This window comes from Solibacillus sp. FSL K6-1554, assembly GCF_038005185.1.
GTDB lineage: Bacteria > Bacillota > Bacilli > Bacillales_A > Planococcaceae > Solibacillus > Solibacillus silvestris.
On record NZ_JBBOSS010000001.1, the window covers coordinates 2,704,189 to 2,934,874 of the forward strand.

Below are 230,686 nucleotides of genomic sequence, written 5' to 3' on the forward strand. Positions count from 1 at the left end.
CACCAATTAATAACCAAAGATAACCCGGTAAATAACCAAATTGCGCGGCTAAAATTGGTCCAACTAACGGTCCTGCTGCGGCAATTGCTGCAAAGTGATGCCCAAAGGCTACCCAACGATTTGTTGGCACATAGTCTTGCCCGTCATTTTTTTCATTTGCAGGTGTAGGTGTATCTTCGTTAATCTTTAATACTTTCTTTGTAAAGAAAATTCCGTAAAAACGATAGGCAATTACTAAAATACAGATTGCCCCAATTACTAATGTGATCGCATTCATTTAACTTTCCCCCTATGTATCTCTCTTATGTTGTAATATAACAATATCAAATTTCATAACTGTTGTACTACAATTTTTAAAATTGACTGAAAATTATGCATAATAGCTATTTTATCATACCAAACTACAGAAATTGTAAAAATTATCGAAATAGTTTAAATAAAATACCCTTACAATGCTTTACACGCCTATGTCATTTGAAATACTTCTATTTTATGATGAACCTCTTCTTCAGATTCTAATAACTTTACATCATTTTTTTGTAATATAAATGAAATATAATTTATGTTTAATATAACGAGAGATGGGAATTTAACTAGTAAGCTTAGCAATAAGCTAAAAAATTTTCACTAGGAGGATGTAAGAAATGGCTAATAACAACAAACGTAATCAGAATCAGAATGACGGACAAATGACGGTTCAAGAAGCGGGTCGTAAAGGCGGAGAAGCTACATCTAATAACCATGGTAGAGAATTTTATGAAGAAATCGGCCGTAAAGGCGGAGAAGCTAGCAGCGGAAACAACCAAGGCGGTAATAACAACAATAACAACAACAGCGGCGGCAAAATGAGCCGTGAAGAAGCTGGCCGCAAAGGCGGAGAAGCTAGCCGTAAAAACAATAATAGTAACAATAATAACAACAAAAATAACTCATAATGATTTAATTAACCTTGAAGATAGGTTGATTCTTGATGTAAATATTAATTATTTACATTAATAATGGGTGTTTGCCATTTAGAAGAATGGCGAACATCCTTTTTTGTATGGATTTTTCCCGTATTATCCAAAATCCCCCTCGAACAGTATACATATCCAAACAAATTACTTGAAAATATTATATAACAATTATATATTATTTTATGCTTGCTTAAATTAAAGCGAGCATTTTATTGTGCTTTCTTATTTATTTTATATATATAGAAAAGGAAATGAGCGTATACATGAACCAATATACAAACGAATTTTTATATAAATTAATTTGTTCCACTATACAAGCAACCGGCCTCCCGATAATGTTGGAGGAGGATCATACCGGAGTAAATATGAGCTATAATTTTATAACAAATGTTGTTAGTTTTGATGCAAACCGTTTAGTGGAAGCAGCTGCCGAATTATCAAGCATTCCATTTGATCAATATGTAAAAACCATTACACTTCATGAACTAGGTCATGCTATTGACCGCCCTGCACTAGATGCTTCTTTAACTAGAACCCTCGATTATTTTGATATGAGAGATCAATATTCTACTAAAGAAATTTTTAAAAATCCTGATTTATTAGGCATGATAATAGAAGAACATCAAATGAACATTGCCTTTGAAGAAACAGCATGGGCTAATGCTGCAATCCTAAATCAAAAATTACAAATCATTGATCAAAATACATTTGAAATGATAAAAAATCATAGTCTTTCCACATATATTAAAAATTATGAAGAAGATTTGGCAGCTTACAAACAGCTACTGGAACAAACAGAGCTTCAGCCTGCTTAATTTTAGTGAGCCCAAACAAAAAATGACTGAAATGCATGTAATAAAATAACGATCTTGAAAGCGAATATTTCCTTTCAAGATCGTTTTTCTGTAATAATTTAACTTTATATTTCAATTATTATCGGCAAAATCATTGGCTTTTTCATTTTTAATGTAAAGATATATTGATCTACCGCGTGTTTAATCGCTTTTTTCATAGCAAACGGATTGGATTCTTTAAAGTTTTCGACAGCTGCTTGAGCAATTTCGTTAATATCATTTATTAATCCTTCTGATTCTCTCGCATAGACGAATCCGCGAGAAATACTGTCAGGACCAGATATAATGGACCCATCGAATTTACTGATCGTGACGACAATCACAAGCATCCCATCTTCGGATAGTTGCTTCCGATCTCGCAATACAATTTCACCGACTTCATCGCTTCCAGTACCATCCACGTACGTATCTCCTGCCGGAATAGCACGTGTTTGCCGCGCTTCCCCGCCTTTAATGTCAACAATTTCACCATTTTTAAGGATAAATGTATGCCCTTTTTCAACACCAACCGCTTCTGCGAGTGAACGATGAATATGAAGCATGCGGTATTCTCCATGAATGGGAATAAAATATTTTGGCTTCATGAGTGTCAGCATCATTTTTAAATCTTCTTGATAGCCATGACCCGATACGTGCATACCGGTAATGCTTGAATTTCCGTATACTACTTTTGCGCCAAGCTGAAACAAATTATCAACAATTTTTGAAACATCTTTTTCATTTCCAGGTATTGGTGAAGCTGCGAAAATAACCGTATCGCCTTGCACAACTTTAACATCCCGATTACGGCCAGTTGAGAGTCGGGAAAGCGCAGCTAATGGCTCCCCTTGGCTTCCTGTACATAATATTACTGCCCGTTCCGGCGGTAACTCTTTTAATTCTCTTGGCTCGATAAGCATCCAGCCTGGAATATCCAAGTTGCCCAGTCGCATCGCAACCGACGTAACATTGACCATGCTGCGACCTAGAAGAACAATTTTCCGATTCGTCTTTTTTGCTGCTTCGACGATTTGCTGAATGCGATTTACATTGGATGCAAAAGTAGAAATGAAGATTTTTCCGGTCGCTTTTTGAAATTCCTCATCCAAATGACCTCCAATTACTTGCTCGGATGGTGTAAATCCGGGACGTTCGGCGTTTGTACTTTCGGATATGAGGGCGAGCACCCCTTCTGTACCGAGTGCTGCCATTTTATGAATATCTGATGGTTGATCATTAACGGGTGTGAAATCAAATTTAAAGTCACCTGTATGAATGACTTTCCCTTCAGGCGTATGAAAAACAATCCCTAAACAGTCGGGGATACTATGACTTGTCTTAAAGAAAGTGAGCGATAGTTGGTCAAAATTAATTTTCGACTCTGCATTAATCTCAATTAATTCTGTATTACGGAGCAATTTGTGCTCCTTTAGTTTCAGCTCAATTAACCCAAGGGTAAATCTGGATGCATAAATTGGCATATTAATTTTTCTCAACAAATATGGAATTCCGCCAATATGATCTTCATGTCCATGCGTTACAACTAAAGCTTTGATTTTATGTTTATTTTCTTCCAAATAGCTTAAATCCGGGATTATCAAATCGACACCTAATAAACTCTGATCCGCAAATTTCCCGCCACAATCAACGATAACTAATTCTTGTCCATATTCAATGACATACATATTTTTTCCGATTTCATTAATGCCGCCTAATGCGAAAATGGATAGTGTATTTTCAGTATTTTGCAACTTCGACTCCTCCTATAGGATGGATATTTTTATGTGTACATAAAATTTCGCCTTATTTATTAGTATTTCTAATTTAAAAAGAAACTATACGAAAGCAGTTCACGATGTTTTGAAATAATTCATCGTATTTCGCCCATACTAAAAATGAAAGGAATTGATTATGATGCTAAGTGAAAAACAACTTACTAAATTAAAACGACTGCTCATCGAACAAAAAAGAGAATTAATTGGTGATGTCAACACAAATGAAAATGAACTTATTGCACGTGCCAGTTTAAGGGACTCTACAGATGAGCTCTCTACTATTGACAATCATCCCGCGGATTTAGCGACCGAATTATATGACCGTGAAAAAGATATGGCATTAAAAGTGCATAGTGATGACTTATTGGGCCAAATTGAAGCAGCATTTGATCGGATGAATGACGGTACATATGGAGTTTGTGCAAAATGCCAAACAGAAATTCCATATGATCGACTGCAAGCAATTCCGTATACGGCTTTTTGTATTGAGCATAGTGATGCAAAAACTCCTGCGGCAGATCGTCCGGTTGAAGAACAATTGCTCCATCCGGCTGTCGACAACTCCTTTTCAAATAGGGAAAAGGATGATGAGCTTCAAGATAACGAAGATTCCTTCCAAATCGTCGCACAGTATGGAAATTCCGATACACCAGCAGATTTTGAAGGAGATTTCGATCACTACAACGATTTATACAAAGATAAAGATGATGAAGATATGTATTCTGCACTGGAAATATTGCATGTTTCCAAGGACGATTTTCTGCAGGGGCAAATTTCCAAAGAATATGCAGACGAAGCACGAAAACACGATTATTTGGATTGACTGCAATATAATCAAAAAGCCGAGAATGTCTATATTCTCGGCTTTAGTCAATTTATTTCGCGATTTTTAAAATTGGCTTAATAGTAGTCCCATTTTTAGAGTCTTTAAAAGCTTCATTAATTTGTTCGAATTCATAAAATTTTACGAGTCGGTCAAACGGGAATTTACCATCTTTATAATAGTTGACTAATTCCGGAATAAATACACGAGGTACCGAATCTCCTTCGATGACTCCCATCATTGTTTTTCCTTCCGCCATAATATCGTTATGGACATCGATTGTCATCTCAGGTGTCACCCCTACAATCGCACAAGTACCTAATGGACGTAATGCATTAAGGGATTGCTTCACAACTGGTGGCACACCTGTCGTTTCAACTGCATAGTTTGAACCGCCGTTTGTAATCTTTTTAACCTCGGCAACGACATCAACATTCCGTCCATTTAAAACATGTGTTGCCCCGAGTTCTTTAGCAAATTCCAATCGGGAATCATGGACGTCAACGGCAATAATTTGTTTACATCCTACAATTTTTGCTGCCATCAACGCAGACAAACCAACAGCACCGCATCCGTATATGACAATTGTAGAACCAAATTGTGGTCGAAGTCGATTTAATACTGTCCCGGCACCTGTTTGAATACCACAGCCCAGAGGACCAAGCAACGCTAAATCAACATCCTTATCTACTTTTACAACATTTCGCTCATGCGCAATTGCATATGTTCCGAATGAAGACTGACCGAAAAATGTTGCTAATTCAGCACCATCTTTTGATAGACGTGTTGTGTAATCATCCTGAACGCCGCCAAAGTTGAGTGGGTTAAACGTATCACATACTGTTGGATGACCTGTTAAACAATTTGGACACGTCCCGCAATGTGCAAACGATATGACAACATGATCACCCTTTTCTAAACTTGTTACACCTTCTCCCACTTCTTCTACAATTCCAGATCCTTCATGTCCAAGAACAGCTGGAAGCGGAGCAATTGCTAAATCTCGTGCTACCGCGTCTGTATGACAAACACCTGTTGCTACAATTTTAATCAACACTTCATTTGCTTTTGGGGATGCTAGTTCTACTTCCTGCAAGACAAAATCTTTTCCTTGTGCTTCAGTTACAGCTGCAGTAATTTTCATTTCAATGTGGCTCCTTATTTGTTAATTTATTCTCACCTACCTTACTATTCCCAATCATTTTGTAATTACACTTATAAAAAAAGAGACTTATAAAACAAAAAACTGTGTAAAAGCGATGGCACTTTTACACAGCATTATTCATAACAAAACACTCTATAAAACTTTATAGGTGGGTAGTCATTTGGTAAAGCTCTTCTGCAGTAATTGCAACATCTCTCGTTTCTTGACCGATGTTGCCGATGACACTGCCCAAATTTGTTATATCCATTGCGACTTCCTTTATTTGTGCTTCATTTTGTTCGATTGCCTTCAAAATTTGCTGAAATATCGTTTGGGTATTGATCGATACATCCAAACCTGAATCCACCCTCAACTGAACCCTTTCAATCATTTGAACAGCAGTCGACGTTAGCAGCGTGGACGTTTGGATGAGATTTGTTATATTTTCTACAGAGCTTTTCGATTGTTCCGCCAGTTTCCGTACTTCCTGTGCGACAACAGCAAACCCTTTACCATGTTCCCCCGCTCTTGCTGCTTCAATCGAGGCATTTAATGCAAGTAAATTTGTTTGGTCTGCAATATTTTTAACAAGGGCCACAATATCGATAATCTGTTCAGAAGACGTTTTTAAATTCCCGATCAGTTGTCCCATTTCAACCGTACTATTCCTAATTTCAAGCATTTCCTGCTCCAGCCTTGTAACTTCGCTGTTCCCTGTCACTGCATCTGTATGTATATGCTGTACAATTTTAACGTTAGATTCAATCGTACTACTTATCTGAAATGTATGGCTGTTTACTTGTTCAATCGATTGGTTCGTTTCTTCCGTTAAGTCTGCAAGGTTTTGAATAATGGCGGATAATTTATCCTTCAGTTCAAACTTTACAACATTATATTGCTCTTTTCGAAGATTTAAATTTTCCTTTTCATACTCCTCTAAAACAATCTGCATCTCAAGGTTAATAAGTTTTGACACATTTAATTGAATAATTTCTCTTCCTGCAACATCCGCTATGTCTTTACTGATAAGCATAATCATTGTTTCCTGCAACTTTTGAAATGTGCCCATATACCATTTTGGATCCAACCCGATTTTGAAATGCATGCGGGCGAGTTTTCTTTTCGCTTCGATTGTTTCTTCATTAAAAACCCCGTCAAACATGGAAATAATGTAAGAACTCAATGTTTTCTTTAAGCGATCAATTTTTGTACGCTCTTCGATTATCTTTTTTAAAGATGGTACGGCTAATACATTTTCATAAAATACATCCGTAATCTCGGATACTCCCGCTGCAATTGCTGGTTGATATGACTTTATGCGCCGTAAATTTTCTTCCGCTATACCAATCAGGTTCATCTGCTGTGCTAATTCAGGCATGCTTTTTAATTCAATTACAGGATTAAAGTCATTCAATTCCTCACCTTGATGTGCCTTTTCTACCAACACTTTCTGCTTCCACCACATTACCATTATCCTCACCCCAACACTTTGTATAATTATTGTATAACATTGTTTACTATTTATTGTCAACTTTATGCGGAATAATTAATATTAATATACAAACATTATACAAACATAAATGTAATAATAAAATAATCAATATTACATAGTATTTTTAAACTCGATACTATACAGTTAAATAAAGATTAAAAGGGGGGAACTTTACATGTCTTGCAGAAATTGTGTCGTGTCAGAACTACAGTTTGAGATTTTATTAAAAGGCGAAAAAAATATCGCTATGTTGGATATGATTGTCGAACACTTTAATCGCCGGAATTTAACAATTACTAAAAAGGAACAACTTGTAACGATACAAGAATCCGGCGTGAAAGAGTTTCTTGACTTTAGTAGAGACTATATGGAGCCAGAACAGATTTATTTTAGAATGGATGAAATGCCTTGGGAGCACCTTGCTGAAATTGAAACCGTTCTGGAAATGCAATGGATTGATGATGTCATACATAGAAATGCGGTAGTCAGCTACTCTCAGCCTATTGTAAATAGCAGAAACGAAATCTACGCATATGAAGTGCTGTCACGCTTTACCCGAGAAGATGGCTCACTCATTTTTCCAAATGAAATTTTTGCCGCAGCTAAAACCCGAGGGCGCCTGTATGCGTTGGACCGTTTATGTCGCATGGCTGCCGTAAAGTATGCTGCTGTACTGAAGAAAAAAACATTTATCAATTTCATTCCTACGTCGATTTATTCTCCTGAATATTGCCTGCAGTCAACGGTAAAGCTCGCTAACCTTCTGGAAATTGACCCGAATCAATTTGTATTTGAAGTCGTGGAATCGGAGCAAGTTGATGATATTGATCATTTAAAATCGATTTTGAATTACTATAACAAAAAAGGCTTTCAATATGCCTTGGACGATGTAGGGGAAGGTTATAATACTCTGGAAATGCTTGGCGACATAAAGCCGCATTATATGAAGCTTGATATGAAATATGTACAAGGCGTAAATAATGATTTTGAAAAACAAAATACCGCCAAACAGTTTTTGAAAAAAGCGCTAGAAATTGGCGCAACACCACTTGCGGAAGGAATAGAAACTCAGGAAGACTTTGAGTGGCTAAAACAAATCGGCTATAAGTTATTCCAAGGTTATTTATTTGGTAAACCAAGCATCGAACCACAGCGAACGATTGCATAAAAAAGGCTATGTGTAGAATGGTTGCCCACTACTGCACATAGCTTTTTTATTAAAATAAATTTACCAATAAAAAGGGTTTTACACGTTATTTTTTCGGTTCTAAATCTTCAATTGAATCAATGTCCATATAAGCTGGTACGACGAAGCCATTTTGCGTACCTTCCAAGTTTTCGCCTAAGTCCACAATATCGTCTTTGTGTTTTTCATAGAATGCCTCATGAGTTGTCGGCAACCATGGCGCCACAGTAGCATCCCCTTCACCAGTTGCAATTGCCTGGAACATGATCGCAGGGTCTACAGGTATTACTTCTACTTGATAACCTAAATTTTCCAACACTATTTTAACAACGCTGCTCGATGCAATTTCTGAATCCCATGGGACTGAAACAAGTTTCACTTTTTCTCCGTTACCTTGTTCAATACCCTTCGTCCACTCACTTACTTTATCATCGTTATTTTCAATCCAGGCTGCAGCAGCTGTTTCAAAATCTCCATTTTGTGCATCATACATGACTTGTTCCATATCTTCCGGTTCCCAATGGAATCGATCAAGCACTGTGTAGACGTCCGGTAAATCCTTTTCAAGATCTTTTCTTACAACAGTATTTATATTTTCTGCTCCTCCTAAAACTCCTTTAGGATCTTCAAGGAATTTTAAGTCATAGGCAGAAAACATCCAATGGGGTGTCCAGCCAGTTACAATCACCGGTTCTTCATTGCGAATCGCCTGTTCCAACGTCCCGATCATGCCTGCAGTTGAACTTTCCTGTAATGTCCAGCCTTCCAGATTTTCATATTGTTCCAATGTATCATGTGACAAACCTGTTATCCCCGCGCCAGGCTCTATCCCAATGATTTTATAATCTACATGTTCACCTATACTTGCAGATTCATTGTTTGAATTATCACTGCTGCCTGTATCATCTCCGCATGCTGCTAATAACAATGCTGCAGACATTCCTATAGTTAAACCTAAAGTTTTAAATCGTTTCAAAATGTTTCATCCCCTATAATCTGAATTTATCTACTCCCAAAAATCGACAACCCAATTTTAACTACAAGTTGTTACTTTTGTCAAACTAGAGGAACAAATAAATAAAGCCCTGTATAGGCCATTTACGGAGCATATTTCTATTTATTCTTTCGGTTTTAAATCTTCAATCGAGTCAATCTCTACATATGCCGGAACAACAAAACCATTTTGCGTCCCTTCTAGATTTTCACCTAAATCAACAATATCGTCTTTATGCTTATCATAAAATGCTTTGTGAGTTGTTGGTAACCATGGTGCTACCGTTACATCCCCTTCACCAGTTGCGATTGACTGGAACATAATGGCCGGATCGACTGGTGTTACTTCAGGTTCATACCCTAATTGTTCCAGCACCAATTTTATTATGCTGCTCGATGCAAATTCCGAATCCCAAGGTGTTGAAATGATTTTTACCTTTTCGCCATTTCCTTGTGCTATATCTTTTGTCCATTCACTAACTTTATCTTGATTAGTTTCAACCCAATCGGCTGCTGCTACATCAAAGTCACCATTTTCTTGTGCATCATACATGACTTTTTCCATATCTTCCGGCTCCCAATAAAAGCGGTCAAGTACTGTATATACATCAGGCAAGTCTTGTTCTAAACCTTTTCTGGCAAGTGTTTGAATGTTTTCAGCACCTCCCAAAATACCTTTAGGATCTTCAAGTATTTTTAAATCATAAGCCGAGAATTTCCAGTGTGGTGTCCAGCCTGTCACAATAACCGGTTCTTCATTTCGTATCGCCTTATCCAACGTACTCAGCATTCCAGCAGTTGAACTTTCCTGTAATGTCCAGCCTTCCAGATTCTCATATTGCTCCATTACTTCATGGGAAAGGCCAGTTAAACCTGCTCCGGGTTCAGTAGCAACTACTGTATAATCGACTTGTTCGCCAATACTGGAAGACGACGCTCCGGCCGAACTTTCTTTATTCTCCGTATCATCTCCGCAAGCAGAAAGTAGCAGCGTGGAAGACATTCCTAAAGTTATACCCATTGTTTTGATTTTGCTCATCTTCTCATCCTCTTTTAAATTTTTTACCTAAAAAGTAACAACTCAATATTAACAACAGGTTGTTACTATGTCAAAAGGTTTTCTAAAAAAATTAGTTACTTACCGGTATTAATTCTTACTCGTAACAGTCATTCAAAACAAACAAAAAAACCTGCAGACAGAAGAAAGGAATTCTTCGCCTACAGGCATTTTTAAAATTATTTTGTTTTTAAACCATACTTGCCAAAGCCGTCTGTACCGTCTCCAATATACTTAATAGCGCTGTTTTCATCCAATACATCAACTGCTTTTTTAGAAGATTCAAATACAACGTTTACGCTATCCGGAATCGGAGCGAACTTCCAGTTGCCATCTGCTGTCGGATCAATTGTTTTTTCGGCTAAAATATAGTCGATAATTGCCTGACGGTTTTCATCCGGATAAATTTCAACCGCAGTCGCATTACGAACACCTGGGAATGTACCATTCGCACGATAGTTATTTGTCGCTACGATAAATTCCTGTGCTGCATCAATTGGCTTCCCGTTATATTGCAGATTGACAATACGTGATGATTGTTCGTTTACAACTTTTCCGCTTGCATCATATTTTGCCGGTTTTGTTACATCAATTTCATACGTCACACCGTCAATAACATCATAATTGTATGAACGGTATTCGGCGTTGATTAATTGCTGTTCTTCTGATTTTGTTGCATCTATTTGATTGAATTGGCCTGCAGACATTTCAAGCCATTCTTTCACATCTGCACCTGTTACCTTCAGCATCGCAAGTGTATTATCATATAAATATAAATCTGCTACATTTTTAATTGCAAGCTCACCTTTTGGTACAAATGTATAGTATTCCGGATCACTTCTTGTTCCGGCTTTGAATGGTGCACCCGCTGACAGGACAGGAAGGTTTTCATACGCTGTACCTTTCAACTTTTCTTTCACATAGATTGACTGGGCATTCGTTACAATTTGAATAGAAGGATCATCTTGAACTTGCGAGAAGTAACTGTGAATGTTCGCTGTCGTTGTCCCTACTGCCTGACGCACATATTTAATTGTTCCTTCATGTGCTTCTTTTACACTTTCTACAACCTTAGCGCTGACAGCATCATTATCTTTTGCGATTTCACGAACCGCGCCAGTTCCTGTTGTAACATCCCATGAGTCGTCTTTTTTCTCAAGCTCTAGATCAATGACCCCTAAATGGCTACCAAATTTACCGGCCATAACAATCGGCTTGCCGTTCATTGTTCCTTTTTCAATATCCACATTTGTTATAGAGCTATCCACTTTACCAGGGAATACGCCATGGGCATGCCCTGTAATGATTGCATCCACATCTTCAATTGTAGATAGTAAATACGATACATCCTCTTCCCCTTTTTCATGTGTAGCATCTCCCATACCAGAGTGTGAAAGTACTACGACAACATCTGCTCCTGCTTCTTTCATTTGCGGAACGACTGTTTTAACAGCCTCTACGGAATCATCGACTGTTACTTTTCCTTCTAAATTTGCTTTATCCCATTTTAAAATTTGAGGTGGCACAATACCTGTTACCCCAATATTAATCAACGTTTTTTCACCGTTTGAATCGACTACTTCTTTTTCAATCATGACATATGGCTCATACATTAATTCCTTTGTCGTTGCATTACGCACATTGGCATTTACATACGGGAATGGGGCATCATCCGTTACTTCATCGATAAATTCCAACCCGTAGTTAAACTCGTGGTTACCATATGTCGCGACATCATAATCAAGTGCGATCATCGCAGCAATCGATGGATGAACTTCGCCGTCTTTTAATTTCGTTACTGACTGAATATACGAGCCAAGTGGCGTTCCTTGTATTGCATCTCCATTGTCAAACAGCACTGTATTTGGATTTTCCTCACGCGCCTTTTCGATTAGCAGCGCAGTTTTTGCCAAACCTAAACTGTTCGTTGGCGTATCTTTGTAATAATCATAGTTTACAATATTTGTGTGAATATCCGTCGTTCCTAAAATACGTAAAGAAACCGTCGTATTTGCCTTTACCGGACTGTATTCTTCCAAAAAGCGCTGAAGAATTTTTTGCATCTGTGCTTTTGTTACAAAATCATTCGGGCGAATCGTTCCGTCTTCAAAGCCTGTCAGTAATCCTGTTGCTACCGCTTTGGCCATTTCCTGGCGATTGCCTTGTCCAATTTTATTTGCATCTTTAAACTGATCCAATACCTTTTCAGAATATGTTTCCTTATCCTGCAATCCTCTTGCCGCAATAAGGAATGCATGTGTGCGTGTCAGTTTTTCGTCTGGTGCAAATTTAGTTGGAGTTTTTCCTTTAATTAACTTTAATTCTACCGCTTTTTCAATATAAGGCTTAAGTGAATCAGGTACATCCTGAAATTTTACAGTCTGACCAGTACCGACCTCTACTCCCAATGCATCGATTACGGCCTTCACAAACACTCCACGTGTCATATCTTCATTTGTAGAGACTGGTGCCGCTGAAACTGCTGACATGCCACTTGCTAAAAGTGTTAGCGTTAAGGCTGATGCAGATAGTTTTTTCAACATTTCTTTCACTCCCATATTCTGTAGTGTATAACAGAACTATCATACTAAATTGCCAGAATAGTAGAAAAGAGTAATTTGGTACAGGTTATTCCAATCAAAATAGTACTTATATGACAGAATTTAACTTACAGTGAATTTACAGCCTCTTTTATATTATCGCTATGACTGATTGCAGAAATAACGGCGACTCCATTTACTCCGGTTTGTCTAACAATGAAACTATTTTCTACAGAGATTCCGCCAATTGCTACAATCGGGAATTGGGGGTACTGAGATTTCGCTTCTTGCAGTAACGTCAGCCCTACTGGTGCTCTCGCATCATCTTTTGTATAAGTTTCATAAATTGGACCAATTCCCGCATAATCCGCCCCATTTGCAATGGCCATTTCGAGTTGCTCCATCGTATGAACCGATACACCGATGATTTTATTTTTCGCGCAAGATCTAAATTGTTTAATACCGGTGTCTTCCTGCCCTACATGAATACCATCTGCATTTAATGTTAATGCAAGCTCGACATCATCATTAATAATAAACGGCACTTTATATGTTTGGCACAGCTTTTGGCATTGACGGGCAAACTCTGCATACGCATCGCCTTTTAATGCATTTTTTCCTTTTTCTCTCAGTTGGAACATCGTAATGCCTGCCTGTAACGCTTCTTCCAAAACAAGCAACGGTTCGCGTTTACAATTGGCCGTTCCCATCACAAAATATTTATTCAAATCAAAAGACATGGACATCGCACATCCCCCGCTGTTCATGATAGGCGAAATGATTTGTCGGACCGAACCCGTGACCAATATTAAGCGGATGACGGATTGCAAGCTGCACATATTTTTTTGCTTCTATTATGGCTGCCTCTATCGATCTGCCTTTTGCCATTTCCGCGGTAATCGCTGCAGAAAATGTACATCCTGTACCGTGAGTATGTTTCGTATCCACCCGCTCGGTTTTCATTTTAAATGGTTGCGTCCCGCGAATGAAAACCGTATCTGTCGCATGCTTACTGTTTAAGTGACCACCCTTAATGACAACACATTTCAGCCCCAGACTTAATAAATCATGCGCCGCTGATGCGATATCCTTTTCCGTTTGTATTTTATAGCCTGTCAGGATTTCCGCTTCCGGTATATTCGGGGTACAAACGGTTGCGAGCGGCAATAACTTTTCTTTAAGAGCTGTTGTTGCCTGCTGCTCTAGCAAACTGGCACCGCCTTTTGCAATCATGACCGGATCAACGACAAGCGGAATATCCGTATTTTTTAGTAAAGTCACAATGGCTTCGATAATTTCAGCACTAAACAGCATCCCTGTCTTAATTGCCTTTACGTCGAAATCTTGAAGTACTGCCTTTAGCTGAGCTTGAACGAAATCAGCCGTTGTCGGAAAAATTCCATGCACTCCTTCAGTATTTTGTGCGGTTAATGCGGTGATTACTGATGTACCGAATACACGGAGTTCCTGAAACGTTTTTAAATCGGCTTGAATCCCGGCACCGCCACCGCTATCCGATCCTGCTATCGTACATGTAATCATTTTCGTCCCCCCGCTAAATTTTCTAGTTCATTCAAGAAATTTGTGTGGAAATTTCCTATAGTTGCAACAGAATTGGCACTTGCCTGTTTATATTCATTAAGTAGCGTCATTAAGTCATCAAACGGTTCTTTACTGTTTGCAAGCACCGCTGCACATAAGGCACTAAGCAAGCAGCCACTCCCCGTCATTTTTGTCACCTTTTCATGACCACCCGCTACAAATTCCACTCTTTTCCCATCAGTAATAACATCTTGTTCTCCTGTTACGATCACAATACATTGATAGTTATTAGCCAACTTTTTGGCAGTCACTGCAACATCGATATCTCCTTTGCCACTATCCACACCTTTAGACGCCCAATTTACTCCCGCCAGAGCCGCCATTTCTCCAATATTGCAACGGATTACATTAATCTTTAAACGATCGAGCAGTTGTTGTGCTGTCTCCGCTCGAAACTTCGTTGCCCCTACACCTACTGGATCAAGGACAACGGGAGTATTATGCATGTTTGCGCTAAGTCCTGCTTTCTTCATCGACTCTATTGTCCGTTCATTCAAAGTGCCCATATTTAAAAGTAAAGCATTCGCCTGGGCAGCCATTTCCCCCACTTCTTCTATTGCATCCGCCATTACTGGTGAAGCTCCTACCGCCAGCAAGCCATTCGCTGTAAAGTTTGCGACAACATAGTTGGTAATACAATGAACTAATGGTTGTTTATTATAAATTGCTTGCAGACTCATTTACATACACTCCTTGTTCCCAGCTTTGCTTCGTCCAAGGCATTTCCCAAAACATCCATTCGTAATAACAGCTTTTCTTAAAATGCTCCTGTAATACTTTAAGCTTTGCAGGTTGTTCTTTCGCATATCGATCTAGCATCGATTTTTGTACTTCAATATTTTGAAGCATCTCCTCGGAAGCATATAATGCAATCCACTGTTCATAAAGAGGTATATTGGGGCATGCATCTTTTAATCTTTGCCCAATTTCCTGATACAGCCATGGGCATGGCAGGATTGCCGCAAATGCTTCTGCTACATCTCCGTTATGCACTGCATTGTACATATGGCTCACATAGTTATAGGCTGCTGGTGCTGGTTCGAATTGTTCTAAATCATCCACAGTCACACCTAATTCTTTAAACGTTGTACGGTGTAACTCAAGCTCGGCATCATGGATAAACTTTGCTGTTTGCAGAAAATATTGAACATCATCATCCGTTGTCGCTTTTGCAGCTGCAAGAGCTAATACTTTCGTATAATGTTTTAAATAATACGCATCCTGCAGCATATAAAACTTAAACTTCTCAAGCGGTAGACTCCCATCTGCAATCCCTTGTACAAAAGGATGATAAAAGCTAGCCTCCCAATAAAAATCCGTTTCTTTTCTTACCTTTTCACAAAATCCCATTGTTACTCCTCCTTTTTGTTGGCGGAAGCACAAAAAAGACGTCTCAACATATAGAGAGACGTCCCCAAAAAGTGTAGATACACTTTTCATTGCTCCCTACGTCCGTATTAACGGCCAGGTTCCAAGGGTCAGGTTTTAACCTTCTCAACACTGCTGTGTCCCCCCGCAAATCAAATGCTTGTGTATTTGCAAAAGAAAGACTCCACGTAAAATATACGCGGAGCCAAAGTAAGTACATATGTATAGCTTGTACTTTGCTCCCTACGTCCGTATTAACGGTCAGGTTCTAAGGGTCAGGTTTTAACCTTCTCAACACTGCTGTGTCCCCCCGCAAATGCATTTAATTACCCAGAGTGTAACAAATTAATTCGACCCGGGCAAGTGAATTCACAAAATTACGAAATTAATAGTTCAATAACAAATTCACAAAATAGCGCATCGTTAGTAAAAATTTTGTTACTAATGATGCGCTGACATCTATTGTAGATGGGTTACTGCAGATCTTTTACCAGTCAGTTCCTGATAAGCCTGAGCATATTCCTCGGCCAGTTTATCGACATATTGTTTTGTGGAAGTAATCTCTTTAATCGCGCCAATTCCTTGCCCGCTGCCCCAAATATCTTTCCAGGCTTTTGCGGTATTATCGTTAAAGTTCATTGCTGAAGGATCACTTTCTTTTAAATTACTCGGGTCCATCCCCGCGTTCATGATAGAACCTTTCAAATAATTCCCGTGGATTCCTGTAAATAAATTGCTGTATACAATATCTTCTGCAGTACTATCAACAATCATCTGTTTATATTCTTGACGAGCAAACGCTTCTTCGGTCGCGATGAATGGTGAACCGATATAGCCAAAATCAGCCCCCATCGCCTGTGCAGCCAATACCGAATGTCCTCGTGCGATTGATCCTGATAAAGCTAATGGACCGTCAAACCATTCACGGATTTCCTGTACGAGCGCAAATGGGCTTTGCTGACCTGCATGGCCACCTGCACCTGTTGCTACAGCAATGATGCCGTCTGCACCTTTTTGAATCGCTTTTTTTGCAAAATGATTGTTAATGACATCATGGAAAACGATGCCTCCATAACTATGTGCTGCCTCAAATACTTCTTCACGTGCACCAAGTGAAGTAATAATAATCGGAACTTTATATTTCACACAAAGCTCCATATCCTGTTCCAGACGTTCATTTGTTTTATGAACAATCTGATTAATGGCAAATGGCGCAGCCGGCTGATCCGGATTTTTGGCATTATAGCTGGCCAACTCCTCTGTAATTTCAGCTAACCATTCATCCAACTGGCTTGCCGGTCTTGCATTTAACGCAGGCATTGACCCAACTATTCCTGCCTTACATTGTTCAATGACCAATTGCGGATTGCTAATAATAAACAATGGTGCCCCGATTACTGGGATACGTAAGTTTTGTAAAATTTCCGGAATATTCCCCATCTATAATCCCCCTTTTATTCAGCTACTACTAATACTTCATCAGCTTCAATAAAATCTCCTTCTTAATTTAGATGACAATCAAAAAGTCAGATGTTTTTTCATCTGACTTTCTTTCCTTTTGCTATTTCTTCACTACATTAAAATTAGCCCCGATGAGCTGCCAATTTTGCGGGAATGGCAGACCGAGCTTCCAATAGCCGACTCCGCGCAAATTTAATCGCTTTACTAAATCGAACTTCGCCTGAATCGAACGCGCATCTTCAAACCAGACAATATGTGAACGCCCTTGCTCATCATAATAGTTAAAGTAGGGTGCCTGTGCTGTATAGTCAAATTGGATTGCCGCGTTGTAGCGTTTGGCCACTTCAATTGCACGTTGCGGGCTTATCGCTTCTGCGTAATCTCCTCCTTGTACAAAAGGTAATGTCCAATCGTAACCATACAAATTTTGCCCAAGTAAAATTTTATTTGCAGGAATTTCTGTTAATGCATACTGTACTACTTGTTCGACTTGCGGCAGCGGAGAAACGGCCATTGGAGGTCCAGCAGAATATCCCCATTCATATGTCATCAACATAACAAAATCCACTATTTCGCCGTGCGCCTTATAGTCATGGCCCATAAACCATTCCCCCGGCTGATCGGCTCTCGTTTTTGGAGCCAATGCGGTAGAAACGGTATATCCTTCCGCATGCATACGCTCGACAGCTCTTCGGAGAAAATTATTATAAGCTTCCCGCTGATCGCGTGCAATCCGTTCAAAATCAAAATGAATATCCGAAATATTTCCGATACGCTTTGCTTCAGCAATGATATTGTCCAGCAGTAAATTTTGAACAGCAACACTTTGGAAAATATCACGTGCTAGCTCAGCACTAAACTGATAATCCTCGAGATTAGTGATTGCCATTGCTATTCCTGTATTATTTTGTTCAGCAATTTCCGGTAATGGGTTAATTGTAGGCGCTTTTAATGAACCATCCCGTCTTGCTTCAAAACTGAAAATAGCTAAATACGTTAAATAAGGACTTGCCTCCCGAACTTGGTCGAGCAGCGTATCACTTATTTCATCGCCTCTTGGTTCTACATATGCCAAAATTTCTGCGGACCTTTTAGTTGGTTCCGGTATATACAATGAGGTGCCAATCATCAGCAACGCATCTGGATTCAAGCCATTTGCTTGTGCGAGCGTTAAATAATTCACCTGAAAACGTTGACCAATTGACCATAAACTATCCCCTGGCTGTACAATATAATACTGCCCTTTCAATGGAACGACCAATGCTTGCCCGACCACTAACCGGGCCGGCTCCGGAATTTGGTTGGCTTCCACTAAACTCTGCACCGTTGTTCCATAAGCCTGTGCGATTGCCCACAATGATTCTCCCGGTTGTACTACATGAATTTGAATTGTCCGTCCTCCTTTTCCTATGTACTAATTTATGAACTATATACCGTATTAATGCGGAAAGATAGGTTAGAAATATATAAGTAACCATGACAAAAAACAATATTATACATTTTCATTCATTCATATGCGCAACCAGGTTGACTGTTTCATACTATAGTTGTGAGGTGAAAAAATGCCAAGAGTAAAATACCGGGATTCCGATGTGGATTTGATGGCACGAATGATGCGGGCTGAGGCTGAAGGTGAAGGAAAACAAGGGATGCTGTATGTCGGAAATGTAATTGTGAACCGAGCTGTTGCTTCATGCCTGGATTTTAATGATGTGAGAACAATCGAGCAGGTTATTTTCCAAGTACAGGGCAATAACTATTCTTTTGAGGCGGTACAAAAAGGAAACATGTTTTATCAGAGGGCTAGAGAGACTGAAAGAAGATTAGCAAGACAGACGCTGGACTATTGGCGAGACCATCCGGCGAAATATGCACTTTGGTATTTTAACCCATCCGGCCCATGTCCTCCTACTTGGTACGATCAACCATTTACAGGTCAATTTAAACAGCATTGTTTCTATGAGCCTATAGCAGGAACATGTGAAAGTGTTTATATGGGCTAGCATTACCTATTGCTCAGCTATATAAGAAAAAGCCTTGTACATTCTATGTAGCGAGGCTTTTTCATTTTTCTTTATCCGTTACTTTTTATTGGATTGCTGGTTTTTATCATGGTTTGTTTTATTATTTTTATTTTTTAATTTCGAATCGAACTCTTCGGCAAATTCCGCTGTATTATCTTCCGGATTCCGGTTGTGACTTGTTGTATTTCGGTGTAATTCTTTATAGGTAGAAAAAGGATTATGTGTTCGCGTATTCATCGTTTCTTTACTGTTTTTGCTCATTTTATCACCTCCTACTGCCTTAATGTGTTCAGGATAGGAGGTTTTATGCTTTTTTCAGGCTTCCTCAATTTTTGTAATGAAAAAAAGTTGTAAAGCCATATTAAGAAGGAACCAATATTGAAAGGAGCATTTAAATGGGCAGAGATGATAGTAAAAGTAAAGGAACGAATAAACAATCATTACCGCAAACACCGAAAAACATGAAAATTGCACCAAACAAAGTAAAGGAAGAAATTGCGAATGAACTAACCGAGCTCCATCAGCAAGCAAAAAAAGGAAAGAGAAAAATGTATTGATATGTAAATGGCCTTCATTCCAGTATGTACTGGAATGAAGGCCTGATTTACTTCAAGACAAAGGTTAGAACTGTCTCGCCTTCGCATTAATTCTCAAAATCTGGTTATGCAGAGTTACCTCTGTTTCCCCTTTGATTTGAGACTTTTGATGCTTGTCGCTCGCCCAGTTTTGGTGGATCTTCTTAGATTTTGGATCTGTGAAACCCTTCTTATCCATTCGTTCCGCCTCCCTATGTTTAAAAGTGAATCAATTTTAGTATGGCTGTACTTGCTGCAGTTATTCCCTATAAAGATAAAAATTGATATCGACACATTTCCTAACAATTCCGAATTTCTTCCGCGTATGGAATCATTGCATCCACCAATACTAAACGTGTGAATCAGTCAATTTTCGCAAGAAAGGATGAGGAACAGTGGCTAAAAAAAGTTCAGGTACACCTAGCTGGAAACAAAATCACCCGATTACTTTATTATCCAACTCCGTTGAACGAACAGAACGTGCAGTAAAACAGGCAATGTCCCACCCGGAGGAATTTGCGGTGGAACATGCTTTTAATTCAATGGAACGTACCGAAAATGCACTTGCCAATGCAGAGCAAAGACAGGAGCATTTGGATATTGTCGAGCAGAATAAATCCAAACTAGATGAGCTAAAGCAAAGCATCCTTGAAATTGATGAAACCTTGAGGGATTCATAAAAGTTCCCCCGTTACCTCTAAGGACGTAACGGGGGGACTTTATTTACATATATAATGCACTTAAAAAAATCCCTAATGCTTCTTCATAAATTTCACCGAATTGGCTGATCGGTAAAGGATTCGTTCCAAGCCCCAGTTCAACGGTGAATCCGGGGCGGCGCCAATCTTGAATAAACCAGTCTTTGTAACCCGCATAGCTTTCTATTGTCTGCACAGGCTCATATCCGCTTACCCTCGCAAATTCATTGACAAGCTGTTCTGTTTCAGGAGGTTCCAATCCCATGAATCCCCAATAAATAACTTGACCTTGTGTATGGAAAGCCAAAACCCGAGCAAAATCCCGCTCTACTGTCAGATCGGCCATTGCAATGGATTCCGGTTCCGATAGCGGACTTTGCCCACCATAATCCCGCGGCCCAGGCGTTTTCGGGTTTCTTTCTCTTTCCCGTTCCCATTCAGCAGGGAACTGGTCGTTCAGATCAACCCCATTAATATTCGCTTTCCAACCAGAGAAATCAGTACTGCCGCCATTCCATTCAATAAGCTTATTGCGGATTGTTTCATCTTCCGGAGGTCCGTTCAGCACTAAATCCACTCCGTCGGGATTTACCATTGGCACAATATTTAAACTCGTTTGATTATACAATGGCAATGTATATAGGCCTCGTATTGAAGCATTATTCGTTAGCGAAATTAAATAATCATTAAGAAACGTCATGACAATCGACGTCGTAATCCACTCATTGGCATGAAAAGAAGCATTAAAATGAACACGTTTCTGCCCGTTCCCAATCGTGAGCCCCGGAATTTCTTTTTCCAATACGGAATTGCCAATCGGCTTATTTGCTATAAACGGATAGATTGCCTGCAATGACCGAATATCCTGCACCATTGTCCTATAATCGTAATTCTGTTCACCATTCACAACTCTCCATGTTACACGAACAGGCAACCGCAACCATAGACCAACCTGAAGTACGTATGGATTGAGTACCGGATTGAGCAGAAAAAGCGCATCCATCGGCATATTGATTCTTTGTGCAATCGACCAAACCGTATCTCCCCGTTGAACCGTATACTGACTTGTCACATAACCGGGAATCTGAACGGGTTGGTTGGGCATCAGGGTTTGTGCATTCAGATTCCGATTCGAATCAAGAATCAGCTGAAAAGGAAGATTAAAAACTTGGCTATAATACCAAAAGGAATCACCCGGTCTTACGAAAATCTCCACAAAGCTCCTCCCTCAATAAAATCATCAATAGGAAAGTATATGAATGGGGGGAATGATTATTAACACGTTTCGAGAAAACGGATTTATTTCCGTCAAACACTTTCTCTATCCCCTAATATTTCCCTATATAGATGAAATGGAGAGCAACATTATGTTATAGTAGAATCTACTAAATTTTTATTGTATGGAGGTTCATCATGGAGACGAAAAGAATATCGCTGCATCGTGCACTATCTGAGTTAAAAATGCTTGGTGAACGGATCCAATCGGCTACGTACCGCGTAGTGCTGGCTCGAGCAAACCGAAAAAGCAACGAAAAAATTGAAGGCATGTCAATTGATGAATACAAAAAAGAAATGCAAGGTTCGTATGACAAAGTCACAAGCCTTATTCAATACCGCAATAAACTAAAAGCACTCGTTGTTGAATCAAATGCTAAAACAATCGTTAAAATTGGAGCAAATGAGATGACAGTGGCTGAAGCAATTGAACGTAAACAATCAATTGCATATGAGAAGGATTTACTGAATCATCTACGCCGCCAATATTTTGAAGCAATCGACGAAGTAACAGCTGCAAATGAGGCCCTTCCAGAAAAGCTTGAAAATTACCTGATTAATATTTTGGGCAGCAAGGAAAAGCAATCATCCTCAGACGAAGTGAAGCTTCATACCGATACTTTTATGAAGCGCAATGAATATGAATTGATCGACCCGATGCAAGTAAAGAAAACCATTGACGAGCTTGCAGCAAAAATCGAGGAATTTGAGTCAGAAGTAGACGCTGTATTATCAGAATCAAACGCCACAACATTTATTGAGATCTAACTAATAATTTGCATAGCGTAGCGAAAACAGTAAACGGATCGGCGCTCGTGCTTTGACTGTGTGCGAGTTGAAACAACCAAACAGTCACTCAACCTACAATTAATAGATGAATTTTTAATAGAAAAGTTCAAAGCATAAAGGTCAAAGCTGAAATATCAAAATTCAAAGCTCTTAACTTTTAAAGCTCAATGTTCAAATGATAAAGCTCATTCAAATCCTGGATCATGGTTTAGGTATGCCGATTCATGACCGTCTGTGGCTCCACCAGGCAGCTATTGTTGTGCACAAATAAGCCGAATTCGCTTTCTTAGCGAATTCGGCTTTTGTTTTACTTACCCTTTTACCGGCGCTCATTTTTCTGTCCGAATAATTATGGATAACAAAAAAGAAGCAGTCAATTGCAACTGCCTCCCTCAAAATTTAATAGGACAATCTCATTTTCATCATACCAGTACTTTTCTGCTCTATCTATGTATGATAAAAAATCTTCGTAGCGTCCTGTCCAATTTTCAGGTACAAAATCCTCGTAGGAAGCTGGTTCTGAATAAAGGGAGTACAGCTCTCTTTTATCGAAATTTACGAATAAAGAAGGCATAAAACTATAAAAAGTGTCCTCTTTCGTTTCAGTAAGTAAATTTAATTTAAGTCTTTCTCTTAATTCTTTTGCTGAAACAGCATACTTTGCAATTCTTAGAGCAAATTCTGCATATGAATCCTCATCTAATATATCTATACCTTTCCTTTCATCATCTTCTTCGATAAAAGGACCAGTATATGCAATTCCCATTTCTTTAAATTTCTTTTTATATGCCTCTTCTAGTTTTTTTCTATCTAAAAACCAAATATCTTTTTTGGAAACATACCATTTGAAATGATTATTAATTAATACACCGACAATAATATTCTCAAGTGCTTTAGGTACTAATAACAATTATTTCACCTCCGTCTATTGATTCGCCCTTTTTGGAATGCATTTATTTACTCTATCTCTTTGTTTTATAGGATCTGTTAGCCGTTGTTTCCAACACACTACTTCGCGAACTAACTTCTCAATTAAGAAATACAATATGCCAATTTAAAGTAACTCCACTCCAACTTGTTTATAAAATTTAACTTTTAATTTCTCATCTCCCCCCACATTTATTACCATAACTTTGCCATCTTTTTTTATACTTGATACATTATTTAAATCACCTGAAAATACTATAGAATCATTAAATGTAATGGTTAGACTACTCGTTTGTTGATATACATCTCAGGTTAAAATCACCTTGAAATTTTGGTCATCTTTGTAAGTATAAATTAATTCTCCATCATCTATATTACCCGATATACTAACCGGCTCACTTTGAAAAAGTTCTAATAGATCGTACTCATCATACTTTATAAACATTCGTCTTCATCCTTTTATTGATTATTTCGGTATAACTGTAATAACATCGTCTGATTCTTTATAATTACTTTGACATCCTTTGCTTCATGAACAAACGATCTTCTATTACCAGGTGTCTTTTTCGTATTCATTATAGCGTCTTCAATAACTGAAGATGGAATATTTCTTGGATTAACCTATTTTTTGATAAAGTCACTAAATTCTTTTGTTTGTGGCTTATAACCTAATTCTTCAGCTTTCCCACGTTACTATCTATAATTTTATCAATCGCTTTCGGTATTTTCAAAAATTCCCCTATTGGAATGAAGGATGCTAACGCAATACCTTTATCAAGGCCCGAAGCATTTTTATCTTCTAGCGTGTTCACATCGTCCAATATTAAGAAATCCAACAAACCTTTTCCGACTTTTGTAGCGCCACTACCGACATCTCTTAGGAAATTAAGAAAACCATTCCCCTCATCTTTCACATTATCTACAGTTGTGGCTGTAGCGGTAAGCTCTTTTGCGACTTCTTTTTCTTTTTGCTTCATAAATGAAACGAAATTTGTTGAAACCATTGCGCCGCTGAGACCGAAAGTACCTAAAGGCTGTTGACCGGTTAGATAAATACCCGAAAGTCTGTAAGGATTCGCCCCTCCGATTCCTCCAGGATCAAATAGTGGGTTCATATTAATCACTTGATCCAACGATTGCGTACGATAGGCCCGTGCAATCATTAACGGATTCTGACTATCGAATGACTGCCATTGTTCTGCCAGGAAGTTAACATCGGTATGAATATTGAAAACATAAAAAAGCACTCGTCGCCTAATATAGACAATCAAGTGCTCATAGTTAACTCTAACCATATTTCCTTTACATTACTGCACTGGACCCATAAATTCAGTAATAATACGAATATGTTCCTTCAATTTGACTTTTTTTAGATTCTCTACTTTTTCTGCTCCACCTAAACCTAGCAAAGGTGTATAGCCAAAGCAGTCATCATACTCTGGTTCATTATATTTTTCTATTGCTTCTGGATAAGGAAGCCAATCTAAAGCCTTCTGTCTAAAAGCCTCTTCCTCTAAAAATCTAAGAAACAAGGAGTATTTTGAAGCTACAACTTTTGTTTTACCTTTTCGGTAGTTTATTGTTACAATATAGGATTCTTGATTTTCATCCTTTTCAAAAAGTATTAGATCACCCATGGATGTACTGAAAATAGGTATTGTCCCTTTACTTCTTAAATAAGACTCATTTACTAAAGAGCTGAATTCATCAGGGTTTATTATTTTTAAGTATCCATTCATAATTGTACCATACCCATATGATTTCCATACTTCAATTAAAGCTTCTGGAACCATATTCTTATATTTATTAATTGTATATTCCTCAACTTCACTTACTTTTTTAAAATCTTTAACTAAGCTCAAATTGTTAACCTCCTCTAATGTGTAAGCTTAACATTTAAATAAGTATTCTTTCGCTGATCAGATGTCAATGATTTAGTTAGTTCACCTATTTGTTCATCGACAATATCAATTCTATACTTCCATTGTGATCCAATTGATGAATTTATTCTTTTATCTCCCATACCACCAATATTTAGCGGTTTACCTCCAGCAATTTGGTCAGGATTATGGAGGGCTGCTTGCGATTTCAACCAACTATTTGCATTTTTCTCCACTTCTTCCCATGACATACCATTTTCGAACAATTCTTCTATCTTTTTATTTAATGCTTTTTCTCGAGCTGCTTGTTGGGCAGCGTTACCTTCAATTGCACGCCCTTGTTCAATATACTTCTCACGATTTTTCAAATACTCATCAACTGTAAGTTCATTCATACCTTTTTCTTGGTCTTTCAATTGTCTTGCAAATTCTTCGGAGTCATGTTTATCATTTCTTTTAAAATTAACTTCAACTTCTTTTATTCTTGGTAAATGCTTTATATTCCCCTTACCAACAACCTCATCTACATCACTCTTCTTAACAACCTCACCCACGTTACTATCTACAATCTTATCAATTGCTTTCGGGATTTTCAAAACTTTTCCTATCTCTCTAGAATATCCAAATAATCGTCTTAGGAATTTTCGATTCAAATATTGGGTAAAAAATACAAAAACCCTGAAAGACAATGTAGTCAATCAAGGTCAATAAACTAGAAAATTACAATATTGATTCTCTTTCTAAATCAAAGATATCTATCTCTTCCTGTTCAAATAATTCTTCTAATGTATCTGTTCCTTTTTCTTGAGCAAATAGATATTCATTCTCAGATATTGGAACAGCTAGCAGCCAAGCCACTTTTTTATTTGGAAATTCAAGTGTATTTAAATCTTCCCACAAGAAAGGTGACACAAATAATATATGTTTCATCTCAGTATTGGGATAATACGTCTTTATTATATCTCGAAATACTGAACCATGGGAAACTGAAAATTTTGAGTTAATAATACAAAATGCACAGCTTGCCAATATATTAGGATATTGCTTATAATCTGTTGCTAATGCGCCAACTATTTCTATTCGCAAAGGCGTTTTTTCAACAGTCAATTCAATTGAATGGTCAGATAGTCCAATAGTTGAGTATGATGATACACCGTCAAATGGTCTATTAACTGTTGAAAGTATATCAATGTTACTGACATTATTTTCGTCCCAGTATTTTGAGACACAAGGTTTACCCCCTAAAGCATGTAGAGCTGTCTTTGCTATTATTTTATTCTCATTAGAAATACTCAAAGTAAACCTCCTTATCCATCTTCACAATTTTTATATCCGAAATAATCGTCGGTCAGTCTTTACTTTTAAGGCTTGAAGATGGCAATTTAGGTCAGCAATGGTCTGGATTATTGTGTTCATCTAGAAACTCTTAGCCTCAAATTGGGCTTATAAAGTTTAGCTTTACTATCAGAATAAAGAGTGATGTATTTGACACTCCGTATCATAAAATAATCATGGGATAGCGTCCCATGGTTTAAAAAAATTATAGTTTATGAATTTTCAAATCACATTTATCTTCTTCTGCCATATCCATCGCTGTTCGTATCACTTCAAAGAATGTTTTCCCATCAGTTGTTGCATAATAGTTCGCAAGATTAGTTACTTTGGAACTTATTTTATCCCCCCACGGAGGTTCTTGTGATAAATCATCAATATCCCATATAACATGTTCTTGAGAGTGTTTTGATAATTTCTGTTCAATTTATTTAAATTAGATTTTGCAACAGAAACATCATCCCAATTTAGTATGTCATTATACAACTCATTCATAATTAAAGGGTATTTTGTCCCCCATCCTTCTTTTTTTGCCACTCTGAGTATGATAGGTCGTAATATCTCCGTTATTATTAGTACCTACGAATTCAAACTTTGCTTTTCCATTTTTGTTATTTCCCATAAACTTGACATATATGAGAATCAAAAGGAAGTCAAAGAAAAAGGAATTACCATGAGCATGTCCCATAAAGACACGCCAGTTGATAATTCCCCTATCGAAATGTTTCACTCCTCACTAAATTCGGAAACGTTCTACCTCGATAGAATCCACAGCACGACGAATGCTTGTGTATCTCGAATCATCGAAGAGTATATAGATTATTATAACAATATCCATATTCAAACGAAACTAAACAACCAGTCACCGGTAAAATACCGGCAACGGCTGTTTAAATAGTGGTTTTCTTTCTGTCTCAAAAACGGTCCCCAGTGCCAGACAATTAAGTGCTCAGTTAGTAAAAAAGTTAAAGTAATAAACCTACTGTTATTACTTTAAATATTCAGCCTCCCATTTATCCTGTTTCTCGTCTAGACTAATTTCTGAAATGTCATCATACCCATAATTAAGTTTCATTCTCCCCATGTTATCCAAAATATATGTTAAACTTGTCCATTGTTCCTGGTCTTGAACCATAAATTCATTCCAAAGTTCTTCAAAACAGTCATACAGTTCTTGTTTTAATTTTCTATGCAGAGGTTTATCAATATTAAACACATCAACAATATCTAAACTATATACCGGTTGTTCCTGATTTACTGGATAGTAATAAAAAAATACTTGAGAAAACCCCTCTCTTACCTCAGCATATAATAAAATCTTTTCCCATTCTTCTGGTATCATCTCAACAAATATATTAGCTACCTTTTGGCAGATGACTTCCATCTGTTTTGTCTCCAAATTTAACTACCTCCATTATAATTGCTTAAATTAACTTCATACTTCTTACCATTAATTTTGTATTCAACTTCAAATTTTGAAGGACGGGAAGAATTAACTTTATAAATAGGTTCAATTTTAACTTCAACTGTTTTGCCTGATTCTAAAGCCTTTTTCCAAGAAGTTTTAAGAAATCGAAAAAAATTTTTTCGACTTTTGTAGCGCCACTTCCTATATCTCCTAAGAAATTAAGAAAACCATTCCCCTCTTCTTTCATATCATCTACTGTTGGGACTGTAGATGAAAGCTCTTTTACGACTTTTTTATTTCGTTGCTTCATACCAATTACTTTCGGGATTTTCAAAACTTTTCCTATTGGGATGAAGGATGCTAACGCAGCCCTCCATAAAAAGAAACCTTGAAAGGCATTAGCCAATCAAGGTGTACAAGTCTATTCTTCACATAGTTGAATAATTTCTTTGGGAACAGATTCAAAAATTAATACTTCTGGCTTTGGATAAGACCTCTTTATTAAATAGTCTTCAAGTGTCATCATACTTTTCCAATATAGTTTTAGCCAATATTCAATAGTTTCTCCAGTATCAAAATTTAAAGCTTCCTCATCAAAGTCTTTCAAATCCTCATAGAATGCTTGGTCATAGATTGAAAGGGAAATATCACCATCAAATACTAAGATTTTATCCGTAAATATAGGAAAGCCAAAAGAATTTGAAAAACGATTGGTTAGATCAACACCTATTGCTTCTTTAAAGTTAAGCCAGGCAGGAGCATTGGAGGGTTTTAATAGTTCTGTTATCTCAAATTTTACTCTACCACCATTACTATATCTATTATTAGACTTAGTAGAATATTTAATGCCACCATTCATGACTTCTTCCAGCGAAACATGATGTTCATGATTTTCAGGTAAATATGCATGATACAACATATTACTCAAGTATTTCACCTACTTAATAGTTATTTTCTTGGAACATATGGAAAATGTGAGCTTCTGGTTGGATCAACAAGATTTTCAAATACCCTATGACTCCCTGTCGGTGTATCAGGTGTACTGATATTTCCGTCAAATTCTTTATAATACTTAGTTTTTTTGTTTGGATTTGGATTGTTAGGATTTGGCCAGTTTGAATAAGCTTTATCAGGATTAGTCATTGTTTCTTGCCTTAACTTGGCTACATCCACATCTTCACCATATTGTGACCTATTAGGAGTAGATGGTCTACTTGGCTCAAACATATGTTTTTCAGAATGTGGGTTAACAAAGTCTTTAGGATTGCTACCACCACCTGGTTTGGTAGGAACTGGAGCATCACCCTTCCCCTTACCAACAACCTCATCTACATCACTCTTCTTAACAACCTCACCCACGTTACTATCAACAATTTTATCAATTGCTTTAGGGATTTTCAAAACTTTTCCTATCGGGATGAAGGATGCTAACGCAATACCTTTATCAAGACCCGAAGCATTTTTATCAGCTAGCGTGTTCACGTCCCACCGCAATTAAAGCGGAAGCTGTCACAAGGTCTATGCCTGGCATGGAGTGCAGTTGAAAGTCTTGTAAGTTCATTAACTCTTTTAATTCATTCTCTTTCCACATAACACATTTCCTGCTTTCAAAAGAAATGTCTCGGACAATACTTCTCACAAGAAAGTCTAGTGTTTCTTGATGTTCTTTTGTTGTATTCCCATCCTCTTTCACTAGCTTCAATATTTCATTCGCTTTTTTCACCGAACAAGTATTGTTACTCACTTTTAATAAAAAGGTGGTCAACTGTTTTACACTCACACCTTCTAAACAAGATGGTGAAGGGTGCCGTTCCCAAAACGCCAATGCTGTTTTTCCATCTACTTCTGAGAAAAACTTCTTATAGCTTGGATAATGGTGGCTTAATTGAAATTGTAATTGGTTCTTTAAAGCACCTTGAGCTTTTGCTAATGCATTTCTTCTTGAAACCAACTGTTGTATCGACCAATATAAATCATGTGGTTTTACGTCTGGCAATTGATCAAGTTTATTTACCAATATACGTACCACACATTCTGCATCCCAGCTATCACTCTTTTGCGTGGTCATATGGCTTTTTCGTTCAGCGTATGAAAGAGCTGGATTCACTTCTTTTACTACCTGTCCATGGTCCGTTAGTTTGTAGGTTTTGCAGTATCAAAGTCCTCTTGACATGTAAAATGTTAACTCTCCTAATTATCTTATTATTTTCACAAACAAAGTACTAAAACAGAATGTCTTGAATGTACTACCTTCATGAGCTATGAATTTCATAGAATCTTTTTAAATTGTTCAATACAAAAATTTCTCACAAAAAAATAAAAAGCACTTGTTGTCTATAGTAGACAATCAAGTGCTTGAGGTTAATTAAATAAGTGTGACTAACTTACTGGCATTCTATCAAGAGTTAGAATCTACCAAAAAGTATCTATTCTGTTAACATATTTAGAAATTCTTCAAAGCTATTACTTACAATATATGTTATAGGATTTAAATCTGAAGACTCTTCATGATTCCAAACGCATACAACAGGCTCTTCAACATTGTTACGATAGTCTAAACAAACAAAGTCACCTGCAAATAAAACAGCTATTGGTAGCAGTTCAGTACCTACTAAATTTTCATCAAAAACAATTCTTTCGTCTAGTTGAGTTCTAACTACTCCTATATCGTAATACTCATCATCTCTTTCCCCGGTTACTTTTAAAATACATAAAAACCTATCAATCGCATAAACATGGCTATTACACTTAAAACTATCCTTTATAGGAGTACCACCATTATATTTTTTTATAAATTCTTTATACGTTTCTGGTAAATTTATTCTCCACTTACCTTCCTTTTCAGAAAGTAAAGTATCGTCCGGCAAGGGATAAATTATTGATCCATCCTTAAATTCCATTTCTATACCTCCTCAATATTATTATCTTGGAGCGTCGGCCCACATACCTTTAGTCCTTCCACCATTATGAGGTGTAATATTATGAATACCAAAGGGGACTAGCTCCATTTTACCAGGTACCTCCGTATGATGCCACGTCATCCCTTTTCTTGTACCACCTATTTGTTCATCTAACCACTTAAACTGTTCTTTATCCGATAGCTTCCAAAATCTATCTGGTAGCTGAACAGTCTCTTCTACAACACCTGCACTTGCAAAATCGGCAAATCCATACCTCATACCATCTGCTTTTGTAATCTTTATTTCAGGAATATGTGCTTTTGCTATAGCCATTTCTTTTATCTTTCTTTTTTGAGCAGAAGACAAGCTATCCCCACCCGGAATGGTATCATCCCAAGACCAAGGTTTGTTTAAATCAACATGTTCTTTATATACTTTTGCATAGTCTTCAATGATTTCATCAAATTTCTTGTTACCATTTATAAAATCATCGATATTTCTTAAATTAGTTTCACTAACTCCCTTACCTTTATCCGCGCCCTTACCAACAACCTCATCTACATCACTCTTCTTAACAACCTCACCCACGTTACTATCAACAATTTTATCAATTGCTTTAGGGATTTTCAAAACTTTTCCTATCGGGATGAAGGATGCTAACGCAATACCTTTATCAAGGCCCGAAGCATTTTTATCAGCTAGCGTGTTCACATCGTCCAATATTAAGAAATCCAACAAACCTTTTCCGACTTTTGTAGCGCCACTTCCGACGTCTCCTAGGAAATTAAGAAAACCATTCCCCTCATCTTTCACATTATCTACTGTTGTGGCTGTAGCGGAAAGCTCTTTTGCGATTTCTTTTTCTTTTTGCTTCATAAATGAAACGAAATTTGTTGAAACCATTGCGCCGCTGAGACCGAAAGTACCTAAAGGCTGTTGACCGGTTAGATAAATACCCGAAAGTGTGTAAGGATTCGCCCCTCCGATTCCTCCAGGATTAAATAGTGGGTTCATATTAATCACATGATCCAGCGATTGCGTTCGATAGGCCAGTGCAATCATTAACGGATTCTGACTAGCGAATGACTGCCATTGTTCTGCCGGGAAGTTAACATCTGTTACCCCTTCTGTCATCATCGTTTCTATATTGGTAATCCATGTTTTCATATGCATCAGGTCTGTTTGAATTGTCGTTAATGCATCGGTTTGGGACACGTCAAATTCAATCAGTTTTTCAACGGTTTCGTCCCGATGTCGTTTCGCGTCATGTACACCCAGATGGACTTCACTATCATCCAGTTTTGGCAAGTTCACGATATCTGACACTTGGTCCATGATATTATTGGCTTCATCTGTCAGCTCTTCCGTCACTTGTTTGGCTCGGTTTAAGCCTTGCTCGATTTCGCCTTCCAATGCTGCTTGGCGAATAAAGCCTGATGAATCCGGTTCAAGCGATGAAAGGGCTGTTTTCATCTCTTGAAGAACACTAGTAAAGCTATTTTTAAAGGTATTGAAAAATGTGAGGAATGGCAAATGGCAACTCTCGTAATATGCACGTAATGCTTCTCCACCTTGACCTTTTAGCGATTCTTCTAATTGTGTGAGACCTTGAACAGCACTTTCAATTTGTATCATTTCAATTTCCAGGCGGGTTAACTGATTAACAGTTCTTTCAAGTCCTTGCTGAAACTCATTTACATCCAATACCTTCAATTTATCACCATCTTTTTATTCATTACGTTTGAATTGGCCTCCGTTTTTACCTTACTCCGACACTCATTTCCACATATGTTGCCCCGGAATGACTGCGTTTGTATTCTACAAAGTAAGGGCTGCTCTGCGAGAAATTATGTTGTTGTATGTGCTCCGCCAGTTCCCAAAACTTTACTTGAGATTGTTCATCAAATTGATCGGTAATCCGCGTCATCAGCATGCCATTAATTGAAAAATAGCTTCTGAAATTAACATCTTCTTCAGAACTTATTTGCGAAATTTCATTCTCTTCGATCGGCCGGAAAATTTCAGCAGTCATAACGGATGCGGTCGGGTCACTGATAATAGAAAAAAACATGACATCGGCTGTATTGTATCCATGACTCGATAAAATTTGATCAAAATCTTGGAAAGCCAGATCAATTTCTTCCGGGACAAAATTATAATATTTTGAAGCTACATTTCTGTATGCAATTTGATGGTTTTCTATAATCATTGCACTTCGCTCCATTCTTTCAATGGGACATACAAATCAATGATATATTCTCCGTAAACATTTAACAGTACACAGATATATGAATCCTCTACGGAAAGATTTTCTGCTACTGCATACGCTTTTACTTTCTCATAAGCAGTCCTGAAATCGAATTCTTCCTGTGCATGGCGCAATAACAGAGATTGATTCAATTGGTATTGATTTAAATAGGCGAAATCGGTAATCCCTTCTTCAAATTCGATTTCCGTATTAATCGGCATAAAATAAGTAAACAAACCTTCCCCATCTTCCTCTTCTTCAAACGAGAAAAGCACCGGCCCATTTTTATACACTTCATGATTTAACGGAAAATCTTCCATTACTTTTATTCCTTCAAGCCAGTTCTCTTTTTGATCTCTCACACGAAACATAATTAAATGATCGAAATGCAATCCGCGAATCTCCATATGATTGAGTCCCCCTAACTTTGTTTTACTTTTCTAGTATTTTTGGCTGCTCTATCCGTGTTCAGATAACCGTTTATATCAAAGTTGAAGCTTTTAAATCTGATTTTGCAATATAGTATAACAAGCTGCTCCGGCAATACGAAAATGAGTGTATAAAAAATACCGAATGGTAAAAAGACTAGCATGATTGTTTCAAATAAATCGGACGAACCTGTTTTCATGACAAATTGGATAAGAAAAACAAGCGCTGTACTGCCGATGACTGCAATTGGAATATACGATTTCGTTTCAAATTTCCCACGCATTTCCTCGTTTCTTGACCCTGCACGGTAATGACCTTTTTTTAGAAGTAAATAAAAGCGGATCCACGTAGCAATAAACAATACACCTGCAATTGAAAGTGTAATCCATGTTAAATTTAGTAGCGATTCAACTGTTGCAGCGTCCTGTTCCCCTAAAAGAAATAACGGGCCAAGGTATAAAAATACAGAAAAATTTTGTGTCATAATAATCGACAGGAAGTACTGCAGCTTCTCCATCTTATTAAAAACGACAGGAATAGCGAATAGAAGGGACAATAAAATAATGATTCCTGTAAGCCACATATGAATTGTTTTAATGCTTTCGAAATTTGGATAGATTGTGTATTTACCTGCAATATTATAAGTTAGATAGAAAAACAGTGCCTGCAGGAAAATGCCTAATACAAGCACAGATGCCAACGAATTCGGACTTTGTCTACCAGACTCCAGCGGTCCTCGTAATACTGAGAAATCTTGTTCTGATAGTTTTTTTAGCATGCGGTGATTACCTCCATATTCATCAGTGGAACCAGCCTTTAATTTTATCCATGGCCGATTCCCCTGTTTTTTTGTCTTTTTTGTTAAGAAGCGTATTGGCGAAGATTCCGACTGCAACACCAACAGCAGTACCGACACCCGGAATTGGAACAGCGGCTGTGAATAATGCAACACTTGCAGCTTGTACCGCACCGCCCACCGCTGTATCGATTGCCGTATCCACTGTGGCACGTGTGTGGGCCTCGGCTCCTGTTAGCCCGTCATCTTTTGCATTATGGTAATTGCTGTAGTAGTTCAGACCGGCCGATACAGGGCCAAGTGCTTTTGTAAATCCTTTTGCAGCCCCATTGGTAAAAATCCCTTTTACATCTACAGCATCTTTGAATGACTTACCCGCACCTGCTACAGTAGCTTTACCAACCGTTTTGGCTTTTTCGGCAATGGTCGCTTGATCATTCCAGTATTTTAGCGATGAATGCTCTTTTAAGGCAGCTTCCCCAACTTTGGACCAGCCTGATTGTCCCTTTTTTTGCGTAGCAAACTTTAAGGTTGCCCGATTATTTGCCTGCTGCTGGTAATGTTTTGGTTTCCATGCTTTATTTCCTTTTGGCAATTTATAATTAAACTCGCGCATTGCTTTTGCATCCGGTGTTACACGTAAATAATGGAGGGCACGTTCACTGGCAAGCATACGGTATACATTTCGGCCTGTTCTCGCATCACGCACCAACTCCATTTTCAGTCCGCCGTTTTTCCCTGCCATGAACATGCCAAAGCTTTCAACTGCGCCATTGACCGCGGTATTAAATTTCTTTGCATTCCCTACATCTTCTTTATGTCCCATAACTGTTTCGTCTGCAGATGTGACATCGCCCGGTTTTTCCTCTACAGGCTCTTCTGTCACTTCTTGAACTGGATTTGTTCGGCTTGTTAAATTTGTTAAAAGGGCTGTCGTTGAAGCATATTGCGCCCAATGTTCAGCAGGGAAATTCACATCGGTCAACCCTTCTGTAATCATCGTTTCAAGGTCTTTAATCCAAGTACTCATCGCCGCTAGATCGCTTTCCACTCCTGCAAGCACAGCTGTTTGGCTATTGTCAAACATCATTAAATTTTCAATTGTTGTATCCCGGTGGTTTTTGGCAGCCTGGATTTCGCTTTGTACTGCAGAATCATTGAGTTTCGGCAATGAAACAATATCTGCCACATTGTCCATAATTCCATTCGCTTCAGTTGTTAGGCCCTCCGCAGTTTCTTTCGCATTTTTCAAACCTTGTTCAACACTCGTTTCAAGAAATGTTTGTTGAATATAGCCGCTTTGATCTGGTTCGAGGCTGGTTAACGCGGCTTCTGTTTGCTGAAGAAATTCCTGAAAACTGTTTTTAAATAGATAAAAAAATTGTAAAAAGGGCATGTGGCAATCTCGGTAAAATGTACGTATTGCATTCCCACCTTGCCCTTTTAAAGATTCCTCAAGCTGAATAAGTCCCTGTATAGATGTCTCAATTGTTTTCATTTCGGTATCAAGTCTAGTCAGCATGGTTATACTGCGCGCAAGACCGCTATGAAAGTTTTCTGCATCCAATACTTTCATTATTCCATCAGCCTCCCATGACTAGAAGCGGCACCGTTAATAGTTGTTGATATCCGCTGATCCTGCTCTTTTAAATATTGCACAGAATTTTCCGTTGTTTGAATATTATTTTGCAGCACAGCCTGGTAGCTTGTTAAAACCTGTTCCAATTGCAGCGACAGCTCGTTTAATTTTGTAACAACATCCAACATATTCCCTTCAATTGGCGATTCTGCTTTAGGTTTCAGTGTTGACGCAGCATTCTCCATTACTCCCAGCTGTTCTTCAACATCCGCATATACAACTTTCACTTCATTCGACATATTCCTTCTCTCCTTTCCGTTTTTTTGCTTCTTATGTGTTAGCTTTTATCACCCTGTACCATTTTCGGGACTAGCCATAACAAGACAACGAATATACAAGCTATCAAGAGACCAATATAGAAAAACTGCAGCCCATTGCTTTTGCTGTCGTCATCAGGAATCGATTCGGTTATTTTGGTTTTCACTATTTCTCTTTCATTTGAAAACAGACCATATTTCATCGAATCGTAAGCAATCGTTTTCCGTTCTTTAAAATCACTTATAAAAAGCTCTTCCTTTATTTTCTCGTTTCGTTCTAATACTTTTGGCTTGAAATCCAACTGTTTTTGCTCCTCCCGGATATTTTTCCGGTTGTCCAGCAGGGATTCATTATGAAGATACTCTTTGTTGTCTTTAAATTCTTTTTCTTTAAATTCATTGGGATTGAGGTTATTCAATTCAGTAGCTGCAGACACTTGCTTTGTCTCTAAATTTAACGGAAAGCCGGATTCAATTTCGAATCCGACTCCCATTAATATACTAAATCCAAAAACAACTGCTAATTTCCTACATTTCATAAATCGTTTCCTCATCTTGTTCGATTTTACGATTTTTAATTTTGCTTACAATGAGTGGTACAAGTGCAAAAACCCCAATGAGAAGTGCAAGCACAATACTTGCAGAAATAATCAGTGACTCCGGACCATATTGAATCGATAAGTACACCTTCGACATCGGATCCTCATAATCAATATTGGAAGCCAGAAGTGTCAGCATTGGTGTGACAAAGAATACAATTACTGCAACGGTTACAAACCACCCAATTAGCGGGCCCACTGAAAAGCCGGCAAAAATAATTGTGGAAACTGCTGTTAATAATAAAATTGTGAATATCGTCCACTCAATCGAGCTCGTTTCATTTAACGAATAAATATCCATTCCGTACATACTAATAATTAGTCCGACAATCAGATTAAGCAAAGCAAACAATGCAATGCGCACACTTCGTTTATTATTTTTTAAATAGTAGCAGAAGTAGCCGATTAATAGTCCGCTGACCAGAACAATTACGAGTACAATTACGGGCGGTATTTTATTTTCCTGCACGGAAGAATTCAAGCTTTTCGCCGCAAGCGGTGTTGATAAATGATTGTAGATATGGCCGTTCCTTTGTCCATCGATAAATGCATTGTTAAGTACATCATGGATCGCGTTCCGGTACTTTTCTGTCGTCACCACATTTTCATTCCACTTGTAATTCAATTCCTCTGTATCTGCGTTGACGTTCTTCGCTTTTGATTCCAAGTCATTTGTAACCGAGATAATGTTGTCCTGGTTTGCCATAATACTGTTCATTGCATTACTCATCGCCATTAAGTTTTGACTGATGCTTTGTTGATTCGTGACAAGGCTGCTGCCGTCAGCTGGCGGCGTGGCAACTTCTTCAGATCCGGCAATAAAGGCATCAAGGCTTTGTTGCATACTGTCCGCACTTGTCTCAATTGCATCCAGCTGTGCAGAAATCGCTTCATAGTCTGCATCGACTTTTTCCATATACGTCAGGAAGAAAGAATTAACTCCTTTTTCCAAAGTTGCTAATTGGTTTTGTGAAGCGGGAACGTCCATTTGCAATTCATCTAAAATTGTCGTTCCCCGATCATTGATACCTAAAATCGTATTGACATGCGATGAAATCTCCTTAAAGTTGGATTCTTCGCTTAAGTTCGTTTGCACGACCGCTTCATACTGGGCCAGTGCACCGTAATATTCCATCAGCTTAGTCGTATTGTTACTTACGATAGATTTCGAGAAAACATTTTTCAGACGCTCTATTTTACCGTTATTCATCATAGGCAGCGCCATAATTTCCGCTTCTTTACGCTCGATTTCTTCGATTACGGCTGTTGCATTTTCAAAGGTTGGTTTTTTTTCAACTACTGTCTCTTTAACCAATTCACTTTGAGATTGTACAAATTGTTCCTGCAATTGTTTTTCCTGCTGTTGGATATGCTGGATATTTGCTTCAATTGTTGTCATCTGTGATGAAATTTGTGTAAGCTTTTCGTTTACTGCTGCAGTAGCACTTGCATTAACTGCGGCTTCCGGTGTCGTTTCGCCCGAATTTACAGCTGTAGCACCCACTTCCTGTTTCAGTGAATTCATGTTCTGGACTAAGCCGAGCAGTTTTTCGCGTTCCGAATCAAGCGCTGTAATTTTTGATGAAGCGATAAAGTTATTTGTATTGTCTGTAACTTTGCCGCTACCATTTTTCGCTTGTGTTGTCGGATCTGCTGTAGGGCTACTAGCATCAAGCTGATTCTTTAGACCAATCACTTGATTTTCGTATTGCACTAATAGCTCCCCTTCTACTTGCTTCAGTAGGCTGATAATCTCATTACGCTGAACGACTACTTCATCCGATAAATTTTTAACATTATCTTTATTTTTGGCCAGCTGATTCTCCAATTTTTGTACATCGGAATTGAACTTTTCATTATGCTCCATTAAATACGATTTCACTTCCACATAGCGGGGGTCATGCTCACTTTTCAGCGCGATGATTGAGGCCGTATTTGCATTTTGCAACGGTTGTAAAAGCTGCGGCTGTGTACTGTGATACTCTCGATATGTATCCACATAGGTAATAAATTGTGCCAGCAGCCCTTCAAATTCACCTGCGTTTTCGATATTCCCCTCAATCGGAGTGTCTTTAACAGTGGCAGCCAAATTATCGAGCAGGCTCTTTTGACTTTCAATATCACCAACCACGCTTGCTAAATTCGGCTGATAAAAGTTGGAAATCGTATTTAAAAACTCCATCTCTTTTTGAAGAATCGTATCAAATTCATTTCGTACTTTCTCCAAATCCTGAGATACATAACTCCAGTATAATGTTGCGACTTTCCCGTTAACTCTTGCAGTTGCATTGTCAATTTCTCGCAATACTTTTTCACGGTTTGCCGCGTTCAGCTGACCGGAAACAGTATACTTAAACTCCGCTTTTACCGGCTGTTGCTCTTCATATGTCATGATGTTTTCCGAGAAATTCGAAGGGATATATACGACCGCATCGTACTCTCGATCTGTCAGCCCTTTTTCGGCTGCGCTTCTGCTGACAACAGACCATTCATATTCGGAATCCGTCGATAGAATCGGCTGCACTTCTTTTCCGAATTCCAGTGAACTTTCTTCTTTTTTTGAACCTGTATCTTCATTGACAACCGCGACTTTTTTCGTTCCATTCGATGAATCGAAAAACGGATTTTCTCCGATTGCCATAAAATAAAGGACAGGTGCTCCTACTATCAAAATCATGACGATTATGATTTTTAACATGAGCTTTTTTTGAGCCGTCATGAATAGATCTTCCTTTCACTATCAAAAAGTGGTATTTGGATTTTCGTTTCTTTATTGTTTAGGACATAATAGCCAAACCCTGCTTGTATCTCTTCTTCTTTACGGTCATAAGGAAGCGTGTACAATGTTTGATCAGATTTTTTCATTAATAGAACTGCCTGGCGAATTTGCTTCACTTCCGTAGTTAACACATCGTATCCCTTCGTTAAATCTGTAGAATTTCCTGATGCGATGAAGTTGAACCCTAAATAGCCAGCATTTTTCATCAACTTTGTAATCCGTTCCTGCAATTTTGCATCAATGCCCGAATTGAAACGGGCATAATCATCGACAACCAGCAAAATTGGTGTAAACTGCAACGTTTTGCGCTCAGCTATCGCCGAATTGGCATAAGTCATCTCACGTATTGAAAGCTGCCCTTCTATTTGCGTTATCCATTCTTCCACATCATCTTTAGATTCCAAATACGAAATCGATTCATTGTCGGTAAACATAGCCAGACTTCTGTCAAACGAATCAAAAACGCCGATATGCAGGACGTTGTTCTCTACTGCATTCGTCAACAATACTTTAAGCACATTTGTTTTTCCTTTTTGGGCTTGTCCCATAATCAGAAGGTGCTTGTTCGTCAGGAAATTCACTACGACAGGTCGAACAAATTCTTCATCCAGACCTATCGGATATAAATGCTGCTGACCCATTAATCCGCTGTATTCAGCTAATTGTTTCACGGTTAAATTAGTTGGAAGCATTGGAATCGGTGATGGTCCAATATGATCCTTATACTTTTCTTTTAATATCTTTACAGTTTCTTTAATACCTTCAATTACTTCGAAATCATTATCCCCGTTTGCCGGCAACAGAAGTTGCGAGAAGTTTGCTTCGTCTTTTTTAATAATTGCCCGACCCGGTATTGCTTCAGGTACTAAAGCGGTTTTCCCGAGGATTGTATAGGCTTCACTATGATCCATTAAATAATGAACAATTTTCGTCTTGAGGTTGTTCATGACCGCTTGACGAATCGAAGAAATACGGGTCGCCGTGAAAATCATATAAATGCCTAAAGACTGTCCATCCCGGACAAATTGGTTGAAGTATGTTTCCATATCCGGCATTTCATCTTTAATGAAATCAAAATTTTCTACAACAACAAAGATAAGTGGCAGCTTATTATCTGCAATGCGGTTATAAAGCTTGATATTGCCTACTTCCAGTTGCTGAAGCAGCTGTTTTCTTCTTGCAATTTCATCTCGAACCATTCGCATAAATTTATCCATTTTGCGCCCTTCTTCCATTAAGAAGAAATCAGCTGTATGCGGAAGTTGTTTTAATGGCAGCAATGAACCGTTCCCAAAATCCATCAAGTAATAATGGACTTCCTCAGGACTGTAATTTTCCGCAATATTTAATAATAATGTCAGCACGGTAGTTGATTTGCCGTAACCAGTTGAACCAAAAATACCTAAGTTCCCATCTTCCATCACGCGATAATAATATGGCGATTGACTTTGTTTTTCCGGTTCATCGACGAAGGCCATTGCAATATGTTCCTGAATTTCTGATGTAAAGCCGTTTTTGTGCAATCGTTCTGCAAGTGGAGGCAGCCAAGGACTTTTCAGCTTTTCGATGTTGTACATTTCCTGGGTTTCTTTAATTTTGTCTACGATTGCTTCGATTTCGGAAAGCCCTTTTTGTTTACTTTCTTTTGCGGCTATATTTGATAATGGGATCAACCCTAAATCTGTTACAATTGCAACTTCATCTTCCCCGCCAATGTGCTCGGATTGATATGGAGCTCCACTCCATGCTGATTGGAATAAGTCGTAAACTTCATTGTTGCCAACTTGCAAGTAGCCCCTGCCGGTAACAGTGATGGATGCGGCATCGGCATTTTTAAGAATTTCCTTACTGTCGTTTGCATCCTGAACCTTTAATGCCACTTTGAAGCGGGCATTACTCCATATTTGATCATCTATGACCCCGCCTGGCTTTTGTGTTGCCAAAATCAGATGTACTCCCAGGCTACGTCCGATACGAGCCGCGCTCACCAATTCACGAATGAAATCAGGTTCTTCATTTTTCAGCTCCGCAAACTCATCCGAAATTAAAAACAGATGCGGCAGAGGTTCTTCAGCAAGTTGTAGCTTTACTAATCCTGTATAGTCATTAATATGGGTCACGTTATAGCGGTCAAAAAGACGTTGACGACGCTTCAGTTCACTGCGGATCGAGGCAAGTGCCCGATTCGTAAAGTTCACGCTACCTTCAATATTTGTGATGGTCCCTAGAAGATGCGGTAATGTTCTAAACGGCTGCGCCATCCCTCCGCCTTTATAGTCAATCAGCAGGAATGCAACTTCATGGGGATGAAAATGAACAGACAATGATAAAATATAGGTCTGCAGAAATTCACTTTTCCCTGACCCTGTTGTACCAGCTAATAGTCCATGAGGTCCATGTGCTTTCTCATGAAGATTCAGATACACAAGATCATCTTTTCCCTTCAGGCCGATTGGTACAGCAAGGGACTTGGAGGATTCATTTTCCATCCAGCGATCGCCAATTTGAAGTTCATCGGCTTCTTTCACATCCATCATTTCAAGGAACGTTATACTTTCAGGAATTGAATTTGTCATCCCTGTCTGATGATCCAGTGTCCTTAATAGTCGGGCAAAATGTTCATTATTATCCTGACGGTGGAAATCAAGTTTAAACGGAATATTTACCGCTTTTTTATCCTGAATTAATATGTCGCCTTCTGTATCATTTAAGTATCGAACAAGAGTATGAATATTGTCCGACAAACTTTCCTTTGCATCTGCTGCAAAAATGGCTGAGATGTCCAAGTCTTTATGTTCACCTTCAAGATATTCCAAAATGACATGATCAGATATTAACTGCTGGTTTGTAATGATGAAAACAAGATGCGGAGTAAAATGGAGATTTTCTTTGTTCTCCTTAATATCGCGCTCGCGAATCATTTCATAAATCGTTGACAGCAGCTGATCCCGGGTTTTCTCGTTATAGATGAACCCGCGTGCATACATATTCGGAATATTGAAATGCGGCAGCCACTTCATCCATTCAACGTTCTCATAATCAGCTTCATCAAAAATAAAAACAAAGCGCAAATCATGATAGCTGTGGAAAAATGCAAGCTGGCCTATAATCTGGTGAATTTCCTTTTTTACAATTCGCTCTTTCCCGATTAGTCCAATCGGTCCTTTTGCCAAATTCGCTATAACAGGGACATCTGAAATCTCTTTGTATACTTTTTCAAGTTTTTGGGATTGTTCGATTAGATCGTCCATTTCGCGATTGGCCATATCATTCGAGTTCAAGGCAATGGTAAAGCTAGAAGGAACGATTCCTGTTCCTAAACGTAATTGCAGAAAATCATTACTTTCCAAGGGACGCTCCCAAATCCGGTCGGAAATCTGATTCGTCAAATATTTCATACGTTCAAATTTAGGAAAGTGAAACTCCATTGTAAAGCGCTGTTTTTCGGACAGCTGTTGCAACTCTTGCCGTTTGTTTTCCAAATAGGCCGTATAGATACGAATACGTCTTTCTTTCTTGCGCTTTTCATTGCCACGGTCTTTAAAATACTGCACGGTTGATGTAATGAGCGTCATGACGAACATGACCATCGTAATCAGTATAAAAATGCCGCGTGGTTGAATAACCGCGACAATCCCCATCACAATCAGCATGACAAGCGGCGGTAAAATGATGAGCCATAAACCACGGTTTGACGGGTCGTTCTCCTGTGAAGGAAATGACAGTGAAACCTTTTCTTTCGGCAGTTCATAGACCATTCTTGGCGTTCTTCTGTATATCGGGTATTTCTTTTTCATTTCCGATTCAGGTTCACTGATAACCGAAAATCTTGTTTCAAACTTTTCAAAGCTCGTCACTTCCAGAACATCCTCTTCCACTAGACGAAAGAAAATAAATGGTGTAAAAATCAAGTCTCCTATTTGGATTTCCTTAGTTGACTGCTTTTTTTGTCCATTTATGTAGAGCATAGTATTTTCCGGAAGTTCAGCAATCCATTGTTGCCCCACCTTCAGCAGTGAAAAAGACTGCTGCTGGATTTCAGCTTCAGATTGCCAAACAACATCTGCCTGACCGTCTATTGTAGAAAGAGAAATTTCCGTTCTATTCCCTACAAAATACGTCTCACTTGAAGGTCTTGAAAGAAAGAGAATGATTTTCAGCATTTTTTTGCCGGTACTGTCTTTCCACTCAAAAAATTGCTTAGGATTCACTTTCCCAAGCTGGCTTCCACTCTGTTTTACCGTAAAACCAAAGGAATCCTCGGTAATCTGGAGCGGGCCATCTGTAAATGGAATGCTTTGAATTGTTACAGTATCAGATGAATTATTCCCTACTGTAATGGAATTCTTTTTTAGTTGATTTAAATCTATGGACTGATAATAGTTGTCATAGAAAAATATAAGTGTACTCATCAAATCACCTTCTATTAGGGATTTCCTAATCATGTAATGTTTTTTTCGAAAGTGTTTTTACAATTTTCGGTTTGAAGAACATTAACTGAAGTTATTCGGCTCCCGCTTCCTTAGTTTTTTCCGGCTGGGCAGTCTTCTCCGCTTTTGCTTCGTTCGTACTTTCAGGAACTGTATTTTTTTCTTCTGCTTTTTCCTGCTCTTGCTTTGAAACGGGATCTTTTCCGTCATCTGTATTCACATCTTCAGATTCCAGCGCTTCTTTTAATTCTTCAAGCTGTTTTGTCACTTCGTTTATTTCTGTTTGAACTTTGTCAAGCAGCTGTTCGCGATCTTCGCCGTCTAATTCTCGGTCAGCCTTGATCGATTCTTCATAATGCAACAGCGCAAGCATAATCAAATCTAAATCTTCCAATTGCCGCGCCACCGTTAACGCTTCCTCTGCCTGTCCCCTGCCAATGTAAATCCAGTACTTAAAATAATCCGGATCTGTTTGCAGTGTAATGGTCTTTAAGACGTTTTCCTTTTGCTCTTCCGTCAAAGTTTCATTAACAATGTAGGCAAGCGATAACTCGTACTGAATCACGTTAGGCATTTTTTCAACGTCATACTGTGCAAGCTGATCGATAATGTCACTGTAATTTCCTTGGATGTACGGTGCTTGTACAGCTACATACGCTTCTTGTTGCGGCTGTATTACGAGAGCTGCGTATCCGGTATAGATTCCTAACGGCAATAACACTAATAGAAGCCCCATCAGACTATACCTCACCCAATTCCATTTTGTTTTTGCAATTTTTGTATATTTTTTCACTTCTTTTTCCAGCAGCTGCAGCTGATCTTGGATGATGGTCAAAAGTTCTTGTTCGTCTTTCGCTTCCATTATTTTTACTGCCACCGGACTTAATTCAATTGACTTGGAGAACTGAATATATTGGTCAAACTTATATTTTGGCTGTACCGCGGCGGCAATGATTGCTTTTGTTTCAGCCCAAAGTCGTTCCTTATTTCTTTCATAAGGAGGGATACTCTCTTTTACTCCAGAATGCAGAAAATAAGCGGTCAAACTTTCATCTATGAGAATATTTTCAGGACAAACAATGAGATGAAGCCGGTTTGACTGGTGTAGCATGATAAACCTTAATACCTTTGATGCAAACATCCATCGACTTCTTTCATCTAATGTTCGTAATTTACCGAATGTCATAAAGTTCGGTTCTTTTTTATATGTAAAAATTAATTCATCTTCTGTTAACGTGATGTTTTTCTCAATGAAAGGATTGTTTTCTTGCAATAACGTAATTTCCAGTTCATTGGCTAATTTAATTTTTTCACGTTGAAACGTAATTACAATCTTGTCCTGTTCAAACTTGAGGGCCGCCTCTAACTGTTTTTCTAAATAGGATGTTTTTTTATCTGTCATCTCCATGACTCCTCACAAAATTTCTAATCGATCACCTGTTGTGATGCCACTGTTCACCAGGTGGTCATTCCCGGACAAAACTCGTTGCTTATTTGTATTTCGTACCCAGAACCCTTCTTTCGGTGGATAGGGAATCGACTTTACCTGCCAAACGATTTCAATTAACTCTTTGACGGAATAGGAGTTTGATAGACGAAGATCGAAGCACTCCCCGTTATACTGTTTTAAATCTATTGAAACTTCTATGTACATATCCTTCACCTCAACACATCTTCTGCAACATAGCGATAAACTTGGTCAAATCGATCAGCAAAAACAAAAAGAGCGCCTTCATCCGAATATGACGCTCTTTGAAAACTTAAACACCGATGAAATTTAGCCGCGAATTTGTCCTGCAATTTGACGATCTGCATCTGCAAGAGCATGTGCAGTATTTTTCAGTTGTACTGAAACATCCTGTAAAAGTCGTTGCATATCTTGAATTGATGGACGTAAAGTTGCATATTGATCCGCGAATGCGCGACTTGATTCACCTTCCCACATTGACTGCAGTTCCTGAATCATGTTATCTAAACGCGAAATTTGTTCTTCTACTTGAGCACTTTCACTCCCATAGCGATTCGACATTGCCTCTAGTTCTGCTGGGGTAACACGAATAATTCCTGACATGAAGTTCTCTCCTTTTTGGCATTATTAAATTTCGCAATCAAATTCACAAAATTTAACAATCCTCATTTTCAATCTCATTCTATAGAACCTTCGCAAATAAGGTCAATAAGAATATAGCAAAAGAGGAATTTTATACTAATTTTTTTGGAATAAAATAAGCAAAGTATATCATTTTATGTTATTTTCTTTGTGATATATTTAAGTGGTATTATATAATAGTTCCTACAATTTGCTATAAAACCAATTATTTACTCTATATAGGTACCCATATTTCAAAAGACTAAACCAATTAATTGAGAGGTGATAGAATGTCTTTAGCGTACTGGTATGCTCTGTTAAATAAAAAGCAAAATGATTTGAACCGTTTACAAACGTGCAATGGTCAATTAACCGGAAAGCAAAGTGAGTTCTCAAGCAATCAGCATCTTATGACAAAGCCAGAACTTACTTCAGCTACATGGAAAGGGACTTTAGCTGCACGATTCGATGACATCCGAATCGACGGTATTGTCGCTAGCTATGAAGAAATCCAAAATACTCAATTTTCCAGAACCTTTTCAACTTTAACTGATAAAATGGAGCAAATCCGTCTGGAGATTGAGTCAATCCGCGCTACGATTGCGCGTCTTGAAGCGGAAGAGAACAATTGATAAGTTCGTTATAGGCGGAATGACGAAGAATTTTATGAAAAAAGAAGGATGAATCTTTAGCATAGAATTCTTCGTCATTCAAGTTACCTTCCGACCACTCGATTTGAATAATGCTGAAATCATGATAAAAAGAATCAGAACTATTCCTAAATACCCCATGATGACATACAACTTACTGATCAAAGTTGTAAAACCGACTAAGCTAATCGCAAAGCCAACAATACACAGGAGATTGATAACGACCTTAAATGCAAAACGGTCCTGTTTTACTATTCGGACAGCCAGTATATAAAGAGTTCCTACAGCGGTACTGTAAATCATGGCTAACAGCACAAAGGACATGATGATTCCAACTGTAGGATGAATTTGTTTAGCAAGTTCCAGTGTCGGCATTTCGACTCCGGCCACAATATCCATTTTGGCAAATAAAGCTACATTAATTAGTAAAATGAGTAACCCTAGTATGATGCCTCCTAACGCGCCGCCTCTTCTAGCAACCTTTCTATTCGTTGCCGTTCCCCCCATTACAATAAGCATTGCCGCACCTGCCGCAATATTATAAGAAACATATATAACGGCGCTGGAAAACCAATGTGGTGATGCAGAAGGCTGGCTTTTCGCGATTACATTCAGCTCGCTCACTGAATATTCCATCGTAAACAATGAATAAATTAATAGAATAAATATGATTCCGAGTAAATATGGCATAAGAGCCGCCAGCATTTTAATGATACTTTCTGCATTAAGCATCAGTGTAATTACAACAAGTATTGCCATAAACAAGCTTCCTATCGAAGCATCCACACTGTACATCTGATTAAAAGTAGAACCTGCTCCAGCCAGCATAACCACCGCAATACCGAACAGCACAAAGGAAATTAGCTGGTCGAGTACCGGACCAAAAAAGCGTCCACCGATAAAATGAATACCTTCCTTATGGGAAGACGTCTGTAAATCGGAACCAATCTGTGCAAGCGTCATCCCCAACATCGTAAAAATAATCGTCGCTACAATACATCCAAAAACACTCATTAATCCAAAACTAGTAAAGTACTGCATAATCTCCTGTCCTGAAGCAAAACCTGCACCGACAACTAAACTGACAAACGCCCCTGCAATTTGAATACTCTTTTTCAATTCGCACCTTCTTTATATTTCTATTTATCATAGATACTTTATGTACAGGCAGGTAGAAAACATGCTTGAATATAAAAAGAAGAGAATTTAGGATGAAAATAACCGTAAAAAAATACTTTAACCGCTATTTTTCTGGACGGTTAAAGTATTATAGAATGAAATATAACTTTTCTAATAACTAAACTTTACACGAACTGATGCGCTTACTGTCATTGTTCCAGGTTCTATCGGTGTCACTACCTGTCGGCTACTTAACTGCATCGCTTTGTACGGAATCGGAGCGATCGTTTGCTCTTCTATTATTTCCACCGGCATCGTGTGTAATGTGACGCGCATCGTTTTAGCCATAGCTGTTGCTTTCCCCACGGCATCGATTAGAGCAAACTGAAGTGCCTGACGATAGTAAACATCTGTATCCATTATTTTAAACTCGATAGCGGATACATGGTTTGCTCCATTTCGAATTGCCGTATCAATTACCGTACCTACTTGGCCAATATCCGCTATTTTTACTGTTATGGCGTTTTGAACCTCGTAGCCCCTTAGCACCTGTCTTCCATCTATGAAATCATACGTTGGAAAGATATTGTAAGCAGTCGTCTGAATGGATTCTTGGGGAATATTTAAAGCCCTTAGTGAATCAATCACACGAGTCATAATAACCGCATTTTCCCGCTGAATCGTGCTGACATTTTCGCCTTGCGTTCGAACTTCGATTTGCACTTGCGCATAATCAGGCTGAGCAATAATTTCACCATTCCCAGTAACAGTCAATTCCCGTATACTGGCGACTGGTTGAAACATCATTTGTGGGTGATACAAGAGCTTCCACCTTTCTTATAGCCGGTTTCTGTTATACTATGCACTTCATTCCTTGGAGTTGTGTAAAGATGTGTGTGAGTTGCAACAACCAAACAGTCCCTCAACCTACATCAACATTTTATTGTTCAATAGAAAAGTTCAAAGCATAAAGCTCGATTAACTGATAGCGTTTCCTCTGCACTGAATTTAGTCATAAAAAATACACCTCCAATTGAGATGTTTCTGACAATTGGGGTGCAGTTCATTAAGCTCCAAAAAATTTATAAGTGTTCTTACCCGCCAATTTTGCTTGATATAGAGCTTTGTCCGCATGTTTTAGGATCTTTTCCAGAGCAGATGTATCTTCTGCCGTATAATGGACTATGCCAAGACTTGCGGAAAGTTGATATTCGTTATCCCATGTATTGAGATACTCAAGAAGTATTTCAGCCTGTTTGGCAGTTTCTTCTTTAGAAGAAATATGAGGTAAATTTATAATAAATTCATCTCCTCCCAACCTCACTGCAAATACATTTTCGTGAAGTTTTATAAATTTTTTAATTCTTGAAGATACAATTTTTAAAATTTGATCCCCTGCATCATGGCCATACAGATCATTTATCTTTTTAAACCCATCCAAATCAAGAAAGAATAAAGACCCTCCTAATTCTGAATATTCCTTGAAAAACGCGAAAAGAAACTCTCTATTGTAAAGTCCTGTCAAAGAATCTTTATAGGCCAGTTTTTCCAACATTAAATAATATGAAAACATCTTCGCTACCTTTTGAAGCAAACTGATGCTTTTTGTATCAAAATGAGCAGCATCTTGATGTACCACACATAATGTGCCAAACTTTTCCCCATTTGTAAGGGAAATTGGGATACCCAAATAGGAATTAATATTAATTTTCTCGCTTATTTTTTTCAGCTCTTCAAAATCCGTTTCTTTACTGATATCTTCATATATTAACGGCTGATTATTTTCAAAATCAATTTGATTACAAGCCGTTTGATTAAGCTTTACTGCCATTCCTTCAGACAATAAAATATGTGAATCTGCATTTGAAAGCCGAAGAATCACTTGCTCATTCTCGGTGAATGAACTTAAATAAATCAGTTTGTCAGGCATAATTTCCTTAGCTAGTTCTAATACATCACTGGCGAGTTCATTAAAATTTTGATACATCTGTAATTCCTGCATTGGTATCACCATGAAATTACCTCCATTCCAGAATATCCGTTTGAAGTTATAGTTTATGGAAACATTCAAAGTTTTTATAGTAAAGATTTATTATCTTCCATTAATAGTAACATAAATAAATATGTCTTTATCTATAATTGAATTTCTACTACTTTACCCAGTCTTTGCTATAAGTATGGAAATAAAAAAGAAGCAGTCAATTGTAACTGCTCCCTAATTTATCTTTTATTTTTTTGGGGGTGATAGTATAAATCAAGAATCTTATCCATAAAAATTGACCGTTGTATAGAATTGGAGTGATACCATTCTTCCAAGCATTCCTTTAACAGAATACGCTTCTGTTCTTTAGTAAACTGCCCCTCTTTCACCAGATGCCGGACTTCTTTTAAAAACAATAAATATTCCGGATCCATCCCATCAACAATCGCTGCGAATTCATCACGGAGATTTTTGGCAAGCATCGGGCTAATACCGCTCGTCGTCACCGCAATTGTTATTTCATTTTTCTCATAAATTGCCGGAAAATGAAACGAGCTATTGGCCGGATCATCGACAATATTGATCAGCTGATTGGTCTGACAGCTTTCCTTAACCCGTTGATTTACCGCTGTATCATCTGTAGCCGCAATGACGAGAAATGTCCCTAGCACATCACTTTTATGAAAGGATCTTGCAATATGCTCGATTACATCACTTTTCACAAGGTCATGTAAACGTTCCTCAAGTACCGGACTTACGACTGTAATATTCGGTTGAAAGCGTAATAACGACTCGATTCTCTTAGCCGCTATTTTTCCGCCTCCTATTACAATTACTTTTTTATTTCGTATATTGACCATCATCGGTAACATTGTCAACTTTTCACTTCGCTCATTCCATGAAATTGTCGGCCATCCGTTACTGCTTCTACATAACCTTTACGAATTGTAAAGTCACCGAAATGTTCACCTTCGAATCGCTCTTTTGCATATTCAGAAAAAATTGGCGAAAGAGTATTTAAGATTTCTTCTTCACCGATATTTTCTTTGTAGATTTTGTTTAAGCGCTGTCCTTTAAAATCACCGCCCAAGTATAGATTGTACTTGCCGGGTCCTTTTCCGATAAAGCCGATCTCGCCCATTGCTGCACGTGAACAGCCGTTCGGACATCCTGACATACGAATACCGATCTCGGTTTCACGCAGCCCGTTATCTGCCAGTATTTCATCAATTTTCGTAATTAATGAAGGCAAATAACGCTCTGCTTCTGCCATTGCCAGGCCGCAAGTCGGCAATGAGACACAGGCAATCGAATTGCGGCGCAGTGCAGAATAATGCGCACCGTCCGTTATGTTGTAAGCCTTCAACAGTTTATCAATGACCGTTTTTTTCTGAGGCGCTACATCTGCAATCAGAAGGTTCTGGTTTGGAGTTAAACGAAACACCCCTGAATGAACTTTGGCAATTTCACGCAAGCCGGTTTTTAACTGGTAATCTTCAAAATCTTTAATTCGTCCATTTTGGATAAATAACGTAAAGTGCCATTTTCCATTTTCTCCTTTTATCCATCCGTACTCATCTCCTGTACGACTGAATGTGTACGGTCTTACTTGTTCAAGCTCCCACCCTAAACGATGATTCAGCTCTTGTTTAATAAAATCCAAACCTTTTGCATCTACCGTATATTTAAAGCGGGCCTTTTTACGTTCTGCCCGATTCCCGTAATCACGTTGGATTGTTAAGATTTTCTCCGCAGTTTCAAGCAGACGGTCCTTTGGAATATAACCAATTAAACGGCCTAATTGCGGGTATGTTTCCTTATCGCCATGCGTCATACCCATCCCGCCGCCGACCGCGACATTAAAGCCCAGTAGCTCGCCATTCTCGACAATGGCAATAAAACCAATATCCTGTGAAAATACATCAATATCATTGCTCGGTGGAACGGCAATACCGATTTTAAATTTACGTGGCAAATACAGTGCGCCGTAAACCGGTTCAACTTCTGTATCCTGTATACCATCATAAACTTTTTCTCCGTCCAGCCATAATTCATGGTATGCACGAGTACGAGGCAATAAATGTTCACTTAACTTCGCGGACCAATTATACACTTCTTCATGAAATGCCGATTGATTCGGATTTACATTACACATTACATTACGGTTTACATCACCGCATGCCGCGATACAATCAAGCAGCACTTCGTGAATTTCCTGCATATACTTTTTGACATTCCATTTCAGAATGCCATGTACCTGGAATGCCTGACGTGTCGTTAGTTTTAGTGACCCATTCCCGTACTTTTCCGCCATCTCATCCATTACAAGCCATTGTTCTGATGTTGCGGCACCACCCGGAGTTCGGACACGGGCCATAAATTGGTAAGCTGGCTCCAGCTTTTGTCTTTCTCGTTCTGTACGTAAATCCCGGTCATCCTGCAAATAGCTGCCATGGAATTTCATGAGACGGTTATCATCATCCGGAATTCCTGAACTAATTGGATACTGCATTGTTTTTTCTAAAGTTCCCCGCAAATAATTACTTTCGTCTTTAATACGTTCGACATCATTCGGTTTACCCGGCTGTGGGGGAAGTACGATTTTCTGACTCATATGCCTATCTCCTATCTCTATTAAAATTAACGGTCCATAACAAAAAAAATGGTTTAATATACGTCTCGCTGATAACGTTTTTGACTTTTTAGCTCATTAAAAAATAATGTAACTTCTTCTTCCGTTTTGCTGCCCTGTTCCGCAACAATTTTGCGCAATGTTTGATCCACATCATGCGCCATATATTTCTCATCACCACATACGTAGATGACCGCACCTTCATTTAACCATCGATATACTTCTTCAGCATTTTCAAGCAGACGATGCTGTACATAGACTTTCTGTTCTGTATCACGTGAAAAGGCTACAGATAATTTCGTCAATGTACCATCTTTCAGCCAGCGCTGCAGCTCAGTCTGATACAAGAAATCCGTAACAAAATGCTGATCTCCGAAGAACAGCCATGCATTGCTTTCGATTCCTGCTTCAGCACGTTCCTCCAAAAATGAACGGTAAGGGGCAATCCCAGTACCCGCACCAATCATAATAATTGGTGTTTGCGCATTTTCCGGCAGACGGAAATTCGGATTTTTATGAATATAAATCGGAATCTTATCTCCAATTTCAATTCGCTCTGCCACTTGCCCAGACACAACGCCTAAACGTTCACGTTCATCTACTTCATAGAAAACTTTACCGATTGTTAAATGAACTTCGTCTTCATTTGCCTTTTGACTGCTTGCAATGGAATACAGGCGTACCGGATTTTTCCGGAGCTGATCAACAAACTGTTGGGCATTCCAGTTGAAAGGTCCAAAAGTTTGCACAACATCCAGCAAATCTCGTCCATAAACATATTCCTTTAGCTTCGAATCATCCTCCAGCAATGCCTCAAGCCTATCGTTTTCTGAAAAGACAGCCAGCTTTTGCAGTAATGGCTTTGTCAGTACAGTAATTTCAAAATGTGAAGTGAGTGCTTCATTCAATGTTTTAGAATGATTTTTCACCGTCACTACTTCCGAGCCTTCAAAGCCAAGCGATAATAGTAATGCAGTTACCAAATTTGCATCATTTTCAGGAAGAATGCCGACGCTATCGCCCGGTTCATATGTCAAACCGGATCCTTCCAATGAAAGCTCCAAATGTTGAGTCTTCTTATTCGACCCGCGACCATTTAAATTGATGCTTTCCAGTACTTCCGCATAAAAAGGATTATTTTTGTCATAGGCCGATTTTTCACCAGCAGCTACCGCAACCGGTATATTTTGAAATTCCAGTTGTTTGCTCGGCGTATTTTGCGCCATTGCTTCCACGACCTGTCCAATCCACTGTGAAACTTGATCATCATAATCCAAGTCACAATCGACACGCGGAACAATCCGTTTACCACCTAATTTTTCTAGTTGTTCATCAAAATCAAGTCCCGTTTTGCAGAAAAATTCATATGAGCTATCGCCTAACGAGAGAACGGAAAAAGATACATCCTCCAGTTTCGGTGCTCGCTTTCCATATAGGAAGCTATGGAAGGAGATTGCATTATCCGGTGGATCACCTTCGCCATGTGTACTTGTTATGATGAAAATATTTTTCTGTTTTTTCAGATTATTTGTTTTAAAATCAGACATTGCAGACAGAACGACCTCGACCCCCTGTGACTCTAAAGCCGTTTTCAATTTACCTGCAACTTGTTGTGCATTGCCTGTTTGCGAACCGTATAAAATGGTTGCTTCCTGTTTGACTGCCTCCAGCACTGAAACGGTTTGCCCTTGTTCTGTAACCGTTACTTCAAGCGGCTGATTGGAATCTCCTATTGTTTGTATTGCACTTAAATAACCATTTAACCAAACTTTTTGATAGTCCGTTAATGTTGGATAAAGCTCATTGATTAATTTTGTCTGTGCCTCGGAAAATGGGCTATTATGCAGATTTAACGTCAAAACTTCCACCTCGCGAATTGTGTTTTATTTCAATCTGATTTTTTCATTTTTTTCAATTTGTACAACATGACCGTCCTGAATAACTAACGTCACTGTTCCATATTTCACTGATGCAACCGTATCTTTAATCTTCTCAATCGTTTGGTTAATATCATTTGATTTCGTCATGACTAAATGCCTCCTAATTTTCAGATGACCTCTTGCACTCTTTCCAGCAAAACATTCCGAACTTTTTCGTTGTAGCCTAAATGGTTGCATAAAATTACGGAAGATGAATCTAGGTCAAGCGTCCGAATTCTTTTTTCGATTCCTACACTTAAAAGTCCCGAAAACAATAAATAAGGTACAATAAAAACTTGCTTCGTCTGCTTGGATTTCAGTTCAACTAATGTCTGATCAAAAGACGGACCTGCCCCATATAAAAAGCAAGATTTTACTTCTCGGAAGCCGTAAGTTTCCTTTAGCTGTTCACTGATTCTCGCCATATCTCTTACAACGGCAATATCGCTGCTTCCTCTGCCGATTAATAAAACTTCTGCGTCAGCATTAATCGGCATCTGTTGTTCAACAATTCTTTCATAAACTGTCTCAATTAAAGCTGGATGAATTCCAAATGGGCGCCCGGTTGAAAAGGTTACGTGCGGATAACGTTCTTTCGCAATCTTAATTTCAGCTGGTATATCTTCATTGGCATGCTGAGCCGTTAATAATAAAATCGGGACAACCGATATATGTGTTGCACCTTGATTGACACATTTTGCAACACCTTCCAGAATATTAGGCTCTACTAGTTCCAAAAAGGCAGTTTCCTGAATTTCTGTTTCTACATAAGATTTTGTTTTTTCTAGAAACTGTATTGCCTCATCTGCGCCTTTTTTCAAGCGTGTACCGTGCCCTACATACAAAATTGCCCTCATCGTACTCACCTGCTTTACACAATTTTTTCCTTTATTCTTTTATCCTGTTGTACTGTTTGCTCATACCATGCTATTTTTTCACGTAATGCCACGACCTGACCCACGATAATCATGCTCGGATTTTTTATATCGTTTACTTTAGCAATCTCAACAATCGTTCCTAATGTCCCTGTAATCGTCTGCTGTTGTGCATAAGTCCCCATATGTACTAATGCGACGGGTGTAGAAGCATCACGTTCAAATGTTAAAAGTTGCCGGCAAATATATGGTAAATTGCCTATCCCCATGTATATGGCTAGCGTATCTATGCCTTTTGCCAAACTCTCCCATTGAATGGAATCGTCCTTTCCTTCACGCATATGTCCTGTGACAATCGCAAAACTGGAGCCTAAATCGCGATGAGTAACCGGTATCCCTGCATAGGCTGGTGCTGCAATGCCTGATGTAATTCCCGGCACGATTTCAAAAGGAATGCCATTTTCCGCTAATACTTCCGCTTCTTCAGCACCACGTCCAAAAACGAATGGATCGCCGCCTTTTAATCGGGTTACCGTTTTACCTTGTAAAGCATGATGAACTAAAGAAAGGTTAATATTTTCCTGAATCATCGCATGACGGTTCGGCAATTTCCCGCAGAATATCAACTGTGCGCCGCGCTTTGCATATGATAGCAGCTCATTGTTAATTAACCGGTCATATAAAATTACGTCTGCTTCTTGTATACAGCGTAAGCCTTTTACTGTGATTAAATCGACATCACCAGGCCCTGCCCCAACAATATATACTTTCCCCATTAATTTACTCCCCTTTACAAAAACAAAAGTCCAATATTTGTATAATAAACCATATGATACATGGAAATTTTCTACAAATCAATAAAACCAAGTAAAAAAATATGAATAATTAGTTTAATAGTGCAAATTTATTATTATTTCATTACGTTAAACAGAAATAGCCTTTCATAAAAATAAGCTAAACATATTTGTTTAGCTTATTTTTTGTTACACAACTTTATAACGACCAAGCAGCTTGCGTCCGGCATATGCGAAAATACGGTCCATAATAAAGCCCATTAATCCAAGAACGACAAGACCCACAAAAATCCAGTCTGTTTTAAAATATAGTCGAGCATTCCAGATCATAAAACCGATTCCTTCATTTGCCGCAACCATTTCCGCCCCGACAATCGCCATGAACGACGATCCCATCGCAAGCTTCGCACCTGTAAATATGTACGGTATTGTGGCCGGAATTACAACGTAAATAAGCGTTTGAAACTTTGAAGCCCCCATACTTTTAGCAGATAATAATTTATCATTTGAAATAGATAGGACCCCTGTTAATGTATTAATGGTGATGACAAAAAATGTTGCATAGACAATTAAAAATACTTTTGACTGTTCGCCAATCCCAAACCACAGCATAAATAAAGTAATGAAAGCAAGTGGCGGGATGAAGCGCACAAAGTTAATGACCGGTTCAAACAGTGCCCGCACAAACTTGTTCGTTCCAATAAGAAGGCCAAATGGTACAGCAATTAACAACCCGAGTGTCCATCCAGCCAGCACCCGTAAAAAACTGTAGCCCATATATAGAAACAATGTCCCATCACTGGCAATTTCAATCGCCCCAATCAATGTTAAATAGGGGCTTGGCAAAAACATCGGTTCGGAAAACATCGATGCAATTTGCCATATAAGTAGAATAAATAACCAGCCAATCATACCGGACTGTAAAATCAATTTACCGATTATGCTTTTTTTCTTTACCTTTACGACAGGCGCCACTTGCTGTCCTTTTTTCAGTTCAATTGTCGTCATAACCTGCCTCCTATTATTCTAAACAAAGCTTTTATTAAATCGAAAAGTCCTCAAAATGTGTCTGAACTTGCTTATAATGATTGTTAAAATCAATACTTGTTATATCACGAGGATAAGGCAGCTTTACGTCATAAGCCGTCTCGATCCGCGAATTCGGACCGACAGACATTATGCCAATCTTCTGACCTAAAAGAATCGCTTCCTGAATGTCATGTGTCACAAAGATAACGGTTTTATTTGTTTCTTTCCAAATTCGTATGAGCTCATTTTGCATCGTTCGTCGTGTCATTGCATCAAGTGCCCCAAACGGTTCATCCATTAATAAGATTTCCGGCTCATTTGCCAAAACACGGGCAAGCTGAACGCGCTGCTTCATCCCGCCTGACAAATTATCTGGAAACTTTTTTGCATGGCCAAGTAAACCCGTTAGCTTTATGAAAGTATTGGCTATCTTTTTTCGCTTTTCTGGAGGCACCTTCTTCATTTTTAAGCCAAATGAAATATTCTCCTCAACAGTTAACCAAGGGAACAATGCTGAATCCGCTGACTGAAAAACGAAACCGCGTCCATCTCGGTTTTCTTCACGAGAAGTCACAATGTGCAATTCGCCAACTGACAAATCCAAAAATCCCGCAATAATATTCAGCAGTGTTGATTTACCGCAGCCACTTGGACCGAGAAGTACATAAAACTCGCCCTTTTTAATCGATAAATCTACATTTTTTAATACATATGTCGGATTTTCAATATCTGTTTGAAATGTTTTGGCACCATTCTTAATTACAATTGCTTCTTCTGTTATCGTGTTCAGCATTGCCTTTTCCCCCTTAGTTAGTAAGTTACCTTGTCTTTCAATACTTGCTTCGCCGGATCTAGATACAGCTTTTCATCCAAATTAAAATCTTCATCCAAAATACCGCGCTCCAGCAAATACGCTTTCATCTTTGATAAATGTGTATAGTCTTCTTTCGTAAAACCGAGCGTATAGTTCACTCGTTTTAAATCAAGCAGTATGTCTTCTTTTGTGATTTTCAGCTCTTTGTAGCCGATGTCCGCAGTACCTTCCGGGTTCCCCTTTACATATTCAATTCCTTGTTCAATGCCTTCAAGGAACTTCCCGATTTCTTCTGAATTTGCTTCTGCAAATTTTCGGTCCACAATTAAATAGCTCGATACACTTAAATCAGGTACAGAACTCAATCGGTCGATTTCATGCACACCATCAATATTTTTGAATTTCTCTATTAAGGCACCCGTTCCAATAACGACATCGATATCCCCTTTTTTCATTCCGACTATTGCTTCATCAGGAGTACTGTACGGTATATATTTAATTTCGTCCTCGCTAATACTGTAGTGCTCCAAGTATTTAGCCCATTGGTATTCAGAAACAGTTCCTTTTGCAACACCAATTTTTTTCCCTTTAATATCCGCCGGTACCTCTATTCCCTTCACTGCTAGAATTTCAGACAGACTGACAGAGTTGAAATGCTCATCGCTCCCTGTCAGTGATGAAACGACGACGAAATCACCTTTACCTAGCGAGTTCAGTAATGCATAATCTGCCGCCAAACCTGTATCTGCCTGCTTTGTCAAAACAGCGTTCACAGTATCGATTCCGTAGGCAAAATTGGAAAGCTCTACATTCAATTCTCGATCCGCAAAATAATTGTTTGCAGCAGCTGTCCGGATTTGGAACGACCCCCCTGCTGCTGTATCGATTGCTGCCCGAATTGTTTTGCCATCAGCATTGGCTGAATTTGCATCATTCCCGCACGCCGCCAATATAAGCGCTGTTACTAATAAGAGCAGTAGATGTATCGTACTTTTTAGTTTCATATTTTCACTCTTTCCACTAACTAACTATTTTTATTTTTATACTAGGAATTATGTTCAAAAATTCAAGTTGTAATTTTCTTCGCCACTGTCTCATCATAACGAGCAACGCAAAGCGCACCTTCACCATAAGAAAAAGCTTCTTTAATTTCAGCAACCGAATGTGCACCGCCTTCTGCCGCATTTGGCACACGGAAATCTTTTACATCAATTGGCTTGATCTCTACTTCAACCGGTGTTTCCAATTGTGGTACCCAGTTGTACGGCACACGGTATGCGCGATAGACCATATTTGACCCTCGTTCATTTTTATAGGCAGAAATATATTCCCAAACAATTTCGTGGTCTGCCGTTACTTCAAAAATTCGGCCATTCGAACCTTCTGTAATAAGCGTATTGCCATTTTCCAAACGCTGTGCCGAACTAATATAAGGACTGTAGAATTTATAGGAATCTGTTGGTACTGAATACTTCGCTTCATGCCCAGTATATTGCCATACAATTTCAAGTGTAATCGGATCGATTTCCAAAATGCGGGAATGGTCGCGGATTGCCACTTTATTGCCATCAACCGAGTTTGGATTCGGTGCGCCGTATCCTCCCCAGCCTCCGTTGTCAAATACTAAAACATTCCCCTCTCCTGGCAAACCTTTTGGAATGATATGTGCATGATGTTGTCCGATAATCCATCCTAAATGTTTCGTCTCCGGTGTGTCATAATCCGGTCCAAGTTGCCATACGATTTTCCCTGTCTCTTTGCTTGTAATTGCGATAATATTTGCCTCACGCGCATCCCATATAATATTGTCCGGATGGAAACGCTCATCACCATTATCATAATGGCGATTCGGACCAACTAATGAAATGGAATTAATGTGAAGCCAGTCGCCTGAATGATTACCGAAGAAACGTCGATTCGGTTCTTCATAAATCGCCTTTTTTGCTTCCTCACTAAAATTAAGCTCATCGAAATGCTCATGTGCGTTCCATTCCCATACGATATTGCCTTCCCAATCGACCTCAATAAATGCATCATCCAATAATGGGTGTTTGGAAATTTTTTCGTTCGCTACATCACGGTGAACTAAAATCAATGTATTTCCACCTGTTGTTTGCGGCTCCTGACCTGGTGCCGGATAACCTACAGGGCTGCCAGTACGCTGGTAGTCGTGGTGTGCTCGTGCATACCATCTTGCTTCCTTGCCCGGATCTTCAATATATTGATGTTTGTCAAATTTCCATACAACATTACCTTCAAAATCAATTTGTACTAAATCGCCCTCATCCTGGAAACCATACTGCGGATCACGATTAAACGTGTGCCCAAGTACAAAACCACCTGGAAATACTTTGTTCGGGAAGCCTCGTAGCCCTTTCCATAAATGAACTTCTTTCCCGTTCATATCAATCAGTAATGCCCCTTCATTTGCTGCCTGAAAAATTGTATAACCGCTTGCCGCCTTTTCAGGATTGTAAACTGTTGCCCCTGTCGGATGAATTGTTGGATTTCCCATATATATCGCTCCCTTTTCATTATTTATTTAAGTTAACCGTTTATTTGACATTCAAGTGCTATTCAAACATTGTTGATACCCTCTTTTGTTTAGTTTCCTCCTTCCAAGACAACCGCTTTTAACAAAAGATAAAATGAAAAGGCACTAAAAATACAGCCTCCTCCAATATGTTTGGTGAGAGGAATGTATTTTTAGCGCCTTTAGTTGTCTAATCAGCACTTTATTAAATTTTTCTTTAAAGGAGCAGTTTATTTATCCAATACCTAGTAAACTACTTAACTTTAAATGTATTAACAGTATCGTACCGATTTAATTCTTATTCGTCAAGTAGGTTTTTAAAATAATTTAAAATTTCAGATATTTACAGCATTTATCGGGGAAGACCGCTAGATAAAACGGCATGATAAAGATGATTCACGTTTTAAATAAAACTAAAAAGACATTCTCCCATTCTGAATGTCTTTTTTTATCGTAATATTATTTAATAACCCCTTCAAATTCTTCAATAGTCTTACTAAACTTTGATTGAGTTTCTGAGACGGTTCTTTGTAGATCATCTGTTATTTTACTGACTTTTAAAGCTTCACTTGTAATATTTTCTATGTTCGTATTCACATTTTTAATGGCATGATCAACATTGCTGGCCAATTTCCGAACTTCATCTGCCACAACTTTAAAACCTCGTCCCTGCTCTCCTACACGGGCTGCTTCGATTGCAGCATTTAAGGCAAGTACATTCGTTTGCATTGAAATATTACGGATAATTTTAGTCGTATCAGTAATCAAATCAATTTGTTGCTCCAATGATTTAATTGCTTGTATTTTTTCCATTGAATTTTCAACAACAAGATTTACTAACTCTGTTGGCATTTCCTTTAATTGAGAAGTAATTTTTATTGTGCTATTTTCCCGCTCTGTAATATTAGTTGCAATTTTAAGTACAGCATCTACTTGCCCTTCGTCATCCATAATTGGAATATAGGTAGCCTCCAACCAAAGTAGATTCCCCGTTTTCCCAACCCTTTGGATTTTGCCCTGATACTTTTCCCCTTTACCAAGACAATCCCATAATTCTTCATAGGCGCTACTGTTTCTGAAATCAAGTGTACAAAACTCTTTATGTACCATCTTTTTCATTTCACCTACTGTATATCCTAATGTTTTAGCGAAATTTTCATTTACCCAAATAACCTCTTTGTTTAGGTTAAATTCTATCATGGCCAAATTTGATTCAAGTGCAGTCAATACAGATGTTTCATTTAAAATTTGTGTCGTGCTATTGTTAGGCGGAAAAGTTTTCATCTTGTAGAAGCTCCCTTATGAAGAATATTTTAGTTCAATTATAATAGGAAATTACTCCTACAGTAAAATATTTAACTCCCATTAAATTAATTTTATTTATCTTAGATTAGGTTGAATGTCATATGTTTGGAAAATAACTTATTTTATAAAATAAAAAAATGCCCTGCAGAGCATACCTGCAAGGCATTTTATAATATATAAGCTAACTGTTCTCATGCCTTTGTTTATTTGCAACATACATCAGCAGAACAAGCATGAGCATTGTCATGATCAAAAATGCAATGGCATCCCAAAACGCGGCACGATCGCCTGTTCCGAGAAGATTTAAATAAATAGTAGTATAAGTGTAATAAAGCTGCGGTACAAAATACAACACGGCCAAAATTAATGTTAAAACAATTCCAACTATGTAAAACACACTATACAGACGGATCAAGTTCCATTCTCCCTGGAACATCTCTTTATTAATTTCCACATCTTTTCGTCGTTTCTTAAATCTGGAGTTCAAATAGATTTTGCCGTTTTCCATCAAATTATAACAGCCTGTTATATTTTCCACAACATAATAAACATCGGTTTTCATATAGAAACAGCATTGATAGATAAATTTAATGAAAATATCCAAAACGATGATCCCGAGAATTCCTATAATGCCCGCATCCGGAAAAAGAAGCATTGCACCAAGTGAAAGGAAAAGAATTACTTGCTCAAAGGACAGTCCGGCAAGGTACAGTATATTTCTCTTTTTTGGATCGAGCTTCCAAGCTTGAGTGAGGTCTGTTTCAAAAACAATAAATATCAGCCGATTTCCAATACTCAATTTAGCCGGCAAGTCATGTGATCGAATGGCAAGGATATGTCCAAATTCATGTATTAAAATTAATAATAAAGATATAAATAAATAGCTTATAATATTTAGCATCATAGAATCAAAGAGAAATATATCTTTGTAATGGGGGAAAAGATTCGGATTCAGTATGAGCATGACGATGTTCGCTACGAGCAAAAGCAAGTAGATCTTGTTCATCACTCCATTAAAAAATAGGCGCCCCACCGAATGCGGAATCCATAGGAAACCACCCGAACCTGATGTGGATTTAGACTGCTCTTTCTTAACGAGCATACCATCCACTTCTTGAACAAGTCCTAACTCCAATAGTTGCTCCACAAAATCTATAATATCCACTTCTTCATCTGGATATGAAGTTTTTAATGCATGTTCAATTGAAACAAGTTCCTCACCTTGTTCCAAACGTTTGATGGCATCCACACCTATCTCAGGCAATTCGAAAAAATCACCTGAAATCGGCTCTTCTACAATATAATGTTTTTTATCTTCTCGAATGGTTAACGGATATAACGTTATTTCGGATTGCAAGGATACCTTCAATATATAGCCTCCTTATAATTTAAAATAGGATGCTATAATTATAGCATCCTAAGTATGTACCTACTTATTTTGGAATAAGGAAACACCAAAAGCAAGTTACTTTGATTTTATTAAGTTTACGAATTTTCACTCTTCTTCCCCCCTCTCAAGTCTACACCTTTACAATAAGTTTTAGAAATTTGCACCCAATCAGGATAAATCTGTTTAAATAATTCTACCAGTTGTGGATCGAATTGGCTTCCTTGACCATCGAGAATTCGTTGATATGCTACTTCAAACTGAAGTGCAGGACGATAAGACCTAGAGGATGTCATTGCATCAAAAGCATCGGCTACCGCAGTAACTCTCGCTAAAAATGGGATATTTTCCCCTGATAGTCCATTTGGATAACCTTTTCCATCCCATCTTTCATGGTGATGATAAATTACTCCTATATTATCTGCAATTCCTTCAACATCTCTGATAGCTTCTGCTCCAACCACAGGGTGCGTCTTAATTATATCAAATTCTTCGTCCGTCAACATGCCAGGCTTTGTCAAAATGGAGTCTGGAATACTAACTTTTCCAATATCGTGTAATAGGCAGGCATAATAAAAATAATTTAACTCAGATGGTTTAAATTTCCCTGTAGCTTCTGCCATTTTCATTGCATAAGCAGCAACCCGTTCACTATGGCCACGCGTATATGGATCCTTCAATTCCAATGTAGCAATGACACCTTTAACAATGCCTTCCAATTGTTCATCATATGAGTTCTTCAAAGCTTTTATATAATTTAATATCCGATGTAGCAGTATAAAAGCAATAAATGAACACACTATCATTATGATTATGGGAAACATAACTATCGGATCCTGTATAACTATTCCTACTATAATATATTTTACAATCAAACCAATTGATACATAATATGTAAATCTCTTAGTTACAAATATAGGAGAGAATAAGATAAATATAACTTCCACTAGATTACCACTAGTGTACGCTAGGGAACTATCTTTGTAATACATAATATCTGAAAATAAATTAGTAAGAAAATAACCAAGAAATATTATATACTTTACAAATTCTGTTTTATTTTTTTTAATTAAATATATAGATAAAGGAATTAAACCAAGTATAAGCCCATATTTTATATACATAAAATTGTACCATATCAAACTTTTATTATTCGCGTCATGCCACGGAAATGCTGGAAAAAAATCATAGTATAATATGTCATATACAAAAAATACAATATAGAATAACCATAAAAATAGGATGGTAGAACGCTTTTCTTCTTGTAACAATGATGTTTTCTTCATTTTGTACCTCACAATTAAATTACCAATTAATAGATCTTCTGTTTCATATCCAATTATAACACGATAATGGAAATTAGTTCTATATGTCTATGATTTATATTTCTCATTTATTTATTAATTTGCTCTATTCTCTATTCTTTATTTTCTATTTAGTTTATACGTAATTACTTATTTATGAACATTCAAAATCGTTCTTAAAATAAAGAAGTCCTAATCATAATTGTGATTAGGACAAATTCTCGCGATAAAATATATTTTATTAATTGCTCTTTTATTTGTGTCTTTATGAGAATCTCATTTTCCAGCTATTAAAACGGATACTCTCGTGGGTCTGTCTGTACAGAAATCCATTTTGTTGTTGTAAATTCATGGATTGCCCATTCGCCGCCATATCGGCCTAACCCTGAAGCTTTCTCTCCACCAAAGGCTATGATCGGTTCATCATTGACTCCCTGGTCATTAACGTGAATCATTCCTGTTATAATCTGTTTCGCTACTTCAACGCCATGTTCTGTTGTACCGGCATGAACAGCACCGCTCAGTCCATAGTCACTGTTATTCGCAACACGGATCGCTTCCTCTTCACTATCTACAACAATAACACCTACAGCAGGTCCAAAAATTTCTTCCTGTGCTATCGGCATATCATTTGTTACATTCGTCAAAATAGTCGGAGCCAGCACATTGCCTTTCACTTCCCCTTTAAGGGCGTATTCTGCTCCTTGCTCGATGCTTTGATCAATTAACTTTTGAATCCGTTCAATTTGTTTATGATTAATAAGCGGACCTACTACAACATCATCATTTTTTGGATCCCCGTATTTGATCTTGGATGCTCTATCCACAAATGCTTTTAGAAACGATTCGTATACCGGGCGTTCAACAACAATCCGATTCAGCGACATACAAATTTGTCCGCTGTTTAAAAATTTACCGAAGGCAGCAGAAGCAGCTGCTCTTTGAACATCAGCATCTTTCAAAACTAGCATGACATTGTTCCCGCCAAGTTCCAGAGCGACACGTTTCAGGTTTCTTCCACAAAGCTCCCCAATATGTCGCCCTACCTGTGTAGAACCGGTAAAAGAAATAATTTGAGGAATCGGATGTTCAACAAATGCATCTTTAATTTCTGATGAGCTGCAAACCGTAATATTTAGTAATCCTTTAGGGATACCAGCCTCTTCAAAAATTTCACCTAGAATGAGTCCGCCTGATATCATCGTTTGCAAATCAGGTTTAAGCACAGCCCCATTGCCTGTTGCCAAAGCAGGAGCAAGGGAACGCATCGTTAAATGAAACGGGAAATTAAATGGACTAATGATCCCCACTACCCCAGCAGGATTATGATATACCCGGTTCTCTTTCCCAGGAATAATGGATGGCATTATTTGTCCATGCATCCGGAGAGGAAATGTAGCAGACTCTTTCATAATACCAATGGCGCCACTAATTTCAATGTTCGCTTTTGTATGGGAAGCCCCATTCTCCTCCACTAAAATCTGCACGATTTCTTCTCTACGTCGTTCTACAATTTGTGCAGCTTTTTCTATGATTGCTTGTCTTTGATAGGCATTGACCTGCGCCCATTCTTCTTGTGCGTCTTTGGCAGCCTTATATGCCTCATCTATGTCCTTTTCATTTGCCAACCGGATTTCTGCAATCGTTTCCTCATTATATGGATTCTGATCAACGTAAACTCTTTCGCTGTTTCCTTCTCTCCATTCGCCACCAATAAACTGTTTGTTCCATTTTTTATTCATAGGTACCTTCCTTTCCAATTAACGCAGTTTGCTCAAGATGCCATGCTTCTTATTTGAATGCATGTCCATGTCACTTTAATTACCCTTGATTCGCCATTTTATTACCACAAATATCTGTTTCTTTTATTTATCCTATAACATAAGCATTTTCCCACGTTAGTATAAGTGAAAATCTTCACAATATACGTGTGTTATGGATACATTTTGAAATCCTTCTCCACATAATGTATAAATTATATTCAAAAAAGCCAAGAAAGCATGTCTTCACAGCGTTTCTTGGCTTCTTGCCCCTTGATTTCCAAAATAATGTTTACACTTTTGCTAAGGTTCCGTTAACTATGGGCCGAACGGTTTTTACTTTCCATCAACTTAATGTATTCATCAAAATATACCTTTTCTGCATTTGAAGCTCTATCTAATGAATTCATAGCGCGATGCCACAATGGATAAATAGGTTCAAGTGCAGTTAAATCATTAATTTGGGTAATACCCTCTTTTGTTAACTTTAAACTATATGATGCAATGTTTTCATGTAACTGTTCTTTAGTTCTTGCAGACAAAACAATTGAATCTACACACCCAGTGGAGACCTAATACTATTAGCCATGCCTAATTCTTTACCTGCAGGCAAAATTTCAAACTCTGCTTCACGTGATTCCGGAGTGTAATAGATTTGCTGTGCAATTGGCGGTATCATATTATTTTCTACTGCCCATGTATGTGTCTTCGCAAGCGCCCAGCCACTGTAATCCGATACCCCCCAATGCCGTATTTTCCCTTTCTTAATTAAGTCATTCATCTCTTGGACAGTTTCGCTAACTGGTACTTGACCATCCCAACAATGTACATAATATAGATCGATATAATCAGTACCAAGTCTTTTTAATAGCGCATCTATGGATGAATCAACGTTGATTAAATCACCCGTATCGGTTGGTTTATCTATTAGCTGAAATCCTGTTTTACTGCTGATGATCATATCATAACGTTTATCTCTTATCGCTTTGCCAAAAATAACTTCTGCATCACCTTTCGCATACATATTCGCTGTATCAAAATGGTTGATGCCTTGATCCAGTGCGTAATCCACCATATAATTTGCGGTTGCCTGATCCATAGCCCCCACACCTTCAAGGCCATTTGTACTGAACATTACAGTGCCCAAAGCATATTTAGAAACATTCAAACTTGAATTGCCAAATAAAGTATTATCCATCATGATCCCTCCTATTCATTGTGTTTTCCCACGTTCCCTATTAAATAAAACATTCTACGGTTAGAACATTGCTAAGTTCCTGTTGCGAAGGTTGAAGTAAAAAAATAGTTGATAGTTTAAAATTACGGGTAAGAAATATAGGAGAGTTGTTGCAAATGGGAGCGATGAGCGATTGAGCTTCCCCTTTGCTTTCAAAGCCAACGATGGAAGGAGTGTTTTAGTTGAGTAAAAAGAAAGAAATCAAAAAATTAAAAGATCATGCATTTGCAGATCTTTGTTTAATCGAAAAAGAATTTCAGCAAATTGTAAAAAATACTTCGAATAAATCGGGTACTTTTAAATGGCTGGAGCTATTAAGCGATTATGAATTGGAGGAATTTTACGGTCGGCGCAGAGACCGTAAATACGCTACGCTCACAGTTGAGTTATATTCATTAATTGAACAACTGTTAAAAGAAATTTATAAAGTTATTTTCAAACGTAAATATAGAAATAAATCGGATAACAATATAATTCTTGATCTAGAGGAACAGTTGGGTGATAACTTAATTTTTAAGAATAATACTAAATTATTGGCGAATCTCAGAAGTTGTATTGTTCATGAAGAATTCTCTTTAAAGGCTGCAAGAAAGAAAATAAACATTAAAAAGAAAAATAGAATATTATTTAAACAATTGATGAAAGATGTTGATTTGTATATAGAAAATATAAAGCTGAAATAAAATTGGACTTTCTTACGTAAACAACTACATTAAGGAAATAAAAAACCGCCAAACTTGTTTAATTCAAGTTTGACGGTTTTATGTACGTCCCAGGAGGGATTCGAACCCCCGACCGACGCCTTAGAAGGGCGTTGCTCTATCCAGCTGAGCTACTGAGACATGTTTTTCATCACCAATTGGTAATTAAGACATTTTTTATTATATGGTAGATTTCTTTTAAAGTCAACAACCTAATTCAAAAAAATTATTATTTAACTAAAATAATTTTCAGTTCTCTACATTCTTCATTAAAAAAGTGAAGTCCGCTTTAAATCAAGACTTCACTTTGATAATTAACGCTCATAAAATAATTCATCAATCAAATTATTATTATCATCATAACATTGTAATGTAAAATGCGTTGGAGTTGTTGTAAGGGTGACAAATGATTTTTCTTTTATCCGTCGAGGTTTCAGTAAGCTACCCGGATTAATAAATAAAATGTCATCGATATATTCCGCGCCAAGTATATGTGAATGACCAAAACATACGATTTGTGCGCCGACTTCCTTTGCGCGGTAAATCAGTTTCATCGGAGAGTTTTTCACATCGTATAAATGCCCATGTGTCACATACACACGATCTCCATTTACCTGAAACAGCATCTCCTCCAAATAGTTCTGGTCATGATCACAATTCCCTTTCACACACTCTATCCCTTGCATAAGAGGATGTGCATACGGCAATTCACTATCGCCACAATGGATCACTTTATACGCATCTGGATGGTAGCCCTTTACACGTTCAATGATTTCCTCGTCACCATGTGTATCACTCATAATCAATAGCTTCATTCGTATCCACATCCTTTACATTTCTATTCTTAGTGTGACAGCATTGAAATAAAAATTCAATCGTTATTAAACAAATTTTTACAATTTCCAACAATTGCCTGAATTGCCTGAATTGTTATATCAGAAATTCCGCTAACTGCAACGCCAGTTTACGAATGGCATTGCCTCGGTGTGAAATGGCACCTTTTTCTTCGGCAGACAGCTCAGCCATATGCTTTTCCAATGCAGGTACATAAAAAATCGGGTCATAACCGAATCCGTTTGTTCCCTTCTTTCCATGCGCTATCATACCTTCACATGTGCCAAATACCGTTTTCGTTTCCATATTTGGACCTGCAATCGCCAATGCACAGCAGAAACGGGCTGTACGCTGGTCTTCCGGAACGTCCTTCATGTTTTCCAGCACTTTCACCATATTTGCTTCATCGTCATGATCACCGGCATATCGTGCTGAAAACACTCCAGGCTCACCATTTAATGCATCGATCGCTAAACCGCTGTCATCAGCAATTACGATTTGACCGAGCATCTTCGCTAATGTTTCCGCTTTTAAAATTGCGTTTTCTTCAAAAGTCGTACCTGTCTCTTCAATTTCCACATCTGGAGCAACCTCAAACATTGTGACAACTTCATAGCCGAATGGTCCGAATAGTGCTTCAAAGTCTTTCGCTTTTCCTTTGTTCTTTGTTGCGATTACTACTTGTTTCATTATGCTTCCACCTTTCCAATCAAGTTCGCGATGTCACCTAGTGCTGTTTTCTGCATCTCGATTAGCTGCGCAATCCCGGCTTCTCCTAAATCGAGTAATTCATTAAGTTCTGAGCGGCTGAATGTCGCTTCTTCGCCTGTTCCTTGTAACTCCACAAATTCGCCGGCACCTGTCATAATAACGTTCATATCGACTTGTGCAGCTGAGTCTTCTACATAGTTTAAATCCAAAACTGCGCCAATATTTTCTAGTTTTCCGACACTTGTTGCAGCTAAATAATCTGTTACTGGAAATTTCACGAATGGCTTGTCAATGCCTAATTTCGCAATTGCCTGTGTCATCGCTACAAATGCACCTGTAATCGATGCCGTACGCGTTCCACCATCTGCCTGAATCACGTCACAGTCAATCCATACCGTTTTTTCACCAAGAGCTTCTAAATCAACGACAGCACGTAATGCACGGCCGATTAAGCGTTGAATTTCCATCGTGCGGCCACTTACCTTCCCTGCAGAGCTTTCACGACGTGTGCGTTGCTCTGTAGCGCGTGGTAGCATGGAATATTCAGCCGTAATCCAACCTTTACCTTGTCCACGTAAAAAACCAGGTACTTTTTCTTCAATCGTTGCATTACAAATCACCTTTGTATTTCCAACGGTTATTAATACCGAGCCTTCCGGATGCATTAAATAATTATTATCAATTTGAACTGGACGTAATTCATTCACAGCTCGTAAGTCATGTCTAGTCATTCGTGACCTCCTCAATTTGTTCGCGCACTTATCTTATCATAATTTAAGGAGTGTCTAAAGCAGAAAAGCAAGACATAGAAGGAAAAAGCTCAAATTAGACAAAATGCCTAATCTGAGCTAATAACTATTTTTCGAATGTAATTTTACGTATATCCAATTCACCTTTTTCCAGCCAACGTTCTGCTATGGAACGGAAAATCGGCACGGAACCAGATGCATGCAGAATATGCTTCGGCGGTTCTTCATCTGTTCGTAATTGTCCTGTATAGCTTAAAATCGCTTCGACATCTTTTGCCGTTTCTTCGGCAGATGACAGGACATGAACTTGTGAGCCTACTGCTGCCTCAATTTGCTTTTGTAAAATAGGATAATGTGTACAGCCTAAAATGACTGTATCAAATCGCTCATCTTCAAGCGGCTTTAACCCTTTCGCAACGAGATCATACGAAAATTGGCCTTCGTATTCGCCACTTTCAACGAGTGGCACAAATGTAGGACAGGCAAGTGGAATTATTTTCGCTTTTGTCGACAATGATTTCACCGCTTCTTCATATGCGCCACTTTTGATCGTGCCTTCTGTCGCTAATACGACAACTTCATTGCGCTTTGTCTTTTTTATGGCCGCTCGTGCCCCTGCATTAATAACTCCTAAAACCGGAAATGGCATATGTTTTTGCAGACTTTCCAATGCAACGGCAGTCGCAGTATTACATGCAATGACAAGCATTTTCACATTCATCTTTTCGAGCGCTTTTGCCATCTCCCATGTAAAATTGCGGACTTCTTGCTTTGTGCGTGGCCCGTAAGGACATCGCGCCGTATCACCTATATAATATATTGTTTCATTTGGCAAAAGCTCCATAATCGCTTTTGCCACTGTTAATCCGCCAACTCCGGAATCGATAACACCAATTGGGGCATTCACTTGTACCGCCTCTATCCTATTTCATTAATAAATGTAGTTTTTGTAATGTTCTTGATAATTGTTCAAACTCTTCTGCGTTAAATTCCTGTGTAATATCCCGCAAATAATTTTGACGCTTAAAAATTACTTCTTCGATAATTCTTTCGCCTTCAGGTAAAAGATGAATCCGTACAACACGTCGATCATTTTCGTCACGTACACGCTGTACCAATTCATTTTTCTCCATCCGGTCCACTAAATCTGTTGTTGTCGAAAATGCTAAATACATTTTCGTCGACAAGTCACCGATCGTCATATCACCTGATTCATGCAACCATTGCAATGCAATAAATTGCGGAGGCGTAATCGTATAATTGCTTAAAATTTCTCGACCTTTTTGTTTGATTAAGTGTGAAATATATCTCAGTTCTTTTTCCAGGATTGCTACAGATTCAGAGCTATGTGTGCTGTGATCTTTCATCTACTCCATTCACTCCTCGATGCGTTTCATAGTTCTATTTTGAAGTTTTTTTTATAAAATAGCAAGCATCGAATCAGTATATTGACAATTCCTGAAGTCTCAAAAGCTCAAGAATCGCTTGCGTACGACTTGATACACCCAGCTTTTGAATCGTATTGGAAATATGATTACGAACGGTTTTTTCACTAATGCCTAGCTTCGTTGATATTTCCCGTGTTGAATAGTCCTTTATTAATAGCTCAAAAATCTCGCGTTCTCTTTTTGTTAACAGCGAACGATGCTGCGGACGATTCATTTTGCAACACCCTCCTATCCTCTTCTTTGTACATTATGTCGAAAATACAAAGCGGGTGAGGGCATTTAACTATTTCCCAAGCAATAATTTTTTTTGCTCTTCCAGTAGAGGGACACCTTTCCCCGTGTCACTGCTCAATTGTACAAGCGTTCCGCGCCCCGTATAGCATACTTCATCTTTTTCATTTTTCACCAAATAATGCAAATCAATTGAAGATGTGCCGATTGATGCCGTTTTAACAAAAATTGTAAGTTCTTCATCAAAGAACACTTCTTTCAAATAATCGCACTGAATGTCTGCCACAACGAGCATATTTCCTGTTTCCGATCCAGCAGTAAAATTAAATCCTAATGCTTTAAAATATTCGATACGTGCATACTCGAAATAGGCAAATACTTTTGTATTGTTTACATGCCCGTACATATCTGTTTCTGAAAATCGTACCTTTACCTTTGTAGAAAATGAAAACCCTGCCATCCACTCTGCTGCATCCTGAATATATGTAGCTCGCATAAAAAATTCCCCCTTTGTTTGATTAGCTCATCATCCCCTGATAATGAATACCCATTCATTATAGCATAATTTGTCTGAAGCAAAAAGCAATCAAAACAAAAAGACCCTCACCGAAGTGAGGGTCAATTATATTCATTCGATTAGTCAACCATGTGGTCAGAACCGAAGAAGTTTTTGAACATTTGAACTGTTGTTTCACGGTTAAGTGCAGCAATAGATGTTGTTAAAGGAATACCTTTTGGACAAGCAGCTACACAGTTTTGAGAGTTACCACAGTTTGCAAGACCACCGTCGCCCATGATTGCATTTAAACGCTCGTCTTTATTCATTGCACCAGTTGGGTGTGTGTTGAATAAACGTACTTGTGATAAAGCAAATGGACCGATGAATGATGCTGATTCAGACACGTTTGGACATGCTTCCATACATACACCACAAGTCATACATTTTGATAATTCATAAGCCCATTGACGTTTGCGCTCTGGCATACGAGGACCTTCGCCTAAATCATAAGTACCATCGATTGGTACCCATGCTTTAACTTTCTTAAGTGCGTTAAACATGCGCTCACGGTCTACTTGTAAGTCACGGATAACCGGGAAAGTTTTCATTGGCTCTAAACGAATTGGTTGAGTTAACTTGTCTACTAATGCTGAACAAGATTGTTGCGGACGTCCATTGATTACCATTGAACATGCACCACAAACTTCTTCCAGACAGTTCATATCCCATGATACTGGAGTCGTTTTTTGACCATCAGCAGTAACAGGATATTTTTGAATATGCATTAGAGCAGAGATAACGTTCATACCAGGACGGTAAGGAACTTCGAACTTTTCAACGCGTGTAGCACCATTCTCATTGTCTTGACGAACGATTTCTAACTTAACTGTTCTACCAGTATTTACTGTTTCCACTGTTTAGTTCCCCCTTCTACGCTGAGTAGTCGCGTTTACGTGGTGGAATTAACGAAACGTCTACTTCGGCATAAGTAATAATTGGTTCGCCCGTTGCCGGATCGAACTTCGCCATAGTTGTTTTTAAGAAGTTTTCATCATCACGTTCTGGGAATTCAGGCTTGAAGTGAGCCCCACGAGATTCGTTACGTAATAATGCACCCTTAGTCATAACTTTAGCTAAATATAGCATGTTCTTTAACTGACGAGTGAAGTGAGCACCTTGATTCGACCATTTTTGTGTGTCGTTAATGTTGATGTTTTCCCAACGCTCTTGAAGCTCAGTTAATTTCGCATAAGTTTCTTCTAATTTTGCGTTTACACGTACAACAGTCATGTTGTCAGTCATCCACTCACCAAGCTCTTTGTGTAGCAAGTAAGCGTTTTCTGTACCATCCATATTAAGGATAGCTTCCCATTTCTCTGTTTCTTCCTGTACGCGACGCGTGTAGATTTCTTCAGGTAAATCTTCTGCATGCTTTTTAAGTCCTTTAATGTACTTAACAGCATTTGGACCAGCAACCATACCACCGTAAATCGCTGATAATAATGAGTTCGCACCTAAACGGTTTGCACCGTGTTGTGAGTAGTCACATTCACCTGCAGCGAATAAACCAGGGATTTCAGTCATTTGGTCATAGTCAACCCATAATCCACCCATTGAATAGTGTACCGCTGGGAAGATTTTCATCGGTAATTTACGTGGGTCATCACCTACGAACTTCTCGTAGATTTCGATAATACCACCTAATTTAATATCTAATTCATGAGGATCTTTATGGGATAAGTCTAAGTATACCATGTTTTCGCCATTAATACCCAACTTTTGATTTACGCACACGTCAAAAATCTCACGTGTTGCGATATCACGTGGTACTAAGTTACCGTAAGCAGGATATTTCTCTTCTAAGAAGTACCAAGGCTTACCGTCTTTATACGTCCAGATACGTCCACCTTCACCACGAGCAGATTCAGACATTAGACGGTTTTTGTCGTCTCCAGGAATCGCTGTCGGGTGAATTTGAATCATTTCACCGTTTGAATATGTTGCACCTTGTTGGTAAACAATCGATGCTGCAGAACCAGTGTTGATTACTGAGTTTGTTGTTTTACCGAAGATAATACCAGGACCACCTGTTGCCATAATTACAGCATCAGAACGGAATGAGCGAATTTCTTCAGAACGTAAATCTTGTGCTACGATACCGCGGCAAACGCCTTCGTCATCAAGCACCGCACCAAGGAATTCCCAGTGCTCATACTTCGTAACTAAACCAGCTACTTCGTGTGCACGAACTTGCTCGTCTAGGGCATATAATAATTGTTGACCAGTTGTCGCACCAGAGAATGCTGTACGGTGCATTAACGTACCGCCGAAACGACGGAAGTCAAGTAAACCTTCTGGAGTACGGTTGAACATTACACCCATACGGTCCATTAAGTGGATAATACCAGGTGCTGCATCACACATACCTTTAACTGGTGGTTGGTTCGCTAAGAAGTCGCCACCATAAACTGTATCATCAAGGTGGATCCATGGAGAATCCCCTTCACCTTTTGTATTAACTGCTCCGTTAATTCCGCCTTGTGCACATACAGAGTGTGAACGTTTAACTGGAACCAACGAGAATAATTCAACTTCAGTACCAACTTCAGCTGCTTTAATCGTAGCCATTAAGCCAGCAAGACCGCCACCAACGACGATAACTTTACTTTTTGCCATGATTATTTCTCACTCCTCATTAATTGCTAAAAACTTTTACTCATATTTCATTCCATCTAGGATCTTAACTATGTAGTAGTGAATAAGTTAAGTGATTAGACGAATGCTAAGATAGCTGCAACACCAACGATTGCTAATACTACGAAAATTAACAACGTAACATAAGTTGCGATTCGTTGAGATTTGTTAGATTGCGTAATACCCCAGCTTACTAAGAAAGACCATAAACCGTTTGCTAAGTGGAATGCTGCTGAAACGATACCTAAGATGTAGAATACTAACATTAATGGATTGTCAACGATTTCAACCATCATATTAAATTCAACTTCAGTACCGAATGCTTTTTGGATACGTGTTTGGAAAATATGCCACGCAATGAAGATTACAAGGAAAATACCTGTGAAACGTTGCAGTGCAAACATCCAGTTACGGAATGTGCTGAAGCGTCCAGTATTGTAAGTTGCAGTAAATGCAATATACACTCCATAGAATCCGTGGAACATTAATGGAATATAGATAATGATCCATTCCATCGCTAACAACAACGAATGTGGAAGTAATTCCATAACACCTGTTGCGTTATTGTAAGTTTCTTCACCGCCAACTGCAGTGAAGTTCAGAAATAAGTGGAACACCAAGAACAACCCGACAGGAACTACACCTAATAACGAGTGTAAGCGGCGCCATAAAAATTCACGATCTTTCGACAAAACTGTTACCCCCCTTAGTACTTGAAATACACATGCACAACGTCTCAAATTTGTAAAAGTTGTGATGTTGACTGCGCATTTCATCATGGTACAATATTATGACATGTCCATTGTACTCTCAACAGATACTAGCGTCAAGGCAACGCGGGATATTTTATAATCATTTTAAAGACGGTTTTACGCTGTTTTGAGAACCGTTTTTTCTGCTTATAACTCATTTTTTCATGAAAGAATGAAAATTATAAGAAAATTTATGAAAGAGGTTTTTTATATGGAAGGGTACAAAATGAAAACGATTCCAACTTTTGGGTACGAAATCATTCGTGACCATCTTCTTCCTTCTATTCTAGGTAAGCATGAAGAAGATGTTTTATATTGGGCAGGTAAAGAAATTGCAAGAAAGTTTCCATTGTTTTCAATGGATGAACTGCCTTCATTTTTTTTGGAAGCTGGCTGGGGCCAGTTAGTTTTGGAAAAAGAAACGAAGGACGAACTTCATTACATACTTTTGACGACAGAAGAACTGCCACTCAATATTGTACAACGTTGCTTCCGTCTTGAAGCTGGCTTTTTAGCAGAACAAAAACAAAAGCAGCTAGGCTATTTGACGGAATGCTATGAAGAAAAAGATAATGACAAACATGTCGTAAAATTTACGTTGAAATGGGATTTAAAAGAGAAGATTTAGCCTTCACCTTATCATAATCAATATTATTGCTGAAGCAGCAAATTTACTCAATAAAAAAGCTGGAAATAAGCCATTACAGCTCATTTCCAGCTATTACCTTAAGAAACGGTTACTTCTTTCATCGCCAAATTGAATTCCTCATGCAACACATTCGCAGCACGAACCATCTCATCCTGTGGGATAACTACAGACACTTTAATTTCTGAAGTACTGACCATTTTTACAGGAATATGTTCGCGACCCAAGCGTGCAAACATGCGTGCGGCTACTCCCGGATTGGATGCCATCGCAGAACCGATAATAGATACTTTCGCTAAACCTACTTCAAAATCCGCAAAACTAAAGCCAAGCGACAGTTTACTAGTTTCCAATACCCGTAAAGCTTCCGCAAACTCATCTTTCGAAATTGTAAAGGAAATGGTCGGCTTCACGCCATCAATGACTGCTTGAACAATAATATCCACATTGATATCATTTTCTGCTAAAACACTAAACACTTCTGCCAATGACGCGGTTTCATAAGAATCATAGCCTATCGTCAAACGAATTATATCCGATTCGTAGGCTACCCCGCGTACAAGTAAGTTTTTCTCCATGTCTACATCCCCTTTAATAAAAGTGCCTTCCACGTCCTGTACGAAAGAGCGTACAATGAGCGGTATATTATATTTTTTGGCAAGTTCAACCGCACGTGGGTGCAAAATTTTAGCTCCTAAATTTGCAAATTCCAACATCTCATCATAAGAAACTTCCGGAAGTTTCCTGGATTCTTTAACAATTTCTGGGTCTGCCGTGAAAATCCCTTCAACCGATGAAAAAATCTCGACACGCTCTGCTTCAAGAGCAACCGCCAATGCAACCGCTGAAGTTTCAGAACCCCCTTTGCCGAATGTTGAAATATTATCTGTCCCCGTAACTCCTTGAAAACCAGCTACTACGACGATTTCTCCTAATGCTAAATGTTCCTCAATCCGTTTACTATCAACATGACTGATCCGTGCATTGCCATGTTTTTGATTTGTTTGAATGCCTGTTTGCCAACCAGCAAGCGACACCGCTTTACCACCATGCTCCTGAATTGCCATCGCCAGCATTGCACTTGTCATTTGTGTTGCTGATGCGACAAGTGCATCCATTTCCCGTTTCGATGGCTCATCGGTAATTTCGGCAGCATATTGTCGGAATTCTCGTCGTAAAGCGGGCATTGAAGAAACGACAACGACTAAGTTTATGCCACGTCCTTGCTCTTTTATCACTTTTTTAGCCACCTGTACTATTTTTTCCGGTGTAGTCAATGCCGGACCACCAAACTTTACTACAACTGTCTCCATTTTTTCCCCTCCTTGAATAAAACCGAATACAAAAAAAGGCTTTCCATGTTCATGGAAAGCCGCCGTCAATACAAATAAATAGTTATAAGTTTTCAGGATAGCCCTCCAGAACAAAAAGCTCTGACAGTTTTACATCTCTTAAATGCAAAACCAGCAAACTACGCGAACAATACGCACTTCACTTCGGCAGGACCCCCTTTCGATTGCTGTCAATGGAATTGTTCTTCCTCAAGCAATGTACTATTGAATACTGCGCCTCTATCTTAGTAAATATTGAATTGTCTTAAATATTAGCATAACACTATTCTTTATTCAATGGTGCTTCATGAAAATGGCGATAAATAACTTCCGCCAATTTTGCCGGAACACCGGACTCCTGCAGTTGCAGCTCGCTTGCCTCGCGAATTTTTTTTACGGACCCAAAATGTTTCATAAGTTGCTGCTTTCGCTTCGGACCTACACCTTCAATTCCATCAAGAACCGAAGTAATCGCATTTGTCTGATGCTGCTGACGTAAAAATGTGATTGCAAATCTGTGCACCTCATCTTGAATGCGCTGCAATAAATAAAAACCGTCACTTGTACGCTTTAACGGAACAACTTCCGCCGGCGTTCCAAATAAAAGCTGGGACGTATTGTGCTTTTCGTCTTTTGCCAGCCCCGCTATTGGAATGACTAACCCAAGTTCGTCTTCAATTACTTCTCGTGCAACTTCCATTTGCCCTTTTCCTCCGTCTATGAGAATCAGATCAGGCAATGGCAGATTTTCCCGCAATACACGTGTATAGCGGCGTCGAATAACTTCCTGCATCGCACCATAGTCATCATGTTTAGCCGCTTCTCTAGTTTTATATTTCCGGTATTCCTTTTTCGCAGGCTTCCCGTCTATAAAAACAACCATTGCTGAAACAGGATCAGCTCCATGCATATGACTGTTATCAAATGCTTCAATTCTTAACGGCAATGGAATTTGCATCGCTTCGGCAAGTGCTTCACAAGCCCCCACTGTCCGTTCCTCTTGACGTTCAATTAACTGGAACTTCTCGTGAATGGCGATTTCTGCATTTTTCATCGCTAGATCAACAAGCTCTTTTTTTGAACCGCGCTTCGGTGTCACTACTTTAACATCCAACAGCTTTTGTAAAATCGTTACGTCAATCGATTTCGGAACAAAGATTTCTTTTGGTAATAAATGATGCGGCTGTTCGTAAAAACGGCCGACAAATGTTAAAAATTCCTCTTCCGGCTCATTATAAATCGGGAAAATCGATACATCGCGCTCAATGAGTTTGCCTTGACGCACAAAAAATACCTGGACACACATCCAGCCTTTTTCCACTGCATAGCCAAATACATCTCGGTTGCTCAAATCATCTGTTACAATTTTTTGCTTTTCCATAATTTGATCGATATGGGCGATCAAATCACGAAATTCCTTCGCACGTTCAAACTCAAGATTTTCGGCAGCATCGATCATTTTTTGCTGAAGATCTTGCTTTATTTCTTCGACTCCTCCGTTTAAAAACTTTGAAATCTCATCGATCATTACGTCATACACTTGTTTTTCAATGTCCTTTACACACGGTGCCAAACATTGCCCTAAATGATAGTACAAGCATACTTGATTAGGCAGATGTGTACATTTACGAAGCGGATACAAACGGTCCAGTAATTTTCGCGTTTCGTTTGCTGCATAGGCATTCGGATACGGTCCGAAATATTTTGCTTTATCCTTCTTCACTTTTCTTGTCGTAATAATACGCGGGTATCGTTCGTTCGTAATTTTTATATAGGGATACGTTTTATCATCCGTTAATTTCACATTATATTTCGGGTCATGCAGCTTAATTAGATTCAGTTCCAGAATAAGGGCTTCCAAATCGCTTGAAGTCACAATATACTCGAAGTCTTCAATCTCACTTACTAGTCTCGCTGTTTTGCCGTCATGGCTTCCCGTAAAGTAAGAACGCACTCGATTTTTCAATACTTTGGCCTTACCGACGTATATAATTGTGCCTTGACGGTCTTTCATAATATAGCAACCTGATTCGTTCGGTAATATTTCTAGTTTTGCTTTAATGATTGCATTCATCTTCTCACCTGTTTAATATGTCCTTTCTTTATTTTAACTGATTGGAGTATTAGAAAAAAGCCGTACACCTTATACGGCATACGGCTTTTTGACATATCAATTGCGCCTTGGCGTTTGAATAGCCAATGGTTTAATTATTTGTTGTCGTTAATGAAATCGATTAACGCTTCTTTTGGCATGAAGCCAGCAGTTTTTGCTTTTAATTCACCATCTACGAATAATAATAATGATGGGATTGACATGATTTGGTAATCAGCAGCAGTACCTTGGTTGTTATCTACGTCCACTTTTACGATTTTAACATCGTTACCGATTTCTGTATCTAATTCTTCAAGAACTGGAGCGATCATTTTACATGGTCCGCACCAAGTAGCCCAAAAGTCTACTAAAACTGTGCCGTTTGAAATTTCTTGTGGAAATGTTTGATCTGTCGCGTGTACAATTGCCATATTAAATAGCCTCCTTAAATAACATATGGTTGTAGTATAGCATGTTTTCCCAATTAAACAGTAGTAAAATGCTTGGGAATATAAAGGCACCGGATTTTAACTGTTGTTTTCTGATGCTTAATAAATTTTTATTAGCATTTTTTATTAGTTATTTGAAGACATATACCCTTAGATTGAACATGTTAATTCTTTATTTGAAACTCTGGTTCCGATATTTAAAAAAACCTGCATTTTATTAGAAAACATACTACACATAAGATCTTTTAACTTATACTGGAATTTCTGATACAGTTATTAGCACCATTTCCCGCATCATATACATTAACTCCTTCAAAAAAAGCTCCCTTCAAAAGAAGGAAGCCCCTAATTAAATATTATGCATTTACTTTAAGCGCTTTAAACTCTTCGATTAACATTGGCACTACCTCGAATAAGTCACCAACAATTCCATAGTCCGCTACTTTAAAGATATTTGCTTCTGGATCTTTGTTGATCGCAACGATTACTTTAGAGTTTGACATACCAGCTAAATGCTGAATCGCACCAGAAATACCTGCAGCGATGTATAGGTCAGGTGTTACAACTTTACCAGTTTGGCCGATTTGTAATGAGTAATCGCAATATTCTGCGTCACATGCACCACGAGATGCGCCAACTGCTCCACCTAGTAAATTAGCAAGCTCTTTTAATGGCTCAAAACCTTCTCCGGATTTAACACCACGACCACCTGCAACTACTACTTTCGCTTCTGAAAGGTCTACACCTTCAGTTGATTTGCGCACAACTTCTTTAATGATTGTACGTAAATTTGTAATATCCACTGAAACTGATGATACTTCACCAGTACGAGAATCGTCTTTTACTAATGGTGGAATATTGTTTGGACGGATTGTCGCAAAAATAATACCATCTTTGATTTTTACTTTTTCAAATGCTTTACCAGAATAGATTGGGCGGACGAATACTGTATCATCCCCAGCTCCTTGGATTTCCGTAACATCTGAAATTAAGCCAGATTGTAGGCGTGAAGCAATTTTTGGCGATAAGTCTTTACCTAAAGAAGTATGACCGAAAACGATTGCTTCTGGATTTTCTTGTTCTACTACTGCTAAAATTGCTTGGCTGTAGCCGTCAGATGTATAGTTTTTCAAGTGTGGATGTTCTACTGTAATAACGCGGCTCGCTCCATATGCGATTAATTCCTGCGTAAAATCAGCTACTGCATCCCCTACTAATAAACCTACTACTTCACCGCCGTCAGCGATTTGTAAACCTGCTGCAATTGCTTCGAATGAAACGTTACGTAAGCTCCCTTCGCGAACTTCACCTAACACTAAAACTTTCTTTGACATAGAATATCCCTCCATTACCATCTTCGTAAAAATTTTCGTACTCTAGTTGACTTCTATTAGACTACTTTTGCTTCGTTATGAAGTAAGTTTACTAATTCTTTTACCTGTGCAGAAAGATCGCCTTCTAATACACGACCAGCCGCTTTTTGTGGCGGTAAGTAAATTTCAACTGTTTCTACTTTTACTTCAACATCGTCTTCATCGATATCCAAATCATCCAATTCAAGTTCTTCAAGCGGTTTTTTCTTCGCTTTCATAATACCTGGTAAAGATGGGTAACGTGGCTCGTTTAAACCTTGTTGAGCTGTTACTAATAATGGTAATGATGTTTCTAATACTTCAGCGTCCCCTTCGATATCACGTACAATCTTAACGTTCGTGCCGTCGATTTCCAATGAAGTAATTGTTGTTACGTAGTTAATGCCCAGCAGGTCTGCTAAGCGCGGGCCAACTTGTCCTGAACCACCATCGATTGCTACATTTCCTGCTAAAATTAAATCTGCTTCTTTGTCTTTTAAATATTCCGCTAAAATATAAGCTGAAGAATATTGGTCAAGCTCATCTAAATCATCTTCTGTATTAATTAATACCGCTTCATCGGCACCCATTGCTAAAGCTGTACGTAACTGCTTTTCTGCATCTTCGCCACCGATTGTCACAACTGTTACTTTACCGCCTAATGCGTCGCGCTTTTGAATTGCTTCTTCAATTGCGTACTCATCGTATGGGTTGATGATGAATTCTGCACCATCTTCTTGAATTTTACCGCCGGATACGACGATTTTTTCTTCTGTGTCAAAAGTACGTTTTACTAATACAAAAATATTCATAATCTAGACCTCCTAAAAGCTTTTTAATTTTAATCCCGAAAAAACAGGGAAGAATACATTTTTTTATTTGCCAGTAAATACTGGCTCACGTTTTTCAATAAATGCTTGGATTCCTTCTTTAGCATCTTCAGAAACAAATACCTCACCGAAACTGTTTGCTTCAGCATTCACTCCATCGTAATAAGATGATGGTTTCGAGTAATTCAGCATTTGGATTGCTGCTTTAAGAGCAATTGGTGATTTCTTCGCAATTTTTCTAGCGATTTTCAATGTTTCCGGCAACAGCTCTTCGTCGGAAAAAGCACGGTTTGCTAATCCCCATTCTACAGCTTCAGCCCCTGTAATCGGGTCGCTTGTAAACATCATTTCCGCTGCCTTGGCTACACCAACATATCGTGGTAATCGCTGTGTTCCTGCAAATCCAGGTATTAAGCCTAATGATAGCTCAGGTAAGCCTAATTTTGCAGATGCGGTTACAAAACGCATATGGCATCCCATTGCAAGTTCCAAGCCGCCGCCTAATGCTGCACCGTGGATTGCGGCAATAACCGGTTTACTGAATGTTTCAATACGCTCGAAAACATCTTGTCCATTTTTCGCCAATCCTGTAAATGCTTCGCCTGACTGTACGCTCGTAAATTCTTTAATATCTGCACCTGCAGAAAAGAAACGTCCTTCGCCATGCAAGACGATGACACGTACATTTTCATCTTCTTCGACAGCGTCTAAAAGTGCATTCACATCATGGATCAAGCCTTGTGAAAGTGCATTTGCTGGTGGTCTTGAAATTGTTGCAATTGCGACCCCTTCTTCTACTTTCCAACTTAGAAACTCCATCCTCTACATCCCCTTTATGCTTTTAGTGCGTTTAGCAGTAATTGCTTCACTTTCGGAGCTTGCTCTAATAAATCATATCGATTTTCATTCATTACCCAAGTTGTCGTAATTTCGTCAATTGTGCCAAACACCATTTGTCTCGCAATACGAACATCCATCGTCTGGTTGAATTCACCATTTAGCATACCTTCGATTAAAATTTGATCTAGTAAAATTAAGTATTCTTTTAGAATAGAATTAATTTTCAGTCTAATTTCTTTATTCGATTGCCGTAGCTCAAGTTGAGTTACAGTTGCCAAGTAGCGATCACTTGATAGAACACGGAAATGATTTTCAATCATTTTACATAACTTATCGGAAGCAGTTTCCCCACTTTTTATTATAGCCTGTAAATTCTCTACGAAAATACCCATTTTTTCCTGGAATACAGAAATTAAAATATCTTCTTTGTTTTTGAAATATAAATAGATTGTACCATCAGCAACCCCAGCTTGTTTGGCTATTTTTGAAACTTGGGCTTGATGATAGCCGTTTTCAGCGATAGCAATGACTGCTGCGTCTACTATTTGCATATATTTGGGTTTGTTTCGTTTCAAGCAGATCACCACCAAAAAAAATATGAAAACATGAATGACCATTCATTCATGTTTTCATATTATAATTTGTTCTGCATTCTGTCAATAGTTTGCTAAACAATTAATTAATTTGCTTCTTGTTGTGCCATTTTCTGTTTCTCTTCTTCAATTAGTGTACGTCGTAAAATTTTTCCTACTGCTGTTTTCGGCAGCTCTTGACGGAATTCATAGAAACGCGGCACTTTATAAGCTGCTAAGTTTTTACGGCAATACTCATTCAGTTCTTTGTCTGTAACAGATTTACCCTCTTTAAGAACAATGTATGCCTTTACAGTTTCTCCACGATACGGATCCGGTATACCGGCTACTATACACTCTTGAACCGCTTCATGCTCATACAGCACTTCTTCTACTTCACGCGGGTAAATATTAAATCCGCCTGCAATTATCATATCTTTTTTTCGATCAACAACATAGAAATAACCCTTTTCGTCCATATAACCTAAATCACCCGTTAAAAACCAGCCATCTGCAAATGTCATTGCTGTTTCTTCAGGACGATTCCAGTAACCCTTCATAACTTGTGGTCCTTTTACCGCTATTTCGCCGATTTCACCGACAGGCAATACTTCCGATTCACCTGAACGTAAAATTACCGCTTCTGTATTCGGCCATGGTAAACCGATTGAACCGTTGATACGATGATCCCAAATCGGATTGGCATGTGTAACTGGAGAAGTTTCTGTTAAGCCGTATCCTTCTACTAAACGACCGCCTGTCAATTCTTCAAACTTTTCCTGTACTTCCAGAGGTAATGCAGCGGAACCGCTTAAACACGCTTTAATTGACGACAAATCATATTTTGCTAAATCCGGGTGATTCAACAAACCAATATACATTGTTGGGGCGCCGGGGAATAACGTTGGTTTTTGTTTATCAATTGTCTTCAATGCTTGCTCAGCATCAAATTTCGGTAATAATACCATCTTGCCTTGCTGCATGACCGATAAAATTAATACCGTTGTCATACCATATACATGGAAGAATGGAAGTATGCCTAAAATTGTTTCTTCACCTTTTTTACATTTATACATCCATGCATCACACATCAACGTATTTGCAATGAGGTTTTTATGTGTTAGCATAACACCTTTTGGGTAACCTGTTGTACCGCCAGTGTATTGCAATAGTGCCAAATCATTTTCAAAATCAAAGTCTTGTTCGATTTTATCCATTTTGGCCATTTTCATAATTTCTGTAAACAGGTGATTCGTTCCGCTATGTTCCACTTTTACACTAAAGCCATACTGTTTCTTTTGGATGAACGGATACACTAAGTTTTTGGGGAAAGGCAAATAGTCTTTAATTCCTGAAACGATGACATTTTCTATCTTAGTCTCATGTAATATTTTCATTGCCCTCGGGTATAAAATATCCATTACTAAAATCACTTTTGCTCCGGAATCTGCCATCTGATATTGCAGCTCCCGCTCGGTATAAAGCGGATTCGTCTGTACGACAACCCCACCGGCATACATCGTACCATAATAGGCAATGACCGCTTGCGGACAGTTCGGCAGCATGATTGCTACACGATCCCCCTTCTCCACCCCTAGAGAACGCAGGTAGTTCGCAAACTTCAACGCTGATTCATAAAGCTCTTTGTACGTAAGCTCGCGCCCCATAAAATGGATAGCAACCTTATTAGGCATTGACTCAAATGCTTGTGTTAAAAACTGGTGCACAGGAATTTCCGGCAGCTCAATAGAATGTGGTACTTCTTTCGGATAGCTTGCCAACCAAACCTTTTCTGTCATAAAACTCCTCCCCTTTACTAAAGCTTTACTTGTTTACATCATTATAATGAAAATTGGAAATGGTTTCAAACTATTTTCATAGATACACACGTTTTATTCTCGATAATGCAGATATTTTCTCGCTAAATATTTTGAGTTTTATAGTAATATTGAATTTAAAACATATAGGACTATTCGTTTAGTATGGAAATATACTTTTTTAAAAAAGTTTTAAAAGTTTTTGTATATGGTGATAATCTTCCTAAATAAAATTTAATGAAAAAAAGCAAATGAACTAACTCAATGCTAGTTCATTTGCTTTTATGTTTAGAGTGTCATCATGTAGTAAATGCCGACTGCCAGAAATATGAAACAGACGACGAGTAAGATTTTCGATAATGTTTCCATGTGTATGCTCCTATGAAATACTTGCTCCGATAACAAATGACAAACCGAGGGAAATTGTAAATGAGATAAACCCAACTGAACGGTTGTCAGCAGCAATCTCCTCATCAACATTAAATTTCGGTGTTAAAAACTCAAATAAAAAATATGCAAAAATCAATAAGGTAAAACCAAACAAACCCCAACCGAGCATTTCAATAAAAGATGTATGCTGATTAATTGAATATCTGAAAATATTACAGACGCCTAAAATTTTTCCTCCAGTAGCTAAAGCGACCGCGACATTTCCTCTTTTTATTTCATCCCAATTTTTATACTTTGTTACGACTTCAAATAAAATCATCGATACAAATAGGCAAAGGACTACCACACTAAAATAGCCTGCTGTTTCTACGAGAGGATGGTGCCAAAAGTCTGATCCTAGCAATCCATTTTACCCCCTTTAATTAGTTTCTTTATATGTTTAATATTAGCGCATCATTAAAAAGGAGCAACAACTATTTTAGTTCTACGACTGTAACACCGAATCCGCCTTCGCCCGCTTCACCATAACGGTATGATTTGACCCGCTTATGGTTTTTCAGGAAGTTTTGAATTCCCTGGCGTAAAGCCCCGGTCCCTTTACCGTGAATAATCGATACACGCGGATAGTTCGCTAATAACGCGTCATCTAAATATTTTTCTGTGCGAATAAGTGCTTCTTCATATCGTTCCCCACGTAAATCAAGTTCCAGTTTCACAACACTGTTGCGATTTTTCACATTCATCATCGGACGGGTAGCCTGCTCTTTTTCTGGTTTCACATACTCTAAATCAGATTCGGGCAGTTTCATTTTTAAAATACCGATTTGAACAACCCACTCATTTCCTGCTTTTTGCAAGAGTGTTCCTTTTTGACCGTAGCTTAATACTTTTACTTCATCGCCCACTTGCAGGTTTTGCTTACGCTCACGGGCAGCGACAGCCTTTTGAAGCACTTTATTGTTATCAATCGGTGCTGCATTATCTAAACGCTTCTTCGCATCGATTAACTCGTGCTCTTTCACCGATAACGCGGCATTTTCTTTCATTTTCCTCAACTCTGCAATAATCGTTTCCGCTTCTTTCTTCGCGTCATCAACAATTTTACGAGCCTTATCTTTCGCTTTTTTCTCCAGGTTTTCCTTTTTCTCATCATAAATACGAAGACGTTCTTCCAGCTCTGCCCGGATTTTTTGTGCATCTTCCAGTAAAAGATGAGCTTCGTCCGCTTCACGTTCAGATCGTAACCGGCTTTCTTCTAGTGAAGCAATCATTGACTCAACTTCATGACGGTCAGTACCTGTAAAGGATTTTGCATGGTCGATTACATTTGAACTTAATCCAAGACGTTTAGAAATTTCAAATGCATTCGAGCGACCTGGCACCCCGATCAGTAATCGATAAGTAGGGCTAAGTGTTTCAATATCGAACTCTACACTCGCGTTGACAACAGATGGACGGTTATAGCCGTATGCCTTCAACTCCGGATAGTGTGAAGTCGCCATAACACGTGCACCGCGATCAACTGTTTCATCCAAAATAGCAATTGCGAGTGCCGCACCTTCTTGCGGATCGGTACCTGCGCCAAGCTCATCAAATAATATTAACGATTTTTCATTAAATTTGCTTAAAATGTCTACTATATTCACCATATGAGAAGAGAAAGTTGATAATGACTGTTCAATCGACTGTTCATCACCAATATCAGCAAAAATTTGCTCAAACACTGCCAATTCTGAACCATCGAGTGCCGGAACAGGCAAGCCGCACTGTGCCATGATTGTACACAGTCCCACTGTTTTCAATGTCACTGTTTTACCGCCTGTATTTGGTCCTGTAATGACAATTGCTGTGACATCTCGTCCAAATTCAATCGTATTGGCAACTGCATCTTCAATCGGCAATAACGGGTGTCGTGCACGGACTAGTCGTGTATAGCCTTCTTTATTCATTTTTGGCATTGTGCATTTATTTGCTTGTCCGTACTTTCCTTTTGCTAAAATGACATCCATTTCTCCAAGTAGTTGTACAAGAACAAATATTTCGTGTCCGACTTCCTGTACCCTTAAAGTAAGCTCGGATAAAATACGCTCAATTTCAGCCTTTTCTTTCACTTTCAGACGCTGTACTTCATTGTTCGATTGAATCACTGCATCAGGCTCGATAAACAGTGTTTGACCTGAAGCGGACTGATCGTGGACAATTCCGCCGTAATGTGAACGATATTCTTGTTTTACCGGGATTACGAAGCGGTCATTACGAATTGTAATAATCGCGTCAGACAGCATTTTCGTTGCATTTGCACCACGTGTCAGACTTTCCAGCTTTTGACGGACTTTGGATTCTTCTGAACGCAATGACTGGCGAATTGAGCGTAGTGCAGGGCTCGCTGAATCAAGAACCGTACCATTATCATCAATACAATCATTAATTTCGTGCTGCAGTGCTGTCAAGACAGGCATTTGTTCTTTCCGTTCGATAAAATGCGGGATTTCAATTGTATTTTCCGATTCAATATCTTCAATGAAATTTCGTAATATTCGACTTGCTCGTATTGTGCTCGCGATTTCCATTAATTCCATCGGGCTAAGCATACCGCCAATTTGCGAGCGTCGCGCATGTGGACGTACATCGAAAATGCCACCCAACGGCACATTGCCTTTTACACGCAAAATGGCGAGTCCTTCGTCCATTTCCTCCAGTAGTTCGACAACTGTATCGTAATCTGTTTCCGGTACGAGCTCTTCGATTGCTTGTTTCCCGATCGAATTTGTACAAAATGCCGCTACTTGTTCACGTACTTTATGAAATTCTAGTGTTTTCAATGCTCGTTGTTCGATCATGAGAACACCTCCTATTACTTTTCTTTATTTTTAGTCAAACTGTACTATGGAGTTGATTTCCATTCCAGGTCGGACGCTTTCCGACGATCAAGAAACAAAGTTAAACCTGCTTGTCTTTGTTACTATGCGCCGAGGATTGGGGCATTTTATTGCGATCACCGCAGAAGCAACGACTTGATTTATAAGAAGTGCTAACTCTTAAATCAGGAGTCGCTCCCCTCTATTCCAATCAACTCGTTTCATAATCAATTTCCCTATTCTTTAATCATTTATTTTTTGAAATAAATGCTTCGAATTTATCTTTTGACCATGTGTTGACGATCAGGTCTTTTTTCAGCCATGCTTTTTGTGCATATTTGACCCCGATGTCCATGAAGCGCAGCTGGTCAATTGCATGCGCGTCTGTATTAATGGCAATTGGTACATTTTTCTCCATTGCCAGCGTTAAATATTCGATGCTTAAGTCCAGGCGGTACGGATTTGCATTTAGTTCCAATATTTTCCCGTGTGCTGCTGCCCATTCAATCAATAACGGGACATCCGGATCATAGCCTCCGCGCTGTCCGACAATACGACCTGTCGGATGAGCAATCATATGGACATACGGATTTTCAACCGCTGTTTTTAAGCGTGCCATAATTTTGTCCTGCGGTTGTGTAAAGCTTGAATGAATGGATGCAATAACAAAATCCAGTTCTTTTAAAACATCGTCCCCAAAGTCCAAAGTACCATCAGGAAGAATATCCATTTCTGTCCCTCTATATAGTCGGAAATTTGGATTTGCTTCGTTAAATGCATAAATATCGAGCTTTTGCTGTTCAAGTCGTTCAGGTGTTAGTCCATTCGCTACTTTTAAGTATTGCGAGTGATCAGTAATGACCGCATGCGAATACCCGTTATCTATTAAAGCTTGCCCCATCTCGCTGACTGAATGCGCTCCATCAGACCAAGTTGTATGCATATGAAGATCCGCTACTATATCTTCCAGCTTTACTAACTCACTTAGCTCGTCCAAACGATCCAGCTCTTTACCGCTTTCACGCACAGTCGGTGGAATAAATGGTAAGTTGAAATGCGCAAAAAACGCTTCTTCCGACTCAAATGTTACGACAGTACCGTCTTCTTGCTCGACACCATATTCACTGATTTTCTTCCCCATAGATTTAGCAAGCTGACGCATGCGTACATTATGGTCCTTCGATCCAGTGAAATGATGAAGTGCTGTTGCAAATTCTTCCCGAGTCACTAAACGGAAATCCACACTTACCGGTTCTTCACGGTCCAATATAACAGACACTTTTGTATCCCCTGCTGCAACGGTTTCTAATATTGCGAGTCGCGTTAAAATCGCTTCACGTACAACTTCATATTCCTTTGTTGCTATGATGAAATCAACATCTTTACTCGTTTCCGCAACGCGTCGGAAGCTCCCTGCAACCGAAAACAGCTCCACTTCAGGTAAACTTGCCAAAAGCTCGTTAATCTCCAATACTACAGGCTCGAGCTGCCAAATAGGTAAACGTTCCGCGCGGGAACCAAATGTTTCAAGCTCTTTTAAAATTTTTTCCTCTGTTTTTGCCGCAAACCCTGCAAGCCCCCTTACTTGACCTGCCTCACAAGCTGCTTTTAATGTAGCCGCATCAACTATGTTCAATTCCTGATACAATTTGGCAAGCTTTTTACCACCTAACCCCGGTAGTTTCATCAATGGAACAAGCCCTTTCGGTACGATTGCCTCAAGCTCTTTCAATACAGTTGATTCCCCGATTTCCATCAGTTCCGTAATAACCGCTGCTGTTCCTTTACCGATACCTTTAATTGCTGTAATATCATCGATTTCGCTTAGACTCCGCTCATCTGCTTCGAGAGCCGCTGCCGCTTTTCGAAAGGCGGATACTTTAAATGGATTTTCTGCCTGCAGCTCCATATATAACGCGATTTTTTCCAATGTACGAATAATAATTTTTTTGTTCATCATCATTGTCTCTCCTTTAAAAAAGCTCCTCCCGAAAATCGAGAGAAGCATTCGCATGATTTTCAAATCAATTACGCCTCGGCATCATGGGGTCCCGTTCCGGCTAAGGTCCTGTTGTGAGGATAAATCAGCCGTTTTCGCTCAATGCCACGCTTTTTAGGTTGGCTGGTTCTTTAGAAACTCCTTTTACGAATTGGGGACACCCGCTGAGAATTAGTTAATTTTTTTGAATATACCACCAGTTTTGGAACATGCTCGTAATAATCGGTGTATGCTCAAGTATGAGTCCTGCCAAAATGGAATTGTCGATGAATGTTTGAATCATTTCCACCGGCAGTAATGCCACAACATACAGCCCGATAAAGAGTACAAGATACATTTCGATAAATCCAAGAACTGCACCCAATACATAGTTTAGCGAACTTAATACAGGTAAATACGTTAAAAAATCAAACATCGACCCGACAATTTGGAGGGCAATCTTTACAGCGAAGAAGATAATGGCAAACGCAAAGACGCGATAAAATGTACGGTCAACATCAAGTGAATCCAGAACGAGCGTCACTGTTGAACCTTCTGTAAATCCAGGATACGGAATCCATAATACAAATTTTTCTGCAAGCGGCTTATAATAAATAATCGCTACAATGAGGGCAATAATAAAACTTCCGATATTAATAAGCTGAACAACGAACCCTCGTTTCGCTCCAACTATAAGACTAATGATAAAGACTACGAGAATAATTAAATCCAACATGTATGTCAACCCTTCAAATGTTTCAATTGTATTTCTAGTTTTTCAAATTGCTCTTTTAATAATAGATAGTCGTGCACAGAATTAACGGCTGTTAATACAGCTAGCTTCGCTGTATCTAAAGATGGATTATGGGCACTGATTTCCCGCATTTTGTCGTCCACTAATGAAGCAACAAGACGCATATGGACCGATGATTCTGTTCCTACCATTTTATATGTATTGCCATATATTTCTACGGAAATGCGATTCTTTTCTTGCTCAGCCAAAATAATCCCTCCAGAAAAAATAAGTGAACAGTAACGAAAATACAATTTTCGATTCTTTGCCCAATAAATGATTGAATGCAAAACTGATTGGTTCTATTATATAACGATGCCATTTTCCTATTGTACATCATACCATTTCCAAATTCACTATCGCAACACCATGTCCCGAATGTTCCTGTGAAAGAATCATACAATATGAAAGTTTCCCTTTTCTATTGTAAAAGCTATACTACATAGTAATACATTGTTTTTGAAAGGATCGATTATGACAAATATCGTTTTACTATGCAGTGCTGACCAACAGCAATCTATTCAACATTTCTATAAAGACGCCCTTATTGAACGGAAGGCTCCCGGCGTAATTTTTGCGGTAAAACTTGCCGATACGGCCATTACTGCCTATAAATCAGGAAAAGTAATGTTTCAAGGGGCTGGTGCAGAACGTGAAGCCGCACGTTGGGGTCAAGCAAGTGCTCAAGCTCCTAAAATTGCATCCACTAAAGGTGATACACTCCCTGAAAATTTTGCATCCTTATCCGTTTTGGGCTCAGACGAGACTGGAACAGGCGATTACTTTGGCCCTGTAACTGTAGCGGCTGTCTATGTTCCAGCAGATAAAATAGCGCTGGTCCAAGAACTTGGCGTGAAGGATTCTAAACAATTAACTGATGATTATATGCGTCAAATCGCTCCGGACTTAATGAAGGTTTGCGCTTACAGTATATTGACGCTTCGCAATGATAAATACAATGAAATCCAGGCACGTGGTTACTCGCAGGGAAAAATAAAAGCGCTGCTGCACAATCAGGCTTTAAAGCATGTATTGACAAAAATAGCACCGGAAACACCGCAATATATTTTAATCGACCAATTTGCAGAGCGTGGAATTTACTATAATCATATAAAAAATGAAAAAGAAATTGTCCGCCAAAACGTCCTGTTCTCGACAAAAGCCGAAAATCTCCATGTAGCTGTTGCTACTGCTTCGATTTTGGCACGCTATGCATTTCTTAAAGAAATGGATCGTCTGGCAAAAGTGACAGGGTACCCTCTTCAAAAAGGAGCAAGCGGTAAAGTCGATGAAATGGCCGCAAAAATCTGGTTAAAGCATGGCGAAGAGACACTACGTTCCATGACAAAATGGCATTTTGCCAACACTGAAAAAGCACGCAAACTTCTGCAAAAAAGAAGGTAAATAAGGAAAAGGAGCTGTCGCCATAATTGGCAATAGCTCCTTTTTCGCTATTTTTCCATTATTGCAAAGTAATTTTCCTCATCATCAGCAAAGTTGAACACTTTCCCGAAAGGCATCTTCATGAATTCCCCGACTGTAATTCCTTTTGATTTAAAATCTTCATACAGTTCCTCTAAATTTTGGGCATAAAACATTAGAGAAGGCGTAGACAAACTCAATTCTGGCGACATTTCTTCTATCTTCTTTTTATCATGCAATACAATGCTTGTCTGTGCTTCATCTTTTGGTGCAATCGTAATAATTCGCATGCCGTTATCGATGTCAGAAACTACAGTAAATCCTAATTTTTCAGTCCAAAACTTCTTTGACTGCTCCTGGTCTTCTACATACAACATGACTTGCCCTAATTGTTCAATCATTTTTCGAACTCCTTTTTATACAAATTACTTTACCAAGTATTTTACCCAAGTATAACAAATAAAAAAACGGCAGGAGCAAAAACTCCTGCCGTTTCACTATTTTATTTTTTTTCTTGTACTGCTCCCGTAAAGTCTTCACGTTTCGTTATGTCTACACGCTTAATAAATAGCGCTAAAATTAAAGCTACGACTGTAACTGCTGCTGCTACGAAGAAACTGTACGTAATCCCGTCAAGCATTGCCTGTTGCATTACCTGTGCTTGGGCTTGTGCAATTTGCTCAGCAGTCGGCTGTACTGCAGATGAAGCATTCGCTTGCATATCCGCTGCAATTTCAGCTGCACGTGTTTTTGTGTGTGAGTTGAAAACTGTTACTAAAACAGCTGTACCAATTGCCCCTGCTACTTGCTGAGCTGTATTGTTCATCGCCGTACCATGCGGATTTAAACGGTTTGGCAATGCATTTAATCCGTTTGTCATAATCGGCATCATGACCATCGAAATACCTAACATACGGATTGTATAAACTGAAATAATAAATAAATAAGTTGAATCAACTTCCAAATATCCTAATCCGATTGTTGCTAATGTTGTAATCGTTAACCCGACAACCGCTAAAATACGTGGTCCGAATCGGTCGAATAATTTCCCTGTAATCGGCGACATAATCCCCATTACAATTGCACCTGGCAACATCATTAATCCTGCTTCAAATGGTTCGATTCCTCGAACACTCTGTACATAGGCAGGCGTTAAAATCATCCCTGAGAACATCGCTACAGATAATACCATCGATACGACAGATGCGAGTGCGTATGAAGGATATGTGTAAATACGTAAATCCAGTAAAGGTTGTTCCAAGCGGAATTGACGAATGATAAACCAGGCTAAGCCAATTGCCCCTACGGTAATCGTTCCCCATACTTCTACTGCTGACCAGCCAGCTGAACTAGCTGTACTGAAGCCGTATAATAATCCGCCAAAACCGATTGTAGACAATACAATAGAAAGTATATCTATTTTAGCATCACGGTTTGGAAGGACATCTTCCAGTTTCCAAACTGCCAGTAAAAGTGATAAAACGGCAATTGGAAGAATCATTTTAAACAGAACGCTCCAGTCGTAATGTTCCACAATCCACCCTGATAGTGTTGGTCCAATTGCTGGTGCCAATACCATAACTAAACCGAACATCCCCATTGCCTGCCCGCGTTTTTCAACCGGGAAGCTGATCAGCATTACGTTCATTAAAATCGGTGCCATCGTTGCTGCCCCAGCAGCTTGAATCATACGACCTGCCAATAAAAAACTGAAGCTAGGCGCAAATGAGGCCAATGCTGTACCAATAACGAAAATCGCCATCGATAAAATGAATAAAGGTCTTGTTCTGAACTTCGTAATTAAATACGCCGAAGTAGGAACCAATACCCCGCTTACAAGCATATAGCCTGTCGCTAACCATTGTACTGTTGAATAATCTTTAATATCAAAAGCAGTCATAATAGACGGTAAAGCTACGTTTAATAATGTATTATTTAAAAATGCTACAAACGCCCCGACAAATAATACGGCAATCATTAAATACGGGGGTTTTTGAAATGTTTTTACATCTTTTGTCTGTTCCATATTTTTATTTCCCTTCTTTAATCTTTCAATCTTCCTATTTCTGTACTCGAACTATTTTATACTCGGAGTCCAATAAATTCAACAATTTTATACTCGAAGTCTAAAAACATTGCGAATCCACGCTTTAAACAGTAGAATGAGAGTACAATTCAGAGTATATAGTACAAAAAAATTCACTTTTATTACGTTATATGCACAGTAAATCGTTTTAATTGATATGGAGGAAGTTCATGAATCAACGAAAAAGACAGGTGCTTGATAGTGCATTGCAGCTTTTTATCGAAAAAGGCTTTCATGAAACATCAATACAAGACATTTTAGACAAAGCGCTTATTTCAAAAGGGACATTTTATAATTATTTCTCATCTAAAGTGGAATGTTTTAAATCGATTATGGAACAGACCCGATACGAAGCGAGCTTATTACGACATGAGATGTTGCTAAATCAAGATATAACCGATGAAAACTTATTATTGGAACAAATTCTCGTTCTTATGCAAATCAATAAAAAGCAAAACTTAGTATCCTTGTTCGAAAATATCTTTCAATCGAATGACAAGGAGCTCCGTCATTTATTGGAACGCTATCGCCTATTAGAAATTGAGTGGGTATCCAATCGTTTCACAGATATTTTTGGCGAGGAAGTTCGCCCCTATTCTCTAGAGCTTGCCATTTTATATTTTGCGATGGTTCACCATTTAACCTATTCCCACCGTATCTTCTACAGTGAAATGATTGACCAGAAGAAAATTTTGCAAATTGCATTACGTAACGTTAAAGCAATTTATCCTATTATGTTGGAAAATGGCGACATCCTCATTACACAGGATGCCCTTCAACTAGTCGAAGAGAAAAAAATTTACCAGTCGATTACAAAGAACGATTTAATCGAAAAGGTTCAAGGATTCCTTGACCAGTTAAAACTCGATACCGACAATAGGGTGGGGACTCAATTCACTGAAAGTATTCTGGATGAACTGCAGCGTAACGAGTTGCGTCTTGCTGTTATCGAAGCTATGCTTAAGCCTTTCCGGGAAGCTTTTGTAAACACACCGCATGCCGGTGAAAATGTCGAGCTTGCAAATTTATTATGGTACTTCATTAAAAACGGGGACCAGAACTAATATTAGTGTCTGATGATCCTCACCAATAAAAAAAGTCGTATTGAACGTCATCTGTTCAATACGACTTTTTATTAGTTATTGCTCGTCGAGATGTGCACTTTTAATTGCTTGCCCTTAATAGGCGTTGTTTTCATCGCTTTTAACACGAGATTTCCTTTTCCATTTAGAATTTCTACGAATGTAGATGTATCCAGTATCGTAATAATGCCGATATCAGCGGCGGTCATCCCCGGAATCTTTGCAATTGTTCCGACAAAATCAACAGCACGCAGCTTTTTCTTCTTACCGCCATTAAAATAAAGCTTCGTAATGTTTGCATCAACTTTGGCATTCTTTTGTTTTTTCTTTTGTGGTCGGCTCTGCATCTTTTTGTCAAACGCTTCGGCCTTTGCCTCAACTTCCTCGTGTGTCGGCAAATCCACCTTCGTAATCGTAAAGCCGATCAGTTCTTCAATCCCCGCAAGAAAATCATGTTCAAATGGTGTTACAAACGTAACAGCTTTTCCTTCCTTGCCGGCACGTCCTGTTCGACCGGTACGATGTACATACGCTTCTTTTTCCATCGGTAAATCATAGTTAATCACTAACGAAATATTCTCGATATCAATGCCGCGTGCCGCAACATCTGTTGCCACTAAATAACGGAAATCTCCGCGCTTGTAGTCGTTCATGACAAGTAAGCGTGTTGACTGGTCCATGCCGCCGTGCAGCTTATCGACACTGTACTCTCGGTCATACAAATAATCATGCAATGCATCGACCCGATCTTTTGTACGACAGAAAATAATGCACGTATCCGGATTTTCCACAACTGCAATTTTTTCGACAGCAGCTGTTTTTTCCTCATCCTGCACTTCAATAACGGCATGTTCAATTTTTGGCGCAGCCTCTTCAGATTGTACTTCGATATCAACCGGATCATTTAAGTAATTGGAAGCCAGTTTTTTTATCGATTCTGGTACTGTCGCAGAAAACAGCATCATTACTTCACGATGTTCTACATGTGCCAATATCGCTTCAACTTGCTCGATAAAGCCCATGTTGAGCATTTCGTCTGCTTCATCAAGAACAACATAGCGAATTTTATCGAGCTTCAATGTTCCCTTTTCGATATGGTCCAGCACACGTCCTGGCGTACCAACTGCAATATGTGTTTTTTGCTTTAATTCGTCCTGTTGATAACGGAACGGCTGCTTTCCGTAAAGTGCAGTAGCTTTAATACGTTTATAACGCCCAATATTGGTAAACTCCTCTTTTACTTGAACAGCCAATTCACGTGTCGGGGTCAATACGAGCGCTTGTGGCTTGTTTTCGATCCATTCAATGTTTTCGCAAATGGGAATTGCGAATGCTGCAGTTTTTCCGCTTCCTGTTTGTGCTTTCACAATTAAATCCTGTTCTTTTAATGCGTGGGGCAATACTTTTTGCTGAACTTCAGTTGGGGTACTGTAATCCAAATCTTTAAGTGCATTTTGCAATTCTGGTGATAATGGAAATTCGTTAAAATTAGTTGTCATATTTATTCCTCATTTTCTTCTATTAATGAATGATTCCCGGATCAACAATAGCGATAAATTTCCTTGTTGCCTTCGAGAGTGAAACATTTTTTAAATGGACAATTCCTAAACTGCGCTTAGGAATTGGCTGTTGGAGCTCAATTTCATATAAAAGCCCTTTATCCAAGTAATCGGTCGCAAACTCCTTTGTTACACTTGCGACACCTAAATTGATTTTTGCAAATTCCAATACTAAATCATGTGAGCCTAATTCGAATTCAGGTGAAATCGTATAGCCTTGTTCTTTTAGATAGTTTTCCACATAATTACGAGAGTTTGCCTTTCTCTCCAAAAAAATTAATGGCAGCTTCATGAGCATATCGAGGCGAATTGGCTTTTTTGATAAGTTTTTATATTTTTGTCCGCACACAAATATATCATGAATTTCCTTACAGGGGCTAACTTGAAGCTGGGGATCTTGAATCGGTAAGTTGCATATGCCCAAGTCTGCTTCCCCTGATTTGATAAAAGCCAATATTTCATTCGTTGTACCGTTTAAAACCTTTAGTTTAATGCCAGGATACCTAATATGAAATGACTCTAAATAAGGCAGTAAAAAGTATCTTGAAATCGTATCCCCTACACCTATACGTAAAACGCCTGTACGCAGATTTTTAAATTCGGCCATTTTTTCTTCACCCGCGTCTAAAATACCAAGAGCAGAATTAACGTATTCGTGTAACAATTCACCTTCTTCTGTTAAGGTTACCCCTTTTGGTGTTCTATTAAATAAAATAGTATCAAGTTCTTTTTCAAGCTTAGAAATAGACTGGCTAACTGCCGGCTGTGTCATGTATAAAGCATTCGCTGCCTTTGAAAAACTTTTACTGCGACTTACTTCATTGAATATGCGATATGCTTCTAACTTTATTATCATATAACCCTCACTTATATCTGATATTAGAATTATTAATTTTACTTATATCACATGAACAGGTTATAGTAAACATTGTGAGATTACTTATGTTTTGCTTAAAGGTAAGCAAAAGCAATTAAAATATAACTTACAGCTATTGAAGGAGAGATTATTTTGGAACGTGTAGTAGGAACGGTTGTACGAGGTCTTCGTGGCCCAATTATTAATGAAGGTGACGATATTGTTCAAATCGTTGTTGATACAGCGTTAAATGCTGCAAAGACAGAAGGCTATGAAATTGAAAATCGTGATATTGTGACTGTAACAGAATCTGTTGTTGCACGTGCACAAGGAAACTACGCTAAAATTTCAGATATCGCATCAGATGTAAAAGCCAAATTCGGAGATGATACAGTAGGTGTTATTTTCCCGATTCTTTCGCGTAACCGCTTCTCTAACATTTTAAAAGGAATTGCAGCAGGTACGAAGAAAATCGTTCTTATGTTAAGCTACCCATCAGATGAGGTGGGCAACCATTTAGTATCATTGGATGAGTTAGATGAAAAAGGCATCAATCCATGGACAGATGTACTGACAGAAGCTGAATTCCGTGGTCATTTCGGTTTTAACAAACATACATTTACAGGTGTGGACTACATCGAATATTATAAAGAATTAATCGTTGAACAAGGCGCGGAAGTAGAAGTTATCTTCTCGAACAATGCAAAAACGATTTTAGATTATACGAAAAGCATTTTAACTTGCGATATTCACTCTCGCTTCCGTACAAAACGTATTCTAAATGCTGCTGGTGCAGAAAAAGTGTTTGGTCTTGACGACATTTTAGCTGAATCTGTAAACGGATCTGGCTGTAACTCTAAATATGGATTACTTGGATCAAACAAATCGACAGAAGATGGCATTAAATTATTCCCGGATAACTGTCAACCGATTGTTGATGACATTCAAGCAAAAATATTGGCTGCTACTGGGAAACTTGTAGAAGTAATGATTTACGGTGATGGTGCATTTAAAGATCCAGTAGGCCAAATTTGGGAACTTGCAGATCCTGTTGTCTCACCTGCTTACACACCAGGTCTTGACGGTACTCCAAACGAGATCAAGTTGAAATATTTAGCGGATAACGATTTCGCTAACTTGCAGGGTGAAGAGCTGAAAGAAGCAATCAAAGACTATATTAACAACAAAGAAGAAGATTTAACTGGCAATATGGCCGCACAAGGTACGACACCTCGTAAGCTGACAGATTTAATCGGTTCATTATCTGACTTAACTTCAGGTTCAGGCGATAAAGGAACACCAATGATCTACATCCAAGGTTATTTCGATAACTATACGAAGTAAAAAACAAAAAGACTCAATTTCCCTCAAATGGAAATTGAGTCTTTTAATTCCTATAAAAAAATAAAAGGTGCAAATTTTAGATTTCAAAATTTGCACCGCTTTTGATTTAAGCTAAAACTTTTTTAAATTACTTTTCAATGCCCTCTGTCCATTTGTTCACAACATCTTGATTTTCTTCAATCCATTGTTGTGCTGCTTCTTCAGGTTTTGTTCCTGAGTAAATGTTCAGCATAACTTCTTCGATATCTTCTGTTGTCCATTCAAAGGCATCTAAAATCTTGAAAGCATCAGGTGACTCTTTTTCTAAATTTTGACGTACAAATGTGTGAATGCTTTCTTCTCCGCCGAATACGCCTTCAGGATCTTCCAAATATTTTAAATCATAATTGGCAAATTTCCAGTGTGGGCTCCAGCCTGTCACAACGATATCTTCCTCATTTTTAATCGCTTGTTCTAAAGCAACTGTCATCGCACCCGATGATGATGGTTGTAATGACCATGATTCCAAGTTTGGATACGTTTCAAGTGCTCTTTCAGCAGCTGCAACTACACCTGCACCTGCTTCAATGCCTGTAATTGTCGATGCCGCTTCAGTCGATAAATCAGCAATTGATGTTGCTTCCATATAGCTTGGTACAACTAAACCGATTTTGGCACCTTGCAAGTTTGGTCCTAAATCTTCTACGTCTGCTCCGTATTTTTCATACTGTGAAGCATGTGTAGCAGGTAACCAGCCAGATACCATCGCATCTGCTTCACCTTTTGATACAGCTTCCCACATGATGGCATTGTCCAATGGTGTAATATCAACGTTATAGCCGACACTTTCCAGTACTTCTGCCACTACATACGTAGATGCAACTTCAGAATCCCATTCTACATAGGCTAATTCGATTGAACCTAGATCTTCTTTAGATGAAGTTTCTTTTTTCTCTGTTGTGTCATCTCCACACGCAGCTAATAATAGCGCTGCACTCATTGCTGTTGCTGCAGGCATCCATTTTAATTTTTTCATTTTACTTTCCCCCATTTGATTTTTGTTTATTTAAACTTTGTGTTAAACGGTCTACAATAATAGCGAAGATTACTAGACTTATCCCCGCAACAAATCCATTACCGATTTGTGCTCGTTGTAGAGCCGATAATACTTCACGACCTAAACCTGGCGCACCGATCATTGATGCAATAACGACCATCGATAATGATAAAAGTACCGTTTGGTTAATACCGGCCATAATTGTAGATTTTGAAAGTGGCAATTCTACTTTTACTAATTTTTGAGTGAAAGTACTACCATAAGAGTCCGCCGCTTCGATTAAATGAGTCGGAACTTGACGGATACCGAGATTTGTAAAACGTACAGTTGGTGGTAATGCGAAGATAACTGAAGCAAATACACCTGGTACGACACCAATCCCGAAAAATGCAACGGCTGGGATTAAATATACGAACCCTGGCATTGTTTGCATAAAGTCTAAAATTGGTTTCAAAATTTCTTCTACTACTTTTGATTTCGACATGAGGATACCAAGTGGTATACCAATTACAATCGCGATTAAACTTGAAAACAACACGAGTGTAAATGTATTCATAAGCTGTTCCCATAAACCTTGGTTTAAAATGAATAGTAAACCAATGATTGAAAAGATGGCTAAGCCGAATTTTTTGCCTGTTGCGAAAAACGCTAACACGGCAATGATTAAAATAAATACGTATGGTGGAATAGCAGTTAATGTGGATGTTACAAAATCCATCAAATCTTCACCGTTATTTTGAATAAAACGGAATTGCGCTGAAAACGTATCTGTTACAATATCCATCAGCTTTTCCACATTTTCCGCCACTGGTAATGGCGTCGCTAAATTTAATAGTTTACTCATTGTCTACACCTCCGTTTTTTTCAGAGGCTAACGACTCTAAAACAACTCCACGAATTAGTACTCCGCGCAGTTTCCCTTCTTCTACAACAGCTAATGGTGTCGGAGAATCGGAAATAACCGATAAAATATCCTGTATGACTGTAGATGGTTCAACAATCGGCATATCGTTACGTAAAATTGATTGCAGTGATTTTTCACCGGATTGCGCTAGCTCCAGTGCATCATTTGCAGTAATATAGCCTAAATATTTTCGGGCTTTATCTACTGCGAGCAAGACACTTACTTTATCTTCTCTCATACGCTGCAACGCAACTTTTGGCCCTTCATGATCAATTTGGATTGTCATTGGACGAATCATCGCATTTTCCGCTGTCAATACTTTTGAACGGTCCACATCTTCCAGGAATGAGCGGACATATTCATTTGCAGGGTTTGTCAAAATTTCTTCCCCTGTTCCTACCTGCATGATTTTTCCATCCTTCATAATAGCAATACGATCACCAATACGAAGCGCTTCATTTAAATCATGTGTAATAAAGACAATTGTTTTCTGTAAATTAGCTTGTAACTCCAATAGCTCATCTTGCATTTCTTTACGAATGAGCGGATCAAGAGCAGAAAAAGCTTCATCCATTAATATGATTTCTGTATCATTTGCCAAAGCACGTGCAAGCCCTACACGCTGCTGCATACCGCCTGATAATTGATCTGGATACTGGTCTTTATAGGAGAGTAACCCTGCATTCTGTAAAGCCTTTTCTGCTTTTAATCGTCTTTCCTCTTTCGGAACGCCTCTGATTTCCAGGCCATACTCTGCATTTTGTAAAATGGTACGTTGCGGGAATAATGCGAAGTTTTGAAATACCATGCTCATTTTTTCTCTGCGAACAACTTGCAGGCTCTTTTTATTGAGCTTTGTAATATTTTGATCATCTATATAAATATCACCACTCGTTGGTTGAATGAGACGATTGAGTAAACGGATCAATGTAGACTTCCCACTTCCTGAAAGCCCCATAATTACGAAAATCTCACCTTCTTCAATTGTCAAACTTGCTTCATATACACCGACAGTAGCATTTGTTTCTTTTAAAATCTGTTCTTTGGATTTTTCTTGCTTCACGAGCTTCAATGCCTGTGATGTATTTTTTCCAAATACTTTAGTGACTCGGTCAATTTTAATTTTCCCCATAATCCACTTCCTAATAATAATTAATTTCATGCTAGTAACAACTTTATATTTATCTCGGGTTGTTAAAAGCAACAACTTTTATATTAATAGACGTTGTTACTATTGTCAAATGAGAATTGATTTTTATGTACATCCAACTAGAAATAAAGTCCCTTAAACAGAAAAAACTACTCCCGAAATACAATGAGGGAGTAGTTTGTTTTTGTTGAAAATTTGACACTCTATATCGAATCAGATTGAAAGTTGTTACTTTCCAGCTGTAAAAAGTGTTTTACATTCGAATAGCATTCTTCTTTACCGATAAAAAATAATGTATCACCCGCGGACAATGTTGCGTATGGCCCAGGCGAAACAATCAGCTCATGATCTTTTTTGATTCCAATTATTGTAGCACCTGTTTCCTGCCAGAAATTAATTTCGCCAACATTTTTTGATAGGAATGGGCAATTATCGGTAATATCAATTTGAAAAGGTACAAACGGGTTAATCGATTGATATCTGCTTGTCCGATTGACCATTTCTCCTAATGTATCCTGGAAATGATGCAACTCATCAATTTGGCGTTCAATACTGTCAGTTAATTGTTTTTGTAAATCTCTTATTGATTTGACACCAGTTAACCGCTGAATGTATTTAGCTGCATTTTCATAGGAAACGATGACAACACCGCTTCCCTTTGTCGCTTCTACTATATTTAAATCCTGTAGAACGGCAATTGCTCGTCTAGCAGTTTCCGATGAAACACTGTATTGAGATGCAAGCGATGAACGGGCATAAATCTTTTCCCCGACAACATATTTTTTTTCAACAATTTTAGCGGCAATATCTTCTGCTATTACTTGATATTTAGGCTGCTTAATTTGGATTTTCTTCTCCATTAATTGCACTCCTTTGTGCTGTGTTCAGTATGCATAAGCAAAATTCCTATATTTATACTATATCGAAATTATATACCTTTTTATAAAAACCACAAATAGTTCAGTAATTTTGAACAAATTTTTTAAAAACAATTATAGAAATAAGTTTTATTAAATGTAGGTATTTTTTTCTGTTAAATACTAACAATAACATTATTCACTGTTTTATTCGAGTTATTTCTTCCTTTTTCGACAAAGCCCATACTTTAGCACTTTAACTCAATAAACATGTTTATTATCCACAAAAATAATGATAAAATTTTGATTATTGTAAATTAGAAATAGGTGTATCAATGAAAAAAATATTTAGAAAAAAACCAATCAATGACCTTTTACTTAAAAGCGGAAATATGCAGTTGCCTAAAACAATGGGTTCTTTCGATTTGATAATGTTAGGTGTCGGTGCCATTGTCGGTACAGGCATTTTCATTTTACCTGGGACGGTCTCTGCTCTCCATGCAGGCCCGGGGATTGTCTTCTCCTTTACGATTGCTGCAGTCGTTTGTGCATTAGCCGCGCTATGTTATTCTGAGTTTTCTTCTACTGTACCCGTTGCAGGAAGTGCCTATTCATATAGCTATATTGTCTTTGGTGAAATCATTGCATGGCTGGTCGGCTGGGCATTACTATTAGAATACGGCCTCGCAACTGCTGCCGTGGCAACAGGCTGGTCAGGATATTTCGTATCACTGCTGGAAGGTTTAAATATCCATTTACCGGTAGCATTGACAGGGGCATTCAGTCCTGAAAACGGTACTTATATTAACTTGCCTGCAATTTTAATTATCTTTGCGATTGGTGCTTTACTTTCATTAGGAATGAAAGAATCAACTCGTTTTAATGCAGTATTGGTTGCTATTAAACTCGGCGTTATTTTATTGTTTATTGTAGTTGGCGTCTTTTATGTGAAGCCGGATAACTGGACACCCTTCCTGCCATTTGGGATGAGCGGTGTATTCACAGGTGCTGCACTCGTATTTTTTGCTTACTTAGGCTTTGATGCCGTGTCTTCTGCTGCGGCGGAAGTAAAAAATCCACAGCGGAATATGCCAATCGGAATTATCGGTTCCCTGCTTGTCTGTACAGTATTGTATATTGTAGTTTCACTTGTACTGACAGGGATTGTTCCATATACTGACCTCAATGTAACCGACCCTGTATCGTACGCGATGCATGTTATCGACCAGGAATGGGCAGCGGGGATCATATCGCTTGGTGCTGTCATTGGCATGATGACCGTTATATTAGTCATGATGTATGGCGGGACGCGATTATTAATGGCCTTTGCCCGTGACGGCTTAATGCCTAAAATGCTGGCACACCTAAGTGAAAAGCGCAAAATGCCTGCTAAAAATACGTGGCTGTTTACATTGATTATTTCGTTTTTTGCAGGATTTGTTCCATTGGACTTGTTGGCGGAACTTGTAAATATGGGTACATTGGTCGCATTTATTTTCGTTTCTGCCGGCATTTTATATTTACGTAAAAATAAAAACTTACCGCAAGATCGATTTAAAGTACCATTTTATCCTGTGTTACCAATCTTATCATTTATTCTTTGTATTTTTCTGATTACGCAACTTTCCTTGCACACATGGATCGCTTGCGGAATTTGGTTTATTATCGGTATAATCGTATATTTCACGTATGGAAAAAAACATTCTACGATGAATTCTAATACTAAATAACGGCAATGTGAATTGGTACTATAACCGCTCTATTTAAAAGCGCAGCAAATTTGTTTTCATAATTTGCTGCGCTTTTATTTGTCAGTTTGTCAGAGGGACAGTCCCCGTCATATCCGTAAATAATATTGTGCAAATCTTCTGACCTGGTTAAATTGTTTGTTTTTGAACCTTTTACTGATGCCAACAAATTGCTAATATGAGAGATAATTTCAAGCAAGGGAGCGTCAATTATTATGGAATCATCACGTTCAATTTCTACTTCATCAGAAAAAACAAAAGATTTAATTATTACGAGTCTTCTTATTTCACTTGTATTCGTAGCAACATTTTTTATTAATATCCGTTTGCCGATTGCTGCAAATGGAGGGCTTGTTCATTTAGGGTCTGCCATGCTCTTTATTATCGCAATCTTATTTGGTCCAAAAAAGGGTGCGTTGGCCGGAGCATTCGGTATGGCACTGTTCGATATTTTATCTGGATGGACATTGTGGGCACCATTTACATTCATTACACGTGGTCTGCAAGGCTATATTGTAGGAAAAATTGCTACAATGCATGGGAAAAATGGGGGAAGCTTTATTTATAACTTAGCAGCTATCGTTATCTCGGTTCCATTTATGCTTGGAGGTTATTATATTTGTGAACGTGTTCTCTATGGAAACTGGATTATCCCACTTGCATCAATTCCAGGAAATCTCGTTCAAAATGCAGTAGGACTAATCATTGCAATACCAGTATGTATCGCTTTGAAAAAACTGCCCCTTTTTAAATAAAATGAAACTTTAATTAGTGGGGGGTTTCCTCATCCCCCATAGAGACGGGACCCCGTTAATGAGGATAAAAAAAATTGGTTAGCGGCCAATTTCGCTAACCAATCCTATTTTTATTTTACTAATTTGCTAATTGCTTTAAATGCATCGCCTTTTGCTACTTGCTGCATTTCGAATAATGCCATTTCCACACTAGTTACGCGTGCACCAAGCTGCATCATTTTCTGGATGCCTATCTCTCGATTACTCGCTGTGCGTGAAGACACACAGTCTGCCAGCACTTCGACTTCATAACCATTTTCCAGTAATTGAGCTGCTGTTTGATACACACAAATATGGGCTTCAATTCCGGCCAATAAAATCTTCTTGCGTCCTGTTTGCTGTAATGCTTGTACAAATTCCTCAGTATCATAAGCACTGAATGTAATTTTTTCAATCGGTTTTTCATCTGTTAAATGCTCCGCAACTCGCTCATCTGTCGGACCAAGCCCTTTTGGATATTGCTCAAGCCATAAAATAGGTAATTCCAATAATTTTGCCCCTTGTACCATTGTGGCAATATTACCTACAACGAGTGCGCTTTCCTCAACAACTTGCGCCAATTTCCCCTGAATATCAATCAGTACTAATACTGCTTCTTCTTTTTTTAACATGAATATACCTCCCCTAAGTTGCATTCTTCTCTATTATACTGAACTTTCCCACTAAATGAATAGTAGATCCTCCATTGAAACGAAATGCATGACACTGTATAGTGAAAAGAGAAATGGAGGATTCACATGTTGCGTCTTAGTTGGCTCATAAGTATGGGCATTAGTTTATTTGGAGTATTAATCATTCAGCACTTTTTTACGGTAAAACCGGACGATGTTGCAAATGGAGGAAATCTTGGTGCTCTTGGTTTAGCGCTTGTTGCACCATTTATTATACTTAGTTTATTTATTACGTTTCGCTTCTTTACTGAAAGCGCCAGAAACGCAAAGGATCAGCTTATGCGTATGATTTATTTAGTATTTGGAATTGCGCTGTTAGTGGCATTCATCTATTATGCCAATGATTTTTCAAATAATGTGTATGCATCCCTCGGCGGTGATACGAAGACACCTGGTTCCACAATCTACCGTTTCCCCCTATTAAATGAGTATACGAATCACGTTTTTCTTAATTTTTATACGTTTGGAATTGTCCATACAGTAAGTGCTTTAATCGGAGCTGCTAACGGAATGTTCAAATCTGCCAAACAATCTCCGCAATAACAAAAACCCGAATGGTCATTAAACCATTCGGGTTTTATTATCGTTAAATTAGCGTACTTCTGCACCAGCTGCTGCCAATGCTTTTAGTACTTTATTATGTGCTGCTACTACTTCTTCGTCTGTTAATGTACGCTCTGGGTCGAAGTATGTTAATGAGAAGGCTACTGATTTTTTACCAGCCGTCATTTTCTCCCCTGCATAAACATCAAATACTTTTACTTCTTTCAGTAAAGAAGTTCCGGCACCTTTAATAATGCTCACAATTTCACCGGCTGGAGCTGCTACATCCAATTCTAATGCGATATCACGACTCATAGCCGGGAAGCGCGGAATCATAGAATAAACAAGCTCTTCTTGTGTTGCACTTAAAATGGCATTTAAGTTCAGTTCGGCTACATATGTTTCTTTTACATCAAATGCTTTTTGTTCTTGCGGATGAAGCTGGGCAATGACACCCACTTTTTCGCCATCTAATAATACATCAGCTGTACGGCCAGGATGTAAGCCGTCTACTTGCGCTTTTACATAGCTTACGCGAGATGTTAAGCCTAATTTAGCAAATACCGCTTCAACAATACCTTTTGCAACGAAGAAATCAACATTTTTCTTCTCGCCCTGCCAAGTATTATCAATCCATTTACCAGTTAATACAAGCGCTAAGTGTTCTTCTTCAAATGGAAGTTCCTCAGCTGTTTGTCCAAGGAAAACTGATCCGATTTCGTATAATGCTACTGTTTCCGCTTGACGAGCTACGTTATAACTTGCTGCCTCTACTAAGTGGGGAATTAAGCTTTGGCGTAGTGTAGAGCGTTCTTCAGACATAGGCATTAATAACTTTGTTGTCTCCTCAGCTTTTAATGCAAACTTTTGAGCGTGCGCTGCTGAAGTTAATGAGTAAGTTACCGCTTGATAAAGACCGGCACCTTCCATTACATTGCGTACGATACGGCGTCCTGCTTGATATGGCGTTAACCGGCCAACTTGTTCACTCGCTGGTAGGCTTACAGGGATCTCATCGTAGCCATACATACGTGCAATTTCTTCAACGATATCTTCTGGAATTTTAATATCCTGACGTCTTGTAGGCGCATCAATGATTAATAAACCATTTGCCGCTTCCACATCAAATTTTAAACGCTCTAAAATAGAAAGCATATCCTCTAAAGAAATTTTCATGCCTAAACGGCCGTTAATAAAGTCAGGTGATACTACAACACGAGCTGGCGTTTTATCAAGCTCATCTACTAGCACTGTACCTTCCAATACTTCTCCTCCTGCTAATTCAGCAAGTAATTGTGCTGCACGTTCTGCTGCAGGAAGGACACGGTTCGGATCTACACCTTTTTCAAAACGTGCAGAAGAATCCGAACGTAAGCCGATTTCTTTTGAAGTACGACGCACAGATGCCGGGTTGAAGTAAGCTGATTCGATTACTACTGTCGTAGTAGAATTGGACACTTCTGATTTAGCACCGCCCATGACACCTGCAACCGCTTCTGCTTCTTGACCATTTGTAATGACAAGATTGTGGCTTGCTAATTTACGCTCCTGATCATCAAGCGTCGTCATCACTTCGCCATCACGAGCCATACGCGTTACGATTTCACCAGTTGCTAATTTATCGTAGTCAAATGCATGTAATGGTTGACCGTATTCCATTAATACGTAGTTTGTAATATCGACTACATTATTATGTGGACGTACACCTGCAGACATAAGCGCATGTTGCAACCATAATGGAGATTCTTTTACTTCAATGTTTTTTACAACCTTCGCTGCGTACATTGGGTTTGCTTCTTTATCTTCTACCGTTAATTTTAATACATCTGCCGCTTCTTCCGCTGAAGCAGTATAATCGATTTTCGGTAATTTTACATCTTGAGATAAAATCGCTGCCACTTCATAAGCAACGCCAAGCATGCTCATTGCATCCGAACGGTTCGGTGTTAAACCAAGCTCAAGTACTGTATCACGTAAGCCTAAAACATCTAATGCATCGGCACCTGGAGTTGTATCAGCTGGCAGTACATAAATCCCTTCAGCATAAGCTTTTGGTACAAGACGGCCTTCAATGCCCAATTCTTGAAGTGAACAAATCATCCCGTTTGATTCTTGGCCGCGTAATTTCGCTTTTTTAATTTTAATGCCGCCTGGTAATTTTGCTCCTGGACGCGCTACGATGACTTTTTGACCTGCATCGACGTTTGGTGCACCACATACGATTTGCTGAAGCTCTTCTTCCCCAACATCAACTTGGCATACATTTAATTTATCAGCTTCCGGGTGTTTTTCTTTAGACACAACATGACCAACAACAACATTTGTCATACCTTGTGAACGGTCAATTACTGCATCTACTTCAATCCCTGCACGCGTAATTTTTTCTGCTAATACATTTGCTTCCAATGAAGAAATGTCTACATATTGACTTAACCATTTTAATGAAACTAACATTTATATTGTCCTCCTTCTTACACTTCTGCCTGGTGGAATTGTGATAAGAAGCGTGTGTCATTTGTATAGAAATGACGAATATCATCCACACCGTATTTTAACATTGCGATACGTTCTGCACCGATACCGAAAGCGAAACCTGAAAGCTTAGTTGAATCGTAGCCAGCCATTTCAAGTACGTTCGGGTGTACCATACCAGCACCTAAAATTTCAATCCAGCCAGTTTGCTTACATACATTACAGCCTTTACCTGAACATTTATGACAAGATACGTCAACTTCTACAGAAGGCTCTGTGAATGGGAAGAATGATGGTCGAAGGCGGATTTCGCGTTCTGCTCCAAACATTTTCTTGGCCAATGCATCAAGAGTTCCTTTTAGGTCAGACATGCGGATATTTTCCCCGATTACAAGACCTTCAATTTGCATGAATTGGTGAGAGTGTGTCGCATCATCTGTGTCACGACGGAATACTTTACCTGGGCAAATCACACGAATCGGTTCGCCTTTTTTGGCTTCCATTGTACGTGCCTGAACTGGAGAAGTATGTGTACGCAATAATGTTTCTTCTGAAATATAGAATGAATCCTGCATGTCACGGGCCGGGTGACCTTTAGGCAAGTTCATAGCTTCAAAGTTATAGTAGTCTTTTTCTACTTCAGGTCCTTCTACGATTTCGTAGCCCATACCTAAAAACAGGTCTTCGATTTCTTCGATTACACGTGTTAACAAGTGACGGTTTCCTGCACGTACTTTTGCACCTGGTAACGTCACATCGATTGACTCGTTTTCAAGCTGCGCTAAAATTGCAGCTTCTTCTAAAACAGCAACCTTTTTCTCAAGTTCGGCTGTTACATTTTCACGTACAGTGTTAACTAGGGCACCCATTTTCGGACGTTCTTCTGCAGAAAGTTTCCCCATTCCTTTTAATAAATCCGTGATCGGTCCTTTTTTACCTAAGTACGCAACACGAACGTCATTTAATGCTTTTAAGTCAGCTGCATCGGCAATTTTAGCTAATGCTTCTTGTTCCAATTGCTTTAATTGTTGTTCCATTTACAAAGTCCTCCTTAATAAAATCCAGTGTCATAGTGCCTGGTTTGAACCTGTTGCTTTAACAAATTTACATATACGCACTATAATAATCACCATTTGTGAAAATAAAAAATCCTCGCCCCCTAAGAAAGGGACGAGGACGAGTTTCGCGGTACCACCCTAGTTATTGCAAAAAGCAATCACTTCATTGGAGCTAACGACTATGTCTAGCCGGCAATCCTTTCACCACAAGTGGATCCCGGATGCTGCTCGCGGGGTGAACTTCACTATACAATTTGTTAGCAAGCTTTCAGTCATTGGCTTGCATTCCCTAAAACAAATGGTGTATACCTACTCTTCCCGGTCAACGCATTTCGTAATATATTCTCCAACTAGTTTAATGTATTTTCGTACATTTATCAACTAGCTGGAGCGTTTTTCATCATTACATATCCCAAAGAAGGATTAATAAAGAACCTAAAACAGTCAATACTACTAAACCGATTCCGTATACGATGTTCGAGTAGATAGCCCACTTGTCATTTGTTTCACCAGCGTGCATGAAGACAATAAACTGTAAACCTGCTTGAATGAATGCTGTCACTAAAAGGATAACCATTCCAGTTGTGAATGACATATCTGTGAAGTAAACAAGCATTGCAATCACTGTTAAAATCAGTGAAAATACGAAGCCCATAATTTGGCCTATTGGGAAGAACTTAGCCATAGATTACATCATTCCTTTCAAGTAAATGAAACTGAAGATGAAGATCCAAACAACATCCAGGAAGTGCCAGTATAGTGAGAATACAAATGTTTTCCCTGCTGTTACTGAGTTAAGTCCGCGCTTGGCAATTTGGATCATAATGAAGATTCCCCAGAATAAACCAAACGTTACGTGAAGACCGTGTGTTCCTAACGTTGTTAATAAAGCAGATGTGAAGGCACTAGTTGTAATACCTGCACCAACATGTACATAGTGTACAAATTCATAAATTTCTACAGAAATGAACGCTGCACCAAGTAATAATGTAATACCCATAAATGACAATGTCGCTTTTTTACTGCCAAGACGCATTGCATGAATAGCTAAACCGATTGTAAAACTTGATGTTAAAAGAATGAATGTCTCTGCAAGTACTGGACCGATTTCGAAAATCTCAGCTGCAGTCGGACCGTCACCTGTACGACCCGAAAGAACAAAGTATGATGCGAATAATGTACCGAATAACATAATTTCCGCACCTAGGAAAGTCCAGAACCCGAAGATTTTCAGGTTATTTTCCTCTGTTGAATATTCCAATGGAACATTGTTATTAACTTTACCCATTATTTCGCACCTCCTTCTTTTTCATATTTTTTCTCGATTAACTCAACTTCTTCTTTATGGATATGGTAGCCATGGTCGTCTTCTAGTGAACGGTAACCCATACAAGCTAAAATACCGATTAAGCTGATGATAGCTAAAGTAAACATACTGAATACTAGAGCGAAACCACCGATGAAGAAGAATACTGATAAGATAAATGTTTGACCTGAGTTATTTGGCATGTGAATATCTTTAATTTCACCTTTGAATAACTTAACGCCGTTTTTCTTAGAATCCCAGAATGCTTCTGAAGTTGCATCAGTTACGTCTGGAGTAATTGCAAAGTTATAGTGTGGAATTGGCGTATGTGTCGCCCACTCAAGACCACGTGCATCCCATGGATCTGAACCGATGTCGCGTGGAGAGTTTTTGAAACTGTACCAAATGTTCCATACTAGCATTAAGAATGAAACAGACATGATTCCGGCACCGATAAACGATACCATGTTTAATGTACTGAATCCAGCTGCGTCAGAGTATGTGTACATACGACGTGCTTGACCATCTAAACCAGTGATATACATTGGAATGAATGATAGTACGAAACCTGTTGACATTACCCAAACAGTTGCTTTACCTAGACGCTCATTTAACATGAAACCGAACATTTTCGGCCAGTAGAATGTTAAACCTGCTAACATCGCGTAAACAACACCAGGGATGATTACGTTATGGAAGTGAGCTACTAAGAACATTGTGTTGTGGTATTGGTAGTCCGCTGCTGACATCGCAAGCATAACCCCTGTTACACCACCTAATGTGAATAAAGGAATGAAGTGTAATGCATACAACATTGGTGTTGTAACAACAATTTTCCCTTTATAAAGTGTAAATAACCAGTTGAAAATTTTAACCCCTGTTGGGATCGCAATTGCCATTGTTGTGATCGAGAAGATCGAGTTCGTGAATGCACCTTGACCCATAGTAAAGAAGTGGTGAGTCCATACAGCGAACGAGAATACTGAAATTAAGATCATTGACCAAACCATTGACGTGTAACCATATAAGTTACGACGTGCGAATGTCGAAATTACTTCAGAGAAAATACCGAATGCCGGTAAAATTAAGATATATACTTCAGGGTGACCCCAAACCCAGAATAGGTTGGCCCAAAGCATGTCCATACCACCGTCACCGATAGCAAAGAATTTAGTATCCCATAGACGGTCCATTGTACCCATAGCTAATGCTACTGTTAATACTGGGAACGCGAATACGATAATTAAGTTTGCAATAAGTGCTGACCAAGTGAACATTGGCATTTTAAATAATGTCATGCCTGGAGCACGCATTTTCATGATAGTCGTAATGAAGTTAATACCTGTCATTAACGTACCAAGACCCGCAATTTGAAGTGCCAGCATGTAATAGTTTGTACCAACTGATGTACTGAATTCATTATCCGCTAATGGGAAATATGAAGTCCATCCAGAATCAGGAGATCCCCCAACGATGAATGAGATATTGAATAATCCCATACCCATGAAGAATAACCAGAATGCCAAGTTGTTCAAACGTGGGAACGCAACGTCACGTGCCCCGATTTGTAAAGGTACTAAAAAGTTAAAGAAGAATGTAATGAATGGCATTGCCATGAATAAAATCATGACTACTCCGTGAGTTGTAAATACTTCGTTATAGTGCTGAGCGTCTAAGAAACCGTTTTCTGGAATAGCTAGCTGTAAACGCATCATTACGGCATCGACACCGCCGCGGAAAAGCATAACTAAAGCAGTGATTAAATACATGATACCGATTTTTTTATGGTCAACAGTTGTAATCCATTCACGCCATAAGTAGCCCCACAATTTAAAATAAGTAACGATCGCTACTAACGCGATTGACCCTAAAACTATAGAAGCCATTGCGATATAAATTAATGTGCTTGGGTGTGGAACTGCAAACTGTGCAAAGAATTCCGACATAGTAGTACTCCTTTCGAAAAGTTGTTACTTTCAAAAATTAGTGTGAAGAATGGTCCTCTTCATCCTCTTTTTCTTCGTCTGAAGATTCATGGTTGTGTTCCGGAGCTGGTGAGAACTCTAGATGTGTACCAGTGTAAGTTGATTTACCAAGATGACCTGGCTCTAATAATTCATCAAACTTCTCTTCTGTTAATGGAGCAGCCGTTTCATGAACTTCTGTTACCCATTCATCAAATTCTGTTTGAGTTAAAGCTGTTACATCAAAAATGTTTTCTGCAGTACCACGACCTGAGAAGTTCGCGTTACGTCCCCAGAATTCGCCTGGGTTGTCAGCAGCTAAGTGTAATGTTGTTACCATGTCTGCCATTGCATATTTCTGACCGCCAAGTTGCGGAATCCAGAAACTTGTAATTGGACCATAAGAGTAAAGTTTAAATTCAACTGCACGTCCAGCAGGAATGTATAGGTAGTTTACTGTTTCAATATCTTGTTCCGGATAGCTGAAGTGCCATTTCCAGTTAGATGATGAAGCATAAATAACTAAAGGTTCCTGATCCTCATATTCTTGAGGAACACTCTCAACAATGTAGTTACTCTTAACTGAAACAAATGATAAGAAAATAACGATGATTACAGGAATACCAATCATAAATGTTTCTACAAGCCAGTGGCCATGAATATGCGGTGGCTCGTAATCTGGACTTTGTTTTGATGCACGGTATTTAAATAACATAAACACCAAAATTGCTAATACTGTTAAAACAATCCCTGACATTAAGTAAATTAATAACATTGTGTCATCGGCTTGTCTTTGAGCTTGAGGACCTTTAGGATCAAGAACTGCTAACTTATCGTTACAGCCTGCTAAAAGAATAGCACCTAGTCCCATGAAAGAGAGTAATGTTCCCTTCATATTTACTTTCATAGTTGGACTCCTTTCCAATTAAATAAAGCTTGTTAGATTTTGCTTAAGCGCTTTCATGTGAGAGCGAAAATAAAATAATGACGATAGTGCGACATCGAATGAATATTTTCACTTTTTACCATTTACACTATGCATATAGTGGCAAATAGTCAGACCATCAATCCATCACCATTTAGAACCTTTAAATTGAATCCCATAATTAACAGTTTGCACACTATTTTAAAAAGCATTATTTTATTTTTTTATTGTGATAACTTAAGGCGTCTGTCTAACCTACTTAGATTTTAGTTAAACATCAAATAAGTGTCAAAACATCAAATTGGAAAAAACCCTTATTTCTCCCAATTTACGAGCAATTCTTTTTTAATATTTTAAAATAATGACGGCAAACGCAGTAAAATAAAGCGATTTCGAGCTAAAAGTTACCTTCATTTCAAAAATGACATTTCTATGAACTCGTTAAAGTTCATATTTTGGGACTAATCAGAAAGCTCAATACGTTTCATTTTATGGGCTTTATTTCCACTTTTTACCTAATATTTTAAAAGAAATAGGATTTTATAAGTACTTACTTACAAAATCCCACCTTTAAGTTTTCCTGTTTATTTTACAAATGCATACAATAAAATTCCTGTTGCCACCGCAACATTCAGTGATTCTGCCCCGCCTAATATAGGAATGATGATGTTTTGGTCTGTTTTTGCCAATATTTGTGGATTGATACCACTTCCTTCATTACCCACAATTAAAGCAAATGAATCACTCGGTTCCACTTTTTTGTATGAAATCGATTCATCCAATGAAGTGCCAAATACACGGATACCGTCAGCCTGCAGGTTTTCTACCCATTCCATCAAGTCGCCACGTACAACAGGAATATGGAAATGAGAGCCTTGTGCAGAACGCAATGATTTTGGATTAAATGCATCGACACTGCCTTTCCCTAACACAACTGCATCAATTCCTGCTGCATCTGCCGTTCGGATCATCGTGCCGATATTTCCCGGATCTTGAACCGCATCGACTAACAGTACTTTTTTCCAATCAAATTGTTCATCTTCGGAAATTTGGCGCTGCTTACAATGGGCAAATACCCCTTGGGAATTTTCAGTTTCCGCAATTTCTTTTGATACTGCCTCATTTACATGGACTAATACTACTTCATCTATTGCCCATAATAAAGGTAGATCAACACCATCACGCACAATAATCTGGACGATTTGGTCTTTATGCTTTAACGCTTCTTCCACTAAATGAAAGCCTTCTACAATATACTCTCCTGTTTTTTCTCGCTCTTTACGTTGTGTAACAAGCTTTTTCCAATGCTTCACTAGTGCATTTTGTGTCGATTCAATTCTTTTCATTATTTCCCGTCCTTTTTTCCGTACTCGATTGTATATTCTATCACAATTATTTTGTAATCCATAACGCAATGCCATGTATAAAGTTTATTATTTTGAACAAAGTATGGGAAAAGGAGGTTTCATATGGATTTTCAAATTAGACAAGCAATTACTGCCAATGTAACGGGCTCAGATGCCGCTGAATTTCAGGATATCGTCAATGATGCCATTGCACGTGGCGAGGAGCATTTACTTCCTGGCCTTGGTGTATTTCTGGAAAAATGGTGGAATGGTGCAAGCGAAAGCGAGCGAAGCGAATTTTCGCAAAAACTGGCAAAGCAGTTTGTCAGCTAACATTAAGCATAACCATCCATCATTCAAGTATGACTCCATACAAAAAAGCAATCCAGCGTCTCCCGGATTGCTTTTTCTATGTAGTGATGGGGCATTCCATCTTGAATACAGACATCACTTGTAGTACTTCATGAATCGTCACAGCGTCTCCCATTGTTATTCATGTTGAACTACTACATTATTTATTTGCCCTTCCTGCCCATAAATAATGCATTGTTCGCAGCGGCGACTACAACCCGTAGTACAATACCAAATGCTTGTTACTGATTTTACGCCAATAAAGATACTAAAACTGCTTTTTGGGCATGCAGGCGATTTTCTGCTTGCTCAAATATATAAGAATTTGGGCCGTCAATAACTGACGTCGCAACTTCTTCCTCTCGATGTGCCGGTAAACAATGAAGGAACATATAATCCGGCTTTGCATGGGCAACCAATTCATCATTGATCTGATACTTTTCAAAATCCTTCAGTCGCTTTAGTGTTTCTTCTTCCTGCCCCATTGATGTCCATACATCTGCGTAAACCGCATCTGCATCTGTAACAGCTGCCACTGGGTCATTTGTTACAACAATAGTACTGCCGTTACGAGAAGCGATCATTTGTGCTTTTTCAATAAAACGTTTATCACATTCATATCCTGGTGGTGTTGCAACTGCTACATGCATACCAACATGTGCTGCTGCAGCGATAAGCGCATGTGCTACATTATTGCCATCACCTACATAAGCGATTTTTAATCCTTTCAATTCCCCTTTATTTTCGGCAATTGTTTCAAGGTCAGCTAATGCCTGACATGGATGATCAAGGTCCGTTAACCCATTAATGACCGGAATCGAGGCGTTATCAGCCAATTCTTCAACCATTGTATGGGAGTTGGCACGGATCATGATTCCGTCTAAATAACCTGATAATACTCTTCCTGTATCAGATATTGGTTCACCACGGCCAATTTGCATATCGCGAGCATTCATATACATTCCATATCCGCCAAGCTGCTGCATGCCTACTTCAAATGATACACGTGTACGCGTTGAACTTTTTTCAAAGATCATGCCAAGTGTCTTACCTTCCAATAATCGTGGACATTTGCCCGCTTTTGTAATTATTTTCAACTGTGTAGCAAGTTCAAGCAGTTGCTTCACTTCTTCACTCGTATAGTCAAGCAATGTTAATAAGTCTTTTCCTTGTAAACTTTCAACAGGCTTTAATTGCACCTCTTCTAATAATTTCATCATTACACACCTCTGTGAGCTTTATGTTGGTTTTATTATACAAATGAATAAATATAAAATCAAGTGAATTATTATAAATTATTTAAATTAATAAAATTGTACAATAATTAGACTTATTCATGAACGATGAAATAATTCACTTGAAGGATATATTTTATGTTTTTTGGAGAAGATATTCGATTTTTATTGAATTCTAATTCATTTTTAAGCATACTATTTACAGCAGTACATTTTGGAAATAATTTACTCTATCACTGATTTAGGAGGAATCATTATGCCGCACGCGATCCACACAGTGGAATTACCATTATCTAATGAGATAATATGGAATTTTCTAAAGAACTATAATAATTGGGCTCCATTAATTCCAGGTTATATCGAGCACGAAGCAATACATGATACGCAGTTCACTTGGACTTTACTTGCAGATTTAGGGTTCACGAAAAAAAAGATTATTCTTCAAGTAGATATAACTGATTCTGTTGAACCGACTGATGTAAAATTTAACATAAAAGGTTTGTCCGACAACTTTGATGGGAACGGCTACTTTAACATTGCAACCGGCAATAACGAGTCCGCTCAAGTAACAGGCAGCCTGGATTTATCTGCTGGCGGTTTTATGGGGATGATGATCAACCCTGTTTTGGAAAGTTTCGTACCTAAAGCGACGTCTGATTTAACGAACTCAATTGAAACAAAGCTTACTGCCCTACATGATGTAAAATAAACAAAAAACCATTAACTTTCCTGACAATCGGAAAATTAATGGTTTTCGCTTATTTTAATGGCGATTGTACAGCAGGTTTCAGCATACGATGCACAATTCCTTCATCATATTCACTGCAGACACTAATACAAACTTTCATATATAATGTAAGTCACAGTAAAATTCGTCGTTTGATAACTGCTAAACTCATTCATCTTTTCTTGAATGCCTTCTCCAGTACATTTTAATATAGCTACTTTTCTCGTCCAAACTTCTGAAAACGCCGTGCCATTAGCTATTCTTCTTTTTTCCTTCAAACCCTTCTACAACTATTTCCGGCTGTATTCATAAAGTCCCCTGTTCCAGGCCATCCTCTAAAAACATTTCCCAAATTGATTCATTTATAGAGATCTATTGAAACACACCATCGCGTATAATTGTAGTATTTACTGTAACGTTCACTTTCATTTCGGAAAACATTTCATCCCACTTTTTTTTATCAATATCCGCATTTCGATTCTGTGCTTTATAATATTCGCCAAACTGGAATATATCGGTATTGATTTCATGGCTATAGTCTATAATTTGATTAATTTCACTTTCAATTTTCTTGTTGATTTCTTTCTCAAGTTTATGAATGATGCTCGGATTATCCATGCTCACATCTGAATCAACTTCCAATAACCGACATTCAATTTTAATCGTCAAATTGAATTCAGGCACTGCCGAATCTACTAGTTTAATCTTCCGCTTTGAATTTATAGAGTCAATGGCTATTGGTAGTCCTTCCGAGGAATCAGGGGGGGATTTTTCCAATGTTGTTATAGGTATTTCCATTTCAAGCGTTCCATTATGAGTCTTCCCTTTAACCATCAATATATAAATTGCTTCCTCTGCCGGGAGTTTGCCGACTATTTTCCCTTCGTTAAAAAAAGCTATACCAGATATTTTGATATTATTTTCTTCTCTTTCTAATATCGGCATGGAATAACTATCTATAAATGATAGTTTATCTCTGTTGATTTCATGGAGAGTCGATGAAATAATATACTGCTTGTCTACATTATATTTAATTAATTGATAAATATGTTGTCCAAGATCAGATATATTTTCATACTTATACTCTAATAGTTCGTTCAAATCCCCTTCCACAGAAGCTATATATGTTGCATTGCTGATTTCGGAATTCATTTTTAAGATATGAATGTTCTCATTTAAACCTACTTTAGCCAGCTCTTCACCGTATAACACAACCCGTAATTGCCCTGAGCCAATAGTCTTCGATGTTTTTAAATCAATTTTTGAACGTGCCCCCCTACTTGTTAATGCAGTTGCAGATTGCAGTTCAATTTTACTTTCTAAATCCGGATTAATTTGTCGGATAACAGCAATGGCGGCCAACTTATCCTCATCAGCTAAATCAAAGCCTACCAATGTTGTTAAACTGATTCTTTCAAGAATTTTCTGTTCTGCACAACCTACCAAAACAATAATACAGGCGAACAGCAAAATCAGTTTTTTAAACGTAGTCAGCTCCTTCATTCCCTTCTCGCTTGTCGTTTAAAGACTTTTTTCTTTAGGAGAGCAATGAAATATAATAAGACAGGGTAAGCAAATACGATATAAAATGCGTAGTACCCAAAATAGTTGTTGAATGTATTAATCTCAAACCGTGTCTCCACAATCAACGATGCTATAAATATAAAAAGGGAGAAAATAATAATAAATTTCTTATCGGTTATATTTATTATTCGGCTAACCCCCCTATAAGCAGACCATGCAAATAAACAAAGGTTCGGCAAGATTATCATCATCCAGTAACAGACCGTTATCAGTTCAATCCGTTCAAGAAATGGCAAACGGACAATGCTGAATAATGATAATGTTGCCCAAATCGTTTTCTCAAGCTGTTCCCCACTAAAAAATGTTAATGTAACCAACATAACAAACAAATAAATAGCCAATGTAAACAGCAATCCAAAATGTACAAATTTTTGCGCCTTATTCTTTTCTTTGACATATGGATAAACCGTATTAATTATTTCAAAACCTACAATCGTAAGCGTCATAGAGTACGCTCCTTTGAGTAGACTTATAAAATCATTGTCTAGTACAGGCAAAAGGTAATTAACATTCGAATATTCAATAGGAAATAACAGTACAATTAAAATCCAGAGACTTAAAAAAAAGCTAAAAAAACAAACTCCAATTATTACTCTTAGGCCGCCCGTGAATGCATAACTTACAGTTATAAGCAGTGTAATTGTAATAAACGAAGAACTTAAGCCTGGAAATACCCATGTATTAATAACATCTGTATAATTTTTAATAATGGCAAAATATGACATACCGCAATATAAAATATAAGTCAAATTAATTAAATTCCCTAAGTATTTACCGAATAAATCCAAATTCACTCCATAAATGTCATTTGATTCGTACAATTCCAGCGTTTTAAAAATTATAAAGACAATAAAATGTGCTGCAATAAAACTAATAATGATGGAAATCCAGGCATCTTGTTTTGCATCTTTATAGATAATGCTTTGAAATCCATGAACTCCTACACCTATTTGAGCAGAAGAAATGATGAAAAAGAGAAGAGGGGCATTGAATGTTTGAGTGGGATTAATTTGCAGCATTTTCTTCACTCTTTCACCTTCTCCTTGTCACCCTTAAGATTTACACGTTTTTTTGAATAATCCGGGTTTTCCACTCTCGAATTTGGCGATTTTCGAATAATAAACGGGTATGGCAGACGAACTAGGCTATCACCCAAGTCTTTAAGTCTAGGTGGATAAAACGGTGCCATATAAGGAGCACCTAAGCTTGTTTGTCGTAATAGATGAATCAACAGAACACAAAGGGCAAGCATTATCCCATAATAACCCCAAAACCCAGCTAAAATGATGATTGGAAAGCGAAGCAATCGAATAACATTCCCCATCATATAACTCGGTGTAATAAAGGAAGATAGCGCACATAGAGCGACAATAATAATAAGAATATTACTCGTAATTCCTGCCTCCACTGCCGCTGTACCAAGTACAATCCCGCCGACAATCCCAATTGTTTGGCCTATTTTTGTCGGTAATCTTGCCCCAGCCTCACGAAGCAACTCCATAATCAGTTCCAGGAAAAGTGCCTCTAGTATTGGAGGAAACGGTACTCTGGCTCTTGATTCACTAAGCGGCACTAAAAGGGGCTGTGGAATTACTTCATAATGGAAAGTTAATGATGCTACATACATCGGGGTAAAAAAAATTGAGATAAAAATAGCCAAAAACCGTAACAATCTTACAAATGTTGCTATTGGCCAACGCAAGTTTTTATCTTCTCTACTTTGAAAAAACTCAATAAATGAGTAAGGGCAAAGTATTCCCATCGAACTGCCATCAACAAGAATGCCTATTTTCCCACCCAATAAACCATCGCAAAATCGATCGGGGCGCTCCGTTAATAACATCTGAGGGAAAATAGACAGGGAGCTGTCATCGATTAATTCTGCCAGTTCCGCACTATCAATTAAATCTTCAATATCAAGAGCCTGTATTCTTTGTCGGACAGTATTTACATTTTGTTCTGATGCAACACCATCTATATAAAGTATAGAGAGCGATGTATTGGTCTGATTCCCTACCTTTAATTTTTCATTACTAAGATTTTTACTTAAAATAAACCGTCGAACAAGCGAGATATTTGTGGAGAGACTTTCATTAAACCCCACTTGCGACCCGATAACTTGCGATTCATTTTCAGGTGCAGACAACCCCCGTGATTCTCTTGCTGGAATGAGGACCATAGTGACCAGTGCATGTCCCGCCACATGAATCATAACAGCGCCTGTTAACATAGTATCGATACTTTGATTTAATTTATTTTCCACGTTTACTTGTGGTAAAGGTAACTGACTATGGATACTACTCGGTGTTCCTTCTTGTATATTCTGCAGAACAGGTAATATTTTACCGTTCAATATATCTTCTTTTATTAAGTTATCGATATACAAAATAGTAATTGAATCTGTTACATATCGAATTACTAAATCAGCCGGTGAATGAATTTGCTCTTTTACTTTTTTTATAAAAACATCAGTTGAATCGGAAATGGGTTGCCAATCATCCGTTTTGGTAGTTACTTCGGAAGTTGATGAAGTAGATTGTTTTTCACCCTTATCTTTTGAAGGCCTTGTTAAATCTCCTGTTTGTTTTTTGAACGTTGCCTTTTTATTCTTTTTTTCAAAAAACATAAGCTTCCCCCATTTATCTAAAATTATATTTTTCGCCTACTCTATGTTTTGCTGATTAATGAATTCATTATTTCCAAATTATAGTCAAATATTCAAAAAGTACTTATTTTTATTAAGAAAATAGGTCGGGTTGCGGAATTTACAGAGACATAAGAGGTTGGTAGTTAAAGGAGGTATGTTAAAATAAAATATCCATTTCCTTATAAGGAAATGGATATTTTTTCATATTATAATATTAAGCTGCTAATAATTGTTCTATCTGCAGTTTATATATTATTCAAATGTAATTTTATTTACTGTGTCACGGTCTAATCGTTTAATCACTTCTACAATTAATTTAACCGCATTATCATAATCATCACGATGTAAAATTCCTGCATGTGAGTGAATATAGCGTGTTGCAACACCAATTGCCAATGATGGTACACCGTTTGCTGTAATGTGAATACTTCCTGCATCCGTACCGCCGCCAGCCATTGCTTCGAACTGGTATGGAATGCCCGCTTCTTCAGCTACATCAAGGACAAATTCACGTAAACCTGTATGAGATACCATTGATGCATCATATACGACAATTTGTGGACCTGCGCCCATTTTTGAAGTCGATTCTTTCGGTGTCACGCCCGGCGTATCGCCAGCAACACCAACATCTACAGAAAAACCGATATCCGGCTGTACTTTAAATGTAGAAGTTTTCGCACCGCGAAGGCCGATTTCTTCCTGTACATTCCCGACACCATACACAATGTTCGGATGCTTTTCATCTTTTAATGCTTTCAGTACATCAATCGCAATCGCACAGCCAATACGGTTATCCCATGCTTTCGCTAATAGATGCTTTTCATTTTTCATTACATTGAATTCGAAATATGGTGTAATCATATCGCCTGGACGTACGCCCCACTCCATTGCTTCTTCTTTTGATGCGGCACCGATATCAACGAACATTGATTTAATATCGACTACTTTGTTTCGAACATCTGCCGGTAAAATATGTGGTGGCTTTGATCCGATCACACCAATAATTTCTTCCCCTTTACGTGTTGTAATTGTCACACGTTGGGCAAGCATTACTTGGCTCCACCAGCCGCCTACTGTCTGGAAGAAGACAAACCCTTTATCATCAATGCGTGTAACCATGAAACCAACTTCATCCAAGTGACCCGCAACCATAATTTTCGGACCGTTTTCATCGCCTGTTTTTTTTGCGATTAAACTTCCTAAGTTATCTGTTTCCACCTCATCTGCATAAGGTGCGATATACTTTTTCATCACCTCACGTGGTGCACGTTCATTTCCTGGTATACCGTTTGCATCTGTTAAATCTTTGAACATTTGTAATGTTGCATCAAGCTTTGTCATGTCGGTTTTCCCCCTAATAATTACTCATCTTTATTATAGCGACAATATTTCGAAATGTGAAATAGTTTCTCGGCATTATGTAATTTAATAGCCATTTCGTTGCCGTTCATAATTCTTCTCATTTTTTAATTCATATGCATGCAAAACATCATCAATTGAAAAATCCAGGTTGTAGGCAATTATGCTGTATTGTTCCCACATCGCCCTGTAATTTTCTTCTGTTTGGTGCTGCAGAAAGGTCAGGATAGTCTGTGTCGCATTCAGGAAGGTTTCTGTTAACTCTTGCTTAACCTTTAAAAAGGGCCATTCTTCTAGCAGAAAACCGCGCATATTTCCTAGTGAGAGCATAAAGTGGACCGAGTCGACATACTCCTCCAAAAGAACAGCTCTTTTTGATGGCCCCTTCGTTGACCAGAACTTGAAACAGCGTGTTTCATTGGCCAATTCACTTAGCTCAACTAATAATGCGAGGCCTTTTTCGGCAAATACATCTTTTTGTACTTGTTGGTTTTCTTCAATAAATTGGTCTAGCTGCCGTTGCTTTTCAAATAATTGACGAAATTGCATCAAAACATCCCTCTTTTTCAAAATAAAATGAAACTTTTTATACTACTCAATCGTATAGGAGGGAATCACCGTAAGCAAGGAGGAAGTTTCATGGCTTTATTGTTACGAATTGCCATCATCCTTCTCATCATTTACATATTTTACAGAGGGGTACGCTACTTAATCGACCCAAAGCGTAAATTGGATGAGGCCTATGAAAATGGACAATATTATTTTTATGATGATGTGAAAAACATTCGGAAAAACTTTTTCATATCGTATAAGGGGGCTTTATTTGAAGGAGAAAAATATTTAGGTACGACGGACAATGCATTTGAAGTCGTAAGTATTTTCGTCTTTGTCCATGATGCGATGAAACTTCAAGGGTTTACAAAAGAGGATTTTATGTATTTGGAAAACGAGATTCTCATGAATTATCCAAACGCCTCGATTAATTGGAAAAATCCGATAGAAAAACTGATGAAAGACTAACTGGGGACAGCGAACCGTATGATTGTACGGTTCGCTTTTATGTTTGAAACCTTTTTCATATATATCCGTATAAATGGATGAGGTGAAATATTATGGAAATTAATATTAAGAAAGCAGGTTATATTGTAAATCAATCAAGCATTGAGCAAATTGATTTTTCAATGCAGCCTGGAACTATTACTGGTTTAATTGGGGGAAACGGAGCCGGTAAAAGTACTACAATTCAATCAATGCTTGGTGTTATTCCTTATTTTGAAGGGACAATCACCATCCCCTCCTACGGTTATGTACCTGAACGGCCATTATTATACGAACATTTTACACTTCGTGAGCACCTTCAATTTTTAATCGATGAATATAAAGACAAAACACTTTGGGATAAAGCAGATCAGTTACTAACTCTCTTTCAAATTGACCAGCGACTGGATGATTTGCCGATATACTTTTCAAAAGGGATGCAGCAAAAAGTTATGCTTGTATTGGCATTTTTAGGTGAAAGACCACTTTACATATTGGATGAGCCCTTCATGGGACTTGATCCGCGAGCTATGCGGGAACTGCTCGTTTTAATCGAAGAACGCAAACAACAAGGTGCCGCTTTTTTACTTTGCACACACCAATTAGAAATGGCTGAAATGCTTTGTGATCATTACATTCTCCTCCACGAAGGTAAAATCCAGGCTAAAGGATCATTGAGCGAACTTCAGCAAATGATTGGACTACCTATTTCTTTACTAGATATCTTTTATGAATTTCAAGGCAGGTTATAACTATGTTTGCAAAACGCCTTTATCGCTCATATCAATTTAATTTTAACCTTATTAAATCAATCACAGATTGGACAGTCCTTCTATACCTTGTAGTACCTAGTATCATTATCGGCTTTTTCTTATATCGCGATTTCGCTGTTAATTTTCAGGTAATCGAGCTTCAGCAAAATTTCTTACTCACTCTGTTATTTGGATTAAGCTTTTTCCTAGTAAAATCATCCGTACGTCTCTTTGTATACGATGCTGATTTGCTATTTTATAAGCAGCAAGGAAGGAAAATTCATCAGATTAAACTATTTGGTTATAGTTATTCATTTATATTTTTTAACTTTGTTCTTATTATACTATTATTGCTCGCTTCACCTTTTCTTGTACTACCATTTTGGGAAGTACTTTTCGCTTTGAATATAATAAGCGTACTCCATATATTTATACAGTATAAATGTCAAAAGTGGTTTACAAAATGGCCGTTACTATTTATTATTCATGCACTCATTATATTTAACCTTGCCATTTTACCATTTTGGGTATTTTCCCTATTGCTTCTTGCTGCTCACTTACTTTTATTAAATACCGTACTAAGCAATCGTTACTGGACAATCGAAACCCGCTGGGAATACGAAGCCTTTTACCGGTGGATGAAGCACCTGTATCAATTTAGCTTGGAAATGCGTTATTATATGCCAGCGAAGACAAAACAGCCGCTTATTTTACTTGCGAAAAATAAAATATTAAGTACCCATCGTATCGATAATTTAATTTACAAAACATTATTGAGGAAACTGAATTACTTGAAATCTCCGGTCCAGCTCATTGTCCTTGCCATTGCCCTCCTCTTCGTTCTTCCAATATGGGCAAAAGCAATCGTCCTCATATTTTCTTTTATCGGTTTAAACGTTGCCCTAAGTTCTATTCTAAACGAAATTAAACAAGCTCCTTTTTTTCAACTAATGTCTGTTCAGGAAAACGAGTGGCTTCAGGCAAAAACACGTTTAAAATATCGACTATTTCCTCCACTTGGCATTGTCATGATGCTCCTATTATTTATTGGTTAAAACAGAACCGGATGCTGCATTTTACTGCAGCATCCGGTTTACCGATTATGTCCGTAATGCCCGGGATTTGCAACTGCTCCAATCGTACTTACCCAGCGGTTAGTATAATTGAAGAATCCGGCAACATATGCAGCTTCCAAAATTTCATGGTCATTAAAACCCGCTTCACGTAGTAAATCAACTTCTTTTGTCGTTATTTCATTTGGATACCTTGTTACACGGTAGGCATAATCACATAACGCACGCTGCTTTTCCGTAAGTTTTGCGGAGCGGTAATTGTATGTTAACTGGTCAACCCATCCCGGATTTTTTGTTAGCCCCCGAAGGACATCACTATGTGAAGTAAGGCAATAGCTGCAATTATTTGTCGAAGAGACGACAAGCCCGATCATTTCCTTGTCTGCTAATGATAAATACGTTGTTTCTTCATTGAACAGAGAATATTTAAATTCCAAAAATCCTTTATACTGCAGCGCATTCAATGGAAGAATTTTAAATAAATTATTTACAAACCCGTTTTGCTTCTGCTGCTTTTCAACATGTTGATCGAAAAGTTGCTGTATATCTTCCGGTATTTCCTCTTCACTTGGCTTCTGTAAATAAGATAATTGCTCTTCGTATTTACTCATTTCATTACTCCCCGCTTTCGAATTTACTGAATTTATTATAAATTACAACTACTAATCTAACAAATGAATAATCTTTTTCTATGCATAAAAAAAGCACAGACAAATTTAGTCTATGCTCCAAGATCATATTAAAATAGCTGAACTAGTATAAATATATGAATTGCCCCAAGTAAAGGAAAGCCAAATGCAAATTGGTTATGCTTCGTTTTATGACGAAATAAGTACATCCCTAAAACACCGCCAAGTGCGCCACCGAGTACCCCTAATGTTAATAGTGTTCTTTCGGAAATACGCCATTCCTTCTTTTTAGCGCGTTCTTTATCTATGTACATATATACGCATAGTACGAGTGAAACAACTGCGACATATGAAACTGCTGCTAATCCCATCTGAATCCCCCTAGTCAAAAAAAGACTGATAAGGAGCAAATCCCTATCAGCCTTTATTGTATACTAAAATTATTTAGCTACTGCTTTTTTAGCTTCTTCAGCTAATTGAGCGAATGCTGTGCTATCTGTTACAGCTAAGTCAGCTAACATTTTACGGTTAACTTCGATACCTGCTACTTTTAAGCCGTGCATTAAACGAGAGTAAGATAAACCGTTCATGCGAGCAGCTGCATTGATACGAGTGATCCATAATTTACGGAAATCACGTTTCTTTTGACGACGGTCACGGTATGCATATTGACCTGATTTCATTACTGCTTGGTTAGCTACTTTGTATAACGTGTGTTTTGAACCATAGTAACCTTTAGCTAATTTTAAAACTTTTTTGCGACGAGCGCGTGTTACTGTTCCGCCTTTTACGCGTGGCATAGTAATTACCTCCTGCTAATTCTTTCGAATGCTAATTTTTATTTTTGTTATTAATAATCTTTTAAACGGTCAAGATTATTTCATGTAAGTTAATAATGTACGGATACGCTTGAAATCGCCTGAAGTTGCAACTTTTGCTTTACGTAAGTGACGTTTTGCTTTAGTTGATTTGTTAGCGAATAAGTGAGAGCCATAAGCACGGTCAAATTTTAATTTACCAGTACCTGTTTTTTTGAAACGTTTCGCAGCTCCACGGTGAGTTTTCATTTTTGGCATGTCGATTTCCTCCTAAACTTGTTTCTACATACGTATTATTTCTCTGTCTTCGGTTGAAGAACTAAGAACATGCTTCGGCCTTCCATCTTCGGTTTTTGTTCAACCGTAGATACTTCAGCACAAGCTTCAGCAAAGCGATCTAGCACACGCTGACCAATTTCTTTGTGTGTGATTGCACGACCTTTAAAGCGAATTGAAGCTTTAACTTTATCTCCTTTTTCAAGGAACTTAATCGCATTACGTAATTTCGTTTGAAAATCATGTTCATCGATTGTCGGGCTCAAGCGAACCTCTTTCATCACGATAACTTTAGAATTTTTACGAATTTCACGGTCTTTCTTTTGCTGATCGAACTTAAATTTACCATAGTCCATGACACGAGCGACTGGTGGCTTGGCTTGAGGGGCCACAAGGACAAGATCCAAGTTAGCACGAGCGGCAATTTCCAACGCTTCTGTACGCGTTTTTAAACCAAGCTGATCACCATTGTGATCAATTAGACGAAGTTCTCGCGCGCGGATGCCTTCGTTTACATACATGTCTTTGCTAATATTAATCCACCTCCAAGTGTTTGTCGCGAATACATGAGTTGGTGTAAAGTATAACCCTGTCGAACGGTACAACTCTGCGTGATGTCCATATGTTCTTCTTGTTTTACAAACAAAAAGGACGGACATTTGAGATGTCCGCCCGCTATATGTGCATACGCATTCATGCGTAAAACAATTCAACGTTTCTAATACCTGCACGTAACTTATATAAAAGCACTTGTCAGGTGAGAAGCGGGCAGCCTCTACTTTCAAACTTTTGTATTCATAACTTAAATAATCTTAACATGAGATCCAATTACCGTCAAGCATTTTTATATGATTAATTTACTTTAAAAAATAAATGAAATTAATTTTCACTTCCGGGTTTCACTCAAAATATTCGTGGTATCTAATTAGGGACCAACATTTTATCGATAGGAGGAATTTTTAAACATGTTCAGACATCAAAAAGAGTTACAATTTGAGGTAAAAGTTGAAAAACCAGATCCGTTATTAGCAAAACAAATTCAAGAAGTTCTTGGCGGCCAGTTCGGTGAAATGAGTGTCATGATGCAATATTTGTTCCAAGGCTGGAACTGCCGTGGCGAAGAAAAATATAAAGACTTATTAATGGATATCGGTACGGAGGAAATCGGTCACGTTGAAATGCTATGTTCTTTAATTAGTCAATTACTTGACGGTGCGTCACCGGATGACCAGCAAAAAATTGCACAGGATCCAATGATGAACGCAATTATGGGCGGCATTAATCCGCAACATTTAATTGTTAGCGGTTTAGGAGCTACACCAAAAGATTCTAACGGCGTACCATGGAATGCCGGCTACATTATTGCAAGTGGTAACCTGCTAGCAGACTTCCGCGCAAACTTAAATGCCGAATCTCAAGGGCGTTTACAAGTCGCACGTTTATATCATATGACAAAAGATGAAGGTGTACGTACAGTATTTAGAAAAATGCTGGCACGCGACCGTTATCACCAATATCAATGGATGGCGGCAATCAAAGAGCTCGAGGAAAAGAAAGGCTTCGTCGTTCCTGCTTCATTCGCACCGGAAGACGAGTTGGAAGCTCAACCGCATGCCTATGAGTTATGGAGCTTATCAGAAGGTACAGCATCTAAAAACGGTCCCTGGGCACAAGGCACAGCACCAGACGGAACTGGGGAATTTGTATTCTTGGATAATCCGGCACCAATGGGACAAGTACCGAATCCGCCTGTACCACCAACAACTCTGCACCATGATATCGATGTAGACAAAAAATTATAACTTAAAATATGCAACCCTTAAATTACCGCTAGTGAATGGTAATAAAAAAGAAGGCGTCCCTATTTTATGCGGGATACCTTCTTTTTTTATTATTTCTTTACTTCTGCAGTAATGTCTGCCAGGAACTGTTCAAAGCTGATTGTTTCTGAATCCTTCGAACCGTAACGGCGGATATTTACCGCATTTTCCGCAACTTCTTTATCTCCAAGTACAAGCATGTACGGGATTTTTTGCATTTGTGCTTCGCGGATTTTATAACCTAGTTTTTCTTCGCGGTCATCCATTTCCACACGGATACCAGCTGCAGCTAATTTTTCTTGTACTTCGCGTGCATAATCATAGTGCACTGCGTTTGATACAGGAATAATTGTTGCTTGCACTGGCGCCAACCAAGTCGGGAATGCCCCTTTGTATTCTTCAATTAAGAATGCTACGAATCGTTCCATTGTCGATACAACACCACGGTGGATAACAACTGGGCGTTGAGGCTGACCGTCTTCACCAATGTAAGAAAGGTCGAAGCGTTGTGGTAATAAGAAGTCAAGTTGTGCAGTCGATAATGTTTCCTCTTTACCAATAGCTGTTTTTACTTGAACGTCTAGCTTCGGACCATAGAATGCTGCTTCATCTTCTGCGATGAAGTAATCATAACCAAGCTCATCCATTGCTTCTTTTAACATCGCCTGTGCAGTTTCCCACATTTGATCGTCATCAAAGTATTTCTCAGTGTTGTTCGGATCGCGGTAAGAAAGACGGAATGAGAAATCTTTAAGATCAAAGTCTTTATAAACTTCTAAAATCAGTTCCACTACTTTTTTGAATTCTGCTTTAATTTGATCCGGACGTACGAAAATGTGCGCATCATTTAAAGTCATCCCGCGTACTCGTTGTAGACCAGATACGGCACCACTCATTTCATAACGGTGCATTGTTCCAAGTTCTGCGATACGGATTGGTAAGTGACGGTAAGAGTGCAGACCGTTTTTGAATACCATCATATGATGAGGACAGTTCATTGGACGTAAAACAAGTGTTTCATTGTCCATTTCCATTGGCGGGAACATGCCATCTTGATAGTGCTCCCAGTGTCCTGATGTTTCGTATAATTTTTTCGAGCCAAGCACTGGTGTGTAAACGTGTTTGTAACCTAAAGATAATTCTTTATCTACAATATAACGTTCAATAGTACGGCGGATTGTTGCACCGTTTGGTAACCAAAGTGGTAAACCTTGACCAACTGTTTGGCTAGTCATGAATAAATCCAGTTCTTTACCGATTTTACGGTGGTCACGTTCTTTTGCTTCTTCAAGCATTTGAAGGTGGTGCTTCAACTCGTCTTTAGTGAAGAATGCAGTACCGTAAATACGTTGCAGCATTTTGTTGTCTGAGTTACCGCGCCAGTAAGCACCTGCTAATGATAATAATTTGAACTCTTTTAATTTGCCTGTAGATGGTACGTGTACACCACGGCAAAGGTCAAAGAAATCGCCTTGGTAATAGATTGATACTTGGTCATCTGCTGGTATTGCTTCTAGTAGTTCTAATTTGTATTCGTCGCCGACTTCCTCGTATATTTTTTGTGCTTCATCACGAGAAACGTTTTTACGCTCAATTTCGATGTTTTCAGCAATGATTTTTTTCATTTCTTTTTCGATTGCTGGTAAATCTTCTGCAGTAATCGGTGTTGGTGAATCGATGTCATAGTAGAAGCCTGAATCGATAACTGGACCGATACCTAATTTTGCATCCGGGTAAAGACGTTTTACTGCCTGTGCTGTTAAGTGGGCAGTTGAATGGCGAAGAATTTCTAACGCTTCGTCTGATTTGTTAGTAATGATTTCGATCGCACCATCTTGTTCGATTCCTGTTTTGGCATCGATTAATGTGCCGTTGATTTTCCCGGCTAAAGTTGATTTTTTAAGACCTGGGCTGATTGAGCCTGCAACGTCTAATGTAGATGTTCCCTTGGCAAATTCCTTTACTGCGCCATCCGGGAATGTTAATTTGAGCATTTCTGACATGTTGTTGTCCTCCTTATAAGGTTTTTATTTAATTGAGAGTAGCAAAGTGTCGTCATCCTAATCCGTTGATTTCCGTTTCGGGCCGACGCTTTCCGCGGGCTTGGCCTTACACGAGCGTCTCAGGCGTCACGCTATTCCCGCTGGAGTCGCCGCCCTACACTACAATCAACTAATCTATAGCTATAAATTAATTTGCTCCCAATATTTTTTATCAGTCAAAATATATTAAGGCAAAATAAAAAGCACCGTCCCAACAAAGGGACGATGCTGTATGCTCGTGGTGCCACCCTTCTTCCTTCTTCGCAAAACGAATCAGAAGCTCTCGGTCAGTTAACGTACTGAGAAACGATGACGGATTGGCCCCGTCACTGCTCGAAGGTAGTAAAGTAAAACGCTTGTGCTAGGAAGCTTGCAGCCGTGTCTTCCCTCTCTAAAAGCCAGTTCGTTAACTTGTTGTCCTTTTCAATGCATTTATTATTTATTTACGTACAAAGTATACGCTCGATTTTGCAGAAATGCAATATTGAAAAATAAAACTTTCAATATTTTATTTTCTTCGGTTTGTTCCTGTAATTTCAAGCGGTGTTGTTAATGCCTGTACTCGTTGTAAAATACGGCCCGATTTCATTTCGTCAATTGCCCCATGTTCGGTTACCGCCCATTGTTCTTCCAATTGTTTGTAATTGAAGTTGGACGATATAAACGTCGGTAATTTTTCCGCCATTCGATAATGCAAGATTGACCCGATAATTTCATCTCTTGTCCATGTAGAAATCGGCTCTGAACCTACATCATCCAGCATCAGTACCGGCACTTTTTTTACAAAATCGATTTTCTGCTCAATCGATCCCTCTGTTACCGACGACTTTAATTCTCGGATGAATTCCGGCATATACACTAACAAAGTTTGAATCCGTTCTTTGGATAAAGCATTTGCGATGGCACCTAAAATATAGGTTTTGCCAACACCAAATGTTCCGTATAAATACAGCCCTTTTGCAGGAAGTTCTTTTGTTTCCCGATATTGCTTCCTGAATTCGACCATAAACTGTGTTGCAGCCATACGGGAGTTATCATTCATATCCATTTCATTAAAGTCTGCATTCAGGACATCTTTTGGCATATACATGGTCTTCATCATTGAAGCTAGCTCCCGCTGATCATCTTCTTTTAACATTTGCTCACACTTGCGGTAAATAATATTAATCTGACCATTTGAAAGCATTAATTGCGGAACATGGCCTTTATAGAAATTTTGACACTGCGATGTTGAACCGGCTCCACAGCAAGTGTGCTTTTGCTCTACAAATTCAAAAAGTGTCGTCATTCCATATTGAATAACAGCCGAGTTTTCCGTCATATTATGGTCATTCATAAACTGTTGTACACTTGGATGTGAAAGCACCCGGTTTTTTAATTCATTATATTTTTGCTCAAATGATGGGATGTTAATTTTATTGAGCGAATCTTTTATTGGTTCGATCGTACTCACCTGCTTTTTAATCACTATTTAATTGCTCTAATAACTTTTTGCGTTGCTCTTCAAAATCAATTGGGTTTTGAGTATTGCTAGAATTAGTTTGTTGTACAGGTACCTGATCTTTTTCTTTAAACCAATCCGGCACTACGCCAACTTTCCTTGCACCGCGTTGTTTGTTCTTCTTGTCTTGCATTTCAGTATATACTTTCGCTTGGGTAATCGTCTGAATTTTATTGTTTCGCCATGTATTTGCGACACTGTTAATATATTTTTCAGGCAATGCACCTTCTGTCTTTTCCATTACATACTCTAGCATGTAATTGACGACAGCCGGGATCATCTTGTAATGCAGGATTAACTTTTCTGCTGTTGCGACAACATACGCAAATGGTTCATGACCATCGTTTAATTCTTTTGTAAAAAGATAAGGCGTCGCTTTTTCATAGCGGGCCAATTCAGGCGTAAACACATAATCCCCCGGATAATATTTCGGTAAATCCTGCTCGGTAATTTTCACGTCTACTTTGTTTTCTTTATAATTTGTTTCAATGTAAGCAAGTGCATCTTTAGCCAACAGGATATCTTTCAGCTGCATATTTAGTGCCAGCGTCTGAATTTGATTACGTCCAAAACGGCTCGTTTTATTCGTTAATATAAATTCAAGAATTGCGTTGACAACACCAACTTTAATGCCATGTTTTAATACAAGGTCATCCACTTGCTTCACTAACATTTCAACCGGTTCTTTACCGTTAAGTAAGTTTTTCATGAAATCATATGGCAATGTTTCATCGAAAGCCGGAATCCATTTTGACATATCTTTAACCGTAACTTTAAATGCAAGCGGTGTATCCATCGTAATTTTAGAAGCCTTCAATTGAGATCCATCGCTTTCTTCAACAATACGAAGGGCTTCCAAAGCATTTGCAGGCGGATTTAACATCCAGTTACCTGCGATTGACTGCACAAAGTTTTTTGTCAGTTTTCCATTGCTCTCGTTGTAGGCATATTCCATCAGCACGTTGACAGCGCCGACCGAAAGCCCTTGCTGCAATACGAGTTCCTCCGCTAAATCGACAATAAATTTTACCGGCTTTTTCCCTTTATACAGCGATTTCAAGAAATAATAAGGAACCGTTTTATCATAGTGAATTGATTGGTCATCTACCGTTAAATAATCTTCTGTCACTTTAATAAGATTGCGTTCATTTCGCTTTTCAATATAGTCCAATGCTTGCTCTGCTGTTTTAATTTGATTGTATCTGATTTCTGATGCCAACGCTTCTACAAACGATTCTGGTAGGTTCCCTTTTGTTGAATCCCAAACATGGCGAATAATGACGTTCGCCACTTCAATCGGTATATCATAAGAACTGTAAAGCGATTCTGCTATTTTCACATGCCCTGAAAACGGTTCTTCACCATGAGTCAATATAAGTAAATACTGATAAGGCGTAGAATTTTTAAAATCAACTAACGCTGAATCAGGAGAATCATTTTTCGAGTTATTATTTTCTTCAACTTTATTCAAATCGTTATTCGTAACCGTAATTTGCGATAAATTTTTCGATTTACGATCACGGTAGCTATGTTCAACTTTTGCAATTTCCATTGTATTTTCAGCTGTTTTTGCACCTTTTTTCAGCCAGTTATTCATGACAACCTTCATAAAGTTTTTATTGTAATTCAGTTCATCATTCATTGAAATATAATGAATCAAAACATTCAATGTGCCGTAAGATACCCCTTTTCTAATGAAATTGTTAAATTCCATTACAACGGATTCCGGTGGCAAATAACCATTAAATTTTTGAAAAACTTCTATCGGTGAGGTTTTTTCTAAATACTCGATTAAACCTTCTTTATCATTAATATTTCGCTGTGTTTTTGCAGGTGCAGTGTTCATTACTTCTACCGAACGGAAAATGTCCTGTTTTTTGATCAGTTTCGGTTTCGAGACACCGACGTTCAACTGGTAATATTCTTCACAGCGTTTTTCCAGCTCTTTTTTCGTAAGTCCATCATCTGTATCCCATGCCAATAACACAATTCTTTGCATGTCCGTTACAGAGAAATTGTACATGAAAGCTAATTTGGCAATAGCAATTTTAATATCAAGTGTAAATAATTTACTTGGAATCAAGTTTTGGCTCATGCCCATCATGAAGCTTTTAAAATCAAATAAGTCATACTCAAACGGGTACGACATTTTTGAACGTTCATTTACTGAACCTGTATTTTCCTGCATGACTTGCTTTAACTCAGTTTCTGTTATTGCTACAAATGCATCGTTAAAGCTGCATGTCACATCTTTGTATCCATGTAAGGAAATATCATGTTTCGTTAATTTATTTCGCAATGCTTCATACTGGTCACGACCGATTTTTCGTAAAAGCGCTACCGAAAGAATCGAATCGTCAAAAAAATCGCGGCCAGTCAAAGGCGGATATAAAATATACTTCATTGATTTATATGAATCCATCATTTTTTCAAATGACTTCACTAAACCAATTGCCTCTAATACAATTCTTGCTTGTAGTAATTGCTTCGGTTTAAAACTTAATGAATCCAGCAGGTTGCTATGAAAACAAGTTGCTTTTTCGTGTTGTTGTGTTTCAACCCATAACTTTAAATATAATGCGGTAGCTTCAACACCGATAATCGGCTGATAGCATAATTGCAATGCAAGCTGATGCTCACTAGTGATATTTTGAGGGCAATGAATTTCACAATGGTCATATGGATTTAGCTGATTCATCATTACCATTTATCCCTCCTAACACTTATTTGTCATTTGACTGACGGGTCATGATTTCTTTCAGTTCCTCGATAAAGACTGTAATATCTTTAAATTGACGGTAAACAGAGGCGAAGCGCACATAGGCCACCTCATCAATTTTTGCAAGTCGGTCCATCACCATCTCCCCGACATCTTCCGAGCGTACTTCCGCATTGCCTAATCGGCGTAATTCCTTTTCAATTGATAGGACAATCTCTTCTAATTGATCTAATGCAACTGGTCGCTTTTCACATGCGCGGATCAGACCACGCAACACTTTTTCACGACTAAACTCCTCGCGTGAGCTATCCTTTTTCACTACGATTAAAGGGGTTTCTTCAATTTTTTCAAATGTCGTAAAGCGAAAAGCACAAGATTCACATTCACGACGTCTGCGAATTTCTTTATTATCATCAACAGGTCTTGAGTCTACAACGCGTGTACCGTTGTATTGACAAGCTGGACATCTCATATAATAATTTCTCCTAAAAGTTAGTTAGTTTATTCTATTATAACAAAAACAACGCGCTTGAAATAGTGCTTCACGCGCGTTGAAATTTTCCAATGGAAAGTCATTCAATTATATAGTGCATTGGTGCTTCACACAATAGAAAAAGCCTTTTGCAAAAATGGTTTGATTTTCCGCAAAAGGTTTTTCTGTTACATCAGACGTATTTACGCCTTTTTGAAGTGATCTATCACATTTTAACAAGCATTAAAATTATGCATTTACTGTTGCTAATTCGTTTGCAATTTTCTTTGTTAAGTCTACTACGCGTGCAGAGTAACCCCACTCATTATCATACCATGCGATAACCTTTACTTTACGGTCTCCCAATACAATCGTAGTTAAGCCGTCTACAGTAGATGAGTACGTTGTTGTATTGTAGTCAGAAGATACTAATGGCTCCATAGAGAAGTTTAAAATACCGTTCATTTTGCCGTCAGCTGCCGCCTTAAATGCCGCATTTACTTCTTCTACTGTAACGTCTTTTTCTACATCTACAACTAAATCAACTAAAGAAACGTTTGGTGTTGGTACACGTAATGCCATACCATGAATTTTCCCATCCAATTCCGGTAATACAAGGCGCAATGCTTTTGCTGCACCAGTTGAAGTTGGGATAATTGATGATCCGCAGTTACGTGCACGACGTAAATCTTTGTGAGGGTTATCGATGTTGTTTTGATCGTTTGTATAAGCGTGAACTGTTGTCATTAAGCCGTTTACAATACCGAACTCATCGTTTAATACTTTTGCTACAGGAGCTAAACAGTTTGTCGTACAAGATGCATTTGAAATAACATCATGCTTTGATAAATCCAATTTATCATCATTTACACCTAAAACAACGGTAATATCTTCATTTTTACCAGGAGCAGTTAAAATAACTTTTTTCGCGCCAGCTTCAATATGTTTTGCTGCTTTTTCACGTTCATTAAATTTGCCAGTAGCTTCGATTACGATATCTACACCCATTTGAGCCCATGGTAATTTTAATGGATCGCGTTCACTAACTAATTCAACACGTTTGCCGTTTACAATTAAGGCACCTTCGACTGCTTCTACAGTCCCCGGGAACATACCATGATTTGTGTCATACTTAATTAAATGTGCTAACGTTTCAGATGGATAGCTTGCATTCACCGCTACGATATTCACGTCACCGCGCATCATTGCTTGTCGGAACACCATACGACCAATGCGGCCAAAACCATTAATTGCAATAGAAACTGTCATATTATTTAAATCCTCCTAAAAGTACGATTCATTCGTTTTGTTTATTCGTTGATTAGTATAACACATATTATAAAAAGTTGAACATATTTAATCCACTAAATTAAATTTGTTATTTTCAGATAATACATACCCTCAAAATAAAAACCTCAACCCAATTTTTAATAAAATTAGTTGAGGTTATATTTTACTTCAGTACATTCCATTCATACAAAATATTTTGAAGCTGAATTGCTGTATCCTCCAGCGTACCGTTATTATGAATGACAGCATCAGCTAGCTGTTCTTTTTCTTTTACCGGAATTTGTGAGGCAATACGGGCATTTGCTTCATCTTCCGTAAAGCCGTTTCGTTCCATTAAGCGCTGCAGCTGAACTTCTTTATTTACAGAAACAACAATGATTTTTTCAACGAAATGTTCCAGCTTGCTTTCAAATAACAGCGGAATATCCATGAAAATGTTTTTTTCTCCATAAGACATTAATTCATCACGCTGACGCAGCATTTCTTCACGAATAGCCGGATGTATAATGCTATTTAAAGTTTTTCGCATTTCTTCATCATGAAAAATAATACTTCCCACTTTTGCACGGTCCATTGAACCATCGTGTGCAACGACTTCCGGTCCAAATGCTTCCGCAATTTTTTTTAATGTCGGTGTACCAGGCTCGACTACTTGCCGCGCCACTAAATCGGCATCAACGATTGGTAATCCGTATGACTCAATCATTTTAGCAACTGTACTCTTTCCACTGGCAATACTACCTGTTAAACCAATAATCACAGCAATTCCCCTTTATTTTTGACATTGCGGACAATATGTTGATGTTCTGCCCGCAATTACGAGCGACTCTGTATTTGTTTCACATACAACACATTGCTTTTTCCCATACATTTTCAGTCGATGCTGCATTGTTCCAGCACCACCATTAATACTCCGGTAGTCTGAAATTGTCGATCCACCCGAATCAATGCTTTCCTGCAACACATCACAAATCACACGAAAGAGCGTCGTCTTCTGCTCGCGGCTTAACTCATTCGTTGCTTTTCCAGGATGAATAAGCATTTTGAACAATGCTTCGGTTGCATAAATATTCCCGCAACCAGAAATTACCTGACCGTCCATGATGACTTCTTTAATCGGTTTTTTCGCGAATTTCGGTTTTTCACTTTGCATGATGAAAAAATCACAGGCGATTTCATCAAAAGGCTCCGGTGCCATTTTTAACAATGGTGGATGATCGGCAATTTCTTTAATAAACCGTAATTCACCAAAACGGCGGATATCTGCATAGACAAGCAATTCTCCGCTTGCCAATGTGAATATTGCATGAATATGCTTGCGGAATTTTTCTTCCGTTATCTCCAGCACATCAGTAACAACAAACCATGCGCCACTCATCCCTAAATGATTCACTAAAATAAAACGTTCATCATCTTTCTTGAGATGAAAGAATATATATTTTGATCTGCGCTCCAATTTATCGATTTTCATATCGCGTACTAATAGTTCAAACTGAGAAGGCTTTGCGTTTTTTACAATCGCCTGTTTTCCAGCTTCATGTGATGTATAAACAACATCCGACAATGAGACAGATTCAATCGTCTTTCCTTCTACAATTGGCCGTAAATCACGTACGACCCCTTCTACTTCTGGTAATTCCGGCATAAATGGTACTCCTTATTTCGCATCGTACCATGTAGCACCATATGAAAACTCAACCTTTAAAGGCACACTTAACTTAATTGCATTTTCCATAACTTCAGGTACGATACGTTCTAAAATTTCAATTTCTTCTTTTGGTGCTTCAAAAATAAGCTCATCGTGAACTTGTAATAATAACTTCGTCTGTAATCCTTCTTGTTCAAGGCGTGCGTTCATATCAATCATTGCTTTTTTAATAATATCCGCTGCACTTCCTTGAATTGGTGTATTCATCGCAGTACGCTCTGCAAAACTTCTTAAATTGAAGTTCGAGCTTGTAATGTCCGGCAAGTAGCGGCGGCGATTTAAAATCGTTGTAACGAACCCTGCTTTCTTTGCCTCTTCAATACTTGTATCCATATAGTTTTTTACACCCGGGAAGCTTTGCAAGTAGTTTTCGATAAAAATTGCCGCTTCTTTACGGGTAATATCAAGGCTTTGCGATAAGCCGTAATCACTAATCCCGTATACAATACCAAAGTTAACAGCTTTTGCAGTGCGACGCATTAAACTTGTCACTTCGTCCGGATTCTCAAGATTAAACACATCCATCGCCGTACGCGTATGGATGTCCATCCCTTGCTGGAATGCCTCTACAAGCGCATCATCTCCGCACATATGAGCCAATACGCGCAGCTCAATCTGTGAATAGTCCGCAGCAAACAAAATCCAATCCTTTTTCGACGGAACAAATGCTTTTCGAATTTTGCGTCCTTCTTCTAAACGAATCGGGATATTTTGTAAATTCGGGTTCGTTGAGCTTAAACGCCCAGTTGAAGTTAATGCCTGCTGGAATCGAGTATGCACTTTTGAATCTTCTTTATGCACTTCTTTTATTAAACCTTCAATATATGTTGACTGCAGTTTCGCAAGCGTTCGGTACTCAAGAATATGCTTCACAATGTCATGCTCGGACTGTAACTTCTCCAGTACATCGGCTGCTGTTGAATATCCTGTCTTTGTCTTTTTAATGACAGGTAAGCCTAATTTATCAAATAAGATAACACCAAGCTGTTTCGGTGAATTAATATTGAATTTCTCACCTGCCAGCTCATAAATTGTCGCTTCCATTACTTCAAGCTTTGCTTTCAAATCATCACCCATTTGACGTAATGTATCAATATTGACAGTTATCCCTTCGCTCTCCATTTTCCCTAAAATATGTGCAAGCGGCAGCTCCAGCTCCTTGTATAATTCAAACTGTTCATTTTCCATCAGCTTTTGCTCTAATAAAGGCTGCAGCTTCCAAACTGCTACCGCTTTTCGGCTCACATGTTCAGCTACATGATCCGCACCTGGAACAACCCACTTCGCCCCTTTTCCGTAGATTGCTTCATTGGATTGGACATCCTGGTAACCGAATTCCTTTGCAAGTGTTGCCACATCATCACCAGATATCGACGGCTTTAAAATGTACGAAGCTAATAATAAATCGAACTCCACGCCTTTAAGCTCAATCCCTAAACGATGGAGCATTGCTTGTGTTGCTTTACTGTCCACAATATACTTTTTCTTAGTTTCATCTTGCAGCCATGCTTTTAAGTCCGCATTATCAACTACATTATCAATCGCTGTATAAACCGTACGTTCTCCGTCTGACAAGGCTAAACCGAGGGCATTACAGCTATGGTAATGTTCGTTTTCCAACTCGAGGTGGATTGCCATCGTTTCTTTTAACATGTCGCCTGTAATAGCCTGTACATTTTCAAATACTAATTCAGCTTGTTCCGTTTCTACTGCTTCAAAATCACTTTTTTCAATTAAAGATTTAAAGCCAAGCTCTTGCCATACATTAAGAAGTGCTTCCTCATCCGGACCTGCATATGCTAAATCATCAAGTGAAATTGTTAATGGTGCATCTGTATGAATTGTCGCAAGCTTTTTTGATAAGTGAGCCATTTCTTCATTGTCTACCAGCTTTTCTTTCATTTTCGAAGCTTTCAATGAATCCATCGCTTCATATAATTTTTCAATCGTCCCGTGTTCTTTCAATAATTTAATCGCTGTTTTTTCACCAACGCCTGGAACTCCCGGAATATTATCGGATTGATCTCCCATAAGCCCTTTCATATCGATAATTTGCTCCGGTGTCAGTCCATACTTTTCTTCAATATGTGTAGGTGTATATTTTTCGATATCGGTAATCCCTTTACGGGTAATATATACTGTGACATCCTCTGTTGCGAGCTGCGTTAAATCTTTATCTCCTGAAACAACGATAACTTCGATCCCTTGTCCAGCAGCCTGTTTTGCTAACGTTCCGATAATGTCATCTGCTTCGTACATTTCCAGTTCATAGCGTTTAATTTTGTATGCATCAATCAGTTTTCGAATATAAGGGAATTGTTCGGAAAGCTCTGGCGGAGTTTTTTGACGGCCCCCTTTATATTCACCGAATGATTCATGACGAAAAGTCGTTTTGCCGGCATCAAACGCAACAAGCATTTGTGTCGGATTTTCCTCACCGATAATTTTTTGAAGCATCGTTGTAAATCCGTAAGTCGCATTTGTATGAATCCCGCTGTCATTTGTCAGCAGCGGCAATGCAAAAAAGGCACGATAAGCCAATGAGTTTCCATCTAGTAAAAGCAATTTTTGTTTTGTCATGCAAGTTCCTCCATTAATCAATTTCACCTCGGCTTGATTACGCCCGGACTCGGGTCAGGTTCACAGGATACGGATCAGTCATCCGACGCTTTTAACCTGATCTTCTTTTAAATACGCTTTGCCGAATCTGTTGCTTCACCCGGTGGCATCAACTTCTGGCGTGTGTTCAAAACGCGCCGAAAGAAGATATGTTACGATTGTATGTTCTCCTTCTACTTTAGCGATTATTGCGATGAATTGCCAACATAAACGCAAATTCTGCAATAAAATTCTTATTCACCACAATTATGCAGCTCGCCAAAGCGACTGTTCCTTCCCAAGGACTAGAACATCAGCAGGCAATACCCACTAGTCGCAATGACTCATATCAGCTCAAACACCATCTTATAATCCTTATGCAAACGGAAACCTTCCGCAATATGTATTGCCGCCTAAAAAGAAAAAATCCAGATGAATGCAATATGGCATAATCTGGATTTTCAAATCATTGTATTAAGTTCATTTAGTTTAGAAGTTATTTATACAAAAAAAAGAATCTTTATATTTTGAAGTGATTAATTTGTCCTTTTAACTTAATAATCATTTCATTCAATTCGTGTGCAATGCTCAGCATTTCTTCAGTCGATGCTGTCTGTTCTTCTATTGATGCAGCAATACTTTGAGAATGCTCATTGGATTCTTCCAATGACTGAACCGTTATATCCGTTGTTTCAAGTACCTGATTAGAGTCCGTTGCGATGCCTTGGACTGCATTTGTTACATTTTGAATTTCATTTTTCATATTATCCACTAATTTAGAAATTGTATTAAATGTTTCAACAGCCGAGTAGATCGTCACGCTTTCCTGCTCGATTTTCGTTACAACATTATTAATTGCAACAACAGATTCATTTGAATCTTTTTGCATTTCATTAATCAATGTCGTAATATCACTCGCCGAATTCGCCGATTGTTCTGCCAATGAACGGACTTCATCCGCTACTACTGCGAAACCTTTCCCGTATTCCCCAGCTCTTGCCGCTTCGATTGCCGCATTTAAAGCAAGTAAGTTGATTTGATCTGAAATACTTGAAATAATTTTCGTGATTTGACCAACTTCTAAAGAACGGCTATTCATTTGTTCTGTTTTCATTAATGACATTTTCGCCGTTTCATTAATTGTTTCGATTCCTGCAACAGACTTATGAATAACTTCTATTCCTTGTGTTGCGACAGTATTGGTATCTATCGCCTCCTGTGCCACTAATTTCGTAACATTAGAAATTTCTTCAATTTTGAATGCGATCTGTTCCACTGCCACCCGGTTTTGTACAGCGCCTTCTGTAATTAGCTCAGTACTAGAAGCAATTTCCTGAATTGCGCCCGATACCTGATTCGATGTAATTGTTAACTGTTCTACCGTCTCTTTTAATATCGAAGAACCTTCCTCAACATGGTCGGATGTGTCGGTTACATGGTAGATAGTCTCTCTCAATTGCGTTTGCATATCCGAGAAGCTAGTTGTTAAACGCCCGATTTCGTCATCACTGTATACTTCCAATTGTTTTGATAAATCACCCTGTGCCACAATTTCAGTGTGGTTTAAAAGCTGATTTAAAGGATTCACAATTTTTTTTGAAACCATAACCGCTATAATTGCGCCTATAATCAATGCAACAAGCAGTGAAGCAACTATAATTATAATTAACAATCTATTCAATTCATCAATAAAATCCGCATCCGCATCCAATCCCAGAACAGAATCCGTCCCAGGAATTTGAAGAAAGGTTGATTGGTGTTTTCCATAATCATCTTCATAGATATCGCTCGCCACTGTTTCCGTTGTGGAAAGTGCCGCTGTCTGTTCTTCTGTAAAAGCAAGCGGTGTCAGGTAATCTTCCGAATTCCCCAATACCAGAATAACTTCCTCTCCATCGACTTTACTCATAATATAGGCATTTTCCAGATCAAAATCATTTTGGAAATCGGTTGTGGCTTCCAGTAATTTTTCATATGAAGCCTTGTTTTTCTTAGCATCATTCACTATATCCGCGTCAAAAAGCGTACTGAATTTTTCCATACTCAACAATAAGTTTTGGTTGTGCTGCGGAATGATCTGGTTATTAATTAAGTTGCTGGAAACCAAAAATAGAATTGAACTAAAAACAACACTTAATAAAATAATTGGAACTAAAATTCCTAATAAAATCTTGGTTTTTACTGAATTAAATTTTTTTAACATTTACATTGCTCTTTAAAACAATTATGAAATTGTTTTAACCAAGCTTCCCCCCAAATTTAATTTTTCACATACAACTTTTCTTCTTTTTCTACATATTCCATAAAGTCCAACGATAGGATATGGTCATTTTGTGCCAACGATTCACTGCTAAAGAAAATGACAGCAAACGTCGCACCCTGACCGTACGGAATATGACGATATTCTAAAATATGGTGGAATTGTTTCTGCAATAATTCATGGTGTATCACAAGCCCGTCATCAATCTTTATCTCACCTTCAAACTCGGCACAAGTAAAGCTGTAAATTTTATTGTCCATTGCGTTTATTAAGGCAGCCCAATCCGGTTTTTTCTGTTCGAAGAAATAGTCGTACGAGTTAACCCCATATGCAAAACTTCCCAATTCGGTCGTACCTGCACCAGCAAAGCGTAATGGATTCACTTCAATTGGTATAATTGTTCCTTCATCATCCATGCGCAGTTCTACATGCAGCGGCATTTTCCGTAAATTGAAGATCTCCCCAAGTCCTTGCAGATACTCGGTAATCGGAGCTAAGTAATTTTGCAGCACTTGCTTACTCGTATAATAAATACGATCACTCATATCTTTTTCGTCTTTGAACATACGTGCAAATAAATTGAGCACAACCGGATCATTCTTTTCATCGTAGAAAAGATCGATTGCAAATTCCTGCCCCTCAATATAACTTTCAACGATAAAGGTTTCGCTACCCAAAACATCCTTTGAATCGTCTTCACTCGATTGTTCCATCGTCTCTTCCATTTTATCGATTATACTTTGGAATTCTTGTGGATTCTCTACCCTGTAAACCCCAACACTTGAGTAACCGACTGTCGGCTTAAAGATTAACGGATAGGGTAGTGAGGATAGATCAAGTTGCCCTAACTCACCTGAAGTAGTTTCTAAAAAAAAGAAATTAGGATAACTCTCAGCTAAACGCTTTCTGAATGCAAATTTATTTTTAAATAAATTCGCTGTTTTTGTTACATGCGATTCTGCATAATATTCATTTAGAATCTGAATGGCTTCTTCAGAATTCATGATGATTAAATCCTCTTGTTGAAATACTTTCACCAGATTTTGGTCATCTTCTGATTTGTGATTTAGAATCAACTGTTGTTGAATATCCAAAACCTTTACTTTCTTTTCGATCAATGTTTCTGCTAAGAGTGGGGATACATAAGCTGTATCTAATAGAATCAAAACTTTCACTTCCTTATATGTATGAACTAATAATTAATTAACGTGCATTATTACCTAATTTTTCTGAATATATAAGTATTTATACCCTAAAAAAATTATTGCATTATATGCACAAAATACTACACTTGTTATATTATACACACTTATTCAAATTTTCCTATTTATTTTCAATTTTATTTAATTAAACTTGCTATAATAAACAAAAACCGCGTGGGATAAAATCCCGCGCGGTCTAAATATTTATTTAATTTTATTTTTGAACTTCACTACATGTACACCGTTTTTTTCTTCTTTATAAAAAATCTCTTCAAAAATAACCGTTAATAAAAAGGCATTTAAAAATGGAATGATGACATACATCGGCATGCCGCCTAAATCGTATGGCATCAACCCGCGTGCAAATACTTCTACAAAACCAATTTGTGTGAAGTAAAAGATCATACCAATACCAACTTGCCAGATTGGACGTTTATCTTCACGTTTTTCAAACCACAGCACTTTCTTGAACGAATCCCGTACATCTTCTGCAATAAACAAACTTAATACTAAAATAGCAATAAACAAAATTGGTATATGAAAAATTTCCACCTTCACGAAATTAATATTAGATTGATAAAAAAGCGCCGTTACAGATGTTGCCATAATAAAAGCGATTAAACTATTCTGTATTACTTTACTCAAACTTTGCCACTCCCCCTGTATGAACTAACTATACTATAGTATAACAGCAAAATAATAGTTTCCAATAATATAATTTGAAAATTTAATGAAGTTTTTTCCCATGCAAAGAAAAGCCAATTAGAATGGCTGATTCTAATTGGCTTTTACATTATTTAATCTATTTGACCGGATAACAGTTTTGCATATGGCGAGTCTGACGGGATGATAATCATCGTCTCATTTCCGATTGTTTTCTTATATGATTCTAACGTTCTGAATAAACTGTAGAATTCCGGGTCTTTCGAGTAGGCAGCATTATAAATTTGTGCGGCCTGTGCTTCTCCTTCTGCACGGATGACAGATGCTTCTTTGTTTGCTTTCGCAAGAGTCACTTGAACTTCCTGGTCTGTTTTCGCCTCTTTACTGCGCTTTTCCGCATCTCCTTCTGACAGATACTTTTGCGCAATCGATTGACGTTCAGAAACCATTCTTGTATAAACAGACTGTTCGTTTTCCTCAGGTAAATCTGTGCGGCGAATACGTACATCAATTACTTCAATACCAAAGTTGGCTGAATCGATTAATTCATTGACGCGTTGAGTAACACGGTCATTAATGTTCCCGCGTTTCGAATCCTTTTCATTAATAATATCGCCGTATTCCGTTTGACCGAATTCTGTTCGAAGTGCCGAATAAATGAACTCCTCCATACGATTTTCCGCATTGAGCAACTGTCCTGCATTTGAAATTAACGCTTTTGGATCCGTTACACGCCAAACAGTATAGTTATCAATAATAATTCGCTTTTTATCCTTTGTACTGATCTCTTCTTCTGTCATATCATGTGTCATTAAATTGCTTGGTAAAGTTGTCACACTTTGAATGAACGGGATTTTCATATGAAGTCCCGGTTCACTTTCATACTTGACTACTTCCCCGAACTGACGAACTACTTTATATTCATTTTCTTTAACAATATACAGATTCGCAAATACGACAATTAATGCTGCAAACACAACCGTTAATACAATAGCAGAAGAAACCCATTGTTTTACATTTATCGGCTTCTTATCTTTCTTTAATGGTGTTGGTGCTTTTTTCCCATTTGTATTACTGCTATTTACTTGTTGTTCAGCGTCGTTTGCTCTCGGTACTTCCTTCACTTCTTTCGACCCTTTTTTGTTGCCGAACAGTTTTTTCACAAACTCATCTAAATCGCCGTCAAAGTTATTTTTGTTGTTACTCATTCACTTTTGCTCCCTTCTTTTTTCTCTTCTGTAGAAGGAGGTGTCGTTTGCATTGGCTGGATCGGCAAGTACTTCATCGTACCGCTGCCGTCATCATTCATAATATAAATTTGGGCATTCGGTAAAACTGCCTCCAATGTTTCGAGCACTAATCGTTCACGTGTAATATCTTTATTCAGACGGTATTCATCATAAAGCTGGTTAAATAAAGCTACTTCACCTGTAGCTTGCTCGATACGTGAAGCCTTTTCCCCTTCTGCCTTCGAAAGAATTGCAGCTGCTTCACCAACCGCTTCACTTACTCGCTGGTTTTCGTATTTTTCCGCTTCGTTAATCTTTGTATTTTTTGTCTCTCGTGCATCGGTAACATCTGTGAAAGCTGCACGCACTTCTGCATTCGGCACCTCTACATCTTGCAGCTTTACTCCTAAAACCCCAATACCGATATCGTATTTTTCGATTAACGATACAAGCAATTCGCGTGTCTCTGCTTCAATATCCGCTTTACCATCCGTTAATGCCTCATCGATTGTTGAGCTACCTATGATGGAACGAATCGCACTGGATGTCGCATTATGTAAAATCGCTCGCGGCTCCTGTGAACTAAATAAATATTTTTTTGGCTCAACAATACGCCATTGAACAACAAGATCTGTTAAAACAATATTTTCATCACCTGTAATCATTTTTGTTTCTTTATCGAATGCTTCAACCGTACCGTCCGGGTTTTGCTTATAGCCGAATTGTAAACTGTACGTTTCTTTTGATAAAATTTCTACAGACTGTATTGGCCACGGTAATTTAAAATGAAGTCCTGAATCTTGTATTGTTTCATCCGCTTGACCAAATGTAATTACTACTGCCTGTTCCGATTCATCTACTGTATACCAGGATGTCGTCACAACAATAATACCTACGACAGCCATGAGAATAAGCGCTACCCACATTAATGTTCTTTTTACACTCATCATATAAAGCCTCCTTACTTTTCAATTTCCTCTTATTCTACGGGTAACCATTTGTAAAAGTTTCATATTTTTTCAAATTGAGGGGTCAGAAATTTAGACATAAAAAAACTACACAGAAAGCTTCCAATTTTCTGCGCAGTTTCTTCATTATTATATTCAATTCCATGTTTTGCGTTACCTTCTTTTAGAAACGGGGGTTTCTATAAAGAACTATAACACCGCAATATAAAGGTAATTTAAATGTTTTGTAAATATACTGTTAAGCTTCAATCTTTCAATGGCAGGTAAACTTTAATACTCGTACCTTTACCAACTTCACTTTGTACTATAATTTTCCCGTTATGTGCTTCAATCAAATGCTTTACAATGGACAAACCAAGGCCTGTTCCTCCAGAATTTCGGCTTCGTGCCCGATCTACCCTGTAAAAGCGCTCAAAAATACGTGAAATCTCTGCTTTTTCAATACCGATACCTTCGTCTTTCACTTCAAATATTCCGTATTGGTCATTGGCACTAATACGCAGTGTAACCGTTGTTTCTTCTTTAGAATAGGCGATCGCATTGTTAATCAAATTCGTAAATATTTGCATTAGCCGATTTACATCACCTAAAATAACAGCATCCTGCTCTATTTCAACATCAAACTGCATATTTTTATTTTCTAATTGCGCGCTTGTCAAATCAACAACCCGAACTAAAATATCCTGCAGCTTTGTCGGAACTACATCGAGTGTAAAACCATGTCTCTCAATTTTGGATAGCTCGAGCAAATCATTGACGAGCACTTGAATGCGATTGCTTTCATCATGAATAATCGTTAAAAAGGAAAGCAGCATCTGCTCATCATTAAACGCTCCGTCAAGAAGCGTCTCAGAAAATCCTTTGATTGATGTAATCGGTGTACGTAGCTCGTGCGATACGTTTGCGACGAAATCTTTACGAATCTGCTCCAATCGTACAAGTTCACTCACATCATGCATTACAATTACGACACCGAGCCAGCGTCCATGTTCTCCAACAACCGGAGCACCGTAAACTTGCTCATAATACACTTCATTTGCGATTTCCATTTCAAGCTGCTGACGATATGGTAATTCCGTTAAAAATACATGATCAATAAACTTTTCAAGCTCTTTTGGCAGCCCGAGCATCATAAAATTATTGCCAATGAGCTTCTCTTTAGGCAGCTCAAATAATGTTTGGAATTTCTTATTAACAATCGAAATATTCCCTTCCCGGTCAATCATCATTAAGGCACTGCCCATATTTTCAATTAATGTTTTTAATCGCTCTTCCTCAATAGCTCTTGTTTTCGTAATATCCTGCAAATTGCGCGCCAGAATATTAATGGAATTTCTCAACTCAACAATCGTAGTCGGACCATTCGCAAAAGCGCGCGCACGGTAATTTCCTTTTGATAGCTCTCTCGCGGTTTTTGTAATATTAATAATCGGTGTTATAATATTGCTCACAACCCGATATGCCATAAAAGTCATTACAATGAGACCGCCAAATAATAATGCGGCAATGATTAAATATATTTTTTGTTTTGTACTTTGTAGTCCTTCAGCCTGTCTATCTATTGCATAAGTGCCTAATATGGCTTCTTTCTGTGTCTCAGTAAGTTCTATTTTCTCCTGCTCGATCACTTGCTCCAATTGCTGCTCAGAATCCTTTGTCACTTCATGAACAAACTCATCTGCGAAAAATGGAAAAAGCTGCCCTATGAACAGTCCTAGAACAGCTAAACTTGATCCAATTACTAAAATAAACGAATAAAATAAACGATTTTTCATTGCGTTCATTATTTTTTTGGCTCCTCAAATTTATAACCTAAACCACGGATTGTTTTAATATACAGTGGTTTACGACTATTTTCTTCAATTTTATCCCGCAGATGACTAATATGTACGTCTACAATTCGAGTATCCCCGGCAAAATCGTAGTTCCATACGGCACTAAGCAGCTGATCGCGTGTTAAAACACGGTTTTTATTTTCAAGCAAGTAAACAAGCAATTCAAATTCTTTTGGCGTGAATTCCAAAGACTCATCATCGATAAATGCTTCAAATCGCTCCGGGAAAACTTTTAAATTACCAAATGTGTAGACTACTTCACTCGATTCGACTGTTTCTTCCACAACTGGTCCCGAGAAACGTCGCAACACAGCCTTCACTCGTGCAATTACTTCACGCGGGCTGAACGGCTTTGTCATGTAATCATCAGCCCCAAGCTCTAGACCTAATACTTTATCAAATTCATCGTCTCTCGCAGTCAACATAATTATCGGTATATTGATACGCAATCGTCGTAATTCTTTACAGACTTCGACCCCATCAAGTTTTGGCAGCATTAAATCCAATAAAATCAGATCTGGTGATTGTTCTACTGCTGTATCAAGACCTGCCTGACCATCATGCGCCAATAGAACGTCAAAACCTGCTTGTTCCAAGTTATATTTTAATAGTGTTGCAATTGGCATTTCATCTTCTACTACTAAAACCGTTTTAACCATTATAAGTTCCTCCAAAATCGATTTGAAACCCCCATCTCAAAATCAATCTTCCAGTGGTTGGCTATCAACTATTTCTTTAAATATGTACTGAATAAAGCACTACCTTCATAGTAACAACTTTTTTTGAAAAGTACAATTATTCCTCTGTTCAGCTATCTATATGCTCTTTCTTATTCGAAGAAATCTAATCCATATTATTTCGATAGGTAAAATAATTTTTACTATTGACTGAATATTTATTATTATGGTAACATTTAGAAAAAATGTTCATGCGCACTATTTAAATAGCCTGTGTAAATTTTTTTATTAATAATCCCTAGTAATTCAATATGTTAAGTATTTTAACGGAAAGTAGGTGCTTCCATGACAAATGGAATCAATATTGAGTTAGTAAATTTAACAAAAAGTTTCGGTGAAAAACAAGTATTAAAGGATATTAATTTAACAATCCCCGCTGGACAATTTGTTGCCATCGTCGGGAAAAGCGGATGCGGGAAAAGTACGCTTCTCCGTATCATTGCAAATTTAGAACAAAAAACGGCAGGAGAATCTTTAAAAGACGGTATTCAACAGGAAGACTTTTCAGGCGTTCGCGTCATGTTTCAGGAAGATCGTTTACTCCCATGGCTGTCTGTATTAGAAAATGTAGGGGTAGGCACAGAATTGAAAAAGGATTGGCAACCACTTGCATTAAAATCACTTGAACATGTGGGATTAAAAGACCGCGCAAAAGAGTGGCCACATGTACTGTCAGGTGGCCAAAAACAACGGGTTGCATTAGCTCGTGCGCTTAGTGCACAGCCAAGACTTTTATTGTTGGATGAACCGCTTGGTGCATTAGATGCGCTGACTCGACTTGAAATGCAAAATCTAATTGAACAGCTGTGGCTAAACCAGAAATATACATCGTTGCTCGTGACACATGATGTGGCAGAAGCCATTGCATTGGCAGATCGGATTATTTTAATCGAAGACGGAATCGTTGCTTTAGATTTGCCGGTAAAACTCCCTCGACCAAGAACGCGGTCAAATCCACAATTTGCGGAGCTCGAGGAAATTCTGCTTCAGTATTTATTAGGACAACAAACAAAAACGGAAACATCGAATAAACAAAAAGAATTACAGGCAATTATTTAAGGAGGTATTACAAATGAAAAAACTATTATCCATCTTTTTTCTCTTAACTTTATCGGTTATTTTAGTCGGGTGCGCATCATCGAATGCAGAAAATAAAAAAGTACGCATTGGCTATCAGAAAAACGGGACAACATTGCTATTAAAATCGAATGGCGAATTGGAATCACGATTAAAAGAATTAGGTTATTCAGTGGAATGGTCTGAATTCAATACAGGAAGTTCGATTCTTGAAGCATTAAACTCCGGGGCCATCGATTTTGCCAATGCAAGTGATGCACCATCAATGATGGCACTATCAAAAGGAATGAATTTCAAATACATTGCAGGTGAAGAATCGTCTCCACAAATGGAAGGTATTTTAGTGAAAAATGATGGATCTATCCAATCTATCGAACAATTGAAAGGAAAAAAAATTGCGTACAATAAAGCTTCAATTTCAGAGTATTTATTAGTTACTGCTCTAGCAACAGTTAACTTGACTCTGGACGATGTAGAATCGGTTATTTTAAGCCCGGCAGATGCGAATATTGCTTTTGAGAACGGCGATGTGGATGCATGGGTAATTTGGGATCCGTATATGACGGTTTCCGAAAGTAAAGGCAATCAAATCTTAACTACAGCAGAAGGTATTGTTGAACACCGCAGTTTCTACTATTCATCTGATAAATTCATCGAATCCAATAAGGATGCGGTCGTTGCCTATGTGGAAGAACTATCTAAAGTTGGTGAAGCCATTGATACTGATTCAAGCGAGGCAGCAGAAATTCTTGAAGAGAATACAGGTATTGCCGCAGATATATGGGTAACAAGCTTAGCCCGCCGTTCATCTGTAGCTAGTTATTTGGATGAAGGCGCTCAAGCAGATTTACAAAGACTAAATGAAGATTTATATGACATTGGCTTAACAAGTAATCTTGTAGAAAATCTCGAAAACCATATTTGGAAACCATAAGAGGTGAGAAAAATGAAGAAGAAAAAATGGATTCATTTGATTGAGCCATGGATCATCCCAATTTCAATTATTATCATATGGGAAGTATCGAATAAAACAGGTATTCTGGCCAACACAGTTTTGCCTGCCCCTTCCGATGTAGTAAAAGCAGGCTATGAACAAGCTGTTTCCGGTGTTCTGTTTGATCATCTTCAAATTAGTACGACGCGTGCTTTAATTGGGTTCCTAATCGGCGGCAGTATCGCTTTTGTCATCGGTATTTTAAATGGAATTGTTCCTTTTGCACAGCGTTATTTAGATACAACTATTCAAATGCTGCGAAACATCCCGAATTTGGCACTCATCCCTTTAGTTATTATTTGGTTTGGTGTGGGTGAAGAAGGAAAGATTTTCTTAGTTGCAATCAGCGTATTTTTCCCGATTTATGTCAATACATACCATGGTATCCGCAATGTTGATCCACGGTTAATCGAAATGGGTAAAATTTATAATCTTTCGAAATACAAGCTGTTTTTTAAAGTAATTATTTTAGGTGCAATGCCATCGATTTTGGTCGGTATTCGCTACTCATTAGGAATTATGTGGCTTACTTTAATTGTTGCAGAAACAGTAGCAGCAAGTTCGGGAATCGGCTATATGTCGATGAATGCCCGTGAGTATATGCAACTTGATATTGTTGTGTTGGCGATTATTTTATATGCGATTTTAGGAAAAATTGCAGATTCCATTGCAAAACTATTAGAGAAGAAATTATTAAAATGGAATCCCGTGTATCAATAAATGAAAAACCAAAAAGGGCCTCGGTAATAACCGAAACCCTTTTTTATTTATTTCAGTGCTTTCATTACATCTTTTACGGCATCTGCGGATTGATCTAACGCTGCTTTTTCATCTGCTGTAAGCTCAAGTTCGAATATTCTCTCGATACCGCCAGCACCTAATAATGTCGGAACACCTAAATAAATCCCCTCATAACCGTATTCACCTTCTAAATAGGCAATTGCCGGTAAGACTCGTTTTTGATCCTTTATAATTGCCTCTGCCATTTCCACCATTGCCGCAGCCGGTGCATAATAAGCCGAGCCATTCCCTAATAAATTCACGATTTCACCACCACCTACACGTGTACGCTGTACAATTTCCTCTAAACGTTGTGCAGGTATTAAGCTTTGTAAAGGAACGCCTCCTACCGAAGCATACCGTATTAAAGGCACCATTGTATCACCGTGACCTCCTAATACAAGTGCAGATATATCTTTTACCGATACATTCAGTTCCTCGGCAATAAATGCACGGAAACGGGCAGTATCCAACACACCCGATTGTCCAATTACCCGATGTTTCGGGAAACCAGATTCTTTAAATACTGTATAGGTCATCGCATCAACTGGATTTGTAAGAACAATAATCGTTGCATAAGGTGAAGTACGGGCAATTTCTGATGCAACGGCTTTCATGACACCTTGATTAATCTGTACTAAATCATCTCGACTCATTCCTGGCTTCCGGGCAACACCCGCAGTTATTAAAACGACATCTGAGTTTGCGGTATCCTCATAATCGGAAGAGCCTTTTACATAAGAATCAAAGCCTTGTACAGGCGATGCTTCCCACATATCCAATGCTTTTCCCTTCGTAGGATTTTCTGCTGATGGAAGATCAATAATTACAACATCACCTAGTTCTTTTTGCGCTGCCAAAAATGCTGCGGTTGCCCCTGTAAAACCACTACCAATAACGGAGATTTTTTTACGTTTTAATGTCACCAAGAACCACTCCTTCATCGTAAATAGATTTGTGTCATGAAAATTATATAAAAAAAAGAGAGAAAACATAATGCTTTCTCCCTTTTTTTACTATTAATTATTTCAAATCTCAAAGTAAACTATTTCCAATTGTGTAAAATTATATAACTATATTATTCATTACTAAACAATTTGTTCATAATTTCACATATATAGGCAAATGTTTAAAACTTTTGATTAGAAGTTTTCGATTAATTTTGTAGCGAATTCAGAACATTTAACTTCTGTAGCGCCGTCCATTAAACGTGCGAAGTCATAAGTTACATATTTAGAAGAGATTGTTTTCTCTACTGAATTTGTAATTAAGTCTGCAGCTTCTTGCCATCCTAAATGCTCAAGCATTAATACGCCTGATAATAATACTGAAGATGGGTTTACTTTATCTTGACCAGCATACTTAGGTGCAGTACCGTGAGTAGCTTCGAAAATAGCGTGACCAGTTAAGTAGTTAATGTTAGCACCTGGAGCGATACCGATACCACCAACTTGAGCAGCTAATGCGTCAGAGATGTAGTCACCATTTAAGTTCATAGTTGCTACTACGTCGAACTCGTTAGGACGAGTTAAGATTTGTTGTAAGAAGATATCAGCAATAGAATCTTTTACGATGATTTTGCCTTCTGCAACAGCTTTAGATTGTGCTTCGTTTGCAGCAGCTTCGCCTTGCTCAGCTTTGATTGCATCGTATTGGTTCCAAGTGAATACTTTGTCGCCAAATTCAGCTTCAGCCACATCGTAACCCCATTGTTTGAATCCACCTTCAGTGAATTTCATGATGTTACCTTTGTGTACTAAAGTTACTGAAGGACGGTTGTGTGAAATAGCGTACTCGATTGCAGAACGTACTAAACGTTCAGTACCTTCTTTAGATACTGGTTTAATACCTAATCCAGAAGTTTCTGGGAAGCGAATTTTGTTAACGCCTAATTCGTTTTGTAAGAAGTTTAATAATTTCTTTTGCTCGTCAGAACCAGCTTTGTACTCGATACCAGCATAGATATCTTCAGTGTTTTCACGGAAGATTACCATGTCAACATCTTCTGGACGTTTAACTGGTGAAGGAACACCGTCAAAGTGACGTACTGGACGTAAGCAAACATATAAATCCAACTCTTGACGTAATGCTACGTTTAGAGAGCGGATACCGCCGCCGATTGGAGTTGTTAAAGGACCTTTAATAGCGATTAAGTATTCGTTGATTTTTTCTAAAGTTTCAGCTGGTAACCATTCACCCGTTTTGTTGAATGCTTTTTCACCTGCTAATACTTCTAACCATTCGATTTTCTTTTCACCGTTATAAGCTTTTTCTACAGCTGCGTCAATTACGCGAGATGCTGCAGCCCAGATATCTGGACCGATACCGTCACCCTCGATGAAAGGAATAACAGGATTGTTTGGAACGTTTAATTTACCATTCTCTACTACGATTTTGTTAGTCATTGGAAATTTGCCTCCTAATAATCATAAATCTAGGACTGTGTCAAATCACAGTCCCAGATATTTTAACATACTTTTTTAATTAGCGCTCGTTAATTGGAACGTATTTTTGCATATCTGGACCAACATACTCCGCACGTGGACGAATTAGACGGTTGTTTGCATACTGTTCTAAAATGTGCGCTACCCAACCTGAAGTACGAGATACTGCGAAGATTGGTGTGAATAAGTCATGCTCGATACCTAAAGAATCATATACTGATGCTGAGAAGAAGTCTACGTTTGCAGGTAATTTCTTTTGCTCAACAATCATGTCATGGATTTTCACTGACATATCGTATAATTCTGGTTTGCCTGTTAATTTAGTAAGCTTTTCAGACATTACACGTAAGTGAGGTGCACGTGGGTCGCCTTTGCGGTATACGCGGTGACCGAAGCCCATGATTTTTTCTTTGTTATCTAATTTGTTCTGAACCCAAGATTCAACTTTATCAATTGATCCGATTTCAGTTAACATTTTCATAACTTGCTCGTTAGCACCACCGTGTAATGGGCCTTTTAATGCGCCGATTGCAGAAGTTACACCAGAGTATACATCTGATAATGTCGCAACACATACACGTGCAGTAAATGTAGAAGCGTTTAATTCATGGTCAGCGTGTAAGATTAACGCTTTATCGAATGCTTCAATTTCGATTGCTGCTGGTTCTTCACCTTTCAGCATATATAAGAAGTTTGCTGCATAACCTAATTCTGGTTTTGGAGCAACTGGTTCTTTACCTTGACGTACACGTGCAAAAGTAGTTACTACTGTACCAATTTTTGCTTGTAAACGGATCGCTTTACGATAGTTTGCTTCAGCTTCCATAACATCTGCTTCTTCGTCAAATGCACCTAACATTGATACCGCTGTACGTAGTGCTGCCATTGGGTGCACTGTGTTTAAAGGCATAGATTTGAATAAATCTGTGATTGCCGCTGGAATTTCCATATTTTTAGCTAATTCTTCTTTTAAGTTAGCTAATTCTTCAGCGTTTGGTAAACGCGTGTTCCATAACAAGAATACTACTTCTTCAAAAGTCGCATTGTTAGTTAGGTCGTCGATGCCATACCCTACATATGTAAGTGTATCATCGATAATTGAAGAAATTTTCGATTCTGCTGCTACGATACCTTCTAAACCTTTTGTTGCTGACATAAAAAATCGCTCCTTCACTTAGTAAATTAATTTTGTAAGTGCTTTCTTTTTACTCTATTAAAAAGTCGCACACTCATATCGTTCTGCTCAATTGAACCTATAAGTAAATCGCTTACAAATTTCATTATAATCAATTTTGACGGCTTTGTGAATGAATTAGTAGGATTTTAGGAAAAAATCACATATGTGATAGAATTCACGCAAAAAAGAGAATTTATAATTTGTAATGAGTTAATAAAGGTATTAATTAGGAGTGAGATAAATGGATTATACAAATAAAACAAACCAATGGCTAGTAAAAAGTAGGAACATTATCGTTCTTCTACTTTATTTTATCCTTTTTTACTTCATTCCTCCTATTATTTTCGGTCTATTTTTCGCTTACTTACTGTTTCCCGTCTTCCTCTTTTTCAAACAGCAATTTAAACTACCATTCTTTCTCGTTGTCATTATACTTTCGGTATTTTTATTCTCGGTTGTCGTCTCTGTGATCATGCTGATTATTCATAGCTTTATCACCATTCTCCCTCAGCTGCAGTCAACACTCTTATCTTTGGATAGCACCTATATGAAACATCCGCTTCTTCCGTTTATTGTTGAGAAGCTCCAAAGTTTTATAAGGGACTTGCTGTTTTACACAATCAATTTTATAAAAAATAGTTTTCAATCTATATTTGAGTTTTTTATTTTCATTGTCACATTCTACTTCGCACTGATGGAGAGCTATAAAAACCGATTATGGTTTTTTGCTTACATACCGAAAGCTTATCGCACTACATGGGCACGCTACTTCCAAAAAGGTATGGAGCTTATCGGCCGCTTTATCGTTGTGGAAATGCAATTGTTTACACTGACGTTTATCCTGCTATGTATTGGATTTTATTTTTTAAAGTTTGAAGCATTTGTAATTAAAGCTTTTTTAATTGCCTTTGCAGATTGCCTGCCTTTTTTAGGAATCGGCATTTTCCTTATTCCAGTTTCTATTTACTATTTTATTGTAGACGAACCGATGATAGGTATTGCCATATTAGTTCTGTACTTTATGGTACAAATGATAAGGCAGCTAACTGAATCCATGCTCTGGTCACATACGTTGCATTTACGTATGATCCACACATTTCTAATCAGCGCTGCCTCAGTTTTACTATTTGGTTTTTACGGAATCATCCTTAGTCCAATCTTACTGATGATTGCCATTAAGGTAAAACAACATGCTATTTTTGCAAAATAACGACTTGGCCTCTTTTCATCTTTTTACGTAAATAGTAGAAGATGACCGGTTTAAACAGATTTCGCGTAATTCCTGAAACAAATAATATTCCGAGAATATCCGTAATAAAGCCAGGTACCGCCAAAAGTACACCGCCAACAAAAATCATAAATGTCTCAATGACCGGTACTGCAGGAGGCTGACCTTGCTGCATACTCTTTTGAATATCCTGTATAGATTTTGTCCCACGTTTTTTGGCAATTAGCAGTCCTGCTATGGATGTGAAAATAATTAATAACAATGTATAGAAAACACCGATTGCATTTCCAATTACGATAAATACCGCAATTTCAGCAAATACTAGTGCCAGTAATCCAAATAATATCTTTTTCATTTATGAACCTCCTCTTCTTCTATTTTATACGAAACAGCGCAGAAAAAGTTTCAATAAGCGTTATAGCAAAAACAAACCACCATTTTTTTAATAAAAATGGTGGTTTTGCTGTACTAAATTAAATTTTTCACTTACTAATCTTAAAGAACGCTGGCATGTCCTTTATAAATAACACCAGTTTCAGCATCCATTGTAATTTCCTGTCCGTGCTGAATTAAAGTAGTTGCTTCTTTTACACCGACAATAACAGGAATTCCTAAGCTTAGGCCGACTACAGCCGCGTGGGATGTTAGCCCGCCTTCTTCCGTAATAATACCTGCGCATTTTTCAATTGCCGGCATCATTTCACGGTCAGAGCCTACTGTTACAATAATTGCTCCTTCTGTGTCGTAAGCCAACGCTTCGGCTGCATTGTTGGCGATGATTGCATTACCAACAACTGACAGTTTACCAATACCTTGTCCACGTGCCAATAAGTCACCGATGACATGTACTTTCATTAAGTTCGTTGTACCTGCTTCGCCAACTGGAAGACCTGCAGTAATAACAACTACATCACCATGGCTGACAAATTCATGTTTTAGCGCTTCATCAACTGATAACTCTAAAATCTCATCCGTTGTAGTAACACGCTGCGTTAAAATTGGTTTAACGCCCCATACTAATGTCAATTTCTGTGCAACATTAGGCTGACTTGTAACTGCGATAATTGATACACCTGGTCGATATTTTGCAATCATTCTTGCAGTATTTCCGCTTTCGGTTGGAGCTAATACTGCTTTAACACCAAGATTAATTGAAGTATAGGCAACCGCCTGTGAAATAGCTTCTGTCATATTTGCTTCTTTTTCACGGCTTCGTTTTGATACAATTGCTCGGTAATCCAATGCGTTTTCCGTACGAATCGCAATTTTGTTCATTGTAGCTACAGACTCTACCGGATAAAGACCAGCTGCTGTTTCTCCTGAAAGCATGATTGCATCTGTGCCATCCATAATTGCGTTTGCAACGTCTGATGCTTCTGCACGAGTTGGACGTGGATTGCGCTGCATGGAGTCAAGCATTTGTGTAGCTGTAATAACAGGCTTGCCGACTTGGTTACATTTTCGGATTAATGATTTTTGTACTAATGGTACTTCTTCTGCAGGAATCTCTACACCTAAGTCACCACGTGCCACCATTAAACCGTCTGAAACTTCAATGATTTCATCAATGTTGTCAACGCCTTCTTGGTTTTCAATTTTAGGGATAATTTGAATGTGGCTGCCGTTATTTTGTTCCAGCAGCTCTCGAATTTCGAGTACATCCTTTGCAGTACGAACAAATGAAGCCGCGATGAAATCGATCCCTTGCTCAATACCGAATAAAATATCCGCTGCATCTTTGTCAGTAATACCCGGTAATTTCACAGAAACACCCGGTACATTCACACCTTTTTTATTTTTTAAAATACCGGCGTTTTCAACGATTGTATGAATTAAGCCTTGCTCGCTGTCTTTCGCAAGTACACGCAATTCGATTAAGCCGTCATCCAATAAAATTATATCGTTTTGATCTACGTCTTCAATCAGCTGATCATATGTGATGGAGAAACGTGATTCATTTCCTAAAACTTCTGTCATCGAAATATCGATTACTTGTCCTGTTACTAAATGCAACTCACCGTTTTCCATTGAGTGTGTTCTGATTTCAGGTCCTTTTGTGTCCAATAAAATTCCAACCGGTTTTTTCATGCGTTCTGCTGCATCACGAATTGCAGCAATACGATTCGCATGTTCCTCATGATTTCCGTGTGAGAAGTTTAAACGGGCAACATTCATCCCTGCCTCAATTAACTTTTCTAACATTTCTGGTGATTCACTAGCCGGTCCAATAGTACAAACAATTTTAGTTTTTCTCATAGTTTTGTCATCTCCGTTTTTATGCACTTTAAATTGAAAGCTCTTTTGATAATGTATACAAACTTAAATCTGCCTGGTGCTTAGTTTCAAATGCTTTTCTTAAATCATAATCGATTATAGCGTGATTTTTCACGCCAACTGCTCTACCACCTTTGTTTTCCAACAATAGCTCTACCGCTCTTGCACCAAATCTTCCTGCTAAAACGCGGTCCCGAGCCGATGGAGACCCTCCTCGTTGTATATGACCTAATACCGATGTCCGAATTTTAATCCCTGTGCGTTCTTCTAAAAGGTTCGCCAGTTTATGACCATTCATTACACCTTCAGCTACAATAATAATACTGTGGCGCTTTCCACGAGCTACTCCACGCTCAAGACGTGTAACAATATCATCCAGATCATACGCCTCTTCCGGTATTAAAATCGATTCTGCACCAGCTGCCAAACCTGCCCAAAGAGCAATGTCTCCTGCGTCGCGGCCCATTACTTCAATAACAAACGTATTTTCATGACTTGTTGCCGTATCTCGGATTTTATCGATCGATTCAACGACTGTATTCAGTGCTGTATCAAAGCCAATCGTATATTCTGTACCGGGTACATCATTGTCGATTGTACCCGGAATACCCACACACGGGAATCCTTTATCAGTTAATTGCATTGCTCCACGATAAGTACCATCTCCGCCAATGACGACTAAACCTTCGATTCCCTCTTCTTTCATGCGTTCGATTGCTCTATATTGTATATCATCCTGCTTAAATTCAGGGAAACGTGCTGAATACAGTTTCGTTCCGCCTCTTTGAATAATATCGCCAACAGAACCAATATCTAAAAGTTCAAAGTTCCCATTATAGAGTCCTTCATAACCATGATATACACCGACAACATCAACATTATGAAAACGCGCTTTACGAACGACTGCACGAATAACAGCATTCATTCCAGGTGCGTCTCCACCACTCGTTAAAACCGCAATCTTCTTCATACGACCTTTTCCTCCTATTACGCTGTTACTATCCACATTAACAGAAAACACGCTCATATGTAACTATTCTAGAAAACAAATTGAAATGCTTTTGAAAAAAATGAAGAATGCGCTCACACGCATTCTTCGTAGTACAATACTGTTATAAAACAACCTTATTGTTCTATATATTGTCCAATATTTTTAAATTTCATATAACGATTTTCAACTAATTGATCTGCACTCTCTTTATTTAGGTCATTAAGAATGTTTGTAAGATATTCTTTCATAAAGATCGCCTGCTGCTCAACATCCTTATGGGCACCGCCGGCAACTTCCGGAATAATTCCATCAATTACTTTAAGCTCCTTTAAATCAAGTGCTGTTATTTTCATCGCTTCAGCAGCCTCTTTCGCATAGCTTGCATCTTTCCATAAAATTGATGCAGCTCCTTCTGGAGAAATTACGGAATACGTTGAATTCTCAAGCATCAAAATTTTATTTGCCACTCCAAGTGCAAGTGCACCGCCGCTTCCACCTTCACCAATTACAATACTAATGATCGGTACCCGAATACCGGCCATTTCAAACAAATTACGCGCAATCGCTTCACTTTGGCCACGTTCCTCGGCTGCTTTGCCCGGATATGCACCTTTCGTATCTATAAAGCAAATAATTGGGCGTTTGAATTTTTCTGCCTGTTTCATTAAACGTAACGCCTTGCGGTAACCTTCAGGATGAGGCATACCAAAATTCCGGCGAATATTTTCCTTTGTCGTTTTTCCGCGCTGGTGTCCAATAATCGTAATGGGTTGACCATTAAACGATGCAATTCCGCCAACAATTGCTGCATCATCTTTAAATGTACGATCCCCATGCACTTCGATAAAATCTTCAAAAATTCGTTCAATATATTCCAGTGTCGTCGGACGATCAGCATGACGGGCTACTTGTACACGGTGCCAAGGTTCCATATTGGCATATACGCTTTTTTCAAGTTCCTCCAAGCGAGTTTCCAACTTTTCAATTTCCCCTGTCATATCGACATCTGCTTCCGTGGCAATTGTTTTTAACTCTACAATTTTTTCACGAAGTTTTACAACCGGTTCTTCAAATGCCATTAATTTAGACATGCGATACGCCTCCTTGTACATGCAATTTAACAATTGTTGCAATTTTGTCGCGCATTTCTGTTCGGTTAAAAATTGCATCAAGCTGTCCATGATCTAATAAAAATTCTGCTGTCTGGAAATCATCCGGTAACTTTTCACGTACCGTTTGTTCTATTACACGACGCCCCGCAAACCCTATCAGACTTTGAGGCTCTGCAATATTATAATCACCGATCGATGCAAAACTAGCTGATACACCACCTGTAGTCGGATGCGTCAAAATTGAAATATATAGTAGGCCTTCCTCGCTATGGCGTTTTAGAGCCACACTCGTTTTTGCCATTTGCATTAATGATAATACGCCTTCTTGCATACGTGCACCGCCACTTGCCGTATAGATAATAAACGGCACTTTCAGCTCTGTCGCCTTTTCTACAGCGCGTGTAATTTTTTCACCAACAACTGATCCCATAGACCCCATACGGAAATGCGAATCCATTACCGCTACAACAACCTGCATCCCTTTTAATGCACCTACACCTGTTAATACAGCTTCGTTTAACCCTGTTTTCTTAATATCCGCTTCCACTTTTTCCACATATGCAGGGAAGTTTAACGGATTTGTTGTTTGAAGATGATCGTCCATTGATACAAACGAACCTTCATCTAAAAAACAGGCGATTCTTTCATTGGCTGTCAAAGTAAAATGATGCTGACATTTCGCGCATACTTTTAAGTTTTTTTCGAGTTCTTTTGTGACATGAATGGTTTTACATTTTGGACATTTTGTCACGATGCCTTCTGGAAAGGATTTTTCATCTTCTTTTCTAGTAATATTATCAGTATTTTTTTTACGACTAATTGTAAATAAATCACGAATTGCCATCGTAATCCCCCTTTATATTGACGTAATCATTCTTTAATAATGATCATCCATTTTTCATATGAATCAATTGCTTCTTGTATATATCCCATTTGCAATGAAGCAAGCAGTATTTTTAATTCCATTTTCTCTTCTTCTGTAATTTCATTTGCCGATAGATTATTGCTGAAAGAAAGAAGCTGGAGCCAAATTTTTAATGCGAGGCGGTTCCCTGAAACGATCATACACTCACGAAGTATGTCTTCTCGTTTTAACTCCTGCCCAAGTTCTACCTTTACAAAAAAGCTCTCCCAAATCGGCAGTGCCCTTAAATTGTCAGACTGGCAAATAATTCGGATCGCTTCTTTTTCGTGCATTTGTCTTGTTGCATGCACATCCGCGATCGATTTTTCGTCCTGTAATATAAAAGAGCTGACAATTTCAACAAACTGATGGTGTTGCATACTTGACAAATATGTACCACCGCCATGCCTTGTTTCGATCAAGCCAAGTAACTCCAGACTGCGTAATGCTTCCCGAACCGAAGACCTTCCCACTTGTAGCTGCTCGCTTAACATTCTTTCTGAAGGAAGCTTTTGCCCTTCCTGAATATTTTGTTCTTCAATTAAATCGTGTAATTGCTTAACAATTTGAATAAACATCTTTTTTGCGGGCTTATCTTCCAAATTTTTCACCTCACCGTGTCCTACGCATTCCATTATTATTAACAAAAGTGGTCAGACCAGTTACTAAAGTAAGAATACAAAATGTTTTTCTCATTGTAAAGAGAAAATGTAAAACTTATATTTTATATATAATAAAATTTGCGAATATATAACTAGATTTCCGTTTTTTCGATAAATTTAGCTGAACCCATATAAAAAGAGCGCCTCTAAAGCTATTAGAAAGCGCTCTTTATTGCTATTTATTTTATAATAATCTGTTTAACTTTTATTTGTTGTTTATTAAATCGGTGCTCGTAAAAGCCCTCTATATAAAGCAATCCTTCTTCTCGGATTTTCCCGACAACTTGTTCATATTCTTTCGGGAACAAGGTTAAGGATACTGTTCCATACTCATCTTCCATTTGTACAAATGCCATCAATTCACCGCGCTTTGTGCGGAGCTGGCGCATTTCCCTGACTTGACCGATTATTTTTACAAATGCATTGTCTTTAAGTTGCGCCAATGTTTGAACAGTTGCAGTTACTTCAGGGAATTGACTTCGTAATTTTACAATTGGATGGTCCGATAAATAAAAACCGAGCACATCCTTTTCGTATTGCAGCTTAATTTTTTCCGGTATTGGCGATGTTTCACTATATTTCGGTTTGCCAAATGCCAGTAATGCCCCTTCAAACAAGTCATCCCCGCCTGGACGTACAAAATCAGCCTGTTTTTGCGCGCCTTCAATAGTGGCAAGTAGTGTGGCACGATCTTTCCCGAATTCATCAAGTGCACCTGCTTTAATGAGCGGTTCGATAATTTTCCTGTTGAAATTTGCTGTCGTCAACGTCACCGCCAAATCAAAAATAGAATCAAACGGCTTTTGTCTTTCTTCACGTGCAAGTAACAGTTTTTGCATAAAAGGCTGTGGTACACCTCTAATGGCTGACAAACTAAATCGGATTTTCCCGCTTTCCACTTTAAAGTGACGCATACTTCGATTAATCGATGGTGGTAAAATTTCGATTCCCTTTGCTTTTGCCTCCATTAAAATTTGGGCAAGCTTGTCCGGGTTGCCTGTTGCATTTGTCAAAAGGGCAGCATAAAAATTCACAGGATAATTGGCTTTTAAGTACGCCATTTGATAAGAAATAACACTATAGGCAACGGCATGGCTTTTCGGAAAACCATAATCAGCAAAACGAACAATTAATGCATATACTTCTTCGGCTGCCTGCTGTGTATAGCCTTTTGTTAAGGCTCCTTTTACGAAAGAAGCTCGCTGCTGCTCCAACACGTCACGTTTCTTTTTACTCACAGCACGACGCAGCAAATCAGCCTGTCCAAAAGAAAAGCCAGCCATCACATTTGCAATTCGCATAATTTGTTCCTGATAAATAATAACGCCGTATGTCTCTTCCAAAATCGGTGTTAAATGCGGATGAGGCATAATTACCTGCTCTTTTTTATGCTTTCTTCTTGCGTACATCGGGATAAATTCCATTGGGCCCGGTCGATACAATGCATTGACCGCAACAATATCTAAAAAGTGGGTCGGTTTAATTTCACGTAGTGCATTTTTCATACCGTCCGACTCAAGCTGGAAAATGCCATTAGTGTCGCCATTTTGTAAAAGCTCAAATGTTTTTTCATCATTGAGCGGAATGTGATTAAAATTAATTTGTCTATTATGGGTAAACTGAATCGATTTCCGGATTTGCTCTAAAATCGTTAAATTTCGGAGCCCTAAAAAGTCAATTTTCAACAGCCCGTTTTGCTCCACTTCTTGCATAGGCCACTGTGTTAAAAATATCCCGTCATGTCCTTCTTCAATTGGCACGACATCGACTAATGGAACAGGACTCAATACAACCCCCGCTGCGTGTGTTGACGCATTCCTTGGAAGACCTTCCAATCGCAGAGATGTTTGAAACCACTTTTGACGGATAGGCTCCGCTGTAATCCATGCTCTCAAGTTTTCCGACATTGCATATGCTTCCTTCAATGTAATGCCAGGTTTATTTGGAATAAGCTTTGAAATCATTTCCAATGCTTCACTTTCAAAATTGAACATACGAGCTACATCCCGGGCAACCGCCTTGGCTGATAATGTACCGAACGTAATAATTTGCGCGACATATTGTTTGCCGTATTTTTTCGCCACATACTGAATGACTTCATGCCGTCTCGTATCTAAAAAGTCGATATCGATATCCGGCAATGTAATACGTTCCGGATTTAAAAAACGTTCAAACAGCAAATCGTATTGCAATGGATCTACCTGTGTAATCTCGAGTGCAAATGCAACAAGAGAAGATGCGGAAGAACCACGGCCAGGACCTGTTAATATTTGGGCTTCACGAGCAAACTGCATAAAATCGGCAACAATCAGAAAATAATCTGAGTAGCCCATCGACTGAATAACATGAAGCTCATAGTTCATCCGTTCAACATAATGACCAGGCAATGTATTCGTATTTAAACGTCGCTGTAAACCAGTCATTACTTGCTGCTGCAGCAAGTTTTCCGCCGTCTCCCCTTCTCCAACCGGAAACTTCGGCATATAAACATTATTTGTGTTTAGTTCAATTTGACAGCTTAATAATAAATTTTCCGATTGTACGAGCCATTGTTGCTGATCATGAAATTTTTGCTGCCATTGTTCGGCTGTCAGTAAATGATTTTCCTGTTTATTACTCTGAACAGCATCATTCAGTTTTACACCGGTATGAATGGCTTGTGCCACTTCATAGGCAAAGAAGTCCTCTTCATTGAAAAACAGACTTTCATGTGTAGCAACAATTGGGAGTGCATTTTTTTCAGCGAGCTGGACTGCCGAACTCTCCAAACTAGATGTGTCGGATAAACGGGAAATCCCGATATACACTTCATCCGGATAAGCCTTCATGAATTCTGCCAATACTGGCTCTGCCATTTGCTGTAACCATATTGCCTGTTGTTCGAGCGCGGGAATCATAAAAGCAATTCCTTTGCCATATGCAAGCAGCCATCGTAACGGAATTGTTTGCTCCGGACGAATGGCGATACTGCTGGAAATTTTCAATAAATTACGATATCCTTCATTTGTTTTTGCATATAAAACAAGCGGTAATGATTGTTCTTCTGTCAATTCAAGCTGAATTGTCAAGCCTACTACCGGATGAATACCTGCCCTTTTCATTTCAAACCAAAAAGGCAAAAGTCCGTACAATTTCGTATTAACAATTGCACAGCTTTTTGCCTTTTGATGATGTAAAAAAGGGATGAGCTCATCTATACGAATTGTACTTTTCAATAAATCGGCACTTGTCCGTACTTGCGGATATACAGTCACCCGTCATCCCTCCATCATATTATTTATATTCACTGCAAATGACTTTCAAATCTTCAATTACTCGATCTGCCTCTTCCCAAGAGTAAGCTGTAGCACCGGACGCCAATGGATGTCCGCCACCATTATACTTTTTCGCAAGACCGTTGATAACAGGACCTTTCGAACGTAAACGAACGCGAATCGCATCATTGTCTTCAATGAACATCACCCATGCTCGGATATTCTTTACATTGCCCAATGAGCTGACTAATAGAGAGGTTTCGGAAGGTGTAGCATCATATTGCTGTAAAATGGCTTTAGGTAATTTTATCGAGGCCGCCCCGTCTTCATCCATTTCAAAATGCTGGTATATATAACCTTGAAGATTTAATAGTTTGCGTTCCATTTCGTACATCCCATCAAATACTTCGTTACGGTCGAAATTATATTGTACAAGTTGTCCTGCTGTTTCAAAAGTTTTCGGGCTCGCACTCGGATATAAGAACCGCCCTGTATCACCGACAATTCCCGAAAATAACAGGCGTGCCGCTTCATCTGACATTTTCCAATCCGCATACGTTTTGCCTTCTTCATAGAGCTCATAAATCATCTCACTGCATGAACTGGCATCCGTATCCACCCATAATAAATCGCCATATGCATCATCATTTGGATGGTGGTCGATTTTAATTAGAAAGTCGCCATTTACATAGCGCTGATCATCAATACGTTCTGTATTCGCTGTGTCTGTCACAATAATCAGTGCCTTTTCAAACTGCGCATCTTCAATTTGCTGCGGAGAAGCCATGAAAGATAATGAGTCGTCATGCTCACCGACCGTGTATACCACTTTTTCGGGATAATTTGTGCGAATTAACTCAGCCAAACCTATTTGTGAACCGTATGCATCTGGATCCGGTCGTACATGGCGATGCAAAATAATTGTTTTATACTGTTTAATTTTGTCAATAATTTGACGTTTCAAAACATTTCCTCCTCGTCCATAATGAATACCTATATCATTTTCCATTAAAAATCGTTACAATATTTAGTAGTTTGGCTATTAGGAGGTTCACTATGGTCTATTTAAATTTTCTGTTTGTTGCCTGTATTATAGCGTCACTCGTATGTTATTTCTATTTTAAAACAAAGCAGTTCCGTTCGACACTGCCTATTCGTCGTAAATGGTATACTGCGAAAGCCGGAGTTGCGCTTGCCGCATTTCTCATCTTCTTTGGTCTTAATGCAACGATTCTGTATCCGGATATTTTAGGGTTTGCCGTTGCTGCTGTTTTCCTTATCGTTGGAGCAGGTTTAGGTGTCAATAACTATAAACGCATGCAGCATGAAGGCCGATACATAAAGGAAGAATACGAATTAAACAGGTAAAAGAGCGGGGTCTGTCGAAAGCGTTTTACTTTCAGCAAGACCCTTTTTATCGTTCTAATAGCTGGAATGTCATCATCGCTTTTCCAACGAGATTTGTCGCGCTGTATACTTCAAAGTCCATTTTCACGAATTTACGAGACATGTCCAAAATTCTAGGACGGACTGTTAATACGCTTTCCATCTGTACGGGCTTGATGAAGTAAATGTTCATATTTTCAACTACCGCTTCCCCGCGCTTACGACGCTTCAATGCAAAAGCCCCGACTTCGGATAATAGGATTGTAAAGGCACCATATGAAATCGCACCAAACTGATTTGTCATTTGCGGTGTAACAGTAAATTCAACTTCAATGTCCTCTTCACCCATTACACGCATTTCATTTTTCACTAGATCATCAATCGTTTCGCCATGCTGAGGCTGACGCTGTGCTAATTGAATTGCCTTCAATACATCCTGACGACTGATAACCCCTTTTAATAGCCCTTCTTCATCAATGACAGGAAGCAAGTCGATTCCTTCCCAAATCATTCGGTGTCCTGCTGAAGCAACACTTGTTTTCATTGAAGCAGCAATCGGGTTCTTCGTCATTACTTTATCAATAGGCTCTGACTCTTCTTTCCCGATCACGTCCTTGCTCGTAATCATACCGACAAGTCTGTTTTGGCCTGTCACTACAGGGAAAGCCCCGTGTGTCGTACGACGGTTCTGTCTATGGAAATCGGCAATTGTATCATTATTTTTTAATACAGCTGTATCTTCCATCGGAACATACACATCTTCGATCAGTAAAATGTCTTTTTTAATCAATTGGTCATAGATGGCACGGTTAATCATCGTCGCCACCGTAAATGTATCATACGTTGTCGAAATAATCGGTAAATCCAATTCGTCGGCCAAGTCTTTAGTCGATTCTGTTGTATCAAAACCGCCTGTAATTAATACTGCTGCCCCTGTTTTCAATGCATATTCATGGGCCTGGGTACGGTTTCCGACAATGAGCAGGCTCCCCGCATCTGTATAGCGCATCATATCATCAAGCTTCATCGCACCTATTACAAATTTCGTCAATGTTTTATGGAGACCTGATTTTCCACCTAATACTTGACCATCTATAATATTTACAATTTCAGCAAATGTTAAGCGTTCAATATTTTCTTTCTTTTTCTTTTCAATTCGAATCGTTCCTACACGTTCGATTGAGCTTACAAGACGTCGGTTTTCAGCTTCTTTAATCGCTCGGTAAGCTGTCCCTTCACTCACTTGCATTTCCTTTGCAATTTGACGAACCGAAATTTTATCGCCAACTGGTAGTGATTCAATGTATTGTAAAATCTTCTCGTGTTTCGTTGACAATTACATCACCTATTTCTCATCATTCATTTATGTCTTTAGTGTACCATATTTAAACGGCGCAATTATACTATTTTCAATACATATACCCGTATAATTGCTTATAAATGTAAGAAAAAGCTCATCAATTAAATAAGACAAACTGCCCAACAAAATATATTGTGGGCAGTTTGAGTTTTTAGCACAAATAGTATCAAATTGATTGCGTCAGCAGTAAATTAGAATTTCACATATTCCCCTGGCTGCAATACTTGTACTTGTGCGTCTTCAACAAGATTCGCAAAGTCAGCCGGATTTTGTTCAATCGGCGGGAATGTATTGTAGTGGACAGGCACAACAATTTTCGGTTTTAATAACGAAACCGCATAAGCTGCATCTTCAGGTCCCATCGTAAAGTTGTCGCCAATCGGTAAAAAAGCAATGTCAATTGGATGACGTTTCCCAATTAACTCCATATCTCCAAATAATGCTGTATCACCAGCATGATAAATTGTTTTTCCCTCTGCCGTAAATAAAATTCCGGCCGGCATTCCCGTATAGATAATTTCATTGTTTTCCGTTACGTATGACGAACCATGAAACGCCTGTGTAAATTTCACTTTTCCAAATTCAAATTGGCGTGCACCACCAATATGCATATTGTGTACTTTGCACCCTTGCCAGCCTAAATAGTCTGCAAGCTCGTTTGGTGCAACTACAAGGGCATCATGCGCTTTAGCTAATTGTACAGTATCACCAACATGATCATTATGTCCATGCGTCAATAAAATGACATCCGGTTTTTCGTTTTCAACCTTTAAATCTGTTTGTCCATTTCCATTAATGAAAGGATCAATTAAAATCGTTGTCCCGTTTGTCACAATTTTAACGACGGAATGTCCGTGAAATGAAATCTGCATTTAACATACCTCCTAAAATAACCTTCCTTGTATCATTCGATAAATATGCACAATTCTCCTTTTTTTGATATGCTTATACGGCGAATTCATTAATTGAATAACAAAGGAGTTTTATACAATGTCGAAATTAAAACAATTACAAAATCATTTAAAAGAAAATGGTTGGGATGCTGCTTTTATTACAACACCTGATAATGTCTTTTACTTTTCCGGTTTTAAAAGTGAGCCGCATGAACGTTTACTTGGTGTTATGGTATTTAAGGACGCGGAACCGTTTTTAATTTGCCCTAAAATGGAAATGCCTGATGCAGTAGCTGCAGGATGGGCTTTCGACGTTGTCGGACATGAAGATACTGAAAATGCCTGGGATGTTGTTGCAAAAAATGTCGAGGCTCGCAACGTTGCCTTCGATACATTGGCTATTGAGAAATCTCATTTAACAGTTGAGCGTTTAGAAGCGATCCAAGAACGATATGAGCAATTAAAATTTGCAGGTATTGATGAAAAAATTAACGCGCTTCGTATTTCAAAAGATGAAGCGGAACTTGAAAAATTACGTAAAGCTGCCGAATTAGCGGACTACGCAATTCAGGTTGGCTGTGATGCAATTGCAGAAGGCGTAACAGAAATGGAAGTTTTAAATACAATTGAATCAGCTATTAAGGCAAAAGGCTATGCGATGAGCTTTGATACAATGGTATTGGCTGGAGAAAAAGCGGCTTCTCCTCATGGAACACCTGGAAACCGCAAAATTAAAAAAGGCGACCTAATCTTATTTGACCTGGGTGTTATTTACGAAGGGTATTGTTCAGATATTACGCGAACAGTAGCATTCGGCCAGCCAAATGACGAGCAAATTAAAATTTATAATGCTGTTCGCCGCGCAAACGAATCTGCAATTGAAGCAGTTAAACCAGGGGTCCGGGCGATGGACTTGGATAAAATTGCCCGTGATGTTATTACAGATGCAGGCTATGGCCAATACTTCACTCACCGTTTAGGCCACGGTCTTGGTATTTCAGTTCACGAATTCCCGTCGATCAACGGCGCTAACGAGTTCGTTCTAAATGAAGGAACAGTTTTTACAATTGAACCTGGCATTTATAAAACGGATATTGCAGGCGTTCGTATCGAAGACGATGTCGTTGTAACAAATGATGGTGTGGAAGTACTTACATCATTCACAAAAGAACTTGTAATTTTATAAATTTAAACTTCGATTAGTAGGGGCTTCATCCCCTTTACCGCTAAGCTTTCGCGTACTACTCGTTAATGCGGGGTAAATTATTAAACAAGTAAATTGTATAGAAACTATTAAATTTGCATATACTATAGCGAGCAGTCCTTTACAGAGGTCTGCTCGCTTTTAAATTTTGGTAGGCATTTCAACCAATTATCCACTTTACAATTTTTAACTTGTTTTCTAAAAGCAAAAATGAGGAATAGAAGATTAATTACTTAAAAATAACCGAAAGGAAGTGGTGCATTATGAAAAAATGGTCATTTACAACGCTACTTATAATTTTGCTTACACTATTGCCAATAAGTCAAATTGAATGGAATACGGAAGCCGAAGCGAGTCAAACAAGTAAGGTAAATAATGAAGTCATTTCAAATAGTGCATCACCGAACAAAACGGTAAAGGAAAAAGCTCCTGTCTCGAATACAGGCTTTATGCCAAAAGTAAATCGCAGCTATACGTATAAACCTTCTTTTGAAGATGCCGGACAAAAAACATATACCGCTTCTAAAAATAAATCGATCGAAAACTCGGTAGAATTGTTGGAAGAAGACTATATCGGCTATACGTATATTGAAGATCAGCAGCAGCTTGCATTAGGAGTTGCCTACTCAGATATATTTTTCTTCTCATTAAGCTACCCGATGAAAGAAAAAACAACAATTACCGATACGAATTATTTATATGACGGTACTACGGAAACAACACCCGTTTACGTTGAAAGCACAAATGCAACAGTTAAAACAAAAGCAGGAACATTCCGTAATGTAGTAGTCTTAAAATATCCAAACGGCTCGAAAATCTACTTAGCAAAAGATCACGGTATTATCCGCATTACCGATTTTGAAGGTAATATTACAACTGAGTTAATCTCGGTTAAATAAAATGACCACATAAAAAATCCGCTACGTTTGGTTTTGCCAATCGTAGCGGATTTTATTATTGCTGTAAAATGCTTATTAATTTAATCCTGTCAGTGCCCCTAATACATCTTCTACTTCTGCATATGACAGCCCTTGCGCGTCTGCTACTGCACGGTATACAACTTTACCGTCTAATGTATTAACGCCGCGTTTTAATGCTAGGTTGTCCAGGCATGCACGTAAAAAGCCTTTATTTGCAATTTGTAATGCATAAGGAACTGTATTGTTTGTTAACGCAATTGTCGACGTACGTGGAACCGCGCCTGGCATATTTGCCACCGTATAGTGGACAACACCATATTTAACAAATGTAGGATTGTCATGTGTTGTTACTTTTTCAGATGTTGCAAAACAGCCGCCTTGATCGATTGCAATATCAACAACAACAGATCCAGGTGACATCGATTGAATCATTTCCTCTGTAACCAATTTTGGTGCCTTCGCTCCTGGAATCAGCACTGAGCCAATTACTAAATCAGCAGAACGAACAGCATCTGCAATATTATAAGGATTTGAAATTAATGTTTGAACATCTCGACCGAATAAATCATCAAGTTGGCGTAATCGTTCTGGATTTAAATCGATAATCGTAACATCCGCTCCCATGCCAACTGCTACTTTAGCTGCATTTGTTCCCGCAATACCACCGCCAATTACTGTTACTTTACTGCGTGGAACACCTGATACACCACCAAGCAAGATGCCTTTACCGCCTGGCAGCTTTTCTAAATAATGTGCGCCGATCTGTGTTGCCATTTTACCTGCAACTTCACTCATCGGTGTTAATAATGGTAAAGAACCGTTCGGTAATTGAACTGTTTCATAGGCAATACCGATTACTCGATTTTCAAGTAAAGCTTTAGTCAATTCAGGCTCCGGAGCTAAATGTAAGTACGTAAATAGTATTAATCCTTCACGGAAATACTTGTATTCACTTTGTACAGGTTCTTTTACTTTTAAAACCATTTCTCCTGCCCATGCTTCGGCCGCTGTTTGTACAATATGGGCACCAGCGTCAATATAGTCCTGATCCGTAAATGCAGATCCTAATCCTGCACCTGTTTCAATATATACTTCATGACCATTTGCGATTAATGACAATACCCCTGCTGGTGTCATCGCAACTCGATTTTCGTTGTTCTTTATTTCTTTCGGTACCCCTATTTTCAACATAATTCCTCCCTTTAACAATCACTTAGAAATATGATTAACATAAATCAAATCCATTTTACCAATTTTACCCGCAAATTAGTAGAGGATTTTGAATGTAAATTCTATTCTGAATAATGAATCGTTAATCATATCTTACTCCTGTATAGAAACTGGCAATATATTGCTGAAAAAAATATTTTATAATAGTAAAAATATTTTTTACTATAAATCCAAACTTTGTGACCATTTCATGGAAGTTATTGTATTTCACCTATTTTTTGGCGCAGGAATTATGTTCTTTGGAAAATTATTTGGTATAATATAGTTATAGATAATTAGGAGGTATGGAAAATGGCAAACCATTATAAAAGCATTGTAGTAGCAGTAGACGGCTCGAAAGAAGCAGAATATGCATTCCGTAAATCAATCGATGTTGCAAAACGCAATGAAGGTGCAACAATCAACCTAGTAAATGTTATCGATACACGTTCTTTTGCAGCTATAGAAGCTTATGACCGTTCAATTGCTGAACGTGCTCAACAACATTCCGAGGAATTGTTAAACGGCTACAAAAAGCAAGCTGAAGCAGAAGGCGTTGAAAACGTTAATCTGATTATTGAATATGGCTCTCCTAAAAATATTATTACAAAAGATCTTTCAAATGTTGTAGAAGCAGATTTAATTATCTGTGGCGCAACTGGTTTAAATGCGGTTGAACGTTTCCTGATCGGTTCTGTATCAGAAGCAATCGTACGTTCAGCTACATGTGACGTATTAGTAATCCGTACACCAGAGTGATTTAAATAAGTAACATACAAAATGCCATCTTCTCAATTTGAGACGATGGCATTTATTATTATCGTTTCTGATTATTGCTTTCTTTCCACATGCTTACTTTTTCGAAGAACATTGCGAGAGCATCACGGTTTGACATATTCGGTACTTTTGCCAATAAAACCTCACGCGGCGCTTTTAACTGCTCACTTTGCTTTTGTAAAATTAAAATACTTTTCTCATGTGTTTTTGATGAGAACAGGTTTTCAGGCAATTGGATGACTGCCTGAATCCATGCATGTCCTTTAATATACTGGTGAAGCTGTTTTGCCTGATCTGATTCAAATAAATTTGCCGGAATCAGGAAAAATCCAAAGCCACCTTCTTTTGTATAATTTAAAGATTGCTCAATAAACAGATGGTGTGCGTAGCTCATTCCTTCTGCCGCGCATAATTCATAGTCAAGTGCTACTTCTTCATTCGGATAAAATCCTACAGGTAAGTCGCAAACCACCGCATCAACTGGATCGACCAATAGTTTTTCCAGTGCATCTTGACGGAATAATGTAACAGGTTGTTGGATCAGGTCTCCTGTCGCTGCTGCTAGTCGAATTAATAAATCATCAACTTCCACTCCAGAAGCTGTCACTTTTCCTTCCAATGCATTCATGACTGTAAAGAGTAGATTCCCTGTACCGAGTGCCGGGTCAACAATTGAAATCGTCCGTTCCGATAATTCCTGGTCAAAGCACTGCTCTACAAAGTGGCTTACAATCAGCCCCAGAGTATCCGGTGTCATTTGGTGATTCGGCTGGGCACTTTTACGCATCCCCTTTAAAATTGCGATTTGAATCGCTTTACGCATATCTTCCTTCGTCGCTCCTTGGACTTGCCATTCAAATTTCCCGTCCAATGTATCTTCCAGTGTTTGCAGTAAAGCTTCCAAATAATCCTGCTCTTGCTGCCCTACAATATTTTCTGCATTGTCATTAATATATTTAAATATTTGTTCAAACTTTTCCATTAGACTAACTCCCTCATTCCATTCATTTGGATTTTTCGCCTGATTGCGACATATCCATTAAATGAACAACCCACTCAATCATTAATCATTGAGTGGGTGTTAATTATACATGTAATTACTTTACAACAAAATTGTTCAAAACGAAATTATTTTGCAAGAGCTTTTACTGCTTCAATCGCAGCATCATAATTCGGGTGGTCTGTACCTTCTGGAACATATTCCACATAAGCAACTTTGCCAGTTTCATCAACAACAAAAATTGAACGTGCTAAAAGGCGTAATTCTTTCATATGTACGCCATATGCTTCACCGAATGATGCATCGCGGTGGTCTGATACTGTTACAACATTATCGATACCCGCAGCTCCACACCAACGTTTTTGAGCAAATGGTAAATCCATTGACACTGTATAAATTACAACATTGTCACCTAAGTTAGCCGCCGCTTCGTTAAATGTACGAGTTTGCTTATCACATACACCTGTTTCCAATGAAGGAACAACTGAGAATAATCGAATTTTACCTTCAGAATCTTTTAAAGTTACTTCTGATAAATCGTTTGCAACCACTGTAAAGTCCGGTGCTTGATCACCAACTTTTACCTCATTACCGATTAGTGTTACTGGACTGTTTTTAAATGTTACTTGTGCCATATTAAACGCCTCCTTTATATTCCCTAATATTACTAAAAAAGATTTAGCAATTGCAACTAACTGAGCTTATATTCATTAAATTAAGAAGAGAAAAAGAAAAGAGCTGTTTTTATAAGACGAATCTTACAAAACAGCTCTTCTCTTGCTTAGAAGGTGTCGATAGTAAATTATTCCCCCTTCTATTCATTTTCAAACATCTTTTGTATAAATATTTTCATGAACAACGACCGTATCCGCAAAATAATCGGCAATACTTTTATTGTTCGGTGAAAAGGCTACGATTAAATACGGCAAGTATAATAATGTGCCGTTGATAAATCGGCCTACCCCTTCACGAAACAGAACTGTCATCCAATCCAGTGCTTCCCCGTCATCTTTTTCAACCTTTATTCCAAACGTCATTTTCCCTAAAGTTTGCTTAAAAAATTTTGTCATGAGCACAAAATAAGCGTAGAAAATAATTCCCGAAAGAATTGTCATTGGCGCATACCACACATCGCTGGCAACACTCCAATTCATCAATGCAAACACCGGCTTAATCGAGACGCCGATAATCGCACTTATGACAATTGAATCCAACAGAAATGCCCAGAATCGCATCCAGAAGCCGGCTGTTTTTTGTTTAATAGAAGGCGGCTTTACGACAGATGCTTCATCCACTACTTCGATTATGTCAGTCATCGTAATCCCTCCTATTAGTAGTCACCATATAAATACATCATACGAGGCGAATTTGTCGTTGAAATAATTTTGGACAATACTTCAGACTCAGCAGATGGTCGCAGCATAGAACCTAGTTTTACACCTAATAAAGAACCCCAGCTTGACGTATCCATTGTATATTCAAACAGCTCTGCATCTTCCAATCCAAAATCCGCGCGTAATGCATTAACTGTCGCTTCTTCATTTCCAATTTCATCCACCAACCCTGCTCGCAGTGCCTGAGTACCGCCTAATACACGGCCATCCGCCACTTTCTTCACTTGCGCTTCAGACATATTACGCCCAGCTTCGATAATATCGACAAAATGCTCATATGATTCATCAATCATTTCCTGCAGCATCGCAAGTTCCTCTTTTGTAGAAGGTCGTACACCGCCAAACATGTCTTTATGTTCGCCTGATTTGATTGTTTCAAACTCGACACCGAAATTTTCGGCTAATTTCCCATAATTAATTGATTGCATAATCACACCGATTGAACCGGTAATTGTTTCTCGTTGTGCAAAAATCTTATCTGCTGGTGCTGAAATATAATAACCTCCGGAAGCAGCCATTGATCCCATTGATACATAAATCGGGATTTGTTTTTCCTCTTTTATTTTCAATAGTTTTTGGTAAATTTCCTCTGATTCAATGACACCGCCACCTGGAGTGTTTACAGATAATACAACCCCTTTAATTGTATCGTCTTCCAGTACAGCATCCAATTGTTCCATAAACTGCTGGTGGTTGTAATCAACAGTTTCCCAAATGCTTGGTTCTCCTACATCCTGAATTACGCCATCTACCGTTAAATGCGCAATTCGATTCGTTAAGTCTCCCGTTTCCACTACGCTTTCGTATGTGAGCGATTCCGTACCCATCAAATTGTCGATACTAGTAAAGAAATCGGTCTTGAAAATGGAAATAATCGTATTGATCCCAATAGAGAAAAATAATAATACGGCAGCAATAATAAGTGCCACAACTCGTTTTGTATTCATTTTCACGCCTCCTCAATATATGTACGAAACTATTTCACAAAAAGTTTCATCGAAAACCATTTCCTTCAGCGATTTTGACATAATCCCACTTGATTAAGCAACCATACTTTAGGTTTTATCTAATGGCGAAGCCTCATTTCTATTAATTAAGCTCGGTTTAAACATGAATACTGGCAGAAAAAAAGGCGGCAAATTTCGCCACCTTTTATTCATTACCCGGGAAATATTTGTCGAGCAATGGTATTTCCCTTACTTTACACGCAATTCAACACGACGGATTTTCCCTGAAATTGTTTTAGGTAATTCATCTAAAAACTCTATAATTCGAGGATATTTATATGGTGCTGTCAGCTGTTTTACATGATTTTGCAAATCTTCTACAATTGTTGGGCTTTCTTTTAATGTAACATCTTTAAGGACGACAAATGCTTTTACAACATTCCCTCGAATTTCATCCGGACTTGCAACAACAGCACATTCCTGTACAGCAGGGTGCTTCGTTAAAGCATCCTCAACTTCAAACGGCCCAATTGTATAACCTGATGAAATAATAATGTCATCATTACGGCCTTCAAACCAGAAATAGCCGTCTTCATCCTTTATCGCTCGGTCGCCTGTTACATACCAATCCCCGCGATATTGAATCGCTGTACGTTCCGGATCTTTATAATACCCTTTAAATAGTGCAGGTGTCGATTTGTGTACTGCGATATCTCCAACTTCACCTGCCGGGACAGGCTCACCATCTTCATTGATTAAATCAATGATATTTCCCGGAGTCGGTTTCCCCATGGAGCCGGGACGCAATTCCATGTTTAACAATGTTCCGATCAATAATGTATTTTCTGTTTGGCCATAGCCATCACGGACAGTTAACTGATGTTCACGTTCGAACGTTTCAATTACTTCACGGTTTAATGGCTCACCTGCCGAGACAGCGCTGCGCAATGAAGTTAGATTAAATGTATTTAACTGATCTAACTTCGCCATCATTCGATATTCTGTCGGTGTACAGCAAAGCACATTGATGTGTTGCTGCTCTATTAAATGTAAAAACTGTTTAGGGTCAAACTTCCCTTTATATACAAATCCTGTTGCGCCACTGCCTAATACAGCAAGAAACGGACTCCAAATCCATTTTTGCCATCCTGGAGCTGCAGTTGCCCATACCGTATCACCATCACGTACGCCAAGCCACTCCGCAGCCGTTGTACGTAAATGTGCATATCCCCAGCCATGTGAGTGCATTACAGCTTTAGGATTTCCTGTTGTGCCTGATGTATAGGCTAAAAAAGCAAGATCATGTGCTGTCGTCTCAACAGAATCGAACTCGTTTGACTGTTGCTCTGCAAGCGCCATTAATGAAGTCCATCCTTCTTTTTCTTTTCCGACAATAAAGCATTCTACATTCGCTAAATTTTCTACATGTTCAAATTCATTTACGAATTGTTCCATCACGATAATCGCCTTAGCCTCAGAATGATTTAGTCGATAATCAATATCTTTAGCTCGCAGCAACTCCGAACTTGGAATAATGACCAATCCTGCTTTTAATGCCCCAATATAAGAAACATATGCTTCTAAACAGCGAGGCAGCATAATTAAAATGACATCACCTTTTTTTAGTCCTTGTGCATAAAAGGCATTCGCTGCCTGATTTGCTCTTTGTAGTAACTCTTCGTATGTATAACGCTCTTGGTGTCCATTTTCTTCTTGAAAAATTAACGCTGTTTTCGATTCTTTATTATCGTGTTTTTCAAATTCATTCACAATATTATAAATTTCCGGTGCAACTAATTGATTTTCATTCATTTTTAATACTCCCCTTTGTTTAAAAAAAATGAGTCTTACCTTATTAGTATAATAATCCTTCTCGTTAATATCAAAATATTCCGCCACTTTTTATTGCATAACAAAAAATATTTGTTACCAAAATAAAAAGAAACGCTACTTTAAAAGTAGCGCTCCTTTTTTAAAAACGGATTATTGGTTTTGGTTGCCGCGTAATTGCTGCTCTGCCATCTGTACTAGGCGTTTCGTAATTTCGCCACCTACAGAACCGTTTGCACGAGATGATGCGTCAGGACCTAATTGTACGCCAAATTCTTGTGCGATTTCGTATTTCATTTGGTCTAAAGCTTGTTGTGCACCAGGTACACGTAATTTGTTTGAGCTGTTGTTGTTTGCCATCTGTCTCTCACCTCCTTGTGACATTAGAATGCACCGGGAGGAAAGATTAATACATAAAAAACACAGGTAAATTATAGTTTCATTAGGAAATCATTATCAGTTTCTAAAAATTATAGTAAATCCGCGAATTTATCTTCTTTTACTTCCTTCTGAGGGAACTGATATACTTCACGGTTTTTAACGGCACGATCAATTAATTCATCGAATTCCGTAAAGCTTTCAAAACGCTGAACTTTTTCTAATTTCGGTTTTGTTTTTGGACTAGACGGTGTAAATATTGTACAGCAATCCTCAAATGGCTGGATTGATGTTTCGTATGTGCCAATATCTTTTGCGATTTTGATGATGTCATTTTTATCTGCTGAAATTAGCGGACGTAAAATTGGTGTATTTGTCACATCATTAATTGCAGTTAGGCTTTCCAATGTTTGTGAAGCGACTTGTCCTAGGCTTTCACCTGTTACAATACCTAATGCGCCAACTTCTTCACGCACTTTATCGGCTACTTTCATCATCATACGACGTGTTGATGTCATTGACATATTGTCTGGGACTGCATCTTTTACTGCTACTTGCAGTTCTGTAAACGGAATAACATGCAGGCGAATATTTGCACCGAATTTTGTTAGTTCATTTGCAAGCTCTTTAACTTTTTGTAAAGCATTATCGCTTGTATACGGAGGACTGAAGAAATGAATCGCATCCAGTCGAACGCCACGTTTCATCATTAAGTAACCGGCAACTGGACTATCGATACCGCCTGAAAGCATTAACAGCGATCGTCCATTTGATCCAATCGGCATTCCTCCAGCACCTTGAATTACTTGCGCCATCATATAGATTGCATCTTCACGAACTTCAATTCGCAATGCGAAATCCGGATTTTTCACCTGTACTTTAAAGTTAGGGAAATTCGGTAAAATTGTAGCTCCCATTTCACGCTGTAATTCATGTGTGTTTAATGGGAATGTTTTATCTGTACGATGTACTTCAACTTTAAACGTTAAATCACCTTTTTCACGATAGTCTTCTAAAATTTCAAAGGCTAAAGCTTTCATTACATCCAAATCTTTTTCACAAGAAGCGACAGGGCTGATTGATTGAATACCGAAAACATGTGGTAAACGATCCATCAGTACATCAAATTTCTCTTTATTTTCAACTTCAATAAACATACGGTCACGCTCTGCACGAATTTTCAGTGGTGCAATATCATTAAATGAATAACGGACATTATCGCGTAAACGGCTAATAAAATCTTTTTTGTTTCGACCTTTTGTTGATAATTCACCATAGCGAACTAATATTTCCTTAAAAATCATTGCATTATTTCTCCTTTTAATTCTTTCATTACGATTGTAAATTGCTTTTTGAATGAAGCAATATCTTCGTCAGTATTAATTGCGCCTAAACTTAAACGAAGGACACCGTTTTTAAAGCGACTATCGATATTCAATGCTTCCACAACATGGCTTGTTTTCGTTTGTTTTGACGAACATGCACTTGATGTTGAAACGATAATATCACGTTTTTGTAATGCATTTATTAAAATTTCACCTTTAAGTCCTCTAACACTAAAAGATAAAATATGCGGTGCGCCATCTTTTGGCGAAAGGACATATACTTCCTGACCAAATTGCTCAAAGAAATGATGGAGATCTGCAGACCATTTTTTAAAGTTCTCAAAATTCTCCGGCATTCCTTCTACTGCTAAACGAGCCGCTTTTGCCAATGAAACAGCTTGCGGTACTGCAACCGTACCACTTCTTAATCCGAACTCTTGTCCACCACCAACAATAAATGCTTTCAGTTGAGGTTTTTTACGGAATGCCAACAGGCCACTCCCTTTTAAGCCTTGAATTTTATGTCCTGAAATCGAAATGACATCGGGACCATTATCCCCATCAAAAAAGACTGGCAGCTTTCCGAAACTTTGGATCGCATCAACATGAAACATTGCCTGGCATGTACGATGAATGATTTGTGCCGCTTCTTTAATTGGCTGAACAGCTCCAATTTCATTGTTTACATGCATAATGCTCACGATGATTGTATCTTTGCGAAGCTTTTGCTGTAATTCCTCTAAAGAAATGACCCCATATTTGTTTACTTTCAAGTAGTCAATTTCATAACCTTCCTCTTCCAAACGCTTGACCGCTTCCAATATCGAAGGATGTTCTATTTCTGTCGTAATAATATGCTTGCCTCTAAAATTACTAGATTTTGCAAGACCAAAAAGCGCGGCATTATTCGATTCCGTACCTCCGGATGTAAATAAAATATTCTTTTCGTCTGTATGAAGAATATTTGCCAATTGCTCACGAGCTTTTGTTAATAAAGCATTTGACTCGACTCCTGCACGGTGAATCGATGCAGGGTTGGCGTAATATTGTTCATTTACTAACATAAATGTAGCCAAGACATCTTTGTGCGGTTTTGTTGTCGCACTATTATCTAAATATATCATCTATACTCAACCTTCTTTATTAAAACTAATTTTCCGTAATCTATTAACATTACAGAGTTGCCTGCAATCATCACTTACCAAAGAGAGAGGTTGTGTTAATAGTCAAATTGACTATTAACACAACCTCATAAATGTGCTTATTTATTATAACGCTAAATGGATCAACATGTAACCGTTATGCTTATTATTTTGTAAGCAGCTGCTCCTGAACGAGCTCCTCAATACGTTTAATCGCATTAGGATCGATAATTTCAACCGCTTTTGCTGCATCTTCCAGTGCTTTTATGTAGCGGAATTTCTTGAATGCGTCCTCAGCTTCAAGTAAATTTTCATGTACTTGGCGGTTAGTTGCTCTGTAGCGGTTTCCAAACTGAATAAGACGCTCAATAATTAATACGTTCTCTATCATTTCCTGTGCTTTTTCATGTGTTTCTTCAATCGATTGCTTTGCATTTAGTAAATGCTGGTTTACTTGGATAATATTCAACGGCACTTCCTGTAAGCTTTGAACAACAACAAAAATCTGCTCTGCCGCCTCTTCTAATCTTGCATCCATTTCTTCCGGTATTCCAGGAATATTGGCACGTCCAAGCAGGCGTTCGGTATCTTGCAATAAGCGCTTTAAAGTTTCCAATTCAGCTCTTGCTTTATTTTCATCGATACGGAGATTTTTTAGTTTGTTAGAGAACTTTTCCTGTTCTTCAGCAATTTGCTCGATCTCATCAGTAATTTCTTTTAGCTCTTCCTGTAAGCTGGAGTAGGCAGACTTTTCTTCATGAACACGAGTTGATAACAACTCATAGCGTCTTTGTAGAACTTCCAAGTGCTTTAAGCCCACTTTAGGAATTTCCGCCTCTCTGTCCTGCAAACGGTAGCTATGCTGTACATACGCAACTTCATCATTAATGTCCTTTGTAAGGCGCATTACATCATTGATCACACTGTACATGCCGGAACAGTTGCGTTCCACATACTTTCTTGCCATTACTTCTTTTTCTAGCAAATTGTAAAAATGGTCGATTTCATCATTAATTGTTTCAATTCGTGGTGATACAGCCGGTAAGTTTAATTCAGCAATTGCCGCTTTTAACATTTCTAGTTCATTCTCAAGCCCATTCAGATATTCAGTCAGTTCTAAATGGCGTAAATAATACTTTTGCTCTTCCATTTCACGCTGTCCAATACGAAGTTCATGAATTGCGGTCGGAATTTTTGTTTGAATTTCCGTAAGCAATGTCGGCACATCATTTAGTAAGCTGAAAATCTCCTGTGCTTCACTGTTTAACTGAAGAACAATTTCACGTGCCTGCAAATAGTTGCCGTCTTTCGTTAACTCATCGAATTCTTCAAACTTTGGTATAAATTGCTCAAGCTTCTTTTCCAATGCTTCCAAAGCCGGACCAAATGAATGCTGGTGTGCCAAAATCGTCTTACGTGCAGAACGGTAATATTCTTTCAACTGCTCAATTTCAATACGGTTTTTCTCTTCACTGCCAATCAATTCATCCAGCTCTGTAATAATCTGCACACGTACTTGCTCACATTTTGCAAGCTCTTGCTCGATGTCACGTTCTGTATGTGTTGCTTTGTTAAATTTAAATCGGTCGACAAATTCTTCCGCATCAAACAATAATTCGTCAATTTTCGGAATTTGCTTATCAACAACATCCAACCAACGATTACGCCAGTTTTCAAAAAGCTCTTCTGTTTGACCGTTCATATTAAGGGCTTTTACTTTTGCGAGCTCCTCAAAAATCGGGTAATGTTGTATTTGTAGTTTTTCCTTATCTAATCGTCCTATTTCTGCATTATGCTTGCGTCTTACTACTAAGCCTGCCATTAATAATGCTAATAGTACGACGACAACAATGATGATATACTTTATCATTGTAAGCCCCCTAATCCCAAATAAAATCAATATTTTAGCTATATACGTATTATTTATAATAACATGTTTTCTAATATTTGTTTAACTATTTCCAGCTTTTTTTACTTTTAAATACCATATTTTTGAAGGAAGGTCATTCAATTGAAACGAGACGGTCATATACATACACCTTTTTGTCCCCATGGTTCTACAGATTCGATAGAAAAATATGTCGAAAAAGCGATAACAAGCGGATTTAAAGAAATCACATTTACGGAGCATGCACCTTTACCTGAAAACTTTGTCGATCCAACACCTGACAAGGATAGCGGAATGAACCCTGCTTATTTGATGGATTACTTTAAACAACTGCAGTGCGCAAAAGAACAGTACGAATCACAAATTAAAATCAATATTGGGCTGGAGGTCGACTATATTGTCGGCTTTGAACATGAAACAAAACAATTTCTCAATGAAGTCGGCCCATTATTGGATGATGCGATATTATCCGTACACTTTTTGAATTTCCAAGACGAATATGTATGTATTGACTTTTCACAAGAAGTATATTTACAATTTGCCAATAAGGTTGGCGGCATTCTTCCTATGTATAAGCTATACTACGAAACCGTGAAAAAGTCGATTTTGGCGGATTTAGGTTTATACAAACCTAAGCGTATAGGACATCCTACACTAATTCATAAATTTCAGCTTGCCCACAATGAGCAGGTCGATGACACAGCTGACATAAATGAACTATTAAAGATGATGCAGAACAGCCATTATGAGCTTGATTTTAATAGTGCTGGCCTAAGTAAACCGTATTGTAAGGAGACATACCCGCCCTATCCATTTGTGAAACAGGCAATTAATTTACAAATTCCAATTGTTTTCGGCTCGGATGCCCATACGGTAGCGGATTTACATCAGCATTATGAAACATTACTGAAAAAAATAACTTTTTAATTGGAGGATTCTATGTTTGGAAATATCACTTATAACGGTTCAATAACAGACCAGTACGAACAGCTATCTAAACAGCTGGATGCATTGCTTGAAGGGGAAAATAACTTAATCGCTAACTTAAGCAACGCTTCAGCTTTATTAAATACTTTTTTAAAAGAAATTAACTGGGTAGGATTCTATTTAATGAATGAAGGCGAATTAGTGCTTGGACCATTCCAAGGCTTGCCTGCTTGTGTACGAATTCCTGTCGGGCGCGGTGTTTGCGGTACAACGGTTGCCAAGGAGCAAACAATGGTTGTAGACGATGTTCACGCTTTCCCTGGCCATATTGCTTGTGACGCTGCATCAAAATCGGAAATCGTTATTCCATTAATTAAAAATGGTGTCGTTATAGGTGTTTTAGATATCGACAGCCCGGTTGAAGCACGTTTTACTGATGAAGATAAAGATGGTTTGGAAAAATTTGTGGATGTACTGTTAAAACATATTTAATTACTAAAAAGGGAGTGCCCGAAAAGTTATTCCGGGTACTCCCTTTAATATTGCAGTTCCATTGGTTTTTCATATACACATAAGCGGTTTTTTCCGTTTCGTTTTGCATGGTATAACGCCATATCAGCTTGCGCAAACATATTTTTGAAATTAGGACGACTGCTCTTATGCCATGTAATCATACCCGCAGAAACCGTAACTGATGGATTTGATACACTTGGTACCATTTGTACAATCGAATCCGAAATTCCAATCGCTTCACTGTCTGAAATATTCGGAATATAGATGGCAAGCTCTTCACCGCCCCATCGCGAGCAAATCCCCTTTTTCCCTATTTCATTTTGCAGTCGCCTAGCAATTTGCACGATTACTTCATCTCCGACTTGATGCCCATATGTGTCATTCACCTTTTTAAAGTTATCGATATCAATTAAAAGGAACATTCCTGAATCGTCCTTTTGAATGGAATTTTCTACGAATGAATCAGAGTAACTTCTTGCATAAAGCTTTGTTAAATGGTCCCTATCCACCATCTCCTGAAGTTGTTCACGTAAAACAGAATTGGAAATGGCTAATGACGAATGGTGAATAAGCGATTGCATTAGCTTAAAGCTGTCAAAGGAGAAGAAATACGGCTCTTTATGCAATACAATGCTAAACCCGATAATATCTTCTTCAACAATCATTGGAATGGCCATAATCGACTTATACTCAATGTCTCCTGAAATAAGACGACTGAAATCAGCAATAAACAATGGGTCTTGTGTCGTCTGAAAATGTTTTTCCACGTGTTGGACATATACATTGCACGCTACATAATCGAAAAGATCTGTACACGCTTCGGTCATGATATACTTTTCATCTTCTTTAAACATGAAACCTATTTCCATAGGCTGAAAAGATTTCAACATTTGCTTTTGTAAAAATAAAAGCATCTCGCTGATCGTCAATTTCATATTTAAACGGTGGGAAGTTTCATTGATTAACTGTAAATCCGTGATGAGACGATGTGATTGATGATAGAGTTTTGCGTTTTCCAAGGCATTTCCTGAAGCTTGCGCAAGCATACGGATAAATTCTTTTTCCGAATTCGCGAATGAGTAATTGATCGGTGCTTTTACCTGTAAAATTCCGTATATTGCTTGTCTCCCTTTTATAGGCACATTTAATAATCGACGGTTTTGTTCAACGGCTATATCTTCTTTCAATTCTCCCGATACAAAAGACTCGATTGTTGCAGGCCGCTCAGATAAATAGTCAAAGGGCTTTATTTTCACTCTCGTTTGACGGTCTTGGTCATTTGACAAGATCAGCTCTACTTCAAGTCCAGGAAAATTTTCTTCTATTGTAATAAGCACATTTTCCAAAATTACATCAATGTCCATCGTTGAATGGAAAAGATCTGTCATCCCATATAATTTACGGTACTTTTGCTCATTCGAATACACTTCGTATTTTTGGATTAAATATTTATAGGAAGCGGATATCGCCCCTACTATTTCTTCAGTCAGCACTGTTTGTATAGGTGCCCCGACAGGATTATATTTAAATATAATAATAGCTTCTATTTTATCATTTATTATAAGTGGCATAACATCCGTATGGTTTTCAAAATACGGCTGTTCTTTTAAAAACCCGGGTAACTTCACAACTTTGTTACCATTAAAATAGGGTTGTATTAAATCTAATGCTACATCAACATTCAGTAATTCTAAGTTGTCGATCGGTTTCAAATTATTTTCGCTTACATGAAATAAAAAACAATGTTCCATATTAAAGTGTTTAGTTAGGTTTTCTTCTAATAGGAAAAAGTAATCATAAAATTTACTTCGTTGTAATTTCTTATTCATACAAAGGCTTAAAATATCCGATTTAAATTGATCAATCTTTTGTTGATTTTCCACCATTAAATCACCTTTTCTTTTACTATTGCGATGTCGGTTCTTTTCACTTAACATCAAGTATACACATTTTATGTCTTATTGACTATTTAAATTTGTTATATTTTTCTAGTAAACACCCCAATTTGAATTGTTTTTTGAATATTAAAGTATTTTCCCGTTCTTATCTACTACCCGCTTTTGTGCTTAAATACCCACAAAACGATAAATTATTTTTATTTTTCTTTACTACATATTATCTTCAAAATGTAAAACACCTTTGTTGACGGATAGAAAAAAAAAAGATACAATAGCCTTTGTGTAAAATGAATGCAGTAGTTGTATAACTTAAATGTAGTATTTTATTCCTTCTGTGTAGACAGAATGGTGTATTGTGTAACCCTTTCGGCTGCATGGGCGAAGATACATGAAAATAGAATACCGTTTAATGTCGGGTACAACTGGTTTTTTCTTTTACAACAAAAACCAATTTTAAGGAGGAGACACAATTATGTCTCGTTATACAGGTCCATCTTGGAAACTATCTCGTCGTCTTGGTATTTCATTAAGCGGCACAGGTAAAGAAATCGCAAAACGCCCTTACGCACCAGGTCAACACGGCCCGAACTCTCGTGGTAAAAAATCAGAGTACGGTCTACAATTAACTGAAAAGCAAAAATTACGTCATATGTATGGTATGACTGAACGTCAATTCAAAAACACTTACCTACGTGCTGGTAAATTACAAGGTGTACACGGTGAAAACTTCATGATTTTACTTGAAACTCGCCTTGACAACCTAGTTTACCGTTTAGGTTTAGCTCGCACTCGTCGTGCAGCTCGTCAATTAGTTAACCACGGTCACATCTTAGTTGATGGTAACCGCGTTGACATCCCATCTTACTCAGTAAAACCAGGTCAAACGATCTCTTTACGTGAGAAATCAGCTAACCTTTCAGTTGTTGCTGAATCAATCGAAGTAAACAGCTTCGTACCAGAATATTTATCATTCGATGCAGACTCTAAAGTAGGTACTTTCGTACGTTTACCAGAGCGCTCTGAATTATCTTCTGAAATCAACGAACAATTCATCGTAGAGTTCTACTCTCGTTAATCTTTCGAGCTTCAGATATATTCGAATCAAACCATCAAGCCCTGTTTATCGGGTGCTTGGTGGTTTTTTTATTTAGATTTATTTTCCGCAAAATTTTTTTCAAAATTGTTCAATCGCCCCGATCAACCCTTCTTCGTTGAATAGGATAACGAGGAAAGGGGGTGAATATTATGGGTTACGGTTATGAAGGATATCAAAATCAAAACTATAATAACTACGGTGGTTACGGCTGTGGTGGTGGTGGCGGCAACAGCGGCGGTAACAGCTTAACATTCGTTCTAATTGTTGTTCTATTCATTCTTTTAATTATTGTCGGTGCTACTTTCGCTTACTAATAACTCCGATTCCAAAGAAGGCTTCTAGCTAGCCAGAAATAAATCCAACTACTTATTACTGCTTCTCGCCCTTAGGGTCACTTCCCCCAGTGACCCTTTTTATTTTGAGTTTCATTAACTTTTCATCCTTACATGTAGACACAAACATTACATTCCGCTAACAATAAAAAAAGATGCTGTACGCTATAGAGCGGCAGCATCCTTTCTATTCAACTCGTAACAATCCATACTAAATACGCTTAAAACAAAAAGTAAGTTGCTCCTAGTACCGCAATTACTATAAACGAAGCAAAAAATGCTTTCCACTTAGATATACGGTGCACTTCCGAAATCCCAATAACTGTGATGACATATGTCCAAATACTGCTAATAATAATCAGAGTCCCACAAACAAATTGCAGAATCAAATCACCTAGTGATGTCTCCATATAGGAAATAGAGAAAAATGACTGTGGTGCGAATTGCATCCAGAACAGAAGAACCGGCAATATCCAAATATAAGGAATCATTGTCACACTGATCATGCGGAACATTTCTTTAAACTTCCCTGTACCACCGAATGCTTTTGCTGATAGTGTCAATACGCCTGCCGATAAAACTGTTGAAAGAAAATATAGTACTAAACTTAAAAGAAATGTTGAATAAACGATATCTCCCAGCGTATATTGTCCTGTAAATTCACTACCGATAAAACTGACTAAATTACTCGCAAACACTCCGATAATACCAACGAAAATGAAATAAGATAACTTTTTAGTTGTTAACACATAACGAATAGTATCTCGGGGTTTAACAGCAATGCTTAATATCGCATGTCGATCATCGACTGTACCTGTTAATTGCTCACTCAAAATAACATCCCCCTAAAAATATGTATACAATCTATTATACTGATATTTTTAAGGTGATACAAAATTATTGCTTCTTTAGTAGCATACCAATCTTTTACTATTCGGCAGATTTAAGAGACACATAGCCCGCCTTTTCCACTAATGCCTGCCCTTCATCCGAGAGCACCCAATCAATCACCTGTTTAACATTTCCTGTTGGCTCGCCTGCTGTCACAATATAAAATTCAGAAGCAATCGGATACGCATTGTTGCGAATTTTTTCTCTTGTCGGTGCAACCCCATCGATTTCCAAAAGTTTAATTTCTTTATTTTTTACCATCTCATTTGAATAGTAGCGGAAAGTATAACCAATTGCGTTTTTATAATTTTTATATTGGGACACTTCATTGATAATTCCGCCCATTCCAGTCGCTACATCTTCCGTTGGGGCTTCCATTAACGGTTTATCCCCCATAAGCCGTTGTAATGCTGTTTGTGATCCGCTGTCCTCAGGTCTTTGGAATGCACGGATTGCATCGTCTTGTCCGCCAACTTCAGACCAGTTTGTAATTTCCCCTGCATAGATTCCCTTAATTTGTTCGAGCGATAAACGATCGACTTTGTTTTTACTGTTCACGAATAAGACAAACGCTTCTTTTCCAATAGGCGTCAAATGTAGTTTAATCCCTTGTTGTTCTGCCTGGTGAATTTGTGAATCGGATGGGCCCGCTACAAATATCATATCCGTATTACCAAAAATCAGGTTCGTATAGGCTTCGTGCGTCTGATTCACCATCACTTCACTCTTGTAAGGATTATATTCTTTTTCAGGATAAAGATGCTCTGTAATGGCTGCATACAATGGATACAAAGCCGTTGCACCATCCATCTTCGGCAAAGGTTCCTCTATTTTTAAACTCGGTTTCTTATCCAATTGCACTAATTTATTCTGATCTGTAAATGGCTCATATTGATAAATATTCACTTCCGCGTCAACAGTCGGTACCCTGCCATCGAACCATTTATAAATTGGTTGTATCGAGGTGACGACCAAAACAATTCCGGCAATTGACCAAAAGATTTTTATACGCTTACTGTTTTTGTAAAATACATCAAAAATCACAAGGACAAAACCAATATATAAAATGACCGCAGCAGAAATTACTAACGGTATATAATGAATCTTGCCACTAAATGCTACAAAAAATAACAATATGAAAGTGAAAAAGCAAACCGTCAGTAAGACAAAAATCGAAATGACAATTTTCCCTAAATAAGATTTATTTTCCATACTCCCACCCCTCTCCTCCTATAGTTCTTTATGAAACGAAATATTCCTTTTAAAAAAACGTCCTGGAAAACTACTTCCCAAGACGTTTAATTTAATTAAGCAAATTTCACCATATGGTATTTTTTCTTGCCGCGACGAATAATGGCAAAGGCGTCTTCCAAACGGTCTTTCGCATCGATTACATATTCCAGATCTGTAATTTTTTCTCCGTTCACGCTAATTGCACCGTTCGTAACATCTTCACGTGCCTGACGCTTTGATGAAGAAATTCCTGCTTCTACGATTAACTCCACGATATTTTTGTCTTCTTTCGCCACTTCTACAGAAGGTACACCGGAGAAGGCTACTTTCATTTCCTCTACTGACAATGCTTTTAAGTCACCGGAGAATAATGCTTTTGTAATACGTTCTGCGGCTTCCAGACCTTCCTCACCGTGGATCAGACGCGTCATTTCTTCAGCCAATGCTTTTTGCGCTTTACGTAAATGCGGCTCTTCTTCAACACTTACTGCAAGGCCTTCAATTTCTTCACGTGACAGGAATGTGAAGATTTTTAAGTATTTCACAACATCTGCATCCGCAGTATTGATCCAGAACTGGTAAAACTCGTATGGAGATGTTTTCGCAGCATCGAGCCATACAGCGCCGCCCGCTGTTTTACCGAATTTTGTACCGTCCGCTTTTGTTACAAGAGGAATTGTAATACCGAACGCTTTCGCATTTTCATCATGCGTTTTACGAATCATTTCCAAGCCTGTTGTAATATTGCCCCACTGATCCGAACCACCTACTTGAATTCGAACGTTGTGATGATCGTATAAATGATTGAAGTCAATACCTTGGATTAATGTGTAAGCAAATTCAGTAAATGAAATACCTGAATCCAGGCGTGACGCTACTGTATCTTTATTTAAGATGTAGTTTACATTGATCAGTTTCCCGTAATCACGAAGGAAATCGATTAATGTCATTGGACCTACCCAGTCATTATTGTTTACAAGAACAGCACCATTTGCAGCATCCGATGAAAAGTCGAATAAGCGCTCCATTTGCTTTTTAAGTCCCTGCACATTTTTATCGATCTGGTCCATCGTCTGTAATTGACGCTCTTCTGAACGGCCAGATGGATCCCCAACTGTACCTGTAGCTCCACCAACTAATAAAATCGGTGTATGACCTGCTTTTTGGAAACGGCGTAACGTAAGCAATGGCACGATATGTCCGATATGCATCGAATCCGCTGTCGGGTCAACACCTACATATAGGGAAACCTTCTCTTCGTTTAATAACTTTTCCATACCTTCCGCGTCTGTTTGCTGGTATAACAATCCGCGCCATTCCAAGTCTTGCAGTAATTCGTTTGTCATTTGTTTTCTCTCCTTTTACATGATGCGTCATTTACTTGTAAGGAAATAAAAAAGTCCCTACACGCAAATGCATGCAGGGACGTCAAATTTTTATTTAACGCGGTACCACCCGGCTTGAAGAAATTTAAATCTCTTTCTTCCACTTTAAGCGTCTATAACGTGACGATCCGTTCAGGCTCCAAGTACGTAATTCATAAATGCGCTATGTCTAGCTTTCACCAACCGCTAGCTCTCTATGCAGGGAACACATTTATTACTGCAAACTCTTCGTTGCCTGAAATTTATATTTTCTATTCTACCTAGAAAATAGTTGATGTCAATATTTATATTCGTTTATATATCAAATATGCTATAATAAACAAGATTTTAGGAGGTCGATGATGTGAAACAATGGCTCGAAAAATTAAATAAAAAAATCGAAATCCTTGCTTCTTCAGAAAGAATGCGCTTCGTCAGAATTGGAGGCGGTGTATTCTGGAATTTAACTTTACTGGCTATTATTTTTATAGCTACGACACTGTTGTTTGTTGGAGGTGTAGGCGCAGGTTACTTCGCATCATTAACAAAGGATGAACCTTTGCGATCGAAAGAAGAGATGCGCGAACAAATTTTCAGCTATGAAGAAACAAGTGAACTTTATTTTGCGAACGATATTTACATAGGAAAGATCAGAACTGATTTAGATCGACGTGAAACATCGCTAGCTAATATATCCCCATCCTTAATTAATGCTGTTCTTGCTACAGAGGATGAATATTTCCGTGAGCATACCGGCATTGTGCCGAAAGCGGTAATACGTGGATTACTGCAAGATGTATCCAACTCGTCTACACAGACAGGTGGCTCTACACTAACACAGCAATTAATAAAAAACCAAATATTAACGAATGAAGTTTCTTATGAACGTAAAGCGAAGGAAATTTTACTTGCGTACCGTTTAGAACATTTTATGACAAAAGAAGAAATACTCGAAGCCTATTTAAATATCATCCCGTATGGCCGAAATTCTTCAGGTCGTAACATTGCCGGAATTGAAACGGCTGCACAGGGTATTTTTGGTGTGTCCGCATCTAAATTAAATCTACCGCAGGCAGCTTATATTGCCGGTATCCCACAGGCACCTTTCACATATACGCCTTTTACAAATAAAGGTGAGCAAAAAAGTGCGGAAGGGATGCAGCCAGGTATTGACCGTATGAAAACGGTTCTTTATCGTATGCAGGAAGCAGGCTATATTACGAAGAAAGAATATGACGAAGCAATTGCCTATGACATTTCTAAAGACTTCAAAGGATATGAAATCCGTCCGGAAGAAAAATATCCTTGGTTAACAGCAGAGCTTGAGCTGCGTTCAAAAGAAATTTTCGCAAAAATACTTGCCGAAAAAGACGGCATTGACCCGGACCGTTTAAAAGAAGAAGAGAACTTAAATGAAAAATATACAATACTGGCAGACCGTACAATACGTTCAGGCGGTTACCGTATTTACTCAACGATTAATAAAGACATGTATGATGCCATGAAAAAAGTGACGGAAGAATTCACTTTATACGGACAAACATACAAGAAAAAAGGAAAAGATCCTGAAACAGGCGAAGAAATCGAAGTGGATGTTCCCGTACAAACAGGAAGTATGGTTATTGAAAACAAAACAGGCCGTATTTTAAGTTTTGTTGGCGGGCGCGACCATGAAATTGAACAATTGAATCATGCGACACAAGCTTACCGTTCAAACGGTTCAACGATGAAACCGTTACTTGCCTATGCACCAGCGCTTGATTACGGTGTCATTGGTGCAGGAAGCCCTGTAGTCGATGTGAAATTTAAACGTAGTTATGACAACTATGAACCCGTCAACTATATTCCAACACAGGAACTAGGAATTATACCAGCACGACAAGCAGTTGCATCATCACAAAACTTAGCAGTACTGCGTTTGTATGATTCAATTTTAGATCGTCGTCCAGCAACCTATTTGGAAAAAATGGGCTTCTCAAAGTTGACTGAAGGAGATTATGTCAATCTTTCTACATCTATTGGCGGGATTACTCACGGGGCAACTGTCGAAGAAAATACAAATGCCTATACAACCTTTGCAAATAACGGACAATTTAACGATGCCTACATGATTGAACGCATTGAGGATCTGGATGGCAATATTGTTTATGAACATGAAGCTGCTCCAGTTGATGTATTTGCACCGGAAACTGCCTATATGATGACTGATATGCTACGAGGTGTTATGAAGCAAGGTGGTACTGCAACATTGGCGAAGAGTCAATTGAAATTCTCATCTGACTTTGCCGCAAAGACAGGGACTACACAGGACCATAAAGATGTTTGGCTAGTCGGATACAATCCGAATATTTCTGTTGGCGTTTGGTTAGGTTATGACCAGCCACGCACACTTTATGCATTTAATAACCGTTACCAGCATCCAAGTCAGCGTGTAAACCGGTTATGGGCTAATTACCTGAATACGCTTTATGACATTGACCCGGAATTAGTCGGTACGAAAGAAACTTTCAAAAAACCTGAAGGCGTTGTAACACGATCATTTTGCGGCATTTCAGGTCTGGCACCTTCTACTTCATGTGCCAATGCCGGTTTAGTTACGTCAGATTTATTTAATAAAAATGTATTTTTACCGTCTAAGCCGGATGACAGCTTTGTATCTTCTACATCGGTTGTTATTGACGGCAACACATATGCCGCATTACCGAATACACCTACTGAGTTTGTCCAAATGAGCGGATTCGGATTAAATCAGGCATTTGTTGACCGTATGTTAGGCAGACTGGGTGGTGACGCATCGAAATTATTGTCATTCACATCAGGTAAAGGTGTTGTAACCGGTGCACCATTCTCGGCAGACAGTGCACCACCACAACCTGTTTATGCTACATTGGCAAACGGTTCACTTTCGTGGACAGCCTCTTCATCAAATGATGTCGTCGGCTATCGTGTTTATAGCGTTACCGATCAAGGAAGATCGCTCGTACGCTCATTAAAATCTTATGAAGGGTACCGGGTATCTGTTTCACCAGGTGTTCGCTACATCGTCGTAGCAGTTGATATTACAGGATTGGAATCAGGCTATTCGAACGAAGTTGGAGAAGTTGTCGAAACGGCTCCACCGGAAACGGAAGATGAGGAAAATGTTGTACCCGGAGAGGTAATTGAAGAACCAGAAGAACCCGAAGATCTTGACGAAATTGAAGTTGACGTTGATCCTGTCGAACCATCAGGAGAATAACAAAAAAATCTCACCAACTAGTAAAATTGTTGGTGAGATTTTTTAATGTAATTAAATTGATACCTGTTCCTCTTTTAATACACCTTTTAATAAATTGACCGCTTCATCAATTTCTTGTTCGCTAACTGTTAAAGGTGGTAATAGACGAATCACTTTCGGTCCGGCTGCAACCGTTAATAGACCGGCTTCATCCAATGCGGCAACATAAGGTGCGACATCTTCGCCACCGAGACTTAACCCCAGCATTAACCCTTTACCTTGAACCGAATATTTTTCTTCCGGAAATGCTTCTTCCAGTTTATTTACAAAGTACGCTGATTTTTGTTTCACATTATCCAAAAAGGCATCATTGAATATTTGATCGATAACTGTTTGCGCGACGGCAACGCCTAATGGATTTCCGCCGAACGTCGTACCGTGTGTCCCTGCACTAAACGTGTTAAAGAGCTTTTCTGTCCCAAGTATCCCCCCAATCGGGAATCCGCCACCTAGACCTTTTGCCATTGAAACAATATCCGGTTTGATGACTGTCTGTTCAAATGCAAAACGAGTTCCTGTACGTCCGATACCCGTTTGTACTTCATCAACAATGACTAAAATATCCGATGATTGCTGGATTTCATGAATGGCTTTCGCGAATTCCTCCGTTACGGGATTTACGCCACCTTCACCTTGGATCATTTCCAGCATAATCGCAGCAGTATCAGCATCAGCTGCTGCTTTTAATGCTGTAACATCATTAAACGGCAAAGTTACAAACTCGCTTACTAATGGACCGAAGCCGTTACGTACTTTATCTTGTCCTGTTGCACTCATCGCTCCAAATGTACGTCCATGAAAGCTCTGTTCAAAAACAATGATTTTATGTTTTCCTGTATGCTTACGTACTAGTTTAATAGCCGCTTCGTTCGCCTCTGCACCGCTATTACAGAAAAATGCATACGATAAATGCAAATCTTCCACTAATGATGCAGCAAGCTTTTCCTGTCCTGGACTTTCAAATAAGTTACTAATATGCCATAACTTTTGACTTTGTTTTTGAATGGTTTCGACAATCGACGGATGTGCATGCCCTAAACTACATACGGCAATACCGCTCGTAAAATCTAAATATCGTTTCCCTGTCGTATCAAATACCTCTGTTCCTTTTCCTTCGACAATAGCGAAAGGTCTTCTTGCGTAATTTTGGAATAATGCACTCATTTCACTAGCTCCTCACTTAAAATAGTCGTCCCGGTTAAAGTTTCATTTACAATTTGTACAGAAGGAATGCCTGCCTTCAAACAGTTAAGAGCGCCCTGTACTTTCGGAATCATACCGCCGTAAATATGCCCGTCGTCAATCCATTGTTCGATTAACCTTGGTGTCACTTCCGTCTGATATTCATCCTTTATACGAATACCGGCAACATCTGTCACAAGCAGGAGACAATCAGCGCCGACTGCCAATGCAATTTCACTCGCAACTGTATCGCCATTAATGTTCAGCGCCTGCCCGTCCTTCGTTGCACCGATACAGGCAACGACAGGTACAATACCAGCTTCTGTCAAAGTATTTAACATATTTATATTAACATGCTTCACTTCTCCTACATATGCGTAAGTTTCGTAATTTAAAAATTCACTTTCGAGCAGCCCGTCATCAAAACCATTTAGTCCAATGGCAGAAATATTTGCTGAATGAAGTTCATGAACGAGTGAAGGATTTACTTTTCCGATTAATGTTGACTGCACAATGCCGATCATTTCTTTACTCGTTACACGCAGTCCGTTTACTGTATGGGACTCAATTCCTACAGCGGCTAATTCACGATTAATCGCTGGCCCTCCGCCATGTGTAATAATGAGTTGGATCCCTTGTTCCTGCAATGCTTTAAAATTGCGAAAGAAGGCCTCGTTAAGACCTTCTAATGTACTGCCACCAAGCTTGATGACCATTTTACGAGCGGTATGATGCGTTGATTTGAACGTAGTCATAAGTCAGGTCACACCCCCATGCAAATCCGTGTCCTTTTCCAACTTCCAGTGACACAAATATTTTCACTTCATGCTGTTTTAATATTTCGATGAGTGCTTCTTCGGAAAACTGAATCGGTTCGCCGTTTTCCACCATTGTAGCTCCACCGATTTTAATTGTAATTTTATCAGGATCGATTACAGCTCCAGAATAGCCAACTGCTGCAATAATACGACCCCAGTTTGCGTCACAGCCAAACACGGCTGTTTTCACAAGTGGTGAACCTACAACTGTTTTTGCGATTTTACGCGCTTCTTCATCTGAAACCGCTCCATCCACTTCTACTTCGATGAGCTTAGTCGCACCTTCCCCATCACGTGCAATTGACTTTGCCAAGTCTTCTGATACGAGACGTAGTGCTGTGTAAAAGTTTTCCCAGTCGGAGTGCGCCGGAGATAATGGGTCATTTCCTGCTAAGCCATTTGCCATTACAATAACCGTATCGTTTGTTGACGTATCACCGTCAACTGTAATCGAGTTGAACGTGCAATCCGTTACACTCGATAACGCTTTTTGCAGCTCTTCTGATGCAATATTGGCATCTGTTGTAATAAACCCAAGCATTGTCGCCATATTTGGTTCAATCATGCCAGAGCCCTTTGCTGTTCCTGAAACAATTACTTCCTTGCCATCAATGATCGTTGCATACGTTGTGTTTTTCATTACTGTATCGGTCGTTAATATTGCTTGAGAAAAATCAATACCGCTTTCTAGCTTAGAATCCGGATTTAATAGCTCTACACCTTTTTTAACTGGTTCCATCTTCATAATTTCCCCGATGACACCTGTAGAGGCTACCCCTACCAAACTAGATGCGATACCAAGCTTTTGTGCTGCAAGCAGTTGCATTTCATATGCATCCAATAATCCTTGTTTGCCTGTGCATGCATTGGCATTTCCTGAATTTACAATTACCGCCTGCATTTTTTTCGTTTCATATACAACTTCTTTTGTCACTTTCAACGGTGCTGCCTGGACTGCATTTGTTGTGAATACGCCGGCAACACTTGCAGGTACTTCACTTACCAAAATTGCTAAATCTTTTTTCTTATGTTTAAGCCCACAATGAACACCTGCTGCAGTAAACCCTTTTGGTGACACGATATTTTTACTTGATAGTTTTTTCATCTCTATTGTTGAAGTCATCTAGTGACCCTCCCTTAATTTAAAGTCCTCGTCATAATATGGGGTTGATTTCTATCTATCTCTTCTTTATCAGTTAAATAAAATACGAAACGAGTTGTAAGCCTGTTTGCTGCGGAAGCCCGAATTGGACGTTCATGTTCTGAATTGCCTGACCGGCCGCTCCTTTAACTAAATTATCGATGACTCCGATAATCGTTGCCCGGTTTGTTCTTTCATCAAGCTTCACGTATATGTCACAGTAGTTAGAACCTTTTACTCGGTTTGTTCCTACAGCGGATGCCTCTTGAATCACCCGGACAAATGGGTGATTTTTATACGTTTCTGACAAACAGTCCACTAACTGCTTTTGTGTTACACCGTCCGTCACTTGTGCATAGGAAGTTGCTAAAATCCCACGTGTCATCGGTACAAGATGAGTATTAAACGTTATTGTTGTTTCAATATCGGTAAACATCGAGATTGCTTGTTCGATTTCGGGAATATGCTGGTGTTCATTAATTTTATATATGGAGAAGCTTTCATTTGCTTCACTGAAATGTGTTGCTTGTGAAGGTTTATTACCAGCTCCCGAAATACCACTTTTTGCATCGATGACCAAAAAGCTCGGATCAATTAATCGATTTTTTATAAGAGGCAGAATGGATAATAAAACTGCCGTTGGATAACAGCCAGGGTTGGCAATTAAATCAGCCTTTTCAATTGCTCGTTCATTCCATTCCGTTAGGCCGTAAACACTTCGCTCCACTATTTCCTGTGGCGCCGGAGTTTTTTTATACCAAGTTTCATAACTTGCTAAATTTTTAAGTCTGAAATCCCCGGATAAATCAATTAACTTTGGTCCACGTTCAACTAAAGACGGGAAAATCGTACTCGATACCCCAGATGGCGTACTTGCGAAAACGACATCGTACTCCGCCAATGCATCATCTTCCAATTTAAGTAATGGTTGATCATAAATATCCGTTAAGTGTGGAAATTTATCCGAAAATTGAGTTCCTACTTCTGAGGATGTAAATAACCCGATTTCTTCTACCTCTTTATGATTATGCAAAAATCGTAATAGTTCCAATCCCCCGTACCCTGTTGCACCGATAATACCTGCTTTCATGTTGTCACCTCGTCATTTTTGTATGGCCGAAAATTTTATACGAATTCTAAATGATAAAAATAAGTATAAGTATGTATATTTATTTAGTCAACTGTATTTTTATATAATTGTATATTATTCTAAATTATCGTTCAATAATAATAACCGCAATAATATAAAAGGCGCCTACATATGTAAGCGCCCCGATTTAAGAAGTACTGCCATTTAAAGTTACTCTTCCATTGTTGATAAATCGCCTGCAGGCAAGTCAAGTTCCCAAGCCTTTAGTACACGACGCATAATCTTTCCGCTTCGGGTTTTAGGCAACTTATCTCTGAATTCAATTTCACGTGGTGCTGAATGAGCCGATAACCCTGTTTTTACAAAGTCTCGAATATTCGCTTCAAGCACTTCACTCGGCTCTACCCCTTCACGTAACGATATAAATGCCTTAATAATTTCGCCGCGGACCGGATCAGGTTTTCCAATTACGCCTGCTTCCACTACATCAGGATGTTCAAGCAGTTTACTTTCCACTTCAAATGGTCCAACTCGCTCTCCCGCTGTCATAATCACATCGTCTACACGACCTTGGAACCAGAAATAACCTTCCTCATCCATAAATGCAGAATCTCCTGAAACATACCATTCTCCTTTTAAAAAATAAGATTCATACCGATCAGGATTTCCCCATATTTGACGCATCATTGCAGGCCACCCTTTTTTGATCGCCAAATTCCCCATCGTATACGGCGGCACTTCATTGCCTTGGTCATCTACAATCGTTGCATAAATTCCCGGCACAGGTTTGCCCATTGAGCCTGGCTTAATCTCCATCGATGGGTAGTTGCAGATCATATGGCCACCTGTTTCCGTCATCCACCATGTATCGTGAATACGATGGTTCAAAATCTCCAATCCCCACTTCACAACTTCCGGATTTAATGGTTCACCGACCGATAAAACATGACGAAGCGTAGAAAGATTATATTTACCGATAATATTCGGACCTGCCCCCATCAACATACGAAATGCAGTTGGCGCACTATACCATACCGTGACGCCATATTCTTCAATTGCCCCATACCATGCTTGCGGACTGAAGCGCCCCCCTACAACGACATTTGTCACCCCATTTAGCCATGGACCGAAAATGCCGTAAGCTGTTCCAGTCACCCATCCGGGATCCGCTGTGCACCAGTAAATATCGTCTTCCTTTAAATCCAATACCCACTGTGCTGTCTGGTATTGCTGAACCATTGCATAATGGACTTGCAATACCCCTTTTGGAGCACCTGTTGATCCGGATGTATAATGCAAAATGGAGCCATCTTCTTTATCGACCCATTCAATGTCAAAATCCTGAGATGCCTCTGCAAAGTATTTATTAAAATCTAAGATCTTATCCGTTTCTTCAATATTTTCCCCGACTACAAATACCGTCTTTAAATGCGGCAGCTTTTCCAGCGGCACTCTGCTCAACAGTGCAGGCGTTGTAATGATCACTTTCGCCTCACTATCCATTAACCGGTCATATACGGCACCTTCCATAAACGCTTCGAATAACGGACCAACTATCGCGCCAATTTTCAATGCACCAATTAAGCTGAAATAGAGCTCCGGCGTACGAGGCATAAAAATAAAAACACGATCGCCTTTATTTAATTCCGCCTTTTCTTTCAACACATTCGCCGCTTTATTCGAATGACGTTTCATATCATAAAAAGAATATGTCTCTTTTCGGTTCCCATCATTATAATAAAGAGCCACTTTGTTTTTGCGGTGTGTTGTTGCATGTCGGTCTATTGCCTCATACGCAATATTGACTTTCCCCGTTTCAAACCAAGAAAATGCTTGTTCACTATGTTGCCAATCATGATTTGCAGCTGTATCCTCATAATTTTTCAAATTATGTTCCCCTGGAATAACTGCTAGCTTTTCCATCGTTTTCATTCCCATGAAAAATCCCCTTTCATTAAAAACTACAATCATTTTACAATAAAAATACTATAATAGGCAAAATATTTAAAACTTTCAATCAATTTAGTGACATCTCGCGAATTTAAGCGTATTTTCGCATGAAATAGAGTATAATAGATGTATTAAAAGCAGGTGGTGTGATTATGATTCATGTGAAAAATTATTATCGTCTTGAATTCAAAACGAGGAATGGTAATGTTTTAGTAGAAGGGCCTGTTCCTTCCGAAAAACTTGCTACCTACACATTACATGAAGATTTAAAAGCTTTTAGACCTTCCCATCAGCAGCATGAAGCACTTGTTGGGATTGCTAAACTGGAAGAAGGACGCATTATTGTCATTCGACAGGATAATATAATTGTCGGCTATGTTACGTATCTCTATCCAGACCCGTTGGAACGCTGGTCAGAAGACCGTATTCCAGATATGATTGAGCTAGGTGCCATTGAAGTCATTCCTGCTTTTAGAGGATCCGGCGCAGGCAAAAAATTATTGGAAGTGTCATTTATGGATGATGCAATGGAAGATTATTTAGTGATTACAACTGAATATTACTGGCATTGGGATTTAAAAGGAACCGGTTTATCTGTTTGGGAATATCGGAATCTGATGGAGAGAATGATGACATCAGTTAATTTTGAGTATTATGCGACAGATGATCCTGAAATAACTTCTCATCCTGCCAATTGTCTAATGGCGCGTGTGGGGGCACGTGTTGGAAATGAGACATTGGAGAGATTTGACAGACTTCGCTTTAGAAATCGTTTCATGTATTAATTCTTATCACAAAGGGGAATGAACTATGATTGTCGAAGAAATCATGCAAAGAGAGATACATACACTCCTGCCCGAAAACACGGTGCGCGATGCTGTGCGCCTTATGCGAGAGGAAAATATCCGTCATGTGCCAATTGTAAACAAAGAAAATGTGGTTGTGGGAATCATTACAGACCATGACTTGAAAAATGCTTTGCCTTCTCGATTGCGCGAAGAACCCGACTCTACGATTTATGATGCCCCAATCGAGAAAATCATGGTTAAAAATCCGATTGTCGGTCATCCGCTAGACTTCGTTGAAGAAGTGGCCATGACTTTTTATGATGCTAAAATCAGCTGTTTACCTATAGTTACTGCCGGCAAACTGGTCGGCATCGTTACGACGACTGATTTACTATATACTTACATCGAATTAACAGGCGCACATAAGCCCGGCTCTAAAATTGATATTCGGGTAAATGACAAACCTGGCATGCTTTTTGAAATTACAAAAGTATTTCACGAAAACAAGGCAAATGTATTAAGTGTACTCGTATATCCTGATGGTGAAAATGTGAAAACCCGAATTGTAAGTGTCCGTCTGCAAGTAATCAATCCGCTGCATATTATTGAAGATTTGCGAAAGCAAGGATACGATGTATTGTGGCCAAACTTACCTGGCGTCACATTATGAAAAAAGCTGTATTTATTTATTCACCAGAACAACTCACTTACAAATTTTCGGACACACACCCGTTTAACCATAAGCGATTACACTTAACGATAGATTTACTGAAAAATATTGGTGCACTTCAAGATGAGGATATCGTCCCTGCTCGAATTGCAACAGATGAAGAAATTGCGCTGGCTCATGATTTGCAGTATATAGAGATCGTAAAAAAGGCAGGCCATGGCGAGTTAACTGCCCAGCAAGGGGAACCATATGGTATTGGAACAGAAGATACCCCCATTTTTAAAAATATGCACGAAGCAAGCGCACTTTTAGTTGGCGGTACATTACAGGCGGTCGACCAGGTACTGCAGGGAAAAGCTCAGCATGCATTAAACTTGGGCGGTGGTCTCCATCACGGTTTCCGCGGAAAAGCATCCGGTTTTTGCATTTATAATGATAGCAGTGTAGCGATAAAATATATCCAGGAAAAGTACGGACTGCGTGTTTTATATGTAGATACTGATGCCCATCATGGAGACGGCGTTCAATGGTCCTTTTATGATGACCCGAATGTATGTACATTATCGATCCATGAGACCGGCCGCTATTTATTTCCGGGTACAGGCAATATAACAGAGCGCGGAAATGGTGAAGGTTACGGGACTTCTTTTAACTTCCCGATTGATGCATTTACGGAAGATGAGAGCTTTTTGGAAATTTACGAGCAGTCAATGCGGGAAGTATTTGAATTTTTCAAACCGGATGTCGTTTTGACACAAAATGGTGCAGATGCACATTATTTTGATCCGCTCACACATTTGTACGGCACAATGAATATTTATAAAGAAATACCGAAGCTTGCCCATAAATTGGCACATGAATATTGTGGCGGACGCTGGATTGCAGTTGGTGGCGGAGGCTATGATATTTGGCGGGTCGTCCCACGAGCATGGTCACATATTTGGACGGAGATGACCGATCAGCCTGCTCCGACTGGACCGTTGCCACAGCAATGGCTTGATAAATGGCAATCGGAATCACCTGTTCCGCTAATCCCGACATGGAATGATCCTCATCCTTTATATGATCCTATTCCGCGCAAAGCAGAAATTGAGGAAAAAAATATACGAATGCTTGAAAAAGCACTACATATTATTCGTACAGAAAAAAACCGTTCATAACATTTGCTTTGAAGTAACTATAAGGCTATAAATAAAACAAAGCGCCTGTCAGCTTTTGCCAGGCGCTTTTGTTATTTACTCGAACCACGCTTTTCTATGCGATGAGGTAAGATGACATGTTGCTGTTCAACTTCCTCTTTGTTCATATACTTCGTTAATAAGCGCATTGCGACAGCTCCAATATCGTATAAAGGCAATACAACACTTGTAAGTTTTGGTCGTACCATGCGCGCTAGTTTTGAATTTTCGAAGCTGATAATTTCAACATCACCCGGCACATTTTTTCCACTATCTTGAATGCCATGTACTAGTCCAATTGCAAGCTCATCATTCCCGACAAAAATAGCTGTAGGCGGTTGCTGTAGTTCACTTAAATTCTCCCAGCTTTCCAATCCATCATCATAGGAACCATCTCCAGCAACAATCAATGCATCATCTATTTCAATGTTTGCTTTTTCAAGCGCATCTTTATAGGCTGCAAGTTTATGCTGACCATTCACTGTATACTGTAGCGGACCAGAGACAAAGGCAATTCTCGTATGTCCATTATCAATTAGTGTTTCTACAGCTTCAAATGCCGCATTATAATAATCAATGTTTACAGAAGCTACTTTTTCAGTTGAACTGATCGATCCTGCCAATACTATCGGTACAGGACATGCCTCCACCGCGCGTTGAATATTGTCTGTTACCTCTTCACTCATCATGACAATACCGTCAACCTGTTTTCCTAGCATTGTATCAAGCAGAGACAACTCTTTTTCTTCATTTTGATCTGAATTTGCTAAAATGATATTATAGCGGTACATTGTCGCAATATCTTCAATGCCTCGTGCCAGCTCAGCATTTAAATTATTCGAAATATCAGGGATGATGACTCCTACTGATGTTGTTTTTTTACTTGCTAAGCCACGTGCTACTGCATTTGGACGATATTCGAGACGCTCAATCACTTCCAACACTTTTTTTCTTGTTGCAGGCTTAACATTTTGATTTCCATTTACTACGCGAGATACGGTTGCCATTGATACATTCGCCTCACGTGCAACATCATAAATTGTGACAGTCAAAAGTTTCTCCCCCTTTTTATCATAGTGATACAAGTTTTTATAAACGACTAGTAGAACTAATTGTTATGTATAGCTTCATCATATAATATTTCCATTTCTATTTTCAATCTAAAACCCAGTGAATACGTGGTTTTTTCGTCAATTGTCTTAAAATATTCAAAAAGTATGCTACCAAAACGATAGCACTTGTTAAAAATTGTAAATCACTCTACCACTTCCGTCAAATTAAAATGTACAGACATATTGAAAGCCCATGTTGAAATTACTCAACATGGGCTTATTAATGATTATTTTGACACTTCGTATTGCTTCATGAATTTTAAAAGTTCTTCGTAGTAAGCATTGAAAGTTGGAATATCCATTTGCTGCTGCTGATCCGATAATGCAACTGATGGATCTGGATGCACTTCTGCCATTACTCCATCTGCTCCAATAGCGATTGCCGCTTTTGAACATGGCAACAATAAATCGCGACGTCCTGTAGAGTGCGTCACGTCCACCATTACCGGTAAATGTGTTTCTTGTTTTAAAATCGGAACTGCAGAAATATCCAATGTGTTACGAGTTGCTTTTTCATATGTGCGAATACCGCGTTCACATAAAATAATGTTTTCATTACCTTTTGACATAATGTATTCTGCTGCATGAATAAACTCATCGATTGTCGCTGCTAAACCACGTTTTAATAAAACTGGTTTATTTGTTGCTCCAGCCGCTTTTAACAGTTCAAAGTTTTGCATATTGCGGGCACCAATTTGAATAACATCGATGTAGTCCAATGCATGGTCTAAATCAGCAGGTGTTACGATTTCTGTGATGACACCTAAACCGTACTCTTTAGAAACATCCTTTAAAATCTTTAGACCTTCCAGACCTAAGCCTTGGAAATCATATGGAGATGTACGTGGTTTGTATGCACCACCGCGAATTAATTTTAAGCCTTTTTCCTGAATCGTTGCAGCAACTGCAGCAACTTGCTCATATGACTCAACCGCACACGGTCCAAATACGAAAGAAGGAGCTCCTGTACCAATTAATTCACCATTTACATTAATGACAGTATCTTCTGACTTTTCTTTACGTGAAACGAGTAATTCCTTTTTCTTTTCTGCTTCTAATTGTTTAAGGGCTGTTTTGAAGATTTGTTTAAAAATATAATCAACCGTCATTTGATTTAAAGGACCGTTATTATTTTCCTTAATTAAGTCAAGCATGTGACGCTCACGAAGTGGATCATAGCGATTGACACCTTGCTTTTCTTTAATTTTACCGATTTCTTCTACTACTGATGCACGTTCATTAATTAAACGTAAAATTTCTAAGTTCAAGCTGTCAATCTGGCTGCGTAAGCTTTCTAAATCTTGTTGATGCATATTCCTCTACCCCTCTTCTTTGCGTATCCGGCACTTTCAGATAAATAAAAAGTATGATACATTTTTAAGTAATAAACTTATTATAATCAAACTATTGTAGAATGTCACGTCTTTTTAATTTAGCGATTCAACTCGCTAAAGTATATTGTGATAATAATTGAAAGGAAGCGTTTTCATATGGCAAACAAATTGTTCGCACTTGATATCGGAACACGCTCCGTTGTCGGCATTATTTTAGAGCAACATGCAGATACCTATCATGTGGCCGATATTTTAGTAAGAGAACATAAAGAACGGGCAATGGTTGATGGTCAAATACATAATGTTTTGTACGTAGCTGAGCTTATACAGGAAATTAAGAAGGAATTGGAAGAGACGCATGGACCTTTGGAAAAAGTAAGTGTTGCAGCAGCAGGACGGGCATTAAAAACCGAACAGGCCAGTGTTTCCATTTCTATTAAAAACCGACCGATCTTTACGGAAGAAGATATTAACCGCCTGGAACTGCAAGCAGTACAACAGGCCCAGCAACAATTATTGCTTCATAAGGAAGATACAAAAAATAATCATTATTACTGTGTCGGCTATTCTATTTTGTATTTCCGTCTGGATGGTGAAGAAATTGGAAGTCTTCTCGATCAGCAAGGTGAGGAAGCATCCGTAGAAGTGATTGCCACTTTCCTGCCACGTGTTGTTGTGGAATCATTGCTTGCTGCATTAAAACGGGCAAATTTGGAAATGGAAGCCCTCACTTTAGAACCGATTGCCGCAATAAATGTGCTGATCCCTCCTTCAATGCGCCGTTTGAATGTAGCACTTGTTGATATTGGTGCGGGAACATCGGATATTGCCATTACAGATAAAAGCACGGTTGTAGCATATGGGATGGTGCCGACTGCTGGCGATGAAATTACGGAAAGTTTAAGTGACCATTATTTATTGGATTTTCCGGTCGCTGAAATGGCCAAACGACAATTACATACGAGTGATGAAGTTCTTATTCAGGATATTTTAGGATTTGACGAATATTTTCCACGTGAAGAAGTGATCAAAGCAATATATCCTGCCATTGAAAACTTGGCAAAGTCCATCGGAGAAGAAATTTTACGGTTAAACAACAATACGCCTCCAAAAGCGGTCATGCTAGTAGGTGGAGGAAGTTTAACCCCCCACTTAACAGAAGAAATCGGAAAAATATTAAATTTACCGGCTAACCGTGTGGCGGTACGTGATGTGAATGCCATTCAGAATTTAACACGCGCACCACATATTGCAGCAACGCCTGAGCTTGTGACACCGATCGGGATTGCGATTGCCGCCCAAAAATCACCGATTCATTACATGTCTATTAAAGTAAACGAACAAGTTGTACGCCTCTTTGAGTTGAAGGAAATGACAGTCGGGGATGCTTTTTTGGCTGCGAACGTCAGAGCAAAACAACTATATGGAAAGCCAGGACATGGTTTGTCGATTACAGTGAACGGTCAAAATGTTTTCGTACCTGGGGAGCATGGGCAGCCAGCACAGATCATATTGAATGGTGAACATGCATCGATTAAATCCCTTATTAAAAATGGAGATCAAATACAACTGATTCCCGGAAAAGATGGGTCAGGCGCATCTGTTACGATAGGGGAAATTATTGATCATGCTTCCGTAAAGATTGTGACAATCCAAGAAACGCAATATACTATTGGACCGAAAATATTCGTAAACGGGAAAATCGGAAAAATGGATTCTCTTTTACAGGACCGCGATGTAATTGTCGTCGAAACAAGCGAAACGGTGGAAGATGTATTGAAATTAATAAACTATTCTATACATGCAAAGCAGTTCGAACCGTATTTTGTCCATATCGATGGGAAACCTGTATCCTTCCCTGATTTTTCATCTCAGCTTTACATTAATGGTAAGCCCGGGAAACTGCATTACCCTGTTCAAAATAGTGATAAAATTACATTTAAACAGCATCATTTACCCACTGCTGAGCAAATTGCCGCCCATTTGAATTTGTTATTGGAAGAAAAGGTGATTGTTACGTTCCAGCAAGAACAGGTGGAACTTGTAAAAACAGCGAGAGAGTTTTCTGTAAACGGTCAAGTTGTACAGCGTGAAGCAACAGTGCCGAATGGGGCTACAATTAGTATTATCGAAAAAGAGTCAAGCAAATGGATTTATCAGGATGTCTTTCGATTTTCCAGCTGGCAGCTTCCTGCGTCATTTAAAGGGTCCTTTACGATTTTAAAGAATGGGCAGCCTTCTTCATTTGATGCTGAAATATTTGGTGGCGATCAACTGGAAATCCATCTAACTGATCAGCCGATTGTTGGTTAATAAAAAAAAGGCCCCCCAAATATTTGGGAGCCTTTTTTTATTGAACATCTGAATGACGAGTTGAGTTTGCTGCGATATCTGGATCTGTATTTACGCTATCTGGATCCGGAGATTCGGCAGCGAGTACTTCTTCATCTAACATTTTATCTAATGGCAATGGTTCTTCACCTTCTGATGAAGCTGTTCCATCATCGAAAGCAGGTGGTTGTTTTGCTGTTTTGGCTTTAACTTTCTCAACAATTGAAGAAGATTGTTCTTTTAATTGCGATGAAAGTTGTGCAGTCTTTTCCTTTGCCGTGCCGGAAAGCTCAATGCCTTTATCCTTTAATGTAACAGCTTGTACTGCTACATCGTTACGCATTTCACTGCCTGTCTTCGGTGTAAGTAATAAGGCTGTCGCTACACCGACAATACCGCCTACTAAAGCACCAATGACAAAATCCTTTACATGAATTTTTTCATCATCATAAATCGAATCATTTAATCGGTTATAATCATAGTTTACGCGTTTTTCTTCCATTTTAAAAATCCCCCTTGTGATTGAGTGTCATTTTCCCATTACTTACGTTTTAAGAAACCAAATTTCGACTTTCCACCTAAACTTGGTGGTGTTTCATTTGTTTTAGTACTTGTATAAATTACATCTTCTTCATTAATCGGCTTGCGCTGACGCCATTGATCTGCAATCCCCATCGCTACATTACTCCATTGAACGACTTGCGCAATTTTATCTTCATTTTTATGCACTTCTGTTGAAATCGATGTTGTAATGCGTTGAACGGATGAATTCAAGTTATTAACAGAATCGCCAACACCTTTTACAGCATGCATTACTGAATTTAACTTCTCCGATTTATCTGAAATATCATCTGCCAATGCGTTTGTTTTTGTAAGCAGGCTCGTCGTCTCACGTGTAATGCCTTCCATTTGTCCTTCGATACCAGCAACTGTTCCCGCAATCGAATTTAAAGTATTCTTAACAGAAAACAATGTCATACCAATACTTACACATAGGACTAAAAATCCGATTGCAGCCACTAATGCCGCAATATAAAGTAATACTTCCATCAAAAATAACCTCCTCTATCTAGTTCCAATTAATACATTCGACAAAAATTGCGACAATCCTTTTCCTAGAAAAGCATTTTTTTCGCTAAAACCTCATGAAATTCAAGCTTTTCATACGTGAATACTTCTAATTTGTTATTTATTTATTCACTAAAGGCGAATGACCATTTTGTCCATGCTTTCATATTCCCCAATCTCTTGATGAATAAAACCCTTAATGAATAGAAGTTCCAACATTTATCCCGCATTAACGTGAAGTAAGACTTCCGCCTCTAGTGTTTATCAGGGTAAAAAGGCTAGGGAAATGCAAGATTGGTGAAACTAACAATCAATAGGGGTTGAAGAAACCCCTACTGATTAAAGTTCATTTTATGTATGGAAAAACAGCTTATCCTTCTACTTCCAGGTTAAGCTGTTTTTCAATTAATTCAAAATTGCTTCAAATGCATCTTGATATTTATGAACATCTCCCGCTCCCATAAACAGGAACACGGCATTTTCATGTTTTTTAAGTTGATCTACTGTTTCAATTGTTAAAACAGTACAGCCATCAATTAAGTTAGCTAAATCATTAATCGTAAGCTCTCCTTGCTTTTCGCGTGCAGAACCAAAAATATCACATAAATAGGCTGCGTCGGCACCGCTCAAACTATCCGCAAAGTTTTGTAAAAATGCTTTAGTTCGAGTAAACGTATGTGGCTGGAATACCGCTACAACTTCACGCTCAGGATATTTTTGTCGAGCTGATTGCAAAGTTGCCGCAATTTCTGTCGGGTGGTGTGCATAATCATCCACTAAGATCGCATTGCCAACTTTCGTTTCAGTAAAGCGACGTTTTACCCCGCCATACGTATTTAGGCGTTCTTGGATCAGCTTTGCCGGAACTCCTTCATAATGACACAGTGAAATTACCGCCAACGTGTTTAAAATCGTATGGTCACCGAATAACGGAATAAAGAATTTACTGTAAAACTCATTACGTACATAAACATCAAATTCCGTTCCTTCCGATGTTTTAACAATATTACGCGCAGAAAAATCATTTGCAGGATCAAAACCATAATAAACCACTGGTACATTGGCTTGAATTTTCTGAAGCTGTTCATCATCCCCGCAGGCAATAATTGCTTTATTCACTTGTAAAGCCAGCTGTTGGAAAGCATCATATACATCATCAATGCTCGTGAAATAATCCGGGTGATCAAAATCGATATTCGTCATGATTGCATAATCCGGATGATACGCTAAAAAGTGGCGACGGTATTCACATGCTTCCATAACAAAATAGGAAGCATCTTCTTTACCTGAACCAGTACCATCACCGATTAAATAAGATGTCGGCATATAACCGCCTACAACATGGCTCATTAAACCAGTCGTAGACGTTTTACCATGTGCACCTGTAATGGCAATTGAAGTATAGCGATTGCTGTACTCGCCTAAAAACTTATGATAGCGAATGACTTCAACACCTAGCTCCCGTGCACGCACTAATTCTGGATGATCATCATTAAATGCATTCCCTGCAATAACTGTTAAACCTTCTTTAATATTGTTTTCATCAAAATTTAAAATTTCTATTCCTCGGTCACGTAATGGTTGCTCCGTGAAATAATATGTTTCATAGTCGGAACCTTGAACTTGTTCTCCTGCATCAAATAGGATTTGCGCCAGGGAACTCATGCCTGAACCTTTAATACCGGTAAAATGATAGCGTGTCATTATTTATAAAACCCTCCTAGGATACGAAGACCCCATTGAATTATCAATTTTATTGTTTCAAAGTATGCCTACATTATAGCACTAAATACACGTTACGATAATTGAACGACAATTCAAATTTTTTCATTTGTCCAATTACCTAGTTCTTTAGCCTCCAAATTGCTCAAACAGCTCTTCTTCTGTAATATATACATCTCTCGGTTTGCTTCCTTTTGGTTCTGAAACATAACCATGTCGCTCTAACATATCGATTAATCTAGCTGCTCGATTATAGCCAATATGATAACGGCGTTGTAAAAGTGATGTCGATGCTGAGCCTTGTTCAAACACAAATCGGCATGCCTCTTCAAACAACTCATCTTGTTCCTCTATTGTTTCTGAGCGTTTTAATAATTCTTCCTGTTTAAAAATATATTGTGGCTCTCCTTGTTCACGTACATACTCGATAATTTCTTCGATTTCGTCATCTGTAACAAATGTACCTTGAATACGGGTTGGAGCCGACATTCCATTTCCTAAATATAGCATATCTCCGCGACCAAGCAATCGTTCTGCGCCCTGCGAATCCAATATTGTACGAGAGTCGATTTGCGATGATACAGAAAAGGCGATACGCGTTGGAATATTTGATTTTATCAGGCCTGTAATAACATCTACAGAAGGGCGCTGTGTAGCAACAATCAAATGAATTCCTGCAGCACGGGCCTTTTGCGTAATTCGCACAATGCTATCTTCCACATCTTGTGGAGACATCATCATTAAATCTGCCAACTCATCGATGACAATCAATAAGTATGGTAGCTTCTGTGCATACATACCATTTGCATCACACATTTTATTATATGCTTCTATTTTACGTGCACCGCTGTGCATAAATAACTCATAACGTCTTTCCATTTCTTCTACTGCCCACTTTAATGCTGCGGTAGCCGCTTTAACATCTGTAATAACAGGGCTGACTAAATGCGGAATATGGTTAAATGGAGCCAGTTCCACCATTTTCGGGTCAATCAGCATTAGCTTTAATTCATTCGGATTTGCTTTATAAAGCAGGCTGACTAAAATCGAGTTAATACATACCGATTTACCCGATCCTGTCGCTCCGGCAATTAAACCATGCGGCATTTTCCGTAAGTCGATTGTGACAGGCTTCCCTGTTAAGTCCAAGCCCAGTGCCGCCTCTAATGGAGAATCAGAATCTTTAAACGATGCTGATTCTGTCACTTCAGAAAGACGGACCGAACGCGAAATCCGGTTTGGAATTTCAATACCGATTGAACGTTTCCCCGGAATTGGCGCATCAATACGAATATCTTTTGCAGCCAATGCCAATTTAATATCATCCGTTAAATTGCGGACTTTACTTACTTTCGTCCCGTGCCCTACCGTAATTTCGAATTGCGTAACAGCAGGTCCTTGTACGATCGATTCAATTTGTGCCTGAACCTGGAAATGCGATAGTGCTTCCACTAAATTTTCGCCTTGCTCATCCATCCAGTCACGGTCTTCTACCATTTCCTCCGGTGGTACTAAATATTCAAGAGGTGGTTTTACATAAGGTATTCTTTTAACTGGAGGTGCTTCTATTAAAGTTTCCGCTTCATCCACTGCCAATTCTTGTGAAGTAGATTCTTTTATGTCTGACGTTTCTTCAACAATCGGATCTTCCTCTTCATTAACTAAAGGAAGTACGGTCACTTCTTGAATTTCGGGTACTCCTTGAATATCCAATGTTTCTGGAACTTCTTCCACTATCGCTTCCGTAGTTGCAGCAACTTCTAAAAGTTCATCTTCTTGTGCCGGTACAACGGATTCACGTTCCAGCAATCCAATTGATGTAGAAGTAGAATTCCTCATCGTTCCCTCTTCAAGCTGACTGTTTGGTTCATGCTTTACGACTTGCTCGTTAAAAGTAATGACTTGATCATTTTCATGTGCTTCCCGTGCATCATTCTGAGTTGTTTGAGTATCTTGATAAAAAGTTTCCACTTCAACATCGTTTTCATGTTGCACAAAATTTTCTCGTTCAGTAAAAGCTTCATTTGGCTCTTCAAACGTATTTACACTCTCTTCTCGCTTAACTTCGTCTTCTTTATTTTTTTTACTTTGTAGACTAAGTTGCTGCTCGACAAATTGCTTCGTCATTAATTTTTGCTTATCTGACTTCAGCATTACCACATTAAAAGGAACACGGCTTCTTGTGCTGATCGGCTGTACTATGTCCGCTTTTTCCTTATTTTGCTCAATGATAGTCGCTTCCTCAGATGGTGGCATTTGCTCTACATTCAATTGTCCAATGTGAATCGTCGAGTTTTCAATCGTCACATGCTTCACTTGTACATCATTGATTGTTTCTGCAACAGGTGTGTCAACTTTTACAGTATCTTCCTGTTCATTTCCTATGTCAGTCACTGCTTCGTTCTGTTGCTCAAGTATCGTTTCTTCCATTGGTTGTTGGTCTACCTCAGTTGGTTCATCCTTTTCGACTAAAACCACTTCTTCATGCTCAAGCTCAGGTTCTGTTTCTGATTCAACTGGTTCTGTTTGTGGAATCTCAACTGCTGAAGAAGACTCGTGTATTACATGTTCCTGCTGCTCTATTACTGTCTGTTGATCTTCATCTGGTGATGGTACAGCAACTGGTTCGACCAAATGTTCTGGCGTTTCATTCTGCACAGATTCAATTATTGATGAATGTTGCTGTTCCTTATTTTTAAGCTTTTCTTCCTGCTGTTTTTCGATTAATGTTTCAATCGATGACGGCTTTTTAAAACCGTGTACAGGGGACGGAACATCGGTAGGAATAAAACGTTTCCTAATTTCGATCGGTTTTAGAATTTCTTTGTTTTCCAATCTCTCCGCTCGTACAGGCTTATTATGGCGTATTGCTTCCCGTTCTTCTTTTAAATTTGGCAAGCGACGAACAGGATCTCTTGTGTGCACAACATTTGTTTGACCTTTCCCTTTACGGCGGCGTTCCAGTAAATCTCGTATACCAGATACTTCGACATCATATACTTCCTGTACTGTATGCTTTTGCAAATAATTTGGTAATGTCAATTTTTCCTTGTCATCATCATAAAATCGCGTTGTTTGTCTCTGCTCATTTTCTTGATTCGCTGTTTCCTCATAATCATCTTCTATTAAAGGGAATCGGAATGCTTTTTTCGGTGCTTCTTTTTCTTCCTGATAATTTTGCTGCGCCTCAGTTTGTTTTGATTGGTTTATATCATCCAGTTGGGAATACTCTTCATAATCATCATATTCTTCATCTGGATCCATTTTAAATAGTTTATTAAATTTATTTTTAATCCAACTCATAATTAACCACTTCTTTCCTTAAAAACATTGCCGTACAAATTCCACTATTTGAGACGGTCTTTATTTCTTATATTAAATACAGTATATAAATAATATACACCTCAAAAGCATATCATATTTGCCGGGTAAATGCGCTTTGTCGCTGATATTTTTAAGGATAAAAAAAAGTTAGTATGAGAGACTCAGCTCAACATACTAACTTTTCGTACTAATTAACGAGTTGAAACCTCAAATGGGCTTCCTACTTCTGCAGAATCATCCAGTACTAAAATACCTTTTACTTCCGGTGCGCCTGGAATTGCCAGTTCACGTGCAGAGCAAAGCATCCCGAATGAATCTTCACCACGTAAGTTTCCTTCTTTGATCAACAAACCAGAAGGCATCACAGCACCAACTTTTGCGACAACTACTTTTTGGCCTGCATCTACATTCGGTGCGCCACATACGATTTGTAATGTTTCATCCCCAACGTTCACTTTACAAACACTTAGTTTATCTGCATTTGGATGCTTTTCTTTTGATTCAACATAGCCGACTACAAATTTTGGAGAAAAATCTACTTCTAAAGAAATTTCTGCGCCATTTGCTTGTAAAGCCGCTTCTAATTTATCTACAAGTTCCGGTGTTACTTCTACATTCCCTGCAACATCCAGTTCTACGTATTTGCTTGCATTAAAAAGGTTGAATGCTTTCACTTCACCAGTTGTTTCTTCTTTTAGGATGGCTACATCGCCAGCGAGATCCATCGCTGTTTTTACGATTGGCTCCATTGCTAATTGAACTAGTAGGACATCTCCTACATGTGCTTTGTTGTAAGCTACTTTCATTTTTCTTCTTGCTCCTTTTTTACTTTGTTTTTCGCTAAAATAAATATCGGTTCTAAATGACCGTTTTCATATACAAATGACAAGCTCGTAATTGGAACCGCGCCAACTGTAAAGAAATGCATCGTCATCTGCGCTAATACATCATACCCTACTTCATTCCGAATATCACCAATAATTAATACATCCTGGTGTGGGACAGATACCGTCATTTCGCCTTCAATTTGGCTTTCCATTTCCTTTAAAAAGCTTTCATTTAGTATTCGGCTTGCATCATAACCGTCATTCTGATTTAAAAAGTAATAAATATTGCCTGAAACTTCATCCCGTTTTACAGAAGTCGGCAATTTTTTCACAGAAAAACGGGCTGCTTCGCGTATATGCTCTTCTGTTACGTTTAATTTCGGCAACATTGATTCATCAATTAAACGATAAGTTGTGCCTAGATCGAGTGCATAATAAATACGTGTTTCCGCCGTATGGTCTGTCATGACAAATGCATGTCCATCATTTGACTTTTTAGGGAAGGACGTTGAGCGGATGATCGGATAAACAGAAGCAAGTCCGCCAAAGCCCTTTTCTTCTTCCCGTTGCATCGCTAAAAACGTTTGCTCAATTGTATAAATCACTTCATCAATTGCCTGCTGTTTTTTCGTTTCGTACTTCGTTAAAATTTCGGGTAAAGAGATATCCATCCCTCGTCCGATTTTTTTATGTTCAAGACGTAATTTGTCATGCTTTTCATCGAATGTGAATGTAAAGTTTGCCTCACCTAATTTAGTCTTCAGTTCAGCTACTAACTGTTTCGATTCCATTCAACCACTCCTTTATCTAATCAAAAACGGCTCACAAATGTGAACCGTTCCGTTTACTTCTTCTATTGTAACAAAAAAGCCATGTGATTACTTTACTCAATGCTTGTACAATGCTTCAACTAATCAATCACTTTCACTGTTTTTACAATTTCCATCATTTCCTGGATTTTATCGTCAATCTTCTTATCCACGGAAATAGTCGACAGCTTTACGCCGCCTAAATTAACAATCAGCTCATACTTTTCTTCAGGAAATTTTGTGACAGCAGAAAATCCGAATTGGCCAGCCGCATCGAATGTTTTCTCTTCAACGATTTCATTTTTATTTTCCTGCTTTAATAGATCATACTGTAACTGACTGTCTTCCGGTTCGTTTTGATTGACGAATAGTATATAGGAATCTTTACCGTTCAGAATCGTATAATTCAATTCATCGATTCCTTTTTCAATACTATATCCATTTGGTAAGTATAACTCTATATGTCCAATCGTTTTGTTTGCTTTATTCGGTTCGCTGCTAAATATTGTTTCAGCATTTTCCATCCCTGCTTGTGCCTGTTCTTCGACTGTTTGACTACATGCTGATAATATAACAACAAGTGAAGTAAGCAAAAACGCATGTATCCATTTACGACTCATTGTTTTCCCTCTCTTTCAAACGTTCAATCGTATCATAAATATTTTTCAAGCCGTAATGCAACAAATGTGCTCTATATCTGGTCCTTTTGATCTTTATTCATTTTATACAGTATTTGGCCAACTAATAACTTAACAATGTGTTCAAACATTTCTTTTCGGTCAATCAGATTATTTGAAAAAATACCCACTGCCCCTTGATGATGACGAATATTTTCGCTATTTGTATAGACGTCCATCACTGGTCCAAGTTCCTTTCCCATACGAAGCTCCTGTGCAATTTCTTCAGGTAAGGCAAATTGTGCTCCTGAGCTGGCTATGACTGTGCCATCCTTTAAAACAGCCGCCCCCCAATTACAGCAATACATTGTTCCTTCAATTTCATCGACGCCGCCTTCAAGTCCAAATGTTATATCAGCATTTGTCAGCATCATCGTATGACGTGCACGATTGATTGCACCCTGTCTTGTTTCTTCATTTGAGAATGGCTGAATCGACACATCAGAAGGTACATCCATATTTTCTATTGCCGCTTCCGGGAAATACTGTTTAACAATTGCTTCAACGGCACCTAATTTTGCTTTATTTTTCGATCCGACTGCTACTTTCATTATTTCATCTCCAAGCTGTTCATTTTTTAAACGGTCTATACCTATAAAAACTGGTTTACCGATTTTTATGTAAGTCACGTTAACCTATTGTCCGCAACTAAAAAACAAGAATGCGATAAGTTCGCATCCTTGTATTATAATATAATATTGACTTTTTTTATACGTTTGCGCGAATAGATTCGATTGTAGAACGGTCTGCACTTTGGATTAATTTCACTAGCAGTTCTTTCGCCGCTGCATAGTCATCTACATGAATAATCGAAGCAGAAGTGTGAATATATCGTGAGCAAACCCCGATTACTGCCGATGGAATTCCGTCATTTTGTGTGTGCACACGTCCTGCATCTGTACCACCTTGAGAAACGAAATATTGGTATGAAATATTGTTTGATTCTGCTGTATCCAGCACGAATTCACGCATACCTCGGTGTGTAACCATTGAACGGTCCAGGATTCGGAGTAATGTCCCTTTACCTAGTTGACCGAATTCATTTTTATCACCCGATGTATCGTTCGCCGGGGAAGCATCCAATGCAAAAAACAGATCAGGCTTGATCATATTCGATGAAACCGCTGCTCCACGTAAACCGACCTCTTCCATAACATTTGCTCCGGAATAAATATGGCTCTTCACTTCCTGACCATGAATCTCTTTTAAAAGTTCAATTGCTAATCCACAGCCGTAACGGTTATCCCAGGCTTTCGCCATAATTTTTTTCGGGTTGGCCATCGGTGTGAAAGGACATACCGGAATAATGGATTGACCTGGTCGTACACCTAAATTCTTGGCATCTTCTTTTGAATCCGCTCCGATATCGATCAGCATATTTTTTATATCCATCGGTTTCGAACGTTCCGCATCAGTCAGTAAGTGTGGCGGAATTGATGCAATAACACCCGGAATTTCACGATCTTTCGTATAAACTGTAACGCGTTGTGCCAGCATTACCTGGTTCCACCAGCCGCCAAGTGTTTGGAAACGGATCATGCCGTTTTCAGCAATGGAAGTAACCATAAACGCGACTTCATCCATATGGCCAGCGACTAAAATTTTTGGCGCTTGTTCTTCTTTAGCTTTACGCACGCCGAATACGCCGCCTAAATTATCCTGAATAACTTCATCAGAATATTTCGCTAATTCCGAGCGCATAAAATTTCGGACTGCACGTTCATTCCCTGGTGCACCAGGCAATTCTGTTAATGTTTTAAAAAGAGCAAGTGTATCTTGATTCATTCTGCAACACCTCTAAATGTAGATTTACCTTCATTATACCACAAATTGCAAGTAATATTTCGACTTTCGAACCTTCTATTATTTTTACTCTATTTTCAGAATATGATAAAGTATAGGTAGTCACTATTTTGAGGAGGTATTTTGAAATGAATTTAAAAGACTTTACAATAGGGGTTGTAACAGGGATAGCAGCAGCTGTCATTGTTAAAGAAATGAGCAATCGTGTCGCACCATTTGCGAATCCAGATCATATTTTAGCCAACATTAAAGATGAATTTAAAAAGCATGCACCAATTGATGGTTCTTGGATTTACATGAAAACTGAAAACTTCAGTAATGGCTTTACAGAAACACCGGTCTATCGTGGAGGTATTTCTCGTACAATTAACGGCGAGCTTGAGAACTACGAGTTCGCAGCAGATGCCCGTTCCGGTGCCATTGTAGATATTAAACAAATATAATGTTAAGGATGCGATGACGTGATTTTGTCATCGCATTTTTTCTGCTTTACATCAAAGTATTTTCTTTACCTTTAATCATTGTGAACACAAGTATGCTAAAAGTACACAATCGATAAGAAAAGCACCTGCATCGTAAACTATGCAGGTGCTTTCGTTTTTACTTAATCAATGCCGGTTTCGAACGTTCGAGGCTGTCTTTTACTTCTTTGCCTGTTGTATCCCATTGAATCATGCGGTAATACGCATCATGATAGAAAATAAAGCGGTAGCCATTTTCAAGTGCTTCTTTCATCAACTTTTCTTTCGCAAATACGCTTGTCATCGGGTAATCATCATACGCCAATACCCAAAGCGGATTTTGGTGGGCATGTGTCGGCATAATATCCGCCATATGTAGCGCTACTTCCCCATTTTGCTCCAGGCGAACAATCGCATGACCTTCACTATGACCACCCGTATGGATCATTTTTAAGCCTGGAGCTACTTCCAGCTCCCCTTCATATGTTGAAACTAAATGCTGTACAGGCTCCCAGTTTTCTTTCCAATACGTATTTTTCGAACGAATATTCGGATTGCGCATCTCATCCCATTCAATTTGTGTCGTGTGAATAACTGCATTCGGGAAAACTGGAACAAGCTTGTCCCCTTCCCACTTCGTTAAACCGCCAGCATGATCAAAGTGAAGATGTGTCATTAAAATTGCATCAATATCACTTGGCTTTAATCCAGCTTCAGCTAAGCTTTTTTCAATTGTTGATTCTTCGGAAACGCCGAAATTGCGAAGCTGCTTTTCATTTAATTTACCGGCACCTACACCCGAATCGATTAAATAATTTTTCCCCTCGTATTGAATTAAGATTGGTTCACATGCTAATTCAATCTGGTTCAGTTCATTTACCGGATATTTACGAGACCACAGTGCTTTTGGCACTACCCCAAACATAGCCCCGCCATCCAGTGCTGTAACACCCCCATGTAACCATGTCAGTGTCATGTTGTGAAATTCAAATCGATCCATTTCTCCATCCCCCTAAATCGTTAATTATTTCGTCTTGTATTGGCATTCTAGTCGATATATTGGCTGACCGAGCTTCGAGAATTTCTCCTCGTATTCTGTCATAATATTATCTTCCGGCATATTGGCATGTAAGTCCAGCGATACATAGTTTAATGCCATACCATACTCGTTCATACTTACGAGTGAATATTCAAAAAGACCACGGTTATCCGTTTTAAAATGGATTTCACCGTTATCAACTAAAATGTTCTCATAAATTTCCAGGAATCCTTCGTGTGTTAGGCGACGTTTTGCATGGCGCACTTTTGGCCATGGATCCGAGAAGTTCAGATATACACGGTCCACATCCCCTTTTCCGAAAAACTCTTCCAGCTTCGCACCATCAACTTTTAATAAACGTAAATTAGATGGTTTGTTCGCTGCTTCAATTTTTTCAAGGGCACAAACGATCACACTATCAAATAATTCAATACCGATATAGTTAATCTCCGGATTTTGCAGTGCCATCCCTAAAACGAATTGCCCTTTACCCGTACCAACTTCGATATGAATCGGGTTGTCGTTGCCGAATGCTTCAGTCCACTTGCCTTTATAATCTTCCGGGTTTGGAATAATTACATCAGGATGTTGTTGAATATATTCCGCTGCCCATGGTTTATGCTTTAATCTCACTTACTTATCCTCTTTTCTATTGTGTAGCTGCATCATATTATAACGGAAAATAGCATCTTTTGCTTTTATTTTGCTAAATTCCATGCTTTTTTCTGAACGGTTATTTGAATTTTGTTTTGACCGGTTACTAGTTTTTGTGTTTCACCGTCTGCATGTGCCATGACTGGTTCATCAAAAAGCAACTTTGCTTCCATTGCTGCAAACTGCTCGACTTCCTTCAACAAAGTATGCTTTCCTAAAAATACAGTCCCAAAAAGGAATAATAATTTCCATTTCGACAAATTGGAGACGACTGTCAATTCGAACTGGCCATCGGATGTAATAGAATTAGGAGACAACTTCATCCCCCCGCCAAAATAAGGCTGGTTGCTGGCCGTTACAAACCATACATTTTGATATTGCTTAATTTTCCCTTCACAGGAAATGGTGAGCTTAAACGGCATGAATGACGTAATAAGGATAGCTCAGCTTTCCCAGTTTCCATTTATTAAGCGACCTTTTCAGCGAGGACCTGTTAGCGATACCCGCGACTAATGCATCAAATCCAACACCAAAATTATTAATGAAGTATTTAGTTGTTCCGCCTTGTCTCACTACTCCACAATCATGAGAGGAGCTATTTACTGTATTTATAAATTGCTCGACCTGTTTGCTCGTTTTGAATGCTTGATATCCCCTGGCAAAATCATTACCCGATCCTGCTGAAACTGCCCCTAAATAAACATTTTTTAAATGTATTGCGCCATTCAGCACTTCGTGAATCGTCCCATCCCCGCCAATAGCAATAAGACAGACCGGGTTTTCCTTTGTCGCTCGTCCGGCAAGTTCATTGGCCAGCAGCAGTGTATGTCCTTCGTATTTTGTCAAATGGCTTTGATACGGGATTGCCAACTGTTGTTCAAACTGACGCCAACGCTTAATCCCCTGCCCGTTTCCTGCATAAGGATTAATTATAAAATGTACTTCCATTCATCAATCTTCCTTATTTTCCGTATTCCAAATATCCCGATGAAAAGATGTTGTTTGAACTGTATTTAAAATTGCTTGTGCACCTCGTATTTGCATATGCTTCATCGGTGAAACAGAATGCTTTAATTGTGCCATCCATTCCGGAAATTTCCGTTTATCCACAAATGATATACCATACATTGTTCCAGGATAATCAATATAGCCGTTTCGTGTTAACAACACTTTACGGATCGGCAGTTCAATATTGTTCTGATGAAAAATCTGTTCGACAACTTTTTCCATCCGGTTTAACTGAATTAAAGGGCTTAACACTTTTTTTTCATTTTTCCCGTCCTTCTTTAACCAGAAGCGTTCGCTATTTGCGATATAGACCGCCTGACTTTCCTGTTCCAAAACCGTAATGCACAGACATTCTGTCGGTGTCATAATAATAATATCCAACTCAATCGGCGCTTTTTTCACTCGTAAAATCGGATAATAGAATACTAAGTAATTGTCCGGTAATGTTTGAAGCATGGAACGCAATAATGTATCGCGCATAAATTTTGGATCTACATAAGATTTTTCACGTAATGTCGAACTCGCCCATTTCATTTGGAAATGAAAAAACTGATCGATGAACATTTTTTTTAGTTCTTCCAATGTTTTTGGCGTGTAGACTAGATTCGGTTCAAAATTTAGCGTTGTATCCTCTTCTTGATGCGAATCTCCCTCTGTTGCCCACTCATTGGAAATGGTCACTTTTTCGATATCTTCTTGTTCTTCTTCCGGTACATCTTTTTTAAAAGGGAAAAGTTTTTGGAAAAGCGACTTTTTCTTCTCTTCCTTCACCTCTTCCTCTATATGTTCCCAACGCTCGATTGTTTCTCCAGTCTGCCATTGATACTTTATCCGCTCCCACTGATTTTGTTTTAAGCGAATAAACTGCGTCGGATAGCGTGCCAAGTCAATTTCATATCGTGAAATATAATCTTGAAGTTTTATTAACTGAGCCATTTTATCTACTCCCTAAGTTCATTCCTATTTTTTATTACATTACATTTTACAGGTTATCTGCCCAAAAAAATAGCGCCTTGCCGATTAGCAAGGCGCTATTTTATTAAATTGTGTAATTATAATTCTTTCCCAAACCATCGGAGTTGATTTCCATTCCGGGTCGGACGCTTTCCGCGGGCACGGCCTGAGCCTGTAGTCTCAGGCTCGCGCTATTCCCGCTGGAGTCGCCTCCCTTCCATTCCAATCAACTTGTTAAAAATTAAATTTTAGCTTTCTAAAATAATACATCGTACCAGATTAAGCTTTAATCCCTTTTGGAATTTTTGTTTCGAATTGTGCTTGTAATTTACGTGTCCATTCACCCGGTGTGCCGTTGCCGATCACAGTACCGTCAATTTCAATAACTGGTGTTACTTCTGATGTCGTTGAAGAAACGATTACTTCTTCCATTGCAAGCAGCTGTTCTTTCGTCATTGCCTGTTCGTTAACAGTAAGTCCGATTTCCGCTGCACATTTAATAATTACTTGACGTGTAATCCCGTTTAAAATCAGGTTATTGGCCGGGTGTGTGTACAGCACACCATCTTTAATACCGTAAATGTTTGAAGATGAACCTTCTGTAACAATCTCTTCACGGTGTAAAATCGCTTCATAGCAGCCTTTTTCATATGCTTCTTGTTTTGCAAGAACCGCGCCAAGCAAGTTTAATGATTTAATATCACAACGCAGCCAGCGAATATCTTCCACAAATGTTGCCTTTACACCCTTTTCAAAGTTTTCCAATGGGCGTGGATTTTCTTTTGCATTCCCTGTTATTACCGGTTTCACATCATCACCAGGGAAAATGTGGTTACGAGGGCCGGCACCACGAGTAATTTGGAAGTAAACATGACCTGTGTCAATGTTGTTCGCCTCAACCAGTTGATGCAGTAATTGGTGTAATTTATCTTTCGTATAAGGAATCGTAATACGGATTTTTTCAGCACTGTCATAAAAACGGTCAATATGTTCAGTTGCTGTGAAAAGTTCCCCGTTATATACTTTCACGACTTCATACACACCGTCACCGAATTGGTAACCGCGGTCTTCCTTGTCTACCAGCACTTCTTCATTTTTTACAATTTGATCATTCCATAAACTAAAGCTCATCTCAAATACCACCTTTTAATTAGTTAGTTGCTAAATTTACAATTGCTTCTGCATAAATGGCAGTCGCTTTTATCAAGTTTTCAATATCAACAAATTCATCTGCCTGATGGGCAACATCCTGTTCACCAGGGAACAGCATGCCGAATGCGACCCCTTTTTTCATGACGCGCGCATATGTCCCTCCGCCTGTTGAAAGAGGCTTCGAGAAATCATTGCTGTATTTGCGATAAACTTGGAGCAATGTTTGTATCAATTCATCTTCCTCGCTTACATAATGCGGGATTGAATTGCTCACTACATCTAACGTAAAAGCTTCATGCTGTAATAATGCCTGTACTTTCGTTATTTTTTCTTCAAACGGATATGTCACGGAATAGCGCATACTTACTTCAATTGACGAACCGCGCTCATCAAAAGTTACGATTCCCGGATTTAATGTTGTCGGTCCTGACATCGCATCTTCAAATTGGAAGTCCAATGCTGTGCCGTAATGATCGTTGTCAAAAACACGGACAATAAAATCGACAAACGACTTACTCTGATTTGTCGTCACAACATTTTGTAAAAACTTCGCTAAATAAACCGCTGCATTTCGTCCTTTTTCCGGTTCCATTGCATGGGCTGATTTACCTTTCAAAACAATTATAATCCCATTATCGTTTTTAGTGAAAGTACCTTCAACGTCATTTTCTTTTAAATATTTCAGAAAATTCTCATTTGTGCTCTTTTCGGCATATTTTAAAGTAGCAGTTGCTTCATCCGGCACCATATTTGTTCGGTTACCTGCATAGAATGACAGTAATTGCTCATCGCTTGATCGTTTTTCTTTACTTGAAAACGTTAAATGGGCAATACCTTTTTCAGCGTTGATTAGCGGAAAGTCTGCATCAGGTGCAAAACCAATTGTCGGCATTTCTTCTTTTTCGAAGTAGCGCGTCACGCATTGGAAACCGCTTTCTTCATCTGTACCAATTATCATTCGTACTCGTTTTTTCAAAGGGATTTTCGCATCGTGAATCAGTTTCATCGCCAGCCAAGCCGCCATTGTTGGACCTTTGTCATCAATCGCACCACGACCAAATAATTTTCCATCTGCCACTTGCCCTTCAAACGGAGGATACGTCCAACTAGCGACATCTCCGGCAGGTACAACATCGACATGGCAAAGCACACCGACAAGTTCTTCACCTTGGCCCATTTCAATATGGCCGGCCATATGATCCACGTTTTTTGTAGTCATCCCTTGCTCCACACCTTTTTGAAGCATAAATTCCAATGCTGCTTTCGGACCAGCACCGAAAGGCATTATATCAGAAAAATTATTTTCATCTTTTACACTTTCTATTTGAATCAATTGCTGCAATTCTTTTATAAGCTCTTCTTTTCTTTCCTGAGCCAGTTGTAACCAATCCATCACTACACCTCATTTTTATAATATTGTTATTGTACTCCTTCTTGTTAAAATTACAATAATCATTTGACTTTAATCGGCATCCTCTATTTCTAGGAATATTAAATATATGAATTTTCTGTAAAAATAGTGTTTTTCGTCTCTCATTTCTGGAAATCTGTTTGGTTTTCCGCTATAATGTATGTGTCAGAACATCAATTCTGACCAAACTTTCAGAAAAGGGGATGTCTAAGGCAAACTACTAAAGCCTAAGTGCACTCCGCACATATTTTGTCGTCCGCTAGTCTTATGCCATGAGAATTTAAGATCGAAGGAGTGGTTTTTAGAAATGAAGCCAACTACTGATAGAATGCTTAATCGTATTAAAGACGTGTATATGTTTATCCTCAATAAAGGAGAAGTGACTACACAGGATTTAGTCGAAGAGTTTAACATCACTCCTCGCACCATTCAAAGAGATTTGAATGTGTTAGCCTTCAATGACTTGGTAATGAGTCCAAGTCGGGGTAAATGGACAACGACGAAGAAAAAAGTAAAAATGACATCTTAGAATTTTGAAAGCGGCTGATTCTTATTTTGTGAGAAAGGACTAATTGTCCCAACATAACGTAAGGTGTCGATCAGTTACACATGAAATATTATGAACATTGCTGAGTCAGCAAGCGTTCACTTAGTTCTTGACACAAGAACTAAAAGAAGCGAATGCCTTTTCGTCGGGGCATTCGCTTTTCCTTTGTTTATTATTTTGTCGCTAACAGCTCAAGTTCCTGTTCTGTCAGCTCGCGGTATTCACCTAATGCCAACTCTTCATCAAGCTTCAATGTTCCCATTGACAGACGCTTTAAATACGTAACCTTCTTGCCTACCGCCTCAAACATGCGCTTCACTTGATGGAATTTCCCTTCTTGGATCATCAGCTCAATTTCCGATTGCTCGCCGGACACTAATATTTTTAATTCTCCAGGCTTTGTATGATAACCATCTTCCAATGTTACACCTTGTGCGAAGGCTTCGATATCGGCTTCCGTTACTACTCCGTCAATTTTGGCGTAATACCATTTCGGAACATGCTTTTTAGGAGAAAGCAGATTATGTGCTAAATTGCCGTCATTTGTAATGAGCAGCAGCCCTTCCGTATCTTTATCTAAACGTCCGACAGGGAATGGCTCAAAGTGCTGATACTCTGGATCCAGTAAATCAATGACCGTTTGATCGTAGCGGTCTTCTGTTGCTGAAATGACACCCGGTGGTTTATTC

Annotated in this window: 214 protein-coding genes, 1 tRNA gene, 6 pseudogenes, 3 riboswitches and 2 other annotated features (2 of these 226 running past the window's edge); of the genes and pseudogenes, 43 read left to right on the forward strand and 178 right to left on the reverse strand. The window is 38.5% G+C overall.

Annotated features, from left to right (window positions below; all coding sequences use genetic code 11):
- Nucleotides 1-277, reverse strand: partial view of a carbon starvation CstA family protein gene (locus tag MHB58_RS13455; RefSeq protein WP_340735413.1) — the start only. The gene continues 1,517 nt to the left of window position 1, outside the view; the window shows 277 of its 1,794 coding nt (coding positions 1-277); its start codon is at nt 275-277; the stop codon falls past the left edge of the window.
- 367 nt (nt 278-644) lie between these two features.
- Between MHB58_RS13455 and MHB58_RS13460 the strand changes: the two genes are divergently transcribed.
- Together MHB58_RS13460 and MHB58_RS13465 are read left to right on the forward strand one after the other, a co-directional pair.
- A complete protein-coding gene (locus MHB58_RS13460; RefSeq protein ID WP_340735414.1) occupies nt 645-935 on the forward strand; it encodes a KGG domain-containing protein in 291 nt (96 codons plus the stop codon).
- 284 nt (nt 936-1,219) lie between these two features.
- Nucleotides 1,220-1,771, forward strand: coding sequence for an integrase (locus tag MHB58_RS13465; RefSeq protein ID WP_340735415.1), 552 nt, complete (start codon nt 1,220-1,222; stop codon nt 1,769-1,771).
- 104 nt (nt 1,772-1,875) lie between these two features.
- Here the strand turns inward: MHB58_RS13465 and MHB58_RS13470 are convergent, their stop codons facing one another.
- Nucleotides 1,876-3,540: a ribonuclease J gene (locus MHB58_RS13470; protein WP_340735416.1), complete on the reverse strand. Its 1,665-nt coding sequence runs from the start codon at nt 3,538-3,540 to the stop codon at nt 1,876-1,878.
- 163 nt (nt 3,541-3,703) lie between these two features.
- Between MHB58_RS13470 and MHB58_RS13475 the strand changes: the two genes are divergently transcribed.
- Nucleotides 3,704-4,387, forward strand: coding sequence for a TraR/DksA C4-type zinc finger protein (locus MHB58_RS13475; protein ID WP_087615883.1), 684 nt, complete (start codon nt 3,704-3,706; stop codon nt 4,385-4,387).
- A 52-nt stretch (nt 4,388-4,439) separates the two neighbouring features.
- On the opposite strand, the gene MHB58_RS13480 is transcribed toward MHB58_RS13475, so the two are convergent.
- The 3 genes and pseudogenes from MHB58_RS13480 to MHB58_RS20330 form a co-directional block, all read right to left on the reverse strand.
- Nucleotides 4,440-5,531, reverse strand: a complete 1,092-nt coding sequence (locus tag MHB58_RS13480; protein ID WP_087615882.1) for an NAD(P)-dependent alcohol dehydrogenase — start codon at nt 5,529-5,531, stop codon at nt 4,440-4,442.
- Between the two features lie 163 nt (nt 5,532-5,694).
- Entirely contained in the window at nt 5,695-6,483 is a 789-nt protein-coding gene (locus MHB58_RS20325) for a methyl-accepting chemotaxis protein (protein ID WP_445683159.1), read from the reverse strand.
- Nucleotides 6,460-7,002 (reverse strand): annotated as a pseudogene (locus MHB58_RS20330) (protoglobin family protein); the annotation flags it as partial. The pseudogene MHB58_RS20330 and the gene MHB58_RS20325, both read right to left, overlap by 24 nt.
- Nucleotides 7,003-7,198: 196 nt before the next feature.
- On the opposite strand from MHB58_RS20330, the gene MHB58_RS13490 reads away from it, so the two are divergent.
- A complete protein-coding gene (locus MHB58_RS13490) occupies nt 7,199-8,191 on the forward strand; it encodes an EAL domain-containing protein (RefSeq protein WP_340735418.1) in 993 nt (330 codons plus the stop codon).
- A gap of 85 nt (nt 8,192-8,276) precedes the next feature.
- Here the strand turns inward: MHB58_RS13490 and MHB58_RS13495 are convergent, their stop codons facing one another.
- The 9 genes from MHB58_RS13495 to MHB58_RS13535 form a co-directional block, all read right to left on the reverse strand.
- Nucleotides 8,277-9,185, reverse strand: coding sequence for a glycine betaine ABC transporter substrate-binding protein (locus MHB58_RS13495; protein WP_340735419.1), 909 nt, complete (start codon nt 9,183-9,185; stop codon nt 8,277-8,279).
- Nucleotides 9,186-9,326: 141 nt separating this feature from the next.
- On the reverse strand, nt 9,327-10,241 hold the full coding sequence (locus tag MHB58_RS13500; protein WP_340735420.1) for a glycine betaine ABC transporter substrate-binding protein: 915 nt from the start codon (nt 10,239-10,241) through the stop codon (nt 9,327-9,329).
- Between the two features lie 197 nt (nt 10,242-10,438).
- A complete protein-coding gene (locus MHB58_RS13505; protein WP_340735421.1) occupies nt 10,439-12,802 on the reverse strand; it encodes a bifunctional 2',3'-cyclic-nucleotide 2'-phosphodiesterase/3'-nucleotidase in 2,364 nt (787 codons plus the stop codon).
- A gap of 125 nt (nt 12,803-12,927) precedes the next feature.
- The gene (thiE, locus tag MHB58_RS13510; protein WP_340735422.1) at nt 12,928-13,545 is read right to left on the reverse strand and encodes a thiamine phosphate synthase; all 618 of its coding nucleotides are present in this window, start codon (nt 13,543-13,545) and stop codon (nt 12,928-12,930) included.
- Nucleotides 13,529-14,341, reverse strand: a complete 813-nt coding sequence (thiD, locus tag MHB58_RS13515; protein ID WP_087615875.1) for a bifunctional hydroxymethylpyrimidine kinase/phosphomethylpyrimidine kinase — start codon at nt 14,339-14,341, stop codon at nt 13,529-13,531. Before thiD ends, thiE begins: the two co-directional genes overlap by 17 nt.
- Nucleotides 14,338-15,081, reverse strand: coding sequence for a hydroxyethylthiazole kinase (gene thiM / locus MHB58_RS13520; protein WP_340735423.1), 744 nt, complete (start codon nt 15,079-15,081; stop codon nt 14,338-14,340). Before thiM ends, thiD begins: the two co-directional genes overlap by 4 nt.
- A complete protein-coding gene (gene tenA / locus MHB58_RS13525) occupies nt 15,059-15,751 on the reverse strand; it encodes a thiaminase II (RefSeq protein WP_340735424.1) in 693 nt (230 codons plus the stop codon). Before tenA ends, thiM begins: the two co-directional genes overlap by 23 nt.
- A 76-nt stretch (nt 15,752-15,827) precedes the next feature.
- A riboswitch (TPP riboswitch) is annotated at nt 15,828-15,926 on the reverse strand.
- A 66-nt stretch (nt 15,927-15,992) separates the two neighbouring features.
- Nucleotides 15,993-16,091: riboswitch (TPP riboswitch) on the reverse strand.
- A 137-nt stretch (nt 16,092-16,228) separates the two neighbouring features.
- Nucleotides 16,229-17,209: an NAD(P)H-dependent flavin oxidoreductase gene (locus tag MHB58_RS13530; RefSeq protein ID WP_340735425.1), complete on the reverse strand. Its 981-nt coding sequence runs from the start codon at nt 17,207-17,209 to the stop codon at nt 16,229-16,231.
- A 121-nt stretch (nt 17,210-17,330) separates the two neighbouring features.
- On the reverse strand, nt 17,331-18,587 hold the full coding sequence (locus MHB58_RS13535; protein WP_014823223.1) for a glycoside hydrolase family 18 protein: 1,257 nt from the start codon (nt 18,585-18,587) through the stop codon (nt 17,331-17,333).
- Between the two features lie 205 nt (nt 18,588-18,792).
- On the opposite strand from MHB58_RS13535, the gene MHB58_RS13540 reads away from it, so the two are divergent.
- Nucleotides 18,793-19,233: a cell wall hydrolase gene (locus tag MHB58_RS13540; protein WP_008405114.1), complete on the forward strand. Its 441-nt coding sequence runs from the start codon at nt 18,793-18,795 to the stop codon at nt 19,231-19,233.
- Between the two features lie 78 nt (nt 19,234-19,311).
- Here MHB58_RS13540 and MHB58_RS13545 read toward each other — a convergent pair whose 3' ends face one another.
- Nucleotides 19,312-19,515, reverse strand: coding sequence for a hypothetical protein (locus MHB58_RS13545; protein ID WP_008405113.1), 204 nt, complete (start codon nt 19,513-19,515; stop codon nt 19,312-19,314).
- A 134-nt stretch (nt 19,516-19,649) separates the two neighbouring features.
- On the opposite strand from MHB58_RS13545, the gene MHB58_RS13550 reads away from it, so the two are divergent.
- Nucleotides 19,650-19,811 (forward strand): hypothetical protein, encoded by a 162-nt coding sequence (locus MHB58_RS13550; protein WP_008405112.1) that lies wholly within the window; start codon nt 19,650-19,652, stop codon nt 19,809-19,811.
- Between the two features lie 64 nt (nt 19,812-19,875).
- Here the strand turns inward: MHB58_RS13550 and MHB58_RS13555 are convergent, their stop codons facing one another.
- Nucleotides 19,876-20,028 carry a YpzG family protein gene (locus MHB58_RS13555; RefSeq protein WP_008405111.1) on the reverse strand — a complete coding sequence of 51 codons (153 nt, stop codon included), beginning with the start codon at nt 20,026-20,028 and terminating at the stop codon, nt 19,876-19,878.
- A 196-nt stretch (nt 20,029-20,224) separates the two neighbouring features.
- Here MHB58_RS13555 and MHB58_RS13560 point away from each other — a divergent pair, with 196 nt between their 5' ends.
- Entirely contained in the window at nt 20,225-20,509 is a 285-nt protein-coding gene (locus MHB58_RS13560) for a hypothetical protein (RefSeq protein ID WP_008405110.1), read from the forward strand.
- A gap of 43 nt (nt 20,510-20,552) precedes the next feature.
- Here MHB58_RS13560 and MHB58_RS13565 read toward each other — a convergent pair whose 3' ends face one another.
- Entirely contained in the window at nt 20,553-21,743 is a 1,191-nt protein-coding gene (locus MHB58_RS13565; RefSeq protein WP_340735426.1) for a M14 family metallopeptidase, read from the reverse strand.
- A gap of 197 nt (nt 21,744-21,940) precedes the next feature.
- On the opposite strand from MHB58_RS13565, the gene MHB58_RS13570 reads away from it, so the two are divergent.
- Nucleotides 21,941-22,570 (forward strand): hypothetical protein, encoded by a 630-nt coding sequence (locus tag MHB58_RS13570; RefSeq protein ID WP_014823221.1) that lies wholly within the window; start codon nt 21,941-21,943, stop codon nt 22,568-22,570.
- A 394-nt stretch (nt 22,571-22,964) separates the two neighbouring features.
- On the opposite strand, the gene MHB58_RS13575 is transcribed toward MHB58_RS13570, so the two are convergent.
- From MHB58_RS13575 to MHB58_RS20335, 7 genes and pseudogenes are all read right to left on the reverse strand, one after another.
- Nucleotides 22,965-23,501, reverse strand: coding sequence for a hypothetical protein (locus MHB58_RS13575; RefSeq protein WP_014823220.1), 537 nt, complete (start codon nt 23,499-23,501; stop codon nt 22,965-22,967).
- Nucleotides 23,502-23,645: 144 nt separating this feature from the next.
- A pseudogene (locus MHB58_RS13580) lies at nt 23,646-23,963 on the reverse strand (hypothetical protein).
- Nucleotides 23,964-24,186: 223 nt separating this feature from the next.
- Entirely contained in the window at nt 24,187-24,765 is a 579-nt protein-coding gene (locus tag MHB58_RS13585; RefSeq protein WP_148271500.1) for a hypothetical protein, read from the reverse strand.
- A gap of 60 nt (nt 24,766-24,825) precedes the next feature.
- Entirely contained in the window at nt 24,826-25,380 is a 555-nt protein-coding gene (locus MHB58_RS13590) for a T6SS immunity protein Tdi1 domain-containing protein (RefSeq protein ID WP_014823217.1), read from the reverse strand.
- A 14-nt stretch (nt 25,381-25,394) separates the two neighbouring features.
- The gene (locus MHB58_RS13595) at nt 25,395-25,994 is read right to left on the reverse strand and encodes a polymorphic toxin type 15 domain-containing protein (protein WP_014823216.1); all 600 of its coding nucleotides are present in this window, start codon (nt 25,992-25,994) and stop codon (nt 25,395-25,397) included.
- A 124-nt stretch (nt 25,995-26,118) separates the two neighbouring features.
- On the reverse strand, nt 26,119-26,694 hold the full coding sequence (locus tag MHB58_RS13600) for a suppressor of fused domain protein (protein WP_014823215.1): 576 nt from the start codon (nt 26,692-26,694) through the stop codon (nt 26,119-26,121).
- Between the two features lie 244 nt (nt 26,695-26,938).
- Nucleotides 26,939-27,225 (reverse strand): annotated as a pseudogene (locus MHB58_RS20335) (Imm70 family immunity protein).
- Between the two features lie 139 nt (nt 27,226-27,364).
- On the opposite strand from MHB58_RS20335, the pseudogene MHB58_RS13615 reads away from it, so the two are divergent.
- Nucleotides 27,365-27,628 (forward strand): annotated as a pseudogene (locus tag MHB58_RS13615) (IS3 family transposase); the annotation flags it as partial.
- 90 nt (nt 27,629-27,718) lie between these two features.
- Here MHB58_RS13615 and MHB58_RS13620 read toward each other — a convergent pair.
- From MHB58_RS13620 to MHB58_RS13705, 19 genes and pseudogenes are all read right to left on the reverse strand, one after another.
- On the reverse strand, nt 27,719-28,129 hold the full coding sequence (locus MHB58_RS13620; RefSeq protein ID WP_014823214.1) for an immunity protein YezG family protein: 411 nt from the start codon (nt 28,127-28,129) through the stop codon (nt 27,719-27,721).
- A 2-nt stretch (nt 28,130-28,131) separates the two neighbouring features.
- On the reverse strand, nt 28,132-28,245 hold the full coding sequence (locus MHB58_RS20340; protein ID WP_420066686.1) for a hypothetical protein: 114 nt from the start codon (nt 28,243-28,245) through the stop codon (nt 28,132-28,134).
- A 26-nt stretch (nt 28,246-28,271) separates the two neighbouring features.
- Entirely contained in the window at nt 28,272-28,472 is a 201-nt protein-coding gene (locus MHB58_RS13625; RefSeq protein WP_041865708.1) for a hypothetical protein, read from the reverse strand.
- An 87-nt stretch (nt 28,473-28,559) separates the two neighbouring features.
- Entirely contained in the window at nt 28,560-29,066 is a 507-nt protein-coding gene (locus MHB58_RS13630) for a hypothetical protein (RefSeq protein WP_014823212.1), read from the reverse strand.
- Nucleotides 29,067-29,086: 20 nt separating this feature from the next.
- Nucleotides 29,087-29,620 carry a hypothetical protein gene (locus tag MHB58_RS13635; RefSeq protein WP_014823211.1) on the reverse strand — a complete coding sequence of 178 codons (534 nt, stop codon included), beginning with the start codon at nt 29,618-29,620 and terminating at the stop codon, nt 29,087-29,089.
- A gap of 7 nt (nt 29,621-29,627) precedes the next feature.
- A pseudogene (locus MHB58_RS13640) lies at nt 29,628-30,275 on the reverse strand (IS110 family transposase); the annotation flags it as partial.
- Between the two features lie 289 nt (nt 30,276-30,564).
- Entirely contained in the window at nt 30,565-31,038 is a 474-nt protein-coding gene (locus MHB58_RS13645) for an SMI1/KNR4 family protein (protein ID WP_008405100.1), read from the reverse strand.
- Nucleotides 31,039-31,059: 21 nt separating this feature from the next.
- On the reverse strand, nt 31,060-32,751 hold the full coding sequence (locus MHB58_RS13650) for a T7SS effector LXG polymorphic toxin (protein ID WP_014823209.1): 1,692 nt from the start codon (nt 32,749-32,751) through the stop codon (nt 31,060-31,062).
- Between the two features lie 46 nt (nt 32,752-32,797).
- Nucleotides 32,798-33,247 carry a DUF5085 family protein gene (locus MHB58_RS13655; protein WP_014823208.1) on the reverse strand — a complete coding sequence of 150 codons (450 nt, stop codon included), beginning with the start codon at nt 33,245-33,247 and terminating at the stop codon, nt 32,798-32,800.
- Nucleotides 33,244-33,693 (reverse strand): hypothetical protein, encoded by a 450-nt coding sequence (locus MHB58_RS13660; RefSeq protein ID WP_014823207.1) that lies wholly within the window; start codon nt 33,691-33,693, stop codon nt 33,244-33,246. Before MHB58_RS13660 ends, MHB58_RS13655 begins: the two co-directional genes overlap by 4 nt.
- A gap of 14 nt (nt 33,694-33,707) precedes the next feature.
- Nucleotides 33,708-34,493: a hypothetical protein gene (locus MHB58_RS13665; RefSeq protein WP_014823206.1), complete on the reverse strand. Its 786-nt coding sequence runs from the start codon at nt 34,491-34,493 to the stop codon at nt 33,708-33,710.
- Between the two features lie 22 nt (nt 34,494-34,515).
- Nucleotides 34,516-36,087, reverse strand: a complete 1,572-nt coding sequence (locus MHB58_RS13670; RefSeq protein WP_014823205.1) for a ribonuclease YeeF family protein — start codon at nt 36,085-36,087, stop codon at nt 34,516-34,518.
- A complete protein-coding gene (locus tag MHB58_RS13675; protein ID WP_008405092.1) occupies nt 36,087-36,389 on the reverse strand; it encodes a YwqI/YxiC family protein in 303 nt (100 codons plus the stop codon). The genes MHB58_RS13670 and MHB58_RS13675 overlap by 1 nt, the downstream gene beginning before the upstream one ends.
- Before the next feature lie 38 nt (nt 36,390-36,427).
- Nucleotides 36,428-36,946 (reverse strand): type VII secretion protein EssA, encoded by a 519-nt coding sequence (gene essA / locus MHB58_RS13680; RefSeq protein ID WP_008405091.1) that lies wholly within the window; start codon nt 36,944-36,946, stop codon nt 36,428-36,430.
- Nucleotides 36,936-39,725, reverse strand: a complete 2,790-nt coding sequence (gene esaA, locus MHB58_RS13685) for a type VII secretion protein EsaA (protein WP_340735427.1) — start codon at nt 39,723-39,725, stop codon at nt 36,936-36,938. The genes essA and esaA overlap by 11 nt, the downstream gene beginning before the upstream one ends.
- The gene (gene essC, locus MHB58_RS13690; RefSeq protein WP_340735428.1) at nt 39,722-44,197 is read right to left on the reverse strand and encodes a type VII secretion protein EssC; all 4,476 of its coding nucleotides are present in this window, start codon (nt 44,195-44,197) and stop codon (nt 39,722-39,724) included. Before essC ends, esaA begins: the two co-directional genes overlap by 4 nt.
- 91 nt (nt 44,198-44,288) lie before the next feature.
- Entirely contained in the window at nt 44,289-45,617 is a 1,329-nt protein-coding gene (essB, locus tag MHB58_RS13695) for a type VII secretion protein EssB (protein ID WP_340735429.1), read from the reverse strand.
- Nucleotides 45,618-45,629: 12 nt separating this feature from the next.
- Entirely contained in the window at nt 45,630-45,869 is a 240-nt protein-coding gene (locus tag MHB58_RS13700; protein WP_014823201.1) for an EsaB/YukD family protein, read from the reverse strand.
- Between the two features lie 123 nt (nt 45,870-45,992).
- On the reverse strand, nt 45,993-46,286 hold the full coding sequence (locus MHB58_RS13705; RefSeq protein ID WP_008405083.1) for a WXG100 family type VII secretion target: 294 nt from the start codon (nt 46,284-46,286) through the stop codon (nt 45,993-45,995).
- Between the two features lie 308 nt (nt 46,287-46,594).
- Between MHB58_RS13705 and MHB58_RS13710 the strand changes: the two genes are divergently transcribed.
- A complete protein-coding gene (locus MHB58_RS13710) occupies nt 46,595-46,936 on the forward strand; it encodes a YwqH-like family protein (protein ID WP_014823200.1) in 342 nt (113 codons plus the stop codon).
- Nucleotides 46,937-47,014: 78 nt separating this feature from the next.
- On the opposite strand, the gene MHB58_RS13715 is transcribed toward MHB58_RS13710, so the two are convergent.
- From MHB58_RS13715 to MHB58_RS13800, 18 genes and pseudogenes are all read right to left on the reverse strand, one after another.
- Nucleotides 47,015-48,073: a YkvI family membrane protein gene (locus MHB58_RS13715; protein ID WP_014823199.1), complete on the reverse strand. Its 1,059-nt coding sequence runs from the start codon at nt 48,071-48,073 to the stop codon at nt 47,015-47,017.
- A gap of 171 nt (nt 48,074-48,244) precedes the next feature.
- A complete protein-coding gene (locus MHB58_RS13720; RefSeq protein ID WP_014823198.1) occupies nt 48,245-48,895 on the reverse strand; it encodes an SIMPL domain-containing protein in 651 nt (216 codons plus the stop codon).
- Nucleotides 48,896-49,139: 244 nt separating this feature from the next.
- Nucleotides 49,140-50,087 (reverse strand): sensor domain-containing diguanylate cyclase, encoded by a 948-nt coding sequence (locus tag MHB58_RS13725; protein ID WP_014823197.1) that lies wholly within the window; start codon nt 50,085-50,087, stop codon nt 49,140-49,142.
- Between the two features lie 206 nt (nt 50,088-50,293).
- Nucleotides 50,294-50,926, reverse strand: a complete 633-nt coding sequence (locus tag MHB58_RS13730; RefSeq protein ID WP_041865707.1) for a precorrin-2 dehydrogenase/sirohydrochlorin ferrochelatase family protein — start codon at nt 50,924-50,926, stop codon at nt 50,294-50,296.
- A 2-nt stretch (nt 50,927-50,928) separates the two neighbouring features.
- Nucleotides 50,929-52,668, reverse strand: coding sequence for an assimilatory sulfite reductase (NADPH) hemoprotein subunit (gene cysI / locus MHB58_RS13735; RefSeq protein ID WP_340735430.1), 1,740 nt, complete (start codon nt 52,666-52,668; stop codon nt 50,929-50,931).
- Nucleotides 52,669-52,721: 53 nt separating this feature from the next.
- A complete protein-coding gene (locus MHB58_RS13740) occupies nt 52,722-54,545 on the reverse strand; it encodes an assimilatory sulfite reductase (NADPH) flavoprotein subunit (protein WP_340735431.1) in 1,824 nt (607 codons plus the stop codon).
- 24 nt (nt 54,546-54,569) lie between these two features.
- Nucleotides 54,570-54,713: a YezD family protein gene (locus MHB58_RS13745; protein ID WP_087615844.1), complete on the reverse strand. Its 144-nt coding sequence runs from the start codon at nt 54,711-54,713 to the stop codon at nt 54,570-54,572.
- Nucleotides 54,714-54,733: 20 nt separating this feature from the next.
- A complete protein-coding gene (locus MHB58_RS13750; RefSeq protein ID WP_340735432.1) occupies nt 54,734-55,462 on the reverse strand; it encodes a sirohydrochlorin chelatase in 729 nt (242 codons plus the stop codon).
- Nucleotides 55,463-55,476: 14 nt separating this feature from the next.
- Nucleotides 55,477-56,256 (reverse strand): uroporphyrinogen-III C-methyltransferase, encoded by a 780-nt coding sequence (gene cobA, locus MHB58_RS13755; protein WP_340735433.1) that lies wholly within the window; start codon nt 56,254-56,256, stop codon nt 55,477-55,479.
- Nucleotides 56,257-56,463: 207 nt separating this feature from the next.
- On the reverse strand, nt 56,464-57,282 hold the full coding sequence (locus MHB58_RS13760) for an ABC transporter permease (protein WP_340735434.1): 819 nt from the start codon (nt 57,280-57,282) through the stop codon (nt 56,464-56,466).
- Between the two features lie 34 nt (nt 57,283-57,316).
- Complete coding sequence (locus MHB58_RS13765) at nt 57,317-58,096, reverse strand: ABC transporter ATP-binding protein (protein ID WP_008405062.1); 780 nt, start codon at nt 58,094-58,096, stop codon at nt 57,317-57,319.
- Nucleotides 58,097-58,113: 17 nt separating this feature from the next.
- Complete coding sequence (locus tag MHB58_RS13770; protein ID WP_340735435.1) at nt 58,114-59,121, reverse strand: ABC transporter substrate-binding protein; 1,008 nt, start codon at nt 59,119-59,121, stop codon at nt 58,114-58,116.
- 62 nt (nt 59,122-59,183) lie between these two features.
- The gene (locus tag MHB58_RS13775; protein WP_014823187.1) at nt 59,184-60,632 is read right to left on the reverse strand and encodes an aryl-sulfate sulfotransferase; all 1,449 of its coding nucleotides are present in this window, start codon (nt 60,630-60,632) and stop codon (nt 59,184-59,186) included.
- A 477-nt stretch (nt 60,633-61,109) separates the two neighbouring features.
- Nucleotides 61,110-61,934 (reverse strand): methyl-accepting chemotaxis protein, encoded by an 825-nt coding sequence (locus MHB58_RS13780; protein WP_014823186.1) that lies wholly within the window; start codon nt 61,932-61,934, stop codon nt 61,110-61,112.
- 202 nt (nt 61,935-62,136) lie between these two features.
- Entirely contained in the window at nt 62,137-63,324 is a 1,188-nt protein-coding gene (locus MHB58_RS13785) for a PqqD family protein (protein ID WP_340735436.1), read from the reverse strand.
- A 116-nt stretch (nt 63,325-63,440) separates the two neighbouring features.
- Nucleotides 63,441-64,628, reverse strand: a complete 1,188-nt coding sequence (locus MHB58_RS13790; protein ID WP_014823184.1) for an HD-GYP domain-containing protein — start codon at nt 64,626-64,628, stop codon at nt 63,441-63,443.
- Between the two features lie 308 nt (nt 64,629-64,936).
- A complete protein-coding gene (locus tag MHB58_RS13795) occupies nt 64,937-66,388 on the reverse strand; it encodes an aldehyde dehydrogenase family protein (protein ID WP_340735437.1) in 1,452 nt (483 codons plus the stop codon).
- 332 nt (nt 66,389-66,720) lie between these two features.
- Nucleotides 66,721-67,604: pseudogene (locus MHB58_RS13800) on the reverse strand (aldo/keto reductase).
- A gap of 221 nt (nt 67,605-67,825) precedes the next feature.
- Between MHB58_RS13800 and MHB58_RS13805 the strand changes: the two are divergent.
- Nucleotides 67,826-68,326 carry a nucleoside-diphosphate sugar epimerase gene (locus MHB58_RS13805; RefSeq protein ID WP_340735438.1) on the forward strand — a complete coding sequence of 167 codons (501 nt, stop codon included), beginning with the start codon at nt 67,826-67,828 and terminating at the stop codon, nt 68,324-68,326.
- A gap of 85 nt (nt 68,327-68,411) precedes the next feature.
- Here the strand turns inward: MHB58_RS13805 and MHB58_RS13810 are convergent.
- The 11 genes from MHB58_RS13810 to MHB58_RS13860 form a co-directional block, all read right to left on the reverse strand.
- Nucleotides 68,412-68,485: transfer RNA gene (locus MHB58_RS13810), tRNA-Arg, on the reverse strand.
- 173 nt (nt 68,486-68,658) lie between these two features.
- Nucleotides 68,659-69,159, reverse strand: a complete 501-nt coding sequence (locus tag MHB58_RS13815) for a YfcE family phosphodiesterase (protein WP_008405046.1) — start codon at nt 69,157-69,159, stop codon at nt 68,659-68,661.
- A gap of 115 nt (nt 69,160-69,274) precedes the next feature.
- A complete protein-coding gene (locus MHB58_RS13820) occupies nt 69,275-69,868 on the reverse strand; it encodes an XTP/dITP diphosphatase (RefSeq protein ID WP_340735439.1) in 594 nt (197 codons plus the stop codon).
- A complete protein-coding gene (gene rph / locus MHB58_RS13825) occupies nt 69,868-70,620 on the reverse strand; it encodes a ribonuclease PH (protein WP_087615823.1) in 753 nt (250 codons plus the stop codon). Before rph ends, MHB58_RS13820 begins: the two co-directional genes overlap by 1 nt.
- A 124-nt stretch (nt 70,621-70,744) precedes the next feature.
- The gene (gene racE, locus MHB58_RS13830; protein ID WP_014823166.1) at nt 70,745-71,545 is read right to left on the reverse strand and encodes a glutamate racemase; all 801 of its coding nucleotides are present in this window, start codon (nt 71,543-71,545) and stop codon (nt 70,745-70,747) included.
- 16 nt (nt 71,546-71,561) lie between these two features.
- Nucleotides 71,562-72,005 carry a MarR family winged helix-turn-helix transcriptional regulator gene (locus tag MHB58_RS13835; protein WP_008405042.1) on the reverse strand — a complete coding sequence of 148 codons (444 nt, stop codon included), beginning with the start codon at nt 72,003-72,005 and terminating at the stop codon, nt 71,562-71,564.
- Nucleotides 72,006-72,078: 73 nt separating this feature from the next.
- Complete coding sequence (locus MHB58_RS13840; RefSeq protein WP_008405041.1) at nt 72,079-72,300, reverse strand: helix-turn-helix domain-containing protein; 222 nt, start codon at nt 72,298-72,300, stop codon at nt 72,079-72,081.
- 69 nt (nt 72,301-72,369) lie between these two features.
- On the reverse strand, nt 72,370-72,813 hold the full coding sequence (locus tag MHB58_RS13845) for an acyl-CoA thioesterase (RefSeq protein WP_008405040.1): 444 nt from the start codon (nt 72,811-72,813) through the stop codon (nt 72,370-72,372).
- Nucleotides 72,814-72,953: 140 nt separating this feature from the next.
- The gene (sdhB, locus tag MHB58_RS13850; protein ID WP_008405039.1) at nt 72,954-73,730 is read right to left on the reverse strand and encodes a succinate dehydrogenase iron-sulfur subunit; all 777 of its coding nucleotides are present in this window, start codon (nt 73,728-73,730) and stop codon (nt 72,954-72,956) included.
- Between the two features lie 16 nt (nt 73,731-73,746).
- Nucleotides 73,747-75,492: a succinate dehydrogenase flavoprotein subunit gene (gene sdhA / locus MHB58_RS13855; protein ID WP_008405037.1), complete on the reverse strand. Its 1,746-nt coding sequence runs from the start codon at nt 75,490-75,492 to the stop codon at nt 73,747-73,749.
- A gap of 95 nt (nt 75,493-75,587) precedes the next feature.
- Entirely contained in the window at nt 75,588-76,202 is a 615-nt protein-coding gene (locus MHB58_RS13860; RefSeq protein ID WP_065215545.1) for a succinate dehydrogenase cytochrome b558 subunit, read from the reverse strand.
- Nucleotides 76,203-76,473: 271 nt separating this feature from the next.
- On the opposite strand from MHB58_RS13860, the gene MHB58_RS13865 reads away from it, so the two are divergent.
- Nucleotides 76,474-76,890, forward strand: a complete 417-nt coding sequence (locus MHB58_RS13865) for a YslB family protein (RefSeq protein WP_340735440.1) — start codon at nt 76,474-76,476, stop codon at nt 76,888-76,890.
- A gap of 98 nt (nt 76,891-76,988) precedes the next feature.
- Here MHB58_RS13865 and MHB58_RS13870 read toward each other — a convergent pair whose 3' ends face one another.
- The 13 genes from MHB58_RS13870 to zapA all read right to left on the reverse strand — a co-directional run bounded on the left by MHB58_RS13870 (nt 76,989) and on the right by zapA (nt 92,419).
- Entirely contained in the window at nt 76,989-78,221 is a 1,233-nt protein-coding gene (locus MHB58_RS13870; RefSeq protein ID WP_340735441.1) for an aspartate kinase, read from the reverse strand.
- Between the two features lie 90 nt (nt 78,222-78,311).
- A riboswitch (Lysine riboswitch) is annotated at nt 78,312-78,490 on the reverse strand.
- Nucleotides 78,491-78,522: 32 nt separating this feature from the next.
- Complete coding sequence (gene uvrC / locus MHB58_RS13875; RefSeq protein WP_340735442.1) at nt 78,523-80,313, reverse strand: excinuclease ABC subunit UvrC; 1,791 nt, start codon at nt 80,311-80,313, stop codon at nt 78,523-78,525.
- 134 nt (nt 80,314-80,447) lie between these two features.
- On the reverse strand, nt 80,448-80,762 hold the full coding sequence (gene trxA / locus MHB58_RS13880) for a thioredoxin (protein WP_008405032.1): 315 nt from the start codon (nt 80,760-80,762) through the stop codon (nt 80,448-80,450).
- Nucleotides 80,763-81,136: 374 nt separating this feature from the next.
- The gene (locus tag MHB58_RS13885; RefSeq protein WP_008405031.1) at nt 81,137-82,114 is read right to left on the reverse strand and encodes an electron transfer flavoprotein subunit alpha/FixB family protein; all 978 of its coding nucleotides are present in this window, start codon (nt 82,112-82,114) and stop codon (nt 81,137-81,139) included.
- A 56-nt stretch (nt 82,115-82,170) separates the two neighbouring features.
- On the reverse strand, nt 82,171-82,944 hold the full coding sequence (locus MHB58_RS13890) for an electron transfer flavoprotein subunit beta/FixA family protein (protein WP_087615820.1): 774 nt from the start codon (nt 82,942-82,944) through the stop codon (nt 82,171-82,173).
- Between the two features lie 63 nt (nt 82,945-83,007).
- Nucleotides 83,008-83,781, reverse strand: coding sequence for an enoyl-CoA hydratase (locus tag MHB58_RS13895; protein ID WP_087615819.1), 774 nt, complete (start codon nt 83,779-83,781; stop codon nt 83,008-83,010).
- A gap of 14 nt (nt 83,782-83,795) precedes the next feature.
- Nucleotides 83,796-84,377 (reverse strand): TetR/AcrR family transcriptional regulator, encoded by a 582-nt coding sequence (locus MHB58_RS13900; RefSeq protein WP_008405026.1) that lies wholly within the window; start codon nt 84,375-84,377, stop codon nt 83,796-83,798.
- A gap of 104 nt (nt 84,378-84,481) precedes the next feature.
- Entirely contained in the window at nt 84,482-86,173 is a 1,692-nt protein-coding gene (locus MHB58_RS13905; RefSeq protein ID WP_008405024.1) for a long-chain-fatty-acid--CoA ligase, read from the reverse strand.
- A 397-nt stretch (nt 86,174-86,570) separates the two neighbouring features.
- Nucleotides 86,571-86,984, reverse strand: coding sequence for a DUF350 domain-containing protein (locus MHB58_RS13910; protein ID WP_008405023.1), 414 nt, complete (start codon nt 86,982-86,984; stop codon nt 86,571-86,573).
- 70 nt (nt 86,985-87,054) lie between these two features.
- Nucleotides 87,055-89,421, reverse strand: a complete 2,367-nt coding sequence (locus MHB58_RS13915) for an endonuclease MutS2 (RefSeq protein ID WP_340735443.1) — start codon at nt 89,419-89,421, stop codon at nt 87,055-87,057.
- 265 nt (nt 89,422-89,686) lie between these two features.
- Complete coding sequence (gene polX, locus MHB58_RS13920) at nt 89,687-91,396, reverse strand: DNA polymerase/3'-5' exonuclease PolX (RefSeq protein ID WP_197494708.1); 1,710 nt, start codon at nt 91,394-91,396, stop codon at nt 89,687-89,689.
- A 217-nt stretch (nt 91,397-91,613) separates the two neighbouring features.
- Nucleotides 91,614-92,153, reverse strand: a complete 540-nt coding sequence (locus MHB58_RS13925; protein WP_008405019.1) for a CvpA family protein — start codon at nt 92,151-92,153, stop codon at nt 91,614-91,616.
- Between the two features lie 5 nt (nt 92,154-92,158).
- Nucleotides 92,159-92,419 (reverse strand): cell division protein ZapA, encoded by a 261-nt coding sequence (gene zapA / locus MHB58_RS13930; RefSeq protein WP_008405018.1) that lies wholly within the window; start codon nt 92,417-92,419, stop codon nt 92,159-92,161.
- A 265-nt stretch (nt 92,420-92,684) separates the two neighbouring features.
- Here zapA and rnhC point away from each other — a divergent pair, with 265 nt between their 5' ends.
- The gene (gene rnhC / locus MHB58_RS13935; protein ID WP_340735444.1) at nt 92,685-93,614 is read left to right on the forward strand and encodes a ribonuclease HIII; all 930 of its coding nucleotides are present in this window, start codon (nt 92,685-92,687) and stop codon (nt 93,612-93,614) included.
- A 47-nt stretch (nt 93,615-93,661) separates the two neighbouring features.
- Here the strand turns inward: rnhC and MHB58_RS13940 are convergent, their stop codons facing one another.
- Together MHB58_RS13940 and MHB58_RS13945 are read right to left on the reverse strand one after the other, a co-directional pair.
- Nucleotides 93,662-94,033, reverse strand: a complete 372-nt coding sequence (locus MHB58_RS13940) for a VOC family protein (RefSeq protein ID WP_008405016.1) — start codon at nt 94,031-94,033, stop codon at nt 93,662-93,664.
- Between the two features lie 101 nt (nt 94,034-94,134).
- The gene (locus tag MHB58_RS13945) at nt 94,135-95,658 is read right to left on the reverse strand and encodes a DHA2 family efflux MFS transporter permease subunit (protein ID WP_008405015.1); all 1,524 of its coding nucleotides are present in this window, start codon (nt 95,656-95,658) and stop codon (nt 94,135-94,137) included.
- 230 nt (nt 95,659-95,888) lie between these two features.
- Here MHB58_RS13945 and MHB58_RS13950 point away from each other — a divergent pair, with 230 nt between their 5' ends.
- Nucleotides 95,889-96,782, forward strand: coding sequence for a TetR/AcrR family transcriptional regulator (locus MHB58_RS13950; protein ID WP_014823157.1), 894 nt, complete (start codon nt 95,889-95,891; stop codon nt 96,780-96,782).
- A 71-nt stretch (nt 96,783-96,853) separates the two neighbouring features.
- Here the strand turns inward: MHB58_RS13950 and MHB58_RS13955 are convergent, their stop codons facing one another.
- Nucleotides 96,854-98,299, reverse strand: coding sequence for a DEAD/DEAH box helicase (locus MHB58_RS13955; protein WP_014823156.1), 1,446 nt, complete (start codon nt 98,297-98,299; stop codon nt 96,854-96,856).
- Nucleotides 98,300-98,321: 22 nt separating this feature from the next.
- A complete protein-coding gene (locus tag MHB58_RS13960) occupies nt 98,322-99,215 on the reverse strand; it encodes a LysR family transcriptional regulator (protein WP_008405012.1) in 894 nt (297 codons plus the stop codon).
- A gap of 153 nt (nt 99,216-99,368) precedes the next feature.
- On the opposite strand from MHB58_RS13960, the gene MHB58_RS13965 reads away from it, so the two are divergent.
- Entirely contained in the window at nt 99,369-100,559 is a 1,191-nt protein-coding gene (locus tag MHB58_RS13965) for a coenzyme F420-0:L-glutamate ligase (RefSeq protein WP_008405011.1), read from the forward strand.
- A 127-nt stretch (nt 100,560-100,686) separates the two neighbouring features.
- Here MHB58_RS13965 and MHB58_RS13970 read toward each other — a convergent pair whose 3' ends face one another.
- The 4 genes from MHB58_RS13970 to MHB58_RS13985 all read right to left on the reverse strand — a co-directional run bounded on the left by MHB58_RS13970 (nt 100,687) and on the right by MHB58_RS13985 (nt 104,509).
- Nucleotides 100,687-101,574, reverse strand: coding sequence for a glycine betaine ABC transporter substrate-binding protein (locus MHB58_RS13970; RefSeq protein ID WP_008405008.1), 888 nt, complete (start codon nt 101,572-101,574; stop codon nt 100,687-100,689).
- A gap of 1 nt (nt 101,575) precedes the next feature.
- Nucleotides 101,576-102,439, reverse strand: coding sequence for an ABC transporter permease (locus tag MHB58_RS13975; protein ID WP_008405007.1), 864 nt, complete (start codon nt 102,437-102,439; stop codon nt 101,576-101,578).
- Complete coding sequence (locus MHB58_RS13980) at nt 102,432-103,631, reverse strand: quaternary amine ABC transporter ATP-binding protein (protein ID WP_008405006.1); 1,200 nt, start codon at nt 103,629-103,631, stop codon at nt 102,432-102,434. The genes MHB58_RS13975 and MHB58_RS13980 overlap by 8 nt, the downstream gene beginning before the upstream one ends.
- A 221-nt stretch (nt 103,632-103,852) precedes the next feature.
- Nucleotides 103,853-104,509, reverse strand: coding sequence for a TrkA C-terminal domain-containing protein (locus MHB58_RS13985; protein ID WP_008405004.1), 657 nt, complete (start codon nt 104,507-104,509; stop codon nt 103,853-103,855).
- Between the two features lie 332 nt (nt 104,510-104,841).
- Between MHB58_RS13985 and MHB58_RS13990 the strand changes: the two genes are divergently transcribed.
- Together MHB58_RS13990 and MHB58_RS13995 are read left to right on the forward strand one after the other, a co-directional pair.
- Nucleotides 104,842-106,236 (forward strand): amino acid permease, encoded by a 1,395-nt coding sequence (locus MHB58_RS13990; RefSeq protein WP_340735445.1) that lies wholly within the window; start codon nt 104,842-104,844, stop codon nt 106,234-106,236.
- A gap of 233 nt (nt 106,237-106,469) precedes the next feature.
- Nucleotides 106,470-107,009: an ECF transporter S component gene (locus MHB58_RS13995; RefSeq protein WP_065215533.1), complete on the forward strand. Its 540-nt coding sequence runs from the start codon at nt 106,470-106,472 to the stop codon at nt 107,007-107,009.
- A gap of 110 nt (nt 107,010-107,119) precedes the next feature.
- On the opposite strand, the gene MHB58_RS14000 is transcribed toward MHB58_RS13995, so the two are convergent.
- A complete protein-coding gene (locus MHB58_RS14000; RefSeq protein WP_008404996.1) occupies nt 107,120-107,659 on the reverse strand; it encodes a hydrolase in 540 nt (179 codons plus the stop codon).
- A gap of 126 nt (nt 107,660-107,785) precedes the next feature.
- Here MHB58_RS14000 and MHB58_RS14005 point away from each other — a divergent pair, with 126 nt between their 5' ends.
- Nucleotides 107,786-108,262, forward strand: a complete 477-nt coding sequence (locus tag MHB58_RS14005; protein ID WP_014823152.1) for a hypothetical protein — start codon at nt 107,786-107,788, stop codon at nt 108,260-108,262.
- A gap of 48 nt (nt 108,263-108,310) precedes the next feature.
- Here the strand turns inward: MHB58_RS14005 and pheT are convergent, their stop codons facing one another.
- The 7 genes from pheT to MHB58_RS14040 all read right to left on the reverse strand — a co-directional run bounded on the left by pheT (nt 108,311) and on the right by MHB58_RS14040 (nt 117,333).
- Nucleotides 108,311-110,716 (reverse strand): phenylalanine--tRNA ligase subunit beta, encoded by a 2,406-nt coding sequence (pheT, locus tag MHB58_RS14010; RefSeq protein ID WP_340735446.1) that lies wholly within the window; start codon nt 110,714-110,716, stop codon nt 108,311-108,313.
- Between the two features lie 17 nt (nt 110,717-110,733).
- Entirely contained in the window at nt 110,734-111,771 is a 1,038-nt protein-coding gene (pheS, locus tag MHB58_RS14015; RefSeq protein WP_014823150.1) for a phenylalanine--tRNA ligase subunit alpha, read from the reverse strand.
- Between the two features lie 126 nt (nt 111,772-111,897).
- Nucleotides 111,898-112,127: a binding site (T-box leader), on the reverse strand.
- A gap of 68 nt (nt 112,128-112,195) precedes the next feature.
- Nucleotides 112,196-112,477 carry a cytochrome aa3 quinol oxidase subunit IV gene (qoxD, locus tag MHB58_RS14020; RefSeq protein WP_008407695.1) on the reverse strand — a complete coding sequence of 94 codons (282 nt, stop codon included), beginning with the start codon at nt 112,475-112,477 and terminating at the stop codon, nt 112,196-112,198.
- A gap of 3 nt (nt 112,478-112,480) precedes the next feature.
- Nucleotides 112,481-113,080: a cytochrome aa3 quinol oxidase subunit III gene (gene qoxC, locus MHB58_RS14025; RefSeq protein ID WP_014823149.1), complete on the reverse strand. Its 600-nt coding sequence runs from the start codon at nt 113,078-113,080 to the stop codon at nt 112,481-112,483.
- The gene (gene qoxB, locus MHB58_RS14030) at nt 113,080-115,044 is read right to left on the reverse strand and encodes a cytochrome aa3 quinol oxidase subunit I (RefSeq protein WP_014823148.1); all 1,965 of its coding nucleotides are present in this window, start codon (nt 115,042-115,044) and stop codon (nt 113,080-113,082) included. The genes qoxC and qoxB overlap by 1 nt, the downstream gene beginning before the upstream one ends.
- Nucleotides 115,045-115,081: 37 nt before the next feature.
- Nucleotides 115,082-115,969 carry a cytochrome aa3 quinol oxidase subunit II gene (gene qoxA / locus MHB58_RS14035; RefSeq protein ID WP_008407700.1) on the reverse strand — a complete coding sequence of 296 codons (888 nt, stop codon included), beginning with the start codon at nt 115,967-115,969 and terminating at the stop codon, nt 115,082-115,084.
- Between the two features lie 602 nt (nt 115,970-116,571).
- Nucleotides 116,572-117,333 carry a TrmH family RNA methyltransferase gene (locus MHB58_RS14040; protein WP_014823147.1) on the reverse strand — a complete coding sequence of 254 codons (762 nt, stop codon included), beginning with the start codon at nt 117,331-117,333 and terminating at the stop codon, nt 116,572-116,574.
- Between the two features lie 123 nt (nt 117,334-117,456).
- Between MHB58_RS14040 and sspI the strand changes: the two genes are divergently transcribed.
- Nucleotides 117,457-117,666, forward strand: a complete 210-nt coding sequence (gene sspI / locus MHB58_RS14045; protein WP_008407703.1) for a small acid-soluble spore protein SspI — start codon at nt 117,457-117,459, stop codon at nt 117,664-117,666.
- Nucleotides 117,667-117,935: 269 nt separating this feature from the next.
- On the opposite strand, the gene argF is transcribed toward sspI, so the two are convergent.
- Nucleotides 117,936-118,901 (reverse strand): ornithine carbamoyltransferase, encoded by a 966-nt coding sequence (argF, locus tag MHB58_RS14050; RefSeq protein WP_041865704.1) that lies wholly within the window; start codon nt 118,899-118,901, stop codon nt 117,936-117,938.
- Between the two features lie 274 nt (nt 118,902-119,175).
- On the opposite strand from argF, the gene MHB58_RS14055 reads away from it, so the two are divergent.
- Nucleotides 119,176-119,628, forward strand: a complete 453-nt coding sequence (locus MHB58_RS14055) for a CoxG family protein (protein ID WP_065215528.1) — start codon at nt 119,176-119,178, stop codon at nt 119,626-119,628.
- A gap of 390 nt (nt 119,629-120,018) precedes the next feature.
- Here MHB58_RS14055 and MHB58_RS14060 read toward each other — a convergent pair whose 3' ends face one another.
- The 5 genes from MHB58_RS14060 to MHB58_RS14080 form a co-directional block, all read right to left on the reverse strand.
- On the reverse strand, nt 120,019-121,149 hold the full coding sequence (locus MHB58_RS14060; protein ID WP_065215527.1) for a Ger(x)C family spore germination protein: 1,131 nt from the start codon (nt 121,147-121,149) through the stop codon (nt 120,019-120,021).
- Complete coding sequence (locus tag MHB58_RS14065) at nt 121,146-122,249, reverse strand: GerAB/ArcD/ProY family transporter (protein ID WP_340735906.1); 1,104 nt, start codon at nt 122,247-122,249, stop codon at nt 121,146-121,148. The genes MHB58_RS14060 and MHB58_RS14065 overlap by 4 nt, the downstream gene beginning before the upstream one ends.
- A gap of 5 nt (nt 122,250-122,254) precedes the next feature.
- Nucleotides 122,255-123,856, reverse strand: a complete 1,602-nt coding sequence (locus MHB58_RS14070; protein ID WP_340735447.1) for a spore germination protein — start codon at nt 123,854-123,856, stop codon at nt 122,255-122,257.
- Nucleotides 123,857-124,129: 273 nt separating this feature from the next.
- The gene (locus MHB58_RS14075; protein WP_065215525.1) at nt 124,130-125,218 is read right to left on the reverse strand and encodes a M42 family metallopeptidase; all 1,089 of its coding nucleotides are present in this window, start codon (nt 125,216-125,218) and stop codon (nt 124,130-124,132) included.
- Between the two features lie 84 nt (nt 125,219-125,302).
- Complete coding sequence (locus MHB58_RS14080) at nt 125,303-125,785, reverse strand: dUTP diphosphatase (protein WP_340735448.1); 483 nt, start codon at nt 125,783-125,785, stop codon at nt 125,303-125,305.
- A 90-nt stretch (nt 125,786-125,875) separates the two neighbouring features.
- Between MHB58_RS14080 and MHB58_RS14085 the strand changes: the two genes are divergently transcribed.
- The 3 genes from MHB58_RS14085 to MHB58_RS14095 all read left to right on the forward strand — a co-directional run bounded on the left by MHB58_RS14085 (nt 125,876) and on the right by MHB58_RS14095 (nt 128,081).
- A complete protein-coding gene (locus MHB58_RS14085; protein WP_008407719.1) occupies nt 125,876-126,256 on the forward strand; it encodes a hypothetical protein in 381 nt (126 codons plus the stop codon).
- A gap of 92 nt (nt 126,257-126,348) precedes the next feature.
- On the forward strand, nt 126,349-127,026 hold the full coding sequence (locus MHB58_RS14090; RefSeq protein WP_340735449.1) for an ABC transporter ATP-binding protein: 678 nt from the start codon (nt 126,349-126,351) through the stop codon (nt 127,024-127,026).
- Nucleotides 127,027-127,028: 2 nt separating this feature from the next.
- A complete protein-coding gene (locus MHB58_RS14095; RefSeq protein ID WP_065215522.1) occupies nt 127,029-128,081 on the forward strand; it encodes an ABC transporter permease in 1,053 nt (350 codons plus the stop codon).
- Between the two features lie 38 nt (nt 128,082-128,119).
- Here the strand turns inward: MHB58_RS14095 and MHB58_RS14100 are convergent, their stop codons facing one another.
- The 5 genes from MHB58_RS14100 to infC all read right to left on the reverse strand — a co-directional run bounded on the left by MHB58_RS14100 (nt 128,120) and on the right by infC (nt 130,343).
- Complete coding sequence (locus tag MHB58_RS14100) at nt 128,120-128,710, reverse strand: peroxidase-related enzyme (RefSeq protein ID WP_340735450.1); 591 nt, start codon at nt 128,708-128,710, stop codon at nt 128,120-128,122.
- A gap of 128 nt (nt 128,711-128,838) precedes the next feature.
- Nucleotides 128,839-129,099: a DUF1294 domain-containing protein gene (locus tag MHB58_RS14105; protein ID WP_008407723.1), complete on the reverse strand. Its 261-nt coding sequence runs from the start codon at nt 129,097-129,099 to the stop codon at nt 128,839-128,841.
- Nucleotides 129,100-129,168: 69 nt separating this feature from the next.
- Complete coding sequence (gene rplT, locus MHB58_RS14110) at nt 129,169-129,528, reverse strand: 50S ribosomal protein L20 (protein WP_008407725.1); 360 nt, start codon at nt 129,526-129,528, stop codon at nt 129,169-129,171.
- 75 nt (nt 129,529-129,603) lie between these two features.
- Nucleotides 129,604-129,804, reverse strand: a complete 201-nt coding sequence (gene rpmI / locus MHB58_RS14115; protein WP_008407727.1) for a 50S ribosomal protein L35 — start codon at nt 129,802-129,804, stop codon at nt 129,604-129,606.
- A gap of 35 nt (nt 129,805-129,839) precedes the next feature.
- On the reverse strand, nt 129,840-130,343 hold the full coding sequence (gene infC / locus MHB58_RS14120; protein WP_039967350.1) for a translation initiation factor IF-3: 504 nt from the start codon (nt 130,341-130,343) through the stop codon (nt 129,840-129,842).
- A 444-nt stretch (nt 130,344-130,787) separates the two neighbouring features.
- Here infC and MHB58_RS14125 point away from each other — a divergent pair, with 444 nt between their 5' ends.
- Nucleotides 130,788-131,624, forward strand: a complete 837-nt coding sequence (locus tag MHB58_RS14125; RefSeq protein WP_065215521.1) for a manganese catalase family protein — start codon at nt 130,788-130,790, stop codon at nt 131,622-131,624.
- An 89-nt stretch (nt 131,625-131,713) separates the two neighbouring features.
- Here MHB58_RS14125 and thrS read toward each other — a convergent pair whose 3' ends face one another.
- The 15 genes from thrS to MHB58_RS14200 all read right to left on the reverse strand — a co-directional run bounded on the left by thrS (nt 131,714) and on the right by MHB58_RS14200 (nt 152,788).
- On the reverse strand, nt 131,714-133,645 hold the full coding sequence (gene thrS, locus MHB58_RS14130) for a threonine--tRNA ligase (protein WP_340735451.1): 1,932 nt from the start codon (nt 133,643-133,645) through the stop codon (nt 131,714-131,716).
- Between the two features lie 547 nt (nt 133,646-134,192).
- On the reverse strand, nt 134,193-135,152 hold the full coding sequence (dnaI, locus tag MHB58_RS14135; RefSeq protein ID WP_008407732.1) for a primosomal protein DnaI: 960 nt from the start codon (nt 135,150-135,152) through the stop codon (nt 134,193-134,195).
- Nucleotides 135,145-137,886: a DnaD domain protein gene (locus MHB58_RS14140; RefSeq protein ID WP_340735452.1), complete on the reverse strand. Its 2,742-nt coding sequence runs from the start codon at nt 137,884-137,886 to the stop codon at nt 135,145-135,147. The genes dnaI and MHB58_RS14140 overlap by 8 nt, the downstream gene beginning before the upstream one ends.
- Nucleotides 137,887-137,908: 22 nt before the next feature.
- Nucleotides 137,909-138,376 (reverse strand): transcriptional regulator NrdR, encoded by a 468-nt coding sequence (gene nrdR, locus MHB58_RS14145; RefSeq protein WP_014823133.1) that lies wholly within the window; start codon nt 138,374-138,376, stop codon nt 137,909-137,911.
- 249 nt (nt 138,377-138,625) lie between these two features.
- A complete protein-coding gene (locus MHB58_RS14150; RefSeq protein WP_008407737.1) occupies nt 138,626-139,645 on the reverse strand; it encodes a glyceraldehyde-3-phosphate dehydrogenase in 1,020 nt (339 codons plus the stop codon).
- Between the two features lie 184 nt (nt 139,646-139,829).
- Nucleotides 139,830-140,426, reverse strand: a complete 597-nt coding sequence (gene coaE / locus MHB58_RS14155; RefSeq protein WP_008407739.1) for a dephospho-CoA kinase — start codon at nt 140,424-140,426, stop codon at nt 139,830-139,832.
- Between the two features lie 12 nt (nt 140,427-140,438).
- Nucleotides 140,439-141,311, reverse strand: a complete 873-nt coding sequence (gene mutM, locus MHB58_RS14160; RefSeq protein WP_008407741.1) for a bifunctional DNA-formamidopyrimidine glycosylase/DNA-(apurinic or apyrimidinic site) lyase — start codon at nt 141,309-141,311, stop codon at nt 140,439-140,441.
- 12 nt (nt 141,312-141,323) lie between these two features.
- On the reverse strand, nt 141,324-143,954 hold the full coding sequence (gene polA / locus MHB58_RS14165) for a DNA polymerase I (RefSeq protein ID WP_340735453.1): 2,631 nt from the start codon (nt 143,952-143,954) through the stop codon (nt 141,324-141,326).
- 538 nt (nt 143,955-144,492) lie between these two features.
- Nucleotides 144,493-146,175 carry a methyl-accepting chemotaxis protein gene (locus tag MHB58_RS14170; RefSeq protein WP_340735454.1) on the reverse strand — a complete coding sequence of 561 codons (1,683 nt, stop codon included), beginning with the start codon at nt 146,173-146,175 and terminating at the stop codon, nt 144,493-144,495.
- 56 nt (nt 146,176-146,231) lie between these two features.
- Nucleotides 146,232-147,398, reverse strand: coding sequence for an ATP-grasp domain-containing protein (locus MHB58_RS14175; protein WP_251686509.1), 1,167 nt, complete (start codon nt 147,396-147,398; stop codon nt 146,232-146,234).
- 240 nt (nt 147,399-147,638) lie between these two features.
- Nucleotides 147,639-148,079, reverse strand: a complete 441-nt coding sequence (locus MHB58_RS14180) for a DNA polymerase I (protein WP_251686508.1) — start codon at nt 148,077-148,079, stop codon at nt 147,639-147,641.
- Nucleotides 148,080-148,231: 152 nt separating this feature from the next.
- On the reverse strand, nt 148,232-149,305 hold the full coding sequence (hflC, locus tag MHB58_RS14185) for a protease modulator HflC (RefSeq protein WP_014823125.1): 1,074 nt from the start codon (nt 149,303-149,305) through the stop codon (nt 148,232-148,234).
- Nucleotides 149,302-150,273 (reverse strand): FtsH protease activity modulator HflK, encoded by a 972-nt coding sequence (gene hflK, locus MHB58_RS14190; RefSeq protein WP_173364536.1) that lies wholly within the window; start codon nt 150,271-150,273, stop codon nt 149,302-149,304. Before hflK ends, hflC begins: the two co-directional genes overlap by 4 nt.
- A gap of 266 nt (nt 150,274-150,539) precedes the next feature.
- Nucleotides 150,540-152,078: a two-component system histidine kinase PnpS gene (gene pnpS / locus MHB58_RS14195; protein WP_340735455.1), complete on the reverse strand. Its 1,539-nt coding sequence runs from the start codon at nt 152,076-152,078 to the stop codon at nt 150,540-150,542.
- Nucleotides 152,078-152,788: a response regulator transcription factor gene (locus tag MHB58_RS14200; protein WP_008407749.1), complete on the reverse strand. Its 711-nt coding sequence runs from the start codon at nt 152,786-152,788 to the stop codon at nt 152,078-152,080. The genes pnpS and MHB58_RS14200 overlap by 1 nt, the downstream gene beginning before the upstream one ends.
- A gap of 363 nt (nt 152,789-153,151) precedes the next feature.
- Here MHB58_RS14200 and MHB58_RS14205 point away from each other — a divergent pair, with 363 nt between their 5' ends.
- From MHB58_RS14205 to MHB58_RS14215, 3 genes are read left to right on the forward strand one after another with little or no spacing between them, the layout of a single operon-like run.
- Nucleotides 153,152-153,925, forward strand: coding sequence for an ATP-binding cassette domain-containing protein (locus MHB58_RS14205; protein WP_340735456.1), 774 nt, complete (start codon nt 153,152-153,154; stop codon nt 153,923-153,925).
- A gap of 13 nt (nt 153,926-153,938) precedes the next feature.
- Complete coding sequence (locus MHB58_RS14210) at nt 153,939-154,877, forward strand: sulfonate ABC transporter substrate-binding protein (RefSeq protein ID WP_065215514.1); 939 nt, start codon at nt 153,939-153,941, stop codon at nt 154,875-154,877.
- Nucleotides 154,878-154,889: 12 nt separating this feature from the next.
- Nucleotides 154,890-155,657 carry an ABC transporter permease subunit gene (locus tag MHB58_RS14215; RefSeq protein WP_340735457.1) on the forward strand — a complete coding sequence of 256 codons (768 nt, stop codon included), beginning with the start codon at nt 154,890-154,892 and terminating at the stop codon, nt 155,655-155,657.
- 47 nt (nt 155,658-155,704) lie between these two features.
- Here MHB58_RS14215 and mdh read toward each other — a convergent pair whose 3' ends face one another.
- From mdh to citZ, 3 genes are all read right to left on the reverse strand, one after another.
- The gene (gene mdh, locus MHB58_RS14220; protein ID WP_340735458.1) at nt 155,705-156,643 is read right to left on the reverse strand and encodes a malate dehydrogenase; all 939 of its coding nucleotides are present in this window, start codon (nt 156,641-156,643) and stop codon (nt 155,705-155,707) included.
- 216 nt (nt 156,644-156,859) lie between these two features.
- Nucleotides 156,860-158,122: an NADP-dependent isocitrate dehydrogenase gene (icd, locus tag MHB58_RS14225; RefSeq protein WP_008407755.1), complete on the reverse strand. Its 1,263-nt coding sequence runs from the start codon at nt 158,120-158,122 to the stop codon at nt 156,860-156,862.
- 79 nt (nt 158,123-158,201) lie between these two features.
- On the reverse strand, nt 158,202-159,317 hold the full coding sequence (citZ, locus tag MHB58_RS14230; protein WP_008407756.1) for a citrate synthase: 1,116 nt from the start codon (nt 159,315-159,317) through the stop codon (nt 158,202-158,204).
- 262 nt (nt 159,318-159,579) lie between these two features.
- On the opposite strand from citZ, the gene MHB58_RS14235 reads away from it, so the two are divergent.
- Nucleotides 159,580-160,548 (forward strand): AI-2E family transporter, encoded by a 969-nt coding sequence (locus tag MHB58_RS14235; protein WP_008407758.1) that lies wholly within the window; start codon nt 159,580-159,582, stop codon nt 160,546-160,548.
- Here MHB58_RS14235 and MHB58_RS14240 read toward each other — a convergent pair.
- The 8 genes from MHB58_RS14240 to MHB58_RS14275 form a co-directional block, all read right to left on the reverse strand.
- On the reverse strand, nt 160,532-160,921 hold the full coding sequence (locus MHB58_RS14240) for an FxsA family protein (RefSeq protein WP_014823120.1): 390 nt from the start codon (nt 160,919-160,921) through the stop codon (nt 160,532-160,534). The genes MHB58_RS14235 and MHB58_RS14240 overlap by 17 nt on opposite strands.
- A 140-nt stretch (nt 160,922-161,061) precedes the next feature.
- Nucleotides 161,062-162,822: a pyruvate kinase gene (pyk, locus tag MHB58_RS14245; RefSeq protein ID WP_008407762.1), complete on the reverse strand. Its 1,761-nt coding sequence runs from the start codon at nt 162,820-162,822 to the stop codon at nt 161,062-161,064.
- 28 nt (nt 162,823-162,850) lie between these two features.
- Nucleotides 162,851-163,810: a 6-phosphofructokinase gene (pfkA, locus tag MHB58_RS14250; RefSeq protein WP_014823118.1), complete on the reverse strand. Its 960-nt coding sequence runs from the start codon at nt 163,808-163,810 to the stop codon at nt 162,851-162,853.
- Between the two features lie 155 nt (nt 163,811-163,965).
- Entirely contained in the window at nt 163,966-164,922 is a 957-nt protein-coding gene (gene accA, locus MHB58_RS14255) for an acetyl-CoA carboxylase carboxyl transferase subunit alpha (protein WP_008407766.1), read from the reverse strand.
- Nucleotides 164,915-165,787 (reverse strand): acetyl-CoA carboxylase, carboxyltransferase subunit beta, encoded by an 873-nt coding sequence (gene accD / locus MHB58_RS14260; protein WP_014823117.1) that lies wholly within the window; start codon nt 165,785-165,787, stop codon nt 164,915-164,917. The genes accA and accD overlap by 8 nt, the downstream gene beginning before the upstream one ends.
- A gap of 26 nt (nt 165,788-165,813) precedes the next feature.
- A complete protein-coding gene (locus MHB58_RS14265; RefSeq protein ID WP_014823116.1) occupies nt 165,814-166,449 on the reverse strand; it encodes a FadR/GntR family transcriptional regulator in 636 nt (211 codons plus the stop codon).
- A 239-nt stretch (nt 166,450-166,688) separates the two neighbouring features.
- Complete coding sequence (gene dnaE, locus MHB58_RS14270; protein ID WP_014823115.1) at nt 166,689-169,763, reverse strand: DNA polymerase III subunit alpha; 3,075 nt, start codon at nt 169,761-169,763, stop codon at nt 166,689-166,691.
- A 19-nt stretch (nt 169,764-169,782) separates the two neighbouring features.
- A complete protein-coding gene (locus MHB58_RS14275) occupies nt 169,783-170,727 on the reverse strand; it encodes a DHH family phosphoesterase (protein ID WP_014823114.1) in 945 nt (314 codons plus the stop codon).
- 92 nt (nt 170,728-170,819) lie between these two features.
- Here MHB58_RS14275 and MHB58_RS14280 point away from each other — a divergent pair, with 92 nt between their 5' ends.
- Nucleotides 170,820-171,131 (forward strand): YtpI family protein, encoded by a 312-nt coding sequence (locus tag MHB58_RS14280; protein WP_014823113.1) that lies wholly within the window; start codon nt 170,820-170,822, stop codon nt 171,129-171,131.
- Between the two features lie 46 nt (nt 171,132-171,177).
- On the opposite strand, the gene MHB58_RS14285 is transcribed toward MHB58_RS14280, so the two are convergent.
- Nucleotides 171,178-172,485, reverse strand: a complete 1,308-nt coding sequence (locus MHB58_RS14285; protein ID WP_008407772.1) for a DRTGG domain-containing protein — start codon at nt 172,483-172,485, stop codon at nt 171,178-171,180.
- A 215-nt stretch (nt 172,486-172,700) separates the two neighbouring features.
- Entirely contained in the window at nt 172,701-173,381 is a 681-nt protein-coding gene (locus tag MHB58_RS14290; RefSeq protein WP_014823112.1) for a metal-dependent hydrolase, read from the reverse strand.
- A 118-nt stretch (nt 173,382-173,499) separates the two neighbouring features.
- Here MHB58_RS14290 and MHB58_RS14295 point away from each other — a divergent pair, with 118 nt between their 5' ends.
- On the forward strand, nt 173,500-174,588 hold the full coding sequence (locus MHB58_RS14295; RefSeq protein ID WP_014823111.1) for a M24 family metallopeptidase: 1,089 nt from the start codon (nt 173,500-173,502) through the stop codon (nt 174,586-174,588).
- A gap of 281 nt (nt 174,589-174,869) precedes the next feature.
- Nucleotides 174,870-175,505 carry a 5,10-methylene tetrahydromethanopterin reductase gene (locus MHB58_RS14300; protein ID WP_339262729.1) on the forward strand — a complete coding sequence of 212 codons (636 nt, stop codon included), beginning with the start codon at nt 174,870-174,872 and terminating at the stop codon, nt 175,503-175,505.
- Nucleotides 175,506-175,580: 75 nt separating this feature from the next.
- Here MHB58_RS14300 and ald read toward each other — a convergent pair whose 3' ends face one another.
- Nucleotides 175,581-176,714, reverse strand: a complete 1,134-nt coding sequence (gene ald, locus MHB58_RS14305; protein WP_014823109.1) for an alanine dehydrogenase — start codon at nt 176,712-176,714, stop codon at nt 175,581-175,583.
- Nucleotides 176,715-177,047: 333 nt separating this feature from the next.
- Here ald and MHB58_RS14310 point away from each other — a divergent pair, with 333 nt between their 5' ends.
- Nucleotides 177,048-177,494 carry a universal stress protein gene (locus tag MHB58_RS14310; RefSeq protein ID WP_008407782.1) on the forward strand — a complete coding sequence of 149 codons (447 nt, stop codon included), beginning with the start codon at nt 177,048-177,050 and terminating at the stop codon, nt 177,492-177,494.
- 58 nt (nt 177,495-177,552) lie between these two features.
- Here MHB58_RS14310 and MHB58_RS14315 read toward each other — a convergent pair whose 3' ends face one another.
- The 9 genes from MHB58_RS14315 to ezrA form a co-directional block, all read right to left on the reverse strand.
- Nucleotides 177,553-178,494, reverse strand: a complete 942-nt coding sequence (locus tag MHB58_RS14315; RefSeq protein ID WP_340735459.1) for a class I SAM-dependent methyltransferase — start codon at nt 178,492-178,494, stop codon at nt 177,553-177,555.
- 146 nt (nt 178,495-178,640) lie between these two features.
- On the reverse strand, nt 178,641-179,147 hold the full coding sequence (tpx, locus tag MHB58_RS14320) for a thiol peroxidase (protein ID WP_014823107.1): 507 nt from the start codon (nt 179,145-179,147) through the stop codon (nt 178,641-178,643).
- A gap of 189 nt (nt 179,148-179,336) precedes the next feature.
- Nucleotides 179,337-179,828: an RDD family protein gene (locus MHB58_RS14325; protein ID WP_087618420.1), complete on the reverse strand. Its 492-nt coding sequence runs from the start codon at nt 179,826-179,828 to the stop codon at nt 179,337-179,339.
- Between the two features lie 14 nt (nt 179,829-179,842).
- On the reverse strand, nt 179,843-180,853 hold the full coding sequence (sppA, locus tag MHB58_RS14330) for a signal peptide peptidase SppA (RefSeq protein ID WP_340735460.1): 1,011 nt from the start codon (nt 180,851-180,853) through the stop codon (nt 179,843-179,845).
- A 249-nt stretch (nt 180,854-181,102) separates the two neighbouring features.
- Complete coding sequence (gene mbcS, locus MHB58_RS14335) at nt 181,103-182,665, reverse strand: acyl-CoA synthetase MbcS (protein ID WP_014823104.1); 1,563 nt, start codon at nt 182,663-182,665, stop codon at nt 181,103-181,105.
- Between the two features lie 171 nt (nt 182,666-182,836).
- Nucleotides 182,837-183,043 (reverse strand): alpha/beta-type small acid-soluble spore protein, encoded by a 207-nt coding sequence (locus tag MHB58_RS14340; protein ID WP_008407794.1) that lies wholly within the window; start codon nt 183,041-183,043, stop codon nt 182,837-182,839.
- 110 nt (nt 183,044-183,153) lie between these two features.
- Nucleotides 183,154-184,365, reverse strand: coding sequence for a tRNA uracil 4-sulfurtransferase ThiI (gene thiI / locus MHB58_RS14345; protein WP_008407795.1), 1,212 nt, complete (start codon nt 184,363-184,365; stop codon nt 183,154-183,156).
- On the reverse strand, nt 184,362-185,510 hold the full coding sequence (locus MHB58_RS14350; RefSeq protein WP_065215503.1) for a cysteine desulfurase family protein: 1,149 nt from the start codon (nt 185,508-185,510) through the stop codon (nt 184,362-184,364). Before MHB58_RS14350 ends, thiI begins: the two co-directional genes overlap by 4 nt.
- Before the next feature lie 184 nt (nt 185,511-185,694).
- Nucleotides 185,695-187,398, reverse strand: coding sequence for a septation ring formation regulator EzrA (gene ezrA, locus MHB58_RS14355; protein ID WP_340735461.1), 1,704 nt, complete (start codon nt 187,396-187,398; stop codon nt 185,695-185,697).
- Between the two features lie 141 nt (nt 187,399-187,539).
- Here ezrA and hisJ point away from each other — a divergent pair, with 141 nt between their 5' ends.
- Together hisJ and MHB58_RS14365 are read left to right on the forward strand one after the other, a co-directional pair.
- Nucleotides 187,540-188,343: a histidinol-phosphatase HisJ gene (gene hisJ / locus MHB58_RS14360; protein ID WP_014823101.1), complete on the forward strand. Its 804-nt coding sequence runs from the start codon at nt 187,540-187,542 to the stop codon at nt 188,341-188,343.
- A 12-nt stretch (nt 188,344-188,355) separates the two neighbouring features.
- Complete coding sequence (locus tag MHB58_RS14365; RefSeq protein ID WP_014823100.1) at nt 188,356-188,835, forward strand: GAF domain-containing protein; 480 nt, start codon at nt 188,356-188,358, stop codon at nt 188,833-188,835.
- 44 nt (nt 188,836-188,879) lie between these two features.
- Here MHB58_RS14365 and MHB58_RS14370 read toward each other — a convergent pair whose 3' ends face one another.
- A complete protein-coding gene (locus MHB58_RS14370; protein ID WP_014823099.1) occupies nt 188,880-190,742 on the reverse strand; it encodes a sensor domain-containing diguanylate cyclase in 1,863 nt (620 codons plus the stop codon).
- Between the two features lie 484 nt (nt 190,743-191,226).
- Here MHB58_RS14370 and rpsD point away from each other — a divergent pair, with 484 nt between their 5' ends.
- Both rpsD and MHB58_RS14380 read left to right on the forward strand, forming a co-directional pair.
- The gene (rpsD, locus tag MHB58_RS14375; RefSeq protein WP_008407801.1) at nt 191,227-191,829 is read left to right on the forward strand and encodes a 30S ribosomal protein S4; all 603 of its coding nucleotides are present in this window, start codon (nt 191,227-191,229) and stop codon (nt 191,827-191,829) included.
- A gap of 170 nt (nt 191,830-191,999) precedes the next feature.
- Nucleotides 192,000-192,164 (forward strand): YjcZ family sporulation protein, encoded by a 165-nt coding sequence (locus MHB58_RS14380; protein WP_014823098.1) that lies wholly within the window; start codon nt 192,000-192,002, stop codon nt 192,162-192,164.
- Between the two features lie 239 nt (nt 192,165-192,403).
- Here the strand turns inward: MHB58_RS14380 and MHB58_RS14385 are convergent, their stop codons facing one another.
- The 3 genes from MHB58_RS14385 to tyrS form a co-directional block, all read right to left on the reverse strand.
- Nucleotides 192,404-193,015 (reverse strand): Yip1 family protein, encoded by a 612-nt coding sequence (locus MHB58_RS14385; protein WP_008407803.1) that lies wholly within the window; start codon nt 193,013-193,015, stop codon nt 192,404-192,406.
- Between the two features lie 97 nt (nt 193,016-193,112).
- Entirely contained in the window at nt 193,113-194,285 is a 1,173-nt protein-coding gene (locus MHB58_RS14390; protein WP_340735462.1) for a substrate-binding domain-containing protein, read from the reverse strand.
- A 95-nt stretch (nt 194,286-194,380) separates the two neighbouring features.
- Nucleotides 194,381-195,652 carry a tyrosine--tRNA ligase gene (gene tyrS / locus MHB58_RS14395; protein WP_008407806.1) on the reverse strand — a complete coding sequence of 424 codons (1,272 nt, stop codon included), beginning with the start codon at nt 195,650-195,652 and terminating at the stop codon, nt 194,381-194,383.
- Between the two features lie 72 nt (nt 195,653-195,724).
- Nucleotides 195,725-195,932, reverse strand: a binding site (T-box leader).
- 102 nt (nt 195,933-196,034) lie between these two features.
- Here tyrS and MHB58_RS14400 point away from each other — a divergent pair.
- Nucleotides 196,035-198,908 (forward strand): transglycosylase domain-containing protein, encoded by a 2,874-nt coding sequence (locus tag MHB58_RS14400; protein WP_014823096.1) that lies wholly within the window; start codon nt 196,035-196,037, stop codon nt 198,906-198,908.
- A 51-nt stretch (nt 198,909-198,959) separates the two neighbouring features.
- On the opposite strand, the gene MHB58_RS14405 is transcribed toward MHB58_RS14400, so the two are convergent.
- The 5 genes from MHB58_RS14405 to acsA form a co-directional block, all read right to left on the reverse strand.
- Nucleotides 198,960-200,111, reverse strand: coding sequence for an acetylornithine transaminase (locus MHB58_RS14405; protein WP_008408241.1), 1,152 nt, complete (start codon nt 200,109-200,111; stop codon nt 198,960-198,962).
- Nucleotides 200,108-200,884 carry an acetylglutamate kinase gene (gene argB / locus MHB58_RS14410; RefSeq protein WP_014823095.1) on the reverse strand — a complete coding sequence of 259 codons (777 nt, stop codon included), beginning with the start codon at nt 200,882-200,884 and terminating at the stop codon, nt 200,108-200,110. Before argB ends, MHB58_RS14405 begins: the two co-directional genes overlap by 4 nt.
- Nucleotides 200,847-202,070 (reverse strand): bifunctional glutamate N-acetyltransferase/amino-acid acetyltransferase ArgJ, encoded by a 1,224-nt coding sequence (argJ, locus tag MHB58_RS14415; RefSeq protein ID WP_014823094.1) that lies wholly within the window; start codon nt 202,068-202,070, stop codon nt 200,847-200,849. The genes argB and argJ overlap by 38 nt, the downstream gene beginning before the upstream one ends.
- Before the next feature lie 73 nt (nt 202,071-202,143).
- Nucleotides 202,144-203,178 carry an N-acetyl-gamma-glutamyl-phosphate reductase gene (gene argC / locus MHB58_RS14420; RefSeq protein WP_014823093.1) on the reverse strand — a complete coding sequence of 345 codons (1,035 nt, stop codon included), beginning with the start codon at nt 203,176-203,178 and terminating at the stop codon, nt 202,144-202,146.
- A gap of 210 nt (nt 203,179-203,388) precedes the next feature.
- Nucleotides 203,389-205,116, reverse strand: a complete 1,728-nt coding sequence (acsA, locus tag MHB58_RS14425; protein ID WP_014823092.1) for an acetate--CoA ligase — start codon at nt 205,114-205,116, stop codon at nt 203,389-203,391.
- 164 nt (nt 205,117-205,280) lie between these two features.
- On the opposite strand from acsA, the gene MHB58_RS14430 reads away from it, so the two are divergent.
- Genes MHB58_RS14430 through MHB58_RS14440 form a run of 3 tightly spaced genes read left to right on the forward strand, consistent with a single transcriptional unit; the run spans nt 205,281 to nt 207,746 of the window.
- Nucleotides 205,281-205,913: a GNAT family N-acetyltransferase gene (locus MHB58_RS14430; RefSeq protein ID WP_014823091.1), complete on the forward strand. Its 633-nt coding sequence runs from the start codon at nt 205,281-205,283 to the stop codon at nt 205,911-205,913.
- Between the two features lie 25 nt (nt 205,914-205,938).
- Nucleotides 205,939-206,586, forward strand: coding sequence for an acetoin utilization AcuB family protein (locus tag MHB58_RS14435; protein ID WP_008408235.1), 648 nt, complete (start codon nt 205,939-205,941; stop codon nt 206,584-206,586).
- Nucleotides 206,583-207,746 carry an acetoin utilization protein AcuC gene (locus MHB58_RS14440; protein ID WP_008408234.1) on the forward strand — a complete coding sequence of 388 codons (1,164 nt, stop codon included), beginning with the start codon at nt 206,583-206,585 and terminating at the stop codon, nt 207,744-207,746. Before MHB58_RS14435 ends, MHB58_RS14440 begins: the two co-directional genes overlap by 4 nt.
- A gap of 71 nt (nt 207,747-207,817) precedes the next feature.
- Here the strand turns inward: MHB58_RS14440 and ccpA are convergent, their stop codons facing one another.
- The gene (gene ccpA / locus MHB58_RS14445) at nt 207,818-208,816 is read right to left on the reverse strand and encodes a catabolite control protein A (protein WP_014823090.1); all 999 of its coding nucleotides are present in this window, start codon (nt 208,814-208,816) and stop codon (nt 207,818-207,820) included.
- A gap of 287 nt (nt 208,817-209,103) precedes the next feature.
- On the reverse strand, nt 209,104-210,189 hold the full coding sequence (locus tag MHB58_RS14450; protein ID WP_008408231.1) for a bifunctional 3-deoxy-7-phosphoheptulonate synthase/chorismate mutase: 1,086 nt from the start codon (nt 210,187-210,189) through the stop codon (nt 209,104-209,106).
- A gap of 177 nt (nt 210,190-210,366) precedes the next feature.
- Between MHB58_RS14450 and MHB58_RS14455 the strand changes: the two genes are divergently transcribed.
- The gene (locus tag MHB58_RS14455) at nt 210,367-212,523 is read left to right on the forward strand and encodes a cell division FtsA domain-containing protein (protein WP_014823089.1); all 2,157 of its coding nucleotides are present in this window, start codon (nt 210,367-210,369) and stop codon (nt 212,521-212,523) included.
- A 37-nt stretch (nt 212,524-212,560) separates the two neighbouring features.
- On the opposite strand, the gene MHB58_RS14460 is transcribed toward MHB58_RS14455, so the two are convergent.
- From MHB58_RS14460 to MHB58_RS14500, 9 genes are all read right to left on the reverse strand, one after another.
- Nucleotides 212,561-213,043: a YtxH domain-containing protein gene (locus tag MHB58_RS14460; RefSeq protein WP_014823088.1), complete on the reverse strand. Its 483-nt coding sequence runs from the start codon at nt 213,041-213,043 to the stop codon at nt 212,561-212,563.
- A gap of 38 nt (nt 213,044-213,081) precedes the next feature.
- Nucleotides 213,082-213,591 carry a DUF948 domain-containing protein gene (locus tag MHB58_RS14465; RefSeq protein WP_008408228.1) on the reverse strand — a complete coding sequence of 170 codons (510 nt, stop codon included), beginning with the start codon at nt 213,589-213,591 and terminating at the stop codon, nt 213,082-213,084.
- Between the two features lie 423 nt (nt 213,592-214,014).
- On the reverse strand, nt 214,015-215,313 hold the full coding sequence (murC, locus tag MHB58_RS14470; protein ID WP_065215490.1) for a UDP-N-acetylmuramate--L-alanine ligase: 1,299 nt from the start codon (nt 215,311-215,313) through the stop codon (nt 214,015-214,017).
- A 147-nt stretch (nt 215,314-215,460) separates the two neighbouring features.
- Nucleotides 215,461-218,634, reverse strand: coding sequence for a DNA translocase FtsK (locus MHB58_RS14475; RefSeq protein WP_339262765.1), 3,174 nt, complete (start codon nt 218,632-218,634; stop codon nt 215,461-215,463).
- 212 nt (nt 218,635-218,846) lie between these two features.
- Nucleotides 218,847-219,461, reverse strand: a complete 615-nt coding sequence (gene ytpR, locus MHB58_RS14480; RefSeq protein ID WP_339262766.1) for a YtpR family tRNA-binding protein — start codon at nt 219,459-219,461, stop codon at nt 218,847-218,849.
- The gene (locus MHB58_RS14485; RefSeq protein ID WP_008408213.1) at nt 219,458-220,273 is read right to left on the reverse strand and encodes a DUF1444 domain-containing protein; all 816 of its coding nucleotides are present in this window, start codon (nt 220,271-220,273) and stop codon (nt 219,458-219,460) included. The genes ytpR and MHB58_RS14485 overlap by 4 nt, the downstream gene beginning before the upstream one ends.
- A gap of 119 nt (nt 220,274-220,392) precedes the next feature.
- Nucleotides 220,393-220,911, reverse strand: coding sequence for a hypothetical protein (locus MHB58_RS14490; protein ID WP_008408212.1), 519 nt, complete (start codon nt 220,909-220,911; stop codon nt 220,393-220,395).
- Nucleotides 220,912-220,982: 71 nt separating this feature from the next.
- Nucleotides 220,983-221,597 carry a DUF84 family protein gene (locus MHB58_RS14495; RefSeq protein WP_339262769.1) on the reverse strand — a complete coding sequence of 205 codons (615 nt, stop codon included), beginning with the start codon at nt 221,595-221,597 and terminating at the stop codon, nt 220,983-220,985.
- A gap of 79 nt (nt 221,598-221,676) precedes the next feature.
- Complete coding sequence (locus tag MHB58_RS14500) at nt 221,677-222,753, reverse strand: M42 family metallopeptidase (protein WP_340735463.1); 1,077 nt, start codon at nt 222,751-222,753, stop codon at nt 221,677-221,679.
- A gap of 146 nt (nt 222,754-222,899) precedes the next feature.
- Here MHB58_RS14500 and MHB58_RS14505 point away from each other — a divergent pair, with 146 nt between their 5' ends.
- Entirely contained in the window at nt 222,900-223,214 is a 315-nt protein-coding gene (locus MHB58_RS14505) for a hypothetical protein (RefSeq protein ID WP_008408209.1), read from the forward strand.
- A 157-nt stretch (nt 223,215-223,371) separates the two neighbouring features.
- Here MHB58_RS14505 and MHB58_RS14510 read toward each other — a convergent pair whose 3' ends face one another.
- The 7 genes from MHB58_RS14510 to pepV form a co-directional block, all read right to left on the reverse strand.
- Complete coding sequence (locus tag MHB58_RS14510) at nt 223,372-224,232, reverse strand: YtnP family quorum-quenching lactonase (RefSeq protein WP_008408207.1); 861 nt, start codon at nt 224,230-224,232, stop codon at nt 223,372-223,374.
- Between the two features lie 24 nt (nt 224,233-224,256).
- The gene (gene trmB / locus MHB58_RS14515) at nt 224,257-224,904 is read right to left on the reverse strand and encodes a tRNA (guanosine(46)-N7)-methyltransferase TrmB (RefSeq protein ID WP_339262774.1); all 648 of its coding nucleotides are present in this window, start codon (nt 224,902-224,904) and stop codon (nt 224,257-224,259) included.
- Between the two features lie 65 nt (nt 224,905-224,969).
- Nucleotides 224,970-225,347, reverse strand: a complete 378-nt coding sequence (locus MHB58_RS14520) for a diacylglycerol/lipid kinase family protein (protein WP_339262776.1) — start codon at nt 225,345-225,347, stop codon at nt 224,970-224,972.
- Nucleotides 225,337-225,873: a diacylglycerol/lipid kinase family protein gene (locus tag MHB58_RS14525; protein WP_339262778.1), complete on the reverse strand. Its 537-nt coding sequence runs from the start codon at nt 225,871-225,873 to the stop codon at nt 225,337-225,339. Before MHB58_RS14525 ends, MHB58_RS14520 begins: the two co-directional genes overlap by 11 nt.
- Nucleotides 225,874-225,876: 3 nt before the next feature.
- Nucleotides 225,877-226,869 carry a nuclease-related domain-containing protein gene (locus MHB58_RS14530; RefSeq protein ID WP_339262779.1) on the reverse strand — a complete coding sequence of 331 codons (993 nt, stop codon included), beginning with the start codon at nt 226,867-226,869 and terminating at the stop codon, nt 225,877-225,879.
- Between the two features lie 297 nt (nt 226,870-227,166).
- On the reverse strand, nt 227,167-228,018 hold the full coding sequence (gene dat, locus MHB58_RS14535) for a D-amino-acid transaminase (protein WP_065215482.1): 852 nt from the start codon (nt 228,016-228,018) through the stop codon (nt 227,167-227,169).
- A gap of 19 nt (nt 228,019-228,037) precedes the next feature.
- On the reverse strand, nt 228,038-229,432 hold the full coding sequence (gene pepV, locus MHB58_RS14540; RefSeq protein WP_065215481.1) for a dipeptidase PepV: 1,395 nt from the start codon (nt 229,430-229,432) through the stop codon (nt 228,038-228,040).
- Between the two features lie 325 nt (nt 229,433-229,757).
- On the opposite strand from pepV, the gene MHB58_RS14545 reads away from it, so the two are divergent.
- Nucleotides 229,758-229,979: a DeoR family transcriptional regulator gene (locus MHB58_RS14545; RefSeq protein WP_008408196.1), complete on the forward strand. Its 222-nt coding sequence runs from the start codon at nt 229,758-229,760 to the stop codon at nt 229,977-229,979.
- 190 nt (nt 229,980-230,169) lie between these two features.
- On the opposite strand, the gene MHB58_RS14550 is transcribed toward MHB58_RS14545, so the two are convergent.
- Nucleotides 230,170-230,686 carry the 3' portion of a pseudouridine synthase gene (locus MHB58_RS14550; protein ID WP_008408194.1) on the reverse strand. Its footprint extends 194 nt past the window's final position, so 517 of the gene's 711 nt are visible here — the last part of the coding sequence; the start codon falls outside the window, past its right edge; its stop codon occupies nt 230,170-230,172.

Excerpts from the sequence above, each read along its gene's own strand:
- MHB58_RS13460 (WP_340735414.1), top strand. The coding sequence starts at position 645 with ATGGCTAATAACAACAAACGTAATCAGAATCAGAATGACGGACAAATG.
- MHB58_RS13465 (WP_340735415.1), top strand. The coding sequence starts at position 1,220 with ATGAACCAATATACAAACGAATTTTTATATAAATTAATTTGTTCCACT.
- MHB58_RS13475 (WP_087615883.1), top strand. The coding sequence starts at position 3,704 with ATGCTAAGTGAAAAACAACTTACTAAATTAAAACGACTGCTCATCGAA.
- MHB58_RS13480 (WP_087615882.1), bottom strand. The coding sequence starts at position 5,531 with ATGAAAATTACTGCAGCTGTAACTGAAGCACAAGGAAAAGATTTTGTC.
- MHB58_RS20325 (WP_445683159.1), bottom strand. The coding sequence starts at position 6,483 with ATGCAGATTGTTTTAGAGGAGTATGAAAAGGAAAATTTAAATCTTCGA.
- MHB58_RS13490 (WP_340735418.1), top strand. The coding sequence starts at position 7,199 with ATGTCTTGCAGAAATTGTGTCGTGTCAGAACTACAGTTTGAGATTTTA.
- MHB58_RS13500 (WP_340735420.1), bottom strand. The coding sequence starts at position 10,241 with ATGAGCAAAATCAAAACAATGGGTATAACTTTAGGAATGTCTTCCACG.
- MHB58_RS13505 (WP_340735421.1), bottom strand. The coding sequence starts at position 12,802 with ATGTTGAAAAAACTATCTGCATCAGCCTTAACGCTAACACTTTTAGCA.
- thiE (WP_340735422.1), bottom strand. The coding sequence starts at position 13,545 with ATGTCCATGTCTTTTGATTTGAATAAATATTTTGTGATGGGAACGGCC.
- thiD (WP_087615875.1), bottom strand. The coding sequence starts at position 14,341 with ATGATTACATGTACGATAGCAGGATCGGATAGCGGTGGCGGTGCCGGG.
- thiM (WP_340735423.1), bottom strand. The coding sequence starts at position 15,081 with ATGAGTCTGCAAGCAATTTATAATAAACAACCATTAGTTCATTGTATT.
- tenA (WP_340735424.1), bottom strand. The coding sequence starts at position 15,751 with ATGGGATTTTGTGAAAAGGTAAGAAAAGAAACGGATTTTTATTGGGAG.
- MHB58_RS13530 (WP_340735425.1), bottom strand. The coding sequence starts at position 17,209 with ATGGGGAATATTCCGGAAATTTTACAAAACTTACGTATCCCAGTAATC.
- MHB58_RS13540 (WP_008405114.1), top strand. The coding sequence starts at position 18,793 with ATGCCAAGAGTAAAATACCGGGATTCCGATGTGGATTTGATGGCACGA.
- MHB58_RS13545 (WP_008405113.1), bottom strand. The coding sequence starts at position 19,515 with ATGAGCAAAAACAGTAAAGAAACGATGAATACGCGAACACATAATCCT.
- MHB58_RS13550 (WP_008405112.1), top strand. The coding sequence starts at position 19,650 with ATGGGCAGAGATGATAGTAAAAGTAAAGGAACGAATAAACAATCATTA.
- MHB58_RS13555 (WP_008405111.1), bottom strand. The coding sequence starts at position 20,028 with ATGGATAAGAAGGGTTTCACAGATCCAAAATCTAAGAAGATCCACCAA.
- MHB58_RS13570 (WP_014823221.1), top strand. The coding sequence starts at position 21,941 with ATGGAGACGAAAAGAATATCGCTGCATCGTGCACTATCTGAGTTAAAA.
- MHB58_RS13645 (WP_008405100.1), bottom strand. The coding sequence starts at position 31,038 with ATGGAATTTAAGGATGGATCAATAATTTATCCCTTGCCGGACGATACT.
- MHB58_RS13655 (WP_014823208.1), bottom strand. The coding sequence starts at position 33,247 with ATGATTATAGAAAACCATCAAATTGCATACAGAAATGTAGCTTCAAAA.
- MHB58_RS13660 (WP_014823207.1), bottom strand. The coding sequence starts at position 33,693 with ATGGAGATTCGCGGATTGCATTTCGATCATTTAATTATGTTTCGTGTG.
- MHB58_RS13665 (WP_014823206.1), bottom strand. The coding sequence starts at position 34,493 with ATGCTAAAAAAACTATCAGAACAAGATTTCTCAGTATTACGAGGACCG.
- MHB58_RS13670 (WP_014823205.1), bottom strand. The coding sequence starts at position 36,087 with ATGAAAGTATTGGATGCAGAAAACTTTCATAGCGGTCTTGCGCGCAGT.
- MHB58_RS13675 (WP_008405092.1), bottom strand. The coding sequence starts at position 36,389 with ATGTCGAATGAAGTGAAAGTTGTATATGCGGATGTTGAAGAACAGCTG.
- essA (WP_008405091.1), bottom strand. The coding sequence starts at position 36,946 with ATGAAATGTAGGAAATTAGCAGTTGTTTTTGGATTTAGTATATTAATG.
- esaA (WP_340735427.1), bottom strand. The coding sequence starts at position 39,725 with ATGACGGCTCAAAAAAAGCTCATGTTAAAAATCATAATCGTCATGATT.
- essC (WP_340735428.1), bottom strand. The coding sequence starts at position 44,197 with ATGAGTACACTTATATTTTTCTATGACAACTATTATCAGTCCATAGAT.
- essB (WP_340735429.1), bottom strand. The coding sequence starts at position 45,617 with ATGACAGATAAAAAAACATCCTATTTAGAAAAACAGTTAGAGGCGGCC.
- MHB58_RS13700 (WP_014823201.1), bottom strand. The coding sequence starts at position 45,869 with ATGTACATAGAAGTTTCAATAGATTTAAAACAGTATAACGGGGAGTGC.
- MHB58_RS13705 (WP_008405083.1), bottom strand. The coding sequence starts at position 46,286 with ATGTCAGGAATTATTCGTGTTACCCCAGCAGAACTAGAGGCAATGTCG.
- MHB58_RS13710 (WP_014823200.1), top strand. The coding sequence starts at position 46,595 with ATGTCTTTAGCGTACTGGTATGCTCTGTTAAATAAAAAGCAAAATGAT.
- MHB58_RS13725 (WP_014823197.1), bottom strand. The coding sequence starts at position 50,087 with ATGGTGATACCAATGCAGGAATTACAGATGTATCAAAATTTTAATGAA.
- MHB58_RS13730 (WP_041865707.1), bottom strand. The coding sequence starts at position 50,926 with ATGTTACCGATGATGGTCAATATACGAAATAAAAAAGTAATTGTAATA.
- cysI (WP_340735430.1), bottom strand. The coding sequence starts at position 52,668 with ATGAGTCAGAAAATCGTACTTCCCCCACAGCCGGGTAAACCGAATGAT.
- MHB58_RS13745 (WP_087615844.1), bottom strand. The coding sequence starts at position 54,713 with ATGACGAAATCAAATGATATTAACCAAACGATTGAGAAGATTAAAGAT.
- MHB58_RS13750 (WP_340735432.1), bottom strand. The coding sequence starts at position 55,462 with ATGAGGGCAATTTTGTATGTAGGGCACGGTACACGCTTGAAAAAAGGC.
- cobA (WP_340735433.1), bottom strand. The coding sequence starts at position 56,256 with ATGGGGAAAGTATATATTGTTGGGGCAGGGCCTGGTGATGTCGATTTA.
- MHB58_RS13760 (WP_340735434.1), bottom strand. The coding sequence starts at position 57,282 with ATGACGACAATTGAACTGAAAAAAGGACAGCAAGTGGCGCCTGTCGTA.
- MHB58_RS13765 (WP_008405062.1), bottom strand. The coding sequence starts at position 58,096 with ATGCTGAACACGATAACAGAAGAAGCAATTGTAATTAAGAATGGTGCC.
- MHB58_RS13770 (WP_340735435.1), bottom strand. The coding sequence starts at position 59,121 with ATGAAACTAAAAAGTACGATACATCTACTGCTCTTATTAGTAACAGCG.
- MHB58_RS13775 (WP_014823187.1), bottom strand. The coding sequence starts at position 60,632 with ATGGGAAATCCAACAATTCATCCGACAGGGGCAACAGTTTACAATCCT.
- MHB58_RS13780 (WP_014823186.1), bottom strand. The coding sequence starts at position 61,934 with ATGAAAACTTTTCCGCCTAACAATAGCACGACACAAATTTTAAATGAA.
- MHB58_RS13790 (WP_014823184.1), bottom strand. The coding sequence starts at position 64,628 with ATGAAGAAAACATCATTGTTACAAGAAGAAAAGCGTTCTACCATCCTA.
- MHB58_RS13795 (WP_340735437.1), bottom strand. The coding sequence starts at position 66,388 with ATGAATAAAAAATGGAACAAACAGTTTATTGGTGGCGAATGGAGAGAA.
- MHB58_RS13815 (WP_008405046.1), bottom strand. The coding sequence starts at position 69,159 with ATGAAGCTATTGATTATGAGTGATACACATGGTGACGAGGAAATCATT.
- MHB58_RS13820 (WP_340735439.1), bottom strand. The coding sequence starts at position 69,868 with ATGAAACAAGTAGTAATCGCAACAAAGAACAAAGGAAAAGCGAAAGAC.
- rph (WP_087615823.1), bottom strand. The coding sequence starts at position 70,620 with ATGACTAGACATGACTTACGAGCTGTGAATGAATTACGTCCAGTTCAA.
- MHB58_RS13835 (WP_008405042.1), bottom strand. The coding sequence starts at position 72,005 with ATGAAAGATCACAGCACACATAGCTCTGAATCTGTAGCAATCCTGGAA.
- MHB58_RS13840 (WP_008405041.1), bottom strand. The coding sequence starts at position 72,300 with ATGAATCGTCCGCAGCATCGTTCGCTGTTAACAAAAAGAGAACGCGAG.
- MHB58_RS13845 (WP_008405040.1), bottom strand. The coding sequence starts at position 72,813 with ATGCGAGCTACATATATTCAGGATGCAGCAGAGTGGATGGCAGGGTTT.
- sdhA (WP_008405037.1), bottom strand. The coding sequence starts at position 75,492 with ATGGCAAAAAGTAAAGTTATCGTCGTTGGTGGCGGTCTTGCTGGCTTA.
- MHB58_RS13865 (WP_340735440.1), top strand. The coding sequence starts at position 76,474 with ATGGAAGGGTACAAAATGAAAACGATTCCAACTTTTGGGTACGAAATC.
- MHB58_RS13870 (WP_340735441.1), bottom strand. The coding sequence starts at position 78,221 with ATGGAGACAGTTGTAGTAAAGTTTGGTGGTCCGGCATTGACTACACCG.
- uvrC (WP_340735442.1), bottom strand. The coding sequence starts at position 80,313 with ATGAATGCAATCATTAAAGCAAAACTAGAAATATTACCGAACGAATCA.
- trxA (WP_008405032.1), bottom strand. The coding sequence starts at position 80,762 with ATGGCAATTGTACACGCGACAGATCAAACATTTCCACAAGAAATTTCA.
- MHB58_RS13885 (WP_008405031.1), bottom strand. The coding sequence starts at position 82,114 with ATGTCAAAGAAAGTTTTAGTGTTAGGTGAAGTTCGCGAAGGGAGCTTA.
- MHB58_RS13890 (WP_087615820.1), bottom strand. The coding sequence starts at position 82,944 with ATGAATATTTTTGTATTAGTAAAACGTACTTTTGACACAGAAGAAAAA.
- MHB58_RS13895 (WP_087615819.1), bottom strand. The coding sequence starts at position 83,781 with ATGGAGTTTCTAAGTTGGAAAGTAGAAGAAGGGGTCGCAATTGCAACA.
- MHB58_RS13905 (WP_008405024.1), bottom strand. The coding sequence starts at position 86,173 with ATGACAGAAAAGGTTTGGTTGGCAAGCTATCCGAAAGAAGTACCACAT.
- MHB58_RS13915 (WP_340735443.1), bottom strand. The coding sequence starts at position 89,421 with ATGATCGAACAACGAGCATTGAAAACACTAGAATTTCATAAAGTACGT.
- polX (WP_197494708.1), bottom strand. The coding sequence starts at position 91,396 with ATGAACAAAAAAATTATTATTCGTACATTGGAAAAAATCGCGTTATAT.
- MHB58_RS13925 (WP_008405019.1), bottom strand. The coding sequence starts at position 92,153 with ATGTTGGATTTAATTATTCTCGTAGTCTTTATCATTAGTCTTATAGTT.
- rnhC (WP_340735444.1), top strand. The coding sequence starts at position 92,685 with ATGACAAATATCGTTTTACTATGCAGTGCTGACCAACAGCAATCTATT.
- MHB58_RS13940 (WP_008405016.1), bottom strand. The coding sequence starts at position 94,033 with ATGATTGAACAATTAGGGCAAGTCATGTTGTATGTAGAAGACCAGGAG.
- MHB58_RS13945 (WP_008405015.1), bottom strand. The coding sequence starts at position 95,658 with ATGGAACAGACAAAAGATGTAAAAACATTTCAAAAACCCCCGTATTTA.
- MHB58_RS13950 (WP_014823157.1), top strand. The coding sequence starts at position 95,889 with ATGAATCAACGAAAAAGACAGGTGCTTGATAGTGCATTGCAGCTTTTT.
- MHB58_RS13955 (WP_014823156.1), bottom strand. The coding sequence starts at position 98,299 with ATGACAACTAATTTTAACGAATTTCCATTATCACCAGAATTGCAAAAT.
- MHB58_RS13960 (WP_008405012.1), bottom strand. The coding sequence starts at position 99,215 with ATGATAATAAAGTTAGAAGCATATCGCATATTCAATGAAGTAAGTCGC.
- MHB58_RS13970 (WP_008405008.1), bottom strand. The coding sequence starts at position 101,574 with ATGAAAAAATTAAAATGGATGCCTGCAGCAACAGCAATGAGTGCAGCG.
- MHB58_RS13975 (WP_008405007.1), bottom strand. The coding sequence starts at position 102,439 with ATGAGTAAACTATTAAATTTAGCGACGCCATTACCAGTGGCGGAAAAT.
- MHB58_RS13980 (WP_008405006.1), bottom strand. The coding sequence starts at position 103,631 with ATGGGGAAAATTAAAATTGACCGAGTCACTAAAGTATTTGGAAAAAAT.
- MHB58_RS13985 (WP_008405004.1), bottom strand. The coding sequence starts at position 104,509 with ATGGAGAAGAAAATCCAAATTAAGCAGCCTAAATATCAAGTAATAGCA.
- MHB58_RS13990 (WP_340735445.1), top strand. The coding sequence starts at position 104,842 with ATGAAAAAAATATTTAGAAAAAAACCAATCAATGACCTTTTACTTAAA.
- MHB58_RS13995 (WP_065215533.1), top strand. The coding sequence starts at position 106,470 with ATGGAATCATCACGTTCAATTTCTACTTCATCAGAAAAAACAAAAGAT.
- MHB58_RS14000 (WP_008404996.1), bottom strand. The coding sequence starts at position 107,659 with ATGTTAAAAAAAGAAGAAGCAGTATTAGTACTGATTGATATTCAGGGG.
- MHB58_RS14005 (WP_014823152.1), top strand. The coding sequence starts at position 107,786 with ATGTTGCGTCTTAGTTGGCTCATAAGTATGGGCATTAGTTTATTTGGA.
- pheT (WP_340735446.1), bottom strand. The coding sequence starts at position 110,716 with ATGTTAGTTTCATTAAAATGGTTAAGTCAATATGTAGACATTTCTTCA.
- pheS (WP_014823150.1), bottom strand. The coding sequence starts at position 111,771 with ATGGAACAACAATTAAAGCAATTGGAACAAGAAGCATTAGCTAAAATT.
- qoxD (WP_008407695.1), bottom strand. The coding sequence starts at position 112,477 with ATGGCTAAGTTCTTCCCAATAGGCCAAATTATGGGCTTCGTATTTTCA.
- qoxC (WP_014823149.1), bottom strand. The coding sequence starts at position 113,080 with ATGGGTAAAGTTAATAACAATGTTCCATTGGAATATTCAACAGAGGAA.
- qoxB (WP_014823148.1), bottom strand. The coding sequence starts at position 115,044 with ATGTCGGAATTCTTTGCACAGTTTGCAGTTCCACACCCAAGCACATTA.
- qoxA (WP_008407700.1), bottom strand. The coding sequence starts at position 115,969 with ATGAAAGTAAATATGAAGGGAACATTACTCTCTTTCATGGGACTAGGT.
- MHB58_RS14040 (WP_014823147.1), bottom strand. The coding sequence starts at position 117,333 with ATGAAAAGAATTGAATCGACACAAAATGCACTAGTGAAGCATTGGAAA.
- sspI (WP_008407703.1), top strand. The coding sequence starts at position 117,457 with ATGGATTTTCAAATTAGACAAGCAATTACTGCCAATGTAACGGGCTCA.
- argF (WP_041865704.1), bottom strand. The coding sequence starts at position 118,901 with ATGAAATTATTAGAAGAGGTGCAATTAAAGCCTGTTGAAAGTTTACAA.
- MHB58_RS14055 (WP_065215528.1), top strand. The coding sequence starts at position 119,176 with ATGCCGCACGCGATCCACACAGTGGAATTACCATTATCTAATGAGATA.
- MHB58_RS14060 (WP_065215527.1), bottom strand. The coding sequence starts at position 121,149 with ATGAAGGAGCTGACTACGTTTAAAAAACTGATTTTGCTGTTCGCCTGT.
- MHB58_RS14065 (WP_340735906.1), bottom strand. The coding sequence starts at position 122,249 with ATGCTGCAAATTAATCCCACTCAAACATTCAATGCCCCTCTTCTCTTT.
- MHB58_RS14070 (WP_340735447.1), bottom strand. The coding sequence starts at position 123,856 with ATGTTTTTTGAAAAAAAGAATAAAAAGGCAACGTTCAAAAAACAAACA.
- MHB58_RS14075 (WP_065215525.1), bottom strand. The coding sequence starts at position 125,218 with ATGACAAAGCTTGATGCAACATTACAAATGTTCAAAGATTTAACAGAT.
- MHB58_RS14080 (WP_340735448.1), bottom strand. The coding sequence starts at position 125,785 with ATGCAATTTCGTCAATTATTTGAAAAGCAACGGCAGCTAGACCAATTT.
- MHB58_RS14085 (WP_008407719.1), top strand. The coding sequence starts at position 125,876 with ATGGCTTTATTGTTACGAATTGCCATCATCCTTCTCATCATTTACATA.
- MHB58_RS14090 (WP_340735449.1), top strand. The coding sequence starts at position 126,349 with ATGGAAATTAATATTAAGAAAGCAGGTTATATTGTAAATCAATCAAGC.
- MHB58_RS14095 (WP_065215522.1), top strand. The coding sequence starts at position 127,029 with ATGTTTGCAAAACGCCTTTATCGCTCATATCAATTTAATTTTAACCTT.
- MHB58_RS14100 (WP_340735450.1), bottom strand. The coding sequence starts at position 128,710 with ATGAGTAAATACGAAGAGCAATTATCTTATTTACAGAAGCCAAGTGAA.
- MHB58_RS14105 (WP_008407723.1), bottom strand. The coding sequence starts at position 129,099 with ATGGGATTAGCAGCAGTTTCATATGTCGCAGTTGTTTCACTCGTACTA.
- rplT (WP_008407725.1), bottom strand. The coding sequence starts at position 129,528 with ATGCCACGCGTAAAAGGCGGAACAGTAACACGCGCTCGTCGCAAAAAA.
- rpmI (WP_008407727.1), bottom strand. The coding sequence starts at position 129,804 with ATGCCAAAAATGAAAACTCACCGTGGAGCTGCGAAACGTTTCAAAAAA.
- infC (WP_039967350.1), bottom strand. The coding sequence starts at position 130,343 with ATGTATGTAAACGAAGGCATCCGCGCGCGAGAACTTCGTCTAATTGAT.
- MHB58_RS14125 (WP_065215521.1), top strand. The coding sequence starts at position 130,788 with ATGTTCAGACATCAAAAAGAGTTACAATTTGAGGTAAAAGTTGAAAAA.
- thrS (WP_340735451.1), bottom strand. The coding sequence starts at position 133,645 with ATGTCAGAAATGCTCAAATTAACATTCCCGGATGGCGCAGTAAAGGAA.
- MHB58_RS14140 (WP_340735452.1), bottom strand. The coding sequence starts at position 137,886 with ATGATGAATCAGCTAAATCCATATGACCATTGTGAAATTCATTGCCCT.
- nrdR (WP_014823133.1), bottom strand. The coding sequence starts at position 138,376 with ATGAGATGTCCAGCTTGTCAATACAACGGTACACGCGTTGTAGACTCA.
- MHB58_RS14150 (WP_008407737.1), bottom strand. The coding sequence starts at position 139,645 with ATGACAGTTTCTATTGCAATTAATGGTTTTGGCCGCATTGGTCGTATG.
- mutM (WP_008407741.1), bottom strand. The coding sequence starts at position 141,311 with ATGCCGGAATTACCAGAAGTAGAAGGGGTCGTACGTGATTTACGGCCA.
- polA (WP_340735453.1), bottom strand. The coding sequence starts at position 143,954 with ATGACAAAACAAAAATTGCTTTTACTAGATGGAAACTCATTGGCTTAT.
- MHB58_RS14170 (WP_340735454.1), bottom strand. The coding sequence starts at position 146,175 with ATGTTAAAAAAATTTAATTCAGTAAAAACCAAGATTTTATTAGGAATT.
- hflC (WP_014823125.1), bottom strand. The coding sequence starts at position 149,305 with ATGAGTAACAACAAAAATAACTTTGACGGCGATTTAGATGAGTTTGTG.
- hflK (WP_173364536.1), bottom strand. The coding sequence starts at position 150,273 with ATGAGTGTAAAAAGAACATTAATGTGGGTAGCGCTTATTCTCATGGCT.
- pnpS (WP_340735455.1), bottom strand. The coding sequence starts at position 152,078 with ATGAACGCAATGAAAAATCGTTTATTTTATTCGTTTATTTTAGTAATT.
- MHB58_RS14200 (WP_008407749.1), bottom strand. The coding sequence starts at position 152,788 with ATGGTTAAAACGGTTTTAGTAGTAGAAGATGAAATGCCAATTGCAACA.
- MHB58_RS14205 (WP_340735456.1), top strand. The coding sequence starts at position 153,152 with ATGACAAATGGAATCAATATTGAGTTAGTAAATTTAACAAAAAGTTTC.
- MHB58_RS14210 (WP_065215514.1), top strand. The coding sequence starts at position 153,939 with ATGAAAAAACTATTATCCATCTTTTTTCTCTTAACTTTATCGGTTATT.
- MHB58_RS14215 (WP_340735457.1), top strand. The coding sequence starts at position 154,890 with ATGAAGAAGAAAAAATGGATTCATTTGATTGAGCCATGGATCATCCCA.
- icd (WP_008407755.1), bottom strand. The coding sequence starts at position 158,122 with ATGACTAACAAAATCGTAGTAGAGAATGGTAAATTAAACGTTCCAAAC.
- citZ (WP_008407756.1), bottom strand. The coding sequence starts at position 159,317 with ATGTCAGCAACAAAAGGTTTAGAAGGTATCGTAGCAGCAGAATCGAAA.
- MHB58_RS14235 (WP_008407758.1), top strand. The coding sequence starts at position 159,580 with ATGGATTATACAAATAAAACAAACCAATGGCTAGTAAAAAGTAGGAAC.
- MHB58_RS14240 (WP_014823120.1), bottom strand. The coding sequence starts at position 160,921 with ATGAAAAAGATATTATTTGGATTACTGGCACTAGTATTTGCTGAAATT.
- pyk (WP_008407762.1), bottom strand. The coding sequence starts at position 162,822 with ATGAGAAAAACTAAAATTGTTTGTACTATTGGACCGGCTAGTGAATCA.
- pfkA (WP_014823118.1), bottom strand. The coding sequence starts at position 163,810 with ATGAAGAAGATTGCGGTTTTAACGAGTGGTGGAGACGCACCTGGAATG.
- accA (WP_008407766.1), bottom strand. The coding sequence starts at position 164,922 with ATGTCTAAATTAATGGCATTTGAAGAACCGGTTGTAAAACTTCGTGAA.
- accD (WP_014823117.1), bottom strand. The coding sequence starts at position 165,787 with ATGGCAATTCGTGATTTATTTACAATTAGTCGTAAAAAAAATACTGAT.
- MHB58_RS14280 (WP_014823113.1), top strand. The coding sequence starts at position 170,820 with ATGGTCTATTTAAATTTTCTGTTTGTTGCCTGTATTATAGCGTCACTC.
- MHB58_RS14290 (WP_014823112.1), bottom strand. The coding sequence starts at position 173,381 with ATGCAGATTTCATTTCACGGACATTCCGTCGTTAAAATTGTGACAAAC.
- MHB58_RS14295 (WP_014823111.1), top strand. The coding sequence starts at position 173,500 with ATGTCGAAATTAAAACAATTACAAAATCATTTAAAAGAAAATGGTTGG.
- MHB58_RS14300 (WP_339262729.1), top strand. The coding sequence starts at position 174,870 with ATGAAAAAATGGTCATTTACAACGCTACTTATAATTTTGCTTACACTA.
- MHB58_RS14310 (WP_008407782.1), top strand. The coding sequence starts at position 177,048 with ATGGCAAACCATTATAAAAGCATTGTAGTAGCAGTAGACGGCTCGAAA.
- MHB58_RS14315 (WP_340735459.1), bottom strand. The coding sequence starts at position 178,494 with ATGGAAAAGTTTGAACAAATATTTAAATATATTAATGACAATGCAGAA.
- tpx (WP_014823107.1), bottom strand. The coding sequence starts at position 179,147 with ATGGCACAAGTAACATTTAAAAACAGTCCAGTAACACTAATCGGTAAT.
- MHB58_RS14325 (WP_087618420.1), bottom strand. The coding sequence starts at position 179,828 with ATGACTGACATAATCGAAGTAGTGGATGAAGCATCTGTCGTAAAGCCG.
- sppA (WP_340735460.1), bottom strand. The coding sequence starts at position 180,853 with ATGAATACAAAACGAGTTGTGGCACTTATTATTGCTGCCGTATTATTA.
- mbcS (WP_014823104.1), bottom strand. The coding sequence starts at position 182,665 with ATGAATGAAAATCAATTAGTTGCACCGGAAATTTATAATATTGTGAAT.
- MHB58_RS14340 (WP_008407794.1), bottom strand. The coding sequence starts at position 183,043 with ATGGCAAACAACAACAGCTCAAACAAATTACGTGTACCTGGTGCACAA.
- thiI (WP_008407795.1), bottom strand. The coding sequence starts at position 184,365 with ATGATTTTTAAGGAAATATTAGTTCGCTATGGTGAATTATCAACAAAA.
- MHB58_RS14350 (WP_065215503.1), bottom strand. The coding sequence starts at position 185,510 with ATGATATATTTAGATAATAGTGCGACAACAAAACCGCACAAAGATGTC.
- ezrA (WP_340735461.1), bottom strand. The coding sequence starts at position 187,398 with ATGATAAAGTATATCATCATTGTTGTCGTCGTACTATTAGCATTATTA.
- MHB58_RS14365 (WP_014823100.1), top strand. The coding sequence starts at position 188,356 with ATGTTTGGAAATATCACTTATAACGGTTCAATAACAGACCAGTACGAA.
- MHB58_RS14370 (WP_014823099.1), bottom strand. The coding sequence starts at position 190,742 with ATGGTGGAAAATCAACAAAAGATTGATCAATTTAAATCGGATATTTTA.
- rpsD (WP_008407801.1), top strand. The coding sequence starts at position 191,227 with ATGTCTCGTTATACAGGTCCATCTTGGAAACTATCTCGTCGTCTTGGT.
- MHB58_RS14380 (WP_014823098.1), top strand. The coding sequence starts at position 192,000 with ATGGGTTACGGTTATGAAGGATATCAAAATCAAAACTATAATAACTAC.
- MHB58_RS14390 (WP_340735462.1), bottom strand. The coding sequence starts at position 194,285 with ATGGAAAATAAATCTTATTTAGGGAAAATTGTCATTTCGATTTTTGTC.
- tyrS (WP_008407806.1), bottom strand. The coding sequence starts at position 195,652 with ATGACAAACGAATTACTGCAAGACTTGGAATGGCGCGGATTGTTATAC.
- MHB58_RS14405 (WP_008408241.1), bottom strand. The coding sequence starts at position 200,111 with ATGAGTGCATTATTCCAAAATTACGCAAGAAGACCTTTCGCTATTGTC.
- argB (WP_014823095.1), bottom strand. The coding sequence starts at position 200,884 with ATGACTACGTTCAAATCAACGCATCATACCGCTCGTAAAATGGTCATC.
- argJ (WP_014823094.1), bottom strand. The coding sequence starts at position 202,070 with ATGACTTCAACAATAGAGATGAAAAAACTATCAAGTAAAAATATCGTG.
- argC (WP_014823093.1), bottom strand. The coding sequence starts at position 203,178 with ATGAAAGCAGGTATTATCGGTGCAACAGGGTACGGGGGATTGGAACTA.
- acsA (WP_014823092.1), bottom strand. The coding sequence starts at position 205,116 with ATGGGAATGAAAACGATGGAAAAGCTAGCAGTTATTCCAGGGGAACAT.
- MHB58_RS14430 (WP_014823091.1), top strand. The coding sequence starts at position 205,281 with ATGATTCATGTGAAAAATTATTATCGTCTTGAATTCAAAACGAGGAAT.
- MHB58_RS14435 (WP_008408235.1), top strand. The coding sequence starts at position 205,939 with ATGATTGTCGAAGAAATCATGCAAAGAGAGATACATACACTCCTGCCC.
- MHB58_RS14440 (WP_008408234.1), top strand. The coding sequence starts at position 206,583 with ATGAAAAAAGCTGTATTTATTTATTCACCAGAACAACTCACTTACAAA.
- MHB58_RS14450 (WP_008408231.1), bottom strand. The coding sequence starts at position 210,189 with ATGCATCAACAAGATTTAGAAAGCTTACGCAGCCAGATTGACAGCTTG.
- MHB58_RS14455 (WP_014823089.1), top strand. The coding sequence starts at position 210,367 with ATGGCAAACAAATTGTTCGCACTTGATATCGGAACACGCTCCGTTGTC.
- MHB58_RS14460 (WP_014823088.1), bottom strand. The coding sequence starts at position 213,043 with ATGGAAGAAAAACGCGTAAACTATGATTATAACCGATTAAATGATTCG.
- MHB58_RS14465 (WP_008408228.1), bottom strand. The coding sequence starts at position 213,591 with ATGGAAGTATTACTTTATATTGCGGCATTAGTGGCTGCAATCGGATTT.
- murC (WP_065215490.1), bottom strand. The coding sequence starts at position 215,313 with ATGACACGCTATCATTTTACCGGTATTAAAGGTTCAGGCATGAGTTCC.
- MHB58_RS14475 (WP_339262765.1), bottom strand. The coding sequence starts at position 218,634 with ATGAGTTGGATTAAAAATAAATTTAATAAACTATTTAAAATGGATCCA.
- ytpR (WP_339262766.1), bottom strand. The coding sequence starts at position 219,461 with ATGAAAGTAGCTTACAACAAAGCACATGTAGGAGATGTCCTACTAGTT.
- MHB58_RS14485 (WP_008408213.1), bottom strand. The coding sequence starts at position 220,273 with ATGGAATCGAAACAGTTAGTAGCTGAACTGAAGACTAAATTAGGTGAG.
- MHB58_RS14490 (WP_008408212.1), bottom strand. The coding sequence starts at position 220,911 with ATGAGTCGTAAATGGATACATGCGTTTTTGCTTACTTCACTTGTTGTT.
- MHB58_RS14500 (WP_340735463.1), bottom strand. The coding sequence starts at position 222,753 with ATGAATCAAGATACACTTGCTCTTTTTAAAACATTAACAGAATTGCCT.
- MHB58_RS14505 (WP_008408209.1), top strand. The coding sequence starts at position 222,900 with ATGAATTTAAAAGACTTTACAATAGGGGTTGTAACAGGGATAGCAGCA.
- MHB58_RS14510 (WP_008408207.1), bottom strand. The coding sequence starts at position 224,232 with ATGGATCGATTTGAATTTCACAACATGACACTGACATGGTTACATGGG.
- MHB58_RS14520 (WP_339262776.1), bottom strand. The coding sequence starts at position 225,347 with ATGCCGTTTAAGCTCACCATTTCCTGTGAAGGGAAAATTAAGCAATAT.
- MHB58_RS14525 (WP_339262778.1), bottom strand. The coding sequence starts at position 225,873 with ATGGAAGTACATTTTATAATTAATCCTTATGCAGGAAACGGGCAGGGG.
- MHB58_RS14530 (WP_339262779.1), bottom strand. The coding sequence starts at position 226,869 with ATGGCTCAGTTAATAAAACTTCAAGATTATATTTCACGATATGAAATT.
- dat (WP_065215482.1), bottom strand. The coding sequence starts at position 228,018 with ATGAGCTTTAGTTTATGGAATGATCAAATTGTAAAAAATGAAGAAGTG.
- pepV (WP_065215481.1), bottom strand. The coding sequence starts at position 229,432 with ATGGATTGGTTACAACTGGCTCAGGAAAGAAAAGAAGAGCTTATAAAA.
- MHB58_RS14545 (WP_008408196.1), top strand. The coding sequence starts at position 229,758 with ATGAAGCCAACTACTGATAGAATGCTTAATCGTATTAAAGACGTGTAT.